The 168,070-nt window shown below is 71.6% G+C and carries 166 protein-coding genes, 2 tRNA genes and 2 pseudogenes (1 of these 170 only partly in view); 77 read left to right on the top strand and 93 right to left on the bottom strand.

Features of this window, described 5'->3' with window-relative positions; translation table 11 throughout:
• From LH62_RS13090 to LH62_RS13065, 6 genes and pseudogenes are all read right to left on the bottom strand, one after another.
• On the bottom strand, nucleotides 1–819 hold an 819-nt coding region (locus LH62_RS13090), incomplete at its 3' end, for an NAD(P)H-hydrate dehydratase (protein WP_201445493.1).
• Nucleotides 816–1,556: a histidine phosphatase family protein gene (locus LH62_RS13085; protein WP_043361872.1), complete on the bottom strand. Its 741-nt coding sequence runs from the start codon at nucleotides 1,554–1,556 to the stop codon at nucleotides 816–818. The genes LH62_RS13090 and LH62_RS13085, both read right to left, overlap by 4 nt.
• Nucleotides 1,557–1,760: 204 nt before the next feature.
• Nucleotides 1,761–2,903: a DegT/DnrJ/EryC1/StrS aminotransferase family protein gene (locus tag LH62_RS13080; protein WP_043361870.1), complete on the bottom strand. Its 1,143-nt coding sequence runs from the start codon at nucleotides 2,901–2,903 to the stop codon at nucleotides 1,761–1,763.
• Between the two features lie 21 nt (nucleotides 2,904–2,924).
• Nucleotides 2,925–3,926, bottom strand: a complete 1,002-nt coding sequence (locus tag LH62_RS13075) for an NAD(P)-dependent oxidoreductase (RefSeq protein WP_043361867.1) — start codon at nucleotides 3,924–3,926, stop codon at nucleotides 2,925–2,927.
• A 59-nt stretch (nucleotides 3,927–3,985) separates the two neighbouring features.
• Nucleotides 3,986–4,963: a potassium channel family protein gene (locus tag LH62_RS13070; RefSeq protein WP_043361865.1), complete on the bottom strand. Its 978-nt coding sequence runs from the start codon at nucleotides 4,961–4,963 to the stop codon at nucleotides 3,986–3,988.
• Nucleotides 4,956–5,311: pseudogene (locus LH62_RS13065) on the bottom strand (RidA family protein). Before LH62_RS13065 ends, LH62_RS13070 begins: the two are co-directional and overlap by 8 nt.
• 186 nt (nucleotides 5,312–5,497) lie before the next feature.
• On the opposite strand from LH62_RS13065, the gene LH62_RS28360 reads away from it, so the two are divergent.
• Entirely contained in the window at nucleotides 5,498–6,430 is a 933-nt protein-coding gene (locus LH62_RS28360) for a transglycosylase SLT domain-containing protein (protein ID WP_052214374.1), read from the top strand.
• A 59-nt stretch (nucleotides 6,431–6,489) separates the two neighbouring features.
• A complete protein-coding gene (locus tag LH62_RS13055; protein WP_043361863.1) occupies nucleotides 6,490–6,975 on the top strand; it encodes a hypothetical protein in 486 nt (161 codons plus the stop codon).
• Here the strand turns inward: LH62_RS13055 and LH62_RS13050 are convergent.
• The 5 genes from LH62_RS13050 to LH62_RS28355 all read right to left on the bottom strand — a co-directional run bounded on the left by LH62_RS13050 (nucleotide 6,972) and on the right by LH62_RS28355 (nucleotide 11,172).
• Nucleotides 6,972–7,826, bottom strand: a complete 855-nt coding sequence (locus tag LH62_RS13050) for a metal ABC transporter permease (protein ID WP_082012845.1) — start codon at nucleotides 7,824–7,826, stop codon at nucleotides 6,972–6,974. The genes LH62_RS13055 and LH62_RS13050 overlap by 4 nt on opposite strands.
• Nucleotides 7,826–8,554, bottom strand: coding sequence for a metal ABC transporter ATP-binding protein (locus LH62_RS13045; RefSeq protein WP_043361861.1), 729 nt, complete (start codon nucleotides 8,552–8,554; stop codon nucleotides 7,826–7,828). Before LH62_RS13045 ends, LH62_RS13050 begins: the two co-directional genes overlap by 1 nt.
• Nucleotides 8,555–8,718: 164 nt before the next feature.
• Nucleotides 8,719–9,255, bottom strand: coding sequence for a ferritin-like domain-containing protein (locus LH62_RS13040; protein WP_082012549.1), 537 nt, complete (start codon nucleotides 9,253–9,255; stop codon nucleotides 8,719–8,721).
• A gap of 79 nt (nucleotides 9,256–9,334) precedes the next feature.
• Nucleotides 9,335–10,213 (bottom strand): DMT family transporter, encoded by an 879-nt coding sequence (locus tag LH62_RS13035; RefSeq protein WP_043361858.1) that lies wholly within the window; start codon nucleotides 10,211–10,213, stop codon nucleotides 9,335–9,337.
• Nucleotides 10,210–11,172 carry an aldo/keto reductase gene (locus LH62_RS28355; protein ID WP_052214372.1) on the bottom strand — a complete coding sequence of 321 codons (963 nt, stop codon included), beginning with the start codon at nucleotides 11,170–11,172 and terminating at the stop codon, nucleotides 10,210–10,212. The genes LH62_RS13035 and LH62_RS28355 overlap by 4 nt, the downstream gene beginning before the upstream one ends.
• Before the next feature lie 57 nt (nucleotides 11,173–11,229).
• Between LH62_RS28355 and LH62_RS13025 the strand changes: the two genes are divergently transcribed.
• Nucleotides 11,230–12,885 carry an NAD(P)/FAD-dependent oxidoreductase gene (locus LH62_RS13025; RefSeq protein WP_052214370.1) on the top strand — a complete coding sequence of 552 codons (1,656 nt, stop codon included), beginning with the start codon at nucleotides 11,230–11,232 and terminating at the stop codon, nucleotides 12,883–12,885.
• A 23-nt stretch (nucleotides 12,886–12,908) separates the two neighbouring features.
• On the opposite strand, the gene LH62_RS13020 is transcribed toward LH62_RS13025, so the two are convergent.
• The 3 genes from LH62_RS13020 to LH62_RS13010 form a co-directional block, all read right to left on the bottom strand.
• Nucleotides 12,909–13,250 carry a hypothetical protein gene (locus LH62_RS13020; protein WP_052214368.1) on the bottom strand — a complete coding sequence of 114 codons (342 nt, stop codon included), beginning with the start codon at nucleotides 13,248–13,250 and terminating at the stop codon, nucleotides 12,909–12,911.
• A 127-nt stretch (nucleotides 13,251–13,377) separates the two neighbouring features.
• Nucleotides 13,378–13,644, bottom strand: a complete 267-nt coding sequence (locus LH62_RS13015; protein WP_043361855.1) for a hypothetical protein — start codon at nucleotides 13,642–13,644, stop codon at nucleotides 13,378–13,380.
• A 58-nt stretch (nucleotides 13,645–13,702) separates the two neighbouring features.
• Complete coding sequence (locus LH62_RS13010; protein WP_052214366.1) at nucleotides 13,703–15,571, bottom strand: ABC transporter ATP-binding protein/permease; 1,869 nt, start codon at nucleotides 15,569–15,571, stop codon at nucleotides 13,703–13,705.
• An 82-nt stretch (nucleotides 15,572–15,653) separates the two neighbouring features.
• Between LH62_RS13010 and LH62_RS13005 the strand changes: the two genes are divergently transcribed.
• The gene (locus LH62_RS13005; protein WP_043361853.1) at nucleotides 15,654–16,508 is read left to right on the top strand and encodes an NUDIX hydrolase family protein; all 855 of its coding nucleotides are present in this window, start codon (nucleotides 15,654–15,656) and stop codon (nucleotides 16,506–16,508) included.
• 138 nt (nucleotides 16,509–16,646) lie between these two features.
• Here the strand turns inward: LH62_RS13005 and LH62_RS13000 are convergent, their stop codons facing one another.
• The 4 genes from LH62_RS13000 to LH62_RS12985 all read right to left on the bottom strand — a co-directional run bounded on the left by LH62_RS13000 (nucleotide 16,647) and on the right by LH62_RS12985 (nucleotide 19,884).
• Nucleotides 16,647–17,027, bottom strand: a complete 381-nt coding sequence (locus LH62_RS13000; protein ID WP_052214365.1) for a hypothetical protein — start codon at nucleotides 17,025–17,027, stop codon at nucleotides 16,647–16,649.
• Nucleotides 17,028–17,115: 88 nt separating this feature from the next.
• Nucleotides 17,116–18,081, bottom strand: a complete 966-nt coding sequence (locus LH62_RS12995) for an alpha/beta fold hydrolase (protein ID WP_043361851.1) — start codon at nucleotides 18,079–18,081, stop codon at nucleotides 17,116–17,118.
• Nucleotides 18,082–18,200: 119 nt separating this feature from the next.
• Nucleotides 18,201–18,989, bottom strand: a complete 789-nt coding sequence (locus tag LH62_RS12990; RefSeq protein ID WP_043361849.1) for an aldolase — start codon at nucleotides 18,987–18,989, stop codon at nucleotides 18,201–18,203.
• A gap of 10 nt (nucleotides 18,990–18,999) precedes the next feature.
• Entirely contained in the window at nucleotides 19,000–19,884 is an 885-nt protein-coding gene (locus tag LH62_RS12985; protein WP_201445492.1) for a hypothetical protein, read from the bottom strand.
• A 113-nt stretch (nucleotides 19,885–19,997) separates the two neighbouring features.
• Here LH62_RS12985 and LH62_RS12980 point away from each other — a divergent pair, with 113 nt between their 5' ends.
• The 3 genes from LH62_RS12980 to LH62_RS12970 are packed head-to-tail and all read left to right on the top strand — an operon-like array spanning nucleotide 19,998 to nucleotide 22,946.
• Nucleotides 19,998–20,870, top strand: a complete 873-nt coding sequence (locus tag LH62_RS12980) for an MBL fold metallo-hydrolase (protein ID WP_043361848.1) — start codon at nucleotides 19,998–20,000, stop codon at nucleotides 20,868–20,870.
• A 10-nt stretch (nucleotides 20,871–20,880) separates the two neighbouring features.
• Nucleotides 20,881–22,068, top strand: a complete 1,188-nt coding sequence (locus LH62_RS12975) for an NAD(P)/FAD-dependent oxidoreductase (RefSeq protein WP_043361846.1) — start codon at nucleotides 20,881–20,883, stop codon at nucleotides 22,066–22,068.
• A 26-nt stretch (nucleotides 22,069–22,094) separates the two neighbouring features.
• Nucleotides 22,095–22,946 (top strand): LLM class F420-dependent oxidoreductase, encoded by an 852-nt coding sequence (locus LH62_RS12970; RefSeq protein ID WP_043361844.1) that lies wholly within the window; start codon nucleotides 22,095–22,097, stop codon nucleotides 22,944–22,946.
• Here LH62_RS12970 and LH62_RS12965 read toward each other — a convergent pair whose 3' ends face one another.
• Both LH62_RS12965 and LH62_RS12960 read right to left on the bottom strand, forming a co-directional pair.
• Nucleotides 22,947–23,984: an LLM class F420-dependent oxidoreductase gene (locus LH62_RS12965; protein WP_043361841.1), complete on the bottom strand. Its 1,038-nt coding sequence runs from the start codon at nucleotides 23,982–23,984 to the stop codon at nucleotides 22,947–22,949. It lies immediately after the preceding gene.
• Between the two features lie 5 nt (nucleotides 23,985–23,989).
• Nucleotides 23,990–24,940 (bottom strand): LLM class F420-dependent oxidoreductase, encoded by a 951-nt coding sequence (locus LH62_RS12960; protein WP_052214362.1) that lies wholly within the window; start codon nucleotides 24,938–24,940, stop codon nucleotides 23,990–23,992.
• Between the two features lie 86 nt (nucleotides 24,941–25,026).
• On the opposite strand from LH62_RS12960, the gene cofH reads away from it, so the two are divergent.
• Nucleotides 25,027–27,372, top strand: a complete 2,346-nt coding sequence (cofH, locus tag LH62_RS12955; RefSeq protein WP_201445491.1) for a 5-amino-6-(D-ribitylamino)uracil--L-tyrosine 4-hydroxyphenyl transferase CofH — start codon at nucleotides 25,027–25,029, stop codon at nucleotides 27,370–27,372.
• 57 nt (nucleotides 27,373–27,429) lie between these two features.
• On the top strand, nucleotides 27,430–28,416 hold the full coding sequence (locus LH62_RS12950) for a tripartite tricarboxylate transporter substrate binding protein (RefSeq protein WP_043361837.1): 987 nt from the start codon (nucleotides 27,430–27,432) through the stop codon (nucleotides 28,414–28,416).
• A 6-nt stretch (nucleotides 28,417–28,422) separates the two neighbouring features.
• Here LH62_RS12950 and cofC read toward each other — a convergent pair whose 3' ends face one another.
• The 5 genes from cofC to LH62_RS12925 are packed head-to-tail and all read right to left on the bottom strand — an operon-like array spanning nucleotide 28,423 to nucleotide 32,594.
• Nucleotides 28,423–29,079 (bottom strand): 2-phospho-L-lactate guanylyltransferase, encoded by a 657-nt coding sequence (gene cofC / locus LH62_RS12945; RefSeq protein ID WP_052214360.1) that lies wholly within the window; start codon nucleotides 29,077–29,079, stop codon nucleotides 28,423–28,425.
• A complete protein-coding gene (gene cofD / locus LH62_RS12940; RefSeq protein WP_043361835.1) occupies nucleotides 29,076–29,984 on the bottom strand; it encodes a 2-phospho-L-lactate transferase in 909 nt (302 codons plus the stop codon). The genes cofC and cofD overlap by 4 nt, the downstream gene beginning before the upstream one ends.
• Entirely contained in the window at nucleotides 29,981–30,718 is a 738-nt protein-coding gene (gene cofE, locus LH62_RS12935) for a coenzyme F420-0:L-glutamate ligase (protein ID WP_043361831.1), read from the bottom strand. The genes cofD and cofE overlap by 4 nt, the downstream gene beginning before the upstream one ends.
• 3 nt (nucleotides 30,719–30,721) lie before the next feature.
• Nucleotides 30,722–31,726 (bottom strand): glucose-6-phosphate dehydrogenase (coenzyme-F420), encoded by a 1,005-nt coding sequence (gene fgd, locus LH62_RS12930; protein WP_043361830.1) that lies wholly within the window; start codon nucleotides 31,724–31,726, stop codon nucleotides 30,722–30,724.
• 13 nt (nucleotides 31,727–31,739) lie between these two features.
• Nucleotides 31,740–32,594: a TIGR03620 family F420-dependent LLM class oxidoreductase gene (locus LH62_RS12925; RefSeq protein ID WP_052214358.1), complete on the bottom strand. Its 855-nt coding sequence runs from the start codon at nucleotides 32,592–32,594 to the stop codon at nucleotides 31,740–31,742.
• Nucleotides 32,595–32,712: 118 nt separating this feature from the next.
• Between LH62_RS12925 and LH62_RS12920 the strand changes: the two genes are divergently transcribed.
• A complete protein-coding gene (locus tag LH62_RS12920) occupies nucleotides 32,713–34,347 on the top strand; it encodes a peptide chain release factor 3 (RefSeq protein ID WP_082012546.1) in 1,635 nt (544 codons plus the stop codon).
• Nucleotides 34,348–34,552: 205 nt separating this feature from the next.
• Nucleotides 34,553–35,578, top strand: coding sequence for a lipase family protein (locus tag LH62_RS12915; protein ID WP_043361827.1), 1,026 nt, complete (start codon nucleotides 34,553–34,555; stop codon nucleotides 35,576–35,578).
• Here LH62_RS12915 and LH62_RS12910 read toward each other — a convergent pair.
• The 5 genes from LH62_RS12910 to LH62_RS12890 all read right to left on the bottom strand — a co-directional run bounded on the left by LH62_RS12910 (nucleotide 35,575) and on the right by LH62_RS12890 (nucleotide 39,253).
• Nucleotides 35,575–35,865: a contact-dependent growth inhibition system immunity protein gene (locus LH62_RS12910; protein ID WP_043361824.1), complete on the bottom strand. Its 291-nt coding sequence runs from the start codon at nucleotides 35,863–35,865 to the stop codon at nucleotides 35,575–35,577. The two genes, LH62_RS12915 and LH62_RS12910, sit on opposite strands and share 4 nt — an antisense overlap.
• A gap of 1 nt (nucleotide 35,866) precedes the next feature.
• Entirely contained in the window at nucleotides 35,867–37,156 is a 1,290-nt protein-coding gene (locus LH62_RS12905) for an adenylosuccinate synthase (protein ID WP_043361821.1), read from the bottom strand.
• Nucleotides 37,156–38,307: an ATP phosphoribosyltransferase regulatory subunit gene (locus tag LH62_RS12900; RefSeq protein WP_043361818.1), complete on the bottom strand. Its 1,152-nt coding sequence runs from the start codon at nucleotides 38,305–38,307 to the stop codon at nucleotides 37,156–37,158. The genes LH62_RS12905 and LH62_RS12900 overlap by 1 nt, the downstream gene beginning before the upstream one ends.
• Before the next feature lie 51 nt (nucleotides 38,308–38,358).
• The gene (locus LH62_RS12895) at nucleotides 38,359–38,751 is read right to left on the bottom strand and encodes a hypothetical protein (RefSeq protein ID WP_043361816.1); all 393 of its coding nucleotides are present in this window, start codon (nucleotides 38,749–38,751) and stop codon (nucleotides 38,359–38,361) included.
• Between the two features lie 67 nt (nucleotides 38,752–38,818).
• Nucleotides 38,819–39,253, bottom strand: a complete 435-nt coding sequence (locus LH62_RS12890) for a VOC family protein (protein ID WP_043361813.1) — start codon at nucleotides 39,251–39,253, stop codon at nucleotides 38,819–38,821.
• Between the two features lie 56 nt (nucleotides 39,254–39,309).
• Here LH62_RS12890 and LH62_RS12885 point away from each other — a divergent pair, with 56 nt between their 5' ends.
• On the top strand, nucleotides 39,310–40,005 hold the full coding sequence (locus tag LH62_RS12885) for a winged helix-turn-helix transcriptional regulator (protein WP_043361811.1): 696 nt from the start codon (nucleotides 39,310–39,312) through the stop codon (nucleotides 40,003–40,005).
• Nucleotides 40,006–40,010: 5 nt separating this feature from the next.
• Nucleotides 40,011–40,742 (top strand): sensor histidine kinase, encoded by a 732-nt coding sequence (locus LH62_RS12880; RefSeq protein ID WP_052214356.1) that lies wholly within the window; start codon nucleotides 40,011–40,013, stop codon nucleotides 40,740–40,742.
• Nucleotides 40,743–40,795: 53 nt separating this feature from the next.
• Here LH62_RS12880 and bdcA read toward each other — a convergent pair whose 3' ends face one another.
• A complete protein-coding gene (bdcA, locus tag LH62_RS12875) occupies nucleotides 40,796–41,509 on the bottom strand; it encodes an SDR family oxidoreductase (RefSeq protein ID WP_043361810.1) in 714 nt (237 codons plus the stop codon).
• A gap of 75 nt (nucleotides 41,510–41,584) precedes the next feature.
• On the opposite strand from bdcA, the gene LH62_RS12870 reads away from it, so the two are divergent.
• The 6 genes from LH62_RS12870 to LH62_RS31140 are packed head-to-tail and all read left to right on the top strand — an operon-like array spanning nucleotide 41,585 to nucleotide 45,503.
• Nucleotides 41,585–42,247: a TetR/AcrR family transcriptional regulator gene (locus LH62_RS12870; RefSeq protein ID WP_082012545.1), complete on the top strand. Its 663-nt coding sequence runs from the start codon at nucleotides 41,585–41,587 to the stop codon at nucleotides 42,245–42,247.
• Nucleotides 42,244–42,915 (top strand): haloacid dehalogenase type II, encoded by a 672-nt coding sequence (locus tag LH62_RS12865; RefSeq protein WP_043361807.1) that lies wholly within the window; start codon nucleotides 42,244–42,246, stop codon nucleotides 42,913–42,915. Before LH62_RS12870 ends, LH62_RS12865 begins: the two co-directional genes overlap by 4 nt.
• A gap of 28 nt (nucleotides 42,916–42,943) precedes the next feature.
• Nucleotides 42,944–44,281, top strand: a complete 1,338-nt coding sequence (locus LH62_RS12860) for an FAD-binding oxidoreductase (RefSeq protein ID WP_043361804.1) — start codon at nucleotides 42,944–42,946, stop codon at nucleotides 44,279–44,281.
• A 44-nt stretch (nucleotides 44,282–44,325) separates the two neighbouring features.
• Nucleotides 44,326–44,487 carry a hypothetical protein gene (locus tag LH62_RS31145; RefSeq protein ID WP_160299834.1) on the top strand — a complete coding sequence of 54 codons (162 nt, stop codon included), beginning with the start codon at nucleotides 44,326–44,328 and terminating at the stop codon, nucleotides 44,485–44,487.
• The gene (locus LH62_RS12850) at nucleotides 44,484–45,350 is read left to right on the top strand and encodes a GNAT family N-acetyltransferase (RefSeq protein ID WP_201445490.1); all 867 of its coding nucleotides are present in this window, start codon (nucleotides 44,484–44,486) and stop codon (nucleotides 45,348–45,350) included. Before LH62_RS31145 ends, LH62_RS12850 begins: the two co-directional genes overlap by 4 nt.
• Nucleotides 45,351–45,365: 15 nt before the next feature.
• Entirely contained in the window at nucleotides 45,366–45,503 is a 138-nt protein-coding gene (locus LH62_RS31140; protein WP_160299833.1) for a hypothetical protein, read from the top strand.
• On the opposite strand, the gene LH62_RS12845 is transcribed toward LH62_RS31140, so the two are convergent.
• Both LH62_RS12845 and LH62_RS12840 read right to left on the bottom strand, forming a co-directional pair.
• Nucleotides 45,497–47,116 (bottom strand): cisplatin damage response ATP-dependent DNA ligase, encoded by a 1,620-nt coding sequence (locus tag LH62_RS12845; RefSeq protein ID WP_043361800.1) that lies wholly within the window; start codon nucleotides 47,114–47,116, stop codon nucleotides 45,497–45,499. The genes LH62_RS31140 and LH62_RS12845 overlap by 7 nt on opposite strands.
• Entirely contained in the window at nucleotides 47,113–48,159 is a 1,047-nt protein-coding gene (locus LH62_RS12840; RefSeq protein ID WP_043361797.1) for a ligase-associated DNA damage response exonuclease, read from the bottom strand. Before LH62_RS12840 ends, LH62_RS12845 begins: the two co-directional genes overlap by 4 nt.
• 346 nt (nucleotides 48,160–48,505) lie before the next feature.
• Here LH62_RS12840 and LH62_RS28350 point away from each other — a divergent pair, with 346 nt between their 5' ends.
• From LH62_RS28350 to pdeM, 3 genes are read left to right on the top strand one after another with little or no spacing between them, the layout of a single operon-like run.
• Entirely contained in the window at nucleotides 48,506–49,501 is a 996-nt protein-coding gene (locus tag LH62_RS28350) for a sensor histidine kinase (protein WP_052214354.1), read from the top strand.
• A gap of 41 nt (nucleotides 49,502–49,542) precedes the next feature.
• Nucleotides 49,543–52,089, top strand: a complete 2,547-nt coding sequence (locus LH62_RS12830; protein ID WP_082012544.1) for a ligase-associated DNA damage response DEXH box helicase — start codon at nucleotides 49,543–49,545, stop codon at nucleotides 52,087–52,089.
• Nucleotides 52,086–52,808: a ligase-associated DNA damage response endonuclease PdeM gene (pdeM, locus tag LH62_RS12825; protein ID WP_052214352.1), complete on the top strand. Its 723-nt coding sequence runs from the start codon at nucleotides 52,086–52,088 to the stop codon at nucleotides 52,806–52,808. Before LH62_RS12830 ends, pdeM begins: the two co-directional genes overlap by 4 nt.
• On the opposite strand, the gene LH62_RS12820 is transcribed toward pdeM, so the two are convergent.
• Nucleotides 52,786–53,364 (bottom strand): fasciclin domain-containing protein, encoded by a 579-nt coding sequence (locus tag LH62_RS12820; protein WP_043361794.1) that lies wholly within the window; start codon nucleotides 53,362–53,364, stop codon nucleotides 52,786–52,788. The two genes, pdeM and LH62_RS12820, sit on opposite strands and share 23 nt — an antisense overlap.
• Nucleotides 53,365–53,529: 165 nt before the next feature.
• On the opposite strand from LH62_RS12820, the gene LH62_RS12815 reads away from it, so the two are divergent.
• Nucleotides 53,530–54,024 (top strand): FAD-binding domain-containing protein, encoded by a 495-nt coding sequence (locus LH62_RS12815; RefSeq protein WP_043361791.1) that lies wholly within the window; start codon nucleotides 53,530–53,532, stop codon nucleotides 54,022–54,024.
• A complete protein-coding gene (locus tag LH62_RS12810) occupies nucleotides 54,021–54,752 on the top strand; it encodes a metallophosphoesterase (protein WP_043361789.1) in 732 nt (243 codons plus the stop codon). The genes LH62_RS12815 and LH62_RS12810 overlap by 4 nt, the downstream gene beginning before the upstream one ends.
• On the opposite strand, the gene LH62_RS12805 is transcribed toward LH62_RS12810, so the two are convergent.
• The 3 genes from LH62_RS12805 to LH62_RS12795 form a co-directional block, all read right to left on the bottom strand.
• Complete coding sequence (locus LH62_RS12805) at nucleotides 54,741–55,247, bottom strand: VOC family protein (protein WP_052214349.1); 507 nt, start codon at nucleotides 55,245–55,247, stop codon at nucleotides 54,741–54,743. The genes LH62_RS12810 and LH62_RS12805 overlap by 12 nt on opposite strands.
• A gap of 92 nt (nucleotides 55,248–55,339) precedes the next feature.
• Nucleotides 55,340–56,221, bottom strand: coding sequence for an RNA polymerase sigma factor RpoH (gene rpoH / locus LH62_RS12800; protein ID WP_201445489.1), 882 nt, complete (start codon nucleotides 56,219–56,221; stop codon nucleotides 55,340–55,342).
• Between the two features lie 240 nt (nucleotides 56,222–56,461).
• Complete coding sequence (locus LH62_RS12795) at nucleotides 56,462–57,415, bottom strand: RluA family pseudouridine synthase (RefSeq protein ID WP_043361788.1); 954 nt, start codon at nucleotides 57,413–57,415, stop codon at nucleotides 56,462–56,464.
• 28 nt (nucleotides 57,416–57,443) lie between these two features.
• Between LH62_RS12795 and LH62_RS12790 the strand changes: the two genes are divergently transcribed.
• The 3 genes from LH62_RS12790 (at nucleotide 57,444) to LH62_RS12785 (ending at nucleotide 57,995) form a co-directional block, all read left to right on the top strand.
• Nucleotides 57,444–57,719 (top strand): DUF6476 family protein, encoded by a 276-nt coding sequence (locus tag LH62_RS12790; RefSeq protein ID WP_144404471.1) that lies wholly within the window; start codon nucleotides 57,444–57,446, stop codon nucleotides 57,717–57,719.
• Entirely contained in the window at nucleotides 57,632–57,877 is a 246-nt protein-coding gene (locus LH62_RS29340) for a DUF2256 domain-containing protein (protein ID WP_369796764.1), read from the top strand. The genes LH62_RS12790 and LH62_RS29340 overlap by 88 nt, the downstream gene beginning before the upstream one ends.
• 42 nt (nucleotides 57,878–57,919) lie before the next feature.
• Nucleotides 57,920–57,995, top strand: a tRNA-Glu gene (locus LH62_RS12785).
• 50 nt (nucleotides 57,996–58,045) lie between these two features.
• On the opposite strand, the gene LH62_RS12780 is transcribed toward LH62_RS12785, so the two are convergent.
• Nucleotides 58,046–61,210: an efflux RND transporter permease subunit gene (locus tag LH62_RS12780; protein ID WP_043361786.1), complete on the bottom strand. Its 3,165-nt coding sequence runs from the start codon at nucleotides 61,208–61,210 to the stop codon at nucleotides 58,046–58,048.
• A 24-nt stretch (nucleotides 61,211–61,234) separates the two neighbouring features.
• Complete coding sequence (locus LH62_RS12775) at nucleotides 61,235–62,431, bottom strand: efflux RND transporter periplasmic adaptor subunit (RefSeq protein WP_082012539.1); 1,197 nt, start codon at nucleotides 62,429–62,431, stop codon at nucleotides 61,235–61,237.
• Between the two features lie 126 nt (nucleotides 62,432–62,557).
• Here LH62_RS12775 and LH62_RS12770 point away from each other — a divergent pair, with 126 nt between their 5' ends.
• Entirely contained in the window at nucleotides 62,558–63,142 is a 585-nt protein-coding gene (locus tag LH62_RS12770; protein WP_043361783.1) for a TetR/AcrR family transcriptional regulator, read from the top strand.
• Nucleotides 63,143–63,260: 118 nt separating this feature from the next.
• Here the strand turns inward: LH62_RS12770 and LH62_RS12765 are convergent, their stop codons facing one another.
• From LH62_RS12765 to LH62_RS12745, 5 genes are all read right to left on the bottom strand, one after another.
• Entirely contained in the window at nucleotides 63,261–64,364 is a 1,104-nt protein-coding gene (locus LH62_RS12765) for an LLM class flavin-dependent oxidoreductase (protein WP_043361780.1), read from the bottom strand.
• Between the two features lie 15 nt (nucleotides 64,365–64,379).
• Nucleotides 64,380–65,345, bottom strand: a complete 966-nt coding sequence (locus LH62_RS12760) for a tripartite tricarboxylate transporter substrate binding protein (protein ID WP_043361777.1) — start codon at nucleotides 65,343–65,345, stop codon at nucleotides 64,380–64,382.
• Between the two features lie 103 nt (nucleotides 65,346–65,448).
• Nucleotides 65,449–66,597: an acyl-CoA dehydrogenase family protein gene (locus LH62_RS12755; protein WP_043361775.1), complete on the bottom strand. Its 1,149-nt coding sequence runs from the start codon at nucleotides 66,595–66,597 to the stop codon at nucleotides 65,449–65,451.
• A complete protein-coding gene (locus tag LH62_RS12750) occupies nucleotides 66,594–66,800 on the bottom strand; it encodes a hypothetical protein (RefSeq protein ID WP_043361773.1) in 207 nt (68 codons plus the stop codon). Before LH62_RS12750 ends, LH62_RS12755 begins: the two co-directional genes overlap by 4 nt.
• Before the next feature lie 297 nt (nucleotides 66,801–67,097).
• Nucleotides 67,098–68,063, bottom strand: coding sequence for a tripartite tricarboxylate transporter substrate binding protein (locus tag LH62_RS12745; protein ID WP_043361771.1), 966 nt, complete (start codon nucleotides 68,061–68,063; stop codon nucleotides 67,098–67,100).
• A gap of 102 nt (nucleotides 68,064–68,165) precedes the next feature.
• Between LH62_RS12745 and LH62_RS12740 the strand changes: the two genes are divergently transcribed.
• From LH62_RS12740 to LH62_RS12730, 3 genes are read left to right on the top strand one after another with little or no spacing between them, the layout of a single operon-like run.
• Complete coding sequence (locus LH62_RS12740; protein ID WP_043365721.1) at nucleotides 68,166–69,509, top strand: hydrolase; 1,344 nt, start codon at nucleotides 68,166–68,168, stop codon at nucleotides 69,507–69,509.
• Between the two features lie 55 nt (nucleotides 69,510–69,564).
• On the top strand, nucleotides 69,565–70,134 hold the full coding sequence (locus tag LH62_RS12735; RefSeq protein WP_043361769.1) for a TetR/AcrR family transcriptional regulator: 570 nt from the start codon (nucleotides 69,565–69,567) through the stop codon (nucleotides 70,132–70,134).
• 6 nt (nucleotides 70,135–70,140) lie between these two features.
• A complete protein-coding gene (locus LH62_RS12730) occupies nucleotides 70,141–71,433 on the top strand; it encodes an MFS transporter (RefSeq protein ID WP_043361766.1) in 1,293 nt (430 codons plus the stop codon).
• Here LH62_RS12730 and LH62_RS12725 read toward each other — a convergent pair.
• The 7 genes from LH62_RS12725 to LH62_RS12695 all read right to left on the bottom strand — a co-directional run bounded on the left by LH62_RS12725 (nucleotide 71,430) and on the right by LH62_RS12695 (nucleotide 80,070).
• The gene (locus LH62_RS12725) at nucleotides 71,430–72,941 is read right to left on the bottom strand and encodes an efflux transporter outer membrane subunit (RefSeq protein ID WP_043361763.1); all 1,512 of its coding nucleotides are present in this window, start codon (nucleotides 72,939–72,941) and stop codon (nucleotides 71,430–71,432) included. The two genes, LH62_RS12730 and LH62_RS12725, sit on opposite strands and share 4 nt — an antisense overlap.
• Nucleotides 72,942–72,991: 50 nt before the next feature.
• The gene (locus tag LH62_RS12720; RefSeq protein ID WP_043361760.1) at nucleotides 72,992–74,575 is read right to left on the bottom strand and encodes a DHA2 family efflux MFS transporter permease subunit; all 1,584 of its coding nucleotides are present in this window, start codon (nucleotides 74,573–74,575) and stop codon (nucleotides 72,992–72,994) included.
• Nucleotides 74,572–75,738 carry an HlyD family secretion protein gene (locus tag LH62_RS12715; protein ID WP_052214348.1) on the bottom strand — a complete coding sequence of 389 codons (1,167 nt, stop codon included), beginning with the start codon at nucleotides 75,736–75,738 and terminating at the stop codon, nucleotides 74,572–74,574. The genes LH62_RS12720 and LH62_RS12715 overlap by 4 nt, the downstream gene beginning before the upstream one ends.
• A gap of 82 nt (nucleotides 75,739–75,820) precedes the next feature.
• Nucleotides 75,821–76,378 carry a membrane integrity-associated transporter subunit PqiC gene (locus LH62_RS28345; protein WP_052214346.1) on the bottom strand — a complete coding sequence of 186 codons (558 nt, stop codon included), beginning with the start codon at nucleotides 76,376–76,378 and terminating at the stop codon, nucleotides 75,821–75,823.
• Entirely contained in the window at nucleotides 76,375–78,063 is a 1,689-nt protein-coding gene (locus tag LH62_RS12705) for an intermembrane transport protein PqiB (protein WP_043361757.1), read from the bottom strand. The genes LH62_RS28345 and LH62_RS12705 overlap by 4 nt, the downstream gene beginning before the upstream one ends.
• Entirely contained in the window at nucleotides 78,060–79,310 is a 1,251-nt protein-coding gene (locus LH62_RS12700) for a PqiA/YebS family transporter subunit (protein ID WP_160299832.1), read from the bottom strand. Before LH62_RS12700 ends, LH62_RS12705 begins: the two co-directional genes overlap by 4 nt.
• Before the next feature lie 184 nt (nucleotides 79,311–79,494).
• The gene (locus tag LH62_RS12695; protein WP_043361755.1) at nucleotides 79,495–80,070 is read right to left on the bottom strand and encodes a DUF1349 domain-containing protein; all 576 of its coding nucleotides are present in this window, start codon (nucleotides 80,068–80,070) and stop codon (nucleotides 79,495–79,497) included.
• A 65-nt stretch (nucleotides 80,071–80,135) separates the two neighbouring features.
• Between LH62_RS12695 and LH62_RS12690 the strand changes: the two genes are divergently transcribed.
• On the top strand, nucleotides 80,136–81,389 hold the full coding sequence (locus LH62_RS12690; RefSeq protein WP_043361753.1) for an aminopeptidase: 1,254 nt from the start codon (nucleotides 80,136–80,138) through the stop codon (nucleotides 81,387–81,389).
• 18 nt (nucleotides 81,390–81,407) lie between these two features.
• On the opposite strand, the gene LH62_RS12685 is transcribed toward LH62_RS12690, so the two are convergent.
• Together LH62_RS12685 and LH62_RS12680 are read right to left on the bottom strand one after the other, a co-directional pair.
• Nucleotides 81,408–82,373 carry a tripartite tricarboxylate transporter substrate binding protein gene (locus tag LH62_RS12685; protein WP_043365716.1) on the bottom strand — a complete coding sequence of 322 codons (966 nt, stop codon included), beginning with the start codon at nucleotides 82,371–82,373 and terminating at the stop codon, nucleotides 81,408–81,410.
• A gap of 31 nt (nucleotides 82,374–82,404) precedes the next feature.
• Nucleotides 82,405–83,622, bottom strand: coding sequence for a cytochrome P450 (locus LH62_RS12680; RefSeq protein WP_043361751.1), 1,218 nt, complete (start codon nucleotides 83,620–83,622; stop codon nucleotides 82,405–82,407).
• Between the two features lie 801 nt (nucleotides 83,623–84,423).
• On the opposite strand from LH62_RS12680, the gene sugE reads away from it, so the two are divergent.
• From sugE to LH62_RS12660, 4 genes are all read left to right on the top strand, one after another.
• Nucleotides 84,424–84,744, top strand: coding sequence for a quaternary ammonium compound efflux SMR transporter SugE (sugE, locus tag LH62_RS12675; RefSeq protein WP_043361748.1), 321 nt, complete (start codon nucleotides 84,424–84,426; stop codon nucleotides 84,742–84,744).
• Between the two features lie 180 nt (nucleotides 84,745–84,924).
• Nucleotides 84,925–86,817, top strand: a complete 1,893-nt coding sequence (locus LH62_RS12670) for a DEAD/DEAH box helicase (RefSeq protein WP_043361746.1) — start codon at nucleotides 84,925–84,927, stop codon at nucleotides 86,815–86,817.
• The gene (locus tag LH62_RS12665; RefSeq protein ID WP_043361745.1) at nucleotides 86,814–87,335 is read left to right on the top strand and encodes a metallophosphoesterase family protein; all 522 of its coding nucleotides are present in this window, start codon (nucleotides 86,814–86,816) and stop codon (nucleotides 87,333–87,335) included. The genes LH62_RS12670 and LH62_RS12665 overlap by 4 nt, the downstream gene beginning before the upstream one ends.
• 147 nt (nucleotides 87,336–87,482) lie before the next feature.
• Nucleotides 87,483–88,211, top strand: a complete 729-nt coding sequence (locus LH62_RS12660; RefSeq protein WP_043361736.1) for a response regulator transcription factor — start codon at nucleotides 87,483–87,485, stop codon at nucleotides 88,209–88,211.
• 115 nt (nucleotides 88,212–88,326) lie between these two features.
• Here the strand turns inward: LH62_RS12660 and LH62_RS12655 are convergent, their stop codons facing one another.
• Nucleotides 88,327–89,313: a tripartite tricarboxylate transporter substrate binding protein gene (locus tag LH62_RS12655; RefSeq protein ID WP_043361732.1), complete on the bottom strand. Its 987-nt coding sequence runs from the start codon at nucleotides 89,311–89,313 to the stop codon at nucleotides 88,327–88,329.
• Nucleotides 89,314–89,446: 133 nt separating this feature from the next.
• Between LH62_RS12655 and LH62_RS12650 the strand changes: the two genes are divergently transcribed.
• Nucleotides 89,447–90,532 carry a YihY/virulence factor BrkB family protein gene (locus LH62_RS12650; protein WP_043361730.1) on the top strand — a complete coding sequence of 362 codons (1,086 nt, stop codon included), beginning with the start codon at nucleotides 89,447–89,449 and terminating at the stop codon, nucleotides 90,530–90,532.
• 111 nt (nucleotides 90,533–90,643) lie between these two features.
• Here LH62_RS12650 and LH62_RS12645 read toward each other — a convergent pair whose 3' ends face one another.
• The 4 genes from LH62_RS12645 to LH62_RS12630 form a co-directional block, all read right to left on the bottom strand.
• A complete protein-coding gene (locus LH62_RS12645) occupies nucleotides 90,644–90,868 on the bottom strand; it encodes a DUF2798 domain-containing protein (RefSeq protein WP_052214345.1) in 225 nt (74 codons plus the stop codon).
• Nucleotides 90,865–92,181 (bottom strand): glycolate oxidase subunit GlcF, encoded by a 1,317-nt coding sequence (gene glcF, locus LH62_RS12640; RefSeq protein ID WP_043361729.1) that lies wholly within the window; start codon nucleotides 92,179–92,181, stop codon nucleotides 90,865–90,867. The genes LH62_RS12645 and glcF overlap by 4 nt, the downstream gene beginning before the upstream one ends.
• Before the next feature lie 63 nt (nucleotides 92,182–92,244).
• A complete protein-coding gene (locus LH62_RS12635) occupies nucleotides 92,245–93,006 on the bottom strand; it encodes an SGNH/GDSL hydrolase family protein (RefSeq protein ID WP_052214343.1) in 762 nt (253 codons plus the stop codon).
• Nucleotides 93,003–94,214, bottom strand: coding sequence for an OpgC family protein (locus LH62_RS12630; RefSeq protein WP_052214341.1), 1,212 nt, complete (start codon nucleotides 94,212–94,214; stop codon nucleotides 93,003–93,005). The genes LH62_RS12635 and LH62_RS12630 overlap by 4 nt, the downstream gene beginning before the upstream one ends.
• 99 nt (nucleotides 94,215–94,313) lie before the next feature.
• Here LH62_RS12630 and LH62_RS12625 point away from each other — a divergent pair, with 99 nt between their 5' ends.
• A complete protein-coding gene (locus LH62_RS12625) occupies nucleotides 94,314–95,060 on the top strand; it encodes an SGNH/GDSL hydrolase family protein (protein ID WP_043361726.1) in 747 nt (248 codons plus the stop codon).
• A gap of 101 nt (nucleotides 95,061–95,161) precedes the next feature.
• On the opposite strand, the gene LH62_RS12620 is transcribed toward LH62_RS12625, so the two are convergent.
• The 3 genes from LH62_RS12620 to LH62_RS12610 form a co-directional block, all read right to left on the bottom strand.
• Nucleotides 95,162–95,398 carry a hypothetical protein gene (locus tag LH62_RS12620; RefSeq protein WP_043361725.1) on the bottom strand — a complete coding sequence of 79 codons (237 nt, stop codon included), beginning with the start codon at nucleotides 95,396–95,398 and terminating at the stop codon, nucleotides 95,162–95,164.
• 126 nt (nucleotides 95,399–95,524) lie between these two features.
• Entirely contained in the window at nucleotides 95,525–96,688 is a 1,164-nt protein-coding gene (locus tag LH62_RS12615; protein ID WP_043361722.1) for an FAD-binding protein, read from the bottom strand.
• Nucleotides 96,685–98,130: an FAD-linked oxidase C-terminal domain-containing protein gene (locus LH62_RS12610; protein WP_043361720.1), complete on the bottom strand. Its 1,446-nt coding sequence runs from the start codon at nucleotides 98,128–98,130 to the stop codon at nucleotides 96,685–96,687. Before LH62_RS12610 ends, LH62_RS12615 begins: the two co-directional genes overlap by 4 nt.
• Before the next feature lie 119 nt (nucleotides 98,131–98,249).
• Between LH62_RS12610 and LH62_RS12605 the strand changes: the two genes are divergently transcribed.
• Entirely contained in the window at nucleotides 98,250–98,606 is a 357-nt protein-coding gene (locus tag LH62_RS12605) for a hypothetical protein (protein ID WP_043361717.1), read from the top strand.
• Between the two features lie 71 nt (nucleotides 98,607–98,677).
• Here the strand turns inward: LH62_RS12605 and ykgO are convergent, their stop codons facing one another.
• From ykgO to LH62_RS12590, 3 genes are all read right to left on the bottom strand, one after another.
• The gene (gene ykgO, locus LH62_RS12600) at nucleotides 98,678–98,803 is read right to left on the bottom strand and encodes a type B 50S ribosomal protein L36 (RefSeq protein WP_043337704.1); all 126 of its coding nucleotides are present in this window, start codon (nucleotides 98,801–98,803) and stop codon (nucleotides 98,678–98,680) included.
• A 91-nt stretch (nucleotides 98,804–98,894) separates the two neighbouring features.
• Entirely contained in the window at nucleotides 98,895–100,112 is a 1,218-nt protein-coding gene (gene acdA, locus LH62_RS12595) for a 3-sulfinopropanoyl-CoA desulfinase (protein ID WP_043361714.1), read from the bottom strand.
• Nucleotides 100,113–100,143: 31 nt separating this feature from the next.
• Entirely contained in the window at nucleotides 100,144–101,067 is a 924-nt protein-coding gene (locus LH62_RS12590) for a hydrogen peroxide-inducible genes activator (protein ID WP_043361713.1), read from the bottom strand.
• Nucleotides 101,068–101,228: 161 nt separating this feature from the next.
• Between LH62_RS12590 and LH62_RS12585 the strand changes: the two genes are divergently transcribed.
• From LH62_RS12585 to LH62_RS12575, 3 genes are all read left to right on the top strand, one after another.
• Nucleotides 101,229–101,804 carry a peroxiredoxin gene (locus tag LH62_RS12585; RefSeq protein WP_043361711.1) on the top strand — a complete coding sequence of 192 codons (576 nt, stop codon included), beginning with the start codon at nucleotides 101,229–101,231 and terminating at the stop codon, nucleotides 101,802–101,804.
• A gap of 125 nt (nucleotides 101,805–101,929) precedes the next feature.
• The gene (locus tag LH62_RS12580; protein ID WP_043361709.1) at nucleotides 101,930–102,460 is read left to right on the top strand and encodes a carboxymuconolactone decarboxylase family protein; all 531 of its coding nucleotides are present in this window, start codon (nucleotides 101,930–101,932) and stop codon (nucleotides 102,458–102,460) included.
• Nucleotides 102,461–102,525: 65 nt separating this feature from the next.
• Nucleotides 102,526–104,079 carry an EAL domain-containing protein gene (locus LH62_RS12575; RefSeq protein WP_043361706.1) on the top strand — a complete coding sequence of 518 codons (1,554 nt, stop codon included), beginning with the start codon at nucleotides 102,526–102,528 and terminating at the stop codon, nucleotides 104,077–104,079.
• A 13-nt stretch (nucleotides 104,080–104,092) separates the two neighbouring features.
• Here LH62_RS12575 and LH62_RS12570 read toward each other — a convergent pair whose 3' ends face one another.
• The gene (locus LH62_RS12570) at nucleotides 104,093–105,070 is read right to left on the bottom strand and encodes a D-glycerate dehydrogenase (RefSeq protein WP_043361704.1); all 978 of its coding nucleotides are present in this window, start codon (nucleotides 105,068–105,070) and stop codon (nucleotides 104,093–104,095) included.
• Nucleotides 105,071–105,175: 105 nt separating this feature from the next.
• On the opposite strand from LH62_RS12570, the gene LH62_RS12565 reads away from it, so the two are divergent.
• The 4 genes from LH62_RS12565 to LH62_RS12550 are packed head-to-tail and all read left to right on the top strand — an operon-like array spanning nucleotide 105,176 to nucleotide 111,027.
• Nucleotides 105,176–105,967: an SDR family oxidoreductase gene (locus LH62_RS12565; RefSeq protein WP_043361701.1), complete on the top strand. Its 792-nt coding sequence runs from the start codon at nucleotides 105,176–105,178 to the stop codon at nucleotides 105,965–105,967.
• 55 nt (nucleotides 105,968–106,022) lie between these two features.
• On the top strand, nucleotides 106,023–107,288 hold the full coding sequence (locus tag LH62_RS12560) for a hydantoinase/carbamoylase family amidase (RefSeq protein ID WP_043361698.1): 1,266 nt from the start codon (nucleotides 106,023–106,025) through the stop codon (nucleotides 107,286–107,288).
• Nucleotides 107,285–109,354: a hydantoinase/oxoprolinase family protein gene (locus tag LH62_RS12555; protein WP_043361697.1), complete on the top strand. Its 2,070-nt coding sequence runs from the start codon at nucleotides 107,285–107,287 to the stop codon at nucleotides 109,352–109,354. The genes LH62_RS12560 and LH62_RS12555 overlap by 4 nt, the downstream gene beginning before the upstream one ends.
• A gap of 2 nt (nucleotides 109,355–109,356) precedes the next feature.
• A complete protein-coding gene (locus tag LH62_RS12550) occupies nucleotides 109,357–111,027 on the top strand; it encodes a hydantoinase B/oxoprolinase family protein (protein WP_043361696.1) in 1,671 nt (556 codons plus the stop codon).
• 15 nt (nucleotides 111,028–111,042) lie between these two features.
• On the opposite strand, the gene LH62_RS12545 is transcribed toward LH62_RS12550, so the two are convergent.
• Nucleotides 111,043–112,275 (bottom strand): ABC transporter substrate-binding protein, encoded by a 1,233-nt coding sequence (locus tag LH62_RS12545; protein WP_082012535.1) that lies wholly within the window; start codon nucleotides 112,273–112,275, stop codon nucleotides 111,043–111,045.
• A 135-nt stretch (nucleotides 112,276–112,410) separates the two neighbouring features.
• Between LH62_RS12545 and LH62_RS12540 the strand changes: the two genes are divergently transcribed.
• From LH62_RS12540 to LH62_RS31995, 3 genes are read left to right on the top strand one after another with little or no spacing between them, the layout of a single operon-like run.
• A complete protein-coding gene (locus LH62_RS12540) occupies nucleotides 112,411–113,865 on the top strand; it encodes an amidohydrolase family protein (protein WP_043361695.1) in 1,455 nt (484 codons plus the stop codon).
• Nucleotides 113,862–114,269 (top strand): hypothetical protein, encoded by a 408-nt coding sequence (locus LH62_RS12535; RefSeq protein WP_043361693.1) that lies wholly within the window; start codon nucleotides 113,862–113,864, stop codon nucleotides 114,267–114,269. Before LH62_RS12540 ends, LH62_RS12535 begins: the two co-directional genes overlap by 4 nt.
• Before the next feature lie 11 nt (nucleotides 114,270–114,280).
• Nucleotides 114,281–115,894: a thiamine pyrophosphate-binding protein gene (locus LH62_RS31995; protein ID WP_043361690.1), complete on the top strand. Its 1,614-nt coding sequence runs from the start codon at nucleotides 114,281–114,283 to the stop codon at nucleotides 115,892–115,894.
• A gap of 55 nt (nucleotides 115,895–115,949) precedes the next feature.
• On the opposite strand, the pseudogene LH62_RS29335 reads toward LH62_RS31995, so the two are convergent.
• A pseudogene (locus LH62_RS29335) lies at nucleotides 115,950–116,813 on the bottom strand (LysR substrate-binding domain-containing protein); the annotation flags it as partial.
• Between the two features lie 236 nt (nucleotides 116,814–117,049).
• On the opposite strand from LH62_RS29335, the gene LH62_RS12525 reads away from it, so the two are divergent.
• Nucleotides 117,050–118,219 carry an acyl-CoA dehydrogenase family protein gene (locus tag LH62_RS12525; protein WP_043361688.1) on the top strand — a complete coding sequence of 390 codons (1,170 nt, stop codon included), beginning with the start codon at nucleotides 117,050–117,052 and terminating at the stop codon, nucleotides 118,217–118,219.
• 2 nt (nucleotides 118,220–118,221) lie between these two features.
• Nucleotides 118,222–119,349, top strand: a complete 1,128-nt coding sequence (locus tag LH62_RS12520; protein WP_043361686.1) for a CaiB/BaiF CoA-transferase family protein — start codon at nucleotides 118,222–118,224, stop codon at nucleotides 119,347–119,349.
• Nucleotides 119,350–119,532: 183 nt separating this feature from the next.
• On the opposite strand, the gene LH62_RS12515 is transcribed toward LH62_RS12520, so the two are convergent.
• Nucleotides 119,533–120,417 carry an N-formylglutamate amidohydrolase gene (locus tag LH62_RS12515; RefSeq protein WP_043361685.1) on the bottom strand — a complete coding sequence of 295 codons (885 nt, stop codon included), beginning with the start codon at nucleotides 120,415–120,417 and terminating at the stop codon, nucleotides 119,533–119,535.
• Between the two features lie 100 nt (nucleotides 120,418–120,517).
• Here LH62_RS12515 and LH62_RS12510 point away from each other — a divergent pair.
• Nucleotides 120,518–120,592 (top strand) — tRNA-Val (locus LH62_RS12510).
• A 64-nt stretch (nucleotides 120,593–120,656) separates the two neighbouring features.
• Here the strand turns inward: LH62_RS12510 and LH62_RS12505 are convergent.
• The 4 genes from LH62_RS12505 to LH62_RS31505 are packed head-to-tail and all read right to left on the bottom strand — an operon-like array spanning nucleotide 120,657 to nucleotide 125,500.
• Nucleotides 120,657–121,805, bottom strand: coding sequence for a thiolase C-terminal domain-containing protein (locus LH62_RS12505; protein ID WP_201445487.1), 1,149 nt, complete (start codon nucleotides 121,803–121,805; stop codon nucleotides 120,657–120,659).
• On the bottom strand, nucleotides 121,805–122,221 hold the full coding sequence (locus LH62_RS12500) for a Zn-ribbon domain-containing OB-fold protein (protein ID WP_043361683.1): 417 nt from the start codon (nucleotides 122,219–122,221) through the stop codon (nucleotides 121,805–121,807). The genes LH62_RS12505 and LH62_RS12500 overlap by 1 nt, the downstream gene beginning before the upstream one ends.
• Nucleotides 122,222–122,264: 43 nt before the next feature.
• A complete protein-coding gene (locus tag LH62_RS12495; protein WP_052214340.1) occupies nucleotides 122,265–123,134 on the bottom strand; it encodes an MBL fold metallo-hydrolase in 870 nt (289 codons plus the stop codon).
• Nucleotides 123,135–123,190: 56 nt separating this feature from the next.
• A complete protein-coding gene (locus LH62_RS31505) occupies nucleotides 123,191–125,500 on the bottom strand; it encodes a methyl-accepting chemotaxis protein (protein ID WP_043361680.1) in 2,310 nt (769 codons plus the stop codon).
• Nucleotides 125,501–125,623: 123 nt separating this feature from the next.
• On the opposite strand from LH62_RS31505, the gene LH62_RS12485 reads away from it, so the two are divergent.
• The 7 genes from LH62_RS12485 to LH62_RS12455 all read left to right on the top strand — a co-directional run bounded on the left by LH62_RS12485 (nucleotide 125,624) and on the right by LH62_RS12455 (nucleotide 135,359).
• Nucleotides 125,624–126,262: a flavin reductase family protein gene (locus LH62_RS12485; protein ID WP_043361678.1), complete on the top strand. Its 639-nt coding sequence runs from the start codon at nucleotides 125,624–125,626 to the stop codon at nucleotides 126,260–126,262.
• A 6-nt stretch (nucleotides 126,263–126,268) separates the two neighbouring features.
• Nucleotides 126,269–127,888 carry an iron ABC transporter permease gene (locus LH62_RS12480; protein WP_043361676.1) on the top strand — a complete coding sequence of 540 codons (1,620 nt, stop codon included), beginning with the start codon at nucleotides 126,269–126,271 and terminating at the stop codon, nucleotides 127,886–127,888.
• Between the two features lie 217 nt (nucleotides 127,889–128,105).
• On the top strand, nucleotides 128,106–129,644 hold the full coding sequence (locus LH62_RS12475) for a sensor histidine kinase (protein WP_043365708.1): 1,539 nt from the start codon (nucleotides 128,106–128,108) through the stop codon (nucleotides 129,642–129,644).
• Nucleotides 129,641–130,021, top strand: coding sequence for a response regulator (locus tag LH62_RS12470; protein ID WP_043361674.1), 381 nt, complete (start codon nucleotides 129,641–129,643; stop codon nucleotides 130,019–130,021). The genes LH62_RS12475 and LH62_RS12470 overlap by 4 nt, the downstream gene beginning before the upstream one ends.
• Before the next feature lie 78 nt (nucleotides 130,022–130,099).
• Nucleotides 130,100–132,358, top strand: a complete 2,259-nt coding sequence (locus LH62_RS12465) for a penicillin acylase family protein (protein ID WP_201445486.1) — start codon at nucleotides 130,100–130,102, stop codon at nucleotides 132,356–132,358.
• Entirely contained in the window at nucleotides 132,355–133,857 is a 1,503-nt protein-coding gene (locus tag LH62_RS12460; protein WP_201445485.1) for a GH3 auxin-responsive promoter family protein, read from the top strand. Before LH62_RS12465 ends, LH62_RS12460 begins: the two co-directional genes overlap by 4 nt.
• 152 nt (nucleotides 133,858–134,009) lie before the next feature.
• Nucleotides 134,010–135,359 (top strand): IS1182 family transposase, encoded by a 1,350-nt coding sequence (locus tag LH62_RS12455; RefSeq protein WP_043359747.1) that lies wholly within the window; start codon nucleotides 134,010–134,012, stop codon nucleotides 135,357–135,359.
• Nucleotides 135,360–135,407: 48 nt separating this feature from the next.
• Here LH62_RS12455 and LH62_RS12450 read toward each other — a convergent pair whose 3' ends face one another.
• From LH62_RS12450 to LH62_RS28340, 3 genes are all read right to left on the bottom strand, one after another.
• Nucleotides 135,408–136,358 (bottom strand): 3-hydroxyacyl-CoA dehydrogenase NAD-binding domain-containing protein, encoded by a 951-nt coding sequence (locus LH62_RS12450; RefSeq protein ID WP_043361672.1) that lies wholly within the window; start codon nucleotides 136,356–136,358, stop codon nucleotides 135,408–135,410.
• Nucleotides 136,355–137,128, bottom strand: a complete 774-nt coding sequence (locus LH62_RS12445; protein ID WP_043361669.1) for a crotonase/enoyl-CoA hydratase family protein — start codon at nucleotides 137,126–137,128, stop codon at nucleotides 136,355–136,357. Before LH62_RS12445 ends, LH62_RS12450 begins: the two co-directional genes overlap by 4 nt.
• Before the next feature lie 75 nt (nucleotides 137,129–137,203).
• Nucleotides 137,204–137,674 carry a MarR family winged helix-turn-helix transcriptional regulator gene (locus LH62_RS28340; RefSeq protein ID WP_052214337.1) on the bottom strand — a complete coding sequence of 157 codons (471 nt, stop codon included), beginning with the start codon at nucleotides 137,672–137,674 and terminating at the stop codon, nucleotides 137,204–137,206.
• A 56-nt stretch (nucleotides 137,675–137,730) separates the two neighbouring features.
• On the opposite strand from LH62_RS28340, the gene LH62_RS12435 reads away from it, so the two are divergent.
• Genes LH62_RS12435 through LH62_RS12425 form a run of 3 tightly spaced genes read left to right on the top strand, consistent with a single transcriptional unit; the run spans nucleotide 137,731 to nucleotide 141,413 of the window.
• Nucleotides 137,731–138,909: a 4-hydroxybenzoate 3-monooxygenase gene (locus tag LH62_RS12435; RefSeq protein ID WP_369796762.1), complete on the top strand. Its 1,179-nt coding sequence runs from the start codon at nucleotides 137,731–137,733 to the stop codon at nucleotides 138,907–138,909.
• Nucleotides 138,910–138,935: 26 nt separating this feature from the next.
• Nucleotides 138,936–139,313: a DUF2946 family protein gene (locus LH62_RS12430; protein WP_201445484.1), complete on the top strand. Its 378-nt coding sequence runs from the start codon at nucleotides 138,936–138,938 to the stop codon at nucleotides 139,311–139,313.
• 42 nt (nucleotides 139,314–139,355) lie between these two features.
• A complete protein-coding gene (locus tag LH62_RS12425; RefSeq protein WP_043361665.1) occupies nucleotides 139,356–141,413 on the top strand; it encodes a TonB-dependent receptor domain-containing protein in 2,058 nt (685 codons plus the stop codon).
• Between the two features lie 4 nt (nucleotides 141,414–141,417).
• Here the strand turns inward: LH62_RS12425 and LH62_RS12420 are convergent, their stop codons facing one another.
• The 6 genes from LH62_RS12420 to LH62_RS12395 form a co-directional block, all read right to left on the bottom strand.
• Nucleotides 141,418–143,064 (bottom strand): NAD(P)/FAD-dependent oxidoreductase, encoded by a 1,647-nt coding sequence (locus LH62_RS12420; protein ID WP_043361658.1) that lies wholly within the window; start codon nucleotides 143,062–143,064, stop codon nucleotides 141,418–141,420.
• A 33-nt stretch (nucleotides 143,065–143,097) separates the two neighbouring features.
• Complete coding sequence (locus LH62_RS12415) at nucleotides 143,098–143,616, bottom strand: chromate transporter (protein ID WP_043361656.1); 519 nt, start codon at nucleotides 143,614–143,616, stop codon at nucleotides 143,098–143,100.
• The gene (locus LH62_RS12410) at nucleotides 143,613–144,191 is read right to left on the bottom strand and encodes a chromate transporter (protein ID WP_052214335.1); all 579 of its coding nucleotides are present in this window, start codon (nucleotides 144,189–144,191) and stop codon (nucleotides 143,613–143,615) included. The genes LH62_RS12415 and LH62_RS12410 overlap by 4 nt, the downstream gene beginning before the upstream one ends.
• Before the next feature lie 62 nt (nucleotides 144,192–144,253).
• Nucleotides 144,254–144,721: a nuclear transport factor 2 family protein gene (locus LH62_RS12405; RefSeq protein ID WP_043361654.1), complete on the bottom strand. Its 468-nt coding sequence runs from the start codon at nucleotides 144,719–144,721 to the stop codon at nucleotides 144,254–144,256.
• Complete coding sequence (locus LH62_RS12400) at nucleotides 144,721–145,245, bottom strand: demethoxyubiquinone hydroxylase family protein (protein WP_052214334.1); 525 nt, start codon at nucleotides 145,243–145,245, stop codon at nucleotides 144,721–144,723. The genes LH62_RS12405 and LH62_RS12400 overlap by 1 nt, the downstream gene beginning before the upstream one ends.
• On the bottom strand, nucleotides 145,242–145,718 hold the full coding sequence (locus LH62_RS12395) for a disulfide bond formation protein B (RefSeq protein WP_043361651.1): 477 nt from the start codon (nucleotides 145,716–145,718) through the stop codon (nucleotides 145,242–145,244). The genes LH62_RS12400 and LH62_RS12395 overlap by 4 nt, the downstream gene beginning before the upstream one ends.
• Before the next feature lie 92 nt (nucleotides 145,719–145,810).
• Here LH62_RS12395 and LH62_RS12390 point away from each other — a divergent pair, with 92 nt between their 5' ends.
• A complete protein-coding gene (locus tag LH62_RS12390) occupies nucleotides 145,811–146,437 on the top strand; it encodes a glutathione S-transferase family protein (RefSeq protein WP_043361648.1) in 627 nt (208 codons plus the stop codon).
• Nucleotides 146,438–146,440: 3 nt separating this feature from the next.
• Entirely contained in the window at nucleotides 146,441–147,076 is a 636-nt protein-coding gene (locus LH62_RS12385) for a glutathione S-transferase family protein (protein ID WP_043361646.1), read from the top strand.
• Nucleotides 147,077–147,174: 98 nt separating this feature from the next.
• On the opposite strand, the gene LH62_RS12380 is transcribed toward LH62_RS12385, so the two are convergent.
• From LH62_RS12380 to cysK, 5 genes are all read right to left on the bottom strand, one after another.
• Nucleotides 147,175–148,512, bottom strand: a complete 1,338-nt coding sequence (locus tag LH62_RS12380) for a trehalose-6-phosphate synthase (protein WP_043365699.1) — start codon at nucleotides 148,510–148,512, stop codon at nucleotides 147,175–147,177.
• The gene (gene otsB / locus LH62_RS12375) at nucleotides 148,509–149,252 is read right to left on the bottom strand and encodes a trehalose-phosphatase (protein WP_043361643.1); all 744 of its coding nucleotides are present in this window, start codon (nucleotides 149,250–149,252) and stop codon (nucleotides 148,509–148,511) included. The genes LH62_RS12380 and otsB overlap by 4 nt, the downstream gene beginning before the upstream one ends.
• 61 nt (nucleotides 149,253–149,313) lie before the next feature.
• Nucleotides 149,314–149,526 carry a hypothetical protein gene (locus tag LH62_RS12370; RefSeq protein ID WP_043361641.1) on the bottom strand — a complete coding sequence of 71 codons (213 nt, stop codon included), beginning with the start codon at nucleotides 149,524–149,526 and terminating at the stop codon, nucleotides 149,314–149,316.
• Nucleotides 149,527–149,958: 432 nt separating this feature from the next.
• The gene (locus LH62_RS12365; protein WP_052214332.1) at nucleotides 149,959–150,753 is read right to left on the bottom strand and encodes an enoyl-CoA hydratase/isomerase family protein; all 795 of its coding nucleotides are present in this window, start codon (nucleotides 150,751–150,753) and stop codon (nucleotides 149,959–149,961) included.
• Between the two features lie 5 nt (nucleotides 150,754–150,758).
• Nucleotides 150,759–151,673, bottom strand: coding sequence for a cysteine synthase A (cysK, locus tag LH62_RS12360; RefSeq protein ID WP_043361637.1), 915 nt, complete (start codon nucleotides 151,671–151,673; stop codon nucleotides 150,759–150,761).
• A 120-nt stretch (nucleotides 151,674–151,793) separates the two neighbouring features.
• On the opposite strand from cysK, the gene LH62_RS12355 reads away from it, so the two are divergent.
• A complete protein-coding gene (locus LH62_RS12355; protein WP_043361636.1) occupies nucleotides 151,794–152,468 on the top strand; it encodes a DsbA family oxidoreductase in 675 nt (224 codons plus the stop codon).
• A gap of 1 nt (nucleotide 152,469) precedes the next feature.
• Here LH62_RS12355 and LH62_RS12350 read toward each other — a convergent pair whose 3' ends face one another.
• The gene (locus tag LH62_RS12350) at nucleotides 152,470–153,210 is read right to left on the bottom strand and encodes an SDR family NAD(P)-dependent oxidoreductase (protein ID WP_043361634.1); all 741 of its coding nucleotides are present in this window, start codon (nucleotides 153,208–153,210) and stop codon (nucleotides 152,470–152,472) included.
• Between the two features lie 110 nt (nucleotides 153,211–153,320).
• Here LH62_RS12350 and parA point away from each other — a divergent pair, with 110 nt between their 5' ends.
• The 6 genes from parA (at nucleotide 153,321) to LH62_RS28335 (ending at nucleotide 156,928) form a co-directional block, all read left to right on the top strand.
• Complete coding sequence (gene parA, locus LH62_RS12345; protein ID WP_043361632.1) at nucleotides 153,321–153,956, top strand: ParA family partition ATPase; 636 nt, start codon at nucleotides 153,321–153,323, stop codon at nucleotides 153,954–153,956.
• 3 nt (nucleotides 153,957–153,959) lie between these two features.
• A complete protein-coding gene (locus tag LH62_RS12340) occupies nucleotides 153,960–154,421 on the top strand; it encodes a CopD family protein (RefSeq protein WP_043361629.1) in 462 nt (153 codons plus the stop codon).
• On the top strand, nucleotides 154,418–154,864 hold the full coding sequence (locus LH62_RS12335; protein ID WP_052214329.1) for a GNAT family N-acetyltransferase: 447 nt from the start codon (nucleotides 154,418–154,420) through the stop codon (nucleotides 154,862–154,864). Before LH62_RS12340 ends, LH62_RS12335 begins: the two co-directional genes overlap by 4 nt.
• The gene (locus LH62_RS12330; protein ID WP_043361627.1) at nucleotides 154,861–155,289 is read left to right on the top strand and encodes an N-acetyltransferase; all 429 of its coding nucleotides are present in this window, start codon (nucleotides 154,861–154,863) and stop codon (nucleotides 155,287–155,289) included. Before LH62_RS12335 ends, LH62_RS12330 begins: the two co-directional genes overlap by 4 nt.
• Nucleotides 155,290–155,411: 122 nt before the next feature.
• Nucleotides 155,412–155,783, top strand: coding sequence for a hypothetical protein (locus LH62_RS12325; protein WP_043361624.1), 372 nt, complete (start codon nucleotides 155,412–155,414; stop codon nucleotides 155,781–155,783).
• Between the two features lie 14 nt (nucleotides 155,784–155,797).
• Nucleotides 155,798–156,928: a hypothetical protein gene (locus LH62_RS28335; protein WP_052214326.1), complete on the top strand. Its 1,131-nt coding sequence runs from the start codon at nucleotides 155,798–155,800 to the stop codon at nucleotides 156,926–156,928.
• On the opposite strand, the gene LH62_RS12315 is transcribed toward LH62_RS28335, so the two are convergent.
• Complete coding sequence (locus LH62_RS12315; protein ID WP_043361619.1) at nucleotides 156,918–157,853, bottom strand: DMT family transporter; 936 nt, start codon at nucleotides 157,851–157,853, stop codon at nucleotides 156,918–156,920. The genes LH62_RS28335 and LH62_RS12315 overlap by 11 nt on opposite strands.
• Nucleotides 157,854–157,890: 37 nt before the next feature.
• Between LH62_RS12315 and LH62_RS12310 the strand changes: the two genes are divergently transcribed.
• From LH62_RS12310 to metC, 4 genes are read left to right on the top strand one after another with little or no spacing between them, the layout of a single operon-like run.
• Nucleotides 157,891–158,529 (top strand): NUDIX domain-containing protein, encoded by a 639-nt coding sequence (locus LH62_RS12310; protein WP_052214321.1) that lies wholly within the window; start codon nucleotides 157,891–157,893, stop codon nucleotides 158,527–158,529.
• Nucleotides 158,529–159,251: an alanyl-tRNA editing protein gene (locus LH62_RS12305; protein ID WP_043361615.1), complete on the top strand. Its 723-nt coding sequence runs from the start codon at nucleotides 158,529–158,531 to the stop codon at nucleotides 159,249–159,251. The genes LH62_RS12310 and LH62_RS12305 overlap by 1 nt, the downstream gene beginning before the upstream one ends.
• Nucleotides 159,252–159,258: 7 nt before the next feature.
• Nucleotides 159,259–160,104, top strand: a complete 846-nt coding sequence (locus LH62_RS12300; RefSeq protein WP_043361612.1) for a sulfurtransferase — start codon at nucleotides 159,259–159,261, stop codon at nucleotides 160,102–160,104.
• On the top strand, nucleotides 160,104–161,306 hold the full coding sequence (metC, locus tag LH62_RS12295; protein ID WP_043365689.1) for a cystathionine beta-lyase: 1,203 nt from the start codon (nucleotides 160,104–160,106) through the stop codon (nucleotides 161,304–161,306). The genes LH62_RS12300 and metC overlap by 1 nt, the downstream gene beginning before the upstream one ends.
• Here metC and LH62_RS31990 read toward each other — a convergent pair.
• The gene (locus LH62_RS31990; RefSeq protein WP_052214318.1) at nucleotides 161,295–162,197 is read right to left on the bottom strand and encodes a LysR family transcriptional regulator; all 903 of its coding nucleotides are present in this window, start codon (nucleotides 162,195–162,197) and stop codon (nucleotides 161,295–161,297) included. The two genes, metC and LH62_RS31990, sit on opposite strands and share 12 nt — an antisense overlap.
• An 83-nt stretch (nucleotides 162,198–162,280) precedes the next feature.
• Here LH62_RS31990 and LH62_RS12285 point away from each other — a divergent pair, with 83 nt between their 5' ends.
• Nucleotides 162,281–163,504, top strand: coding sequence for an MFS transporter (locus LH62_RS12285; RefSeq protein WP_043361610.1), 1,224 nt, complete (start codon nucleotides 162,281–162,283; stop codon nucleotides 163,502–163,504).
• Nucleotides 163,505–163,574: 70 nt separating this feature from the next.
• Here the strand turns inward: LH62_RS12285 and LH62_RS12280 are convergent, their stop codons facing one another.
• The 3 genes from LH62_RS12280 to LH62_RS12270 form a co-directional block, all read right to left on the bottom strand.
• On the bottom strand, nucleotides 163,575–164,288 hold the full coding sequence (locus LH62_RS12280; protein ID WP_052214316.1) for a cold-shock protein: 714 nt from the start codon (nucleotides 164,286–164,288) through the stop codon (nucleotides 163,575–163,577).
• Nucleotides 164,289–164,386: 98 nt separating this feature from the next.
• Nucleotides 164,387–165,646, bottom strand: a complete 1,260-nt coding sequence (locus LH62_RS12275) for an FAD-binding oxidoreductase (RefSeq protein ID WP_043361608.1) — start codon at nucleotides 165,644–165,646, stop codon at nucleotides 164,387–164,389.
• The gene (locus LH62_RS12270; RefSeq protein ID WP_043361606.1) at nucleotides 165,643–166,044 is read right to left on the bottom strand and encodes an AtzH-like domain-containing protein; all 402 of its coding nucleotides are present in this window, start codon (nucleotides 166,042–166,044) and stop codon (nucleotides 165,643–165,645) included. Before LH62_RS12270 ends, LH62_RS12275 begins: the two co-directional genes overlap by 4 nt.
• Nucleotides 166,045–166,155: 111 nt before the next feature.
• Between LH62_RS12270 and LH62_RS12265 the strand changes: the two genes are divergently transcribed.
• Nucleotides 166,156–167,436 (top strand): family 1 glycosylhydrolase, encoded by a 1,281-nt coding sequence (locus LH62_RS12265; RefSeq protein ID WP_052214313.1) that lies wholly within the window; start codon nucleotides 166,156–166,158, stop codon nucleotides 167,434–167,436.
• 22 nt (nucleotides 167,437–167,458) lie between these two features.
• Here the strand turns inward: LH62_RS12265 and LH62_RS12260 are convergent, their stop codons facing one another.
• Nucleotides 167,459–168,070, bottom strand: the 3' portion of a protein-coding gene (locus LH62_RS12260; protein WP_052214310.1) for a tripartite tricarboxylate transporter substrate binding protein. 357 nt of this gene lie beyond the right edge of the window; the window shows 612 of its 969 coding nt (coding positions 358–969); the start codon falls outside the window, past its right edge; its stop codon occupies nucleotides 167,459–167,461.

Here is a 168,070-nt window from a genome sequence, read left to right as displayed (position 1 = left end):
GGGGCGGCGGCCCAGCCGGTCCCCCGCCTCGGCATGGAGGAAGACGCCCCAGAGCGTGGCGCGCAGCGGCGGCGCGCCGCGGGCGGCGAGGCCCGCGACGATGCCTGCCAGCGTGTCGCCCGAGCCGGAGGTGGCGAGGCCGACATTGCCGCGGTCGCAGGACCAGGCCTCGCCCTGGGGCGAGGCGACGAAGGAGCGGCCGCCCTTCATGTCCACGACCGCGCCGAAGGCGGCGGCGGCGCGGCGGGCGGCGGCGAGCGGGTCGGCGGCGATCTCCTCGGCCTCGCAGCCAAGCAGGCCGCACATCTCGCCGAGATGCGGCGTCAGCATCAGGCGGCCGGCATGGCGGCGGAGGGCATCGCGGCAATCGGCAAGCGCCGCGAGGGCACCGGCATCGAGGATGAAGGCGGCCTCGCCCTCGGCCGTCTCCATCAGCCGATGGGTGAGCGCGGCAAGGGCCGGCGGGTCCATCATGCCGGGGCCGAACACCACCGCATCGGCGCCGCCGCAGCGGCGGGCGAGCATCGCGGCTTCGGCCGGGTCGATGCCGCCGGCATCGGTTTCGGCGAGGGGGAAGACGCGGGCCTCGGGCATCGCCATGGCGAGGTGCGGCGCCGCACTGGCGGGGGCGGCGATCTGCACCTTCCCGGCGCCGGCCCTGAGCGCGGCGATTCCGGTGAGTAGAGCGGCGCCCGGCACCTCGCGGCTGCCGGCGATGACCAGGACGCGGCCGCGGCTGTTCTTGTCGGCGCCCTGCTGGTGGTCCGGCAGCGGCATGCCGCGCAGAAGTTCCGGCGTGAGGGAGGCGGGGGCGCTCATGGGGCAGGTGCCGCCGCCGGGGCGTCGGGCTCGGCGGTGACGGGGGCGCCCTCCTCCAGCAAGGGCGCGAGGAAGTTGTAGCGGCGCAGCACGAGGCCCGAGCCGGGCTGGTGGGCGTATTCGGTGATGCTGCAATTGGCCACGTCGCCCTCGCGGTCGATGGCGAGGATCTGCTCCTCCGTCATCCGCTCGATGAGGTAGCGCAGGCAGAGCACCACGACCTGGTGGGCCACGATCATCACCCGCTCCCCGGCATGGTGCAGGCAGATGGTGTCGAGCGCGCTGCGCAGGCGGAGGATGACGTCGCACCAGCTCTCGCCGCCGGGCGGACGGTGGTAGAATTTGCCGAGGCTCTTCCGCAGCTCGGCCTGGTCCGGGTGCTCGGCGGCGATGCCGTAGCGGGTGAGCCGGTCGAGGATGCCGAACTCCTTCTCCCGCAACCGCTCGTCGAAGGTGAGGGCCTCGGGCGTGGTGCCCATCAGCTCGGCAGTCTGCCGCGCGCGGAGATAGGGGGAGGCGAGGACGATCTCGGGCCGCTCCCCAGGCGGCTGATCGGCGAACCAGCGGCCGAGGGCGCGGGCCTGCTCCTCGCCGCGGTCGCTGAGGGGCACGTCCACGTCGCGGGCAAGCGTCTCGATGCGGTGGAGGCGGGCGGCCTGGGCGGCATCGCGCGCGACATTGCCGCGGCTCTCGCCGTGGCGGACGATCCAGAGCCGCTCGGGCCAGCGCTGCTGCATGAATCTCCCCCTGCCGGTTGCGGGATGGCAACGCGGCAGGGGGCCGGGGTTTTCGGACAAAAGCGGGCGGAGACGGGTTCCGCAGCTTTCGGACAAAAGCCGCGGGGGGAGTGGGCCGGGGCTTTCGGCGGCGGCGGGCGGGTGGTGCTGCATCATCCGGGCCCTCCTCGAAGGGTCGGATGATACAGGACTTTTATCCTATTTTCAACCTGCCAGGTTGCGCAGCGCCCAGCCGGTATGGCCGACCTGCTCGTCGGTCAGCTCCGGGTACATCGGCAGGCTGAACACCTCGAGCGCCGCGCGCGCCGTCTCGGCGCAGCCGGCGGGGCCGAGGGGGATGCGGCCGAAATAAGCCGATTGCAGGTGGACCGGCACCGGGTAGTGGATGCCGGTGCCGACGCCGTCCTGGCGCAGCCGGGCTTGGATATCGGCCCGGGTCATGCCCCAGGCGCCGGCGCGGAGCACGTATTGGTGGAAGACGTGCTCCGCATCCGCCCGGCGGGCTGGCGGGGCGAAGGGGCCGCCCGCGAGCGCCGCGTCATAGGCGGCGGCGATCTGGCGGCGGCGCTCATTGCCCCAGTCGAGGGCGGTCAGCTTCACCCGGAGGATGGCGGCCTGCACCTCGTCGAGCCGGCTGTTCACGCCGACCATCGACGAGACGTAGCGCTCCTTCCAGCCATATTGCCGGATGGCGGCGATGCGGTCGGCCAGCTCGTAGTCGTCGGTCGCCAGCACGCCGCCATCGCCGAGGGCGCCGAGATTCTTGGTGGGGTAGAGCGAGAAGGCGGCAGCCCGGCCGAGCGTGCCGAGCCTGCGGCCGCCGAGGGTCGCGCCATGGGCCTGGGCGCAATCCTCGATCAGCGCGACGCCGGCGGCCTGGCAGGCGGCGAGCATCGGCTCCAGGTCGCAGGCCTGGCCGTAGAGATGGACGGCGATGACGGCGCGGATCGGCGGCAGGCCGGGTGGCGGGTCCTCGAGGACGGCGGACAGCTCCTCGGGGTCCATGGTGTAGGTATCGGGGTCGATGTCGAGGAGGAGGGGGACAGCGCCGGCCATCTCGATCGCCGCCACGGTGGCGACGGCGGTGTGGGAGACGGTGACGACGGTCGAGCCCTCGCCGATGCCCATGCCGCGCAGGATCAGCGCCAGCGCATCCGTGCCGTTGGCGCAGCCGACCGCGCGGGAGCTGCCGAGCCAAGCGGCGAATTCCTGCTCGAAGGCTTCGCCCTCGCGGCCGAGGATGTACCAGCCGGAGGCGAGGGCGCGGGCCACGGCGGCATCGATCTCGGCCTGCTGGGCGCGGTAGCCGGCACCGGGATCGGCCTGGGGGATGACGGTCATGCTCATCGGCGGTTCGTCCTTGGAGCCTCAGCTATAGTCGGCCATGCGGCTGCGATACCAGTCGAGCGAGCGCGCCAGCCCCTCGTCCAGCCCGACCAGGGGCACCCAGCCGGTGGCGGCGCGGAAGGCATGGTCATCGGCGTGGTAGCTGCCGATGTCGATGGGCGCGCGATCGGCGGGGAAGGACTTCACGGCGTAGTGACCATGCCCGCCATTCGCGGCGATCAGCCGGTCGGCCAGCTCGATCAGGCTGGCCGGGGGCGAGCCGCCGAGGTTGAAGACCCGGCCGGCGACATCCGGCTTCGGGGCGTATTCGGCCGAGAGCAGGAAGGCGCGGACCACGTCGTCGACATAGGTGAGGTCGCGGAGCTGCTCGCCGCCCCAGACCTCGAACCCCTCCCCCTTCAGCACCTGCCTGATCCAGATGCCGAGGAAGGTCTGGCGGGCGTCGCGGATGCGAAGCCGCGGACCGTAGCAATTGGTCAGGCGGAGCGAGACGACGGGGCGGTGCAGCACGCGCTGCTCCAGCAGCCAGTACTGCTCGCCGGCCCATTTGGAGACGCCGTTGGCATCCGGCGGGTTGACCGGGTGCAGCTCGTCGACCGGCAGCTGCATCGGGCGGCCGTAGAACTGGCGGGTGGAGGCGTGGACGACGGTGGCCTTGGGCGCCGCCTCGCGCATCACCTGGATCAGCCGGACCTGGGCGACGGCGTTGATGGCGATGTCGGCCACCGGGTCCTTCTGGCCGCCCATGTGGCTGGTCTGGGCGGCCATGTTGAACAGCACGTCCACGTCCTGGCAGAGCGTGTGCAGCTCCACGTCGCGGATGTCGCCGCGGACGAGGAGGACGCCGGCGCCCTCCAGATTGGCCATGTTGGCGCCGCCATCGGGGAACATGGCGTCGAGCGCCGTCACCCGCGCGCCGAGCGCGGCGAGGGCATGGCAGAGGGCGCTGCCGAGGAAGCCGGCCCCGCCGGTCACCAGCACGCGCTTGCCGCGCCAGAAAGCGGCCCGTTCGGCCTCGGTCATCGGTCCTCGATCCTTGTCCACTGCGCGCAGGTTCAACCCCGATTGCGGCGGAACCGCGCCTAATCCCCGGCGACGGCGCGGCGCGTCGCCTCCTCCCGAGGGGCATGTTCCCTGGGCGCCGCATCGGGCAGGCCGGCGCGGCTGCCGCGCATGATCTCGATGAAGCCGAAGAGCAGCAGCAGCTGGGCCAGCAGCATCTGGATGCTCGCCAGCAGGCGGATGCCGTCATCGGCCGGGATGATGTCGCCATAGCCCACGGTCGAGAGCGTCACCACGCTGAAATGCAGGGCGTCGGAGAAATCCACCCGGATCGGGCCATGGGTGCTGGTGAAGAGCGGTCCGCCGGAGAGCCCGTCGGCGATGCGGTAGAGGCATCCGAAGACCACCGTCAGCAGCGCCCATAGGCTGGAATAGGCGGCGATCGGCACGGCGAGGCGGGAGAGCCGGCGCGTCACCGCGCGGAAGATGACGGCGATGTCGACCAGCAGCCGCACCACGTCGCCGACCGAGACGGTGCTGACCGCGGCGATGGCGGCCATGGCGCCGATCAGCGCCATGCCCTGGCCGGTAGCGGGCAGGCGGTTCACCGGGAAGCCGAGGGAGACGAGGCCGACCAGGCCGGTGAGCGCCAGCCAGCGGGCAAAGCGCGGCAGATGGGCGAGGTCGGCGGCCTCCTCCTCCTCCGCCCAGGCGCTGAGGTCGCGGCGGCGCAGCCAGCAGGCGGCGACGAAGGCGGCGATGGGCAGGACGAAGGCGACGGCGCGGGCCCAGTCCGGCGCGTCGGGGAAGCCGGCGCGGCCGATTACCACATAGAGGCAGGCATACATCGCGAGGCCATTGGTGGTGCCGAGGGCGAATTGCGGCCCGTGTGGGAAGAGCCGGTAGAGCGCGCCGATCGCCAGCGCCGAAGTGCCGAGCAGCACCAGCGGGAAGGTGCCGCCGCGATCCGCCACCCCGCCTGCGACCAGCAGCATCAGCCCGAGCGACAGGCCGATGGCACCGAGGAAGGGGCGGCGCTGGCGGGCGCGGTCAGGCATCCGGCATGGCGGCGATGCCGGTGATCTCGACCCGCCAGCGGGGATCCACCAGCGGCGCCTCGACGGTCATGCGGGCGGGCTTCGCCGCCGGGTCCAGCCAGCGGTCCCAGGCGCGGTTCATCGCCGGGCGTCGCGGATATCGGCCAGCACCACGGTGATCGTCAGCAGGTTCGACTTGTCGGTGCCGGCCTCGGCCAGCAGGGCGTCGATCTGGGCGAGGATGTCGGCGGTCTGGCCCTCGGCGTCGAGCGTGGGATCATCGGCCACCTGGCCGGCCAGGTAGACCAGCGCGCCATGCACCACGGCGCCGGAGAGCCGCCCTTCTTCCGCCAAGCGTCGGATCGCCATGCCTGCCTCCCTGCCACCGAGGCATGAACCATAAGGGCGAGAGTGGGTCGATGGATACTCCCCTGCCTGGAGTGACCTGCGAGTCACAGGCAGCATCGGCCCGCAAGCGCTTGGAACGAAACGCCGTCGGCAGCGTAAGGCCTGTTGACACACCCATCGCTCCCACCCCCCAAGGGAGATTCCTCCGTGACCGAGCCCACCTCTCGTGCCGCCTCCCGCGGCACGCAGTTCCCCTCTGCGCGCCGGCTGCGTCCGGCGCTTGCCGCCCTCGCCTGCGCCCTGGCCGCGAGCATCGCCGCGCCGGCACCGGCCGAAGCGCGGCCCAACCGGCCTGGCGCGGTGCGCGCCCAGGCCAAGCCCGTTCCGGTGATGCGGGCCGCGCTGCGGCCGGCGCCGCGGCGGCAGGCCGCGGCCCCGGTGCGGGCGCGGGTCAGGACCGTGGCGATGGTGCCGCCCATCGCCGCGGCCGAGGACGGGACGCCGAGCCCCGCAGTCGCCGCGGCGCTGGCAGCGGCCACGCGCAGTACCGGCGCCGACCCGGCGCTGCTGCGGGCCATCGCCTGGCAGGAGAGCCGTTTCAGCCATCGCGCCAGCAACCGCCTCAGCTCGGCCCGCGGGCTGATGCAGTTCACCGAGGCGACTTGGCTGGAGGTGGTGCGGGATTTCGGCGCGCGGCACGGGCTGGCGCGGGAGGCAGCGAGCCTTTCGACCGATGCGCGGACCGGGGCCATCACCACCAAGCGGCCGCGCGACCTGCGCCACATTCTGGCAATGCGCTTCGATCCGCGGCTCTCGGCCGTGATGGCGGCAGAGCGGCTGGGGGCGAAGCGGGCGGCGCTGGAGGCGCTGCTTGGCCGGCCGGCTGGGACGACGGAGCTGTACCTCACCCATCTGCTCGGTCCGGCCGGGGCGCGGCGCTTCCTCGCCGAGCTGGACCGGGCGCCGGCGCGGCCGGCGGCGGAGGCCGTCGGCGCCGACAGCATCGCGGCGAACAAGGGCGTCTTCTTCGAACGCGCGACCGGGCGGGCGCTGAGCTTGGCCGAGGTGAAGGCAGGGGTCGCCCGGCTTCTTGCCTCGCAGCGTGCAATGCCAGAGACGATCACGCTCGCAGCGCGATAAATCGCTTGCTTTCCGATCCCGGTCGCGAAATTGTCAATCGCGTGTGACCGGGGGGCGGGATGGACGGCGGGAAGCAGTTGCTGGCGCTGGCGCCTGAAACGGATCGGCTGGCGTCTTCCCTCGACGACTGGGCGGGGCGGCTCCAGGTCCGGGCCGAGGCGCCGGCCCCGGCCGCTATCGAGACGGGCTGGGCGGCGAAGCTGACGGCGCATGTCCGCCAGGCTGGCGGGCTACGGGCAGTGGCGGCTTCGATACGTCCCGCGGCGGCCGAGGCGAGCCCGATCGGTGCCTTCCTTGAAGCGCTCACCCTGCTGAAGGACCAGTTGCTGCGCGAGCGGCAGCGGGCGGATGCGGCCGAGGCCGCGCTGACGGAAGCGGGCGCAAGGCTGGCGGAGCGCGAGGCGGCGCTCACCGCGGCCGAGGCGCGGCTGGCGGAGGCGGCGAAGCGTGTGGAGAAGGCGGAGAAGGAGGCTCAGTCGGCCCAGCAGGGGCTGCGGCGGCTGCGCAAGCGCGGGCTGATCGCGCGGATCCTGAACGCGGATTAGCCTGACAAATGCCGCCGGCGCAGGAGGCGGGCGGCGAGGCCATCGACCGGCCCGGCCAGCACCGAGACCGCCCAGGCCAGGCCGGCGCAGAGCACCACCGCCGGGCCGGCCGGGACATCGGCATGGAAGGAAAGCAACAGCCCGGCGAGGCTCGCCGCCATGGCGATGCCGACCGAGGCATAGGCCATGCCGCCCAGCCGGCGTGACCAGTGCCGGGCGGCGATGGCGGGGAGCATCATCAGCCCGACGGCCATCAGCGTCCCCAGCGCCTGGAACGCTGCCAGCAGGTTCAGCACGACGAGGCCGAGGAAGCCGAGATGCCAAAGGGCGCCGCGGGCGCCGACCGCCTGGGCGAAGCCCGGGTCGAAGCATTCCAGCACCAGCGGGCGCCAGGCGAGGGCCAGGGCGGCGAGCGTGACGGTCGCGGCGCCTGCCATCAGCAGCAGCGCGCCGTCGTCGACGCCGAGGACGCTGCCGAAGAGCAGGGTCGTCAGCTCCACCGCGCCGCCGCGCATCGAGACCATGGCAACGCCGGCGGCGAGCGCGACAAGGTAGAGGGCGGCGAGCGAGGCGTCCTCCCGCCCGCCGGTGGCGCGCGACAGGGCGCCGGCGCCGACCGCCACCAGCAGGCCGGCGACGAGGCCGCCGAACGCCATCGCCGGCAGCGAAAGGCCGGCGACGAGGAAGCCGGCGGCGACGCCGGGCAGGATGCCATGCGCCAGCACGTCAGCGGTGAGGCTCATCCGCCGCAGCATGAGGAAGAGGCCGAGCGGCGGCGCGGCGACCGAGAGGGCGAGGCAGCCGACCAGGGCGCGGCGGAGGAAGCCGTACTCGATGAAAGGCTGGAGGATCAGGCGGCGCAGGCCTCCGCCTGCTCGGCCCAGGCCTCGGCCATCATGCGGGCGCGGAGGCGGTTGGCGGCGGTCAGCACCTCGCCGGTCGGGCCCCAGCCGAGGCAGTCGCGGGCGAGCAGCAGGGTCTCGGGGAATTCGCGGCGGACGAGCTCGAGGTCGTGCAGCACGGCGATCACCGTGCGGCCCTCGCCGTGCCAGCGCTTCACCAGGGCCAGCAGCTCGGCGGCGGTGCGGGCGTCGAGCGCATTGAAGGGCTCGTCGAGAAGGATCACCGGCGCGTCCTGCAGCAGCAGACGGGCGAAGAGCACGCGCTGGAACTGCCCCGCGGAGAGGCTGCCGACCGGGCGGCGCTCGAAGCCCTCGAGGCCGATGGCGGCGAGCGCGGCCTCGGCCCGGGCGCGGCCGGCGCGCGGGATGGCGCGGAAGGCGCCCGTCTCGCCCCAGAGGCCGAGCAGGACGGCATCGAGGCAGGTGAGCGGAAAGCTGCGGTCGAGGCTCGATTGCTGCGGCAGCAGGGCGACCTGGCCGGCGGCGCCCTCGATGCGGCCGCAATCCGGGCGGTGCAGCCCGGCGATGGCGCGCAGCAGCGTCGTCTTGCCGGCGCCGTTGGGGCCGACCACGGCGGTCAGGCTGCCGGGGGCGAAGCGGCCGGAGAGGTGATGCACCGCCGGGCGGCGCTGGTGGCTGACCGTGAGGTCGGCGATGTCGATCCCGGCGGGGCTCATGCGGCCATCGCCCAGGCGACGGCGAGCCAAAGCCCGGTCGCGACCGCCGCCGCCAGCGCGAGGCGGGCGGCGGCGCCGGAAGACAGGTCGAGGGGGTCGGGCCAGGGCATGATGTTATGAGATAACATCACCCCTGGCGGGTTGCTACCCCCCGGCCATCAGGCTCAGGAAGCCTTGCGCTTGGAGCCGCCCTTGGCGTCGTTCGCCGCCTCGCCGCCCATGACCTGGGGCATGAGGACGGACTGGGTGAGCTCGGTCAGCTTCAGGTCGGTCTGCTTCTCCTCCTCGAGGATCTCGCCGAGGATCTGGCCGACCTTCTCCTCGCCGAGCGCCTTCGCCAGGGAGGCCGTGGTGCCGTAGGAGGCGATCTCGTAATGCTCGATCTTCTGCACCGCGGCGACGATGACGATGTCGAGGACCGGCCCCTTCTCGTACTCCTCCACCTCGTGCTGCGCCTCCTCGATCAGGCCGCGCATCGCCTCGCAGACCTTGCGGCCGGGGCGGGCGCCCATCTCCTCGAGCGCCTGCTCGACGCGCTCGACCTGGGACTGGGTCTGCTCGACATGCAGGGTCAGCGCCTCGCGCAGCTCCGGCGCGGAAACCTTGCGGACGACGCGTTGCATGTTGCGGGTGCCCTGCTTCTCGGCGCTGTAGATGTCCTTCAGCGAGGCGACCAGCATCTCACGGATTTCGTTGTCCATGTCTAACTCTCCATCTGTAGCGTCGATGCGGAAGGAAAGGCTGGCAGCGGGTGAAGTTGCCACGCGTCATGGCAACGTCTCATCCTCGCGACGCCAGGGCGACGCCACCGAGCGTGAGCGCCAGCGCCGCACCCTGACGCAGGCCCAGCGGCTCGCCGAGCAGGGCCGCGCTGCCGAGCACGCCGATGATCGGCACCAGCAGCGAGCCGATGGCGGCGGTGCCGGCGGGCAGCCGCTTCAGCGCGCGGAACCAGGCGAGATAGGCGAGGCACTGGCCGATCACCGAAGCATAGGCGAGGCAGGCCCAGCCCAGGGGACGCACCGCGGCGGGATGCGCCTGCTCGACGGCGAGCGCCACCACAGCGACGGGCAGCACGCCGAGCGCCAGCTGCCAGGCGACGAGCGGCACCGGCGCCATCGCCAGGGGGAAGCGCTTGGTCCAGATGGTGCCGGAGGCGAAGAGCAGCGCCGTCGCGAGGATCGCCAGCACGCCGGGCAGCTTTCCCGCCATCGCCCCGGCGCCGAGGTCGAGCCGGCCGGCCATCAGCAGCGTCACGCCCGAAAGGCCGAGGGCGAGGCCGGCGAGGCGGCGCCAGCCAGGGCGCTCGCCGAGGAAGGGCCAGGCGAGCATCGTCGCCCAGACCGGCATCGTATAGGCGATGATCGCCGCCTCGGAGGCATCGAGCCAGAGGATCGCCAGCGGGGCGAAGAACAGCCAGGAGGTGACGTTCAGCAGCGCCGCCACCGCCAGCCTGCCCCACTGGTCGGGGCGGGGCAGCAGGGAGTCGCGCTGCAGGAGGGCGATGGCGGAAAGCAGCAGGACGGAGCCGCCGGCGGCCAGCACCCGGAAGGTGAAGGGCGGCCAGTCCTGCATCAGCAGCTTCATGACCGGCCAGTTCATCCCCCAGGCCGTGGCCGTCACGGTGAGGTAACCGAAGCCGGCGAGGCGGGGATTCACGCCATCAGGGCCGCGATGCGCTCCAGGACGGGAGGCGGCAGCGGGCCTCGCTCCGCGGCGGCGACGGCCTGGTCGAGCTGGCCGAGCGAGGCGGTGCCGATCAGGGCGAGGCTCATCTCCGGCGGGGTGATGGCGAAGCGGATGGCGAGTTCGGCCAGCGACGCGGCATGGCCCTCCTCCACCAGCGGGCCGAGGCGGCGGGCATGGGCGAGGTCGGTCGCGTAGTCCCCGGCCGAGGCGATGGGGGCGACCTCGGGCATGGCAATGGGATGGCGACCCGCCTCGCCCGAGAGGGCGCCGGCGGCAAGGATGCGGATGCCGATCAGCCCGACGCCCTGGGATGCGGCGGCGTGGCCGAGCTGGCGGAAATCCTGCCCCGGCAGGCCGGCCGGCAGCGGAGCAAGCCAGGACGGGTTGAGGGCGTTGAAGGGGATTTGCGCCGTGTCGATCAGCCCGGCTTCCAGCAGTTGGCGGAGCGCGGGCTCGGAGCCGAGGGCGGTGATGCCGAGGAAGCGGCATTTTCCCTGGTCGCGCAGCCGGTGCAGGGCGGGGATGGCCTCGCCCAGCAGCTCCGTCAGGCTGTAGCCCTCGTCCAGGCCGATCGGGTCATGGAGCTGGAGAAGGTCGATGCTGTCGCGGCCGAGGCGGCGCAGGCTGGCCTCCAGCGAGGCGGCGATGGCGCCGGGGATGTCGCGCGGCGCGGCGGGCAGGCGGAATTTGGTGCCGACCAGCGGGCTGGCGCTGAGCGCCTTCAGGGCGCGGCCGAGATTCTCCTCGGAGGCGCCATTGCCATAGGCGGGGGCGGTATCGACATAGTTGATGCCGGCCTCGAAGGCCCGGGCAAGCGACCGTTCCTGCTCGGCCGCGCTGCCGCGGACCATCAGCCCGCCGACGGCGCCGGCGCCGTAGCCCAGCACCGAGACCTTCAGCCCGGTTCGACCCAGGACCCGCTGTTCCATCCACCGCCCCTCCTCGCTAAGGGAGGAGGATACGCCTCGCCCGGCCCTTGGAAACCCATGCTGCGTTTGACCGAATTGCGCCTGCCCCTCGGCCATGAGCCCGAGCTCCTGCGCGCCGCCATCCTCGCCCGGCTCGGCATCGCCGATGACGCGTTGCTGGACATCGCCGTCTTCCGCCGCGGGCACGATGCGCGGAAGCCGCGGGCGATCATGTGGGTCTATACGCTCGACCTCACCCTCGCCGACGAGGCGGCGGTGCTGGCGCGGCACCAGGGGGATGCGAACCTGCGGCCGGCGCCGGATACGCGCTACCGCTTCGTCGCCCGCGCGCCGGAGGCGGCGGCGCGGCCCGTCGTCATCGGCGCCGGTCCCTGCGGGCTGCTGGCGGCGCTGGTGCTGGCGCAGATGGGCTTCCGCCCCATCATCCTCGAGCGCGGCAAGCTGGTGCGGGAGCGAACGAAGGATACCTGGGGCCTCTGGCGCCGCGGCGTGCTGATCCCCGAGAGCAACGTGCAGTTCGGCGAGGGTGGCGCGGGCACCTTCTCCGACGGCAAGCTCTACAGCCAGATCAAGGACCCGCGGCATTACGGGCGGAAGGTGCTGACGGAGTTCGTCAAGGCAGGGGCGCCGGAGGAGATCCTCTACGTCTCGCGCCCGCATATCGGCACCTTCCGCCTGGTGTCGATGGTGGAAAGCATCCGCGCCGAGATCGAACGGCTGGGCGGCGAGTACCGCTTCGGCTGCAAGGTGGCCGGCCTGCAGCTTGGGGCGGGGCGGCAGGTCGAGGGCGTGGTGCTGGAGGGCGGCGAGGCGATCGCGACGAAATCCGTGGTGCTCGCCATCGGCCACAGCGCGCGCGACAGCTTCGCCATGCTGCGCGATGCCGGCGTGCATCTGGAGCAGAAGCCCTTCAGCATCGGCGTCCGGATCGAGCATCCGCAGGGAATGATCGACCGGCTGCGCTGGGGACCGAATGCGGGCAACCCGCTGCTCGGCGCGGCCGACTACAAGCTGGTGCATCACGCGAAGAACGGGCGCAGCGTCTACAGCTTCTGCATGTGCCCGGGCGGGACGGTGGTGGCGGCGACGAGCGAGCCGGGGCGCGTCGTCACCAATGGCATGAGCCAGTACTCGCGCGCCGAGCGCAACGCGAATGCCGGCATCGTCGTCGGCATCTCGCCGGCGGATTACCCGGGCGACGTGCTGGCGGGCGTCGATTTCCAGCGGCGACTGGAGAGCGCGGCCTTCCTCGCAGGCGGGGGCGACTACCGGGCGCCGGGGCAACTCGTCGGCGACTTCCTCGCCGGGCGGCCCTCGACCGCGCTCGGCGATGTGCTGCCGAGCTACAAGCCGGGCGTGACGCCCACCGACCTCTCGCTTTGCCTGCCCGACTTCGCCGTGGCGGCGATGCGGGAGGCGCTGCTCGCCTTCGACCGGCAGATGCCGGGCTTCGCGCGGCCGGATGCGGTGATGACGGGCGTCGAGACACGGACCAGCAGCCCGATCCGCATCCGCCGCGGCTGGGACTTCCAGAGCCTCAACACGCCGGGGCTGTTCCCGGCCGGGGAAGGCGCGGGCTATGCGGGCGGCATCCTCAGCGCCGGCGTCGACGGCATCCGCGTGGCGGAGGCGCTGGCGTTGCTGGCAACCGGGCAGGAGGTGCCGCGGGAGATGAGTCGCGGCGTGGAGGCGTCGGAGACGACCTATGGCTGAGGCCGCCTCCACCGTTCCGCTGGCTATTCCGCCAGCAGGCTGCCGCGGCCGACGATGATGCGGCTGACCTCGCAGATATCGACGCTGCGGATCTCCGCCTCGCGCCCGCCGCTCCAGACCACGCGGAAGTCGTAATTGCCGCCGCGTCCGGGGCGGAAGCTGGCCTTGCGGCCCGGCGTCAGCACATTCTCGCCGAGGCGGTCACGGCCCCAGTTGCTGTTGCTGGTCGGGTTGAAATACAGCTCGTCCACCTGCGCGCCCGAATTGTTCACCACCTCGATCGAGGTGTCGCAGCCTTGGGCTGAGGCCTGACCGGCGGCGAGGGCGCCCAGCAGGGCGAGGGACAGGGCGTAGCGGCGGAACATCGGCTTCTCCTGCGATGGGCGGCAGCCTGGCGACCCGTGCCACGGCCCTGCGCAGGGATAGGCCGGCCCCGGTTAAGGAACCACCAACGTCAGAAGCCCCGATGCCGGCTCGCGATGCGGCGCTGCATCACGGGTGGGCGTCGCCGCCCGGCAGGTGGTCGCGCATTTCCCGCAATTCGCCGCTTTCGACACTCGCCAGCGCATTGCGCAGCACGCCCGCGATGGAGCGGTCGTCCATCGTCCGCGCCAGCAGGCCGAGCGAGCCGCCAAGCAGGGCGGAAGCGGCCGAGATGGGGGCGATGTTCTGCTCGAGCATGTACTCGATCGCCTTGTCCACCACCGAGCCGGCGTGGCTGAGGTCGTCGGGGGCCACGCCCTGGGGATCCAATTGCATGCCGTGCGCTCCTTATTCGGTGCGGCAGATAGGGTTTCGGGGGGCCGCCGAAAACCCCTCAGTCGGCTGCCGCCTCGCCGAGGCGGATGCGGGGCTGGTCGAGGTCGGCGGCGCGCTGGGCCGCCGCCGCCGCCTCGGCCATGGCGACCGCTTCCGATTGCCGGCGCCACATCTCGGCATATAGGCCGTCGCGGGCGGTCAGCTCGCCATGGTTGCCGCGCTCCACGATGCGCCCATCCTGCAGCACGATGATCTCGTCCGCCTCCACCACCGTCGAGAGGCGGTGGGCGATGACGAGGGTGGTGCGGTTGGCGGAGATCTGGCGCAGCGCCGCCTGGATCTCCTGCTCCGTGCGCGTGTCGAGGGCGCTCGTCGCCTCGTCGAGGACGAGGATGCGCGGGTCCTTCAGGATGGTGCGCGCGATGGCGACGCGCTGCTTCTCGCCGCCCGAAAGCTTCAGGCCGCGCTCGCCGACCATGGTGCGGTAGCCCTCCGGCAGCCGCTCGACGAAGTCGTGGACCTGCGCGAGCTTCGCGGCGCGGACGATCTCTTCCTCGGTCGCATCCGGGCGGCCATAGGCGATGTTGTAGCGGATGGTGTCGTTGAACAGCACCGTGTCCTGCGGCACCACGCCGATGGCGGCGCGGAGCGTGGCCTGCGTCACGCTTTCGATCGGCTGGCCGTCGAGCAGGATGCGGCCGCCGGTCGCGTCGTAGAAGCGGAAGAGCAGGCGCGAGATGGTCGACTTGCCCGCCCCCGTCGGCCCGACGATCGCCAGCGTCCTGCCCGGCGGGACGTGGAAGGAGACGCCCTTCAGGATCACGCGGTCCGGCCGGTAGCCGAAGCGCACATCCTCGAAGGTAAGCTCGCCCGGCCCGGCGGCCAGCGGGCGCGCGTCCGGTGCATCGGCCACCTCGCGCTCCTCGCGCAGCAGGCGGAACATCGCCTCCATGTCGGTCAGCGACTGCTTCATCTCGCGGTAAACGAAGCCGAGGAAGTTGAGCGGCAGGTAGAGCTGGATGAGATAGGTGTTCACCAGCACGAAGTCGCCGACCGACATCTGGCCGGAGGCGACGCCACGGGCCGCCATCAGCATCACCAGAGTCAGCCCGACGGCGATGATCGCCGCCTGGCCGCCGTTCAGCATGTTGAGCGTGACCTCGGAGCGGGTATAGGCCCGCTCGTAGCGCGCGAGCGAGTTGTCATAGCGCCGCTCCTCATGCCCCTCGTTGTTGAAGTACTTCACCGTCTCGTAGTTGAGCAGGCTGTCGATGGCCTTGGTGTTGGCGTCCTGGTCCATCGCGTTCATCTCGCGGCGGAAGCGCAGCCGCCAGTCGGTGAACATCAGGGTGAAGGCGATATAGACGGCGATGGTGCCGAAGGTGACCGCCGCATAGGAGAAGTCGAACATCCCCCACAGGATCACCGTCACCAGCACGATCTCGAGCAGGGTCGGGACGATGCTGAACAGCATGAAGTCGAGCACGAAGGTGATGCCGCGCGAGCCACGCTCGATGACGCGGGAAAGGCCGCCGGTCTGCCGGTCCATGTGGAAGCGCATCGACAGTGCGTGCAGGTGCTGGAAGACCTCCAGCGCGATGCGGCGCGAGGCGCGCGCCTGCACCTTCACGAAGACGGCATCGCGCAGCTCGGCAAAGCCGGCGCTGGCCGCGCGCAGAAGGCCGTAACCGATCACGAGCGCGATGGGGATGGTGGCGATGCTGCCCGCCTGCGGCCCCAGCGCATCGACGGCGCGCGCATAGACGATGGGGACTAGGACGTTGGCGCCCTTCGCCACCACCAGCAGCAGCAGGGCGATCACCACCCGGGCGCGCAGGCCGGGCTCGCCCTTCGGCCAGAGCCAGGGGGCGAGGGTGAGCAGCGTCCGGAAATGGCTGCGTTCGGCGGAGGCGTCGGAGTGGCTCATGCATCCGGGACATAGGCTTGAACGGCGGCGGGGCAAACGGGCCATATGGCCGGGAGCAGGTGCCAAGGGGTAAAGCGGGGGGATGAGCCCCTTCCAGCGCCATATCGATGCCTGCAACGACCTGCCCTCCCCGGCCGGCTTCATTCCCTTCCGCATCGCGGGGGCACAGGTAGGCTGGCTCGGGCCCGAGCTGGCGCGGGCGCTGACCTTCTTCCCACGCGACTTCCATTTCGATGCCGAGGGGGTGGCGTTGGCCGCCCGGCTGCGCGGCACGCCGGCGCGGGCGGAGGCGCTGGCGGCGGTGGCGCGCTCTCTGGCCGGGCGGGGCTTCTTCACCCTGCGGGATGAGGCCTTCGACGTGCGGGCGGAGCCGGAGGGGCCGGTGCTGGCGCTGCTGGACCGGGGCGCCATCCCCGCCTTCGGGATTCGGGCGGAAGGGGTGCACCTCAACGGGTTGGTGCGGCGGGCGGATGGGTTGCAGGTCTGGGTCGGCGTGCGGTCCCGCAGCAAGCCGGTGGCGCCGGGCCAGTTCGACCATGTGGTGGCGGGCGGCATCCCGGCGGGGCTCGACCCGATGCAATGCCTGGTGAAGGAGGCGGCGGAGGAAGCCTCGATCCCCTCGGCGCTGGCCGTACGGGCGCGGAAGGTTGCTCGCCTTTCCTACGTCATGCGGCATGGCGAGGGGATGCGGCGGGACGTCCTCCATGCCTTCGACCTCGACCTGCCGGAGGAGTTCACCCCCGTGCCGGCGGATGGCGAGGTGGAGCGGTTCGAGCTCTGGCCGGTGCGGCGGCTCTACGAGGCGGTGCGGGACACGGACGAGGTGAAGTTCAACGTGAACCTGGTGCTGATCGACCTCTTCCTGCGCGAGGGGCTGATCGACCCGGCGGGCGAGGAAGGCCGGGCGCTGAGGCAGGGGCTCGAGCAGGGAGGGTGAGCCTGGCCGGGCGAGGATGATGCTGCCCGGACCAAGGTCCACCGTGATCGCAATCGGCGGCGTGGTGGCTGGTGGCGCCGGATGGACCGGCCGGAGCGCCCGTCGCGGGCACCCGGCCAAGGCAATCAGGCCCCTGCCCTACCAGGCATAGGCCGGGCGGTAGGCCACCGGCGGGGGCGGCGCGTAGTAGGCCGGCGGCGGGGCGTAATAGGCCGGCGGAGGGGCGTAGTAGACCCGCGGCGGCGGCACGTAATAGGCCGGCGGCGGGGGCGGCGGGGCGTAGTAGACCGGCGGCGGGGGGGGCGCGGCATAGGCATTCGCCGCGCCGAGCGCCAGCGCGCCGAGGGCAAGGCCGCCGACGATGCCGGCCACCGCGCCCGCACCACCCCGGTGGTGGTGGTGCGGGCCACCCCAGCCACCGCCATGGCCACCCCGGTGCCAGCCCTGGGCCTGCGCTGCGGGGGCGGCGAGAGCAGCGGTGGCGACCAGGGCCGCGGCAGCGGCGATACGAAGCTTCATCTCACAACCCTCCTTGGGTCTGTGGCTGATGAAACGGCCCGATCGTGACGGGCATATGGCAGGAAACCGGCGGAAAGCAGCCGCCGCGTCAATTGGATGCGATGCCGGCGCCGCGCAGGAAGTCGATCAGGGCGCGGTTCACCGCCTCCGGCGCCTCCTGCTGCACCCAATGGCCGATGCCCTCCAGCATCACCGCGCCGCGGAAGCCGGGCAGACGCTGCGGCAGCGCCTCGACCGCCGGCCTGGTCCAGCCGAGCACGGGGTCGGCGGTGCCGGTGATGAAGAGGCTCGGCTGGCGCAGGGTGAGGCCGGCGAAGGGCGCCATCAGCCGCCAGTTGCGCTCGATGTTGCGGTACCAGTTCAGCCCGCCGCGGAAGCCGGTTCGGCGATAGATGGCCGCCAGCTCCGCCAGCTCCGCGGCCGGCAGCCAGGGCGGCAGGGCGGGCGGCTCGGCGAGGCTGGCGAGGAAGCCGGCCTCGGGCAGGTCCGGGCGCCAGCGCTCGGCCTCGGGCGGGTTGCCGGAGAGGGACCAGAGGGTGCGGCGGAGCGTCACCTCCGCATCGCCTTCGAGATCCGCCTCGGCGATGCCCGGCTCCTGGAAATAGAGCTGGTAGAAGCGGTGCCGCCCGGCGCGGCGCAACGCCTCGGTGGGGCTCGCGGGACCGCGCGGGGAGAAGGGCACGCTGAGCCCCGCGACGGCGGGGAAGCGGTCCGGCCGCAGCAGCGCCGCGTTCCAGGCGACCGGGGCGCCCCAGTCATGGCCGACGATCGCCGCCTGGGGCAGGCCAAGCGCGTCGAGCAGCCCGACCATGTCGCCGATCAGGTGGAGGAGCGTGTAGTCCTCGACCGCCGGCGGCGCCTCGCTCCCGCCATAGCCGCGCATGTCGGGGGCGATGGCGCGGAAGCCGGCCGCCGCCAGCGCCTCCAGCTGATGCCGCCAGGAGCGCCAGGATTCGGGGAAGCCGTGGCAGAGCAGCACCGGGGGCCCCTCCCCCGCCTCCGCGACATGCAGGGTGATGCCGTTGGCGGCGATGCTGCGCTGGGTGATCGGCATGCGGCGTTTCCCGGTCTGGAGCGGCTTCCGCTCGACTGCGCTCGCGGAAGCCGCTCCAGCCTGTTGTCTGAACAGGCAAATTACCCCTTACGGGTGTTTCCACCCGTTCGGGGTTTGCTCTAGCTGGCGAAGTCGGGCGCCTCCGCGGCGAGGATGCGCTTGACGCTCTCGAGGTGCAGGCGGGCGCTTTCGCGGTCGCCCTCACGCATCTGCAGGTAGGTCTTCTGCGCCATCTCATGCGGCACCGGCTTGAGCGGGCGGCCGGTGGACATGGCGAGGCGCTGCGCCTCGCAGGCACGCTCGAGGTAGTAGAGGTCGTCCCAGGCCTCGGCGATGGTCGGGCCGAGCACCATGATGCCGTGGTTGCGCATGAAGACGATGTCGGCCTCGCCGATGCTGGCGGCGATGCGGTCGCCCTCCGCCTCGTCCAGCGCCAGGCCGGCATAGTCGTCGTCCACCACGGTGCGGCCGTAGAATTTCAGTGCGGTCTGGCCGGCCCAGAGGAGGGGCGGGCCTTCCAGCATGGCGAGCGCGGTCGCGTTCGGCATGTGGGTGTGGAAGCAGGCGCGGGCGCGCGGGACGTTCTTGTGGACGCGGGCATGGATATAGAAGGCCGTCGCCTCCGGCACGCCCTCGCCGGCGACGACATTGCCGTGGAAGTCGCAGACGAGGAGGCGGGAGGCGGTGACCTCGGCGAAGCCCCAGCCATAGGGGTTGACGAGGAACAGGTCGTCCCGACCCGGCACCATGGCGCTCAGGTGGTTACAGATGCCCTCATGCAGGCCGAGCCGAGCCGCCATGCGGAAGCAGGCGGCGAGGTCGATGCGCGCCTGCTGCACGGCGGCGGCATCGAGGTCCGAATTGCGCAGGATGGCGGCAACGGCGGGCGGGGCGAGGCTGTGGGCCATGGCTTGTCCTTCAGGCGGGCGGCATGGAGGGCGCCAGGGCCTCGTGCCCCGGTGCGTAGAGGGCGTTGCTGATCGCCGGGTTGCGGTTGACCAGCGGGCGGCGGAACAGCGGATGCGTCATGCTGCGGATCTCGTGCTCGACCTGGAAGAGGAGGCGCCCGTCCTCCGGGTCGACGATGTCGATGAAGCGGTACTGGTGCTCGCTGTCCTCGCGGCTGATGAGCCCACGCTCGGCGAGTCGCGCATGGACGCCGCCGAAATCGGCGAAGGCGAGCTGGATGTGGTGGCCGTCATACTCCGGCTGCGGCGCCTCGGTCTCGCGGTAGACGAGGTATTGCGCCGCCGCGACGAGGACGTGCAGCGCGCCGTCCCGCATCGCGGCCGGGGCGCCGATGATCCGGTCGTAGAAACGGCCGATGCCGGGCAGCGTGCCGGGCGGCACGTCGAGCTGCACATAGGGCATGCCGAGATGGGTCCGCCCGAAGCGGGCCGCGTCCGGCTCATGGACGCGCATGCGGTTGCCCCAGGGGCAGGTGACGTCGACATGCCCCTCGGCCTCGGCGAAGGCGAAGCGCGTGCCCTCCAGCCAGCGGCGGGCGCGGTGGAGCTGGTGCAGCAGCAGCTCCCGGCTCGGCGTCACCAGGCCGGTGATGCCACGTAGCACCTGTGCCTTGCCGGTCGGCAGGTGGAACTGGCTGACCCCGGCATTGGCCCACATGTTGTCGAGGCCGGTCATCAGGTAGGGGTCGCGGGTCAGGCCGAGGCCGGTGATGTAGAAGGCCGTGGCCAGCGCCTGGTCGGGCACGCGGAGGTTGACGTGCTGGAGCTCGACAGAGTTGCCGAGGCTTTCCCGGGCCCGGTCGAAGGGGCACTCGACCTTCCTCATCCCGTCCATGATCCGTTCCTCCGCTCGCGGCGTGAAGCTTCGCGCCGGCCCCGGGTCCGTGCAAGGGGTATGAGACCGGTGGGACTGCGCTAGGATGCCGCGAAACAAGGCGGAGACGGGCCATGGGAACGAGCTTCCAGCTGGGGGACCTCACCATCCATCGGGTGATCGAGGAGGAAAGCCCGCTCTTCGACCCGCTCACCTTCTTCCCGAACCTGACGCCGGAGCTGCTGGAGGAGAATCGGTCCTGGCTGGAGCCGGAGGCGATCGACCCGGCGACGGGCAAGCTCCGTCTCGCCATCCAGAGCTACGTGATCCGCACGCCGCACCATACCATCCTGGTCGACAGCTGCGTCGGCAACCACAAGCAGCGGGCCCAGCCCTTCTGGAACGGGAAGACCGACGACACCTGGGAGCGGAACCTGGCGGCCGCCGGATATTCCGTCGGCGACATCGACTACGTGATGTGCACCCATCTGCATGTCGACCATGTGGGCTGGAACACGCGCCTCGAGAACGGCCGCTGGGTGCCGACCTTCCCCAAGGCGCGCTACCTCTTCGCCGAGCGCGAGGTGGCGCATTGGGAGGCGGCGCGGAAGCAGACGCCGAACCCGGTCTTCGAGGACAGCGTGCTGCCGATCCTGGAGGCGGGGCGGGCCGATCTCGTCGCCGAGGACCACGGCGTCGGCGACCACCTGCGGCTGACGCCGACGCCGGGGCATACGCCGGGCCATGTCGCCGTCGAGCTGGGCAAGGACGAGGTGATCGCGGTGCTGACCGGCGACCTTATCCACTCGCCCCTGCAGATGCGCCATCCGGAAATCTCGATGCGGGCGGATACCGACCAGAAGCAGTCTGCGGAGACGCGGCGGCGCTTCCTCGAATGCCATTGCGATACCGGGCGCCTGGTCTGCACGGCGCATTTCCCCTCGCCCTCCACCGGGCATGTGACGCGCTGGGGCGACGGGTTCCGGTTCATGGCGACGGAGGCGTGAGACCGGGGGAATGAGGGTCGGCATCATCGGCTGCGGCGTAGCCGGCAGCGTGCTGGCCGAGATGCTGATGGAGGCGCCCGGCTTCTCCGTCGATGTCTTCGACCGCATGGCGCCGGGCGAGGAGGAGGAAGCCGGGACGGGCCTCAATTGCGGGCCGAATGCGATGAAGGCGCTGCGCCTCCATCTGCCCGCGCGGCATGCGGCGCTACAGGCGGCCTCGCTGCCCTGGACCCGCTGGACCATCGAGACGGTGGAGGGGCGACAGCTCTTCGACCTCGACCTGCACGAGGTGGCGGAGGAGCCGGGCATCCGCCTGCGCTGGTCGGAGCTCTACCGGCAGCTGCGCGAGCCCGTTGCAGGCATCACCCATCACGGGCTGGAGCTGGTGGCGGTGGAGGAGGATGCGGCCGGCCGCCTCGTTCCCGTGCTGGAGGCACCGGACGGGGCGAGGCTGCGTCCGCGGGGCTATGAGCTGCTGGTGGCCGGGGATGGGCGCTATTCCGCGCTGCGGCGGCTGATGGCGGGCGTGCCGCGGCCGGCCTTCCACGGCATCGCCATGACGCGGCTGCTAGTGCCGCAGGCGACCGACTGCCCCTTCGAGGATTACGGCCAGTGGTTCAACGGCTATGCCCGGCTGCTCGCCTACCGGCTGCCGGGCGGCGCGGCCTATATCGCCGGCGGCTTTCCGCTGGCCTCGGCAACCGCCGAGATCCCAGCGGAGGCGAAGACGGCGGCCTTCCAGCGCGCGCTCTACACGCCGGGAGACGGCCAGGCCTGCCCCGCCGTCGCCTGGATGGTGGAGCGCCTGGCGGCCGGCATCGAACAGATGCACTGGGCACGCCTGCAGGATTCGCCGCTGCTGCGGACGGCGGCCGCGGGGCGGGTGCTGTTCCTCGGCGATGCGGCCCATGCGATGGTGCCGACGCTCGGCCAGGGCGCGACCCAGGCGATCGAGGATGGCGTCATCGCGGGCGCCGTGCTGCGGCGCGGTGGCGGGGCGGAGGACGTGGCCGCCTGGCGCGACACGCGCATCGACTTCGTCCGCCGCTTCAGCCTGGAGGCGACGGACACGATGTTCCCGGGCGGCGACCCGGTGGCCGGCTCCATCGCCAAGCGGGACCCAGCATTCCTGGCCAGGCTGCGCCGGCTCTACACCGATGTGCCGAGCCCGGAGGAATTCGCACCGGTGCGCGTGTAGCGGCCGGGGCTTGCGGGAGGAACGACATGAAGATCGGCGCGGCGATGTTCTTCACCGACTATTCGATGGCCCCCGACGAGCTGGCGCGGGCGCTGGAGGAGCGCGGCTTCGAGAGCCTGTGGGCGCCCGAGCATTCGCATATCCCACTGGTTCGCCAGGTGTCGCATCCGAGCGGCGGCGAGCTGCCGAAGATGTACTACGACGTGATGGACCCCTTCGTCACGCTGACCGCGGCAGCGATGGCGACGACGACGCTGCGGCTCGGCACCGGCATCTGCCTCGTCGTGCAGCGGGACCCGATCCAGACGGCGAAATCCGTCGCCTCGCTCGACCGCATCTCGGGCGGGCGCTTCCTCTTCGGCGTCGGCAACGGCTGGAACCGGGAGGAGATCGAGAACCACGGCACCGCCTTCGCCACGCGGCACAAGCTGGCGCGGGAGCGGATCGAGGCGATGCAGGCGATCTGGACGCAGACGAAGCCCGAATACCACGGCGAGTTCGTCGACTTCGCGCCGATGATGACCTGGCCCAAGCCGGTGCAGAAGCCGCACCCGCCGATCATCGTCGGCGGCGCCTTTCCCTGGGGGGCGCGGCGGGCGATCCGCTACGGCAATGGCTGGATGCCGCACCGGGTGCGCCAGCACTATGCCGACGTGGCGGCGCTCATCCCGCATTTTCGGCAGATGGTGGAGGAGGCAGGGCGGCCGCTGGCCGACCTGCCCATCACCATCTGGGGCGCGAAGGAGGACCGCGGCGCGCTGCTGGCCGACCGCGACCTCGGGGTGGAGCGGGTGGTGGTCAGCCTCGATGCGGCGAAGCGCGACGCGATCCTGCCGGAGCTGGACCGCTGGGCGGCGCTGGCGCGTCTGGTCGGGTGACTACAGCACGGCCTCCGCGGCGACGCGCAGCGCCTCCGGCGTCGCGCCGGTGAGGACGACCGTGCCGACCTTTCCCTCCTTCGCCACCGCCTTCCAGTCCTGCAGCCGGCCGCGAATGCGGTCGGCCGGGCCGACGAGGGCGATCTCGTCCACCAGCTTGTCGGGAACGGCGGCGGCGGCCTCCGCCTTGCGGCCGTCGAGGAATGCGTCCTGGATCTTCACCGCCGCATCCGGATAGCCGAGGCGCTTGCAGTAGTCGTTGTAGAAATTCTTGCCACGCGCTCCCATGCCGCCGATGTAGAGGGCGAGTTCGGGCTTCACCGCGTCGCGGCAGGCCTGGAGGTCGTCGCCGAGGCGGATCTTGGTATAGGGGGCGATGTCGTAGCCCGCGAGGCTGCGGCCGGATTTCGTCATGCCCTCCAGCGTCGGGCCCACCACCGCATCGGCGGCTTCGGGCGACATGAAGATCGGCAGGTTGCCCTCCGCGATCTCGCCCGAAAGGCGCATGCCGCCCGGGGTGATGGAGGCGGTGTAGATCGGCAGCGAAGGGTCGCCATGGATGATGCTGCGCAGCGGCTTGCCGAGGCCGGTGGCGCCGGGCCCCTTGTAGGGGATCTGGTAGTGCTCGCCCTCGTGCTCCAGCGGCTTCTCGCGGGCCAGGATGGCGCGGATGATCTCGACATATTCCCGCGTGCGGCCGAGCGGCTTGCCGTTGGGCTGGCCGTGCCACCCTTCCACCACCTGCGGGCCGGAGGGGCCGATGCCGCAGAGGAAGCGGTTGCCGGAGAGGGCTTGCAGCGTCATCGCCGTCATGGCCGCGCAGGTCGGCGTGCGCGCGGGCATCTGCATGATGCCGGTGCCCGCCTTGATGCGCGTGGTGCGGGCGAGGACGAAGGCGATGGGCGTCACCGCATCCGTGCCGTAGGATTCGCCGCACCAGATCGCGTCGAAGCCGAGGCGCTCCGCCTCCAGCACGAGGTCCATCTCGAGCTGCGGCCTGGCGCCGCGGATCATGCCGATGGTGATGCCGAGCTTCATCGCGGTCAGACCTTCGCCAGGACGGTGTCGCGGAAGGCGCGCATGGCGTCGAGCGCCTGCTCCGCCGTCTCGCCGGGGAAGGTGAGGTCGACGGCGCCGACGCCGGCCTCCTTCAGCGCGCGGAGGTCGGCCGCGATCTCGCCCGGCTGGCCGGAGAAGAGGCGGCGCTCGCCATCGCCGGCCTTGGCTGGCACCTCCGGCCCGAATTTCTGCACGCGGTAGGCGAGCGCCATCCCCGCCGGATCGCGGCCGGCGGCGCGGGTCAGGCCGCGCAGCTTCTCGACGGCGGCGCGGTAGCGGGCGAGGCTGTCGAGCGGGTGCGAGGGGTTGGTGCCGATCGGGTACCAGCCGTCGCCAAGCCGCGCGGCGCGGCGGAGCGCCGGCCCGCTCTCGCCGCCGACCCAGACGGGCAGCGGGTTCTGCACCGGCTTCGGCGCAAAGCCGATGTTGCCGAAGCGGACATGCTCGCCCTCGAAGCGCGGGTCCTCCTTCGTCCAGAGTTCGCGGGCGGCGAGGATGTACTCGTCCGTCACGCGGCCGCGGGCATCGAAGTCGGGCGCCTGCAGGGCCTCGAACTCCTCGCGCAGCCAGCCGGCGCCGATGCCGACGGTGAGGCGCCCGCCGGAGAGCACGTCGATGGTGGAGAGGATCTTGGCCGTCAGCATCGCCGGGCGGTGCGGGACGACCATCACCGAGGTGACGATGCGCAACCGCTCCGTCCGGGCGGCCAGGAACATCGCCTGGGTCAGCAGCTCGTGCCGCTCGCCGCGGCTGCTGGTGGGGAATTCGCCGCTGTCGGTGTAGGGGTACTTCGCCCCGATCTCGCGCGGGATCACCACATGGTCGCTGACGGTCGCGTAGTGGAAGCCGAGCGCCTCGGCGCCCTGGGCCAGGCGGGTCAGCGCCTCGGGCGTCGCCAGCGGTCCGCCGCTCGGCGCGTTGAAGCCGATCTGCATGGGTCGGTTTCCTCCCCCCGGCGTTGCGTCGTCCGGGTCTCTGCCACAGGATGCGGCGAGCCCGCGGGACGGGCAAGGGTGACGGGATGGATGCGCTTCTGAACCGGCCGCTGGCGGCGCTGATGGCGGAGGCCGCGGCCTTGCGCGATGCGGGCCATGGACGGCTGTTTTCCTACTCGCGGAAGGTCTTCATTCCGCTGACCAAGCTGTGCCGCGACGTCTGCCACTACTGCACCTTCGCCGAGAAGCCGCAGAAGGGGCGCAACCCCTACCTGACGCCGGAGGAGGTGCTGGCCATCGCCCGCGCCGGCGCGGCGGCGGGCTGCACGGAGGCGCTGTTCACGCTCGGCGACAAGCCGGAGCTGCGCTGGCCGGCGGCGCGGGAGGCGCTGGAGGCGCTCGGCTACACCAGCACCATCGACTACCTCACCGCCATGTGCGGCCTGGTGCTGAAGGAAACCGGGCTGCTGCCGCATGCCAATCCCGGGGTGATGACGCGCGACGAGATCGCGGCGCTGCGCGCGGTGACGGCGAGCCAGGGCGTGATGCTGGAAAGCACCAGCGCGCGGCTCTGCGCGCCGGGCGGCGTGCATTACGGCAGCCCGGACAAGGACCCGGCGGCGCGGCTGGAGGTGCTGCGGCTGGCCGGCGAGCTGCGCGTGCCCTTCACCACCGGCATCCTGATCGGCATCGGCGAGACGCGGGCGGAGCGGATCGAGGCGCTGCAGGCCATCGCCGGTCTGCACGCCGAGTACGGCCATATCCAGGAAGTCATCATCCAGAATTTCCGGGCAAAACCGGGCACGAAGGCGGCGGGCGCCGAGGAGCCGGACCTCGACGACTTGCTCTGGACCATCGCCGCGGCGCGCATCCTGCTCGGGCCGGCGATGAACCTCCAGGCGCCGCCCAACCTTTCGCCGGGCGTCTACCAGCAACTGGTGGCGGCGGGGCTGAACGACTGGGGCGGCGTCTCGCCGGTGACCATCGACCATGTGAACCCCGAAGCGCCCTGGCCGGAGATCGAGGCGCTGGCGGCGCGCACCGCGGAGGCCGGCAAGCTGCTGGTGCAGCGGCTGCCTGCCTATCCCGGCTATGTACGCGCGGCGGGGCAATGGATCGCGCCCGGCGTCGCGCCACGGCTGCGCCAGGCGAGCGATGCCGAGGGCTGGGCGCGGGAGGATCGCTGGTCACCGGGCGAGGTGACGCCGCCGGCGCTGCCGGCGCCGCGCCTCGCTACGGTGGATGCCGCGCTGGCGCGCGATGTCGAGCGCGCATCGGGTGGCGAAAGGCTGGAGCCGGCGGCGATCATGCGGCTGTTTGCCGCGCGCGATGCCGACTTCTCCCATGTGACGCAGGCGGCGGATGCGCTGCGCGCCGCCGTCTCGGGCGAGACGGTGCGCTACGTCGTCAACCGCAACATCAACTACACCAATATCTGCACCTATCGTTGCACCTTCTGCGCCTTCAGCAAGGGGCGGACGCATGAGGCGCTGCGCGGCCCGGCCTATGACCTCGACCATGGCGAGATCGTCCGCCGCGCCGTCGAGGCCTGGGACCGCGGCGCGACGGAGGTCTGCCTCCAGGGCGGCATCCATCCCGACTACACCGGCGAAACCTATGCGGCGATCTGCGCGGCCATCCGCGCCGTGCTGCCGGAGATGCACATCCACGCCTTCTCGCCGCTCGAGGTGACGCAGGGCGCGGCGACGCTCGGCCTCTCGCTGGCGGATTACCTCGCGCGGCTGAAATCGGCGGGGCTCGGCACGCTGCCGGGGACGGCGGCGGAGATCCTCGACGACGAGATCCGCGCCATTATCTGCCCGGACAAGGTGAACACCGCCGAATGGCTGGCCGTCGCGCGGGCGGCGCATGGGCTTGGCCTCAGGACGACGGCGACGATCATGTTCGGCCATGTCGAGGGGCCGGTGAACTGGGCGCGGCACCTGCTGGTGCTGCGCGACCTTCAGGCGGAGACGGGCGGCTTTACCGAATTCGTCCCCCTTCCCTTCGTCGCCATGGAGGCGCCGATGTTCCTCAAGGGCCAGGCACGGCGCGGCCCGACCTTCCGCGAGGCGATGGTGATGCACAGCGTCGCGCGGCTCGCGCTGCATCCGCATATCCCGAACATCCAGACGAGCTGGGTGAAGATGGGCCCGCGCGGCGCGGCGATGGCCTTGCAGGCCGGGGCGAACGACCTCGGCGGGACGCTGATGAACGAGAGCATCAGCCGCGCCGCCGGCACCCAGCACGGGCAGGAATACCCGCCCGAGGCGATGGAGGCGCTGATCCGCTCCATCGGGCGGCTGCCCGAGCAGCGGACGACACTTTATGGTCCGGTGCCGGAGGGGCGGCGGCAGGCGGCCTTCGAGGCGGCGGAGCTGGCGCCGGTGGTGCAGACGGCGCCGCGCAGGCGCGAGGTGGTCCGGGGCTGATCGCCTTTTTGCCGCTCCTGCGTTATGGGGGCGCAAAACCTCTTGCCGGAGAGACCGATGCCCGATCGTCGCCTGCTGCTGAAGGCTGCCGCCCTCAGCCTGCCCGCTCTCGCTGCCCGCGCCCAGGGCTTCCCCGAGCGGGCCCTGCGCATCGTCGTGCCCTTCGCCCCGGGCGGCGCGGTGGACCTGACGGGCCGGCTGCTGGCGGAGCAGCTGCAGCCGGTGCTCGGGCAGAATGTCGTGGTCGAGAACCGTGGCGGCGCCGGCGGCAATCTCGGCGCCGATGCCGTGGCGAAGGCGGAGAAGGACGGCTACTCGCTGCTGCTCGGCTCGGCGAACATCCTTTGCGCCAATAAATTCCTTTTCCGACGGTCGATGCCGCTCGACCCGATGCGCGACCTGGCGCCGGTGACGCGGGTGACGACGGGAACGGTGGTGCTGATCGTCAACGGGCGCAGCCCCTACAAGAGCTTCCAGGAGCTGATCGCGGCGGCGAAGAAGGACCCCGGCAAGCTCACCATGGGCTCCTCCGGCACCGGGACGGTGAGCCATCTCACTATCGAATCGGTGAAGCGCGCGGCCGGCGTCGACATCACCCATGTGCCCTATCGCGGCGGCGGGCCGGCCTTCCAGGACCTGCTGGCCGGCAATATCGACCTGATGTTCGACGTGATCCCGGCGGCGATCGCCAATATCCGCGAGGGCGCCTTCCGCCCGCTCGCCGTCGGCAGCGCCGAGCGCATCGCCTATGTGCCGGAGCTGCGCGAAGTGCCCTCGATGAAGGAGCTGCTGCCGAACGCGAATATCGACATGCAGAGCTGGTACGCCATCAACGCCCCGGCGGGGACGCCGGCAGACCGCATCGGCATCCTGCACCGGGCGCTGACGCAGGTGGTGCGGGGCGATGCCTTCCGCGGGAAGATGGAGCCGATCGGCTTCACCCCCATCGCCGACGAGACCCCGGCCGCCTATGGCGAGTACATGCGCGCGCAGGAAAAGGTGTGGCAGAAGCTCGTCGAGGAGTCCGGCGCGACGATGGAGTAAGGCGCGCTACCGCGCGGGGGGACTGAGCCCGCACTCGCGCAGGAAGGCGAGCGTCCGCGTGCCGGCAGCCTCCGGCAGGCGGGCGAAGCTGGCGAGGTCGGCGGGGTGGTCGATATCCATCCCGATGCCCGGCAGCGGCACGATCTGCGGTTCGATGCCCTGAGCGCGGGCTGCTGCGAGGTGTGGGAAGTAGCTGTCCTCGCCGAAGCGCAGCGGCACGGCGAGCGGCGGCGACATCGCCACGGCATTCGACCCCAGCTCGTCATGCGCGGGGGCGATGGTGAAGGCCGGCGCCTTGCCGTGGGCGGCGAGCACCGCCTCGATCTCGGCCGGCGTGACGGCGGGGATGTCGCCCGGCAAGGTGATGATGCCGCGCGCGCCCTCGGCGGCCAGCACTCGCGCGGCGGCGGTGACGCTGCCGGTATGGCCGTCGCGCGCGCCCTCGGTCAGCACGCGGGCACCGCTGCGCCGGGCGAGGTCGGTGGCCCAGGGGTCGAGCGTCACCAGCGCGACGCCGGCCAGGCCCCGCGCCGCCAGCAGCGCCGCCAGCACCTCGCCGATCATCACCTGCATCAGCGCCACGCGCTGCGCCGGCGCCAGCGCGGGGGAGAGGCGCCCCTTCGCGCCCTCCAGCTCCTTCACCGGAAGGATGGCCCAGGTCATGCGGCAGCCAGCACGGCGCGGGCGAGCGCCACCTTGTCCTCGAGGCTCCGCATCAGCGTCGGCGCGCGGATGACCTGCGCCGCGATGCCTGTCGCATCATCCTCCGGCTCCATGACAAAGTGGGTCAGCAGCCCGGCGTAGCGGGCGGCGACGGCGGCGGCGCTCGGCGCGATGCCGGCCTGCTCGAACATGCGCGCGGTCGGTCCCTTGACCGCCTGCCCGGCAATAATGGGCGAGACGGCGATGACCGGTGCGCCGCAGGCCGCGATGGCCTCGCGCAAGCCGGGGACGGCGAGGATCGGCTCGATGCTGATGAAGGGGTTGGAGGGGCAGATCACCACGGCGCGCGGCCGGGCGCGCAGCGCATCGATCAGCACGGGGTTGGGCCGCGCCGAGGCTGCGCCGGCGAAGTCGATCCCGCGCACCGGCGGGCGGGTCTGGTCGCGGACGAACCAGTGCTGGAAGTCGAGCCAGCCCTCGTCGCTCCGGATGCGGGTCCGCACCGGATCGTCGCTCATCGGCAGGATGCGCGGCCCGATGCCGAACCGGCGGACGATGTCGGCGGTGATGGCGGTAAGCGTCTCGCCCGCCCGCAGCCGCCGCGTGCGTTCGACATGCAAGGCGAGGTCGCGGTCGCCGAGGCGGAACCAGGTCTCGCCGCCAATGCTCGCCAGCGTCTCCATGAAGGACCAGGTCTCGTCGCGCCGGCCCCAGCCGAGCTCCTGGTTGTCGAGCCCGGCCAGCGCATAGGTCAGCGTGTCGATATCGGGCGAGATGCTGAGGCCGAGATGCTCGAAATCGTCGCCGGTGTTGGCGACGACCAGCAGCTCGTCCGGTGGCAGGACATGGCTGAGGCCGAGCGCCAGCTTGGCGCCGCCGATGCCGCCCGAGAGTGCGACGATCACCGGAACAGGTCCTCCACCTCGGGCCGCAGCAGCTCGGCGGCGGGGTTGGGCGGTGCGTCCCATTGAAGGCCGCGGACCAGCACGACGGGCTGCGCCTCGGCGCCCTGGCCCTGCAGCAGGGATGCGGCGGCGGCGATCTCGTCGGCGAAGCCGCTGATGCTGACTTGCAAGGTGCGGCCGAACAGATCCGGCCGTCCGCGCAGGTCCCAGAGCGCGGGCAGGCCGGCGGCGCCGATGGCGACGCCCACCGTGCCACGGCGCCAGGCGCGGCCGAAGCTGTCGGTGATGATGACGGGGCAGCCGAGGCGCGCGGCCAATGCGGCGGCGGTGCCGTCCGGGTCGAGGGGCAGCAGCAGCGCATGGCCCTCCTCGCCGAGATTGGATTGGTCGATGCCGGCATTCGCCATGACGAAGCCGAGCCGGTGCTGCACGATCAGCAGGTTCGGCCGTGCGCGCACCACGCGCTGGCTCTCCGAGAGCACCAGCTCGACGAAGCGCGGGTCCTTCCGCACCCGCTCGGCGAGTTCCAGCGCCTCCGCCGAGGGAGTGACGGAGGCGAGGGCCACGCTCCGCCCCTCCGCCTTGCTGACGATCTTCTGCGCCAGCACCAGCACGTCATCGCCGCGCAGCGCGAGGCCGGCGCGCACCAGCCCGGCCTCGATCAGCGCGGCGAGGTCGTCGCCCGCCTGCACCATCGGCAGGCCGGGCAGCGCCTGCAATTCCAGCCGCTGCACGGTTCAGCCGAAGCGGCGGCGGAGCAGGGGCAGCACCTGCTCCCCATAGAGTTTCAGGAAGCGCGCCTGGTCCGGCCCCGGCGCATGGAAGACGAGGTGGTTGAAGCCGAGCGCCACATACTCGCCGATGCGCTCGACATGCTCCTCGGCATCATCGGAGACGATCCAGCGGCTGGCGGCGCGCTCCAGCGGCAAGGCATCGGCCAGGCGCTCCATCTCGGCCGGGTCCTCGACCGACATCTTCTCCTCCGGCGAGAGGGCGAGCGCGGCCCAGTGGCGGGTATCCTCCAGCGCGCGCTGCTTGTCGGTGTCGAAGGAGACCTTGACCTCGATCATGCGGTCGTAACCGGGCTTCGGCGCACCGGCCGCCTCCAGCCCGGCAGCGAGATTGGGCAGCAGCGTCTCGGTATAGAGCTCCCGCTTCTTGCCGGAGGTGCAGATGAAGCCGTCGCCGCCGCGGCCGGCATATTTGGCGACGAGCGCGCCGGCGGCGGCGACGTAGATCGGCACCATCTTGTCCGGCCGGTCGTAGATCGTCGCCTTGTCGGTCTTGTAGTACTGACCTTCGAAGGTCACGCGCTCCTCCGACCAGAGCTTCCGCATCAGCTGCACCGCCTCGCGCATGCGGGCGAAGCGCTCCTTGAACTCGGGCCAGGGCGCGCCGGTGGAGGGCACCTCGTTCAGCCCCTCCCCCGTGCCGATGCCGAGGATGACGCGGCCGGGATACATCGAGCCGAGCGTGCCGAAGGCCTGCGCCACGATGGAGGGGTGGTAGCGGAAGGTCGGCGTCAGCACGGAGGTGCCCATCACCAGCCGCTGCGTCCGCGCGCCGAGCCCGCCGAGCCAGACCAGCGAGTTCGGCGCGTGGCCGTCGGTGTGCTTCCAGGGCTGGAAGTGGTCGGAGATGAAGCAGGAATCGAAGCCGCATTCCTCGGCGAGGATGCCGAATTCCAGCAGCCGTGCCGGGGCGAATTGTTCGGCCGAGGCCTTGTAGCCGAGCTTCAGCATCGGTGTGCGTCCTTCACAGATCGGCCAGCGCGGCCAGCATGGCGTCGCGTGCGGCAATGTCGCCCTTGGCATGGACGGGCTGGATGCAGAGATGCGTCGCCCCGGCCGCGAAATGCTCGGCGAGCTTCGTCTTCACCGCCGCGGCGTCGCCGGAGATCACCATGGCGTCGATGAAGCGTTCGCTGCCGCCATCCTTCAGGTCGTCCTCGGTGAAGCCGATGCGCAGCCAGTTGTTCACGTAGTTCGGCAGCCCTAGGTAATGCTCCAGCTCGGCGCGGCCCATGGCGCGGGCCTTCGCCAGGTCGGTCTCGAGGCAGACCTTCTGCTCAACGGCCAGCACCTTGCCCGGGCCGAGGATGCCGGCGGCGATGCGGGTATGCTCCGGCGTCACGTTGTAGGGCACGGCGCCATGGGTGCGTTTCGCCGCCAGCTCCAGCATCTTCGGCCCGAGGGCGGCGAGGAGGATGGGCCAGTCCTCGCCCGTCTCGGCCTGGATCCCGTCGAGGTAGCCGCGCATGGCGGGCACCGGCTTGTCGTAGCGATGGCCGCGCAGCCCCTCCACCATGGGGATATGGCTGACGCCGAGGCCGAGCACGAAGCGCCCGCCATGGAAGGCGTTCAGCGTCGCCATGCCGCGACGGGCGGTGAAGGGGTCCCGCGCATAGATGTTGGCGATGGAGCTGCCGACCGTCAGCCGCGTCGTGGAGGCGAGGAAATGGGCGGCGAGGGTGAGGGATTCGTAGACGCGCGCTTCCGGGTACCAGAGCGTGCCGTAGCCGAGCTCCTCCACCCGCCGGGCGAGGGCGGCGAGGCCCGGCCCATCCAGCCGGTCGGCGGGGTACCAGACCCCGAGGCGTCCCAAATCCATCCCATGCCCTCCGCGGCCAGCATTGCGCCGGGGCGGCGCGCTGTCCACCGGCCCTGGTCTTTGGGCCCCGGGGCGCCTAGATCAAGCCCTGACCCGACAGTGAGACAGAGACCCGCCCGTGGACGCCCTGACCCCGGCCGACCTCTCCGCCACGGCACCGAACCAGGTTTCGGCCGAGGCGGGGCGGCGGCGCACCTTCGCCATCATCGCCCACCCCGACGCCGGCAAGACGACGCTGACCGAGAAGCTGCTGCTGCGTGGCGGCGCCATCCAGCTCGCCGGCGCCGTGCGGGCCAAGGGCAATGCCCGCCGCACCCGCTCGGACTGGATGAAGATCGAGCAGGACCGCGGCATCTCCGTTGCGACCTCGGTGATGACCTTCGAGCGCGGCGGGCTGATCTTCAACCTGCTGGACACGCCGGGCCACGAGGACTTCTCCGAGGATACCTACCGGACGCTGACGGCCGTCGATGCCGCGGTGATGGTGCTGGACGCGGCCAAGGGCATCGAGGCGCAGACCCGCAAGCTCTTCGAGGTCTGCCGCCTGCGCGACATCCCGATCATAACCTTCGTCAACAAGATGGACCGCGAGGCGCGCGATCCCTTCGAGCTGATCGACGAGATCGAGAAGACGCTGGCGCTGGACGCCGCGCCGGTCGCCTGGCCGGTCGGGCGGGCGAGCGAGTTCGCCGGCACCTGGGACATGCTGGCCCGCCACTTCCTGCCCGTCGATGCAGATGATCGCTCGGCGGTCGCGCTGTCCGGGCCGGACGACCCGAAGCTGGCCGGGCTGGTCGGGGCCGAGCGGGCGGCGGCGCTGGCCGAGGAGGTCGGCCTCGCCGAGGCGGCCTGCCCGGAATTCGACCTGGAGGCCTTCCGCCAGGGCACCCTCACCCCGGTCTTCTTCGGCAGCGCGCTGCGCGACTTCGGCATCGGCCACCTGCTGGACGGCCTCGCCCGCTACGCCCCGCCGCCGCAGAGCCGCAGCGCCGATGCCCGCCCGGTCGAGCCCGGCGAGGCGGCACTGACCGGCTTCGTCTTCAAGGTCCAGGCGAACATGGACCCGAACCACCGCGACCGCGTCGCCTTCGTCCGGCTCTGCTCTGGGCGGCTGGTGAAGGGGATGCGGCTGAAGCAGGTCCGCACCGGCAAGCAGGTGCCGGTCAACGCGCCGCTCTTCTTCTTCGCCAAGGACCGGCAGGTGGCCGAGGAGGCCTGGCCCGGCGATGTCGTCGGCGTGGCCAATCACGGCACCTTGCGCATCGGCGATACGCTGACCGAGGGCGAGGCGATCAACTTCCGGGGCGTGCCGAGCTTCGCCCCCGAGATCCTGCGCCATGTCCGGCTCGAGGATCCGATGCTGGCGAAGAAGCTGAAGACGGCGCTCTCCCAGCTCGCCGAGGAGGGGGTGGTGCAGCTCTTCCGCCCGCTTGACGGGTCGAACCCCGTCGTCGGTGTGGTGGGACAGCTTCAGCTCGATGTGCTGCAGAGCCGCCTCAAGGTCGAATATGGCGTGCCGGCCGGCTTCGACGACACGATGTGGCAGATGATGCGCTGGGTCACCGGTGACGACCGCGCCGCGCTCGACCGTTTCGCCCAAACCAACCGCCGCGACGCGGGCGAGGACCATGACGGCGCGCTGGTCGCCTTCTTCGGCTCCGACTGGCGGCGGAAACGGGCCGAGGAGGAGTGGCCGATGCTGCGCTTCCACGCCGTGCGCGAGCAGCATGGGCTGGAGATGGCGAAGCGTTAAAATGGATCTCGGAAGGGAACCGGCTCGGTTGAACAGCGAGCCGGAGCAGTTGCCACCTGCGCAATCGCGCGGAACCTTGAGCGAGGGCCGCGTGTTCTCTCCCCGAAAGCCGCGCCGGGCACGCCCCGGGTAAGCCGGCGGGGCCTTGCCATCGACCGGCCCTTCGCCCCCGTCATGCGGGTGGCTGCAACGCAGGAGAGACACAGTGACGACAGCGACCGACGCTGCGCTCGCGCAGCTTTCGCTCAACGCCTATTCCAATGCCCCGGTGGCCCTTCCGGCCGGCTTCACCCCCGCGGCCACCCTCCCCGTCACCCTCGGCACCGGGCAGAGCTTCGCGGGCGGCCTCTATCAGAGCGACAACTCCGCCGCGCTGGTGACGGAGGGCGCGGTGAACGGCCAGGACAGCCTCGTCATCGCCTTCCGCGGCAGCGACGACCAGCAGGACAGCCTCAACGACCTGCAGAACATCAATGCGGATTACGCGGACTTCACCGCGCTCTTCCAGGCGGTGGACCAGGCGGCGGCGAGCGGCCGTTACGACCAGATCGTGGTGACGGGGCATAGCCTCGGCGGGTCGCTGGCGCAGCAGTACATGGCGGCGCATCCCGACCAGCCGGGCGTGACCTATGATGCCGTCACTTTCGGCTCGCCGGGCGCGATCCTGCCGGCGGGCGAGGATGCGCGCATTACCAATTTCGTTATCGCCGACGATCCGGCCGTTGCGCTCGGCGCGCACCGGGCGGAGATCGGCGCGGTGCTGCGCTCCGACCCGACGCTGGCGAATTTCGCTGCCGACAAGGCCGCGGAAGAATTTCCCGGCCTCACCGAGGCACAGGCGCTGGCGACCATCAACAGCCTCACGGTGAATTACGAGAACCGCGGCGACATCGTGCTGCTGCCGGGCAGGAGCGCCGACCTCTCGCCGCAGGCGGGCATCGCCGGCCTCGCCCAGCTCGATGCGGCGCAGCACGCGCCGGAGCTCTATGCCAGCAGCACCGCGACGGCGGCCGCCTCGCCCGAGCCGGAGCTGATCGTGCCGGAGACAGGCACGACGGACCCGCAGCTGCTGGCGCTGCGCAGCATCTACGACAGCGACGGCGGCGACCCGCAGGTCTTCCAGTCGCTGATCGATGGCTGGCGGCAGGATGTGCGGGACGAGGCGAACGACATCTTCACCGATGCGCGGGACCAGATCGCCGCGATCGGGCAGGACCTGAACCTGATCTAAGGCTGCTCCAGCAGCCGCAGGATCACCCCCAGCCAATCGGCCGTGGACTGGCCGTTGGCCGAGGGGTCGATATCCGGCTCCAGATGCCGCAGGAAGGCGGCATCGGCGAGGCTGCCGGGATGGTCGGCGAGGAAGCGGCGGATCTCGGCGGCGAGCAGCGCGCGCTCCGCCGCCGGCGTCACCCGCCGCGCCTCGGCGACGATGTCCGCATCGTCGCCGTCCAGGTCGCAATCCTGGTGGAACCAGGCCTGGATGAAGCCGGCGAGATGCGGGTAGAGCGCCGGCACGCTACCCCGCGAAGGGGTCGCGCAGCGTAATCGTGTCGTCGCGGTCCGGGCTGGTGCTGAGCAGCACCACAGGCGCCTCCACCAGCTCTTCGATGCGGCGGACATATTTCACCGCCGCCGCTGGCAGGTCGGCATAGGAGCGGGCGCCGCGGGTGGAGCTGGTCCAGCCTTCCAGCACCTCGTAGACCGGCTGTGCCGCGGCCTGCGCCCCGGCCGCGGAAGGCAGGCGCCGGTAGTGCTCGCCGCCGATCGTGTAGCCGGTGCAGATCTTCAGCTCCGTCAGCCCGTCCAGCACGTCGAGCTTGGTGAGCGCGATGCCCTGGATGCCGCCGGTCTTCACCGCCTGCCGCACCAGGCAGGCATCGAACCAGCCGCAGCGGCGCGGGCGGCCGGTCACCGTGCCGAATTCGCGGCCGCGCTCGCCGAGCCCTCGGCCAATCTCGTCCATCAGCTCGGTCGGGAAGGGCCCGCTGCCGACGCGCGTGGTGTAGGCCTTGGCGATGCCGAGCACCATGCCGATGGCATCCGGCCCGATCCCCGCCCCCGCCGCCGCATTGCCGGCGACGGTGTTGCTGCTGGTGACATAGGGGTAGGTGCCGTGGTCGACATCCAGCATCACCGCCTGCGCGCCCTCGAAAAGCACGCGCTGGCCGCTGTGCCGGGCCTCGTCCAGCCGCTCCCAGGCCGGCTCGGCGAAGGGCAGCAGCCGCGGGGCCAGGGCCAGCAGCCCGTCGAGCAGCGCCTGCTTCTCGAAGGTCTGCGCGCCGAGGCCGCGCAGCAGGCTGTTATGGTGCAGCAGCAGCTCGTCGAGCTTGGCCGAGAGCGTCGCCGGCTCCGCCAGGTCGCACAGGCGGATCGAGCGGCGGCCGACCTTGTCCTCATAGGCCGGGCCGATGCCCCGCCCGGTGGTGCCGATCTTGTCCTCGCCGCGGGCCGCCTCGCGCGCCTTGTCGAGCGCCGGGTGCAGCGGCAGGATCAGTGGCGTGTTCTCGGCGATGCGGAGGTTCTCCGGCGTTACCGACAGCCCCTGCGCGGTCACGCGGTCGATCTCGGCCAGCAGCGCATCCGGGTCCAGCACAACGCCATTGCCGATGATGCCGAGCTTGCCGCGAACCACGCCCGAGGGGAGCAGCGAGAGCTTGTAGACCTGCTCGCCGATGACGAGGGTGTGGCCGGCATTGTGGCCGCCCTGGAAGCGCACGACGATGTCGGCCCGGCTCGCCAGCCAGTCCACCACCTTGCCCTTGCCCTCGTCGCCCCACTGGGCGCCGATCACCGCGACATTGGCCATCACACGTCGTCCTTGCTGAAAGGCATGGCTTCGCCATCGCGCAGGACATGCGTGCAGCGGAGCGCGGCGGGGCTGTCGCCCGGGCCGAGCGCGGCCACGGTGGCGAAGCCCTGATCCCGCCAGGCCGCGGCGGCGGCGGGCGGGGTGCCGAGGGGGAGAAAGAGGCGCGGCCGCGGCGCCATGGGGGCGGCGGCACGCAGCACGGCGTCGGGGTAGAGGCTCATCCCCGTCGCCGGCTCGTCATTGGCCGAGACGTAGCGGCCGCCGCGGGCCAGCTCACCGGTCGCGCCCGGCCCGTAGAGGGTGAAGGCGACGCCCACATGGTAGCGGAAGCCGCGGAACTCGACCGGGTCGAGGGTGAGGCGCAGCCCCGGCTCGCGCGCCCGGATGGCGGCGATGACGGCCGCCGCATTGTCGGCGATGGCCCGTGCCGCCGGCGGCAGGTCGGCCGCGGCCAGCGCCGCCAGCGCGCCATCGGCCGGGCCGGCGGCGGCGAGCAGCACCGGCAGCGCGGCGGCCAGCGGCCCGGCCTGCTCGGCGAGCGCCGTCGCCGCGGCGGCATCCTTGCGGTCGAGGGCGCGCGCCAGGCGCTGGCTGAGCGCGGGTGGCACGCCGGCCGCCTCGAGCAGGGCCGGCGCCATGGTGGGGAGGGTGATGTCGAGGCTCACCGCCGGGACGCCGGCCCGCGCCAGCGCCTCGGCGGCGACCAGCGCCACCTCGGCATCGGCCTCCGCCGCGTCGCTGCCGATCAGCTCGATGCCGGCCTGGGGCAGCTGGCGCTCCGGCGCGAGCTGGGTGCCGCGCACGCGCAGCACCTGCCCGGCATAGCAGAGGCGGAGCGGCCGGGCCTGCAGGCCGAGCCGCGTCGCGGCGATGCGGGCGACCTGCGGCGTGGTGTCGGCGCGCAGCCCCATCATCCGCTGGCTGACCGGGTCCATCAGGCGGAAGGTCTGCTCGGCGACGGCGGCGCCGGAGCCGGCGAGCAGGCTGTCCTCGAATTCCAGCAGCGGCGGCTTCACCCGCTCATAGCCATGGCCGGCGAAGGCGGCCATCAGCGTCTCGACGAGCGCCGCCTCCCGCTCCGCCTCGGGGGGGAGCAGGTCCATCAGCCCGGCGGGCAGGAGGGCGGGGTTGGGCAGGTCGTCGGTCATGCGGGCGCGGGTGTGGCAGGGGGCCGGGGGGGATGCAAGGGGCTCACGCCCCTATTCGTCCAGGGGATAGTCGGCCAGTTCCGGCCGCATGGCCTCGACAACGAAATCGACGAAGGCCGCCGGGGCGTCGAGGTAGAATTCCCGCGGCGAATAGGCGCCGACCCGCGCCTCGACCCCCTGCCCTGCCAGCCAGGCGGCCAGCGCCTCCAGTTCCTCCCGCGGCGTCTCGCTGAGGAAGGAGACCTGGGAGCGAAGCTTGTCCGCATCCCGCCCCGGCGTGTCGCTGCGGCTGAATTGCAGGTCGATATTCGCCCCCGGCTGCCGGAGCCAGATGGCGCGCTCCGTCCGCCGCAGCACGGCGAAGCCGAGCCGCGCGGTGAAGAGCGCGACCACCGTCTCGAAATGCTCGGGGTTCAGCCGGTTGGCGACGTGGTTGAAGCGCATGGGGCGGGCTCCGCTTGGCTTTCGCCCGCAGTGGAGCGCCGAAATTCCGCGAGGTCGAGCCGTCCCCTCAGGATGCCACCTGCCCCTGCCCCATCGCGGCCTTCGCCGCCTCGAGGTCCATCCACATGATCTCCCAGTGATGGCCGTCCGGATCCTCGAAGCTGCGGCCATACATGAAGCCGTAATCCTGCAGCTTGCCCGGGTCCCTGGCGCCGCCGGCATCACCCGCCCGCTCGACCATGGCATCCACCTCGGCGCGGCTTTCGGCGGAAAGGCAGATCAGCGCGGCGCTCGAGGCATGGGCATCGGCGATCGGCTTGGCGGTGAACTGCCGGTACTTGCCATGGGTCAGCAGCATGACATGGATGGTTTCGGAGAAGACCATGCAGGCGGCGGTCTCGTCGGTGAAGCGGCGGTCCAGCGTTGCGCCGACGGCCTCGTAGAAAGCGATCGACCGCGTCAGGTCGGTGACGGGCAGGTTCACGAAGATCAGCTTCGGCATGGCGTTTTCCTCCTGGGGCTTGGCCAGCCTCGCCCGAATAGTTATATTTTGCAACCATGGAGTCAGAAAAAATAACTAACCTCGAGCCGCGCCGCTGGTACGAGGATGCCTGCGCCGCCGCCCATGCCCTCGACCTGGTCGGCGAGCGCTGGGCGCTGCTGGTGATGCGGGAGCTGATCTTCGGCCCCCGGCGCTTCGGCGAGCTGCGCGCGAGCCTGCCCGGCATCAGCGCCAATGTGCTGACCCAGCGCCTGGCCGGGCTGGAAGCCGCCGGGGTGGTGGCGCGGCGCCGCCTGCCTCCCCCGGCCTCGGCCCAGGTCTATGCGCTGACCGACTGGGGGATGGAGAGCGAGCCGATCTTCCAGGCGCTCGGCCGCTGGGCCGCGCGCTCGCCGCACCACGACCCGAGCCTGCCCTTCAGCGCCGCTTCGCTGCTGCTCTCGCTCCGCACCATGCTGGATGCGGGGCGGGCCGGGGGGCTCAGCGCGCGGATCGGCCTCCGCCTGGGGCAGGAGCGCTACCTGGCACGGCTGGACGGCGGCCGGATTGCCATCGCCGCCGGGCCAGTCGAGGGGGCCGAGCTGGTCCTCGACGGGGCGCCGGCGGCCATCGCCGCCGCGATCTATGGCGGCCAGCCGCTCGCGGCGCTGGAGGCGGCCGGTACGCTGCGGGTCGAGGGCGACCGGGCGCTGGCGGCGCGCTTCCTCACCCTCTTCCCGCTGCCGGAGAAGGCCGGGACGCAGCAGGGATAGCCTGCGTGCGGCCGGCCACCTCCGGCGGCGCCGTTCTGGTGCCGCTCGCCGCCGGGCCGGACGGCAAGAGCCGGGGCTTCCTCAAGATCATGCGCGACCGCACGGAGCCGCGGCGGGAGGAGGAAAGGCGCCTGGTGCTGCTGCGGGAGCTCGACCACACGGTCAAGAACACGCTGGCCGTGGTGCAGTCGGTGACGATCCAGAGCCGGCGCTACGCGCCGACGCCGGCCGATTTCCAGGACGCGCTGGTGGCCCGGCTGGCCGCGCTCGCCCGCTCGCACGACCTGCTGACCCGTAGCTCCTGGGAGGGTGCCTCGCTCCGCGACATCGTCCGGCAGACCCTGGCCCCCTATGCCACGAAGGTTGGGCAGGACCGGTTGTCGCTGCAGGGCCCCCCGGTGCGGCTGACGCCGACGGCGGTGGTCACCCTCAACCTCGCCTTCCATGAACTGGCGACGAATGCGGCCAAGTACGGCGCGCTCTCGGCACCCGGCGGCGGCGTCGAGGTCGGCTGGCATATCGACCGGACCACGAAGGAGAAGCCGCAGCTCGAGGTCCACTGGCGCGAACGTGGCGGGCCGCCGGTCCGGGTGCCGGCCAGTCGTGGCTTCGGCACCAGGCTCATCGAGCGCGGGTTGTCGCGCGAGTTCGATGCCGCGGTCCGGCTCGACTTCGCGCCCGCCGGGGTCGAGTGCATGATCCGCCTGCCCTTCGCCCCCCGCCTCGTCTCGCTCTGAGCCGCCCGGCGGCAAGGCGGGGTGGTGCGCCGGCCACCCCGCCCGCCGCAGGATCAGGCGCCGAAGCCGCCGTCGATGGTGTGCATCGCCCCGGTGACGAAGCCCGCCTCCGGCCCCGCCAGCCAGGCGACCATCCCCGCCACGTCCTCCGGCCGCCCGTGCCGCTTGAAGGCCATGCTGGGGTAGACCAGGTCCTTGAACGGCCCGTCCGCCGGGTTCATGTCGGTGTCGATCGGGCCGGGCTGCACGACGTTTACCGTGATCCCGCGCGGGCCGAAATCCCGCGCCAGGCCGCGCGCCATGCTTTGCATCGCCGACTTGCTCATCGCATAGGCCGATACGCCGGGGAAAGAGACCCGGTCGCCGTTGACCGAACCGATGACGATGATCCGCCCGCCCTCCGGCATGCGCCGCGCCGCCTCCACCGAAGCGTGGTAAGGCGCGGCGATGTTGATGCGGATCAGCCGGTCCACCGCGTCCGGGTCCATCTCCAGCGGGTCGCCGTAGACGACCACGCCGGCATTCACTACCAGCACGTCGAGCGGCCCGCTGTCGCGCACCCGCGCGATGACGGCGTCGCGGTCGGCGCTGTCGGTCATCACGGCCGTGGTGCCCGTCTCCGCCGCCAGTTGCTCCGCGGCCTCCTTCGACCCGGCATAGGTGAAGGTCACTGCCGCGCCATCGGCGGCGAAGCGCCGCACGATCGCCGCCCCGATCCCCCGGCTACCGCCGAGCACGAGAACGGACTTACCTTGAACACTGGCCATCAGGCCCTCCTTGAGATTTAACGTAGTGACAGCTACATAAATCACCCGGAGGCCCCGTCAAGGCATTTTGTATCAATGACTACAAATCTCCCGCGCGCCCGCGGCCGCCCCCGCCGCTTCGACCCGGAGCAGGCCGTCGCCACCGCCCAGCGCCTGTTCCATGCCCGCGGCTACGACGCCGTCAGCGTAGCCGACCTCACCGAGGCGCTTGGCATCAACCCGCCCAGCTTCTACGCCGCCTTCGGCAGCAAGGCCGGCCTCTACGCCCGCATCCTGGGCCGCTACACCGGCACCGGGGCCCTCCCCATCCCCGAGATCCTCCGCCCCGGCCGGCCGGTGCCCGAAGCCCTCGCCGCCATGCTGGAGGAGGCCGCCCGCCGCTATGCCGCCGACCCCGCCGCTGCCGGCTGCCTCGCCATCGAGGGTGCCCGCTGCAACGACCCCGAGGCGCGAGCAGCGGCCCGCGCCCTGACCGGCGCCGGTGAGGACACCATCCGCCGGTTCATCGCGGCCAGCCATCCGGAAGCGGCCGAACGCCTGACCGACTACGTCGTCACCGTGATGGCCGGCCTTTCCACCATGGCCCGCGACGGCCAGGGGCTGGACCGCCTGCTCGCCACGGCCCGCCTCGCCAGCCTTGGCCTCGCCCAGGCGGTCCATGACCGACCACCTCCCCGGGATGGCCGCGTGACGGACGCGGCGCCCTGCAACCCGGCCGGACCGAAGGAGACACCATGACCCATCCGCGCCCGCGCTACATCACCTTCGACTGCTACGGCACCCTGACCAACTTCCAGATGGGCCCGCTCGCACGCGAGCACTTCGCAGGCCGCGTGCCGGCGAAGCGCATGGATGCCTTCCTGCGCGACTTCAGCGCCTACCGGCTGGACGAGGTCCTCGGCGCCTGGAAGCCCTATGCCGAGGTGCTGGACAATGCCGTGCGCCGCACCTGCGCGAAGCACGGGATCGCCTGCCGCGAGGGCGACGGCGCCCGGTTCTCGGAAGCCGTGCCGAGCTGGGGCCCGCATCCGGACGTGGCGGAGCCGCTGAAGCGCGTGGCGAAGGAATTCCCCCTCGTCATCCTTTCCAACGCCGCCAACCACCAGATCCACCACAACGTGGCGAAGCTGGAGGCGCCCTTCTACGCCGTCTTCACGGCGGAGGGCGCGCAGGCCTACAAGCCGCGCCTGCGGGCCTTCGAATACATGCTGGGCCAGCTGGATGCGCGGCCGGAGGAGCTGCTGCACGTCTCCTCCTCCTTCCGCTACGACATGATGACGGCGCACGACATCGGCATCCGCGACAAGGCCTGGGTCAATCGCGGCCACGAGCCCCGCGGCAATGCCTTCTACGGTTTCCACGAGATCGCCGATATCGGCGGCCTGCCGGGCCTGCTCGGCCTCTGACCGCCCAAGCCCGCCCGGAGCCCGCGCCATGTCGCCACCCGTCGATCCCGTCGCCAGCGACCCGAGCCTGCCCGCCGAGGTGGATGTCGCCATCATCGGCGGCGGCATCGCGGGGGTGACGGCCGCCTATTTCCTGGCGAAGGCGGGGCAGCGCGTCGCCCTGCTGGAAAAGGGCGTCATCGCCGGCGAGCAGTCCAGCCGCAACTGGGGCTGGTGCCGGGTGCAGAACCGCGACGAGCGCGAGATTCCGGTCATGCTGCGCAGCATGGAGCTGTGGGACAGCCTGCCGCGCGAGGCCGGAATCGATGTCGGCTTCCGCCGCACCGGCCTCGTCTATGCGACGCGCAGCGAGAGCGAGCTGGAGACCTGGCGCCGCTGGGTGAAGATGGCCCGCGGCTACCAGTTCCACAGCCGCCTCCTTTCAGCCGAGGAGGTGGCTCCGATGGTCCCCGGCCCCGCAGGCGGCTGGATTGGGGGCATCCATTCGCCGCGCGACGGCCGCGCGGAGCCGCGCAAGGCGGCACCCGCCATCGCCACGGCCGCGCGGAAGCTCGGTGCCGGCATCCACCAGCGCTGCGCCGTGCGCGGCCTCGACATCGAGGGCGGCCGCATCGCCGGCGTCGTCACCGAGCATGGCCGCCTCCGCGCGCCACAGGTCCTGCTCGCGGGCGGCGCCTGGTCCTCGATGCTGCTGCGGCGCCACGGGCTCGACCTGCCGCAGTCGAGCATCCGCTCCACCGTCTTCCTCACCGAGCCGGCGCCGGAGATCACGCCGGGCGGCCTCTACACGCCCGACATCACCATCGGCCGGCGCGAGGATGGCAGCTACATCGTCGCAGCCAACAACCGGGGCCAGATCGAGATCACGCCGCAGGGCATGCGCTACGCCCGGAAATTCTGGCCGACGCTCGTCGCACGGCGGCACATGGTGAAGTTCGGCATCGGCGCCTCCTTCTTCCGCGGTCCCGAGGCCGTGGTCGGCCGCTGGCGCATGGACCGCCCGACGATCTTCGAGGCGGAGGACATGCGCATCCTCGACCCCGCACCGAAGGCCGGCGTGGCGGAGCCGGCCCTGAAGCAGCTTGCCACCTCCTACCCGGAGCTCGCGGGGGTGAAGATGGGACGCATCTGGGGCGGCTGGATCGACTCCACGCCGGATGCGGTGCCGGTGATCGCCCCGGTGGGCGTGCTCCCCGGCCTCTACCTTTCCACCGGCTACAGCGGCCATGGCTTCGGGATCGGGCCGGGGGCCGGGCAGCTCGCCGCCGACCTCATCCTGGGCCGCACCCCCGCGGTGGATCCCTCCCCCTTCCGCTACGAGCGCCTGATCGACGGCTCCCGCATCCAGAAGCCCGGGATGATGTGACGATGCGGAGGCAGGGGCCTCTCCGCCGCCCTGGCCCAGCGCGCGTGGCCGTGCTGGAGGTGGGCCGCAAGGACGCCTGTACTCGCCTGCGGGAAATCCTACGGGAGGAGCTGCCGATCCTGCCGATTTACCAGCCTGCGGCCATCGAAGGCGCCAAGGACCGGGACCGGGGCCGGGTGATGGCCCGGTATGGAAGGCAGGCATGATGGCGAGGCTTCCCATGGACCATGGCACGGTGCAGCTCCGCGCGTTGACCGCCGCCGACCTGCCGGCGGCGCAGGCACTGACCACGGCGCTGCGCTGGCCCTACCGGCTGGAGGACTGGGCCTTCGCCCTTGCCCTCGGCGAGGGCCTGGCGGCGGAGCTGGATGGCCGCCTGGCCGGCACGGCGCTCGGCTGGCGCTACGGCCTGGCGGCAGCAACCCTCGGCATGGTGGTGGTCGCCGAGGCGGCCCAAGGCCGCGGCCTCGGGCGCGCGCTGACCGAGGGCGTGCTGGCCATCCTCGGCGAGCGGAGCGTAATGCTCTGCGCCACCGTCGCCGGCTTGCCGCTCTACCGCAAGCTGGGCTTCGCCAGCCTGGGCCTCATTCGCCAGCACCAGGGCGAGGTGGCGGCGACGGCGCCCGTCCCCCTGCCGCCGGGGCAGCGGCTCCGCCCCGCCGGCCGGGAGGGCGCGCCGCTGCTCGCCGCGCTGGACCGCCGGGCGCTCGGCCTGCCGCGCGATGCGCTGATGGGCGCGCTGCTGCCCGTCGCGGAGGGCATGGTGCTGGAGCAGGATGGGGAGGCGATCGGCTTCACCCTCCTCCGCCGCTTCGGGCGTGGGCAGGTGATGGGGCCGGTGGTGGCGCCCGACCGGGCCTCGGCGCAGGCGCTGATGGCCGATGGGCTCGCCAGGCGGGCCGGGCAGTTCGTCCGCATCGATGTGCCGGAGGACAGCGGGCTCTCGCCCTGGCTGTCCTCCCTCGGCTTGGCCGAGGTGGATACCGGCCGGATGATGGTGCGCGGCATGCCGCCGCGCGGCGACGGCAGGGTGGGCAGTTTCGCGCTGGTCAGCCAGTCCCTGGGCTGAGGAAAAACCGCGGGGATGGTGCGGGCCGGCGTCGGAGACACGCGGGATGCCGGATGCGGCCTTCCTCGCTGCCCTGCCCAGCGGGACAGCCTGGTGAGTGCCGGGCGCGGCGAGCCGATGCTCGGCCTCGTCGACCGGGGGCGGGGCTACTGAGCGTCCTCCTCCGCCGCCGGCCCCGCCTCGACATAGGCCATCAGGTTCTCTAGCCGGTCCGCCTCGCTCGCCGGCTTGTCGGTGCGGATGCGGGCGATGCGGGGGAAGCGCAGGGCGACGCCCGACTTGTGCCGCCCCGAAAGCTGCGCGGCGTCGAAGATCACCTCCAGCACCAGCGCCTTCTCCACCTCCCGCACCGGGCCGAAGCGGCTGGTCGTGTGGTTCCTGATCCAACGGTCGAGCCAGCCCAGCTCCTCATCCGTGTAGCCGGAATAGGCCTTGCCGACCGGCACCAGCTCCTCCCCACCGCCCCCCACCGGGCGCCAGAGGCCGAAGGTGTAGTCGGAATAGAAGCTGCTGCGCTTGCCATGGCCACGCTGGGCGTACATCAGCACCGCGTCGATGCTGAGCGGGTCGCGCTTCCACTTCCACCACATCCCTTTCTGCCGGCCGGCGAGATAGGGGCTGTCGGCGCGCTTCAGCATCAGCCCCTCGATGGAGGCGGCCCGCGCCCCGTCCCGCACCTCGGAAAGCTGCGCGACGGAAGCAAAGGCGATCAGCGCCGAGAGGTCCATGCGCGGCGGCGCGTGGCGTTCCACCCAGGCCTCCAGCCGCTGGCGGCGCGCATCGAAGGGCAGCGGGCGCAGGTCCTCGCCGCCCTCGAAGAGCAGGTCGTAGAGCCTGACGCCGACCGGGTAGTCGCGCAGCATCTTCGGCCCGACCAGCTTGCGGTTCAGCCGCTGCTGCAGGTCGGCGAAGGGGGCGACGGCGCCGTCACGGATCACCAGCAGCTCGCCATCGAGCACGGCGTGGAAGTCCATCGCCTCGACGATCTCGGGGAAGCCGCCCGAGATGTCCTCCCCGCCCCGGCTCCAAATGCGCCGCCCACCCGGCCCTGCGGTGAGCTGGACGCGGATGCCGTCCCATTTCCACTCGGCGCGGTAGGCCGCCGGGTCGAGCGCGGCGAGGTCGCGGTCCTCCAGCGGATGGGCGAGCATCAGCGGGCGGAAGACCGGGGCGTCGCGCGGGTCGGGCCGTTCCGCATGGCCTTCGAGCCAGCGGAAGATCGGCAGGTAGGGCGGGGCGACGCCGTGCCAGATCTCCTCGATCTCCTCCACCGGCTTGCCCGACCACTCGGCCAGCGCGACGCGCGCCAGCCGCCCCGAGACGCCGACGCGCAGGCCCCCGGTGATCAGCTTGATGAGCGCCAGCCGCCCGCCGGAATCGAGCGTATCCAGCCAGCCGGCGATCAGCCCCGGCAGCTCCGCCTTCGGCGTCACCTCCAGCGCCTCCACCACCTCGGAGAGGCTGGGCGCCGGGGCATTGACGCCGGCACGCTCAGGCCAGATCAGCGCCACCGTCTCGGCCAAATCGCCGACATAGTCATGGCTGAGGGCGAGCAGCACCGGGTCCGTCCGGGCGGCGGCGAGGTCGCGGATCATCGCCGGCTTGGCGGCGGTGAAGACCAGCTCCTCGGTCAGCGCGGCCAATCCTACACCACGATCCGGGTCCGGCTGGGTGGCAAACCAGTCGCGCAGCAGGGCAAGCTTGGCATTGCGGCCCGGGGTGAAGACCAGCCGCTCCAGCAGCTCCGCGAAGGCCGGGACGCTCATGCCGCAGGGGTTCCCTCGGGCGCCTCGGCCACCGCCTCGTCCTCGTCCTCGCCGAGCCCGACGAGGTGCAGCGCCCGGCCGCGGATGCCGCGCCCCGCCAGCGCATGCACCAGCGCATCGTCCCGCCCATGCGTCACCCAGACCTCCGGCGCGCCCACCTCGTCGATGGTGCGGTTGAGGTCCGGCCAGTCGGCATGGTCGCTGATGACCATGGGCAACTCGACGCCGCGCAGCTTCGCCCGCTGGCGCACCCGCATCCAGCCGCTGGCGAGCGCCGTCACCGGTTCCGCCAGCCGCCGCGCCCAGCGGTCGGCGATGGCCGAGGGCGGGGCGAGCACGATCGCCCCGCGCAGCTCCGCCTTGTTGGCGACGGTCGCCGGACGCAGCTCGCCGAGGCGGATGTCAAGCTCCTCGTAGAGCCGGCAGAGCGGCTGCTGCGCGCCATGCAGGTGGATCGGCCGGTCCCAGCCCGCCGCACGGATCAGGGTGATCAGCCGCTGGCACTTCCCCAGCGCGTAGCAGCCGACCACATGCGTCCGCTCCGGGAAGAGGGCGAGGCTCTTCAGCAGCTTCGCCACCTCATGCGCCGGGTCCGGGTGGCGGAAGACCGGCAGGGCGAAGGTCGCTTCGGTGACGAAGACGTCGCAGGGGACGGGCTCAAAGGGCAGGCAGGTGGCATCCGCCTGCCGCTTGTAGTCGCCGGAAACGACCGCCCGGCTACCCCGCCACTCCATCACCACCTGCGCCGAGCCCAGCACATGCCCGGCCGGCACGAGGCGGATCGTCACCTCGCCCTGCTGCAGCACCTCGCCATGGCGCATCGCCTGCTGGGTGACCCCGGCCCCCTCCCCCATCCGCGCCCGCATGATGGCGAGCGTCTCCGGCGTCGCCAGCACCGCTTGATGGCCGGGGCGGGCATGGTCGGCATGGCCATGGGTGATGACGGCCCGCTCCACCGGACGCACCGGGTCGATGAAGAAGCCGCCGGGCTCGCAGAACAGCCCGTCGGGCAGGACCCGGAGCCAGGTTTCGGGATGGGGCATGACGGGAGAAGCTTGGCCATGCGCGGCCCGGCTTCAACCCATCACCTTCCCGCCAGCGATCCGTTGCAGGTGTGGACAAATAGCCTCTGGGCTGAGGACAGTCCGCCACGACAGGGGGCCGATCGGGTGGGCGGCGCAGCCGGGGCTGGGTCGTTCCGGACGTGGCCGCAACCTCGCGCCCGGCACGCCGTTCCCAGCAGCGTGCGCCGGGTCGCAGTCAGGAAACCTCTGGTCGTCTCGCGCGTCACACAGGACCGTATCTGCAACGGCCATGCGGCGTCGCGGCATCGATGAAGGGCAGAGGAATTGGATGTCGCCAGGGCAAGGGGAGGCCACGGAAGCCAGGATGGCAGCACAGGCGGAGCCGTCCCTGCTGGTGGACTATGCTCCGGTGATGCTCTGGCAGGCCGGACCTGACCGGGCGCGGACCTTCTTCAACCAGCCCTGGCTCGACTTCACCGGCCGGCCGCTGGAGGCCGAGTTGGGCTTCGGCTGGATCGGGGGCGTGCACCCGGAGGACCGCGCACGCTGCGAGCAGGTCTGCGAGCAGGGCTTTGCCAGCCGCGCCCCCTTCACCCTCGACTTCCGCCTGCGTCGGCATGACGGCGAATGGCGCTGGCTGCTCGAGACCGCGCGGCCGCTCTGCCAGGATGGCCAGTTCACCGGCTTCCTCGGCTCCTGCGTCGACATCACCGATATGCGCCAGGCGATGGAGGAGCGCCGCCGCGCCCTGGCCGAGCGCGAGCTGCTGCTCGCCGAGCTGCACCACCGGGTGAAGAACAACGCCCAGGCCACCACCTCCTTCCTCGGCCTGCAGGCCAGCCGTGCCACCAGCCCCGAGGTCGCCGCCGCCCTGCGCGGCGCCGCCACCCGGGTGATGCTGGCGACGCTGGTGCAGGACCGCATGTTCCGCATCGCCGAGAATGCCACGATCGACCTCGGCACGGAGCTGCTGGCCACCGCGCGGGCCGCGGTGGACGTGGTAGGCCGCCCCGGCATCGTGATCGAGGCCGACATGGAGCAAGACCTGCTGCTGCCCGTCTCCCAGGCGACCCCGCTGGCCCTCATCGTCAACGAGCTGGTGGTGAACGCCGCCCGCCACGCCTTCACCGACCGCCCCGCCGGCACCATCCGCGTGGCGTTGCGTCGGCCGGCGCCCGGCCTCGGCGAGTTGATGGTGGCGGATGACGGCATCGGCCTGCCGGAGGCGCAGAAGCGCAACACGCCGCAGGGCTGCCTCGGCCTGCACCTCGTGCCACGGCTGGCGCGGCAGGCGCATGCCAGCCTGCGGCTCGATGTCGATGGCGGAACCAAGGCGACGCTTCGCTTCGCCTGCGGGTAACGCCTTCCCGAGTCCGCCCGGCCCCGCCATATAGGGGGCAGATGGGAACATTGCCGGAACCGTTTGCCGCCTGGTTCGCCGGGCGAGGCTGGACGCCGCGCCCGCACCAGCTTGCCCTGCTGCGGGCGGGGCAGGCGGGCGAGTCCGCGCTGTTGGTCGCGCCGACCGGCGGCGGCAAGACCCTGGCGGGTTTCCTGCCGAGCCTCGTCGACCTCGCCCGCCATCCACGCCCCGGCCTCCACACCCTCTACATTTCGCCGCTGAAGGCGCTCGCCGTCGACATCGCCCGCAACCTGATGGCGCCGGTCGAGGAGATGGGGCTGTCCATCCGCATCGAGACGCGGACGGGCGACACCCCGCAGAACCGCCGCGCCCGGCAGCGCGCCGACCCGCCGAACATCCTGCTGACCACGCCCGAGAGCCTCGCCCTGCTGCTTTCCCAGCCCGAGGCGGGAGAGGTTTTCGCCGGGCTCGGCGCCGTCATCGTCGATGAGATCCACGCCCTTGCCGGCACCAAGCGCGGCGACCAGCTGGCCCTCGCCCTCGCCCGGCTCGGCCGGCTGGCGCCCGGGGCACGGCGCGTCGGCCTTTCGGCGACGGTCGCCCATCCGGAGCCGCTGCGCGCCTTTCTTTCCCCCAGTGGCGAGGCCGAGGGCGTGCGCCTCGTCCAGGTGCGCGGCGGCGCGCCGCCGGAGCTGTCGATCACGCTGCCCGAAGGCCGGCTGCCCTGGGGCGGCCATATGGGCCTCGCCTCCATGCCCGAGGTCTACCGGCGCATCCAGGCGGCGCGCGTCACCATCGTCTTCGTCAACACCCGTGCCCAGTCGGAGCTCTGCTTCCAGGCGCTCTGGCGGCTGAACGAGGACAACCTCTCGATCGCCCTGCACCATGGCAGCCTCACCGTCGAGCAGCGCCGCAAGGTGGAGGCGGCGATGGCCGCCGGAAAGCTGCGCGCGGTGGTGGCGACCGCCTCGCTCGACCTCGGCATCGACTGGGGCGATGTGGACCAGGTGATCCAGGTCGGCGCGCCGAAGGGCGTCGCCCGGCTGCTGCAACGCGTCGGACGCGCCAACCACCGGATGGACGAGCCCTCCCGCGCCGTGCTGGTCCCGGCCAACCGCTTCGAGGTGATCGAGTGCACCGCGGCGCTGGAAGCCGTGCGGCACGAGGAGCTGGACGGCGACGCGCCGCGCCCCGGCGGGCTCGACGTGCTGGCCCAGCACATCCTGGCCATGGCCTGCCACGCCCCCTTCCACCCCGACGACCTCTACGAGGAGGTCCGCCGCGCCGCCCCCTATGCCGCCCTCACCCGCCGCGACTTCGACGACGTGCTCGGCTTCGTCGAGAATGGCGGCTACGCGCTCCGCGTCTATGAGCGCTTCCGCAAGCTGTTCCGCGACGCCGAGGGGCTCGTGCATGTGCGCGACCAGCACGTCGCCCGCCAGCTGCGGATGAATCTCGGCACCATCGTGGAGACGCCGCTGCTGAAGGTGCGCCTGCGCGGCGGCCCGGTGCTGGGCGAGGTGGAGGAGTGGTTCATCTCCACCCTCGTCGCCGGCGACTGCTTCATCTTCGCCGGGCAGACGCTGCGCTTCGAGGTGCTGGACGGCGTCAGCGCCGTCGTCTCCCGCGGCGGCGAGGGCGAGCCGCGGGTGCCCGCCTATGCCGGCTCGCGCATGCCGCTTTCCACCTGGCTCGCGGCGAGGGTGCGGGAGATCATCAACGACCCGCGCAAGTGGCGCCTGCTGCCCGTCGCGGTGCAGGACTGGCTGAAGCTGCAGCGCCGCCAGAGCATGCTGCCTCCCAAGGACGGGCTACTCATAGAAACCTTCCCGCGCGGCGGGCGGTGGTTCCTCGTTGCCTATTGCTTCGAGGGGCGGCTGGCGCACCAGACGCTCGGCATGCTCGTCACCAAGCGGATGGAGCGCGCCGGCTTCGGCCCGCTCGGCTACCTCGCCACCGACTATGTCCTCGCCACCTGGTCCGCCTTCGAGCCGACGGAGGTGGAGCACCTCTTCGAGGAGGACATCCTCGGCGAGGAGCTGGAGGAATGGATGGCCGAGAGCTCCATGCTCCGCCGCACCTTCCGCAACATCGCCACCATCGCCGGGCTGCTCGAGAAGAACCACCCGGGGCAGGAAAAGCGCCCGCGCCAGATGACCATGAATGCCGACCTGATCTACGACGTGCTGCGCAAGCACGAGCCCGACCACATCCTGATGCGCGCGACGCGGCAGGAGGCGGCGGGCGGCCTGACGGATGTCGCCCGCATCGGCCTGCTGCTGGCCCGCGCCCGCGGCCGCATCATCCATCGCTCCCTCAATCGCGTCTCGCCGCTGGCCGTGCCGGCGCTGATCGAGGAGGGGCGCGAATGGGTCGCCGGCGGCGCCGAGGACGCGCTGCTCGCCGAGGCCGAGGCGCTGGTCGGCGAGGTGACCGGCGGCGCCGAGCTCTTCTCCGGCCTGCTCGCCGAGGTGACGGAGGGCATCGCCATCCGCCCGCGCGACGTGGACAAGCCGCGCCACCGCGAGCGCCCACGCCGCAACCGCTTCATCCGCAACGCGCCGAAGAGCCTCGGCCAGGCATGAGCGCCGCACCGATCCACCTGGGTGGCGAGCGGCTGATGCTCGACCCGGCCGGCGTGCTGCACTGGCCGGCGCGGCGCACCCTCGTCGTCGCCGACCTGCACCTGGAGAAGGGCAGCGCCTTCGCCGCCGCCGGGCGCTTCCTGCCGCCCTACGACACGCGGGAAACGCTCTCCCGCCTCGCCCTGCTGCTGCGGCGCTGGAAGCCGGCGCGGATCATCGCCCTCGGCGACAGCTTCCACGACCGCCACGGCGCCAGCCGCCTGCCGCCGGCGGAGCTGGAGGCCCTGCACCGCATGCTGGTGGGCATCGAGATGCTCTGGGTGCTCGGCAACCACGATCCGGAGCCGCCCGAAGGCCTGCCGGGCATGGCAGCGGAGGAAGTGCGCGACGGACCGCTCGTTTTCCGCCACCAGGCGCGGCCGGCCGCCTCGCGCTTCGCCATGGCTGCGGGCGGCGAGGTTTCCGGCCACTTCCACCCGAAGGCGACCATGGCGACGCGGGCCGGGGGCATCACCCGCCCCTGCTTCGTCGCGGACGGAAGGCGCCTCGTCCTGCCCGCCTTCGGCGCCTATACCGGCGGGCTCGACGCGCGGGACCCGGCCATTGCCGGCCTCTTCCCGCGCGGCGCCCGTCTCTTCCTGCTGGGGCGGGAGCGGCTGTTCAGCATGAATGCCGGCCCCGCCCCGCAGCCCGCCCTTACGGGAACAGCACCTGGCTGACGGCGTGGATGATGCCGTTGTTGGCGATAATGTCAGGCCCGACCACCAGCGCCGGCGCCTGCACGTTCAGCCCGCCCGCGCCGAAGCTGCCCGTCTGCCGCTCCGGCGCCGGGTTGCTGACCGCGATCTTGCTGCCGTCATTGGCGACCAGGATCTCGGCGCCGTTCACCGTCTTGAAGCGCCGCCCGTCCAGCAGGCCGGAGGAGGGCATGGAGCCGGAAACGATGTGGTAGGCCAGGAACTCGCGCAGCCGCAGCGGGTCGGCGCTGTTCTGATTGATGTTGCCGGAGCCCTGCGCGGCCAGCTCGGTGATGCGGGCATTGACCACGTCGAAGGCCGGATCGACGGGGGCGAAGACCGTCACGCTCGCCGTGGAGCGCAGCTGGTCGGTGATGCCGGCCTGGGTGATGAGGTCGATGAAGCGGTTGAACCGGCCATCGGCGGCCAGGGTCTCCATCACGTTGCGGGTCTGTGCCTGGCCGGGGCGGAGGCCCGTCAGGATCGTGCCGCCTGCGAAAGCGGTTGCGAGGAAATGACGGCGATGTAAGGTAAGCATGTGAATTCGACCTTTTCGGTTGATGAGGACGGCTGATTGTCGGCGAACGGGATCGCACCCGTGCGGTTGCGGAACGCGACTGCACCGCATCGGTTCGCTCTCTCGCGTTGCCGTCATGAGGTGAGGGCATGTCGCGCATCCGGCAGGGCCGCCTACATACCGTCGATGACCGACGCCTCCCCTGCCCTGCTCTGGTTCCGCCAGGATCTGCGCCTCGCCGACAACCCCGTCCTCGCCGCCGCCGGGTGGCCCCCCTTGCCGGTTTATGTTCTGGACGATGCCGCGGCCGGGCGCTGGCCCCCGGGCGGCGCCGCCCGCTGGTGGCTGCTGCACCACTCCCTCGCCGCGCTGGCCGAGGCGCTGGCGATCGTCGGCAGCGGGATGGATGCCCCGCCCTATTTCCGCGTCTTCAACCCGGCGCTCCAGAGCGAGAAATTCGACCCCGAAGGCGCCCATGTCCGCCGCTTCGTGCCGGAGCTGGCGCGGCTGCCGAAGCGCTGGCTGCACCGTCCCTGGGAGGCGCCGGAGGCGGTGCTGCACGAGGCGGGCATCGTCATCGGCCGCCACTGTCCCGCCCCCGCGGTGCTGCCGGAGGAGGGCCGCCGCCACGCCCTTGATGCCTTCGCCCACCTGCGCGTCGAGTGGGAGCTGGCGGCGTGACGGACGCTGCCCAGGCCGACCTCGCCGCCCGCGGCTTCCGGGGCCTGCGCATTGTCGGCGACGTGCATGGCGAGGCCGCTGCCTTCGAGCATGCGGTGGCGGGGGCGGAGGCGGAGCGGCTGTTCATCCTCCAGCTCGGCGACCTGACCGACCATGGCCCGGACAGCCCGGCCGTGCTGCGGCGGATGCTCGGCCTTCTCGATGCCGGGCGCGGCCGCTTCCTGCTCGGCAACCACGACCACAAGCTGCGCCGCGCGCTGATCGGCCAGCGCGTGCGGATGGCGCCGGAAGGGCTCGGACGGACGCTCTCGCAACTCGCCGAGGCACCGGATGGCGCGGCGCTGACATCCCGCGCCATCGCCGCCATCGCCGCGGCCCCGGCCTGGCTCCGACTTGGCCAGTCGCTCTTCGTCCATGCCGGCTGGCACCCGCGCATGCTGCGTGAGCCCTCGCCGCCCGATGCCGGCACCCGCAAGCCGGACCCGCTGCTCTCCCGCGCCCTCTTCGGCCAGGTGACCGGGCGGATGATGGCCGATGGCTATCCCGAGCGCCTGCATGATTGGGTGGACCGCATCCCGGTCGGCTACACGCTCTACTGCGGGCATGAGCGCCGATCGACCGACGGCCGGCCCTATATCCAGCCGGGCGCGTCCGGGGGGCGGGCCATCTTCCTCGATACCGGCGCCGGCAAGGGCGGCCACCTCTCCTGGATCGACCTAGCTTGGTGAGGCTTCGGCCAGCAGCGCCTGGAGGTCGAGCCGCCGGTTGACCATGGCGAGTTCGCCCGCCGCATCGCGCGGCCACTCCTCGGGCGCGCGGTCGCGGTAGAGCTCCACGCCATTGCCGTCCGGGTCACGGAGATAGATCGCCTCGGAGACGCCGTGATCCGCGGCGCCCTCGAGCGGCACGCCCGCCTCCATCACCCGCCGCAGCGCCACGGCGAGCGCCGCGCGGTCCGGGTAGAGCAGCGCCACGTGATAGAGACCGGTCGTTCCCGACGGTGGCCAGGCGCCGCCCGCGCTTTCCCAGGTGTTGAGGGCGATGTGGTGGTGATAGCCCCCGGCGGAAAGGAAGACGGCGCGGTCGCCCATGCGCTGCTGCACCTCAAGCCCGATCACGTCGCGCCAGAAGCCGAGCGCGCGGCCCAGATCGGCGACCTTCAGATGGACATGGCCGATCCGCATGGCGGGATGGGCGGGGCTGGCGGGCGGGGCTTCGGACATCGGATGGTCTCCTTCGCCCAAAAACAATGGCGCCGCCCTGGGGGGCGGCGCCAATCATCAGTCCCAATGGCGGCCATCGGCCGCCCATATGGTCAGACCGCGAGCCTGCGCTCGACGATCTGGTTCTTCATGCTCTTCTGCAGCTTCTCGAAGGCGCGCACCTCGATCTGGCGCACGCGCTCGCGGCTGATGTTATACTGCTGCGAAAGCTCCTCGAGCGTGGTCGGCTCGTCCTTCAGCCGCCGCTCGATCAGGATGTGGCGCTCCCGCTCGTTCAGCGTCTTCAGCGCCTCGCCCAGCAGCATGCGGCGGTTGGACAGGTCCTCGCGGTCGGAAAGCTCGCTTTCCTGCGTCTCCTGGTCGTCCACCAGCCAGTCCTGCCACTCGCCCTCGCTATCGGCGCGGACGGGCGCGTTGAGGCTGTGGTCGGGCGAGGCGAGGCGGCGATTCATCGACACCACGTCCTGCTCCGGCACCTGGAGGACGCGGGCGATCTTCTCCACCTGCTCGGATTGCAGGTCGCCATCCTCCAGCGCCGACATCTGGGCCTTCAGCCGGCGGAGGTTGAAGAACAGCTTCTTCTGCGCGGCGGTCGTGCCCATCTTCACGAGCGACCAGCTGTGCAGGATGTATTCCTGGATGGCCGCGCGAATCCACCACATGGCATAGGTGGCGAGGCGGAAGCCGCGGTCCGGGTCGAACCGCTTCACCGCCTGCATCATGCCGACATTGCCCTCGGAGATCAGCTCACCGACCGGCAGCCCGTAGCCGCGATAGCCCATGGCGATCTTGGCGACGAGGCGAAGGTGGCTGGTAACGAGCTTATGCGCGGCCCGCTCATCGCCATGCTCTTTCCACCGCTTGGCAAGATCGAGCTCCTCCTCCGGGGCGAGCATCGGAAATTTCCGAATCTCCTGGAGGTAGCGCGAAAGGTTGCCTTCGGGGGCAATGGGGATAACAGAGCTGGAAGCCATAACGGATATCTGCCTCCTGCGCTGGCGAGGCACCCCGTGACGGCGGCGCCCTGGACCAACGACGAATCTGGCAGTTGAACGTGCTCCGGGCCCACCCGACCGCGCCTGCCCCGGTCACGACGAGGCGAGCAAGGCTGCGATATGGGTCTTGGCACCCGGAGGCCGCTGCCGAGGCATTTTTTAGCGCAAGTGGTGCCGCGATGCAACAAAAATCCGACTTTCGCGCTTGGTTACTCGGCGTTACGCACCGCCATCCTTGGTCAGGATGCCCAGCAGCGCGGCGAAATCCGCGGGTGGCGGTACGCCGAACTGAAGCGCCTCCCCCGTCACCGGATGGCGGAAGCCGAGGCTCGCCGCATGCAGCGCCTGCCGCGGGAAGGCCAGCAGCGCCCCTCGTGCCGGCTCCGCCAGCAACCGCGCCGCGGCCGGGGTGCGGCGGAGATAGACCGGGTCGCCCACCAGCGGATGTCCCCGCTCCGCCAGATGCACCCGGATCTGATGCGTTCGCCCCGTCGCCAGCCGGCAGCGCAGCAAAGCACAGGCGGCGCCCCAGGCGCGTTCCGTCGCATAGCGGGTGAGCGCGTGCTTGCCGTTGCGGGTGACGACGGCCATGCGCTTCCGGTCGGTCGGGTGGCGGCCGATATCGCCCTCGATCTCGGCCGCCGGCGGCTGCGGCACCCCCCAGGCCAGCGCCAGGTACTCCCGGTCGAGGTCCCGGTTGGCGAAGGTCTCGGAAAGGGTCCGCAGCGCCCGCTCCGTCTTGGCGACGACCATGACCCCCGAGGTGTCCTTGTCCAGCCGGTGGACGATGCCCGGCCGCTTCTCGCCGCCGATTCCCTCCAGCTCCTCCCCCGCATGGGCCAGCAACGCGTTCACCAGCGTGCCGTCCTGGTTGCCCGGCGCCGGGTGGACGACGAGCCCCGCCGGCTTGTCGAGCACGATCAGGTCGCGGTCCTCAAACAGGATCGTCAGCGGGATGTCCTGCGGCAGCGGCAGCGCATCGGTCGCGGGCGGGATGGCAAGGGCATAGGTGCTGCCCGCCCGCACCGCCTCGGCGGCATCGCGCAGCGGCTTGCCGTCCCGCGTCGCGGCCCCGGCCGCGATCAGTGCCTTGACGCGGGAGCGCGAGAGCGAACCTATCGCGTCCGCCAGGAAGCGGTCGGCGCGGGTGCCGGCGGCCTCGGGCCCCGCCATGGCGGTGAAGGTCTTGGAGGGGGTCGCGGTGAGAGCGCTCAAGGTCCTGGTCGTCGTGATGGGGGTGCTGATCGTCGGCGGCACCGTGGCCCTGGTTGCGCTGCTCGTCCAGCGGGCCGGCGGCGGCGGGGCGGGCGCGGCCTGGCAGGCGGCGCTCGACCAGCCGGACGGGGCGCGCATCGCCGGCATCGCCGCCAGCGAGAGCGGCATCGGCATATGGGTCCAGCGCCCGGATGGCGACCGGGTGCTGGTGGTGGACCCGAAGCGCGGCCGGGTCAGCGGCGAGATCCGCCTCGGCCGATGAAGCCGCCCCTGCCGCAGAAGATCTGCGCTGCCTGCGGCCGGCCCTTTGCCTGGCGCCGCAAATGGGCGCGGGACTGGGAGCAGGTTCGCTTCTGCTCCGAGGCATGCCGCAGCGGCCGCTACGCGAAAGCAAAAGAAAAACACCGGAAGGGCGCTTGATCCCGGGCCCGGTCGCGGCTAGAAAGCGCGCCTCGCGGCCTTGTCCCATTCGTCTAGAGGCCTAGGACACCGCCCTCTCACGGCGGCAACAGGGGTTCGAATCCCCTATGGGACGCCAGCGAGCTTTCCCCGAGACCATCCGTGCGAATCGGCCCCGTGGGGCCCGGCTCATGGCCGGGCCACCTGCGCCGCGCCTTCCACCGGCCTCCCCCGGCGGCGCGCCAGCGCGCGCGCCACCACATAGAAGACCGGGGTGAAGACCAGGCCGAACAGCGTCACCCCCAGCATGCCGTAGAACACGGCGACGCCGAGGCTCTGGCGCATCTCCGCCCCCGCCCCCGTCGCCACCGTCAGCGGCAGCACGCCGAGGATGAAGGCGAGGCTGGTCATCAGGATCGGCCGCAGCCGGGTCCGCGCCGCGGCGACGGCGGCGTCCCAGCGGCTCATGCCCTCATCCTCGGCCGCGCGGGCGAATTCCACGATGAGGATCGCGTTCTTCGCCGCCAGCCCGACCAGCACCACCAGCCCGACCTGCACCAGCACGTTGTTGTCGAGCCCGACATGCTTCACGCCGGCCAGCGCCGCCAGCACCGACATCGGCGCGATCAGCACCACGGCCACCGGCAACAGCCAGCTCTCATACATCGCCGCCAGCACGAGGAAGACGAAGACCACGGCGAAGCCGAAGGCGATCGGCGCGGTATTGCCCGCGATCCGCTCCTGCAGGGCCAGCTCCGTCCACTCGTAGCCGAAGCCCTCCGGCAGGCTCGTCTTCAGCACCTCCTCCATGGCGGCAATCGCCTGGCCGGTGGAGACGCCCGGCAGCGCCGCCCCCTGCAATTCAGCCGCCGGATAAAGGTTGTAGCGCGGCACGCGATAGGGGCCGGAAGTCTCGCGGAAGGTGGCGAGGCTGCCGAGCGGCACCATCGACCCGTCGTCGCTGCGGGTGCGCAGCCGCGCGATATCCTCCACCGCCATGCGGTGCTGCATGTCGGCCTGGGCAGTGACGCGCCAGGTGCGGCCGAGCAGGTTGAAGTCGTTGACGAAGGCCGAGCCCATATAGACCGCCATCGCCTCATGCACGCGGGAGATCGGCACGCCGAGCATCTCCGCCCGCGTCCGGTCGATCTCCGCGTGGATCTGCGGCGTCGCCGTGTTGAACAGGCTGAAGGCGAAGGCGATGCCCGGCGTCCCGTTCGCCGCCATCATCACCTGCTGCGTCGCCCGCTCCAGCTCTGCCGGGCCGCGGCCAGCGCGGTCCTGAATCATCAGCTTGAAGCCGCCGCCCGTGCCGATGCCGGGCACCGGCGGCGGCGGGATGACGAGCACCTGCGCATCCTGCTCCGTCATCAGCCGGCGCTGCAGGTCGGCGAGGATGCCGTTGCCGGTCAGCCCTTCATGCGTGCGCTCCTCGAAGGGCTTCAGGCTGGCGAAGACCACGCCGGTATTCGGCGCATTGGTGAAGGTCGCGCCGTCGAAGCCGACGAAGGCGACGGCGCTCTCGACGCCCGGCGTCGCCAGGATCGCATCCGAGGCACGCCGCACCACCGCATCCGTCCGGCTGAGGCTGGCGCCCGGCGGCAGCTGGAAGGCGGCGATGAAGTAGCCGCGGTCGAGCGGCGGGATCAGCCCGGTCGGCGTGGACAGCACGGTCTGCCCGGTCAGCGCCAGCAGCCCGCCATAGACCAGCAGCAGCAGCACCGGCAGCCGCACCAGCCGCCGCGTCAGCCCGCCATAGCCGAGCGAAAGCCGGTCGAAGACCCAGTTGAAGCCGCGGAAGAACAGCCCGACCGGCAGCAGCCAGCGCGAGCGCGGCCCATGCCCGTGCGGCTTCAGCAGCAGCGCCGCCAGCGCCGGCGAGAGCGTCAGCGAGACCAGCGCCGAGAGCAGCGTCGCCACCGAGATCGTCGCCGCGAACTGCTTGTAGAAGGCGCCCGCGATGCCGGTGATGAAGGCCGTCGGCAGGAAGACCGCGACCAGCACCAGCGCGATGGCGATCAGGGCGAAGCCCACCTCGTCCATCGTCCGCCGCGCCGCCTCGAGCGGCGACATTCCCTCCGCCATGTGCCGCTCGGCATTCTCGACGACGACGATGGCGTCGTCGACGACGATGCCGATGGCGAGGATCAGGCCGAACATGGTCAGCGAGTTCAGCGTGAAGCCGAGCGCCAGCAGCACGCCGAAGGTGCCGATGATGGAGACCGGGATGGCCAGCAGCGGGATCACCGCCGCCCGCCAATTCTGCAGGAAGAGGATCACCACCAGCACCACCAGCGCCACGGCCTCGGCGAAGGTGTGGACCACCGCCTCCATGCTCTGGGCGATGAAGCGCGTCGGGTCGTAGACCACGCTGTAGCCGATGCCGGAGGGGAAGCCCGGCGCCGCCTCCTCCATCGTCGCCCGCACCGCGGCCGCCGTCTGCAGCGCGTTGCTGCCCGGCCTTTGGAAGATGACGATGGCCGTCGCCACCTGGTTGTTCAGCAGCGCGTTGATCGTGTAGTCGGCCGCGCCGATCTCCGTCCGCGCCAGGTCGCGCAGCCGCACCGGCGCGCCGCCCGCGCCCGTCGCCACCACCTGCTCGTCGAACTGCTCGGGCGAGGCGAGCCGCCCCTGCGCCTGCACGCTCACCTCGAAGGCGCCCGCCTCCGCCGCGCGCGGCGCCTGGCCGATGGCGCCCGCCGCGACCTGCGCATTGGCGCGCTGCAGGGCCTGCACCACGTCGCCCGGCGAGAGGCCGCGCGCCGCCGTACGGTCCGGGTCGAGCCAGACGCGCATCGCATAGTCCCGCGCGCCGAAGACCTGCGCATCGCCCACGCCGTCCAGCCGGGTCAGCCGGTCCTTGATGGCGAGCGTCGCATAGTTGGAGACGTAGTCCGGGCTGCGGCTGCCATCCGGCGAGATGAGGTGCACGACCATCAGCAGGTCGGGCGAGGCCTTCTTCACGGTGATGCCGAGGCGCCGCACGTCCTCCGGCAGGCGCGGCTCGGCGATGGCGACGCGGTTCTGCACCAGCACCTGCGCCTGATCGACATCGACGCCTTGGCGGAAGACGACGCTGATCGTCACCCGCCCGTCGCCGGTCGATTGCGAGGAAAGGTAGAGCATCCCGTCCACCCCGTTCACCTCCTGCTCGATCGGCCCGGCGACGGTGCCGGCGATCGTCTCGGCGGAGGCGCCGGGATAAAGCGCCGTCACCTGCACGGTGGGCGGCGCGATCTCGGGATATTCGGCGATGGGCAGCCGCAGCGCGGCCAGCGCGCCGATGAGGGTGATGGCGATCGACAGCACCGCGGCGAAGACCGGGCGGTCGATGAAGAAGCGGGCGAGGCGCACGGCACGGGGTCTTTCAGGGTGCGGTTATTGCGCGGCGGCGATCGGGCTCGGGCCGATGCGGCCCTGCTCGGTGGCGACCTTGGTGCCCGGCCGGGCACGGTGCAGCCCGCCGATGATCACCCGGTCGTCGGGTCCCAGGCCGCTGCGGACGACGCGCAGCCCATCGACGAGTGGGCCGAGCTGCACCGTGCGCGGCGCGACGGTGCCATCCGCGCCCACGGTCAGCAGCATCCGGCCGGACTGGTCGGCGGTGACGGCGGCATCCGGCACCATCAGCGCCGGCGTCTCCCCGGCCTGCAGGCGCAGGCGGGCGAAGCTGCCCGGCGTCAGGAACAGGTCCGGGTTCGGCACCACGGCACGGCCGCGGATAGTGCCGCTGCGCGCGTCGAAGGCGGTGTCGACGAAGTCGAGCCGCCCCTCATGCCCGAACTCCGCCTCGTCCAGCAGGCGGAGCTGCACGGTGGCGCTGCCCTCGCGCAGCCCGCCCCGCGCCGCCCGGGCGAAGCGGAGATACTGCGCCTCGCTGGCATCGAAGGTGGCATAGACCGGGTCGAGGGTGAGCAGCGTCGTCATCAGCGTGGTGCCCTGCTGCACCAGGTTGCCGGCATCGACGCGGCGGTCGCTGATGCGGCCCGGCCGCGGCGCGCGGATCTCGGTCCATTCCAGCTCGAGCTCCGCCTGGTGCAGCGCGGCGCGGGCGGCGGCGATGCCGGCCTGCGCCTCGCGCAGCGTGCTGCGGCGGGTGTCCATCTCGGACTCCGGCGCGAAGCGCTGCTGCACCAGCGGCGCGTAGCGCTGCACCTGCTGCTCGGCGAGGGTCAGCCGCGCCTCGTTGCGGGCCAGCTCGGCGCGGGCGGTCTCGACCGCGATCCGGAAGGGCCGCTGATCGATGGTGAAGAGCAGGTCGCCCGTCCGCACCAGCGCGCCGTCGCGGAAATGCACCTCCGCCACCTGGCCGGCAACCCGTGGGCGGATTTCGACCCGGGCCGAGGGCTCGATGCGAGCCGTGTGCTCGTCCCATTCGGTGACCTGCCGGGCGAGCGGGGTGGCGACGACGACGCTTGGTGCTGGTGGAGTGCCCTGGGCGAGGGCCGGGGCGGTGAGGCCGGTGCCGGCAATCAGGACAAGGGTAGCGGGGGCGGGAAGAGTCCGGGCCAGCCAGCCGAGCCAGGGGCTTGTACCCTTTGTCGCGACAGGGGCCTTGCGGGGATCGGGGAGCATCACTTATCTCCGGGGCCGGGTATGTTACCGACCGGTTCGTCCTATATAGTAAGTGACCGGTCGGTATCATCAAGAGCCGATTTTGCGCTGCCGCATGGTTCCGGCATCGCGAGAATGGGAGTGAACATGTCCAGCGCGACCGCCGACAGGCCGAAAGCCGCCCAGCGCATCCACAGCGCGGCCAAGGACCTGTTCCACCGCCAGGGCATCCGCGCGACCGGGATCGAGGAGGTCTGCCGCGTCGCCGAGGCGACCAAGATGAGCCTCTACCGCAGCTATCCGAGCAAGGACGCGCTGGTCGCCGCCATCCTCGAGGAGGATGCCGCGGCCTACGACGCCTGGTTCGCCGAGGCCACCGCCCTCGCCACGGCCCCGGCGGAGAAGCTGCGCGCGGTGATCGCCGCCATCGCCGACAAGCTGGAGAAACCGGATTTTTGCGGCTGCCCGCTGCTGCTGGCCCAGGCCGAGTTCCGTGACCCCGGCCACCCGACCTTCCGCCTCGTCGCCGCCTACAAGTCGCGCATCCGCGACCAGCTCGCCGGGCTGGCGCGTGAGGCCGGCGCCGCCGACCCGGTGCTGCTCGGCGACACGCTCGCCATGCTGATCGACGGCGCCTGGTGCAGCCTGCCCTATATGGGCGGCCCGCAGGCCGCCACCGTGCTGCGGCAGAGCACGGCGGCGATCATGGACGTTCTTGGCAAGCCGGCCTGATCGCGCCTGCCGGAACCGGCCCCTATCCGGCGCCCTGCCGCAGAAGGCGGTGCGAGACCTTGGGAGGCAGGCGATCATCCGCCTCCCCCCGCAAAGCTGCGAAGCTTCGGTAGGAAGCTTACTCCGCCGCCACCGCCAGCCCGCCCCGCGCCGCGATCGCCGCCCGCGTCGCCGGCAGCAGCTCGCGCCCATAGGCCGCGGCATCCTCCAGCGGGTCGAAGCCGCGGATGAGGAAGGTCGTCACCCCGAGCGCATGATAGTCGGCCAGCGTCTCGGCGATGCCCTCCGCCGTGCCGACCAGCCCCGTGGTATTCGCTCCGGCGCCGACGGCCGCCGCCACCTCCGTCCAAAGCCGCGTGTCGCGCACCCGGCCGCCCTTCGCCGCCTCCAGCAGCCGCTGCGAGCCGACGCTCTCCGGCTTCGGCCCGCCGCCGCCCACCGCATCGGCACGCAGCTCGCGGATGCGGGCGATGATGCGGTCGGCTCGCGCCCAGGCCGCCTCGTCGGTTGCCCCCAGCACCGGCCGGAAGGACATGCTGAAGCGGATCGAGGCCGGGTCCCGCCCCGCCTTCGCCACGCTTGCCCGGACTCGCCCGATCGTCTCCCGCGCCTGGTCCAGCGTCTCGCCCCAGAAGGCATAGACATCGGCGATGCGCCCGGCGATGTCGATCGCCACATCCGAGGAACCGCCGAAGAAGACCGGGATATGCGGCTTCTGCACCGGCTTCACCTCGGAGAAGCCACCCTCGAAGCGGTAGTAGGTCCCCTCGTGGCTGAAGGGCTTCTCCTCCGTCCACAGCCGCTTCAGCAGCGCGGTGTATTCCTCCGAGCGCGCGTAGCGCTGGCCGTGGTCGAGCCAGTCGCCGTCCTTCCGCTGCTCCACCGGGCTGCCGCCGCTGATGACGTGGATCGCCGCCCGCCCGCCGGTGAGCTGGTCGAAGGTGGCGAATTGCCGCGCCGCCAGCGTCGGCGCGATGAAGCCCGGCCGGTGCGCCACCATGAAGCCGATGCGCCGCGTCCCCGCCGCCGCATGGCTGGCAACGAGCAGCGCATCCGGCGAGGAGCTGCCCCAGGCGACGAGGATGCGGTCGAACCCCGCAGCCTCATGCGCCTGGGCGAAGCGCTGAATGTAGGCGGGGTCGACCACCGCCCCCTGCGGCGGGTGGATCTCGGACTGCGCCCGGTGCGAAATCATCCCGATGAATTCGAGCGGATGGGTCATCCTGGGCTCTCCCCTTCAGGCGATGTTGAGACGGCGCAGCACGCGCCCGATATCGGCATGGTCGGCAGCCACCCGGCGGCCAAGCTCCTCCGGCGCCACCGCTTCCGGCTTCACGCCGAAGCGCAGCAGCGCCGCGGCGACCTCCGGCTCCGCCAGGCTATCATTGAAGTCGCGGTTGAGGCGCGCGATCACCGGCGCCGGCGTCCCGCGCGGCGCGAAAAGCCCGTACCAGGTCTCCCCCGGCCAATTCCGGCCGATGCCGAGCTCGGCGAGGTTCGGCAGGTCGGGGAAGGCATCCCACCGGTCCGGCCCGATCGTCGCCAGCGCCCGCAGCCGCCCCTCCTGCGCATGCGGCGCCGCGATCGGGTCGATGATGAGGTGGCAGTCGCCGGAGACGACGCTCATCGCCGCCGCGGCGCTGCCCGGGAAGGGCACGTGCACCGCATCGACCCGCGCCTCGTCGGCCAGCAGCGCCCCGCGCAGGTGCCCGGCCGAGCCGATCCCCGCCGAGGCATAATTGAGGAAGCCCGGCCGCCGCCGCCCCAGATCGATCAGCTCCGCCACGGTGCGCACCGGCAGCGCTGGGTTCACCGCGATGACGCCGTAGGCGACGCCCGCCAGCGCCACCGGCGCCAAGTCCCGCAGCGGGTCGTAGCCGACATGCGACAGATGCGGCGCGATGGTGAGGTTGCCGGCCGAGGCGTTGAGCAGCACGCTCCCGTCCGGCTTCGCCTCGGCAACCATCCGGCTGCCGATGGCCCCGCCCGCGCCGGCCTTGTTCTCGACGATCACCGGCACGCCGAGCCGCGGTCCGAGCGCCCGGGTCATGGTGCGCGAAACGTTGTCGGAGGTCGCCCCCGGCGGGAAGGGGCAGACATAGCGAAGCGGCCTGTCGGGGAAGCCCTGGGCGCGGGCGGCACCGGACGAGGCCACGAAGGGCGCGGCCAGGCCGGCGCCGAGCAGAAGACGACGAGAGATCATCGAAGGATGTCCTGAAGAAGCGCGGGCGGCCGGGCGAGATTCAGCGCCGCCAGCCCGCCGAGTACGATGGAAAGGGCGAGGAGGAAGCGCAGCGCGAGGCTCGTCATGCCCGCCCCTCCCCGAGCGCCGCGCGGCCGGCGGCGAGGTGCGCCGCATCCTCGGCCGGGGCGTGCATGCGTGCGCATTGCACGTCGCGCCAGTGCCGCTCGAGCGGCAGGGCCCGGTCATGCGCGTGGTTGCCGGCGAGCAGCGTCGCCTCTTCGACGGCGCGCACGGCATTGCTGGCCAGCACCACCTTCAGCACCCCCGCCTCGGTCCCCGAGGGCGGCAGGCCGGCATCGGCGCTGGCCGCCAGCGCCCCGATGATGCGCGCATTGGCGGCGAGCAGGCCGTCGATGCGCCCGACCGCCTCCTGCACCCGCGCCAGTGTGGCGAGTGGCGCGCCGAGGCTGCCCGGCGCGCGCGCCCGGACAAAGCCGATGATCCAGTCCCGCGCCGCCCGCGCCACGCCGGCGTAGACCGCCGGCACCAGCACCGCGTTCCACAGCATCTGCACCGCATCCGGCGCCGCCCGCCCCGGCGGGGCGAGGCCGATCGCGTTCTCCTCCGGGATCTCCACCCCGTCGAAGATCACGTCATGGCTGCCCGAGGCGCGGAGCCCGAGATGGTCCCAGGTCTCGACGATGCCGACGCCCGGCGCCTCCGCTGGCACGAGGAAGCTGCCGACCAGCGGCGAAGTGTCATCGCTGCGGGCGAAGACCTCCATCCAGCGCAGCCCCGGCGCGCCCGTCGCGTAGCGCTTGTGCCCGGTGATCGCCCAGCCCTTCGCCGTCCGCCGCGCGACCGTCGCCGGCAGTCCGCCCCGCGTCGGCGAGCCGAGCTCCGGCTCCACCCTGAGCGCATTGATGAGCGCCCCCTCGGTCACGGCCTCACGCTGCACCCGTTCGCGCAGCGCCTCCGGCCAGGCCGGGCTGCGGGCGAGCGCCGCGTGCTTCAGGTATTGCATGGCGAGCACGAGCGCCGTCGCCGGGCAAGCCGCGCCGACCTGCTCCACCGCCTCGGCCGCCAGCCGTAGCCCGCCCCCGCCGCCGCCGAGCGCCGCCGGCACGGTCAGCCCGAGCAGCCCCGCCCCGCGCAGCGCGGCGATGCTGTCATGCGGGAAGCTTGCCTCCCGGTCATGCCGGGCGGCCGCCTCGGCAATCCCCGGCAGCACCGCCGGCAGCGCGGCGAGCGGGTGCGGCGCCGCCGTCATCGCTTCACAGCCTGGGGCCGCGCCCCGCTGTTGCGGCCGATGACGAGGCCGGCGACGCGCTCCGCCTCGGCCGGGCTCGGGAAGGTGGCGCCGTCGATATCCTCGACGACGGGATCGGTTGCGATGAACCGCCAGGCGGCGGCATGGGCGACGGCGACGCCGAGGAAGCGTCCCTGCACCTCGATGGGGCGTGACGTATGCATGGCTGATGTCTCCCGGCGCGTGGTCGCGCGCCGATCGGGATGGCTGGCGTGGTGGTGGAGAGGGCTGGCGCTCAGCGCCGACAGCGCATCCCGGGACAGACTCCAGCGGGGTGGCGCTTTAGCCTTTGGTGACGCGGTGCAAGCTGCATCGTTCAAAATCCGCGGGGCCGGCGCGGGATGCGGCGACCTCGCGCCGATTTAGCGATGCACGGCGGTTATTCGCAACCCCAGCAAACCACGATCCACGACGCGCGATTTCAACTCCGCGCGACGCATTCGCCAACCTACTGATTCAACTCAATCAAGCCGCACGTCCGCCGCCCGCGCCACCGCGGTGAATTTCACCAACTCGCTGCGGATATAAGTCCCGAATTCCTCCGGCCCGAGCGGCGCCGCCGTCGCGCCCAACTCGGCGATCCGCGCGGCCATCGCCTCGCCCCGCACCAGCGCCAGCACCTCCTCCGCCAGCCGGCCGACCACCGGCGCGGGCGTCCCGGCCGGCGCCACCAGCCCGGCCCAGCCCAGCATCTCGAAGCCCGGCAGCCCGGCCGCCTCCGCCACCGTCGGCACATCCGGCATCTGCAGCATCCGCGCCGGCGAGGTCACGCCGAGCGCCCGGATCCGCCCCGCCTGCACATGCGGCAGGGCGGAGGCCAGGCTGTCGAACATCAGCCCGACATTCCCGGCGATGAGGTCCGCCATGGCCGGCGCCGAGCCGCGATAGGGGATGTGGTTCAGCTGGATGCCCGCCCGCTGGCAGAACCCCTCCGCCGCCAGGTGCAGCGAGCTGCCCGGCCCGCCCGAGGCATAGTCGATCGCCCGCGGTGCCGCGCGCGCCTTGGCGACCAGCCCCGGCAGGGACGCGATCCCGGCGTTCGGGTTGACCACCACCACCAGCGGGGTGGTGAAGACCAGCGCCACCGGCGCGAAGTCCCGCTCCACGTCATAGGGCAGCCGCGCCATGACCGCCGGGTTGATGCTGAGCGGGCCGGAACTCGCCATCCCGAGCGTGTATCCATCGGGCGGCGCCTTGGCGATCATCTCCATCCCCGGCAGCCCCGCGCCGCCGCTGCGGTTGTCGACGAGGCAGGGCTGGCCGAGCCGCGGCGTCAGCTGGTCGGCCAGCAGCCGCGCCATGAGGTCCGTCGCCTGCCCCGGCGGGAAGGGCACGATCATCCGCACCGGACGCGCCGGCCATCCCGGCTGGGCGCGGGCCGGACGGGCGAGCAGGGCAAGGGCGGCGAGGGCATGACGGCGGCGCATTCCGCCATGCTCCGGCAGCGCCGGCGCGGTTGCAACCTCGCCAGCCATTCCGCCCGCGTCGCTGGCCTGGGGGCCATGGGCTGGCCATGCCAATCTCCCGTCATGCCGATTCGCCGCCGCACCGCCCTCGCCCTTCCCTTCCTCGGTCTTCTTCCGGTGGGCACCGCCCGCGCCCAGCCTGCCGCGCCGCCCCCCGTGCTCTTCCTGCACGGCAATGGCGACCACGCCGCGCTGTGGCAAACGACGCTCTGGCGCTTCGAATCCAATGGCTGGCCGCGCGAGCACCTGCGTGCGGCGAACTTTCCCGACCCGCTGGCCCGCGACGACGACGCCGTGCCGCAGCCCCTGCGCAGCGGCAGCATCGAGCAGACCGAGCGCCTGGCCGAGTTCGTCCGTGCCTTCCGCGCCGAGACCGGCGCCACCCGCATCGCGCTGGCCGGCAACAGCCGCGGCGGCAACCCGATCCGCGACTTCACCGTGCAGCAGGGCGGTGCCTCGCAGGTCTCCCACGCCATCCTCTGCGGCACGCCGAACCGCGGCGTGATGGACTGGCCCGAGCGCGCCGGCAGCGAGTTCAACAGCGGCGGCCGCTTCCTCAGCCGCCTCAATGCCGGGCCAGGCGACGTGGTGCCGGAGACGGCCTTCCTCACCCTGCGCAGCGACAGCAACGACCTCTACGCCCAGCCCCGCGCCGTCTGGTCGCCGACGCCGGACCGCCCGACCGGCACCGATGTCGACGGGCCGGAGCTGCGCGGCGCCACCAACCTCGTCCTCCCCGGCCTCGACCACCGCGAGGTCGCCTACCACGCCCGTGCCTTCGCCGAGATGGCGCGCTTCATCGCCGGCCGCGCCCCGGCGCGCATCGCCGTGCTGCCCGAGGCGCGTCCCACCCTCGACGGCATCGTCACCGGCACCCCCGGCGGTGTGCAGACCAACCGCCCGGTCGAGGGCGCCGTCGTCGAGGTCTTCCGCACCGAACCCGAGACCGGCGAGCGGATTGGCGAGGCCATCCACCGCCGCACCACCGCCGCCGACGGGCGCTGGGGGCCGGTCACGGTCGAGGCGGGCTGGACGCTGGAGGTGGTGGTCGCCGCCCCTGGCCACCCCATCACGCACTTTTACCGCTCGCCCTTCCCGCGCTCCTCGGCGGTGATGCATCTCCGCCCCGCCCGGCCACTGACCGAGGCCGACCGCGCCGCCGGCGGCGTGCTGCTCTTCACCCGCCCACGCGGCTATTTCTGCCTGCCGCGCGACGCCATCCTGCTCGACGGCCGGACGCCCGGCGACATCCCTCAGGGCGTCGCCCGCGCCGCGACATCCACCCTCCGCCTGCCCGCGAGTGAGCTTGGCCGCCCCATCCCCGCGCTCTTCAACGACGAACGGATCATCGCCCGCGCCTGGCCCGCCGCCGAGGGACGCGTCGCCGTCGCCGAGCTGACTTGGTAGCCGCATGGCTTGACATAGATAGCGACCGTCATCATAACTCTGGCCGGAGGTGGCGATGCGCGTCAGCAAGGCCCAGGCTGCGGAGAACCGGGCGAGGATCCTCGCCGAGGCGTCCCGCATCATCCGCGAGACCGGCATCGCCGGCGCCGGCGTCGATGCGCTGACGCGCGCCGCCGGCCTCACCCATGGCAGCCTCTACAGCCAGTTCGGCTCCAAGGAGCGGCTGGTGGCCGAGGCGCTGGAGACCGCCTCCGCCGCCAGCGGCGCGAAGCAGCAGCAGGAATTGGCGCCCGGCGGCGGCATCGGCTGCTTCGCCGCCCGCTATCTCTCGCCCGCCCACCGCGACCGCCCCGGCCAGGGCTGCGCCCTCGCTGCCATCGGGCCGGAGGCCGCCCGGCAGGGCGAGCCGGTGCGCGCCGCCTACACCGCCGGCCTCCGCCGCATGGCCGACCGCCTCGCCGCCGCCCTACCCGAGGGCACGCCCGACCGCGAAAAGGAAGCCCTCGCCGCCGTCTCCACCCTGGTCGGGGCGCTGATCCTCGCCCGCGCCGTGGACGACCCCGACCTCTCCGACCGGATCCTCGCCGCCGGCGCGAGGCACCTCGCCGCCCCCGACCAGGGATAAGGCCCGATGCTCTCCGCCCGCCTCGCCCCCGCGCTCGCGCGGCGCGGCATCCATTACGGCTGGGTCATGGTGGCGCTGACCTTCCTGGTCTCGCTCTCCTCGGCCGGCGCCATGGGCATCCTCGGCGCGCTGCTGCTGCCATTGCAGCGGGAGACGGGCTGGGACACCGGCGCCATCTCCGGCGCGCTGGCGCTGCGCCTGCTGCTCTTCGGGCTGATGGCGCCCTTCGCCGCCGCCCTCCTGCAACGCTACGGTCTCCGCCGCATCGTGCTGGCGGCACTCACCCTCGTGGTGCTCGGCTGCCTGCTCTCGACGCAGATGACCGCTCCCTGGCAGCTCTGGCTCTGCTGGGGCGTGCTGACCGGCCTCGGCACGGGCATGACCGCCCTCGTCCTCGGCGCGACGGTCGCCAACCGCTGGTTCGTCCAGCGCCGCGGCCTGGTGCTCGGGATGCTGACGGCGGCCAACGCCACCGGCCAGCTCGCCTTCCTGCCGCTCGCCGCCTGGCTTGCCCAGACCGAGGGCTGGCGCGCGGCCATGATGCCCGGCCTCGCCGCCTGCGCCCTCTCCGGCCTGCTGATGGGGCTGCTCGGCCGCGACCATCCGTCCGAGCTCGGCCTCAACGCCTATGGCGAGACGGCGGCCGCCATCGCCCCGCGCCCGGCCGCGCCGGCCGGCAATGCCCTGCGCAACGCCTTCGCCGCCCTTTCCGACGCTGCGGGGACCCGCACCTTCTGGATCCTTTTCGCCACCTTCCTGATCTGCGGTCTCTCCACCAACGGGCTGATCCAGACCCATTTCATCCCGCTCTGCTCCGATTTCGGCATGGCGGAGGTGGAGGCCGCCTCGGTGCTGGCCATGATGGGCGCCTTCGACTTCATCGGCACCATCCTCTCCGGCTGGCTGTCGGACCGCTACGACAACCGCAAGCTCCTGTTCTGGTACTACGGACTGCGCGGCCTTTCGCTGCTCTTCCTGCCGATGAGCAGCTTCTCGCTCTACGGCCTCTCGCTCTTTGCCGTCTTCTACGGCCTCGACTGGATCGCCACCGTCCCGCCGACGGTGAAGCTCGCCGGCCAGGCCTTCGGGCGGGAGCGGGCGCCGCTGGTCTTCGGCTGGGTCTTCACCGCGCACCAACTCGGCGCCGCCGTCGCCGCGCTCGGCGCCGGCCTCAGCCGTGATGCGCTGGCGACCTACCTGCCCGCCTTCTACCTCGCCGGCGCCGCCTGCCTCGTCGCCGCGCTCCTCGCCCTGGCGATCCGCCGCCCCCGTCCTGCCGCGGTGCCGGCGGCGGCCTAGCCCGCCGGTGGCGGCATCGCCTCCCAGCCGCCGCCGAGCGCCTTGTACACGGCGACGAGGTCGGTCGAGACCAGCGCTGCGCTCTCGGCCAGCGCCAGCTGCGTGTTGAGCCGCGTCCGCTCCGCATCCAGCACCTCGAGGAAGGTGCCGAGCCCGGCGGTGAAGCGCTGCCGCGCCAGCGCCGCCGCCGACTGCGCCGCCCGCGCCTGGCGCTGCAAGGCCGCCCGCCGTCCCTGCTCGCCGTAATAGGCGGCAAGCGCATTCTCCACCTCGTGCAGCGCGTCGAGCACCGTGCGCCGCCAGGCAGTGGCCGCCGTCTTCTGCCGGGCCTCCTCCAGCCGCACCTGCGCGCGCAGCCGCCCGCCCTCGAAGAGCGGGATCATCAGCGAGGGCCCGATCGAGAAAAACCGGCTCGCCGTCGAGAACAGGTTCACCGTGTTGCCCGATTGCAGACCGATATTCCCGTTGATGCGCAGTGTCGGGTAGAGCTGCGCCGTGGCGACGCCGATGCGCGCCGTCTGCGCCGCCAGCGCCGCCTCCGCCGCCGTGATGTCCGGCCGCCGCCGGGTGGTGTCCATCGGCACGCCGATGGCGACGGCATCCGGCACCGGCGGCTGCGGCGCCCGCGCCTCCAGCCGCACGGCGAGCATCCCCGGCTCCTGCCCCAGCAGCCGCGCCAGTCGGTTCGCCGCCTGCGTCACCTGCGCCTCGAGGCTCGGCAGCGTCGCCTCGGTGCCCGCCAGCTGCGCCTCCGCATTGGCGACGTCGACCTCCGTGGCGAAGCCCGAGCCGGCGCGGGAGCGCGTCAGCTGCAGGGTATCCCGCTGCAGCCGGACGCTCTGCCGCGCCACCTCGCGCCGCGCCTGCAGGCCGCGATACTCCAGATAGGTCCGGACCACCTCGGCCCGCAGCGAAAGCCGCACATTGTCGAGCAGCCGCTCCGCCGCCAGCAGGTCGGCCCGCGCCGCCTCCACCCCGCGCCGCGTGCGGCCGAAGAGGTCGAGCTCCCAGGCCGCGTCGAAGCCCAGCTGGTAGATGGCGAAACCCGGCCTCGGCCCGGTCGGGATCGCCGCCCCCTGCGCCGCATTCGGCTGCCCGCCGGCGCTCGGGCGGCCGCCGGCGATCGAGGCGAAAGGGCTGTTCTCGCTGAGGCGCAGCCGCGTGTCGGAGGCCTGGGCATCCACCGTCGGCCAGAAGCCGGCGAAGGCGATGCTGCGCTGCTCCCGCGTCTCGGCGATGCGCGCGGTCGCCTCCTCAAGGTCCGGGTTGGCCTCGCCCACCGCACCCACCAGCCAGGTGAGGGTCGGGTCGCGGAAGCCGTTCCACCACTGCGTATCCACCTCCGCCGCCACCGCGCGGCTGCGCGCATAGGCCGGCGCGTCGAGGCTCGCCCGCGTCCAGTCCCCCGGCGCCCGCGCGGTGGGGCGGAGGAAGTCCGGCCCCACATTGCAGCCCGCGGCCAGCAGCGCGAGCAGCGGCGCTGCCCGCCTCCATCGGTTCCGACGCATCACAGCCCGTCCTTCGTCAACCCACGCCACGCCGAGACCTCGCCGGGCGGTCAGTGTCCACTTGCCTGCGTGCCCTTCGGCAGGCTCCGCATCAGGAAGACCAGCGGCCAGAGCGTCAGCACCGCCACGCCGAGCAGCCAGAAGGCGTCGATGTAGCTGAGCGCCTGGGCCTGCGCCTGAACCTGCCCGGCCATCTGGGCGAGCGCCGCTGCCGGCGCCTCGGCCGCGCTGACGCCGGACTGCCGCAGCGCCGCCTCGGTCTGGGCCAGCCGCTCGGTCCAAAGCGGGTTGTAGTCCGAGGCGCTCTCCGTCAGCCGAGCCTGGTGGAACTGCGACCCGCGCACCACCACCGCGTTCATCACCGCGATGCCGACCGAGGCGCCGAGGTTGCGCATCAGGTTGATCAGCGCGGAGGCATCGTTGGTCTTGTCCGGCGGCAGGCCGACATAGGCCGCCGTCGTGATCGGGACAAAGAGGAAGGGCAGCGCCACCACCTGCAGGATGCGCATGGTGGACACGTCCCAGAAGGACATCCCAAGGGTGAGCCGCGTCGCGTAAAGCAGCGCGAAGCCCGACCAGACCATGGCGCAGAGGATGATCCAGCGCGGCTGCACCGGCCCCACGATCTTTCCCGCGATCGGCATGATGAACGTGGCGAGCCCGCCCACCGCCAGCGTCAGCTCCGCCGTTGTCGCGTCGTAGCCCATCAGGTCCTGCGTGAGCTGCGGCAGCAGCTGCGTCGTGCTGAACAGGCTGAAGGCGACGATGAACATGATGAGGCTGGCCGCCAGGAAGGATCGATGCCCGAACAGCCGCACGTCCACCGCCGGCCGCTGCTGCCGCCGCTCCCAGGGGATCAGCGCGACGAAGCCGAGCACACAGGCGACGGTCAGCCAGGTGACCAGCGGCGACCAGAAGCCGTCGTCGATCACCGCGCGGTCCAGCACCACCTGCAGGCTGCCGAGCGCCATGGCCGCGAGCCCGAAGCCCACCCAGTCGATGCCCCCGCCCTCGGCCCTGAATTTCCGCTGGTCCTCCTTCACCGCCTCGGGCTCCCGCACGAAGACGGAGACGAGAAAGATCGAGAGCGCGCCGACGGGCAGGTTGATCAGGAAGATCCAGTGCCAGGAATAGTTGTCGGTGATCCAGCCGCCCAGCGCCGGCCCGATGGCGGGCGCCGTCACCACCGTCAGCCCGTAGAGCGCGAAGGCCTGCCCGCGCTTCTCCGGCGGGAAGGTGTCGGCGAGGATCGACTGCTCCACCGGCGCCAGCCCGCCGCCACCGATGCCCTGGAGCGCGCGGAAGCACAGCAGCATCGGCAGGTTGGGCGAGAGCGCGCAGCCGAGCGAGGCGATGGTGAAGAGCGCGACGCATCCCATGTAGAAGCGCTTGCGCCCGAAGATCGTCGCCAGGTAGCCGGAAACCGGCAGGACGATGGCATTCGTCACGAGATAGGTGGTGAGGATCCAGGTGCTCTCGTCCTGGCTCGCCCCGACGCCGCCCGCCATGTGGCGCAGCGCGACATTGGCGATCGTCGTGTCCAGCACCTCCATGAAGGTCGCCAGCGAGACGATGGTGGCGATCAGCCAGGGCGAGCGGTCCCCCGCGGCGGAGCGGGGCAGCGCTGCACTCACTCGCCGCGCACCCGGATGCTCGGCACGACCGAGAGTCCGGGCGAGAGCGGCATGTCGCGCGCCCGGTCGTCCTCGATGCGGATCTTCACCGGCACCCGCTGCGTCACCTTCACGTAGTTGCCCGTGGCGTTCTGCGCCGGCAGGACCGAGAAGCGCGCACCGGTGCCGCGCTGGATGCTATCGACCCGCCCGCGCAGCACCGGGTCCGAATAGGCATCGACCTTGATCTCCACCGGCTGTCCGGCGCGGACCAGCAGCAGCTGCGTCTCCTTCAAGTTGGCCGTCACCCAGACATCCGGCTCGACGATGGCGAAGAGCGCCTGGCCAGCCGTCACCATGTTCCCCACCTCGACGCTCCGGTTGGTGACGCGGCCCGCCACCGGCGCGGTGATGTTGGCGTAGCTCCGCTGCAGCTCGGCTTTGTGGACGGAGGCCTCCGCCTCGCGCCGCGCCGCCGCGGCCGCCTGCCGCTGCGCCTCGGCCGACTGCACCTGGGCACGGGCCGCCGCCGCCGCCTGCCGCATCGCCTCCAGCCGGGCGCGGGCGCCGCGGCTGCCGGCCTCGGCATCGTCGCGCTGCTGCTGCGTGACCGCCCGCGGATCGACGCTGCGGAAGCGCCGGAAGGTCGTCTCGGCATTCTCGAGGTCGGCCTCGGCGACCAGGACATTCGCATCCGCCTGCCCGACCGAGGCCTGGCGCAGCGTCACATCGGCCTCCGCCTGCGCCGCCTGGGCGATGGCGCTGTTCAGCCGGGCGCGAGCCGTCTCCAGCGCCACGTCGAGGTCGCGCGGATCGATCTCGGCCAGCAGCTGCCCCGCCTCGACCCGCTGGTTGTCATCCACCAGCAGCCGCGCGACGCGCCCGCCGACCTGCGGGGCGAGCCGCGTCACATGCGCCTCGACGAAGGCGTCGTCGGTCGATTCCCATTGCCGCGCCTCCCACCAGTACCAGCCGCCGCCGCCGAGGAGCATCAGCGCGGCCAGCATCCCGCCGCCGATCAGCAGCCAGCGTGGCACCTGCCGGCCGGGCTTCTTCTGCTCGTGCTCATCCGGCTCGTCCCGCCGGCTCTGCTGCCGGTCGTCCGGGCGCTGCCGCTCCCGCTGGCCCTCGGAGCGGGTCCTGCGCTCGCGCCCGCCGCTCTCGATGTAATGCACGTCGTCCATGCGCCCGGCGCCCGCCCATCCCGCATTGCAGCGCCACAGGAGGGTCCGGGTTTCGGCGCGGCAAGGGGTCGCAGGGGCGCCCTCAGCGCCTGACGGCCAGCCCCGCCACGGTATCGGCCAGCTGCCCGAGCGCAGCGCTCATCGCCGCGACGGTCGCCGGCATCCCCTCGCCCGCAACCGGCGCCTCCACGCGCTGCACCCGCGCCGCCCGCGTCGCCCCGCCCGGCGGCCGCAGCGCGAACTGCGCGGTCAGCACCACCACCGGCCCCGGCCCCGCCTCGAAGCGCTGGACCTCCGTCTCGACGATGAGCCCCGCCTCGCCGCGCAGCGAACCCGTCTCAGTCAGCACCGTGCTGCCGGCGAGGCGCTGCATCAGGTCCTCCGCCAGCACCCGCGTCACCATGTCGCCGAAGGGCTCCGCCCAGCGTGCCCCGAGCGCCTCCAGCCGCGACTCCGCCACCGCCCGGATGATCTGCGAACGGTCCAGATAGGCCGGCACGCCGACCCGCCGCAGTTCGACCAGCCCCGGCGCCCCGGCCCGCGTTGGCCCCGGCACCGCGACCAGCCGGTACAGCTCCGGCTCGGGCGAGGCACAACCGGCGAGCGCCAGCCCGGCCAGCAGCATGCGGCGATGCATCATGGCGCCCTCCCCCCGCTGCGGCCGCGGATCAGCGCCTCCGGGTGCCGGTCGAGCAGGTCGGCGAGCTGCCGGACGGAGCGCGCCGCATCGCTCGCCTGGTCCAGCACCCGTGCGACCTGCCGGTTGATCTCGCTCTGCGCCCCATAGCCCCGCTCGATCGAGGTCATGGCGCTGGCCGCCCGCCCCACCGCCTGGTCGAGGTTCGAGGCAATCCCCGGCAGCCGCCGCAGCAGCGGCGCCAGCCCCTCATCCGCCCGGCGCAGCAACCCCTGCGCCTGGTCCAGCACGCCGGCCAGCCCCTCCACCGCCCCGCGCAGCTGCGGGCTGCCCGTCACAGCATTCACTGAGCTGAGGATGCCGTTCAGGTTCCGCCCGATCTCGTCGAAGGGGATCGCTTGCAGCTTCGCCGCGATCCCGCCGGCGCTCGCCAGCACGCTGTCCGCCCCCATGGTCGGCATGACGATCTCCTCGCCCACCAGCCGCACCTCGTCCGGCGGCGCATCGGAGAAGAAGTCGAAGGCGATCACCACCTGCCCCGTCACGTAGCTCACCGTCTGCAGCCGCCCGCGCAGCCCGCTGGCGACCATTCGCCGGGCGAATTCGATCACCTCGTCCTGCGAGCGTCCCGCCCGGCCCGAGGGATAGGCGATGCGGTCCGGCTCGATGGCGATGTGTACCGGCACGCGGAAGGTATCCGTCGCCTGGTCGTATTCGAGCGTCCGGTCGAGCACGCTGCCGATGCGCACGCCCCGCATCTCCACCGGCGTCCCCGGCGCGACCCCGCGCACGGATTCGGCGAAGTAGAGCAGGAAGACCAGCCGGTCCTTGGTGGTGGCGGAGACCGCCGCCTCGAGGTTGTCGTACAGCTCGAACCGCGCCGAATCCGGCGCCGGCGGCTCGTCGCGCAGCTCGTGCGGCGTGTCGAAGGCGACGCCGCCGGCCAGCAGCGCGCGCAGGCTCTCCAGCTCCACCTTCACCCCCGACCCGCCGAAGCCGATGCTCACGCCCGAGATGTTCCAGAAGCGCGAGCCCTCGCGCAGGTAGCCGTCGAAGGGCGCGCGGACGAAGGCCTGGACCGTGACGTTGCCGTCGAGCCCCGGCGGGTCGATGTCGAGGATCTCCCCCACCGTCACGTCGCGGAAGAAGACCGGCGAGCCGCGGTCGAGTGAGCCCACGCGCCGCGCCGTCAGGGTGAAGACCCGCCCCGGCTCGTCCGAGCGCACGCCCGGCGGGTTCTCAAGCCCGGCGAATTCGCGCCGCGACTCGCCCTCCCCGCCCGGGTCGAATTCGATATAGGCGCCGGAGACGATGGTCTCGAGGCCGGAGACATTGCCTGCCGTCAGCCGCGGCCTGACCACCCAGAAGCGCGCCGCCTCGGTCAGCCGCCCCTCCACCGTCCGCGTCATCCGCAGCCGCACCTGCACCTGCTGCAGGTCGCTGGACAGCTCGATGCCCTCGACCGTGCCGACCTGCACCGCCTTGTAGCGCACCTGGGTCTGCCCCGCCGTCAGCCCCGCCGCGTCGCGGAAGGTGACGGTGACGAGCGGCCCGCGGTCGGAATAGGTCTTCCAGCCGAGATAGCCGGCGATCAGGATCGCCGCCAGCGGCACCAGCCAGATCGGCGAGATCCTGCGCCGGCGGCGCCTGAGCTCCGCCTCGGCCGCGCCCTCCTGCGCTCCGCTCATGGCTTGCGCTCCTCCGCCGCGTCCCACATCAGCCGCGGGTCAAAGGCCTCCGCCGCGAAGATGGTCAGCACCACGACCCCGGCGAAGCAGACCGCGCCCAGCCCGGCATTGATCGAGGCGACCGAGCCGAAGCGCACCAGCGCGATGAGCACCGAGACGACGAAGACATCGATCATCGACCACCGCCCGATCGCCTCGACCACGCGGTAGAGCCGCGTCTTGCCGATGAGCCCGTGGTCGGAGCGGCGATGGATGCCGAGCAGCATGATGGCGAGGCCGATCAGCTTCAGCAGCGGCACCGCGACGCTGGCGAGGAAGACGACGAGCGCCAGCGGCCAGAACCCGGCCTCGATGAACTCCCAGGTCCCGCCGAGGATGGTATGCGGCCCGCCGCGGCCGAAGGTGACGACATCCATCACGGGATAGGCATTGGCCGGCACGTAGAGCACCACCGCGGCGAGGATGAGCGCCCAGCTCCGCGCCACGCTGTTCGGCTTGCGCATGCGCATCGGCGCGTCGCAGCGCAGGCAGCCGTCCCCGGGCCGCGCCGGCACCACCAGCCGGCAGCAATCGCAGCCGATCAGCCCGGCATTCTCGGCCGGCCGCCGCCCCGGCGCCGGCACCGCCCCGCGCTCCTCCAGCGCCTCCCACACCCGGTCGGCATCGAGCCGGGCGTTCAGCGCCACCTGGGCGAGGGCCAGCGCCGCCAGCCCATAGGCCGCCGGCCCGATCTCCACCTGCGCCAGGTCGGCGAGCCGCGTGTAGGAGACGAGCACGCCGAAGAGGAACACCTCGAGCATCGCCCATTGCGCCAGCCGCTCATGCCAGCGGAAGGGCTTGTAGAGCCAGCGCGGCGCCTCCCGCAGCCGGAGGCCGGCCAGCACCGTCAGCAGCAGCAGCAGCCGCATCAGCGGCACCGCGACGAGCGTCAGCAGCACCAGCACGGAGAGGATGCCGTAGCCGTCCTGGAGGAAGGCGAAGGCCCCCGTCTCGACACGGCTCGAGCGCAGCTGCCCGAGCAGCTGCAGCCCGAGGAAGGGCATCGTCATCGTCACCGCGTAGAGCACCAGCCCCGCCAGGCAGAGCGCCAGCGGCACCTCCAGCGAATCCGCCGCATGCCGCCGGAGCACCGTCTCGCAGCGTGGGCAGCGCGCCTCCTCGCCGCGACCAAGAGGGGCGATCCGCACCATGGCGCCGCAGCCCTCGCATTCCCGGAGGGTTCGGGTCGGCTCGGTCGCCGTCAGCACGCGGCCGGCACCGGGGCGGGAAAGGTCTCGGGTCGGGGTCGAGGGCGCATCGCAATCAGCCTGGAACAGGAGGAATCGGCAGGCGAACGGTTCGGAGCCGCAGGAGTTGCAAGCGCCGCCCTGCCTGAACCATTGGGTTACTATGCGCAACCGGATGTCGCCACCGTCACCTGCCGGCAATGGATCAGGCGAGGTCGTGCAGGTCCCGCCCGAGCGGCGGCCCGAGCCGGAAATCGGTGAAGCGCACCTCGAGCCCCGCCCGCTCCGGCGTGCAGCACATCGGCCCGACGAGATAGGAGGCGGCCTTCGGAAAGGGCGCCAGCCGCACCAGCCCCCAGCGCCGCCCATCCGCCGAGGCCTGCACCCGCACCACCCCCTCGGCCACCGTCAGCCGCAGGCGGACATCGCCGGGATCGCCGGCATAAGGCCCCGTCGCCCAGTCGGATCGCCCCACCGTCAGCACGCTCCCCAGCATCGCCTGCCCGTCGGAGAACTCGATCCCGGCCTTCAGCCAGTGCCCCTCGTCGAGCCGCAGCATGATCCCCGCCTGGTCATAGAGCGCCTGGTACCCGGCCCGCACCTGGACCTCCGCGGTGAAGTCCCCCTCGGTGGCGATGCCGAGGAAATGCCCGCTGTCCCGGGTGAAGCCGTAATGCGTTTCCCGCCAGAAATCCGTCGCCCGGCCGGTGACGACGCGCAGCCCGTCCGCCTCGAACCCCCACTCCGCCGGCTCGTTCAGCCAGTTGCCCCGTTCCAGCATGCCCCCTCCCTTGCCGCCCGTCCCGGCGCTGGGGGATAGTCGCCCGCCCGCCGAGGATCATCGCCATGGATACGCACCAGCCCGCCGCCTCCCTCGCCCATGCCGAGCGCCTCGACCGGCTGGCGGCGCTCGCGGTGCGCGTCGGCCTCAACCTCGCCCCCGGCCAGGAGCTGGTGATGACTGCCCCGGTCGAGGCCCTGCCGCTCGCCCGCCGCATCACCGAGCAGGCCTACAAGGCCGGCGCCTCCCTCGTCACCTGCCTGCTCGGCGACGACCAGATGGCCCTCGCCCGCTACCGCCACGCCCCGGACGAGGCCTTCGACACCGCCCCCGCCTGGCTGTTCGACGGCATGGCGGAGGCCTTCCGCCGCGGCGCCGCCCGCCTGGCGATCGTCGGCGACAACCCCTCCCTGCTGGCCGCCGAGGACCCCGCGAAGGTCGCCCGCGCCAACCGCGCCCGCTCCGTCGCCTACCGCCCCGCGCTCGAACTCATCACCGCGACGGCGATCAACTGGACCCTCGTCGCCAGCGCCACCCCCGCCTGGGCCACCACCGTCTTCCCCGACTTGCCGGAGGAGGCCGCCCTCACCCGCCTCTGGGACGCGATCTTCGCCGCCTCCCGCGCCGACGCCCCGGACCCGGCCGCCGCCTGGGCCGCGCATAACGACCGGCTGATGCAGAAGCGCCGCATCCTGAACGAGCGCCGCTATGCAGCACTCCGCTTCCGCGGCCCGGGCACCGACCTCAAGGTCGGCCTGGCGGACGGCCATGCCTGGATGGGCGGGCTCTCGACGGCGAAGAACGGCATCACCGGCAACCCCAACATCCCGACCGAGGAGGTCTTCACCACCCCGCACCGGGCGGTGACGGAGGGCGTGGTCGCCGCCACCAAGCCGCTTTCCTACCAGGGCACGCTGATCCAGGACATCCGCGTCCGCTTCGAGGCCGGCCGCATCACGGAAGCCCATGCCAGCACCGGCCAGCCCGTGCTCGAGCGCATGATCGGCACGGATGAAGGTGCCCGCATGCTCGGCGAGGTCGCCCTGGTGCCGAACTCCAACCCGATCTCGCAAAGCGGCCTGCTCTTCTACAACACCCTCTTCGACGAGAACGCCGCCAGCCACATCGCCCTCGGCCAGGCCTATTCGAAGTGCTTCCTCGACCAGAACCTGGACAAGGCCGCGCTCGATGCGGCCGGGGCGAATACCAGCCTTATCCATGTCGACTGGATGATCGGCTCGGCCGAGACGGATGTGGACGGCATCGACGCCGCGGGGAATGCCGAGCCGCTGATGCGCGCGGGCGAATGGGTGCGGTAGCGCCGCACCGGCCCGCACTCAATCCAAGCTGAGCCCCAGCCCCCGGATCAGCGGCCAGTAGATCGCCCGCTCCGCGGCGATCATCGCCCGGTGCTCCTCCGGCCCGCCGGTCAGTGGGTCGAGCCCGATCTCCCGCATCCGCGCCTGCACCGCCGGCTCCGCCACGCTCGCGGCGAGATCCGCCGAGAGCCGCCCGGCGATGTCATCCGGCGTCCGCCCCGGCGCCGTCAGCCCCTGCCAGGCATAGGCTTCGAACCCGGCGAGCCCATAGGCCTCCCGTGCCGTCGGCAGGGTCGGCAGCCCCTCGAGCCGCGCCGCCGAGAGCAGCGCCAAGGGCTGGACCTTGCGGGTGCGGATCACCTCCGCCCCCGCCGCCATGTCGAGCACCGCCGCTTCCACGGTGCCGTTCATCAGGTCCGTCATCGCCGGCGCCAGGCCGCGATAGGGGACGTGGTTCAGCCGGATGCCGAGGTCCCGTGCCAGCCGCTCCATCGCCAGGTGATGCGGCGAGCCGATCCCCGGCGAGGCATAGTCGATCATCCGCCCCTTGGCTGCGGCGAGGAATTCGGCCGGCGTCGCCGCCCCGCCCTGCGGCTTCGCGCACAGCACCAGGTGGAACCGCGCCATCAGCCCGAGCGGCCGGAGCCCGGTATCCGCGTCGAAGGGCAGCCGCTTGTAGAGCGCCGGGTTGAAGACCAGCGTCTCGTTCCCCGCGGTGAAGACGGTCGTCCCGTCCGGCGCTGCCTGCGCCGCTGCCTCGGCCGCGATGTTGGTCGCCGCCCCTGGCCGGTTCTCGATGACGACCGGCACGCCGAGCCGCGCCCCCATGCTCTGCCCGACCAGCCGCGCCAGCACATCCGTCCCGCCCCCCGGCGGATAGCCGACCAGCCAGCGCACCGGCCGGTCCGGAAAGGCGGCCAGCGCCTGCGAGGCCGAAGCGGCGAGGCCGGCCGCCAGCGCGGCGCGGCGGGTGATACGGGTCATGCGGCGAAGCTCCATCCCTTGCCCCTTCGTATCATGCCACCCGCACCGGCAGCGAGAGGAAGCCCCGGAACCGCGCCCGCCCGCCCCGCACCGCCTTTCCCGCCGGCCCGTAATCCGGGAAGCGCTGGAGGAAGGCGCCAATGGCGATCCTCCCCTCCAGCCGCGCGAGGGTCATGCCCGCGCACATATGCGGCCCGCCGGCGAAGGCGAGATGCCGGTTCGGCTGCCGCCCGACATCCAGCCTGTCTGGGTCCTCGAACCGCGCCGGGTCCCGGTTCGCCGCGCCGATGCAGAGGGTGAGCAGCGTCCCAGGCGCCCCCGCCCCCCCGCCGATTTCCGCCTCCGCCACGGCCCGCCGGTTGCCGAGCTGGTTGGAGCTTTCGTAGCGCAGGAATTCCTCGATCGCGGTCCCGATCAGCCCCGGCTCCGCCAGCAGCCGCGCCCGCTCCTCGGGGAAGCGCATCAGCAGCTCCAGCCCGTTGCCGATGAGGTTGGTCGTCGTCTCGTGACCGGCATTCAGCAGGAAGATGCAATTGTGCAGCAGCTCGGCCTCGGTCAGCCGCTCCCCATCCGCCTCGCCCTCGATCAGCCGCGTCAGCACGTCCGTCGAGGCATCCCCCGGCCGCGCTCGCCGCCGCGCGACGAGCCCGCGCAGGTAGCCGAGGAATTCAGTCACCGCCGCATTCCCCCGCGCGGCCGCCTCCGGCGTCACCACCGGCTCCAGCGCGCCGAGGATGGCGAGCGACCAGCCGCGGAGCGGCCCCCGCTCCTCGACCGGCACGCCGAGCAGGTTGCCGATCACCTCGATCGGGATGGCCGCCGCGAAATCCTCGATCAGATCCGCCTCGCCCCGTTCGGCGACGGCATCCAGCAGCCGCCCCACCAGCGCGTGCAGCCCCGGCTCCATCGCCGCGATCGCCCGCGGCATCAGCGCCCCCGCGATCAGCCGCCGGACGCGCGTATGCAGTGGCGGATCGTTGAAGACGAGGCTCGTCGTATGGTGCTCGTAGAGCGGCGACGCGCCGTATTTCGGTCGGAACTCCTCATGCTTGTCGGAGGAGAAGGTCCTGGTGTCGCGGTAGATCCGGTCGAGGTCCGTCCAGCGCGTCAGGAACAGCGAGCCATCCGCCAGCCGCTTCACCGGCTGGTGCTCGCGCAGCGCCCGGTAGACCGGGAAGGGATCGGCATAGAAGGCGGCATCGAGGCGCCTGAGGTCGAAGCCCTCGGCCAGGGCAGGATCGGCAGTCATCCCCGGAGCTTAGAGCCCGCTGCGGGAAGCAGGAAAACGGTTTGATGGCCAGGGGCCGCAGAAAGACGCATCTCCGCAAATGCGGCCCGCCGCACGGCGCTTCCCGAAGCTTGGGGCGAGACCGGGCAGGGAGCTTCTGCCGCAGCAGGCTGGCTTCAAACGGTTGAACCCTATGGTGCCGGAGCTCTTCGGCAGTCGGCGGTGCTGTTGGGGAACCGAACCGCTTCGCGACGCTTATGGTCTGCGGCCGGCGCACTCGGCCTTTGTTGCGGATAGTGGAGCATTGGCATGAACAATATCATCTACATCGTTGGGCTCGTAGTCGTCGTTGTCGCGGTACTGTCGTTCTTCGGGCTGCGGTAAACGCATAAAATCCAAGCGGGGCCGCAGGCACCTGTTCAACGCTTCAAGTGCGGAGTTCGGCGCAATATTACCCGATGCGACAACTCATGACTTGGAGCACTCTCGAGAATAGCCGTCGGGTAGCCGGTTGCGGTTTCAGCTGGGCCGCGCGACGGTTCCGTGTCGCTCTCAAAGACAAGCGGCGCCGCGACCCGCCGAGGCCATGTTCCACGTTGCCCTGGGAGCGCTCGCGCTCGGACGCATCACCGCTTCCGCGGCTATTTTCGACTAGGCTTTAGAAACCCGCGTCGGAATGGCGGGAAAGCGGCCAGGGCGGGACGGGCCCGAGATGTTGACGGCCCGCCACCTTCGCTCCAAATGCCCCGAGCGAGGCCACGTCCTCCCCCTTCGTGGGCTCAGGTCCGGGACGGCCCGGCGGCTTGTTCGCAGGAGGCTGTCGTGGCTTGGCTTACTCTTTTCATTGCTGGTCTTTTCGAGGTCGTCTGGGCCTCTGCCATGAAGCAGTCGGAGGGCTTCACGCGCCTCTGGCCTTCCGTCATCACCCTGGTCGGCATGCTGGTGAGCTTCGGCCTCCTCGCATGGTCCATGCGGGTGCTCCCGCTTGGCACGGCCTACACCGTGTGGACGGGGATCGGTGCGGTCGGAGCATTCGTCGTCGGAATTGCCTTCCTTGGTGAAGCGGTGAGCCTGTCCCGCCTGCTCGCGGCCGGGCTGATCGTGAGCGGCCTCCTGCTCATGAAGCTGTCCAGTCCGGCGTAGTACGCCGGGGCACGCGACGATCCGCCCAGGGGAGATGGCGGCCATCCTTCCGAAGCAGGCCCTACCGCCCCGTCGCCGGGATCGAGACCGCGAGTGGAGATTCGCCGCCGGGCGAAAGACGCTCGACAGAGAATCCATGCAACTTCAAGATTCTAGACTCCTCCGAGTCGCGGGTCTTCCATGCGGTCCCTCCGCAGCCACCAGAGCGAGCTTCTCGCCATCGTCCAGGCCATCGCCGCGGGCGAGGCCGGCGGGCTGCGCGACGTGCTCGCCGCGGTCACGCCGGGCGGCGGCAAGTCGCTGCTGCCCGTTCTCGCCGCCAATGCGCTGATCGGCGCCGGCCTCTGCGAACGCGTCTGCTGGGTGGTGCCGCGCGACAGCCTCCGCCTCCAGGCGGAGGAAGCCTTCGCCGACCCCGCCTGGCGCACCGCCCTTGGCCATGACCTTTCCGTCCGCGCCGCCGACAACAGCCCGGGCGACCCCTGCCGCGGCCTCGCCGGCTATGTCACCACCTACCAGGGCATCGCCGCCGCGCCCGACCTCCACCTCGCCGCCTTCCGCCGCCACCGCTACCTGCTCGTCGTCGACGAGGTCCACCACCTCCCGGCCCTGGCCGAGGCCGATGCCGCCGGCGGCCACGACGCGGCATCCGATGCCGCCGCCTGGTCCGCCCCGATCGAGCCGCTGCTTTCCCTCGCCTCGGTCCGCCTGCTGCTGTCCGGCACGCTGGAACGCGCCGATGGCCGCCGCATCCTCTGGCTGCCCTATCGCCGCGCCGCGGGCGGGAAGCAGGAGGTGGACCTCGCCGCGCCCGGCTGGGCCGTGGTCGGGTACAGCCGTGCTCGGGCGCTTGCCGAACGCGCCGTCCTCCCCGTCTCCTTCGGCGCCCTCGACGGCGAGGCCGCCTGGCTCGGCCCGGAGCCGGAGGGGGGCGGCGAGCGCCCGCGCCTCGGCCCGCACCGCCTCCGCGCGCCCGCCCCGCATGAGGCGACGCGCCCCGCCCTTTTCACCGCGCTCCGCACCGGCTTCGCCGAGGGGCTGCTCCGCCGCGCCTTCCTGGCGACGCGCAGCCTCCGCGCCGAGCGCCGCAGCGCCCTCGGCGCCGCGCCGGGCGAGACTCCGCGCGGCCTCGGCAAGCTGCTGGTCGTAGCACCCGACCAGCGCGAGGCGCGGCGCTACCTCGACCTGCTGCGCAACTGGGTGCCGCCGGGCCAGGCCGGCAGCACGGCGCTCGCCGTCTCCGACGAGCCCGGCGCGCAGGAGACGCTGGCCGCCTTCCGCCTCACCGCCGAGCCCTCCATCCTCGTCACCGTCGCCATGGCCTATGAGGGGCTGGACGCGCCGGAGGTCGCCGTGGTCGCGGCGCTCACCCATATCCGCTCCCGCCCCTGGCTGGAGCAGATGGTCGCCCGCGCCACCCGGGTCGATCCGCGCGCCGGCCCTTACGAGTCCCAGCGCGCCCTGGTCTTTCACCCCGACGACCCGCTCTTCGCCCGCTTCCGCTGGCGGATGGAGCGCGAGCAGGGCACGCGCGCGAAACCCGACCGCCGACCGCCCCGCCAGCCGACGCTGGCCCTGCCCGACTGGCTGGAGGACGAGCTGGCCGAGGCCCGCGAGCGCCAGGGCATCATCCCGCTCGAGAGCAATGCGCTGACCCTTCGCCTCAGCACGCTCCGCCCCGGCCCCGACCTCGCCGCCGGCCTCGCCGCCGCGCGCACCCCGGAGGAGGAGCAGGCCGACCTCCTCACCCCCTCCCGCGCCGAGCGCCAATTGCGCCACCAGCTCGGCGACCTGGTCGCAGCCCAGGCGGTGGAGGATTCCGCCGAGGGCCTGTCGGGCGCCATCCCGCGCGGCGCCAGCCTCTACCACGCCTACAATGCCGCCTTGAAACGCGTGCTCGGCAAGGGGCGCGGCGAGATGTCGGTGGAGGAGCTGGAAGCCGCCCGCGCCTGGCTCGGCCGCAACCGCCTGCGCGAGCACCTGCACCTGCTGGAGGGCGACCACCGCTTCGGCTGGGCCGCGCGCCAGCGCCGCGACTGGCGCCCGCCGGTCGGCCGCCGGGTGGCCCAGTGACCGTCTTCTTCACCGCCGACACGCATTTCGGTCATGCCGGCGCCCGCGCCCTCTACCGCCGCCCCTTCGCCTCGGTCCCCGAGATGGACACGGCGATGGCAGAACGCTGGAACGAGACAGTGTCCCCGGATGACGAGGTCTGGCATCTCGGCGACTTCGCCATCGGCCCGAAGCCCGAGGCGCTCGCCGCCCTGCTCGCCCGCCTGCATGGCCGCAAGCACCTCGTCACCGGCAACAACGACGGCCCGTCGACCCTCGCCCTGGCGGGTTGGGCCAGCATCCAGCCCTATGCCGAGCTTTCGCTCGGGGGCCACAACGTTGTCCTCTGCCACTACGCCTTCCGCACCTGGCGGAACATGAGCCGCGGCTGGCTGAACCTGCACGGCCACAGCCATGGCCGCCTCAAGCCCCTGCCGCGCCAGGCGGATGTGGGCGTCGACGCCTGGGACTTCCGCCCCGTCACCCTCGCCGGGATTTTCGAGCCCGCCCAGCGGAAGCCGGCCCGGCCGAAAGCCTGAACAGGCCCCCGAACGGGACATTTGCGACAATCAGCGCGGCATTTGTGACTTGCATCACATCGCCCCGCGATGACCCGGGCTTACCCTCCTCGCCATCAGAACAAGCGGCGGGCAACAGGCCGGTCGCGCCAATAACGGAGAAGACCCATGTCCGCCTTCCGCCGGGTGCTGATCGTCGAGGACGATGCCATGCTGCGCGCCACGCTGGCGGAACAGCTGGGCTATGGCTGCGAGTTCGTGGCCGACCAGGCGGAGTGCCTCGCCGAGGCCGAATGCCGCCTCGCCGCCGACACGCATTACGACCTCGTCCTGCTCGATGTCGGCCTACCCGACGGCGATGGCCGCGACTTCTGCGCCACCCTCCGCCGCGAGGGCCGCCGCATGCCGATCATGATGCTGACCGGCGCCGATGCGGAATCCGATGTCATCCGCGGCCTCGATGCCGGCGCCAACGACTACATCGCCAAGCCCTTCCGCATCTCCGAGCTGATGGCCCGCATGCGCGCCCAGCTCCGCGTCTTCGACAACAGCGAGGATGCGGTCTTCCCGATCGGCGCCTACATCTTCCGCCCGAGCGCGCGCCTGCTGCTGGAGCCGAAGCGCAAGCGCAAGGTCCGCCTCACCGATAAGGAGACGGCGATCCTGAAATTCCTCTACCGCGCCGGCGGCCGCCCGGTGCCGCGGCAGATCCTGCTGAGCGAGGTCTGGGGCTACAACGCCGCCGTCGCCACCCACACGCTCGAGACGCATATCTACCGCCTGCGGCAGAAGATCGAGACCGACCCGGCGGACAACCGCCTCCTCGTCACCGAGAGCGGCGGCTACCGCCTGAACCCGGTCGCCACCTCCCGCATGATGGCTCGCCGCGCGGCCTGATATTCCCCACGAAACCGCTTCGCGGCATCGCGGGCCCCCGGATCTTCGCCTTGGGTCCTGAGGCCTCGCATCGCCTGCCGCGGCAAAGCCGCGTCAGGCTTCCCCGCCCCGGCCTTCAGCGCCCGAGGCGGAGCCCGGCCCGCTCGACGATGCCGGCGAATTTTTCCCGCTCCGCCTTGAGGAAAGCCCGGGTCGCCGCCGGCGTCCCCGGCCCGGCCGGATCGACGCCGGCCGCCGCCAGCCGCCCCGCCGCCACCGGGTCGGCCAGCACCGCCCCTGCCGCCGCCGCCAGCCGCGCCACCACCCCCTCCGGCAGCCCTCGCGGCCCGACCAGCACGTTCCAGGTCGTCACCTCGAAGCCTGGCAACCCGCTCTCGTCGAGCGTCGGGATGTCGGGGAAGAGCGGATGCCGCCGGAGCGAGCTCACCGCCAGCCCCCGCGACAGGCCGTCGCGCAGATGCGGCGCCACCGAGGCCAACACCTCGAGCGAATAATCGACTTCCCCCTTCGCCAGCGCCTCCATCACCGCCGAGCCGCCGCGATAGGGCACGTGCTCAGCCCGGAGCCCCCCGGCTCGAAGCTTGAGATACTCGCCGGTGAGATGCCCGATGCCGCCCGCCCCCGAGGTCGCCCAGGTCATCTGCCCCGGCTTCGCCCTGACGGCCTCCAGCAGCGACCGCACGTCGCGGAAAGGCGAGGCCGCCGGCACCACCAGCACCATCGGCCCACCGCCGATCAGCGCGATGGCGGTGAAATCCTCGACCGGATCGTAGGGCGTCTGCTCCGGCAGCGCCGCCGGATTGGTCCCGAGCGCCGAGGCGCTGGCCAGCAGCAGCGTATGGCCATCGGCCGGCCGGTGCCGCACCCAGTCCGTCCCGACCGATCCCCCCGCCCCCGCCCGGTTCTCGACCACGATCCGCGCCGCCGGCCCGAGCTGCGGCGCCATCCGCTCCGCCATGATCCGCGCCGCAATATCGGTCGAGCCGCCGGCGAGGAAAGGCACGACCAGGCTGATCGGCCGCTCCGGCCAGCCGCCCTGCGCCGCCACGGGCAGCGGAGCAAGGAACGGCGCGGCCAGCAGCCATCGGCGTCGCGGATGCATGACACGAATCCTTCCCGGCCTGTTGCCCCAAGGAGGCCCCGGAAACGCCTCGGCTGCAATTCGCGATCAACCGGGCACCCGAGCGCCATCGGCGCGTTGACCGGTGCGATTCCCGATCCTTGGAGAGCCGAGCATGCGGTCCGACTCCCAGCCCAACGCCCTTCTCGCCACCGTCGTCGCGCTCGCCGCCGGCGCCACCCTGCTCTTCGGCGCCGGCCGCCCGCCGGGCCAGCCCCAGCGCGCTCGCCGCCCCGGCGCCCCCGCTCCCGCCCCCGGCACCCCGGCCGATGACCGCGGCCGGGGTGCCGCCCACCCGGCCCAGATCCCCGCCCGCGGCTGGTGGGACATCCTGAAGCGCACCGCCTCGCAGATCTCCGAGGACCGCCTGCTGACCGAGGCCGCCGGCGTCACCTTCTACACCCTGCTCGCCCTCTTCCCGGCGATCGGCGCGCTGATCTCCATCTACGGCCTCTTCGCCGACCCGGCGACCATCGGCGAGCATCTCCGCGCCATCGCCGTCATCGTCCCCGAAGGTGGTATGCAAATCGTCGACGAGCAGGTGAAGCGCATCGTCTCCAAGGGCGGCACCAGCCTCGGCATCGGCGCGGTGATCGGCCTCGCCACCTCGCTCTGGTCCTCGAACCAGGCGATGAAGGCGATCGTCGACGCGCTGAACATCGTTTATTCCGAGAAGGAGCGCCGCGGCTTCCTCATGCGCACGGCGGTGACGCTCGCCTTCACCCTTTGCGGCATCCTCTTCATCCTGCTGGCGATGGTGGCCGTCGTCGTGCTGCCCGTGGCGCTGAGCTTCCTCGGCATAGGCGGGACCATCGGCACGCTGCTCGGCCTCGCCCGCTGGCCGGTGCTGCTGGGGGCCATCGGCCTCTTCCTCGCCTTCCTCTACCGCTACGGGCCGAGCCGCGACCGCGCGCAATGGCGCTGGGTGAGCTGGGGCAGCGCCGTCGCCGCCATCGGCTTCGTCGCCTTCTCGGTCGGCTTCTCCTACTACGTCTCGAATTTCGGCAGCTACAACGAGACCTACGGCTCGCTCGGCGCGGTGATCGGCTTCATGACCTGGGTCTGGCTCTCCTCGACCGTGGTCCTCGCCGGCGCCGAGCTGGATGCCGAGATGGAGCACCAGACCGCCCGCGACACCACCAGCGGCCCGGAGCGGCCGATGGGCGCCCGCGGCGCGAAGATGGCCGACACCGTGGCCTGACGCGCGCTGGAGCGCCCTCCGTTCGCACTGGCTCACGGACCCCGCTCCAGCTTATTGTTCTTTGCCAGCAAATACCTCCGGCCAGGTGACGCCACCTGACCGGAGCTTGCTCTACCCCGCCGTTAGCCAGCCGACGATCCGCCGCGCCACGGGGATCGCCAGCAGCGCGGCGGGAAAGGCGAAGCACCAGGCCAGCACCCAATTCGCCAGCCACAGCAGCAGGAAGTCCGGCCGCAGGCCAAGGTTGACCAGGGTCAGCAGCGCCGAGACCACGCCGGCCATGAAAAAGGTCATGACCAGCGGGAAGAGCAGCACCCCGTAGCGGGCCGGGATCACGCCGCCCGCTGCGCTGCGGCCACCGCCGGCGGCGCCGGCCCGCCCGCCATCCAGTCCAGCAGCTCGACGGTATGAACCACCGGCATCCGGTCGCCCGCCAGCTGCGTCAGGCAACCGATATTGCCCGCCGCGATCAGGTCCGCCCCCGTCCGCTCGATGTTGCCGAGCTTCCGCTCGCGGAGCTGCCCTGCGATCTCCGGCTGCAGCAGGTTGTAGGTGCCGGCGGAGCCGCAGCAGATATGCGGCTCCGCCGGCTCCCGCACGGTGAACCCCGCCCGCGCCAGCAGCTGCTTGGGCGCCGCCGTCACCCGCTGCCCGTGCTGGAGCGAGCAGGCCGCGTGATAGGCGACCGTCAGCCCCGGCGCCTCCCGGCTCGGCTGGTAACCGAACTTCACCAGCGCCTCCGAGACATCCATCGCCAGCCCGGCCACCCGCGCCGCCGTCTCGGCCTCCGGCTCTGTCCGGAACATGAAGCCGTAATCCTTCACCGTCGTCCCGCAGCCCGAGGTGTTGATGACGATGCCGTCCAGCCCCTCGCCCGCGATCTCCCGGCTCCAGGCGGCGATGTTGGCCCGCGCCAGCCGCATCGCCGGGTCATGCTGGCCCATGTGGTGATCGAGCGCCCCGCAGCAGCCCTGCTCGCGGGTGATGACCACCTCGATCCCCATCCGCGTCAGCAGCCGGATGGTCGCCTCGTTGATGGAAGGGGCGAGCACCTGCTGCGCGCAGCCCGTCAGCAGCGCCACGCGCCCTCGCCGCTCGCCCTCCGCGCGATGCACCTGCGGCGCCTGCATCGGGCTCGGCGGCGGCAGCGCGCCGGGCGCCAGCCGCAGCATCGCCCGCATCCGCTGCGCCAGCACATGCGCGCCGGGGATCAGCCCCGCCAGCGGCCGCCCGAGCCGCGCCCCGGCAAGCGCCGCCCGGAACCGCTTCGGGTAGGGGAGCACCCCGCTGAGCACCCGCCGCAGCGCCCGCTCATGCCAGGGCCGGTCATAGGTTTCCTCGATGTAGCGCCGCGCATGGTCGACCAGGTGCATGTAGTTCACGCCAGATGGGCAGGTCGTCATGCAGGACAGGCAGGAGAGGCAGCGGTCGACATGCCGCACCACCTCCTCGGTCGCGGGCTTCCCCCCCTCCAGCATGTCCTTGATGAGGTAGATGCGCCCCCGCGGGCTGTCGAGCTCGTCGCCCAGCAACAGGAAGGTCGGGCAGGTGGCGGTGCAGAAGCCGCAATGGACGCAGGTGCGGAGGATGCCGTTGCTTTCCCGCGTGTCGGGGTCCTGCAACTGCTCCGGCGAGAAATGGGTTTGCATGACACAGATATAGGCCGCCCCGTGCGCCCCCGAACAGGGCGAACGAACTCTGCCTCTGCCCCCTTATCTTTGCCCTGGCCGCCCCCGCGCCTCCGCCACCCCGTCGCGGATCAGCGCCTGCATCGCCTGCGCCAGGCAATCGTTGAGCTTGTCCGTCGCCGCCACCTTCTCGTGCCGTCCGGCCCGCTCGATATCGACGATGTCCGCCTCCGCCCAGGCCTGCATCAGGTCCCACCGCCGCAGCACCGGCACGCCATGCGCCGCCGCCGTCAGCCGCAGCGCATCCCGGTAGGCATCGACATTGGCATTGGCCCGGATGAAGCGGGAGAATTGCTGGTCCATCAGCACCGCATCCGCCCCCGCGGCGACGATCCGGCCGAGGCCCTCGTTCAGCTCCTCCACCATCTCGTCGAGGTCGAGGCCACGCACCGCCTCCGCCGTCCCCGCCTGCCAGAGCACCAGGTTGAAGGGCTCCCGCGCCAGCTCGGCGGCGATCATCGCCCCGGTCTCCGCCGTGGTCAGGCCCCGCGCCCCCCGCGTCACCATCTCGAGCCTGATCTGCGGCACCCGCGCCCGGATCAGCGCCTCCAGCCGCGCCGGCCAGGCCGCGCTTGGCCCGCTCGTCCCCGGCCCCAGCACCGAGGCGCTGCCGACGACGAGGATGCGGAGGCTCCCCCCGGTCGCCGCCCTGGCCGTCGCCGGCAGGGCGGCGTTGGCGGCCAGCAGGTCCAGCGGCGCGTCGCAGGCCATGCCGCCGGCCCGCGCAGGATGCGAGGCCAGGAGCAAGCCGAGCAGCAGCAGGACGCGGCCGGCGCCGAGGGTCATGTCACTGTCGTAGAAGACCCAACCGGCGCCCGCAAGCCGGCAGGCAACGAATTCGTTGCGTGATGTGGCGATTCACCATGCTCCCGCATCCGGTACCAGGCGCCGACGATGCCGATCGAAACGAGCGCCGCCAGCCCCGCCAGGTTGACCGCCAGCTGCATCGGCCAGCGATCGTCCATCTCCAGTGCCAGCCGGCCAAGGAAGGCGAGGAAGATGCCGGCGCAGAACACCGGCAGCCCGTGCTGGCCCATCAGCACGAAGGGCGCCGCCGCCCGGCTCCGCAGCCAATGCGCCCCCCGCGGCACTGCATGCCCAACGAGATAGGCCAGGGCGAGGACCGAGAGCAGCCGGAATGGGTGCAGCCCGGTCTTGTCGATGGTGGTCAGCAGGTCGGCCAGCGGCTGCGGCAGCGCCGCCAGCCACTGCTCGCCGTAATCCCCGAGCAGCACGATGCCGAGGCCAAGCACCAGCACCGCCGCCGCCGCCCCGATCAGCAGCGGATGGAAGGGCACCGCCGGCGCCGGCCCCCGCCGCCGCGGCGCATAGCCGAGCAGCGCCCCTGTGAAGAACAGCAGCTGCCAGGCCAGCGGGTTGAAGAACCAGCCCCCCCCGGTCCAGTTCGGCAGGTTGATGTCGAGCACCCGCACCCCGGCATAGGCTAAGCCGGAAAGCCCCAGCAGCAGCAGCGGCCGCCGCAGCAGCGGCAACACCGGCACCAGCATCAGCAGCAGCGCGATGTAGAGCGGCAGGATGTCGAGGAAGGCCGGCTGGAAGCGAAGTAACAAAGCCTGAAGCAACGCAAGATAAGGTTGTTCGCCGAATGCATCGAGGTGCATCTCGTCCAGGTAGGCCGAACTCTCCAGCGCCGCGGCGGAATAGCCGACCTGGGCGGTGAAAACGACGAAGAGGAAGATATGCGCGACGTAGAGGGTGCCGAGGCGCCGCAGCAGCGCCGCCGCCGCGAAGGCCCAGCCCCTGCGGTCCAGCACCGCCCCGTAGGCCAGCCCCGCCGCATAGCCGGCCAGCAGCACGAAGGCCTCCGTGGCGTCGCAGAGCGCGACGTTCCTGAGGGTCAGCCCGCCCAGCCAGTTGCCTGGGATGTGGTCGATCAGGATGAACCACAGGGCGATGCCCCGGAAGACATCGGCCCGGAGGTCGCGGACCGGCTTGCCCGCCACCGGTTGCATGCCCCGGATGAGCCCCCGCATCGCCACCTCCGGGCGCACACATGGCTGCCCTGCGGCCAGGGCGCAAGCCACGCCTTTTCGGGACTGGCGCGCCGCCCCCGCTTGCGGCAGCGTGGGGAGATGCGTGCCCTCCCCCCCGCCTTGCTGCTTGGCCTTGCCCTGCTGCTCACCGGCCCGGTCCCGCTCCGTGCGGAGGAGCCCTGCCCCTCCGCCCCGGCCCAGCGCCTTTCCCTCCCCGCCACCCGCGCCGCGCTCGTCCAGGGCCGGCCGGTGACGGTCATTGCCTTCGGCTCCTCTTCTACCGAGGGCTCCGGCGCCAGCGGCCAGGACCGCACCTACCCCGCCCGGCTCGAGGCCGGGCTCCACGCCGCCCTGCCCGAGGCCCGGCTCACCGTGCTGAACCGCGGCCGCGGCGGCGAGGACGTGACGGAGATGATGGCCCGGCTGGAGGCGGACGTGATCCAGGCCCGTCCCACCCTGGTCATCTGGCAGGCCGGCGCCAATGCGGTGCTGCGCGGCATGGCGCCCGAGGACTTCACCGCCCTGCTGGAGGATGGCATCGGGCGCCTCCGTGCCCGCGGCGTCGATGTCGTGCTGATGGACAGCCAGCGCGCCCCCCGCATCCTGGCCAGCCCGAATTTCGAGCGTTTCGACCGGGCGATCCGCGACACCGCCGCGCGCCTGCACGTCCCGCTTTTCTCCCGCGCCGCGCTGATGGAGGCCTGGGCGGCCGCCGGTACGCCGAGTGCCGAGATGATCGGCCCCGATGGGCTGCACCACAACGACCACGGCTATGACTGCCTGGCCCAGGCCCTCACCCATGCCATGGTGGACGCCGCCGGCCCCCGCCGCATCGCCGGCCGCTGAGGACGGGTTTCCCTTGCCCCCGGTGCCTCGCCGAAGCTATAGGAATATTGTCAAATTCTGACTGCTGCCTCGGCTTCCCCGAACCCAGGCCGGAAGCACCCTCAATCCTTCAAACCCTCAAACTCCACCCAGAAGCCGATGCGATTCAAGGCTCTGGTCCCGCCGGACCTCAACCGGTTTAAGGATTGAAGGCCGCCGGCCTCCCTCGCCCAGAGGCACCACGACCCCGTCGCGGCATGATGCGCCTCGACCTGTGCCGTCAGCGCGTTCCAGTCGGGCGCGAGCGCGCCCACCTGCCGCCGGGCCTGATCGTTGAACACCCAGTGGATGCCGCTCATCCCGCCTTCTCCTGGCGGCATCGCCTAAGCCGTCGGGCTTCCAGCATTCCCCGGCGAGGTGGCGTCGAAGGTCACGTCCTTGCCATGGACGGCATCGAGCGCCGTCGCCGCCCCGCAACCCGTTCCCTACCCGGCGTACATCCTCCCTGGGCTGAGGATGCCCTTCGGGTCCATCACCGCACGGATGCGCTCGCGGATCGCGGCCAGCACCTTGCCCTCCTCCGGCAGCACCGGCACGGCCGCGCGCAGCGGCTCCGGCGCGCGGAACAGGGTGAAGCTGCCGCCCGCCGTCCGCGCCGCCCCCATCACCCGCCGATGGGAGTCGGCCGTCGCCGGCCCTGCCAGCCAGACCAGCCCGCCGCCCCAGTCGAGCAACGCCCGCGGCAGCCCCGCCGCGGCAACCACGCCCGGCCCCGCCGTCGGCTGCACCGAGACGCGCCACACCGCATCCTCGGGCTGGGCGGCGAGCGGCTCCGCCTCGCGGATGCCGCGCCACAACTCGCGGCTTTCCACATCCTCGATCACGGCGGCATCGCCGAACCGCTCCAGCGCCTCGCGCAGTCGGCCCAGGCGATAGGCGACGGATTCGGAAAACTCCTCGATCCGTAGCAGGGCGCGCGGCGCCTCGCCCGCCAGCAGCGCCGCGCCGTTCACCCCATAGGGGCTGCCAAGTCCGGCCGAGAGCGCCCGCACCCCCGTCTCCAGGTCCGGCACGGCGATGGCCAGAGTCCCGCTGCGCTCGGCCGCCGGCAGCACCTTCAGCGTCACCTCGGTGAGGACGCCGAGCGTGCCATGCGCCCCGGTCAGCAGCTTGCAGAGGTCGAGGCCGGTGACGTTCTTCAACACCCGCCCGCCATTGTGGAAGGCCTCGCCCAGCCCGTTCACCGCGCGGATGCCCATGACATGGTCGCGCATCGCCCCGGCGGTGATGCGCCGCGGCCCGGACAGGTTGGTGGCGACGAGCCCGCCGATGCTCGGCCCCTGCCCGCCGCCGAAGATCGCAGCGAGCACCGGCGGCTCGGCGACCACCTGCTGCCCGTGCTCGGCCAGCGCCGCCTCGATCTCCGCCAGCGGCGTCCCCGCACGGGCGGAAAGAATCAGCTCCTGCGGCCGGTAGAGGGTGATGCCGCTGAGGTTGCGCAGCGAGAGCGTCCGCGCCGCCTGCACCGGCCGCAGCATCGCCCGCTTGGTGCCCCGCCCCTCGACCGCCAGCGGCTCGCCCGCCCTGGCAGCCTCGGCGACCGCCGCCGCAACCCCCGCCTCGTCGGCGGGCGCCAGGACGTCGCTCATGCCGCCTGCCGCAGCACCGGGTTGCCCTCGAGCGGAAAGACCTTGGCCGGGTTGAGCAGCCATTGCGGGTCGAAGGCCGATTTCAGCGCCCGCATCTGGTCCAGCTCGAAGGGCGTGAACTGCACCGGCATCAGGTCCCGCTTCTCGACACCGACGCCATGCTCGCCGGTGAGGCAGCCGCCGACCTCGACACAAAGCTTGAGGATGTCGGCGCCGAAGGCCTCTGCGCGGCGAAAGCTCTCGGCATCATTGGCATCGAACATGATGAGCGGGTGCAGGTTGCCGTCCCCGGCATGGAAGACGTTCGCCACCTGCAGCCCGTACTCCGCGCTCATCTCGCCGATGCGGCGCAGCACATGCGGCAGCTCGCCGGTCGGGATGGTGCCGTCCATGCAGAGATAGTCGGGCGAGATGCGGCCGACCGCGCCGAAGGCGCCCTTCCGCCCCTTCCAGATCGCCATGGATTCCTCCACGGTCTGCGCGACCTTGAGGCTGATCGGGTCGAAGCGGGAGCAGATCTCCTTCAGCTTGCCGAGCAGCATGTCCTGCTCCTCGACGCTGCCCTCGACCTCGATGATGAGCATGGCCTCGGCATCCAGCGGGTAGCCGGCATGGGCGAAGGCCTCGCAGGCATGGATGCAGGGCCGGTCCATGAACTCGAGCGCGACGGGGATGATGCCGCTGCCGATGATCGCATCGACCGCCGCACCCGCGATCTCCGTCCCCTTGAAGGCGGCGAGCATCGCCCGCTGCCCCTCCGGCGCATGGAGGATGCGCACCGTCACCTCCGTCACCACGGCGAGCTGCCCCTCGGAGCCGGTCAGCAGCCCGAGCCAGTCATAGCCCGCCGCGTCGAGGTGCCGGCCGCCGAGCTCGACGATCTCGCCCTCGACGGTGACGGCCTTGAGGCCGAGCAGGTTGTTGGCGGTGACGCCGTATTTGAGGCAATGCGCCCCGCCGGAGTTCATCCCGACATTGCCGCCGATCATGCAGGCGAGCTGCGAGGACGGGTCGGGTGCATAGAAGAAGCCGTCGGCGGCGATATGGTTGGTGATGCCGAGATTGGTGACGCCCGCCTCCACCACGGCGAGGCGGTTGGCGTAGTCGACCTCAATGATCCGGTTCATCCGCATCAGCCCGAGCACCACGGAATCCGCCAGCGGCAGCGCCCCGCCGGAGAGGCTCGTCCCCGCCCCGCGCGGCACGACGCGGACGCCGTTGCGGTGGCAGAAGCCGAGGATCGCCGCCACCTCCTCCGTCGTCCGCGGCAGCGCGACGGCCAGCGGCGGCTGGCGATAGGCCGAGAGCCCGTCCGTCTCGTAGGGCTTGACGCGGGCCGGCTCGGTGATGACGCCGTCGCCGGGCAGCAGGGCGCGAAGGCCGGCCAGGATCTCGTCGCGGCGGGCCAGGACATCGGGCTTCGGGGCGGGCAGGTCGATCATGGCGCGCAATCCTCCGTTCCGCTGAAAATGGGCAGATGGGGCGCGTGGGGCAAGCGCCGGGCTTGCTCCGGCGGGGTCGCGGCGTCACTCTCCGCCGCCTTTTCCTCCCGGAGCCTCCCTTGTCCCTGCGCCGCGTCTTCCTGCTGGCCCTCGGCCTACTCGCCATCGCCCCTGCCGCCTTCGCCCAGCTCCGCGAGGGCCGCTACGCGATCGAGGGGCAGAACCCCGACGGCACGCCCTATGAAGGCAGCTTCGAACTGCGCGAGGGGCCGAACGGCGCCTGGCTGGCCCGCTGGCTGGTGGGCAACGCCCAGATCATCGGCCTCGGCCTGATCCAGAGTGGGATGCTGGCCATCTCCTTCGTCGTGGACAACCGGCCGGGCGTCGCGATCTACGGCGTGGAGCCGGATGGCAGCCTGCGCGGCACCTGGACCACCGGCGGCGGACTGGGGACGGAGACGCTCAAGCCCCAATGACGCAGAAAAACCCGCCGCGGCGATGCCGGCGGCGGGTTCGAACCCCTGATGGACGGCCCTGAGGCCGGTGCTTAGCCCTGGCGGGCCTTCAGGCGCGGGTTCTTCTTGTTCAGCACGTAGAGGCGGCCGCGGCGGCGCACCACCACGCAGTTCTTGTCGCGCGTCTTGGCGGTCTTGAGGCTGTTGCGGATCTTCATGACGCGGACTCACTGGCAAGGCGAAGGGGTTGCGGCGGGGGCTCGCACCACCGCCGGGGAGGGCGCGGGATAAGCGAAGCCCCTGCCCGAGTCAATCGCGACCGGCCTCCGCCGCCGCCTGGCGCAGGAAGCCGTCGCGAGTCTGCGGCAGCTTGCGGCCGAGAATCTGCTCCGCCACCTGGGTCCGCAGCACCTGGGCGGTGCCGCCGGCGATGGCGAACATCCGCGCGTCGCGCACCATCCGCTCCAGCGGGTTCTCCCGGCTGTAGCCGGCGGCGCCCCAGAGCTGGAGGGCATTGTTGGTGACCTCGATGGCGGTATCGGCCGCCAGCACCTTGGCCTGGGCGGCGGCCAGCCGGTCGGGAAAGCCCGCCGGCCCGGCGCTGCGCGCGGCGCGCCAGATCAGGGCGCGGGCCGCCTCCAGCTTGATCGACATGTCGGCCAGCATCCAGCCGACGCCCTGGAACTCGGCGATCGGCCGGCCGAACTGGTGCCGCCGCCCGGCATAGTCGAGCGCCTGCCGATAGGCCCCGGCGGCGATGCCGAGGGCCACCGTCGCCGCGCCGACGCGCTGGCCGTTATAGGCATCCATCAGCCGGCCGAAGCCGCGGGCGAAGCCGCCCGGCGGGTGCAGCACCATCGCATCCGGCACCACCAGCCCCTCGAAGCGGATTTCCGCCTCCGGCATGCCCTTCAGCCCCATGGAGGGGATGCGGCGATGGATGACGAGGCCGGGCGGGTCCCGCTCCCCCTCCCGCACCACGAGGAAGCCGCCGATGCCGAGGTCCCGCCCCTCCTCGAAGGCTCGGGCGAAAATCAGGTGCAGGCGGGAAACGCCGCCGCCGGTGATCCAATGCTTCACCCCGTCGATCACCCAGCCGTCGCCGCGGCGGACGGCGCGCGTCGTCATCTCGGTCGCGGCGGAGCCGGCCTCGGGCTCGGTGATGCAGATGGCCGGCTTGTCGCCTCCGAGCACAAGCCCGGCGGCGAGGCGGCGCTGCTCCGGGCTGCCATAGGCCATGACGGCGCCAAGCGCGCCCATGTTGCTCTCGACCGCGATGCGGCCGCAAACGGCGCAGGCAGCCGACAGCTCCTCGATCACCAGCGCGGCGTCGAAATAGGAGAGGCCCGGCCCGCCCCATTCGCGCGGGATGGTCAGGCCCATCAGCCCGGCCTCCCGCATGCGGTGGACCATGGGCCAAGGGTATTGCTCGGTGCGGTCGGTGGCGGCGGCCTGGGCGGCGGCCTCCTGCGCCACTTCCCGCGCCCGGTCGCGGAGGCGTGCCTGGTCCGCGGTCAACCCGTCCATGTCGTTTGCTCCCCGGTGCTTGCCGACAGGGTTAGGCCGCCTGAAGCGCCGCCGCAATGGCAGGCGCAAGGCCACGGAACTCCGCCGCGCGCGGGCTGGTCGGGCGCCAGGCGAGAGCGAGGCTGCGGCTCGGCGGGGCGCCGCCCTCCGGCTCCAGCGGGCGGATGTCGACCGCGGCGCCGGCGAGCACGCCGCCCTCGACCGCGATCTGCGGCAGCAGGGTCACGCCGAGGCCGCCGGCGACCATCTGCACCAGGGTATGGAGCGAGGTGGCGGCGATGCCGTCCTCGGCCGGCAATACCCCGCGCGGCAGGCCGCAGGCGTCGAGCGCATGGTCGCGCAGGCAATGCCCATCCTCCAGCAGCAGCAGCCGCTCGGCGCCGAGCGCGGCGACCGGCACCCGCTCCTTCGCCGCCAGCCGATGGCCGGCGGGGACCGCGGCGAGGAAGGGGTCGTCGGCGATCGGCAGCGTCTCGGCCTCGCCGCAGGCGCAGGGAAGCGCGAGCAGCAGCAGGTCGAGCCGCCCCGATTCGAGCTGAGTGACCAGCCGATCCGTCTGGTCCTCGCGCAGCCAGAGGCGGAGGCGGGGGAAGGCCCCACGCAAGGCCGGCATCAGCCGCGGCAGCAGGAAGGGGCCGATCGTCGGGATGATGCCGAAGCGCAAGGGGCCGGAAAGCGGGTCCCGCGCCGCCGCTGCCGTCTCCGCCACCGCCTCGAGCGCCGACAGGGCGGTGCGGGCGCGGCCCACCACCTCCAGCCCGAGCGGGGTGAAGACCGGCCGCTTGGCCGAGCCGCGCTCCAGCAGATGGGCATCGAGCTGGCGCTCGAGGGCGATGATGCCGGCCGAGAGGGTCGATTGCGTCACCGCGCAGGCAGTGGCCGCGCGGCCGAAATGGCCATGGTCGGCGAGCGCCAGCAGGTAGCGGAGCTGCTGCGGGCTGGGGAGGGAGAGCATGGCGGGGAGATGGCCCGATTGATCGACCCCGTCAATCGAAACAGCGAAAACTATTCATTGGACCGATTTGCTGCATTGCGTCATAAGCGGCAGCGAGCCAAGGGCACCTGTCCCGTTGGTTCCGTTTATGACCCTGGCCATAACCTGAGGGGATATCCTGCATGCTGACCGTCGGCGACAAGTTCCCGTTCTTCGCCCTGACCGCCGTGAAGGCCGGCCCCGAGGGCCTCGCCGGCCCCGGCAAGTCCTTCACCGAGATCACCTCCCAGTCCGATGCCGGCAAGTGGAAGGTCGTCTTCTTCTGGCCGAAGGACTTCACCTTCATCTGCCCGACCGAGATCGCGGCCTTCGGCAAGCTGGCCGGCGAGTTCGCCGACCGTGACACCGTGGTCTACGGCGCCTCGACCGACAGCGAGTTCGTCCACCTGAACTGGCGCGTCTACAACGAGGACATCAAGAACCTCGAGATCCCGATGCTGGCCGATGTGAAGCGCGAGCTTTCCGAGGCGCTGGGCATCCTCCACAAGGACGAGGGCGTGGCGCTCCGCGCGACCTTCATCGTCGACCCGGACGGCACCATCCAGTGGGCCTCGGTGAACGGCCTCAATGTCGGCCGCAACCCGCAGGAAGTGCTCCGCGTGCTCGACGCCCTTCAGACCGACGAGCTCTGCCCCTGCAACTGGAACAAGGGCCAGGAGGCCCTCGACGCCCAGAAGCTGTTCGAGAAGGCCGCCTGATCTGGCCGAGGGGGGCGTCCAGCCCCCCTCACCCCCCCTCCCGCACGGGAGAGGGTCGGCCGAACGGACCGGCTGCGGTCCGCTCCGCTCACCCTCGATACAAAAGCCTCGGAAGGAGCCAAGCCATGTCGCTGGAAGCCCTGCGCAACCGCCTGCCCGACTATGCCAAGGACCAGAAGCTGAACCTCGGCAGCCTCTCGACCGAGCCGGTGCTGACCGAGCAGCAGCGCGCCGGCACCTTCGTCGTCTCCGCACTCGCCTCCCGCAACCCGGAGGTGATCCGCGACATCCTCGCCGAATTCGGCCCGAAGCTGAGCCCGGAGGCGCTGAACGCCGCCAAGGCCGCGGCCTCGATCATGGGGATGAACAACATCTACTACCGCTTCACCCACCTGGTCGTCGGCGACTACAACACCATGCCGGCCAAGCTGCGGATGAACGTCATGGCGAAGCCGGGCGTCGAGAAGGTGGATTTCGAGCTGTGGTCGCTCGCCGTCTCCGCCATCAACGGCTGCGGCATGTGCATGGAAGCGCATGAGAAGACGCTGCTGACGCATAGTGTCTCGAAGGAGGCCATCCAGGCCGCCGTCCGCATCGCCGCCGTGGTGCATGCGACGGCCGCGACCCTCGATGGCGAGGCCGCGCTGGCGGCCTGATTCATGGCGCCTTAACCCGACTGGCCCATCCTCGGACCTGAAACCGAGGATGGGGAGCGCCCTGAGTGAGTCCTGACGGCGTCGATACCATCGCCTTGGCCGCTCCACTCAAGACGGCGGATCGGGAGCTTTTTCTGACCTTCGCCCTGGCCGCAGCGGAGTTGCTGGTGGAGGTGACGCCGGAAGGCCGCATCGGCTTCGCCGCCGGCGCCTTCCAGAGCCGCCTTGGCCAGCCGCCCGAGGCCTGGATCGGCCAGCCGGTGCGGCAATTGGTGGCGCTGGCCGACCGGGCTACCTTCGATGCCCATTTCGGCCTGCTCCTCGCCAGGGATCGGATGGCGCCGACGGGCTTCCGCCTGAACGATGCCGCGGGCACGCCGGTCTCGATCGGTGGGTTGCGGCGGTCTCGGGAGGACTGCCACAGCTTCTGCATCAGCATCGCCCCCACGCCGCAATGGGCGGCGCGGCCTGTGCTGGCCGATGCGGCGGAGTTCCGCCGTAGCCTGGAGACGGACGGGGCCGCGGGCCAGTTCGGCCTGATCGAGATCACCGCGGCAAAGCCCGAGGTCGCGGCGGTGATCGACGAGCACCTGACGGGCGCCTTGCCGCCCAGCAGCCGCGCCGGCGCGCTCGGCCCCGGCCGCTATGGCGTGATCGGCCAGGGGGTGGACCCCGGCGCGGTCGGGCGGCAGCTCGAGGGCCTGTTGCAGGAAGCCGGGCACGCCGCCTCGGTCAATGCCACCAGCCTGCCGCTGGAGGCGCCGGGCCTCACGCCAATGCAGGCGACGCGGGCGCTGCGCTATGCCCTTTCCGCCTTCAACCGCGGCGGCGTGGCGGGGGTGGTGGAGGCCGGGTTCGACAAGGGGCTGAACGGCTTCGTGGCCCATGCCTATACCCGCGCCGCGGGGCTGCGTCAGGCCATTGCCGAAAGCCGCTTCCGCCTTGCCTTCCAGCCGATCGCCTCGCTCTCGACCGGGCAGACGCATCACTACGAGGCGCTGATGCGGCCGGAGCCGGGCGGCGAGGCGCCGCAGGACCCGCAGCAATTCGTGCTGCTGGCCGAGGCGCTCGGGCTGTCGGCGGAGCTGGACTGGGCGGTGCTGCGCAGCGTCTGTGCCGCCGCGCGCCTCGCCCGCAACACCCGGATCGCCGCCAACATCTCCGGCCTGTCGCTGCAGAGCCCGAGCTTCCGCGGCGCCCTGCTCGCCATGCTCGATACCGAGCCCTTGCTGACCGACCGGCTGATGCTGGAGATCACCGAGAGCGCGGAAATCGAGAACGAGACGGAGGCCGGCCGCAGCGTCGCCGCGCTCCGCACGCGCAGCCTGCCGCTCTGCATCGACGACTTCGGCGCGGGCGCCGCGACCTACCGCTATCTGCGGCTGCTGCGAGTCGATTACGTGAAGATCGACGGCGCCTATGTCCGCCACGCCAGGCGCAGCGAGAAGGACCGCGCCATCATCGCCTCCATGGTCGACCTGGCGCATGGGCTCGGCGCGCAGGTGGTTGCCGAGCATATCGAGACGGAGGAGGAGGCCGGGCTGATGCGGACGCTCGGCGTGGAACTCGGCCAGGGCTGGCTGTTCGGCCGGCCCGGGCCGTTGCCGGGGCGGGGGTAGTCCCCCTCCCCGTTCAGGCGACGCGGTGGGGCGGCTCGGTGCCCTTGAGGAGGACGGCGTCCAGGTTCTCGAGGGCGCGGTTGCCCATGGCATCCCGCACCTCGATCGTGGCGCTGCCGAGATGCGGCAGCAGGGCGACGTTCTCGAGCGTCAGGTAGCCGGGGTTCACCTTCGGCTCGCCGTCATAGACATCGAGGCCGGCGGCGCGGATATGGCCCGACCGCAGCGCGGCGATCAGCGACTCGTCATGGACGGAGACGCCGCGGCCGCTGTTCACGACGAGGCTGCCTTCCTTCATCTTGGCGATGCGCTCGGCGTTCAACCAGTGGCGGTTGGCATCGCCGCCCGGCACATGCATCGAGATGATATCGATGGCGCCGAGGAAGCTGTCCTCGTTGTCGTGGTAGATGGCGCCCTGCTCCAGCTCGGGCGGCAGCTTCTGGATGTCGCGGTAGTGGATCTCCATGCGGAAGCCGCGGGCCATCGCCGCCAGCTCCCGCCCGATCCGGCCGAAGCCGAGGATGCCGAGCCGCTTGCCCTCCAGCGTCACGCCGAGCAGCTGGGTCGGGGCCCAGCCCTTCCATTGCCCGGCGCGGACCATGCGCTCGCCCTCGCCGGCGCGGCGGGCGGCCATCAGCATCAGGGTGAATGCGGTCTCGGCGGTGGCGAAGCTCAGCACATCCGGCGTGTTCACCACGACGATGCCGCGGGCCTTGGCGGCGGCAAGGTCGATATGGTCGAAGCCGACGCTGAAGGTGGCGATGACCTTCACACTCTCGGGCAGGGCCTCGATGCATGCGGTGCCCAGCGCGTCGCCGGCGGCGCCGAAGATGCCGGCGGCGCCCACCTCCTTCGCGCGGCGGGCGATCTCGGCGCCGTCGGTGGCCCACATCTCGTCCTGCGGGTTCAGCCGGGCGTCGTAGTCGCGGGCGGCGCGGGCCTCGATGGCCTCGGGCAGCTTGCGGGTGACCAGCAGGACGGGCTTCGGCATGGGGGACGTCTCCTCGGTTGGGCCTGTCTTACCACCCGGGCGGCGTCTTGCCAGCCGGGGCGGCCAAAGGCAGGGTCGCGCCATTCGGATAAGGGAGCGGGACGGATGGATCTCGGATTGAAGGGCCGTCGCGCCCTGGTCATGGGCGGCACCAAGGGGCTCGGCCGGTCGATCGCCGATGCGCTGGCGGCCGAGGGCGCGGCGCTGGTCATCAGCGGGCGCGACCAAGGCCGGCTCGACGAAGCGGCGGCGGCGCTGAAGGCGGCCGGCGCTGCCTCGGCCAGCGGCGTCGTCGCCGATGTGGCAACCTCGGCCGATATGGACCGGCTGGCCGATTCCGCCGTCGCCGCCATGGGGGGCGTCGACATCCTGGTGCTGAACCATGGCGGGCCGCCGCCCTGCACCGCCTCGCAGATCACCGAGCCGGCGCTGCAGGAGTGGTTCCAGCATATCGTCGTCTCGCCGATCCGCATCACCAACCGGCTGCTGCCGGCGATGCGGGAGCGGGGCTGGGGCCGGGTGATCGTCGTCGGCAGCACGGGGATGCAGCACCCGATCCCGACGCTGGCGCTGTCCAACACGCTGCGCGCCTCGATCTGGGGCTGGCTGAAGACGCTCTCGGGCGAGGTGGCGCCGGATGGGGTGACGATGAACGTCCTCGCCCCCGGCACCATCCAGACCGACCGGGTGACCCAGACCAGCACGGCACGGGCGAAGCAGAAGAACATCAGCCTGGAGGAGGCGCTGGCCGAGGCCGCCGCCGAGATCCCGGCCGGACGGCTCGGCCTGCCTGCCGATTACGGGCCGATGGGCGCCTTCCTCGCCAGCGAGCGCGGCGCCTACATTACCGGCAGCATGATCCGGGTGGATGGCGGCCGCGTGCGGGGCATGGTCTGAGCCGAGACGAAGTGGCGCGGGACTTGCACTCCGCGCCACGGCAAGGAGTGATTGGATGCTGCCGAACCTGACCCCGGATGTGGACCTCGCCGACAGGCTCTTCGCCGAATTGCGGGCGCGGAGCTTCGACGGGGTCGGCGTCACCCGGGATGCCTATGGGCCGGGCGAGCGGATGGCCCATGCGCTGGTCAAGGAAGCGGCAGAGGCGATCGGATTGGAGAGCAAGGCCGATCCGGTCGGCAACCTCTACCTCACCTTGCCGGGGGCCGACCGGGGGGCGAAGCAGGTCATCCTCGGCAGCCATCTCGACAGCGTGCCGCAGGGCGGCAATTTTGACGGCGCCGCGGGGGTGCTGGCCGGGCTCGCCGCCGTCGCAGGGATGAAGCGGGCGGGCTTCACCCCGGCGCGCGACATCACCGTCATGGTGACCCGGGCCGAGGAGGCTGGGGCCTGGTTCCCGACCAGCTATCCCGGCAGCCGCGGCGCGCTCGGGATGCTGGCGCCCGAGGAGCTGGCCGTGAAGCGGATGGACAACGGCCGGGCGCTTGCCGACCACATGCGGGAGGAGGGCTTCGACCCCGGCTTCGTCGAACGCGGCGGGCGGGTGCTGGGGCCGGACAACGTCGCCGCCTATCTCGAGGTCCATATCGAGCAGGGGCCGGTGCTGGATGCCGAGGAGGTCCCGGTCGGCATCGTCACCGGCATCCCCGGCAGCCGCCGGCTGCGGGCAGCCCGCGTGCTCGGCGAGTACAACCATTCGGGCGGCACGCCGCGGAAGTACCGCCGCGATGCCGCCATCGCGCTCGCCGAACTGGCGGTCTCCCTCGACGAGGCCTGGTGCCGCCTGGATGCGGAGGGGCGTCCCATGGTCTGCACCTTCTGCACCCTGGCGACCACGGCCGAGGCGGGCTTCACCAAGATCGCCGGCGAGGCGCGCTTCATGCTCGACGTGCGCAGCGTCGACTTGCGCAACTGCGACCGGCTCTTCGAGGTGCTGCACAACAAGGTGGCGGAGATCGAGGCGCGGCGCGGCGTGCGCTTCGAGCTCGGCGCCGAGGGCGGCAGCAAGCCGGCGCTGATGGATGCCGGCGTGCAGGAGGGGCTGCGGCGCGCGGCAGGCGCCCTCGGCATCCCGGCCAAGGTGATGGCCTCGGGTGGCGGGCATGATGCGGGGGCCTTCGCCAATGCCGGCATCCCGGCGGGGATGCTCTTCGTCCGCAACCAGAACGGCAGTCACAATCCGCATGAGGCCATGCGGATGGAGGATTTCGAGAAGGCGTGTGCGGTCGCGCAGCGCTTCGCAGCGGAGTATGGAGCTTGAGTGCAAAGCTGGCCGTCGACATTGGCGGCACCTTTACCGACCTCGCCGTCGAAACCGAGGAGGGCCGCTGGACTGCCAAGGTGCTGACCACCCCTTCGGCGCCGGAGCGCGGCGTGTTGGAGGGCGTGCGGGTCGTGCTGGAGAAGGCGGCGCTGAACCCGGCCGACATCGCCCTCGTCATCCACGGCACGACGCTCGCCACCAATGCCGTCATCGAGCGCAAGGGCGCGAAGACGGCGCTGCTGACGACGGAGGGCTTCCGCGACGTCCTCGCGCTGGGCAATGAAAGCCGCTACGACCAGTACGACCTGAACATCGAGCTGCCGCAGCCGCTGGTACCGCGCCGCTGGCGCCTGCCCGTCACGGAGCGGCTGGACAATACCGGCAAGGTCCTCGCGCCGCTCGATGCAGCCGCCGTCGAGCGGCATGTCGCCTTCATGCGGGAGGAGGGGATCGAGGCGCTGGCCATCGGCTTCCTCCATGCCTTCGTCAATCCAGCGCATGAGCAGCAGGCGGCCGGGATCGTCCAGCGGCTCTGGCCGGAGCTGCGGATCTCGCTCTCCTCCGAGGTCTCGCCCGAGATGCGGGAGTGGGAGCGCTTCTCCACCACCGTCGCCAATGCCTATGTGCAGCCGCTGATGGCGAGCTACCTGAAGCGGCTGGAGGTCGGGCTGCGCGAGGCGGGGCTCGCCTGCCCGCTCTTCATGATGCTCTCGGGCGGCGGGCTCACCTCGCTCGAGACGGCGGCGCGCTTCCCGATCCGGCTGGTGGAGAGCGGTCCGGCGGGCGGCGCCATCTTTTCCGCCCATGTGGCCCGGCAGCGCGGGCTGACCGAGGTGTTGTCCTTCGACATGGGCGGTACCACGGCCAAGGTCTGCCTGATCGACAGCTACCAACCCCAGGCCAGCCGCACCTTCGAGGTGGCGCGGGTCGGCCGGTTCAAGAAGGGCTCCGGCCTGCCGCTGCGCATCCCGGTGATCGAGATGGTGGAGATCGGCGCGGGCGGCGGCTCGATCGCGGCCGTCGACAGCATGGGGCGCATCACCGTCGGGCCGGAGAGCGCGGGCGCCGATCCAGGCCCGGCCTGCTACGGCCGCGGCGGCGGCAAGCCCGCGGTGACGGATGCCAACCTCACCCTCGGCCGCTACGACCCGCTGCTCTTCGCCGGCGGCAACCTCCGCCTGCACCCGGAGCCAGCGCGGGATGCGCTGGCGGCGGCGGTCGGCGGGCGGCTCGGGTTGTCGGCCGAGATGGCAGCGCTCGGCGTGATCGAGATGGTCGATGAGAACATGTCGAACGCGGCCCGCGTCCATGCGATCGAGAGCGGCAAGGGCTTCGGCGGGCGGACCATCATCGCCTTCGGCGGCGGCGGGCCGGTGCATGGCTATCGCGTGGCCGAGAAGATCGGGGTGAAGCGGCTGCTGGTGCCGAGCGGCGCGGGCGTCGGCAGCGCCATCGGCTTCCTGCGCGCGCCGGTCGCCTATGAGGTGGTGAAGAGCCTCTACCAGCGTTTTGCGAGTTTCGACGTGGTGGCGGTGAATGCGCTGCTCGCCGGCATGTCGGCCGAGGCGGCGCGGGTGGTGGCGGAGGGCAGCTTCGGCGCGCCGACCACCGAGGGACGCATCGCCTATATGCGCTATGTCGGGCAGGGGCATGAGATCGCCGTGACGCTGCCGGCGCGCGACCTGACCGCCGATGACGTGCCGGCGATCCGCGCCCTCTACGACGAGGAATATTCCCGCTTCTACGACCGCCCGGTGCCTGGCAGCGATGTCGAGATCATGAGCTTCGCCGTCACCGTGGCGACGCTGGTGGACGAGGTGGCGCCGGCCGCCGAGGTCGAGGATGCGCCCGCCCCCTCCCCCATTCGCCATCAGGCGGTGCGGGACACGGCGACGGGCGAGGTGGCGGATTGGGCGGTCTACGACCGCGAGACCATGGCGCCGGGCGCGACCCTGCGCGGCCCCTGCATCGTGGCGGAGGCGGAGACCAGCACGCTGGTCGGGCCCGGCTGGACCTGCCGGATGGATGGACTTGGCTATCTCGACCTGGTGCAGGAGGCGTGACCGTGAAAGAGACCGGGGCACTTGCGACGATCCAGCGCCAAATCCAGTGGAATCGCCTCATCGCGGTGGTCGAGGAACAGGCGCAGACCATGATCCGCACCGCCTTCAGCACCACGGTGCGCGAGGCGGGCGACCTGTCGGCCGGCATCTTCGACCTGCAGGGTCGCATGCTGGCCCAGGCGGTGACGGGCACGCCGGGCCATGTGAACTCGATGATGGAGTCGGTCGGGCATTTCCTGGCGAAGTTCCCCGCCGAGACCATGCAGCCGGGCGACCACTACATCACCAACGACCCCTGGCTCGGCACCGGGCATCTGCATGACCTCACCGTGGTCACGCCGGCCTTCCGCAATGGCAAGATCGTCGGGCTCTTCGCCAACACCGCGCATATCATCGATATCGGCGGGCTCGGCATGGGGCCGGAGGGGCGGAGCGTCTTCGAGGAGGGGCTCTACATCCCGATCGTGAAGTGCTTCGACCGGGGGCGACCGAACGAGACCTTCTTCGACTTCCTGCGCGCCGGCAGCCGCACGCCGGTGGAGCTGGAGGGCGATGTCTACTCCCTCTGCGCCTGCAACGATGCCGGCGCCAAGCGGCTCGTCGAGATGATGGACGAGTTCGGCATGGAGAGCATCGATCCGCTCGCCGAGTACATCTTCGAGAGTTCGCTGCATGCGACGCTGGAGGAGATCAGGAAGCTCCCGCGCGGCACCTATGGCGGGCAGATCAGGTCGGACGGCTATGAGTTCGAGGTCACGCTGCAGGCGGCGATGACGATCGGGGAGGACCGGATCACCGTCGACTATGCCGGAACTTCCGGCCTCTCGACGCGCGGGATTAACGTGCCGCCGGCCTATTGCCGGGCCTATTCTTGCTTCGGAATCAAATGCGTGGTCGCGCCCGAGATCCCGAACAACTGGGCCTCGCTCAGCCCTTTCCACATGGTGATCCCGGAAGGCTGCATCCTCAATGCGCCGCGGCCCTATCCGGTCTCGGTTCGCCATGTCGTCGGTCAATTGCTGCCGGACCTGATGATGGGCTGCCTGCACCAGGCGGTGCCGGACCGGGTGAATGCGGAGGGCTCCTCGGCTCTATGGAATCCGCCCTTGCGCGGCGGCAGCCAGGTCTCCGGCCAGAATGCCGAGACCGAGGATTTCGAGATCATCACCTTCAACTCCGGCGGCACCGGCGCACGGCCGACCAAGGACGGGCTGGACGGCATCGCCTTCCCCTCCGGCGTCCGGACCATGCCGGTGGAGGCGACGGAGAACGTCGCGCCGGTGATCTTCTGGCGGAAGGAGCTGCGGCCCGATTCCGCCGGCGCCGGCCGCACTCGCGGCGGCTTCGGCCAGGTGATGGAGATCGGCGCCAAGGGCGATGCAGAATTCGCCGTCAACGCCATCTTCGACCGCGTCGCCAACCCGCCGAAGGGGCGCGAGGGCGGTGGCGAGGGCGCGGGCGGCTGGGTCGGTCTGAACGATGCCAACGGCACGCCGCTCAGGACCAAGGGGTTCCAGGTGATCCCCAAGGGGCGGCGGCTGCTGCTGAAGCTGCCGGGCGGCGGCGGCATGGGCGACCCCAAGGCGCGCGACCCAGAGCTGGTGAAGCGCGACGTGGCGGATGGGCTCATCACCCGCCAGGCGGCGCGGGAGATCTACGGCGTCGAGGTCTGACGCCGCAGCCCCGGATCAGGTCCGCACGAGGGGGCAGCCGCCCTCGCTGAGGGGGCGGAAGGCCTCCTCGGCGCCGACGCTGCCGATCAGCCGGTAGTAGTCCCAGGCGCCCCGGCTCTCGCCGGGCGCCTTAACCTCGAAGAGATGGGCCGGGTGGATCTTCCGCCCGTCCTCCCGCAGCTTGCCAGGGCCGAAGCAGTCGTCGTCGGTCGGCATCGCCTTCATGCGCTGCACCACCTCGAGGCCGCTCGCCTTGGCCCGCTCGACGCCCAGGTCACCCACCGCCTTCAGGTAGTGCAGCACACCGGAATAGGTGCCGGCATGTTCCTGGTTCGGGTAGTTGTTGGGCGTCTTCTGCTTCACCCGCTCGAGGAAGGCGCGGGTGCGGTCGTTCAGGTCCCAGTAGTAGGTCTCGCAGACCGTCAGCCCCTGCGCCGTCTCGAGGCCCATGGCGTGGATGTCGGTGATGAACATCGGCGTCCCGACCAGCCGGGCGCGCCGCGTCACGCCGAACTCACGCGCCTGCTTGATGCAGCTGATCATGTCGGCGCCCGCCATCAGCAGCCCCACCACCTTGGCGCGGCTCGCCTGGGCTTGCACCAGGAAGGAGGAAAAGTCCGAGGTGCCCGGGAAGGGGAAGCGCGCCGCGCCCAACACCTTGCCTCCGGCGGCGCCGATGAAGCGCGTCAGGTCCCGCTCCATCTGGTGGCCGAAGGCGTAGTCGGCGGTGACGAAGTACCAGCTGTCGCCGCCGCTCTTCACCGTCGCCTGGCCGACCGAATTTGCCAGCATCCAGGTATCGGCCGTCCAGTGGACGGTGTTGGCGGAGCAGCGCTCGCCGGTGATGACGGCGCTCAGCGCGCCGCTGTTCATCTGGACCTTGTTCTTCTCCTGCACCAGCCCGGCAAGCGCCAGCGCGATGGCGGAGTGGTTGACCTCGCAGATCATGTCCACGCCGCGCTGGTCGATCCATTGCCGGGCGATGGCCATGGCGACGTCGGGCTTGTTCTGGTGGTCGCCCTGCAGGATCTCGACCTGGATGCCACGGGCGGCGAGGCCGGAATCCTCGACCGCCTGCTGCGTGCAAGCGACGGAGGTGGGGCCGGAGGTGTCGCGGTAGGAGCCGGAGAAATCGGCCAGCACGCCAATGCGGATGGGCTGGGCGGCGCCCTGGGCCCGTACCCCGCCGGCCGTGGCCAGCGTGGTGCCGAGGCCGGCCAGCAGCCGCCGGCGGTCGAGTTCGATCATGATCCGTCCCTCTCCTTTGCCGGGAAGACTGCCGCGCGGGGCGGAGCATGGCAATTCGGGCCCGGCACGCCTTCCCCCCGGCCCGGCGGAGGGGTAACCCTGGGGAACCGAACCCGACCCGGGAGACCCGCTCCGATGGCCCTGCGCTGCGACCTCATCATCCGCGACGCCACCCTCTTCGACGGCACCGGCGGGCCGCGCCGGGTGGGCGATGTCGGCGTCACCGGGGAGCGGATCGTGGCGGTCGGCGATCTCGGCGGCGCCAGCGCCGACCGCGAGGTGATCGCCACCGGCCGCGCGGTCGCGCCGGGCTTCATCGACGCGCATACGCATGACGACCGCGCCGTGCTCTGCGGGCCCTCCTGCCTACACTGCAAGTCGAGCCAGGGCGTCACCACCGTGGTCGTCGGCAATTGCGGCGTCTCGCTCGCACCGCTGCGGATCACGGGGGACCGGCCGCCGCCGCCGCTCGACCTGGTGGGCGACAGCGGCTTCGCCTTCGACAGCTTCGGCGAGTATGCCCAGGCGCTCAAGAAGACCCCGGCGGCGGTGAACACCTATGCCCTCGTCGGCCACCAGACTCTGCGCTACCGCGTCATGGGCGAGGACCTCTACCGGCCGGCGCGGGACGCCGAGATAGCAAAGATGCGGCAGATGGTTGCCGAGGCACTGGCCGAGGGCGCCTCCGGCTTCTCCACCGGCCTCTGGTACAAGCCCAACATGCACGCGACGACGGAGGAGGTGATCGCCGTCGCCGAGCCGCTGCGCGCCGCGGGCGGCATGTACTTCACCCATATGCGCGACGAGGCGGACCGCGTCTGCGCCTCCATCGAGGAGACGCTGAAGATCGGCAAGAAGGTCGGCGTGCCGGTCTGGATCAGCCACCACAAATGCTCGATGCCGGAGAATTACGGCCGCAGCGTGCAGACGCTGGCGCTGCTGGAAGCCAGCGCCTCGCTGCAGGAAGTTGCCTACGACATGTACCCCTATCCGGCCGGCTCCACCGTGCTGATGCCGGACCGGCTGCGGGAGGATGTGCGGGTGATCATCACCTGGTCGGTGCCGCATCCGGAATTCGCCGGCAAGGACCTCGCTGAAGTGGCCCGCAACTGGAACATGGACCAGCGCGCCGCGGCGGAGAAGCTGAGCCCGGCCGGCGCCATCACCTTCCAGATGGATGAGGAGGATGTCCGCCGGATCATGGCGCACCCGATGTCGGTCATCGGCTCGGACGGCATCCCGCATGACGAGCATCCGCATCCCCGTCTCTGGGGCACCTTCCCGCGCGTGCTCGGCTTCTACTCGCGCCAGCTCGGCCTGCTCGACATGGAGACGGCGATCCACAAGATGACCGGCCGCACCGCCTCGCTCTTCGGCATGGTGGACCGCGGCGTGCTGAAGCCCGGGGCCTATGCGGACCTCGTGCTGTTCGACCCGCACCGGGTCATCGACCGTGCGACCTTCGAGAATCCGAAGCAGGAATCGGAGGGGATCGAGGAGGTCTGGACCAATGGCGTGCCGACCTTCCGTGCCGGCCAGGGCCTCACCGGCGAGACGCCGGGCCGGCTGATCCGCCGCCACCGCGCGTGACCGAGGCGGAGGCGGCGGCCGGCAAGCTCCCCGTGCAGCGGGGCACGCTGCTGCGGGCGGCGCTGCTCGGGGGGGGCCTCCTCGCCATGGTCGCGGCGGCCGCCTGGCTCGGCGGGCGGAAGGAGGCGACGTCCCCGCTCGAGCGCTTCCAGCGGCTCGGTCCGGCCGGGGCGGCGGCGGCGCTCAAGGCGGAGCTGGTGCGGGACTTCCCGGCCGGTACGCCGGTGACGCCGCTGATCCAGCGGCTGCAAGGGCTCGGGCTCAACTGCACGCAGCGGGTGGGATGGGACTGCGTCCTCGCCTTCCGCACGGAAGGGCAGCGGAGCGCGCTGCTGCGCGCCACGGTCGCAGTGGCCGGCGAGCGCATCCTCCATATCGAGACAGCGGCGGAAAGCCGCAGCTAGAGGGGCAGGACATGGCCACGGCCGCGGACCGGATCGTTGAATTCCTCGCCACGCAGGGCATCGACCGCGCCTTCTGCGTGCCCGGCGAGAGCTACATCGCCCTGCTCGATGCGCTGCACGGCTCGGCGATCGACCTCGTCACCTGCCGGAGCGAGGGCGGGGCGGGCTTCATGGCGGTGGCTGATGCGAAGCTCACCGGGCGGCCGGGGGTGGTGCTGGTCTCGCGCGGCCCCGGCGCCTGCAACGCCGCCATCGCCGTCCATACGGCGGAGCAGGATGCGGTGCCGCTGATCCTGCTGATCGGCCAGGTGGAGCGGCGGGACCTGAGGCGCAACGCCTTCCAGGAGATCGACTACGCCAACATGTTCCGCGGCGTCGCCAAATGGGTCGGCGAGGCGACGGATGCTGAGCAGGTGCCGGAGCTGATCGCCCGCGCCCATGCGATGGCCATGGGCGGCGTGCCGGGCCCGGTGGTGCTCGCCCTGCCGGAGGACCTGCTGGCGATGGACTGCGCCGCGCCGCCAATGCCCGCGACGCTGCCGGGGGCCGTGGCGCCCTCCCCCGCCGATGCGGCGCGGCTGGCGGCGCTGCTGCGCGGGGCGGAGCGGCCGATCCTGCTGGCCGGCCACGGATTCGAGGCCGAGGGCGGGCGCGAGGCGCTACGCACCTTCGCCGAGGCCTGGCAACTGCCGGTCGCCGTCTCCTTCCGGCGGCAGGACCTCTTCCCCAACCGGCATCCGCTCTATGCGGGCGATCTCGGCCTGCGCAACCCGGATGCGCAACGGGCGGCCTTCGCCGAGGCCGACCTCGTGCTGGCGCTCGGGACGCGGCTGACCGACATCACCACCCAGGGCTGGAGCTGGCCGGCACCGGGGCAGCGGCTGGTGCATATCTGCGCCGATCCGCGCTTCCTTGGCTGGCTTTTCCCGGCGGAGATGGCACTCGCCGCCGATGCGCGGGCGACCATCGCGGCGCTCGCGGCCGAGGTGCCGGGCGCACCGGCCGGGCGCGGCGCCTGGGCGGCGCGGCTGCACGACCTGCACCTCTCCGACTGCCAGGTGACGCCGCGCGCCTGGCCGGACGGCGTCGCCTTCGCTGAGGTGGCGAAGCTGATCGAGCGGATGGCACCGGCCGATGCCATCGTCGCCCTCGATGCCGGCACCTTCGGGGCCCCCTTCTACCGCAAGACAGGCTGGACGCCGCCGCAGCGGCTGCTGGCCCCCGTCTCCGGCGCCATGGGCTTCGGCGTGCCGGCCGCCGTCGCCGCCGCGCTGCGCCACCCGGAGCGGCGGGTGATCGGCCTCGTCGGCGATGGCGGGGCGCTGATGACGGGGGGCGAGTTCGCCGTCGCCGTGGCCCGCGGGGCGCCGATGACGCTGATCCTTTCCGACAACGGCAGCTACGCCAGCATCCGCATCCACCAGGAGCGGGCGCATCCCGGGCGGGTTTCCGGCACTGGCCTGGTCAACCCGGATTTCGCCGCCTGGTGCGCGGCCTTCCGGGTGCCGGTGACGGTGGTGGAGGGCCAGGGGGACCTGCCGGCGCTGGAGGCGGCGCTGCGGGTGCCGGGACCATCGGCGGTGATGGTGCGGACCTCGCTGGAGGCGGTGCTGCCCCGTCGGTAGCCGCGTCCATCCGCTGCCAGTCGCCGGCGGCCTCGCGGGCGGCGACCTCCTCGGCCAGCAGGGCGAGCACCAGCGCCGTGGCGCGGGAAGGCGCGCGGTCGGTCGGCAGGGCGAGGACCACCTGCCGGCGCGGCACCGGCCGGACCAGCGGGGCGGAGCAGAGGCGGCCGGCCGCCTCTTCCTCGCGGATGGCCGAGCGGGGCAGCACCGCCTCGCCGATGCCGCTCACCACCAGCTCCTTCAGCACACCGAAGCTGTCGGCTTCGAAAGCGACGTTGAGGGCGATACGGGCGCGGCCGGCGGCGGCCTCGACGATGCGGCGGAGGCCGTGCTGGCGGCTCGGCATCACCAGCCGGCGGCCCGCGAGCGCGGCGAAGGGCACGGGCTCCGGCCCGATGCCGCTGCCGGCGGCGCCGACCAGCACCATCTCCTCGATCAGCAGCGGCGTGACGCGGAGGTGCAGCGCCGGTGCCGGGCCATAGAGCAGGGTCGCATCGGTGACGCCGCGCTGAACCCATTCGACCAGATGGCCGGTATAGCCCTCGACGATGCGGAGCGAGAGCGCGGGATGCTCGAGCGCCACCCGCCGCGCCAGCGGCCCGGCGAGGACGGTGGCGATGGTCGGCATCATCCCCAGCGCCACCTGCCCGGCGACGGCGCCCGCGAGGCTGCGGACCTCGTCGATGGCGCGCTCCAGCTGGCGCACCGGGCCGTCGATGCGCTCGAGCAGCGCCATGCCCGCCTCGGTGAGCTGCATCCCCCGTCCGTGACGGGCGAAGAGAGGCAGGCCGATCTCCGCCTCCAGCAGGCGGATCTGGCGGGAAAGCGCCGGCTGGGCCAGGTGCAGCCGGTCCGCGGCGCGGCTGAGCGAACCGGAATCGGCGACCTCGCGGAAGGTGCGGAGCTGCTTTAGGTCCATCCTCGCAGCCTATAACGCGCCGTTATGGCTGCCATCGCTGATTTCGAATTCCGTGAACCCTCCCCGAGGCCCAGATTGGCGATGATTGCCGGAGCCCGGACCGCGCTCAGAGCGACTTCCGCTCGACCGCGTTCGCGGACGCCGTTCTGGCTTTTTGTTTTGAGCGAGCAAACCTCCTCCAGGTGATTCCACCTGTTCGGGGTTTGCTCTAATCCCGAAGCTCGGAGGAACACGCCATGGATCAATCGCTGCCGATCGCCGACCCGCATGCCGAGATCCGCGAGGAAGTGGCGAAGCTCTGCGCCCGCTTCCCCGGCGAGTACTGGCGCCAGGTGGACCGTGACCGCGCCTATCCGACCGAATTCGTGAAGGCGCTGACCGAGGCTGGCTATCTCGGCGCGCTGATCCCCGAGGAATATGGCGGGGCCGGCCTGCCGCTGTCCGCCGCCGCGGCGATCCTCGAGGAGATCCACCGCTCCGGCGGCAATGCCGGCGCCTGCCACGCCCAGATGTACATCATGGGCACCATCCTGAAGCATGGCAGCCCGGAGCAGAAGCAGCGCTACCTGCCAGGCATCGCCTCCGGCGAGCTGCGGCTGCAGGCCTTCGGCGTGACCGAGCCGACGAGCGGGACGGACACCACCGCGCTCCGTACCTTCGCCAAGCGGGAAGGCGACAAGTACATCGTCAACGGCCAGAAGATCTGGACCAGCCGCGCCGAGCATTCCGACCTGATGCTGCTGCTGGCCCGCACCACGCCGCGGGGCGAGGTGGCGAAGAAGACCGATGGGCTGTCCACCTTCATCGTCGACATGAAGGCCGCGCTCGGCAACGGCCTCACCATCCGCCCGATCCGCACCATGATGAACCACAACACCACCGAGGTCTTCTTCGACAACATGGTGGTGCCGGCGGAGAACCTGGTCGGCATCGAAGGCAAGGGCTTCCGCTACATCCTCGACGGGATGAATGCCGAGCGGCTGCTGATCTCCTCCGAGAGCATCGGCGATGCCAAGTGGTTCATCCACAAGGCCGTCGAGTACAGCAAGGAGCGGGTGCTGTTCGGCCGGCCGATCGGGCAGAACCAGGGCGTCCAGTTCCCGATTGCCAAGGCCTACGCCCAGATGCGCGCGGCCGAGGCGCTGCTGCGCCAGGGCCTCGCCAAATTCGAGCGCGGCGAGCCCTGCGGCGAGGAGGCCAACATGGGCAAGATGCTCGCCGCCGATGCCGCCTGGGCGGCGGGCGAGGCCTGCATCCAGACCCATGGCGGCTTCGGCTTCGCCGAGGAATACGATGTCGAGCGGAAGTACCGCGAGGCGCGGCTCTACCAGGTGGCGCCGATCAGCACGAACCTCGTGCTGAGCTATGTCGGCGAGCACGTCCTCGGCATGCCGCGGAGCTACTGAGGATGGGCAGCCAGCCGCTGAAGGGCCTGCTCGTCGTCTCGATGGAGCAGGCCGTCGCCGCGCCCTATTGCGCCTCCCGCCTCGCCGATGCAGGGGCGAGGGTGATCAAGATCGAGCGGCCGGAGGGCGACTTCGCCCGGGCCTATGACGCGGCGGCCCAGGGCCTTTCCACCTATTTCGTCTGGCTGAACCGGGGGAAGGAGAGCCTCTGCCTCGACATCAAGGCGCCGGACGACAAGGCGCTGCTGGAGCGGCTGGTGGCGAGGGCCGACGTCTTCATCCAGAACCTGGCGCCCGGTGCCATGGCGCGGGCCGGCTTCGGCTCGGCGGCGCTGCGCGAGCGGCATCCGCGGCTCATCACCGTCGACATCTCCGGCTACGGGGAAGAGGGCGAATACGCGAAGATGAAGGCCTATGACCTGCTGGTGCAGGCCGAATCGGGCCTTGCCAGCATCACCGGCCGGGCCGAGGGGCCGGGGCGCGTCGGCGTCTCGGCCTGCGACATCGCCTGCGGGATGCATGCCCATGCAGCGGTGCTGGAGGCGCTGATCGAGCGCGGCATCACCGGTCGGGGCAAGGGCATCGCCGTCAGCCTTTTCGACGGCATGGCGGACTGGATGACGGTGCCGCTGCTGCAATACGAGGGGACGGGGCGGAACCCGCCGCGGATCGGCCTCGCCCATCCCTCGATCTGCCCCTATGGCGCCTTCGAGACGGCGGGCGGGGTACCGGTGCTCATCTCCATCCAGAACGAGCGGGAATGGGCCAATTTCTGCACCCATTTCCTGGAGGAGCCGGAACTGCCCCAGCGCGAGGGCTTCCGCAGCAACAACGAGCGGGTGGCGCACCGGCCAATGGTGGATGCCTATATCGCCCGGACCTTCGCCACGCTCGACCGCGCCGCCTGCGCGGAGAAGCTGCAGCGGGCCAACATCGCCTTCGGCTTCGTCAACGACTGCGAGGGTCTCAGGACCCATCCGGCCTTCCGCCGGATCACGGTGGAGACCGAGGCGGGGCCGATCGGCATCGGCGCCCCCCCGGCCCGGCTGTCGGACGGGGCGCGGAGCCTCGGCCCGGTACCCTCGCTCGGCCAGCACAGCGCGGCCATCCGGTCGGAATTCGCCGCATGAGGAGCCATGCGGCCATTGCGATGCTGCACTGCAAAAAAGCGCTTGCATCGGGGCCGCGCCGGACCTAGATTGTGCATCGCAGCAACACGGCGTTGCCGGGTTGTTGTCTTTCTTGGACGTTTCCTCCCTAAACTCGGCGGTGGCGCAAGCCACCGCCCTTTTTTTGTCCGCGGCCCGACAGGGTCAGCCGAGGAAGCGCCAATCCGTCGCGGCGAGGCCGGCGATCAGACGGGTAATATCGGCCTGGAGCGCCGCCATGCGCGGCAGGCGCTCGATCCGCGCCTCATCCATGTAGAGCGGCCGGGCTACCTCGATCTGCAGGGCATGCACGCCCTCCCGCGGTCGGCCGTAATGCCGGGTGACATAGCCGCCGGCATAGGGGTCGTTCCGCCGCACCCGGTAGCCCATCCCGGCCAGCGCCTCCTCCACCAGCCGGGTCGCGCGCGGGGCGCAGGCGGTGCCATGGGCATCGCCAAGGACGAAATCGGGCGGGTTCGCCGCCTGGGCCGGGTGCGTCGGCATGGAATGGCAGTCGATCAGCAGGCAGGTGCCGAACTCGGCCCGCGTTTCGGCGATCAGCGCTGCCAGCGCCGCGTGGTAGGGCTGCCAGTAGCGGCGGATACGGTCCTCCGCCTCGCAGAAGGAAAGCTGGCGGCGATAGACCGCCTCTCCCGTTGCCACCACGCGGGCGATGGTGCCGAGGCCGGCGCCGACGCGCGGCGAGGCGGTATTCACCCAAGGGGGCAGCGGGCCGTCGAACATGCCCGGGTCGAGCTCCCAGGGCTCGCGGTTCACGTCGCAGAAGACGCGGGGAAAGGTCGCGGCCAACAGGGGCATGCCCTCGGCCGGGGCGGCGCCGAAAAGCTCGTCGACGAAGCCGTCTTCCGACTTGCGGAGCGCCACCGGGTCGAGCCGTGCGGCGGCGACAAAATCCGCCGGATAGGCCCGGCCGGAATGCGGCGAGGCGAAGATGACCGGGACGCGATGCGTGGCGGGGCGGATCAGGCCGTAGGGCTGCGGCTCATCCTGGAGCGGCGGCCCGGCATCCGGGGTCAGGGGAAGGTCCATCGGGCCCGATCAAGCCATAGCTGCGGAGAAGTGTCATCATCGGCCGCAGGATGGCTTGCCGTGACGGCAACGCCACGCTAGATAGCCGCACCGCAGGCATGGGCGCATAGCTCAGCGGTAGAGCACTACCTTGACACGGTAGGGGTCACAGGTTCAATCCCTGTTGCGCCCACCATGCCTTTTCCCTTTTGTAGATCAATAGGTTGGATGGGGCGGCGCCGCAGCACCGCCCCGCCCCGTCATGGCTTCTCGTTGGAGAAGACGACCGTGCCGCTGGCGCTGAACATGCCGCCGACGCCATGGCAGACGGAGATCTTCGCATTCGGCACCTGGGCCGGCGCCGTGCCGCGCATCTGCCGGATGCTCTCCTGCAGGGCGAACATGCCGTACATGCCGGTATGGGTGTAGGACAGGCCGCCGCCATTGGTGTTGAGCGGCAGCTTGCCCCCCGGCCGGGTGTTGCCCTCGCGGATGAAGCCCGCCGCCTCGCCCGGCTTGCAGAAGCCGAGGTCCTCGAGCCCGTAGAGCGGCAGATGGGCGAAGGCGTCGTAGATCATCATGTGATCCACGGCCGAGCGGTCGATGCCGGCTGCCTCGATCGCCGTCGGCCCAGCCACCCGGAAGGCGGAGGAGGAGGTGAAGTCCTTCATCTGCGAGACCATGTTGGTCTCGACCGATTCGCCGGTGCCGAGGATGTAGACCGGCTTGGTCGGGAAGTCCTTCGCCCGGTCCGCGCTGGTCAGGATCAGCGCGCCGCCGCCATCCGTCACCAGGCAGCACTGCAAGATGCGGAAGGGATAGGCGATCATCCGGCTGTTCAGCACGTCATCGACCGTGATCGGGTCGCGGAACATGGCGCGCGGGTTCTTGCCGGCCCATTCCCGCTGCACCACGGCGACCATCGCCAGGTCCTCGTGGCTGACGCCGCGCTCCTTCATGTAGCGCAGCACGGGGATGGGGAAGAGCGTCGGCGGGCCAAAGGGGCCGTAGGGCACCTCGAACTGGCCGTTCAGGCTCTCCGGCTCCGGCGGGCGGGGCGTGGCGTTGATGCGGGACTTGCCGCTCTCGCCATGGGTGATGAGGATGGTCTTGGCATAGCCGGCATGGATGGCCGCGGCCGCATGCCGCACATGCAGCATGAAGGAACAGCCCCCGACCCCGGTGCCGTCCACCCATTTCGGCGTGATGCCGAGGTAGTGCGCGATCTGCTGCGGCATCATCGGGCCGACGCAGGCGACGCCGTCGATGTCCGAGGGCTTCAGCCCCGTCTCCTCCATCGCGTTCAGCGCGGCGTCGGCATGCAGCATGATCTGCGACATGCCCGGCACGGCGCCGATCTTGGTCGATTCGGCCGCGCCGACGACGGCGATTTCTCCCGGACGGATCATCACTTGCTCTCCTTCGCGGGGCGGAAGAGGGGCAGCGTGACCTCCTCGTCGAGCGGGGTGAAGGCGACCTCCATCGGCATGTCGAGCTGGAGCGCCTCCGGCGTCTGCTCGCAATCCACGATGTTGGTCATCAGCCGCGGTCCTTCCTCGAGTTCCACCACCGCGATCGCGTAGGGCGGGGTGAAGCCGGGGACGGGGCGGTGGTGGATGACGTAGCTGTGGAGCTTGGCGCGGCCCGAGGCCTCGAAGACCTCGACATTGCGCGTGCCCGTATAGGGGCTGAAGGGCCGCGGCGGGAAATAAGCGCGGCCGGTGTCGCCGCAGCGCTGCAGCAGGAGCTTGCCCTGCTTGCAGCCATCCCAGAAATGCTGGGTTTCCGGTGTTGGTTTCGGCTTCGGCCGACCCGGTGCGAGCATGCGCCATTCCTCCCTTTCGATGGTGGCGCGGCACCCTGCCACGCTACAGGGCGGTCGCCCAGGCCTCCGGGATCAGGGCATGGCCCGTCCCATGCCGGACGAGGTGCAGCAGGCCCGGGAAGTGCATATGCATCCCCGCCGCCGCCAGACCCTCGGCCGCCACCATGTCGAAGACGCGGCGCCGCGTCGCCTCGGCCTGCACGGGGTCCACATCGAAGGCCATGGTGACCTCCGGCCGCGGCACCTGGATCTCGGGCACATGGATGATGTCGCCCCAGATCAGCAGGCTCTCGCCGCCCGAGGCCAGCAGGTAGCCGCTATGCCCCGGGGTGTGGCCGGGGAAGGGCATGGCGGTGACGCCGGGGAAGACCTCGCCGCCGTTGAACAGCTTCAGCCGGTCCCGGTAGGGGGCCGACTGGTCGCGGCAGGCCTGGAAGTTGCGCTCGCGGCTGGCCTCGTCCGCCCGCGCCATGGCCGCGTCGTCGTGCCAGAAGCGGTGCTCCGCCTCGTGCATCGCCAGCTCCGCCCGGGGGAAGAGCGGCAGCCCGTTCGCCGAGAGCCCGTTCGAATGGTCGGGATGCATATGGGTGAGGAAGACCGTGTCGATCTCGCCCGGATCCACCCCCGCCGCAGCCAGGTTGCGGAACAGCTTGCCCGCGCTCGCCGCCATCGCCGTGCCGCACCCGGTATCGACCAGCGCCGTCCGCCCGCCGGAGCGGATGAGGAAGGTGTTCACCGCCGTCCGCCGTGGCACCGGGCGGAAGGCCTCGCGCAGCATCCGCGCGGCCTCCTCCGGCGCGATATTCTGGATGACGGCCATGGAGCCATCCAGATGCCCGTCGCCGATGGCGGTGAGGGTGATGTCGCCGACCCGGCGGTGATAGATGGCCGGGACCTGCTCGCTCGGTTGCATGGCCTGCGTTCCTCCTTTGACTTGAGGCGCAGGCTATCGCCGCTGCCGGGCCGGCGCTATGCTCGGCGGATCCCCTCCAGGAACTCGCCGGCGCGGGCGCGGAGCGTGCCGGCATGGCCGCCCAGCCCATCCGCCGCGCCGAGCAGGCTGGCCGAGGCTTCGCCCGTCTCCTGCGCCGCGCGCTGCACGTCCTGGATGCGCCGGGCCACGGCCGCCGTGCCGGACGCCACCTGGCCGGCGCTGCGGGCAATTTCCTGCGTCGCGCTGCCCTGTTCCTCCACAGCCGCCGCGATCGCCGCCGTCACCTCGTTGATGCGCTCGATGGTGCCGCCAATGGAGCGCAGCGCCGTGACCGCCTTCTCCGTCGCCGCCTGGATGCCGCCGACCTGGCTGGCGATCTCTTCCGTCGCCTTCGCCGTCTGGCCGGCAAGCTGCTTCACCTCGCTTGCCACCACGGCGAAGCCCTTGCCGGCCTCGCCCGCCCGCGCCGCCTCGATAGTGGCGTTCAGCGCCAGCAGGTTGGTTTGGCCGGCGATGTCGCCGATCAGCCGCACCACATCGCCGATGCGCTGCGCCGCCTGGGCAAGGCCCTGCACCGTTTCGTCCGTCGCCCGAGCCTCGGCCGCGGCGTCGCGCGCGACGGCGGCGCCATCGGCCACCTGGCGGCTGATCTCGGCGACGCTCGCCGCCAGCTCCTCCGCGCTGGCGGCCACGGATTGCACGTCGGCACCGGCCTGCTGCCCGGCCTCGGCCACCGCATCCGCCTCCCGCCCGCTGGTTTCGGAAGCGCCGGTGAGCGCCTGGGCTGCCTCCTGCATCTGCGCCGCCGCAGCCGAGACCGCCTCGACCACGCCGCCGATCTCAGCCTCGAACCGGTCGGCGAGCCTTGCCTGCGCCGTCACCAGCGACCACACCAGCATGGTATTGACGTACTGGCCCTCGGCATCGCGGATCGCGCTGACGCTGAGATCGAGCACCTCATCGCCCAGCTGGATGCGCGCCTTGTGCGGCAGGCGGCTCGGGTCGCTGAGGACGGCACGCTGGTGCTGCGGGTTGCGGTGCAGGATGTCGATGCTTTGGCCGGGCATCTCCTCCACCGGGCAGGGCAACCACTTGCCGATGCGGCCGAACAGCACATGGGTCGCCGGGTTCATGTAGCCCATGCGGAAGTCGTCCCGCGGGTCGGCGGTCATCACCGCGATCGGCAGCTGTTCCAGCATCTGCTGCTGGGCGAAGGCGCGCTGCACCGTGCCGCGCAGCCCCTCCAGCGCATTGGCAATGCCGCCGATCTCGTCGTGCCGCCCACGGTCCGGCACCTCGACCGCCGCATCGCCCGCGGCGATGGCGCGCACCGCCCCGGCCAGCCGCCGCAGCGGGGCACCGATGACCCGTGCGCTGGCCCAGCCGGAGAGGGCGAGCAGCAGCGCCACCGCCGAGCCGATCCAGAGCGCGTTGCGCTCCACCCGGACCGATGCCGCCACGCTGGCATCGCTCAGCTTCGCGGCTTCCGCGGCGAGTTGGCGCTCGGCGGCGGCCATGTGCGACTCCAGCGCGTCGCGGATGGGGTTGCCGCGCTGGGTGCGGAGGGCGGCGATGGATTCCGCCAGCCGCACCACCTCGACCGAGGACCGGCTGGCCGCCTGCGCCAGTTCCGCCAGGCGCGCCAGAGGCACGCGGGCATTGCCTTCGGGCACGAGGGCGGCAAGCGCCCGCTGATGCACCCCGAGCTGGGCCGCAGCCCGGCGGACGCGCCGGGCCTGGGTCTCGTCCTCGGTCGCCAGGAAGCGCTGGATGCCGAGACGGACCTCGTTCACTGCCCCATGCAGGGTACCGAGGCGCTGGCGGGCTTCCTCCCGCAGTTCGGCGGGAACGTCGAAATCGACCATCGAGGCGGCGGCCTCGTAGGCCTGGTCGTAATCCGCGCTGGCGCGGGCCAGGGGGCCGTCGCGCTCGGCGATCATCTGCTGCCGCTGCGCGGCCTGCTCGGCCGCGATTGCCCGATACTCCCCGAGCGCCGAGACCGCTTCCGCCAGCCTGTCCCGGGCGGCAGCGGAGGCGCTGGCGGCATCCAGCTCCTGCCGGGCAAGCCGCGCCTGCTCCTCCACCTGGGCGAGTTCCGCGGCGAGGCTGTCCGGCCTCTGGGCGGTCATCAGGCCCCGGGCGGCGGTGCCGATGCGGGCGACATGCACCGCCGCCTGCTGCGCCGACCGGGCCGCGGCGATGGCGGCGCGTTCCGCCACCCCTTGCTCATGGGCGAGGCCAAGATCCCGGCGCATCAGCCCGACCATGCCGACCAGCAGCAGGACGGCGAGGATCGCGCTGGCGGCGAATTTGCGGCCGACCGAAAGGTCACGGAACAGGCGCATCAGGGTATCTCCTTATGCGCGGAGCATGCTCCCCAAGGTTTAAGAAGCGACAAACGCCCCACTCGACAGGCCCGCCGCCCGGCGGCACCTTCCGCCCTCGCCGCGACGAAGGATGCGCCCCCGATGCTGTTCGATTTCGAGACGCTCGCCCCGCAGGACTGCTACAAGCTGATCGTCTCCTCCGTGGTGCCCCGGCCGATCGCCTGGGTCGTCACCCAGGATGCGGCCGGGGTGACCAATGCGGCGCCCTACTCCTTCTTCAACGCCTTCTCCTCCAACCCCGTGGTGGTCGGCATCGGCTGCGGGCCGAAGGCGCCGGGTGCGCTGAAGGACACCTGCGCCAACATCAAGGCGACCGGCGAATTCGTCGTCTGCCTCGTGCCGGAGCAGGCGGTGCACGAGATGAACGCGACGGCGGTGGACTTCCCGGCCGGGGTGGATGAGATCGCCGAGGCGGGCCTCACCCGCATCGCCTCCGCCAAGGTGAAGCCGCCGCGCATCGCCGAAAGCCCGGTGGCGCTGGAATGCGTCACCTACCAGCTGGTCCCGGCCGGGGAGCACACCATCGTGCTCGGCCGCGTCGTCGCCGTGCACATCCAGGACGACTGCGTGCTCGACCCGGCGAAGTTCTACGTCGACACGCCGAAGCTGAACCTGCTCGGCCGGATGCATGGCCGCGGCTGGTACGCCCGCACCACGGACCGGATCGAGGTGCCGCGCCTCACCGTCGCCGAATGGGAGGCGAAGAAGGCCGCCGAGTAGGCGCCGATGGGCCGCGCTCCGCTCTGGGCGCTGCTCGCCCTGCCGCTCGCTGCCCTGGTTGCCGCGCCGCTGCTGGCCGTGCTGGCCGCGGCGGCGGGGCCGCTGGGCGCGGCCTCGCGGTATATCGCCGGCACCACCCTGCCGGAGATGCTGGGCAACTCCGCCCTGCTGGCGCTCGGCGTCGCGGCGATCACCGCCCTGGCCGGGACGGTCACGGCCTGGCTCGTCACCGCCTGCCGCTTCCCCGGGCGCCGGGTGCTGGACGTGGCGCTGCTGCTGCCGATGGCGATGCCCGCCTATGTCTGCGGCTATGCCTATACCTGGCTGCTCGATGTTGCCGGGCCGGTGCAGACGGCGTTCCGCGACGCGACCGGGCTGCGCTGGGGGCAGTACTGGTTCCCCGAGATCCGCAGCCTGTCCGGCGCGGCGCTGATGCTCGGGCTGGTGCTCTACCCCTATGTCTATCTGCTCTGCCGCAGCGCCTTCGCGCAGCAGAGCCTCGGGCTGGTCGAGGCGGCGCGGACGCTCGGCCAGTCGCTGACAGGCTGCTTCTTCCGCCTTGCCCTGCCCATGGCGCGGCCGGCCATCGCCGGGGGCGTGGCGCTGGCGCTGATGGAGACGCTGGCGGATTTCGGCACGGTGCAGCATTTCGGCATCCGCACCTTCACCACAGGCGTCTACGAGGCCTGGTTCAGCCTGGGCGACCGGGGCGCGGCCAGCCAGCTCGCTGCCTGCCTGATGGGGCTGGCGGCCATGCTGCTGGTCTTCGAGCGGCTAAGCCGCGGCGGCCGGCGCTTCCACGCGACGACGGCACGCGAGGCGCCGTTGCGGCCGGTGCCGCTGCGGGGCTGGCGGGCGGCTGCGGCCTGCCTCGCCTGTGCCTTGCCGGTGGCGCTCGGCTTCCTGGTGCCGGCGGGAACGCTGCTGGCGCTGCTGCTGCAGGTCGGCGACCCGCTGGCGCCCGAACGCTTCCTGCCCTTCGCCCGCAACAGCGTGACGCTGGCAGGCCTCGCGGGGCTGCTGGCCGTCCTGCTGGCGGCGCTGCTCGGCTGGGCGGCCCGGCTGCATCCGCGGCCGGCGCAGCGGGCGGCGCTCCGCGTCGCGGGGCTCGGCTATGCGCTGCCAGGCTCGGTGATCGCGGTCGGCACGCTGGTGCCGCTCGGCCTGTTCGACAATGCGCTCGATGGCTGGATGCGGGCGCACTTCGGCCTCTCGACCGGGCTGCTGCTCTCGGGCGGCATCGCGGCGCTGGTCTTCGCCTATCTGGTGCGCTTCCTGGCCGTCGCGCTCTCGGCGGTGGAGGCCGGGCTGGCGCGGCTGCGGCCGAGCCTCCGCGAGGCGGCGCGCAGCCTTGGCGCCGGGCCGGCCGCCTCGGTGCTGCGGGTGGAATTGCCGCTCGCCCGCGGCAGCCTGCTCACCGCGGGCCTCCTCGTCTTCGTCGATACGATGAAGGAGTTGCCGGCGACGCTCATCATCCGCCCCTTCGACTTCGACACGCTGGCCGTCCGTGTCCACAACCTCGCCGCCGATGAGCGGCTGGCGGAAGCCAGCACCTCGGCCCTGCTGATCGTTGCGGCGGGGCTGCTGCCGGTCCTGGCACTTACCAGGGCCTCGCGCCCTCGCTGAGGGACGTTGCGGTCCTCGCTGGCGAGAAATGTTGACGTAGCAGTCGCCAGCATGGTTTCCATCCTCAACCGAAGCGCTCCGGCAGCGGCTGGCCATCAATAAATCTAAAATTCCCCGCCGCCTTGCGCCCGATTACACGTTGAAGTTGTACCTAGCTCCTGGACTCGCGCATGTCGCGATGCGCGGTTGTCTTGTCACGATCGGTGGTTCGACCCAGATGCCTAACCTGGCTGCATTCTTCGATACCGACTCGCTGGCACCACACGGCGTCTGCCTGCTGTGGCGGCCGGAGCTGCTCTGGTTGCACATCGTCTCGGATACGCTGATCGGCCTCGCCTACTGGTCCATCCCGGTGGTGCTCCTGGTTATCGCGCTGCGCCGGCGGGACCTTGTCTTCCCCTGGGCCTTCGAGCTGTTCGCGCTCTTCATCCTGGCCTGCGGGGCGACGCATTTCCTGTCGATCTGGACCCTCTGGTACCCGGATTACGGCCTCCAGGGTGCGATGAAGGCGGTGACGGCGGCGGTTTCGGTGGCCACGGCCATTGCGCTCTGGCCGCTGCTGCCGCGGGTGCTGGCCCTGCCCTCCGCCAGGGAACTGGCCGATGCCAATGCGGCCCTGTCGCGCGAGATCGCCGAGCGGCGCGAGGCCGAGAGCCGGGCGCGGCAGAGCGAGGCACGGCTCGGCGGCTTCTTCGAGCACATGTCGGATGCGCTTTTCGTGGTCCGGATGGAGCGGGGCGGCTTCGTCTTCGAGACGGTGAACCCGAGCTTCTGCCGCCTCTTCGATCGGGCGCGCGAGGCCGTGGAGGGCAGCGGCCCGGCGGCACTGCTCGAGGCCGCGCCGGCCGCCGAGCTGGACCAGGCCTTCCAGGCCTGCCTCGCCAGCGGCACGCCGCGCGACTGGGAGAGCGCCGTGGCCGGCCCCGAGGGCATGCGGCACTGGCATACCGTGCTGGCCCCGTTGCCGGTGCTCGACGGCCAGCCGCGCCGCCTGCTCGGCAGCCTGCGCGACGTGACCGAGCTGCGCCGGCTCCAGGCCGACCTGGTGGAAGCGGCGCGGCGGGCCACCATCGGCGCCATGTGCGCCGGCGTCGCGCATGAGATGAGCCAGCCGGTCAACATCATCAGCCTCTGGGCCGATCGCGCCCGCACGGCGCTCGAGTCCGCCACCCTGCCGCGGCGGGCGATCGAGGTGATCCTCGGCCAGACCCGCCGCCTCGGCACCCTGCTGGAGCGCATGCGGGAGCTGGCCCGCGACGCTCCGGGCGCGGCCGAGACCTTCGACGCCGCCGACGCCGCCGCCGCCGCGGTGGAGGTCGCCCGCCGCTCCTGGGCGCTCGACCGCATCGAGATCACGATCGATGCGCCGGAGCCGGCCCCGGTGCTCGGCCGCCCGTCGCAATTCGAGCAGGCGCTGCTGCACCTGCTGGAGAACGCGCGCGATGCGGTGCTGCGCCGCCGGCGGCAGGAGCCGGATGCGGCGGCGCAGATCCATGTCACCCTGCGCAGCGGGCCGCAGCAGGGGCAGCTCACGCTCGCGGTGCAGGATACCGGCGGCGGGGTCCCGGCCGCGCTTGGCCCGCGCATCCTGGAGCCCTTCGTCACCAGCAAGGATCCGGGCGAGGGCACCGGGCTCGGCCTGCCCATCGCGGCCGGCATCCTGCGCGGCATGGGTGGCCGTCTCGGCTGGCTCAACCGCGGGGCGGGGGCGGTGTTCCAGGTCGCCCTGCCGCTGGCCCAGGACCGGCCTGCATGAGCCCTGCGCCGCTCCGCGTGCTGATGGCCGAGGACGAGCAGCTCGCCGCCGAGGTGCTCGAGGAAGGGCTGCTCGATGCCGGCTTCGAGGTGCTGGCCGCACCGGACGGCGAGGCGGCGCTGGAGATCGCCCTTACCGGCACGCGCTTCGACGTGCTGCTGACCGACCTCCGCATGCCGCGGCTCGACGGGCGGGAGCTGATCGCCCGGCTGCGCGCCGGGCGGCCCGAGCTGCCGGTGGTGGTGATGACCGGCTACCCGCCTAATGGCGGCAAGACCGATTTGCACGACGGTTCCGCCCCGCTCGAATTGCTGACCAAGCCGATCGAGCTGAAGCGGCTGGTGGATGCCATCCGTCAGGTTGCGAAGCGCGACTGACCTTTCGTTTTCGTTGCAATGGCTTGCCTGGCGGGCCCTGCGGCCAATCTCCCTGCGGCAGCAGCAGGGGAGATCGGCGTGGCGGGATCGAAGGGGACGCGGCCGGGCAGGGCCCTGGCGCTGGCGCTGCTTGCCCTGCTGCCGGGCTGCGGCGCGCTGGCGCCGCGGCCGGCCGGGATCGACCAGCGCTTGGCCGCCCTGCCGCGGGATGGGCTCGGCCTGGCGGGCCCCGTCACCATTCGCTGGAACGAGCACCTCGTGCCCTGGATCGAGGCCGGGTCGGATGGCGACCTCGCCTATGCGCTGGGCCTGGTGCACGGCCATCTGCGCGGCGGGCAGATCGCCCTGCTGCGGATGGTGGCGCGCGGACGGCTGTCGGAAATGGCGGGGCCGCTGGCACGGGACTACGACCACGCGATCCGCATCCTCGGCTTTGACCGCGCGGCGCCGGAGATCGAGCGGCGCTGGCCCCCAGAGACACGGGCCTTCATGACGGCCTTCCTCGCCGGCTTGAACAAGGCCGCGCTGGAGGGGCCGCGGCCACCGGAATTTGGCCTGCTCGGGCTGCGGCGCGAGGCTTTCACCACCACCGACCTGCTGGCGATCGGCCGGCTGGCGGGGACGGATGTGAACTGGTTCTCCTACTTCTCCCTGCTGGCCGAGCGGGGGAAGCCGGGCTTCGCGGCGGCCTGGCGGCGGACGCTGGAGGCGGGGGCCAACCTCACCCCGCCCTCGCCGCGCGAGGCCAACCTGCCGGGGCTGCTGGCCGGCCTTTCCCGCGCGGGCAGCAATGCGGTGGCGGTTGCGCCCTCGCACAGCGCCTCGGGTGCGGCGATGCTGGCCTCGGACCCGCATCTCGGCCTGTCGCTGCCCAATCTCTGGCTGCTGGTCGGGATGCGCTCGCCCTCCTTCCATGCGGTGGGGATGATGGTGCCGGGGGTGCCGATCATCGGCCTCGGCCGCAACCCGGACTTGGCCTGGGGCGGGACCAATCTGCGCGCCGCCTCTTCCGACCTGTTCGACGTCTCGCGTCTGCCGCCGGAAGCCTTTGCCGAAAGCGAGACGACGATCCGCCAGCGCTTCTGGTTCGGCACGACGCGGCGGGTGCGGCTGTCGCCGCTCGGGCCGGTGCTGACCGATGCGCGCGTGGTGCCGGGCCAGCCGGGCGAGACGCTCGCGCTGCGCTGGGCGGGACAGGAGCCGGCGGATGAGATCACCAGCCTGCTGCGCGCCGCCCGCGCCCGGAGCGGCGCCGAGTTCCGCGCGAGCTTCGACAGCTTCGCCGTCTCGCCGCAGAACTTCCTTTATGCCGACAGGGCCGGGACCATCGGGCGGTTGACGGCGGCCATCCTGCCGGCACGGCGCGGCTTCCCCGCCGATGGCCCGGTGCTCGACGGGACCGATCCGGCGACCACCGGCCCCTGGACGCACCTGCTGCATGCCGGGGACCTGCCGGCGCTCGAGAACCCGCCGGAGGGCGTGCTTGCCTCGGCCAACGAGAATCCGAGCCTTTGGGCGAAGGACCCGCCGCCGCTCGGCTATTTCTTCAGCGACGGCGACCGCGTGGCCCGGCTGAGGGCGCTGCTGCTGGCCCGCCCGAAGCTGCGGCCGGAGGACCTCGCCGCCTTGCAGCGCGACACCCTGGCACCGAAGGCCGCGGTGCTGGCGGCCGGACTGATGGCGCGGTTCGATGCGCTGCCGGGCGGGGCACCGGACTTCCTCGGCCCGTTGCGCGGCTGGGATGGCGACTATGCCGCTGGCAGCCGCGCCGCGCTGGTCTTCGAGCTGCTGCTCGCCCGGCTGCTGCCCGGCCTGCTGCCGGAGGGCAGCAACGGGCGCGGGCCGGAGACGGGGTGGAATTTCGTCACTACCTTCCTGCTGCGCGACCTCGACGCCCTGCCGGAGCCGCGCCGCACCGCGCTGCTGCGCCAGGCGGCGGCGGAGGCGGCGCCGCTCGCCGCGCGGTGGCGGGTCTGGGGCGATGTCCACCAGCTCCGCGCGGCGCATTGGCTGGTGAACCTGCCGGTGCTCGGCCGCAGCTTCGTGCTGGGGGAGATGCCGGTCGGCGGCTCGCGCGAAACGCCGATGAAGACCGGGCATGGCTTGGTCAACGGCCCGCACGAGGTGAGCTTCGGCTCCATGGCGCGCTATGTTTCGGACCTCGTCGACCTCGACTCCAATTGGTTCACCCTGTTCGGCGGGCAGGATGGCTGGCTCGGCAGCGCCGCCTTCGCCGACCAGATCCCGCTCTGGCGCGAGGGGCGCAGCATCCGCCTGCCGCTGCGGCCGGAGACGGTCGCCGCCGAATTCCCACGCGTGACGGTGCTGCGGCCGTGAAGGTGCCCTTCGATGGGACGCCGCTGCTGCGGGCGACCTCGGCGCTGCGCATTGCGCGGGTGCAGCGGATGGACCCGGTCGCCATTCAGGAACGCCTGCTCGCGCGCCTGCTGCGCCGGGCGGCGGGGACGCGGTTCGGCCGGGCGCATGGCTTCGCCGGTATCCGCGGCGTGGCGGAATACCAGGCGCGGGTGCCGCTCCGCCGCTACGAGGAGTTCTGGCGCGACTGGTGGCAGGCCGCCTATCCGGTGCTGGTCGACGTCACCTGGCCGGGGCGGGTGCCCTATTTCGCGCTGTCCTCCGGCACCACCTCGGGGACGACGAAATACATCCCCGTCACCGCGCCGATGATGCGCGGCAACCGGCGGGCGGCGCTCGACGTGCTGGCCTGGCACCTGCACCATCACCCGCGGAGCGCGATCTTCGGCGGGCCGTCCTTCATGCTCGGCGGCTCGACGGCGCTGGAACGGGTGGCCGCCGACGTGCGGCAGGGCGACCTTTCCGGCATCGCCGCGGCGGAGGTGCCGGCCTTGCTGCGCGGCTGGAGCTTCCCGCCGGCGGAGATCGCGCTGCTCCCCGACTGGGACCGCAAGCTGGCGGCGCTGGCCGAGGCGACGCCGGCGGCGGCGATCCGCGTCCTGTCCGGCACGCCGAGCTGGCTGCTGGTGCTGCTGCAGCGCCTCGCGGAGCGGCACGGAACCCCGCCGCTGCCGGGGCTGGAGCTGCTGGTCCATGGCGGCGTCGCCTGGGCGCCCTATCGCGACCGGCTGCGGCCCTTCCTCCCCACTGGCTGCGCGACGCGGGAGGTCTATCCGGCGAGCGAAGGTTTCGTTGCACTGGCTGACCGCGGCGACGGCGAGGGCATGCGGCTCACCCTCGATGCTGGTGTGTTCTGGGAATTCGTCCCCTTGGAGGAGTTGGATGCGCCGAGCCCGACGCGGCATTGGGTGGCGACCGTCGAGACGGGCATCGACTATGCCGTCGTCGTCACCTCCTGCGCCGGGCTCTGGTCCTATGTGCTCGGAGACACGGTGCGCTTCGTCGAGCGCGCGCCGCCGAGGCTGCTGGTCACCGGGCGGACCTCCTACAGCCTCTCGGCCTTCGGCGAGCATCTGAGCGGCGAGGAGATCGAGGCCGCGGTGCTCGGTGCCGCCCGGGCGCTTGGCATCACGGTGGCCGACTACACGGTGGGGCCGGTCTTCCTCGGTGCTCAGGGTACGCATCGCTGGCTGGTGGAGCCGGAGGCGGCGGCCGCGCCTGAGCTGGCGGGGAGGCTCGCCGGCGCGGTGGATGCGGCGCTGATCGCGGCGAACGAGGACTATGCCGCGCATCGCCAGGGCGGGCAGATGACGGCGCCGGAGGTGGTGGTGCTGCCGCCCGGCGCCTTCGCCGGCTGGATGCGGGCGCAGGGGAAGCTCGGCGGGCAGCACAAGGTGCCGAGGGTGCTGGCGGACCCGGAGCGGTTCGCCGCGGCCGAGGCAGGATTGCGCAGGGGCTAGAGCAAACTCCGATCGGATGGAATCATCCGATCGGAGTAATTTGCTCGCCAAAACAATAGGCTAGAGCGGGTTCCGTAAGCCAGTGCGAACGGAAACCGCTCTAGCAGCTTGTCGGATTCCCATCTGGCCTGAAATGGGCGAATCTGGCGGGCATGACAGGGTTCATTCCGTTCAGCCGCGAGCAGGCCTTTCTGCTGCCGCCGGATGCCAAGGACTGGTTGCCGGCGGACGACGTGGCGCACTTCGTAGTGGCGGCGGTGGACCGGGTGCCGCTCGGCGCCTTTGCGGTGCGGCCGATCCCGGGCGGCAAGGCGCAGTATCACCCGCGCCTGCTGCTGGCGCTGCTGATCTACTGCTATGCGAACGGCATCTTCTCCTCGCGGCGGATCGAGCGGGCGACCCACCGCGACATTGGGGTGCGCTACGTGGCGGCGAACCTGCACCCCGACCACGACACCATTGCCGCCTTCCGCCGGGCCAACCGCGCTGCCTTCGAGGCGGCCTTCCTGCAGGTGCTGCTGCTGGCGCGCGAGAGCGGCCTGCTGCGGCTCGGGACGGTTTCGATCGACGGCACCAAGCTCGACGCCAACGCCTCCAAGATCCGCTCGGTGCGGTATGACCGCGCCAAGGCGCTGCGCGTCAGGCTCGCTGCCGACATCACCGACCTGACCAACCGCGCCGAGGCGGCCGACGCTGAGGCCCAGCCCGACCCGCAGGCGCTGCCCGCTGAGATCGCCAGGCGCGAGGCGCTCAAGGCCAAGCTCGATGCCGCCTGCGCCCGGCTGGAGGCCGAGGCCCGTGCCGAAGCCGAGGCCGCCCGACCCGAGTATGACGCCAAGCGCGCCGCCTACGAGGCCAAGACGGGCCGGCGGGGCCGCCCGCCCAAGCCGCCCAAGGACGATCCGCCGCCCGAGCGGCAGTCCAACCTCACCGACCCCGACAGCGCGCTGATGCGCCGCTCCGACGCCCATGAGTACCGCCAGGCCTACAACGCCCAGGCTGTGGTCTGCGCCGAGGGCTCGCAGCTGATCCTCGCCACCGGCGTCGTCGCCACCTCGGCCGATGCGCCGAGCTTTGCCGCAACCATCCTCGGCATGGAGGGCGGCATCGGCCTGCCACAGACCGTCCTCGCCGACACCGGCTTCGCCTCAGGCGAGGCAGTTGCCGCCCTCGAGGCGCACGGGATCGAGCCGCTGGTCGCCATCGGCCGGACCCAGCCGCACCGCGCCTACGACTTCCGGCCGCCACCCCAGCCCAGGACGCCACGCCGCATCACCGAGCCCTGGCGCCTCGCCATGGTGGCCAAGCTCGAAACCCCTAATGCCAAAGCCCGCTACGCCCGTCGCAAGCAGACCGTCGAGCCCGTCTTCGGCACCATCAAGTCAGCCCTCGGCTTCACCCGCTTCCACCTCCGCGGCCTCGCCAAGGTCACCAGCGAGTGGACCCTCGTCGCCCTCGCCTACAACTGCCGCAGGCTCCACAACCTGCGGCTCGCAGCCTGATCGCGCCTCAACCCTCGGCCTGACACCAAGTGCAAATCCGACAGGCTGCTAGGGCAGCTCCCCCGCCCTGCCCTTCCGCGTCAGCAACTCGAGCAGCAGCGCATCGCGCTGGCGGATCAGCTCCGCCTGGTCGCGCCCGGCAAGTTCGGCCGTGACGCCCTCGGCCACCCGCGCGCCGAGCGCCAGATCGACCGAGACCCGGCCGAGATCGCGCCACATCCCCTCCGTTGCCTGCCAGAGCGGCTTCTCGAACAGCGCGCCGATGCCGCCCGGCCCACCGGAGAGATGCAGGCTGAGGAACGGCCCGAGCAGCGCCCAGCGCAGCCCCGGGCCATGCGCGATGGCGGCGTCGATATCCGCCACGCTGGCGACGCCGGCCTGCACGAGGTGGAAGGCCTCCTGCCACAGCGCCGCCTGCAAGCGGTTGGCGACATGGCCGCGCACCTCCCGCCGCAGATGGATCGGATGCTTGCCCAGCGCTCGGTAGAAGCCAAGCGCCCGATCCACCACCGCGGCCGAGGTTGCGGTGCCGCCGGCAACCTCGACCAGCGGGATCAGGTGCGGCGGGTTGAAGGGATGGCCGAGCACCACCCGCTCCGGATGGCGCGGGCAGGCGTCCTGGAATTCGCTGACGGTGATGGTGGAAGCGCTGGTGGCGAGGATGGCGGCGGGCGGCGCCGCGGCATCGAGGGCGGCGAAGAGAGCCCGCTTCACGTCGAGCCGCTCCGGCCCGTTCTCCTGCACGAAATCGGCCGCCTCCACCGCCCTGTCCGGCGTGGCGCAGAAGCGCAGCCGCCCGGGCGAGGCGCCGGGGGCGAGGCCCATCGCCTCCATGGCGGGCCATTGCGCGGCGATGGCCGCACGGAGCGCCGCCTCGGCGCCGGGTGCCGGATCGCTGGCGGTGACGTCGAGGCCGCGGGCGAGGAAGCAGGTGGCCCAGCTCGCCCCGATCACGCCGGTGCCGATGACGGCGACGCGCCGGACGTGCGCCTCGCTCACGCCGGGGGTCCTGCCACCTTGGCGCCGCGCTTCGCGGTGAACTCCTCGAGCCGCGCCGCCGCCTCCGGCCCGGTCTGGGCGAGGGCGGCCATCATGCTCTCGACGAAGAGCCCGTCCTCCTCGCTCATGTCCTGGATGCGGGGCAGGGCCTGGAGCACGCCGAGCACGGTGAGCGGCGCCATCTCGACGACCCTGGCGGCGAGCTCCGCCGCCTTCGCCGGCGCCTCGCCTGCCCCGACGAGGTACTGCGCGAGGCCGAAGCGCTCCGCCTCGGCGGCCGAGAGCACCCGCCCGGTCAGCATCATGTCCATCATCCGCGCCGCGCCGAGCAGGCGGGCGACATGCACCGAGGCGCCGCCGCCGACATAGATGCCACGGCTGCCCTCCGGCAGGGCGAAGAAGGCGGTACCATCGGCGACGCGCAAGTGGCAGGCGGCGGCGAGCTCCAATCCGCCGCCAACCGTGGCCCCGTGCAGCGCGGAGATGGCCGGTATCGGCCCGCGGCGGATCAGCGAGAAGGCGGCATGCCAGGCGCGGGAATGGTGGAACACCTCCGGCGCCTCGCGCGCCCGGTGCTCGGCGAGGTCGAGCCCGGCGCAGAAGCAGGGACCATGGCCGAAGAGCACCATCGCCCGCGCCTCGCCCTGGGCGCGACGGACCGCGGCCTCGATGGCCCGGAGCAGCGCGTCGTTGATGGCATTGCGCTTCTGCGGGCGGTTCAGCCCGATCCAGGCGGTGCGGTCGCGGAGTTCATAGGTGATGTCGGTCATGCGGCCCCGCCTCCCGCCGCGGGCTTGCAGTGATTATTAAGCTGCATAATAATCCCCTCAAGAGGGGAAAGCGTCTCAGCGATGCAGGAGCTTCCGCAGCAGCGTCACGAATTGGCTGCGCTCGGCCGGGGTGAGGCCGGCGGCGAATTGCGCATCCGTCTCCCGATGAGTGCGGTCCATCTCGCGCCAGGCGCGGCTGCCAGCCGCGGTCGGATGCAGCAGGCTGGCCCGCAGCTCCGCCTGGTCGGCCTCGCGCCGCACCAGCCCGGCCGCCACCAGCCCGTTCACCAGCACCGCGACATTGGAGGGCTTCACCCGCAGTTCCTCGGCGATGGCGCCCGGGCGGATGCCGGGATTGGCGACGATCAGCGCGAAGACCGAGAAGCCCGCCGGCGTCACCCCGAGCTCGGCGAAATTGCGGTGGAATTCGTCGAAGGCCCGGAGCTGGGCGAGGCGGACGAGGAAGGCCGGGCTTTCCGCCAGGGGCGAGGCGATTGCATTCTCCCGAGGCGGGGCGACCTCGGGCTCGGGGGCGGGCTTCGGCATGATTCCGGTCTATCGTGGACGCCCCGCCGCCGGAAGCCCGGCGGGTTGGAGGAGGCATGATGCGCACACAGGTGGGGATCGTCGGCGCCGGGCCCGCAGGGCTGCTGCTCGCGCTCATGCTGGAGCGGCAGGGCATCGCCTCGGTCATCATCGAGTCGCGCGACCGGGCAGCGATCGAGGCGACGATCCGCGCCGGCATCCTCGAGCAGTCGACCGTGGACCTGATGGCGGAGCTCGGCGTCGCCGACCGGCTGCGGCGGGAGGGCGTGGTGCATCACGGCACCATCCTGCGCTTCGGCGGGCAGAATCACCGGATCGACTTCGAGGGGCTCACCGGCCGCGTCGCCACGCTCTACCCGCAGCACGAGGTGCTGAAGGACCTGATCGCCGCCCGCCTCGCCCAGGGCGGCAAGATCCTGTTCAGCGCCAAGGTCACGGAGGTGGCCGATGTCACGACCGACCGGCCGGTGCTGCGCTTCACCGATGCCGAAGGGCAGGCGCGCGAGTTGCAGTGCGACATGGTGGTGGGGGCGGACGGCTCCTATGGCGCCTGCCGGCCGGCCATCCCCGCGGACCGGCGGCGCGACTATCTCCGAATCTATCCCTTCGGCTGGTTCGGCATCCTCTGCGAGGCGCCGCCCTCCTCCGAGGAGCTGGTCTATGCGCGGCACGAGCGCGGCTTCGCCCTCATCAGCAGCCGCACGCCGGAGGTGCAGCGCATGTACTTCCAGTGCGACCCGAACGACAGCGTCGAGAACTGGTCGGAGGACCGGATCTGGGCGGAGCTGCAGGCGCGTGTGGCGGGGGAGGATGGCTTCCGGCTGAAGGAGGGCCGCATCTTCCAGAAGAACATCGTGCCGATGCGCAGCTTCGTCTGCGAGCCGATGCAATATGGCCGGCTCTTCCTCGCCGGCGACGCGGCGCATGCGGTGCCGCCCACGGGCGCGAAGGGGCTCAACCTCGCCGCCAGCGATGTCTGGCACCTCGACCGCGCGCTCGGCGCCCACTTCGCCGGCGAGGGCATGGCGAAGCTGGAGGCCTATACCGCAACGGCGCTGCGGCGGGTCTGGCGGGCGCAGCATTTCTCCTGGTGGATGACCTCCATGCTGCACCGCTTCGAGGGCGCCAGCGAATTCGACGAGCGGCGGCAGCTGGCGGAGCTGGAGCTCGTCACCGGCTCCCACGCCGCGGCGACGGCGCTGGCCGAGACCTATGTCGGCATGCCCTTTGCCTGAACCGCCGGGGTGACAGGCCGCGGCCGATGCGGCATAGCGGCGGCATGGCCCGGCGCCCGCCCCTGCTGACGGCGATGCTGGCCCTGCTGCTGATGCTGCAGTGGGGCCAGGCCTTCGCGCATTGCCTGGCGGCGCTCGGGGCAGCCGGGGGGATCGAGATCTGCACCGCGGAGGGCATCCGCGTCCTGCACCTCGATGCCGACGGGCAGCCGGCCGATCCGCCCCAGGCGATGCATGACAGCTGCCCGGTCTGCCCCGGCGGCGTGGCCCCGGCCTCGCCCGGGCCGCAGTTGCCGGCGCTGCGCATCGCCTATGCGCCGGCGCCCTATGCCAACCGGGAGGGCATGCCGCCCACCCCGGCCCGCGCCCCGCCGCAGCAGCCGAGAGCCCCGCCCGCCGCCTGACGCCAGCACGCCCGCCGTCGCTTTCGTCAGGAGTCTCCCATCATGCATCCGCTTTCGCGCGCCACGCGGCGCGCCTTGCTGCTTGCCGGCATCGCCGGCCCGGCCTTCGGCCAGACCACCCTCCCCGACCTCGTCGTCACCGGCCAGGCGCCGGGCTCCCTCACTGCCCCCTCCGTCGCCGAGCAGCGGGAGGCGCTGGAGCAGACGCCTGCCGCCGTGCGCTTCGTGGACGGAAAGGACTTCGCCAACCGCTATGCCTTCACCCTGCGCGACATGCTGGCGGATACGCCCGGCGTCCTCGTCCAAAGCCGCTACGGGCAGGAGCTGCGGCTCTCCATCCGCGGCTCCGGCATCGCGCGGGGATTCCACCTGCGCGGCGTCGAGGTGCTGCAGGACGGCGTGCCGGTCAACTTCGCCGATGGCAGCGGCGACTTCTACCAGATCGACCCGAGCGCGGTGCGCTCGGCGGCGGTCTATCCCGGCGGCAACGCGCTGGCCTTCGGCAGCTCGACCCTCGGCGGCGCGATCAATTTCGTCACGCCCACCGCGCGCACGGCGGTGGAGGCGAACAGCCTGCGCGTCGAGGGCGGGACCTACGGCACCTGGCGGCTCTCCGGCCAAACCTCGGCGGTCTTCGGCGACTGGGACGCGCTGGCGGCGGGCAGCATCGCCCATTCCGACGGGTGGCGGCAGCACAGCCGCAGCCAGTACGAGCAGTTCAACGCCAATCTCGGCTACCGCATCAATGACCGGGTGGAGACGCGCTTCTACGCCGGCGCCTATATCGTCCGGCAGCAGCTGCCCGGCTCCCTCACCCTTGCCGATGCGCTGAACCGGCCGCAGGTCGCCAGCCCCGCGGCCATCAGCGGCAACCAGGCGCGCAATGTCTGGGCCGAGCGCTTCGCCAACCGCACCAGCATCCGCCTCGATGCCGGGCAGGTGGATGTCGACAGCTGGATCACCCACAAGCAGCTCTACCACCCGATCTTCCAGGTGATCGACCAGGACGGGCTGACCTGGGGCATCGCTCCGCGCTGGACGCAGCGCTACGAGCTGGCCGGGCTGCGGGGCGAGCTGGTGCTCGGCGGGCGCTACTTCGCCGGCACCAACGATGCGCTGCAATACGTCAACATCCGCGGCTCGCGCGGGACGCTGACGGCGAACGGCGTGCAGCGGGCGCAGAACTACGAGGCCTTCGCCGAGAACCGCCTCTGGGTGCTGCCAACCGTTGCCCTCGTCACCGGCGCCAAGATACTGCGCAACGAGCGGGACTACGAGAACCGGCTGACCGGCCAGCGCTTCGGCCGCGTCTATGAGGGGCTGAACCCGAGGATCGGGGTGCTCTGGCAGCCGCGGCCGGCAGTGCAGGTCTTCGCCAACCTCACACGCAGCCAGGACGTGCCGGACTTCTCCGACCAGCTTCAGACGGTGAACAACCGGCCCTTCTGGGTGCCGCTGCAGGCACAGCGCGCCTGGACGGTGGAGCTTGGCACCCGCGGCCGCTACAAGGGCTATGGCTGGGACCTGACGCTGTTCCGCTCCAACATCCGCGGCCAGCTGCTGCAATTCACCGTCGATCCGAGCATCCCGACGAGCACCTTCAATGCCGGCAACACGGTGAACCAGGGCGTCGAATTCGCCGCCTATGCGAACCTCGCCCGCGGCGTGGCGATGACGGGCGACCGGGTGACGCTGCGCCAGGTCTGGACCTGGAACGACTTCCGCTTCCGCGGCGACCGGCAATATGGCGACAACCGCATCGCCGGCCTGCCGCCGCATGTGCTGCGGACGACATTGACCTACGCGGCGCCGGAGGAGCGCGGCTTCGTTTCCCCGGTGCTCGACTGGGTGCCGCAGGGTGCCTGGGCGGACTATGCCAACACGCTGCGGGCGAACCAATACTTCCGGATCGGGCTCGAGGCGGGGCTGCGGGTCGCGCCCAACCTTTCGCTCTTCCTCGACGCGCGGAACCTCACCAACAAGCGCTATGTCAGCGACCTCGGCACCCTCCAGAACGCCAGCGCCGCGGGAACGAACACCGCCGTCTTCTATCCGGGCGAAGGGCGGAGCCTCTACCTGGGCGCGCGGATGAGCTTCTAGCCCGTCAGTCCAGCACCAGCTCCCGGTATCCGCCGGCGGCCACCTCGTCGCACCAGGCGCGGTAGGCCGGGGCGCTGCCGGCATAGCGGGCGATGGTGCGGGTCTGCTTGCCCTCGACGTTGCGGTTGACGCCCGTCATCCAGGAATCGACCTGGAAGGTGAGCAGCCCCTCGGCACAGGATATCACGTGGTCGGTCCAGGCCTGCGCCGCTTCCGGCCGGGCCTCGGCCCGGGTCAGCCCGTGCTCCTGCATGTGGCGCAGCAGGGCGCTGACCCACTCGACATTGTACTCGATGCTGCGCGGGATGTTGCCGAGCGCGGTATGCGGGCCGAGCAGCATCAGCATGTTGGGGAAGCTTTCCACCATCATGCCCATGAAGGTCCGCGCCCCGCCGGCCCAGGCCTCCTTCAGCCGGCGCCCGTCCTGGCCGCGGATGTCGATGCGGTCAAAGGCGCCGGTGAGTGCATCGAAGCCGGTGGCGTAGACGATGATGTCGAACTCGTACTCCGCCGCGCTGGTCCTGATGCCCGTCGGCGTGACCCGCTCGATGGGCGTCGCCGTGCTGTCGACCAGGGTGACGTTGTCCTGGTTGTAGACCTCGTAGTACTGCGTCTCCAGCGGCAGGCGGCGGGTGCCGAAGCCGTGGTTCTTCGGGATCAGCATTTCCGCCACCTTCGGGTCCTTCACCCGCTGGCGGATCTTGCGCGCCACGAAGTCCGAGATCTCGCGGTTGGCCGCCGGGTCGGTCAGCATGTCGCGGAAATTGCCGACCCAGATGCCGAAGCCGGGCGAGGCGTAGAGCTCCTCGTAGAAGGCCTCGCGTTCCTCGGGCGTGACCTCGAAGGTGCCGCGCGGGTCGGCGGTGTGGAGGAAGCAGGAGAAGGTCTCCTGGCAGCGGCGGAAGATCTCCGGGTAGCTCTCCTTGATGCGCCGCTGCTCCTCCTCGGTGATCGGCCGGTTGTGCAGCGGCGCGCACCAGTTGGGCGTCCGCTGGAAGATGGTGAGCTGCGCCGCGGTCTTTGCCACCTCCTGGATGGTCTGCACGCCCGTCGCGCCCGTGCCGATCACCGCCACCCGCTTGCCAGCGAAATCAACCGGCTCCTTCGGCCAGCGCGCCGTGTGCCAGGACTGGCCCTGGAAGCTGTCGATGCCCTCGATCCGCGGCAGGGTCGGCGTCGAGAGCACGCCGATGGCGGTGATGAGGAAGCGCGAGCGGTGCCGGCTGCCGTCCTCCAGCGTGATGGTCCAGCCGCGCGCCGCATCGTCGTAGAATGCGCTGGCGACGCGGGCCTCGAACTGAATGTCGCGGCGCAGGTCGTATTTGTCGGCGACGCGGTTCAGGTAGCGCAGCGTCTCCGGTTGCGGGGCGAAATGCTCCGACCAGTTCCACTCCTGTAGCAATTCCTCGTCGAAGGAATAGCCGTAGGAGTAGCTCTCGGAATCGAAGCGGGCGCCGGGATAGCGGTTCCAGTACCAGGTGCCGCCGACGCCCGTCCCGGCCTCGAAGACCTTCGCTCGCAGGCCGAGCCGGCGCAGGCGGATGAGCTGGTACATGCCCGACATGCCGGCGCCGATGACGATGGCGTCGTAGTCGAAGCCGGCGGAGGTCGCTGGTGCCGGGCCTGCCTCAGTGAGCGTCGTGTCGGACATCGTTTCCTCCTGATGAAGCATTCCGCAAGTCGTTCAGCTAAGGAAGACAGCCCCCAGCACCCCGCCGCCTGCCAGCACCCAGAGCGGGCTGTAATTGGTCCGCCAGACGAAGAGGGTGGAGATGGCGACGACGATGAGCGGCATCACCCCATGGCTGTGCGAGGCCTCCGCCATGGTGATGCCGGCGGCGAGGATCAGCCCGATCGCCACCGGCACCAGCCCGCCCTGGGCCGGCTTCAGCCAGGCGGCGCCGCGCAGCCGGTGCATCAGCCCGGCCACGTACCAGGCGAGGATGGCCGCCGGCACCAGCATGCCGAAGGTCGCCGCCGCCATGCCGCCGGCGCCGGCGATGCGCCAGCCCATCACGCTGGCGACGAGGATGTTCGGCCCCGGCGCGGCCTGGGCCAGGGCGTAGAGCTGGGAGAAGGTCGCGTCGTCCAGCCAGCCATGCAGCTCGACGAGTTGGCGATGCATCTCGGGCAGCACGGCATTGGCGCCGCCGATCGCCACCAGGGAGAGGATCGAGAAGGTGAGGAGGATCTGGAGGATCACCGCGCCGTCCCCCCGATCAGCCCCGCCCGCCAGAGCGAGAAGGCGATGGAGATGGGCCCGAGCACCAGCACGATCACCGGCAGCGGCAGGCCGAGCCAGGCGGCGCCGAGGGTCGCCAGCAGCAGGATGGCGACGGCCTCCGCCCGCAGCTTCAGCTTGCCGGCCATCTTGAAGGCGGTGCCGATCACCATCCCCGCCGCCCCGGCCGCGATGCCTGCCATCACCGGCGCGACCGCCGGCAGCTGGCCGTAGCGGTCGTAGAACAGGCAAAGCAGCACCAGGATGACGAAGGGCGCGCAATAAAGGCCCGCCGTCGCCAGCAGCGCGCCGGAAAGGCCATGGAAGCGCCGCCCGATCATCACCGCCGCATTGCCGACATTGGGGCCGGGCAGCACCTGGCCGAGGCCCAGCACCTCGGCGTACTCGCGCTCGGTGAGCCAGTGCCGCTCCTCGACGATGACGCGGCGCGCCCAGGCCGCCACCCCGCCGAAGCCGAACAGGCCGATCTTCAGATAGCCGGCGAAGAGCTCGGCGGGGCCGGGGATGACGGTGGCGGGCGGCGGGGCTTCGGGCAAGACGGCTCTCCGGGACGTCCTGCCATGCTCGCGCCGAAGCGCCCGGAGGTCCAGGCGGCGGCCTACCTCGCCTTCACCGGCCGCCGGCCATGGCTGTCCTGCGGCACGCCGCGCTGGAGCGACATGTGGCTGTGGACGCCGACCCAACGCCCATCCGGTTGCCGCGCCAGCACGATGGTCGCCCGGCCGGGCCGCGGGAAGGGCGTGCCGTCCGGGTGGAAGCCGGTGCTGTCCCAGGGGGTGACCGCGACCGCCATCGCCCCGTCCGGCGAGGCCAGCACCAGCGTACTGCCGAGGTCGAAGGCAAAGCCCTCGGTCCGCGGCCAGACATTGTCCCACTGGGTGTCGGTCCAGGCCTGGCGGCTGCGCACCAGCTCCTGATAGGTGCCGAAGATGACGATGTTGTCGTGCCAGAAGGGGTAGGCGGAGGCGTAGTCCACCTCCCGCACGCAGGCGGCGAAGCGCCCCAGCCAGTCCTTCACCGCCTCGGTGGTGGCGGCATCGGCTTCCGGCAGGGGCAGGGTGTCCATCAGATCTTCTCGCTCACCTTGATCGCCACCTTGCAGCCGGCCTTGATGGCGGCGCTCAGCAGCCGGTAGGCGGGAGCCTGCTCCGCCTCGTGCTCCAGGCCGATATCGCGGTGCTCCAGCTCCTCGGCCCGGAACTGCACGATATGGGCGCGGAGCGGCCCTTCGTCCTCGCCGAGCGCCGCCTCCTGCGCCTGGTAATGCTCGTCGATCGCCTCCTCCACCGCAACGGTGCAGGCCATGGCGGCGCGGTGGCCGAGCATGGCGGTCGCCGCGCCGAGGGCAAAGCCGGCGACGTGCCAGACCGGCAGCAACGCCGTCGGACGCACCCGGCGCTCGCCGATCAGGCGGGAGAAGGTGTCGAGATGCACCTGCTCCTGCTCCTGCATGTGGCGGATCAGCCCTTCCCATTTCGTGCCGCGCAGCACGGCGAGTTGGCCCTGGTAGATGCGCTTGGCGCCGTATTCCCCGGCATGGTCCACGCGGATGGTCTCCTCCACCATCCGCCGGTCGGTCTTCATCGTCATCGGCGTACTCCTCTCCGCATCCAGATGGCGGCCAGGGCCGAAAGGCCAAGCGCATAGAGCAGGTTCATCCCGGCCATGGAGATCGGCAGGCCAGGGATCAGGTAGGTCGGCGCGTCGCAGGGCTTGGACGGGGCCGCGGCCAGCGAGCGCATGAGGTCGTCGACGCTTGCCCCGCCGGCGGAGCGCGGCATCTGGCAGCCGGCCAGGGGCGAGGGCCACCAGCCCTGCTCCACCCCGACATGGAAGGCGGCGATGGCGCCCGAGGCGAGCACCGCCAGGATCGCCAGCAGGGCCAGCGGCCGCCGCGCCCGGGGCAGCAGTGCGGCGGCCAGGGCCAGCGCTGCCGCCACCCAGTAGGGCACGCGCTGCCAAGTGCAGAGCTCGCAGGGGGCGATGCCCCAGATATCCTCGCTGGCGCGGGCGAAGAGCGGCGCCGCGGCGGCTGCCAGGGCAAGGGCGAGCGTGGCGATCATGCCGCCTGTGTGGCGCCGCCTGGCCTCCGGCGCAACTGGACCGCGCGGCCAAGGGCGCATAGGGTCCGCGCCGGATCGGGGGAGGCAGGGCGATGCTGAGGCTCTGGGGCCGCACCAGCTCGAGCAACGTGATGAAGCTGCTCTGGCTCTGCGAGGAGCTTCGCCTTCCCTATGAGCGAATCGAGGCCGGCGGCGCCTTCGGCCGCACCGACGAGCCCGGCTACCTTGCCATGAACCCCAACGGCACGGTGCCCACCATCGAGGAGCCGGACGGCTTCTCCCTCTGGGAGAGCAATTCGATCCTCCGCTACCTGGTTGCCACCCATGCGCCGGGAAGCCCGCTCCACCCCGCCGAACCGCGCGCCCGTGCCGATGTCGAGCGCTGGATGGACTGGCAGCTCGCCAGCCTGAACCCGCCCATGGTGACGATCTTCTTCACCTATGTCCGCACGCCCGAGGCCGAGCGCAACCACGCCGCCACCGCCCGCGCGCGCGATGCGGCCGAGCGGCTCTGGGCGATGGTGGACCGGCAACTCGAGGGCCGGGACTACGTGGCCGGTGGCTTCTCCCTGGCCGACATCGCGCTCGGCCCCTATCTGCACCGCTGGTTCGCCCTGCCGGTCGCGCGGGCGCCGATGCCCCGCCTCGAAGCCTGGTACGCCCGCCTGCGCGAGCGCCACCCCGGTTTCGCCACCCATGTTGCCGTCGAGATGCGCTGAACCATGGATCATTCGCCGATCACCGTCTGGGGCCGGGCCACTTCGGTCAATGTGATGAAGGTGCTCTGGCTGCTCGACGAGCTGGCCATCCCCTTCCACCGCATCGATGCCGGAGGGGAGTTCGGCCGCACGCGGGATGCCGAGTATGCGGCGATGAACCCGAACGCCACGGTGCCGACCCTCGTCATGCCGCATGGCTACACGCTCTGGGAAAGCCACGCGATCCTCCGCTACCTCTGCCGCACCCAGCCGGGCGGCAATGCCTTCTATGCGGAGGCGCCCGAGGCGCGGGCCGATGCCGAGCGCTGGATGGACTGGACGCTCGCCTCGATGAACGAGCCGATGCGGGTGATCTTCTGGACCTGGGTGCGGACGCCGGCGGAACGGCGCGACCTCGCCGCGGCGGAGGCGGCGCAGGCGGCGGCGGCGCGGCTCTGGCGCATCGCCGACGCGGCGCTGGAGGGGCGGAACTACATCGCCGGCGGCTTTGGCCTGGGCGACATCGCCCTTGGCGGCTTCCTCCATCGCTGGTTCCAGCTGCCGATCGAGCGGCCCGACCTGCCGCGGCTGCGCGGCTGGTACGAGAGGCTGCGGGAGCGGACGCCCTACCGCACCCATGTCGCGGTGCCGCTGAGCTAGAGCAAACCCCGAACGGGTGAAAACACCCAAAGGGCAATCTGCTCGTTCGAGCAACAGGCTGGAGCGGTTTCCGCAAGCGCAGCCGAGCGGAAACCGCTCTAGCCCTCCAGCGCCGCCAGGAAGGACTGGCTCCAGGCCTTGGCGCTCGCCTCCCAGACGGCGGGGCGGTTGGCCTGCCAGCGCGCCACCCGTTCCTCCCGCGGCATGGCGAGCGCCGCGTCCAGGCTCTCGGCGATCTCGTCCGGGTCGAGCGGATTGACCAGCAGCGCGCCCGGCATGGAGGGCGAGGCGCCGGCAAAGCGGGACAGCACCAGCACGCCGGGATCGGCCGGATCCTGCGCCGCCACGTATTCCTTGGCGACGAGGTTCATCCCGTCGCGCAGCGGCGTCACGAGCCCGACCCGGGCAAGGCGCATGAAACCTGCCAGCACAGGCCGCTGCACCGGCCGCGTCATGTATCGCAACGGCACCCAGTCGGGCTCGGCATACTGCCCGTTGATGCGCCCGGCCCATTCGTCGAGCTCGCGCCGGAGGCTGCGGTATTGCGCCACGTCGCCGCGCGACACGGGCGTCACCTGGAGATAGGTCGCCCGGCCGCGATTGGCGGTGAAGCGGGCCAGCAGCTGGGCATAGCCGGCGAAGCGCTGCGGCAGGCCCTTGGTGTAGTCCAGCCGGTCCACGCCCATGACGAGGGCACGGCCGACGAGGCTCTGCTCGAAGCGGCGGGTCTCGGCACGGGACAGGGCCCGCTCGGCGAGGCGAAGGAAGGCCTCGGCGTCGATGCCGACGGGAAAGGCCGCGACCCGGCGGGCGGCCTCGCCCTGCCCCACTGCCTCCAGCGCGCCGCGCAGGTTGGCGGCGTCGTCCTCGGTCTGCACGCCGATCACGTCATAGGCGGCGAGGTCGGCCAGCAGCTCCTCCGCGCGCGGAAGGGCACAGAACAGGCCGAAGGGCGGAAACGGCACGTGCAGGAAGAAGCCCTGCCGCTGGGTGCAGCCGAGCCGCCGCAACTCCCGCCCGAAGGGGAAAAGGTGGAAGTCGTGCGTCCACACCAGGTCGTCCGGGCGCAGCAGCGGCGCGAGGGCGGCGGCGAAGGCGGCATTGACCGCGCGGTATCCGGCATAATCCTCCCGCAGGAAGCGAGCCAGGCCGAGCCGGTAGTGCAGCGTCGGCCAGAGCACGGCATTGGCGAAGCCGGTGTAGTAGCGGGAATAGTCCCCACGCCCGAGGTCGAGCGTCGCATAGGTGAGCTTGCCCTGCACCAGCTCGTTCGGCCGTGCCGCCGTGGCTTCGGCGGTCTGGCCGGACCAGCCGAACCACATTGCCTCGCGCTGGGCAACGGCGTCCTGCAAGGCCACCGCGAGGCCGCCGGCCGTGGCGCCGCGGTCCTTGGGATTGGGCACGCGGTTGGCGACGATGACGAGGCGTTGTCTCATCGTCCGGACGCGGCCTCGGCGAGCCATTCGCGCAGCACCTGCGGGGTGCCGAACATGTCATCGAGCCGCCAGCCCTGGCCGCCATAGCTGCGGGCGGCCTCCATCCCTTCCTCGTCGGTCACGTCATCGCCGATGAAGACGGGGGTGCGGCCGGTGAAGGGCGCGCGGGTCATCAGCGCATGCACCGCCGTTGCCTTGGAAGCGCCGTGCGGCCGGAGTTCCCAGGCCATGCGGGCCTCGAGCAGGTCGAAGGCCTGGGGGTTCTGCGCAACGAAGCCGGCAAGCAGCTCGCGCGCCGCCTCCCCCATGCCCGGCGCCAAGCGGTAATGGATGACGAAGCCATGCGCCTTGTCTTCCACCAGCGCGCCAGGGTGCTGGGCGACCAGCGTACCGGCCGCGGCCCGCCACTCCGGCGGAACATCAGCGAAATCCGGCAGGAGGGGCGGGGCGAAGGGATCCGGGCGAAGCGAGGCGCCATGGTCCCCCGCCTTGGGTATCGGCACCGGCAGGAAATGGTCGAGCGCGGCGAGCGCCCGGCCGCTGACCACGGCCAGGGCGCCGCCCAGCCTCTCGGTCAGCCGGTGCAGCAGGGGCGGCAGTTGCTCCGGCACGACCACCGCGTCGGGACGCGGGGCGATCTCCACCAGCGTTCCGTCGAAATCGAGGAAAAGCGCCGCATCCGCGATCGGCCCCAGGCCTGGAACCCGGGGCGGCGGCGGCAGGGTGATGAGATCAGGCATGCGGCCGGAACAAGCAGAGATCGCCGCCGCGGTTGCGTCACGGCTGCGTGAGACCGGCCTGTCAAGCCACGGGCCGGTGGCCTTCCAGCTGCCAGAGGGCAAGCGCCGGCGGAAGCACGCCGACGAGCAACCAGTGGACCAGCGCGCCCTGACGGGTCAGCCAGCCGCCATCCCAGAGGACGACGCAGATGAGTTGCAGCGCCAGCATCCACAGGACGGCGATGGCGAGCGCGAAGGTTTCGATGCGCCATTCGCCACGGGATTTGTCGCGCATGCAATGCCGCCCTTCCGCAAGGAACGGCCCCTTGGAGGCCGATACACACGGCATACACGATATCGCGATATGAATCTCCCGAAAAAGTGATCTTCTCCCTTGGCTGCCTGTCGGCTCGGAGCACGGACGGCGCATCGAGCCAATTAACCCTCGACGCGCTGATCGTTGCGCCAAGCAAGCACCCAAGAAGTGGGCGGCCTGGAGTCGGCTCAAAAACCTCCGGATCGGCTCATCAGCGGCAGCACCAAGCAGACTTCTTGCGGTCTTGCTGCGTCGCGGAACCCCTCAGGCTGAGGACGGCAAAATACCATGACCCGCGACCATCTCGTCGCGGGTCATGCTTCAAGCCATTGGTATGGCTCAAGGCCCTTTGCCATCCAGGACTCCGGCGACTGCGCCCGGGCCGCCAAGCCCGAATGATTTCCAGAGCAGTTAGCCGGCCCAGCGCGGCTTCCGCTTCGCCTTGAAAGCGGCGATGCCTTCCTGCGCCTCCTCGCTGGACGCGGTCCGGGCGAAGGCGGCCGCCCCCGCCTCGGCATAGGCCTCCGGCGCGATGGGCCCGAGGGCGGCCAGCAGCCCCTTGGTCTCGGCCAGCGCCCCCGGCGCACCCTCGAGCACCGCGGCGATGGTCGCCTCCAGCTGCGCCGCGAGCCCCGCCGCATCGGGCAGCACCTGGTGCACCACGCCGATCCGCCCGGCCTCCGCCGCGTCGATCACCGTCGCTTCCAGCACCAGGCGCGTCGCCGCCGGCCGCCCCATGCGCCGCACCAGCCAGGGCAGGATCTGCGCCGGCACCAGGCCACGCCGTACCTCGGGCGCGGCGAAGCGGGCATTGCCGGCGGCCAGGGCGATATCCGCCGCGCAGGCGAAGCCGAGCCCGCCGGCATGGCAGGAACCCTCGATCGCCGCGATCACCACCTGGGGCAGCGCCGCGATATCGGCAAAGCGGGCGCCGGTGCGGCGGTTGCGGGCCTGCTGCCGGGCCAGCTTCTGCTCCGGCGCCTCGTCGGAGGCCACCTCGGTCAGGTCGAGGCCGGCGCAGAAATGCCCGCCGGCGCCGGCGATCACCAGCACCCGCGCGCTGCGGTCGGTGGCGAGTTCGGCCAGCAGCCGGTCCCAGGCCTCGCCCATGGCCATGCTGAGGGCGTTGCGGCGTTCCGGCCGGTTCATGGTGGCACGGACCACCGGGCCCTCGCGGGTCACCAGCAGCGGGGTTTCCTCGGCCATTCCGTTCACTCCGGCAGGAAATCAGCGACCGAGAAGTAACGCTCGCCGGTGTCGTAGTTGAAGCCGAGCACCCGCGCCCCGGAGGGCAGTTCCGGCAGCTTCTGCGCGATGGCGGCGAGCGTCGCGCCGGAGGAGATGCCGACCAGCAGCCCCTCCTCGCGCGCCGAGCGCCGGGCATACTCCTTGGCGTCGTCGGCCTGGACCTTGACGACGCCGTCGAGCAGCCCGGTTTCCAGATTCGCCGGGATGAAGCCGGCGCCGATGCCCTGGATCGGGTGCGGCGAGGGCTCGCCGCCCGAGATCACCGGCGAGGCCGCGGGCTCCACCGCGAAGACCTTCAGGCCCGGCCACTGCGCCTTCAGCACCCGCGCGCAGCCGGTGATGTGCCCGCCAGTGCCGACGCCGGTGATGAGCGCATCGATTCCCTCCGGGAAGTCCTGCAGGATTTCCTGCGCGGTGGTGCGGGCATGGACCTCCGGGTTGGCCGGATTCTCGAATTGCTGCGCCAGCCAGGCGCCGGGCGTCGCGGCGACGATCTCCTGCGCCCGGGCGATGGCGGCCTTCATCCCGCCCGCCCGCGGCGTCAGGTCGAAGCTCGCGCCATAGGCCAGCATCAGCCGCCGCCGCTCGACCGACATGCTTTCCGGCATGACGAGGATCAGCCGGTAGCCCTTCACCGCCGCCACCATGGCGAGGCCGATGCCGGTATTGCCCGAGGTCGGCTCGACGATCGTGCCGCCCGGCTTCAGCACGCCGGACGCCTCGGCCGCTTCCACCATGGACAGCGCGATGCGGTCCTTGATCGAGCCGCCCGGATTCGACCGCTCCGACTTGATCCAGACCTCCGCTCCGGCGAAGAGCCGGTTGAGGCGGATATGCGGCGTGCCGCCGATGGTGGCGAGGACGTTCTGGACCTTCATCGGGGCTCCTCCCGGTTGCGCCGGGGAAGATGGTGGCACGCCGGGCGCTAGTCCAGCGGGACGCATCTTGCACCGGCAAGGCCGAGGGCCGACCTTGCCGGGACCAGCAGGAGAATACCCATGGACCAGCCCCGCCCCTCGCGGATCGACGTGGTCTCCGACGCCATCTGCCCCTGGTGCTGGATCGGCAAGCGCAACCTCGAAGGCGCGCTGGCCCTCCTGGCAGACGAGGGCGAGCGGTTCGAGGTGCATTGGCGCGCCTTCCAGCTCAACCCGGACATGCCAGCGGAGGGTGTCGACCGCGCCAGCTACCGCGCCGCCAAATTCGGCAGCGAGGCGCGTGGGCGGGAGCTGGATGCGCAGGTCGCCACGGCCGGTCGTGCCGCCGGACTCGAATTCCGCCACGACCTGATGCAGCGGACGCCGAACACCATCGCCGCGCACCGCCTGATCCATTGGGCCGGGGAGCGCAGCCTCGCCCTGCAATCGGCCGTGAAGGAGGCGATCTTCCGCGCCTATTTCCAGGAAGGCCGGGATATCGGCCAGCCCGAGGTGCTCGCCGCGCTGGCCGGCGAGGCGGGGCTCGATGCCGAAGCGGCCGCGGCCTTCCTCGCCAGCAGCGAAGGGGCCGAGGAAATCCGCGCCGAGGATGCCGGCTTTCGCCAGATGGGCCTCTCCGGCGTGCCGACCTTCGCGCTCGACGGGCATGTGCTGTTCAGCGGGGCGATGCCGGCCGAGCGGATCGCGGAGGCGATCCGACGGGGCCTTGCCATCCTTCGCCAGCAGGCGGCCTAGCTCAGTAGGTCGCCCGGCCACCCGACACGTCGAACACCGCCCCGGTCGAGAAGCTGCAATCCTCGGTCGCCAGCCAGCAGGCAAGCGCCGCGATCTCCTCGACATCGACGAAGCGGTTCGCCGGGATCTTGCTGAGCATGTAGCCGATCTGCGCCTCGGTCATCTGCTTGAAGATGTCGGTCTTCGCCGCCGCCGGCGTCACGCAATTCACCCGGATGCCGGTGGTCGCCAGCTCCTTGCCGAGCGACTTGGTCAGGCCGATCACCCCCGCCTTCGCCGCCGAGTAGGCCGCGGCATTCGGGTTGCCCTCCTTGCCGGCGACCGAGGCGATGTTGACGATGCGGCCGTAGTTGCGCGCCCGCATCCCCGGCACCACCGCCCGGCAGCAGAGGAAGACGCCCGTCAGGTCGATCTCGATCACCTGCCGCCAGGCATCGACCGGATAGCTCTCGACCGGCGCATTCGGCCCGGTGATCCCGGCATTGGCGACGAGGATGTCGAGCGGCCCGAGCGCCGCCTCGGTCGCCTGGAGCGCGGCCTCGATCGTCGCGAGGTCGGTCACGTCCACCCGCGCCGCGACGCCGCCGAGGCGTGCCGCCTGCCGTTCCGCCTCGGCCAGGTCGACATCCCAGAGCGCGACGCGGCCACCGCTTGCCGCCATGCGCTCGGCGATGGCGAGCCCGATGCCGCGCGCCCCGCCGGTGATGGCGGCGACACGCCCCTGAAGATCAAGCTGGTTCATGCAACCCTCCCTCAAGATGCCCAGGCTAAACCGGGGCTCCCGGCATGGCGATGCTGGCCTCCGCGCCGATCCGGGCTAGGTTGCCCGCTTTCGCGCAGGGAGCAGCAGGCATGGCCTTCGTCGTGGCAGTGGCGCAGCAGAAGGGGGGCGCCGGGAAGTCGACCGTCGCGGCCAACCTGGCGGCGGCGCTGGCGGGCGAGGGCCACCGCGTCACCCTGCTGGATACGGACCCGCAGCAATCCCTCGCCCGCTGGCACCAGGAGCGGCAGAAGCAGGGCGCCCGCGCCCGGTCGCTGAGCTTCGACAGCCCCTCCGGCTGGCGCGTCCCGGGTGCGCTGGACCGGCTGCGGCGCGACCAGGACTTCGTCATCGTCGACACCCCGCCCCATGCCGAGACCGAGACGAAGCAGGTGATCCGCGCCGCCGACCTCATCCTGATGCCGATGCAACCCTCGCCCGCCGATTTCTGGGCCAGCGAGGCGACGGTGAAGCTGGCGGTCGAGGCGCATCGCCGTGTCACCGCCGTGCTCAACCGCGTGCCCGCGCAGGGCCGGCTGCGGGAGAGCATCCGGGCGGCGCTCGCCGAGCGCGGCGTGCCGGTACTGGGGAGCAGCCTCGGCAACAGGGTTGAATTCGTCACCGCCTTCCTCGATGGGCTCGCGGTGACCGAGTCCGCGCCGAAGAGCCCCGCCGCAGCCGAACTGCGGGCGCTCGCGGCTGCCATCGCCGCCATGTCCAAGGAATGATCGATGCTGGGTAGCCTGTTCTACGCCCTCCACGTGCTCGGGGCGGTGCTCTGGGTCGGGGGGATGGTCTTCGCCATCCTCGTCCTCCGCCCGGCGCTCGCGGTGCTGGAGCCGCCGCAGCGCCTCGCCCTGCACGAGGCGGTGCTGAAGCGATTCTTCCTCATCGTCTGGCATGCCATGCCGATCCTGCTGCTGACCGGCTACCTGCTGCTCTTCGGCTGGTATGGCGGCTTCCGCGGCGCGGGGTGGCACATCCATGTCATGCATCTCACCGCGCTGCTGATGGTCGGGGTCTTCCTCACCATCGTCACCGGGCCCTGGCGGGAATTCCGCACGGCCCGCGCCCGGGGCGATGCGGCCGGCGCCGCCGTGCAGGCCGACCGCATCCGCCAGCTCATCGTCATGAATCTCGTCCTCGGCCTGCTGACCACGGGCGTCGCCGCCTGGGGGCGGTTCGGCGGATGAGCGACCCGCAGCGAGACAGCCGGCCCGCCATCGAGATCAGCGAGGACGACTATCCGGAGATGGAGGCCGTCGCCGCCATCCAGCGCGGCCTCCATGCCTACAACCAGGAGATGGGCGGCCCCTATGACCGGGAGCCGGTGACCGTCCTCGCCCGCGACCCGGCCGGCGAGGTCCGCGGCGGGCTGCTCGGCCTCACCTACTGGAACTGGCTCTTCATCGATTGGCTGTGGATGGCACCGGAGCAGCGCGGCCAAGGGCTCGGCGGGCAGTTGCTGGAGCGGGCGGAGGCCATCGCCCGCGCCCGCGGCTGTACCCATGCCTATACGGATACCTTCAGCTTCCAGGCCCCGGCCTTCTGGACCCGGCACGGCTATGCCGAATTCGGCCGGCTCGAAGGCATGCCGCCCGGCCATGCCCGCATCTGGTTCCAGAAGACGCTGTGACCCTCGCCCTGGAAACCGCGGCGCGGCCCGCCCTCGCCGACCGGAAGGCGGTCGGCCGTGGCCTCGCCGCGCATAACCGCGCGGCCTATGGCCGGCTGCGCGGGGTGGAGCACTGGGTCCTGGCGCGCGATGCGGCCGGCGCGGTTCAGGGCGGAGCCCGATGCGACATCGCCTGGGGCTGGCTTTATGTCGACTGGCTCTGGGTTGCCGAGGCCCTCCGCGGCCAGGGCTGGGGCAGCCGCCTGCTCGCCGCGGCCGAGGTGCTGGCGCAGGAGAACGGCTGCATCGGCACCCATCTCAACACCTGGTCCTTCCAGGCGCCGGACTTCTACCGCAAGCAGGGCTATGTCGAGGTCGGGCAGGTGATCGACATGCCGCCAGGCGCCATCCGCTACTGGTTCGCCAAGCGTCTCGAACCCGTCTGAGGCGGCGTTTTCCCGCTGACAGACGCAACCGCGGCGTTAGAAGAAGGGGCTTGGCGGTCAGCATTCCGGCAAGCTTGCTCCGGTATGGTGGCGCGCTTCGCGGTTGATAGGGGGTCCCGGTGTTGGGCGAGCAGCAAGACCTGGCCGGGGCGCCGCCCACGGCGGAGATGGCGTTGCTGCGGTCCATCGCCCTGGGGCTGGCCGAGGCAGGGACACCTCTTCCCGCTCCGCTCGCCGGCAGCCTCGGGACCTGGTTGCAGGGTGGCTGGCTGGCCGATGAGGAGCAGGACCGCGATTTCACCCAGGGTTATCTCGCCGGGCTGGAAGCCGCTGCGCGGCAATGCGAGGCCGCGGCGGAACGCTGCCTGGCCGAACGCCGCGGGCGCTGGAACCCGCTGCGCCGGCGCGGCCTCCGCCAGCTGGCGACGCGGCTGCGGGTCATGGCCGGGAGCCTCCGCCTGATGGCGCGCGGCATCCGGCCCCAGGGCGGCTGAACAGGACGGATACGATGCTCGAACGGGTCCTGAGGCCGGCCAAGCGGCAGATCGAGGCGGAGCGCGACGACTACCGCGCCGAATACGAACGGCTTTCGGCCCTGATCGGCCGGGCTGAATACGAGCGCGTGCTGCTCCAGCGCCATGCCGATGCGGCGATCGCCGAGGCAGCCGAGCTCCGCGCCGAATGGGACGCCCATGCCGCCGCCCGCAGCGCCGCCGAAGCCAAGGCCGTGCAGGCGCTGGCCGATGCCACGGCGATGCGTGCGGGATGGGACGAACATCTCGCCGCCCGCCAGGCGGCGGAGGCTCGCATCGCGGCCGCCGAGGCCCGGGCGCAGGCGGCGGAGGCCGAGGCGGCAGGGCTGCGCGCCGCCTGGAACGAGCACCTCGCCGCCCGCCAGGCCGCCGAGGCGGACATCGCCGGCCTCCGCGCCGGATGGGCCGCGCATCTCGCTGCCCGCCAGGCGGCCGAGGAGGCACGCAAGACCGCCGAGTCCCGCTTCAACGAATTGCGCGCCGCCGCCCTCCGCGTCCGCGACGAACGCGATGCGCTGCTGAAGGCCCGGCAGGCGACCGAGGCGGAGGCCGCCAGCCTCCGCACCGAGCGCGACGCCGCCTGTCAGGCGGAAGCCGCCGCCGCGGCCCGCGCCGCCGAGGCGACGAGCCTTGCCGAGCAGAACCGCACCGCCCGCGAGTCGGCCGAGGCGGAGGCCATCAGCCTCCGCTCCGAGCGCGACGCCGCCCGCCGGGCGGAAGCTGCTGCCGAAGCAAGGGCCGGCAAGGCCGTGGCCGAAGCCAGCACCGCCGCCGAGACCCTCGCCCGGCTCGAGGCCGAGCAGGCCAGCCTCACCATCGCCCGCAACGAAGCCGAGAACGCCCGCAACCACGCGCAGGAGGCGGTGATGCTGCTGCAGATCCAGCTTCTGCGCCTGCGCGCCGAAACCGGCCGCCTCGCCCCGCCCGAGCCGGATGCGGAGGAGCAGGAGGAATTCGAGTTCGACGAGTCCTGGTACCTGCAGCGGTATCCGGATGTGCAGGCTGCGGTGAAGGCGGAGCAGTTGTCCTCGGGCCGCGAGCACTACCGCCGCCATGGCCGCGCCGAGGGCCGCCAGCCGGTGCCGGTGCCGGCGCTCACCGCCTGAGGCCGAGGGCCACCTCTCGCCGCCAGATATAGAGGCCGCTGCCGACCAGCACGGCGATGCCGGCGACGTCCCAGCCATCCGGCAGCTCGCCCCAGAGCAGCACGCCCATCAGCGTCGTCCAGAGGATGGCGGAGTATTCGAAGGGGGCGAGCAGCGTCGCCTCGCCCCGCCTGTAGGCCTCCGTCATCATCACCTGGGCGATGGCGGAGAGCAGGCCGGTGCCGGCCAGCATCGCCCATTGCAGCGGGGTGGGCGGCACCCAGACGGGCAGCGCGAGGGCGCCCGAGACCAGCGTTGCGCCGAGGGCGAACCAGAGCACGATCGTCGCATTGCTTTCGCCGGCATGGCCCATGCGGCGGATGGTGATCATCGAGAGCGCCCAGCAGACCGCGCCCGCCAGCACGGCGAGCGTCCCCGGCAGGTGCCCCTGCCCCGCCCCACCGCCCGTTCCGCCCATGGGCAGCGCCATCAGCAGCACGCCGCCGAAGCCGACCAGCACCGCCAGCCCCCGCCGCGGCCCCACCCGCTCACCGAGCAGGGGGATGGAGAGCAACGTCAGGAAGAGCGGCATGGTGAAGCCGAGCGCGGTGACGGTCGCCAGCGGCAGCACCGTGTAGCCGTAGAAGGCGCCCGCCATGCCGACCAGGCCGGTCAGCATCCGCACCCCGTGCAGCACCGGGTTCCGGGTGCGGAGCGCGGCGATGCCGCCCGCCTGCCAGAGCAGCGGCAGCAGGGCCGGGATGGCGAAGAGGTTGCGGCAGAGCACCACCTGCGCCAGCGGCAGTTCGCCGCGCAGCCCCTTCACCAGCGCGGCGGCCAACGAGAAGACGGCGGCCGCGCCCAGCACGCCGAGCACGGCACGCCGGCGTCGCGCGGCGAGGTCCGAGGCGGGCTCGGCAGGGAGGGTTTCGGTCTGGGTGTCCATGGACGGCGTTTCCCGCCAAGGCTAGGGTCGCCGGCGCATGAAAGCCAGATCACCCAAGGCGCCGCCCATCCCGGCGCATCCCGGTCTCGATGTGCTGGCGGATGAGGTCGTCTGGGACGGCCGCTTCCCGCTGCAGCGCGTGCGCTTCAGCTACCAGCGCTTCGACGGGGCGCGCTCGGCCGAGCTGACCTGGGAGTTGTGGCGCCGCGGCCGTGGCGTCGCCGTGCTGCCCTACGACCCGGCGGCGGATGCGGTGGCGCTGATCGAGCAGTTCCGCCTGCCTGCGCTCGCCGCCGGCTTCCCCGGCATCATGACCGAATGCGCCGCCGGCCTGCTGGAGCAGGGCGAGGATCCGGAAGCGGCGGCACGGCGCGAGCTGGAGGAGGAAACCGGCCTCCGCGCCGGGCCGATGGAGTTCATCAGCCGCACCATGTTGATGCAGGGCGGCTGCGACGAGACGATGTTCCTCTATGCCGCCCGCGTCACCCTGCCCGAGGCCGCCGAAGCCGGCACCCATGGCCTGGTGAACGAGGGCGAGGATATCCGGGTGCTGATCCTGCCGGCGGAGGAAGCCTTCGTCCTGCTGGACGGGCACCGCATCGAGAATGCGACGGCCGGGCTCTGCCTCTGGTGGCTGCGCCACCACCGCGCCCGGCTGCGACAGGAATGGGTTTGATGCCGACCGAACTGCTCTACCGCGACGACGCCTATCTCACCGAAGCGGCGGCCACCGTGCTCGCCGCCGGGCCCGAGGGGGTGGTGCTGGACCGTACCCCCTTCTACGCCCAGGCCGGCGGCCAGCCCGGCGATGCCGGATGGCTCCGCTGGGAGGGCGGCGAGATGCCGGTGATCAAGGCGGTGAAGGGGCCGGAGGACAGCGTTCTCCACCTCCCCGCCGAGGGCGCGGCGCTGCCGCCGGTCGGCGCCGCCGTCACGGCCGTGCTCGACTGGGGCCCGCGCCACCGGCACATGCGGATGCACACCGCGCTGCATCTGCTGTGCAGCCTGATCCCCGGCGCCGGCGTCACCGGCGGGCAGATCGGCGCCGACCGCTCCCGCCTCGATTTCGACCTCGCCGCGCCGCCCACCAAGGAGTCGCTGACCGAGGCGCTGAACGCGCTGGTCGCCGCCGACCACCCCGTCGGCGAGCGCTGGATCAGCGAGGCGGAGCTGGAGGCCAACCCCTCCCTCGTCCGCACCCTCTCGGTGCAGCCGCCGCGCGGCGCCGGGCGCATCCGTCTGGTGCGGATCGGGCCGGAGGCGGCGCCGGTCGACCTGCAGCCTTGCGGGGGGACGCATGTGCGCCGCACCGGCGAGATCGGCCGGCTCGAGGTGACGAAGCTCGAGAACAAGGGCAAGCAGAACAGGCGGGTCTATCTCGTGCTCGCCGGGGAGTAGGCAGTCGATGGAGAACCTGGTTTCCACGGAATGGCTGGCGGCCGAACTCGGCAAGCCGGACCTGATGATCTTCGATACCACGAAATACCTGCCCAACGAGCCGCATGACGGCCGCGCGAAATACGCCGAGGCGCATGTCCCGGGCGCCGACTACTTCGACATCGACCTCATCGCCGACCCGGACGCCTCGCTGCCGCACATGATCCCGAGCCCGGCGCGGTTCGAGAAGCTGATGGGGCTGCTCGGCGTCTCCAACAGCGCGCGCCTTGTCTTCTACGACCAGAAGGGGCTGGCCTCGGCGGCGCGCGGCTGGTGGCTGATGCGACTCTTCGGCCACACCCAGGCGGCCGTGCTGGATGGCGGATTGCCGAAATGGCTGAAGGAAGGCCGCCCGGCCGAAGCCGGCCCGCCGCCGCCGCGCGATTCCGTGGATTTCGTCGCCGATTTCCAGGCCGAACTGGTGCGCGGCATCGGCGACGTGAAGCGCATCGTGCGCCAGGGCGGCGGCGGGGCGCTGATCCTCGATGCCCGTGCCAAGGGCCGGTTCGACGGCACGGCGCCGGAGCCGCGGCCCGGCCTGCCCTCCGGCCACATGCCGGGTGCGGCGAACGTGCCCTTCAACGAGTTGCTGCGGCCGGACCAGACCATGCTGGAGCCAGCGGCGCTGCGCGCCCGCTTCACCGCGGCCGGCGTCACCATGGAGCGGCCGGTCGTCACCTCCTGCGGCACGGGCGTCACTGCCTGCATCCTCTCGCTCGGCCTGGTGCAGGCCGGCTTCCCCGAGCCCGCCGTCTATGACGGCTCCTGGACCGAATGGGCCGGGCGGCCCGAAACCCCGAAGGTGCACGCCTGATGCCGGACGATTCCATCCCCTCGACGAAGACGCAGGGCTTCGCCACCCGTCTCAGCCATGCCGGCCGGGCGGGGACGCATGTGCATGGCTTCGTGAACCCGCCGGTGCATCGCGGCTCCACCGTGCTCTTTCCCAACTGCGAGGCGCGGCGCGAAGGCGCGAAGCACCGCTTCGAACAATACATGACCTACGGGACGCAGGGCGGCCCGACGCACTACGCCTTCGAGGATGTCATCGCCGAGATCGAGGGCGGCACGCGCTGCCTGGTCGTCGGCACCGGCCTCGCCGCCGTCGCGGTGCCGCTGCTCGCCTATCTCAAGGCGGGCGACCACTGCCTGATGCCGGACAGCGCCTATGGCCCGGCCCGCAACATCTGCGAGGGGCTGCTCAAGGGCTGGGGCATCGAGACGACCTATTACGACCCGACCGTCGATGAGGCCGCCGCCGCCGCGCTGATTCGCCCGAACACCCGCGTCTTCTACACCGAGAGCCCCGGCAGCCACACCTTCGAGGTGCAGGACATCCCGGCCATCGCCCGCGCTGCCCATGCGCGCGGGGTGAAGGTGCTGATGGACAACACCTGGGGCATCCACCACTTCATGCCCTTCCAGCATGGCGTCGACGTCTCGATCCAGGCGCTGACCAAATATGTCGGCGGCCATTCCGATGTGCTGCTCGGCAGCGTCACGGTGAACAGCGAGGCCGACTGGCAGGCCGTGCGCACCACCGGCTCGCTGCTCGGCCAATATGCCTCGCCGGACGATGTCTGGCTGGCACTGCGCGGCGTCCGCACCATGGCCGTGAGGCTCAAGCGCCAGGAGGCGAGCGGGCTCGAGGTCGCCCGCTGGCTGGAGGGGCGGCCGGAGGTGATGCAGGTGATGCACCCTGCCCTGCCGAGCCATCCGCAGCATGCGATCTGGAAGCGCGACTTCACCGGCGCCTGCTCGCTCTTCGGCGTCGTCTTCCAGCCGCGCTATGCGATGGAGGATGTGATGCGCGTCATCGACAGCCTCGCCCTCTTCGGCATCGGCGCGAGCTGGGGGGGCTTCGAGAGCCTCGCCATCCCGACCACGGGCTTCATCACCCGCAGCGCCGGCACGGGCGAGTTCGGCGGGCCGATGGCGCGGCTGCATATCGGTCTCGAGGAGCCGGCGGACCTCATCGCCGATCTGGAGCAGGCGCTCGCCACCCTACCCCGCTGAGGCGAGCGCCGCCTTCAGCCACTCCCGCAGCCGGCGGATGGCCGGCTGCGCGGCGGCCTCCGGCCGGGTGACGAACCAATAGGATTGCCCATTGCCGCCGAAGCGCCGCGGATGGGCGAGGCAGAGCGTGCCGGCGGCGATGCGGTCCTGCACCGCCACCTCCGGCGCGAAGCCGATTCCGAAGCCGCCCTCCGCCATGCGCAGCGCCGCCTCCATGGAATCGGAGACGATCTGCTGGCGCGGTCCCTCCGGCAGGCCGAGGCGCGCCAGCACCCGCGGCCAGAACTCCGCCAGCGGCTTGATGCCGAGCAATGGCCCCTCGGCGATCTCCGCCGGCGTCAGCGCCGTCCTTCCGGCCATCCGCCCCGGCGAGGCGAGCAGCACGGCCGTGGTCGAGGCCAGCCGCTCCGAGGCCAGATGCGCCGGCGGCCGCCGCCCCATGCGGATGGCGACGTCGCAGGCGCCGCTCTCGAGGTCGGCCGCGCGGCTGGAAAGCTCCACCCGCAGCTCGATCCCCTCGCGCCGCAGCGCGTCCATCGCCGGCAGCAGCCAGCGCGCGGCGAAGACCGGCGCGCCGGAGACGGCGAGCGGACCGCGCGGCGCCCGGGCCGCGGCATAGGCGGCGGCGATGGCGCCGAACCCATCGGCAAGGGAGGCAGCCAGGCTCGCCCCGGCCGGGGTCAGCGCCACGCCGCGATGCAGGCGGCGGAAAAGCGGCACACCCAGCGTCGCTTCCAGTCCGCGCACGTGATGGCTGACGGCCGAGGGCGTCAGCCCGATCTCCGCGGCCCCGGACTGGAAGCTGCCATGCCGCGCCGCCGCCTCGAAGGCGCGCAGCGCGGCGAGCGGCAGCCCACCGAAACCCGCATGGCTCGCATGATTCCAGCTCATCCCAGAAGGGAGACTATTCGTTGGACGGGCGTCGCGCCAAGGCGTCTGCTGACATCTCAGAATTCCAGGGGACGAACCGGATCATGGCTGACCTTCGCGGGCTGAGGCCCGTCGCGCCCATCCTCATCGGCGCCTCGGTCATGCTGAGCCTCGCCATGGGACTGCGGCAGAGCCTTGGCCTCTTCATGCAGCCGGCGGTGCAGGATATCGGCATCGCCGTCTCGCAGTTCACTCTGGCCGTCGCGGTGCAGAACCTGGCCTGGGGCTTCCTGCAACCCTTCGCCGGGGCGATCGCCGGGCGCTACGGCTTCCGCCCTGTGCTGATGGTGGGCGTGCTCGCCTATCTCGCCGGGCTGGCGCTGCTGGGGGTGGCGCATTCGGCGATCGAGGTGACGCTCGGCGCCGGCGTGCTGATCGGCCTGGCGCTGGCCTGCACCGCCTCGGGCATGGCGCTCTCCGTTGCCTCTCGTCCCGTCTCGCCGGCCTTGCGCAGCACGGTGCTCGGCATCGTCTCGGCGGCCGGCTCGCTCGGGGCGCTGATCGCGGCACCCATCGGGCAGATCCTCTCGGCCGGCTATGGCTGGCGCATCGGCGTCGCCGGCTTCTTCCTGCTGGGCCTCGCCATGCTGCCCGCGGCCTGGGCGGCGGGGCGCGTCGATGCGGTGAAGCTGCCGCCGGCGCGGGACGATGCGACGACGGCCGGCGCCGCCTTCGGCCTTGCCATGCGGCACGGGCCCTTCCTCGTCATGTCGGGGGCCTATTTCATCTGCGGGCTGCAGCTCGTCTTCCTGACGACCCACCTGCCCTCCTACCTGCAGATCTGCGGCATGGACCCGATGCTGGCGGCCGAGGCGCTGGCGGCGATCGGCGGCTTCAACGTGCTTGGCAGCCTGTTCTTCGGCTGGGCCGGCGGGCGCTGGTCGAAGCCGGCGCTGCTGGGCGGCATCTACCTGATGCGCTCGCTGGTGCTCGCCTGGTACTTCGCCGTGCCGCCGACGCCGGGGAGCACGCTGGTCTTCGCCTCCCTCATGGGCTTCCTCTGGCTCGGCGTGGCGCCGCTCGTCGGCGGGATGACGGCGGAGATGTTCGGGCTGCGCTGGCAGGCCATGGTGCAGGGCCTCGCCTTCACCAGCCATCAGGTCGGCAGCTTCCTCGGCGCCTTCGGCGGCGGGCTGATCTTCGACCGGCTCGGCTCCTATGACCTGGCCTGGAAGCTTGGGGTTGGCATGGGGCTGGTCGCCGGCACGATCCAGATGCTGGCCGCCCTGCCGCGGCGGCCCGGCGCGGCGAGGCCAGCCGCCGCCTGATACGAGAAAGGGGCCCCCGCCTTCCGGCCGGGACCCCCTTCAACCCGTCAGGCCGCTTGGCGCGAGAACCTTACTCCTTCAGGCTGACCGCCTGCCGCCCGCGCTGGCCGTCGCGCACATCGAGCGCGACCTTCTCGCCCTGCTGCACATCGGCCTTGCCGGCGCGCTGCAGCACGGAGGAATGCAGGAACACATCCTGCCCGCCATCATCCGGGGTGACGAAGCCGAAGCCGCGCACCTGGTCGAACCACTTGACGGTGCCGTTCACCGCATAGGTCGGCCCGCCCGCATCGCGGTCGCCGAAATCGCGCCGCGGGGGACGGTCGCCGAAGGCCGCGCGTGGGGCGCCGAAGCCGCCGCCTGCACCGAAGTCGCGCCGCGGGGGACGGTCGCCGAAGCCGCCACCGCCGAAATCGCGCCGTGGGGGACGGTCGCCGAAGCCGCCGCCGCCGAAGTCACGCCGCGGGGGACGGTCGCCGAAGCCGCCTTCCCGGAAGGGGCGCCGCGCCGCGCCAGACGCTGCCGCCCCGCCGCCCTCGCCGAGCCGACGCTCGGTAATGCGCGTGACGAGCCGTCGACCCTGTCGATCCGTGCCGATCTCGCAGACCAGCGTATCGCCGGTTTCAGGTGGCTCGATCCCGGCCTCGGTCAGGGCGGAGGCATGGAAGAACACGTCCTGTCCGTCGGGGCCAAGCACGAAGCCGAACCCCTTGCGGGCGTTGTACCATTTCACCTGGGCTTCGACGGGCCCGGCGCCGCCCTGAATGTCGCTGTCGGAAGGCACTTGCTGATTGATCCGTATCTAGGTCGAACGGCCCAACGAGGATGCAGGACCGCTACTTGGAAGGATGACATTGACGCTGCGACAAAGCGAGCACGAAATCATCCGAATCGGCGCGGGTCATAGGGCGCCAGATCGATCTCCGCCGGTTGCCCCGTCAGCATCTGCGCCACCAGCCGGGCGCTGCGCGGCGCCGAGACGAGGCCGACATGCCCGTGGCCGAAGGCATGGACGACATCCGCCGTCGCGCGGGAGGGGCCAAGGCAGGGCAGCCCGTCCGGCATGCTCGGGCGGTGGCCCATCCAGAATTTCACCCGCTCCGCCGGCAGGTCGCGCGGCAGGGCGGGGAAGCTGCGCAGCAGGTGGTCGCGGAGGATCTCGGCGCGCTTCCAGTTGGGCGCGGCCTCGATGCCGGCGATCTCCACCTGGCCGGCGCAGCGCAGGCCGCGCGCCGTCATGGTGACGGACATCTTGCCGTCGGAGGGCATCAGCGGCGTGCGCGGCCCGGTCTCGGCACCCTCGATCATCGCGTGATAGCCGCGCTCGGTCTCGAGCGGCACGGCATCCCCGACGGCGGCGGCAAGCGGCCGCGAATGGGCGCCGGCGGCGATGACGGCGCGGTCGGCCGCGACCTCACCCGCGTCGGTCCGTACCGCGCGCAGGCGGCCTGCATCGAGGCGAAAGCCTGTTGCGCGGGCCGTGATGCGCTGCGCGCCCTCTGCCTCGGCGAGCGCCACCAGCGCCGCGACATAGGCGCCCGGATCGCGGCAATGCCCGCCCTCCTCCACCAGCGCGGCGAAGCCGTAGCGTCGGTCGAGCTCCGGCTCGCGCTGGCGCAGCTCCTCGGCGGAAAGTTCGATCCACTCGACGCCGACCTGGCGACGGATGCGCCAGGCCATTGCCTCCGCCTCGTATTCGGCGCGGGAGGGGTAGATATACATCAGCCCCCGCCGCTCGATGAGGTGGCCGACGCCCGCGGCCTCGGCCAGCGCCGCATGCAGCGCAGGCGACCCCCGCAGCAGTGCCCGCAGCGCCTGGGCCGTCTGCAGCACCCGCGCCTCGGTCCAGCCGGAGGCAAGGTAGCGGAGCAGCCAGGGCATCACCCTTGGGAAATACCCCCAGCGGATGGCCAGCGGCCCGAGCGGGTCCGCGAGGAAGCCCGGCACCTTCCGCCACAGCCCCGGCACGGCGGGAGGAATGACCGACATCGGGCTGAGCCAGCAGCCATTGCCGTAGCTGGCCGATTGCTCCCCACCCGGCGGGCCCGGCTCAATGATCGTCACCTGATGCCCGGCCCGCAGCAGCTCCAGCGCCGTGCAGGCGCCGAGGATGCCGCCGCCGATGACGGCGCTCCGGGTCATCGCTGCACCCGGCCGGGATCGCCCCCGGCCAGCAGCGAGACATGGGCGGAAACCACCCGCCAGCCCTGCTCCGGCAGCCGGGCCATGATCTTCGTCTCCCGCCCGACCAGGCCGCTATCGGTGCGCTCGTACTCCAGATGGGTGCAGGCGACGTCCGGCCCGAAGCTGGTGATATGGACCCGGCGGACCGCCCGCGGCGCATAGCGCGCGACGCTGGCGCGGAAGGCGCGGATCGCCTCGATCCCGTAGAGGATCTCCGTGATGCCGAAGCGCACCGTGCGCGGGTCGGCCCAGAAGCAGGCATCCAGCGTGGCGGCGTCGTTGCCGGCGATGGCCGCCTCGTAGCGGTCGAAAAGGGCACGGGCTTCGGCGATCACCGCCGGGTCGTCGATCTGCATGTGGCAAGGATGCAGCGCTCGCGCTTGCCACGCAAAGATTACACGCAGTTCATGTGCAGTGGCTCACGGAATACTGAATACTGTCGGGATCACGCTTTCGTGGGACCCGCTATGTTGGACGCCCTGCCCGCCCGCCCCGCCTCTCCTGCCGCGCTCGGCCTCCACAGCCTGGCCGAACAGGGCTTCCTGTTCGCCACCGGCATCGAGAACAGCGCCCCCACCATCGAGGGTGGCCGTATCCGTCGCGACCAGATGGCCGAATGCGGCCATTACGACCGCTGGCGCGAGGACCTCGCCCTGGTGAAGGAGATCGGCTGCGGCGTGCTGCGCTACGGCCCGCAGCTCCACACCTCCCTCCGCGGCCCCGGGCTGCATGACTTTGCCTTCGCCGACGAGTCCTTCGCCGAGGTCCGCCGCCTCGGCATCCTGCCGGTGGTCGATCTCTGCCATTTCGGTGTGCCCGACTGGATCGGCGACTTCCAGAACCCGGATTTCCCGGAGCTCTTCGCCGCCTATGCCGAGGCCTTCGCCCGCCGCTTTCCCTGGGTGCAGCTCTACACCCCGGTGAACGAGATGTTCATCACCGCCGTCTTCTCCGCGAAGTATGGCTGGTGGAACGAGCAGCGGACCGATGACCGCAGCTATGTCACCGCCATCAAGAACATCGTCCGCGCCAACGTCATGGCGATGCAGGCGATCGTGCGGGTGCGGCCGGATGCGATCTTCATCCAGTCCGAATCGACCGAGCAGTTCCATGCCGAATGCCCGGATTCGCTGGTCCATGCCGACCACCGCAATGCCGAGCGCTTCCTGACGCTCGACCTCAACTACGGCCACCGCGTCTGCTCCTCGATGTACGAGTACCTGATGGACAACGGCATGACGCGGGAGGAGTACCACTTCTTCCAGCGCTCGGCCCCGGCGCTGAAGCGCCACTGCATCATGGGCAATGACTGGTACGCGACCAACGAGCACATCATCGGCTCCAGCGGCCACAGCCGCTGGGCTGGCGAGGTCTTCGGCTACGACACCGTGACGCGCGACTACCATAGCCGCTACGGCCTGCCGATCATGCATACCGAGACCAACATGGACGAGGGCCCGCGCGGCGACGAGGCCGAGCGGTGGCTGTGGAAGCAGTGGTCGGGCCTGATGCGCCTCCGCCGCGACGGCGTGCCCATCCTCGGATTCACCTGGTACTCGCTGACCGACCAGATCGACTGGACCCATGCGCTGCGCGAGCGCCGCGGCGACGTGAACCCGCGCGGCCTCTACGACCTGGACCGCAAGATCCGCCCGGTGGGGCGTGCCTATCAGCGGCTGATCGAGGGCTGGCGGCCGGTGCTGGCGCAGCAGGGCCATTGCCTCAGGCTGCCGGTGACGGCGGCCTGATCCGGATGGGGCCGCGGCCGGGTCAGTCCGGCCGCAGCCCCATGCGCTGAACCACCTGGGTCCATTTCCTTACCTCGGCCGCGACATAGTCGCCGAAGGCCTCGGGCGGCCCGCTCTGCGGCTGGATGCCCTGCCGGGCTAGCGCCCCGCCAACATCCGGCCGCGCCATCGCCTCCCGCATCGCCGCGTTCAGCCGGGCGATGACCGGGGCCGGGGTACCGGCGGGGGCGAGAACGCCGCCCCAGCTCACCGTCTCGAAGCCCGGCACCGTCTCGGCGATCGCCTGCAAATCGGACGCTTCAGGCACCCGCTGGAGGGAGGTGACGGCGATGCCTCGCACCCGTCCGGATTGCACATGCGGCAGCAGCACCGGCACCGTGTCGAAATTCACCGGGATGACGCCGGCGATGAGGTCGGCCGTCGAGGGCGCGCTGCCGCGATAGGGCAGATGGGTGAGCTCGATGCCGGTCAGGCTCTTCAGCAGCTCCATCGCCATGTGGCCTGCCGAGCCGACGCCGGCCGAGCCGTAGCTGAGCGCGCCCGCCCGCTCCCGCGCATAGGCCAGGAATTCCGGGAAGCTCCGCACCGGCACCGCCGGGTTGACCGCCATGATCTGCGGCACGACGGAGACCGC

The sequence above is a fragment of the Belnapia sp. F-4-1 genome (genome assembly GCF_000802185.1).
Lineage (GTDB): Bacteria > Pseudomonadota > Alphaproteobacteria > Acetobacterales > Acetobacteraceae > Belnapia.
The sequence above is the reverse complement of the archived record's forward strand: the minus strand, read 5'-3'. Positions and strand labels throughout refer to the sequence as shown.

Excerpts from the sequence above, each read along its gene's own strand:
- acdA (WP_043361714.1), bottom strand. The coding sequence starts at position 100,112 with ATGGACGGGTTGACCGCGGACCAGGCACGCCTCCGCGACCGGGCGCGG.
- LH62_RS12370 (WP_043361641.1), bottom strand. The coding sequence starts at position 149,526 with ATGCGCGACAAATCCCGTGGCGAATGGCGCATCGAAACCTTCGCGCTC.
- LH62_RS12765 (WP_043361780.1), bottom strand. The coding sequence starts at position 64,364 with ATGACCCATCCGCTCGAATTCATCGGGATGATTTCGCACCGGGCGCAG.
- LH62_RS12760 (WP_043361777.1), bottom strand. The coding sequence starts at position 65,345 with ATGATCTCTCGTCGTCTTCTGCTCGGCGCCGGCCTGGCCGCGCCCTTC.
- LH62_RS12355 (WP_043361636.1), top strand. The coding sequence starts at position 151,794 with ATGGACCAGCCCCGCCCCTCGCGGATCGACGTGGTCTCCGACGCCATC.
- LH62_RS12990 (WP_043361849.1), bottom strand. The coding sequence starts at position 18,989 with ATGGCCCACAGCCTCGCCCCGCCCGCCGTTGCCGCCATCCTGCGCAAT.
- LH62_RS12925 (WP_052214358.1), bottom strand. The coding sequence starts at position 32,594 with ATGGATTTGGGACGCCTCGGGGTCTGGTACCCCGCCGACCGGCTGGAT.
- LH62_RS12895 (WP_043361816.1), bottom strand. The coding sequence starts at position 38,751 with ATGCGCTTCAACCACGTCGCCAACCGGCTGAACCCCGAGCATTTCGAG.
- LH62_RS12435 (WP_369796762.1), top strand. The coding sequence starts at position 137,731 with ATGATGCGCACACAGGTGGGGATCGTCGGCGCCGGGCCCGCAGGGCTG.
- LH62_RS12545 (WP_082012535.1), bottom strand. The coding sequence starts at position 112,275 with ATGATCGAACTCGACCGCCGGCGGCTGCTGGCCGGCCTCGGCACCACG.
- LH62_RS12805 (WP_052214349.1), bottom strand. The coding sequence starts at position 55,247 with ATGTCCGAAGCCCCGCCCGCCAGCCCCGCCCATCCCGCCATGCGGATC.
- LH62_RS12525 (WP_043361688.1), top strand. The coding sequence starts at position 117,050 with ATGGATCAATCGCTGCCGATCGCCGACCCGCATGCCGAGATCCGCGAG.
- LH62_RS12500 (WP_043361683.1), bottom strand. The coding sequence starts at position 122,221 with ATGCTCGCACCGGGTCGGCCGAAGCCGAAACCAACACCGGAAACCCAG.
- otsB (WP_043361643.1), bottom strand. The coding sequence starts at position 149,252 with ATGCCTGATCTCATCACCCTGCCGCCGCCGCCCCGGGTTCCAGGCCTG.
- LH62_RS12865 (WP_043361807.1), top strand. The coding sequence starts at position 42,244 with ATGACCCATCCGCGCCCGCGCTACATCACCTTCGACTGCTACGGCACC.
- LH62_RS31990 (WP_052214318.1), bottom strand. The coding sequence starts at position 162,197 with ATGAGCTGGAATCATGCGAGCCATGCGGGTTTCGGTGGGCTGCCGCTC.
- LH62_RS12970 (WP_043361844.1), top strand. The coding sequence starts at position 22,095 with ATGAAGATCGGCGCGGCGATGTTCTTCACCGACTATTCGATGGCCCCC.
- LH62_RS28355 (WP_052214372.1), bottom strand. The coding sequence starts at position 11,172 with ATGGAACAGCGGGTCCTGGGTCGAACCGGGCTGAAGGTCTCGGTGCTG.
- LH62_RS28345 (WP_052214346.1), bottom strand. The coding sequence starts at position 76,378 with ATGATGCATCGCCGCATGCTGCTGGCCGGGCTGGCGCTCGCCGGTTGT.
- LH62_RS12975 (WP_043361846.1), top strand. The coding sequence starts at position 20,881 with ATGAGGGTCGGCATCATCGGCTGCGGCGTAGCCGGCAGCGTGCTGGCC.
- LH62_RS13010 (WP_052214366.1), bottom strand. The coding sequence starts at position 15,571 with ATGAGCCACTCCGACGCCTCCGCCGAACGCAGCCATTTCCGGACGCTG.
- LH62_RS12265 (WP_052214313.1), top strand. The coding sequence starts at position 166,156 with ATGTTGGACGCCCTGCCCGCCCGCCCCGCCTCTCCTGCCGCGCTCGGC.
- LH62_RS12670 (WP_043361746.1), top strand. The coding sequence starts at position 84,925 with ATGCGGTCCCTCCGCAGCCACCAGAGCGAGCTTCTCGCCATCGTCCAG.
- LH62_RS12960 (WP_052214362.1), bottom strand. The coding sequence starts at position 24,940 with ATGCAGATCGGCTTCAACGCGCCGAGCGGCGGACCGCTGGCGACGCCC.
- LH62_RS12470 (WP_043361674.1), top strand. The coding sequence starts at position 129,641 with ATGAGCCCTGCGCCGCTCCGCGTGCTGATGGCCGAGGACGAGCAGCTC.
- LH62_RS12950 (WP_043361837.1), top strand. The coding sequence starts at position 27,430 with ATGCCCGATCGTCGCCTGCTGCTGAAGGCTGCCGCCCTCAGCCTGCCC.
- LH62_RS12395 (WP_043361651.1), bottom strand. The coding sequence starts at position 145,718 with ATGATCGCCACGCTCGCCCTTGCCCTGGCAGCCGCCGCGGCGCCGCTC.
- LH62_RS12845 (WP_043361800.1), bottom strand. The coding sequence starts at position 47,116 with ATGAGCGTCCCGGCCTTCGCGGAGCTGCTGGAGCGGCTGGTCTTCACC.
- LH62_RS12305 (WP_043361615.1), top strand. The coding sequence starts at position 158,529 with ATGCCGACCGAACTGCTCTACCGCGACGACGCCTATCTCACCGAAGCG.
- LH62_RS12695 (WP_043361755.1), bottom strand. The coding sequence starts at position 80,070 with ATGCTGGAACGGGGCAACTGGCTGAACGAGCCGGCGGAGTGGGGGTTC.
- LH62_RS12735 (WP_043361769.1), top strand. The coding sequence starts at position 69,565 with ATGCGCGTCAGCAAGGCCCAGGCTGCGGAGAACCGGGCGAGGATCCTC.
- LH62_RS12630 (WP_052214341.1), bottom strand. The coding sequence starts at position 94,214 with ATGCGGGGGCTCATCCGGGGCATGCAACCGGTGGCGGGCAAGCCGGTC.
- LH62_RS13070 (WP_043361865.1), bottom strand. The coding sequence starts at position 4,963 with ATGCCTGACCGCGCCCGCCAGCGCCGCCCCTTCCTCGGTGCCATCGGC.
- LH62_RS31140 (WP_160299833.1), top strand. The coding sequence starts at position 45,366 with ATGGTGCGGGCCGGCGTCGGAGACACGCGGGATGCCGGATGCGGCCTT.
- LH62_RS12475 (WP_043365708.1), top strand. The coding sequence starts at position 128,106 with ATGCCTAACCTGGCTGCATTCTTCGATACCGACTCGCTGGCACCACAC.
- LH62_RS28340 (WP_052214337.1), bottom strand. The coding sequence starts at position 137,674 with ATGCCGAAGCCCGCCCCCGAGCCCGAGGTCGCCCCGCCTCGGGAGAAT.
- LH62_RS12315 (WP_043361619.1), bottom strand. The coding sequence starts at position 157,853 with ATGGACACCCAGACCGAAACCCTCCCTGCCGAGCCCGCCTCGGACCTC.
- fgd (WP_043361830.1), bottom strand. The coding sequence starts at position 31,726 with ATGCTGAAGCTCGGCTACAAGGCCTCGGCCGAACAATTCGCCCCGGCA.
- LH62_RS12650 (WP_043361730.1), top strand. The coding sequence starts at position 89,447 with ATGCGGTCCGACTCCCAGCCCAACGCCCTTCTCGCCACCGTCGTCGCG.
- LH62_RS12585 (WP_043361711.1), top strand. The coding sequence starts at position 101,229 with ATGCTGACCGTCGGCGACAAGTTCCCGTTCTTCGCCCTGACCGCCGTG.
- LH62_RS12885 (WP_043361811.1), top strand. The coding sequence starts at position 39,310 with ATGGAGTCAGAAAAAATAACTAACCTCGAGCCGCGCCGCTGGTACGAG.
- LH62_RS12635 (WP_052214343.1), bottom strand. The coding sequence starts at position 93,006 with ATGACCCTCGGCGCCGGCCGCGTCCTGCTGCTGCTCGGCTTGCTCCTG.
- LH62_RS12610 (WP_043361720.1), bottom strand. The coding sequence starts at position 98,130 with ATGATCGACCTGCCCGCCCCGAAGCCCGATGTCCTGGCCCGCCGCGAC.
- LH62_RS12590 (WP_043361713.1), bottom strand. The coding sequence starts at position 101,067 with ATGCTCTCCCTCCCCAGCCCGCAGCAGCTCCGCTACCTGCTGGCGCTC.
- LH62_RS12820 (WP_043361794.1), bottom strand. The coding sequence starts at position 53,364 with ATGCTTACCTTACATCGCCGTCATTTCCTCGCAACCGCTTTCGCAGGC.
- LH62_RS12565 (WP_043361701.1), top strand. The coding sequence starts at position 105,176 with ATGGATCTCGGATTGAAGGGCCGTCGCGCCCTGGTCATGGGCGGCACC.
- LH62_RS12775 (WP_082012539.1), bottom strand. The coding sequence starts at position 62,431 with ATGCTCCCCGATCCCCGCAAGGCCCCTGTCGCGACAAAGGGTACAAGC.
- LH62_RS12430 (WP_201445484.1), top strand. The coding sequence starts at position 138,936 with ATGCGGCATAGCGGCGGCATGGCCCGGCGCCCGCCCCTGCTGACGGCG.
- LH62_RS12860 (WP_043361804.1), top strand. The coding sequence starts at position 42,944 with ATGTCGCCACCCGTCGATCCCGTCGCCAGCGACCCGAGCCTGCCCGCC.
- LH62_RS12520 (WP_043361686.1), top strand. The coding sequence starts at position 118,222 with ATGGGCAGCCAGCCGCTGAAGGGCCTGCTCGTCGTCTCGATGGAGCAG.
- LH62_RS12385 (WP_043361646.1), top strand. The coding sequence starts at position 146,441 with ATGGATCATTCGCCGATCACCGTCTGGGGCCGGGCCACTTCGGTCAAT.
- LH62_RS12900 (WP_043361818.1), bottom strand. The coding sequence starts at position 38,307 with ATGACCGACGACCTGCCCAACCCCGCCCTCCTGCCCGCCGGGCTGATG.
- LH62_RS29340 (WP_369796764.1), top strand. The coding sequence starts at position 57,632 with ATGGGTCCAGCGCCCGGATGGCGACCGGGTGCTGGTGGTGGACCCGAA.
- LH62_RS12705 (WP_043361757.1), bottom strand. The coding sequence starts at position 78,063 with ATGAGCGGAGCGCAGGAGGGCGCGGCCGAGGCGGAGCTCAGGCGCCGC.
- LH62_RS12420 (WP_043361658.1), bottom strand. The coding sequence starts at position 143,064 with ATGTCCGACACGACGCTCACTGAGGCAGGCCCGGCACCAGCGACCTCC.
- LH62_RS12285 (WP_043361610.1), top strand. The coding sequence starts at position 162,281 with ATGGCTGACCTTCGCGGGCTGAGGCCCGTCGCGCCCATCCTCATCGGC.
- LH62_RS13040 (WP_082012549.1), bottom strand. The coding sequence starts at position 9,255 with ATGGACAACGAAATCCGTGAGATGCTGGTCGCCTCGCTGAAGGACATC.
- LH62_RS12380 (WP_043365699.1), bottom strand. The coding sequence starts at position 148,512 with ATGAGACAACGCCTCGTCATCGTCGCCAACCGCGTGCCCAATCCCAAG.
- bdcA (WP_043361810.1), bottom strand. The coding sequence starts at position 41,509 with ATGGCCAGTGTTCAAGGTAAGTCCGTTCTCGTGCTCGGCGGTAGCCGG.
- LH62_RS12745 (WP_043361771.1), bottom strand. The coding sequence starts at position 68,063 with ATGCGCCGCCGTCATGCCCTCGCCGCCCTTGCCCTGCTCGCCCGTCCG.
- LH62_RS12495 (WP_052214340.1), bottom strand. The coding sequence starts at position 123,134 with ATGCAACCGAGCGAGCAGGTCCCGGCCATCTATCACCGCCGGGTCGGC.
- LH62_RS12740 (WP_043365721.1), top strand. The coding sequence starts at position 68,166 with ATGCCGATTCGCCGCCGCACCGCCCTCGCCCTTCCCTTCCTCGGTCTT.
- LH62_RS12680 (WP_043361751.1), bottom strand. The coding sequence starts at position 83,622 with ATGACTGCCGATCCTGCCCTGGCCGAGGGCTTCGACCTCAGGCGCCTC.
- LH62_RS12405 (WP_043361654.1), bottom strand. The coding sequence starts at position 144,721 with ATGGACACCCTGCCCCTGCCGGAAGCCGATGCCGCCACCACCGAGGCG.
- LH62_RS12485 (WP_043361678.1), top strand. The coding sequence starts at position 125,624 with ATGCTGTTCGATTTCGAGACGCTCGCCCCGCAGGACTGCTACAAGCTG.
- LH62_RS12620 (WP_043361725.1), bottom strand. The coding sequence starts at position 95,398 with ATGAGCGGCATCCACTGGGTGTTCAACGATCAGGCCCGGCGGCAGGTG.
- LH62_RS12615 (WP_043361722.1), bottom strand. The coding sequence starts at position 96,688 with ATGAGCGACGTCCTGGCGCCCGCCGACGAGGCGGGGGTTGCGGCGGCG.
- LH62_RS31505 (WP_043361680.1), bottom strand. The coding sequence starts at position 125,500 with ATGCGCCTGTTCCGTGACCTTTCGGTCGGCCGCAAATTCGCCGCCAGC.
- LH62_RS12570 (WP_043361704.1), bottom strand. The coding sequence starts at position 105,070 with ATGCCGAAGCCCGTCCTGCTGGTCACCCGCAAGCTGCCCGAGGCCATC.
- LH62_RS12390 (WP_043361648.1), top strand. The coding sequence starts at position 145,811 with ATGCTGAGGCTCTGGGGCCGCACCAGCTCGAGCAACGTGATGAAGCTG.
- LH62_RS12505 (WP_201445487.1), bottom strand. The coding sequence starts at position 121,805 with ATGATCCGTCCGGGAGAAATCGCCGTCGTCGGCGCGGCCGAATCGACC.
- LH62_RS13085 (WP_043361872.1), bottom strand. The coding sequence starts at position 1,556 with ATGCAGCAGCGCTGGCCCGAGCGGCTCTGGATCGTCCGCCACGGCGAG.
- LH62_RS12890 (WP_043361813.1), bottom strand. The coding sequence starts at position 39,253 with ATGCCGAAGCTGATCTTCGTGAACCTGCCCGTCACCGACCTGACGCGG.
- LH62_RS12840 (WP_043361797.1), bottom strand. The coding sequence starts at position 48,159 with ATGCCCCATCCCGAAACCTGGCTCCGGGTCCTGCCCGACGGGCTGTTC.
- LH62_RS12660 (WP_043361736.1), top strand. The coding sequence starts at position 87,483 with ATGTCCGCCTTCCGCCGGGTGCTGATCGTCGAGGACGATGCCATGCTG.
- LH62_RS13075 (WP_043361867.1), bottom strand. The coding sequence starts at position 3,926 with ATGACCGAGGCCGAACGGGCCGCTTTCTGGCGCGGCAAGCGCGTGCTG.
- LH62_RS12870 (WP_082012545.1), top strand. The coding sequence starts at position 41,585 with ATGACTACAAATCTCCCGCGCGCCCGCGGCCGCCCCCGCCGCTTCGAC.
- rpoH (WP_201445489.1), bottom strand. The coding sequence starts at position 56,221 with ATGGCTTCCAGCTCTGTTATCCCCATTGCCCCCGAAGGCAACCTTTCG.
- LH62_RS12685 (WP_043365716.1), bottom strand. The coding sequence starts at position 82,373 with ATGACCCGTATCACCCGCCGCGCCGCGCTGGCGGCCGGCCTCGCCGCT.
- LH62_RS12655 (WP_043361732.1), bottom strand. The coding sequence starts at position 89,313 with ATGCATCCGCGACGCCGATGGCTGCTGGCCGCGCCGTTCCTTGCTCCG.
- LH62_RS12830 (WP_082012544.1), top strand. The coding sequence starts at position 49,543 with ATGGGAACATTGCCGGAACCGTTTGCCGCCTGGTTCGCCGGGCGAGGC.
- LH62_RS12625 (WP_043361726.1), top strand. The coding sequence starts at position 94,314 with ATGCGTGCCCTCCCCCCCGCCTTGCTGCTTGGCCTTGCCCTGCTGCTC.
- LH62_RS12540 (WP_043361695.1), top strand. The coding sequence starts at position 112,411 with ATGGCCCTGCGCTGCGACCTCATCATCCGCGACGCCACCCTCTTCGAC.
- LH62_RS12965 (WP_043361841.1), bottom strand. The coding sequence starts at position 23,984 with ATGAAGCTCGGCATCACCATCGGCATGATCCGCGGCGCCAGGCCGCAG.
- LH62_RS13025 (WP_052214370.1), top strand. The coding sequence starts at position 11,230 with ATGCTGCGTTTGACCGAATTGCGCCTGCCCCTCGGCCATGAGCCCGAG.
- LH62_RS28350 (WP_052214354.1), top strand. The coding sequence starts at position 48,506 with ATGGCAGCACAGGCGGAGCCGTCCCTGCTGGTGGACTATGCTCCGGTG.
- LH62_RS12480 (WP_043361676.1), top strand. The coding sequence starts at position 126,269 with ATGGGCCGCGCTCCGCTCTGGGCGCTGCTCGCCCTGCCGCTCGCTGCC.
- LH62_RS12560 (WP_043361698.1), top strand. The coding sequence starts at position 106,023 with ATGCTGCCGAACCTGACCCCGGATGTGGACCTCGCCGACAGGCTCTTC.
- LH62_RS13055 (WP_043361863.1), top strand. The coding sequence starts at position 6,490 with ATGGACGGCGGGAAGCAGTTGCTGGCGCTGGCGCCTGAAACGGATCGG.
- LH62_RS12400 (WP_052214334.1), bottom strand. The coding sequence starts at position 145,245 with ATGACGATGAAGACCGACCGGCGGATGGTGGAGGAGACCATCCGCGTG.
- LH62_RS12310 (WP_052214321.1), top strand. The coding sequence starts at position 157,891 with ATGAAAGCCAGATCACCCAAGGCGCCGCCCATCCCGGCGCATCCCGGT.
- LH62_RS12300 (WP_043361612.1), top strand. The coding sequence starts at position 159,259 with ATGGAGAACCTGGTTTCCACGGAATGGCTGGCGGCCGAACTCGGCAAG.
- LH62_RS12850 (WP_201445490.1), top strand. The coding sequence starts at position 44,484 with ATGATGGCGAGGCTTCCCATGGACCATGGCACGGTGCAGCTCCGCGCG.
- LH62_RS12270 (WP_043361606.1), bottom strand. The coding sequence starts at position 166,044 with ATGCAGATCGACGACCCGGCGGTGATCGCCGAAGCCCGTGCCCTTTTC.
- LH62_RS12905 (WP_043361821.1), bottom strand. The coding sequence starts at position 37,156 with ATGGCCAATGTCGCGGTGATCGGCGCCCAGTGGGGCGACGAGGGCAAG.
- LH62_RS12795 (WP_043361788.1), bottom strand. The coding sequence starts at position 57,415 with ATGGCGGGGCCCGAGGCCGCCGGCACCCGCGCCGACCGCTTCCTGGCG.
- LH62_RS12425 (WP_043361665.1), top strand. The coding sequence starts at position 139,356 with ATGCATCCGCTTTCGCGCGCCACGCGGCGCGCCTTGCTGCTTGCCGGC.
- cysK (WP_043361637.1), bottom strand. The coding sequence starts at position 151,673 with ATGAAGGTCCAGAACGTCCTCGCCACCATCGGCGGCACGCCGCATATC.
- LH62_RS12995 (WP_043361851.1), bottom strand. The coding sequence starts at position 18,081 with ATGCCGATCACCCAGCGCAGCATCGCCGCCAACGGCATCACCCTGCAT.
- parA (WP_043361632.1), top strand. The coding sequence starts at position 153,321 with ATGGCCTTCGTCGTGGCAGTGGCGCAGCAGAAGGGGGGCGCCGGGAAG.
- LH62_RS28335 (WP_052214326.1), top strand. The coding sequence starts at position 155,798 with ATGCTCGAACGGGTCCTGAGGCCGGCCAAGCGGCAGATCGAGGCGGAG.
- LH62_RS12350 (WP_043361634.1), bottom strand. The coding sequence starts at position 153,210 with ATGAACCAGCTTGATCTTCAGGGGCGTGTCGCCGCCATCACCGGCGGG.
- cofC (WP_052214360.1), bottom strand. The coding sequence starts at position 29,079 with ATGACCTGGGCCATCCTTCCGGTGAAGGAGCTGGAGGGCGCGAAGGGG.
- cofH (WP_201445491.1), top strand. The coding sequence starts at position 25,027 with ATGGATGCGCTTCTGAACCGGCCGCTGGCGGCGCTGATGGCGGAGGCC.
- LH62_RS13000 (WP_052214365.1), bottom strand. The coding sequence starts at position 17,027 with ATGAAGCTTCGTATCGCCGCTGCCGCGGCCCTGGTCGCCACCGCTGCT.
- LH62_RS13020 (WP_052214368.1), bottom strand. The coding sequence starts at position 13,250 with ATGTTCCGCCGCTACGCCCTGTCCCTCGCCCTGCTGGGCGCCCTCGCC.
- LH62_RS12715 (WP_052214348.1), bottom strand. The coding sequence starts at position 75,738 with ATGGACGACGTGCATTACATCGAGAGCGGCGGGCGCGAGCGCAGGACC.
- LH62_RS12750 (WP_043361773.1), bottom strand. The coding sequence starts at position 66,800 with ATGCATACGTCACGCCCCATCGAGGTGCAGGGACGCTTCCTCGGCGTC.
- LH62_RS12725 (WP_043361763.1), bottom strand. The coding sequence starts at position 72,941 with ATGCGTCGGAACCGATGGAGGCGGGCAGCGCCGCTGCTCGCGCTGCTG.
- LH62_RS12335 (WP_052214329.1), top strand. The coding sequence starts at position 154,418 with ATGAGCGACCCGCAGCGAGACAGCCGGCCCGCCATCGAGATCAGCGAG.
- LH62_RS12770 (WP_043361783.1), top strand. The coding sequence starts at position 62,558 with ATGTCCAGCGCGACCGCCGACAGGCCGAAAGCCGCCCAGCGCATCCAC.
- LH62_RS12815 (WP_043361791.1), top strand. The coding sequence starts at position 53,530 with ATGACCGACGCCTCCCCTGCCCTGCTCTGGTTCCGCCAGGATCTGCGC.
- LH62_RS13080 (WP_043361870.1), bottom strand. The coding sequence starts at position 2,903 with ATGAGCATGACCGTCATCCCCCAGGCCGATCCCGGTGCCGGCTACCGC.
- LH62_RS12985 (WP_201445492.1), bottom strand. The coding sequence starts at position 19,884 with ATGGACGGGATGAGGAAGGTCGAGTGCCCCTTCGACCGGGCCCGGGAA.
- glcF (WP_043361729.1), bottom strand. The coding sequence starts at position 92,181 with ATGCAAACCCATTTCTCGCCGGAGCAGTTGCAGGACCCCGACACGCGG.
- LH62_RS31995 (WP_043361690.1), top strand. The coding sequence starts at position 114,281 with ATGGCCACGGCCGCGGACCGGATCGTTGAATTCCTCGCCACGCAGGGC.
- pdeM (WP_052214352.1), top strand. The coding sequence starts at position 52,086 with ATGAGCGCCGCACCGATCCACCTGGGTGGCGAGCGGCTGATGCTCGAC.
- LH62_RS12455 (WP_043359747.1), top strand. The coding sequence starts at position 134,010 with ATGACAGGGTTCATTCCGTTCAGCCGCGAGCAGGCCTTTCTGCTGCCG.
- LH62_RS12365 (WP_052214332.1), bottom strand. The coding sequence starts at position 150,753 with ATGGCCGAGGAAACCCCGCTGCTGGTGACCCGCGAGGGCCCGGTGGTC.
- LH62_RS12730 (WP_043361766.1), top strand. The coding sequence starts at position 70,141 with ATGCTCTCCGCCCGCCTCGCCCCCGCGCTCGCGCGGCGCGGCATCCAT.
- LH62_RS12755 (WP_043361775.1), bottom strand. The coding sequence starts at position 66,597 with ATGACGGCGGCGCCGCACCCGCTCGCCGCGCTGCCGGCGGTGCTGCCG.
- ykgO (WP_043337704.1), bottom strand. The coding sequence starts at position 98,803 with ATGAAGATCCGCAACAGCCTCAAGACCGCCAAGACGCGCGACAAGAAC.
- LH62_RS12515 (WP_043361685.1), bottom strand. The coding sequence starts at position 120,417 with ATGGACCTTCCCCTGACCCCGGATGCCGGGCCGCCGCTCCAGGATGAG.
- LH62_RS12980 (WP_043361848.1), top strand. The coding sequence starts at position 19,998 with ATGGGAACGAGCTTCCAGCTGGGGGACCTCACCATCCATCGGGTGATC.
- LH62_RS13045 (WP_043361861.1), bottom strand. The coding sequence starts at position 8,554 with ATGAGCCCCGCCGGGATCGACATCGCCGACCTCACGGTCAGCCACCAG.
- LH62_RS13015 (WP_043361855.1), bottom strand. The coding sequence starts at position 13,644 with ATGCAATTGGATCCCCAGGGCGTGGCCCCCGACGACCTCAGCCACGCC.
- LH62_RS12580 (WP_043361709.1), top strand. The coding sequence starts at position 101,930 with ATGTCGCTGGAAGCCCTGCGCAACCGCCTGCCCGACTATGCCAAGGAC.
- LH62_RS12445 (WP_043361669.1), bottom strand. The coding sequence starts at position 137,128 with ATGACCGACATCACCTATGAACTCCGCGACCGCACCGCCTGGATCGGG.
- LH62_RS12275 (WP_043361608.1), bottom strand. The coding sequence starts at position 165,646 with ATGACCCGGAGCGCCGTCATCGGCGGCGGCATCCTCGGCGCCTGCACG.
- LH62_RS13005 (WP_043361853.1), top strand. The coding sequence starts at position 15,654 with ATGAGCCCCTTCCAGCGCCATATCGATGCCTGCAACGACCTGCCCTCC.
- metC (WP_043365689.1), top strand. The coding sequence starts at position 160,104 with ATGCCGGACGATTCCATCCCCTCGACGAAGACGCAGGGCTTCGCCACC.
- LH62_RS12340 (WP_043361629.1), top strand. The coding sequence starts at position 153,960 with ATGCTGGGTAGCCTGTTCTACGCCCTCCACGTGCTCGGGGCGGTGCTC.
- LH62_RS12690 (WP_043361753.1), top strand. The coding sequence starts at position 80,136 with ATGGATACGCACCAGCCCGCCGCCTCCCTCGCCCATGCCGAGCGCCTC.